Annotated in this window: 217 protein-coding genes, 5 tRNA genes and 1 pseudogene (2 of these 223 running past the window's edge); 89 read left to right on the top strand and 134 right to left on the bottom strand. The window is 68.0% G+C overall.

Annotated features, from left to right (window positions below; genetic code table 11):
• Positions 1-988, top strand: a pseudogene (locus T8T21_RS00285) (IS3 family transposase) (it extends 148 nt beyond the left edge of the window).
• Positions 989-1128: 140 nt separating this feature from the next.
• Here the strand turns inward: T8T21_RS00285 and T8T21_RS00290 are convergent.
• Together T8T21_RS00290 and T8T21_RS00295 are read right to left on the bottom strand one after the other, a co-directional pair.
• Positions 1129-1278, bottom strand: coding sequence for a hypothetical protein (locus T8T21_RS00290; protein ID WP_322336331.1), 150 nt, complete (start codon positions 1276-1278; stop codon positions 1129-1131).
• Positions 1279-1542: 264 nt separating this feature from the next.
• Entirely contained in the window at positions 1543-2145 is a 603-nt protein-coding gene (locus tag T8T21_RS00295) for a peptidoglycan-binding domain-containing protein (protein ID WP_322336332.1), read from the bottom strand.
• Between the two features lie 1018 nt (positions 2146-3163).
• On the opposite strand from T8T21_RS00295, the gene T8T21_RS00300 reads away from it, so the two are divergent.
• Positions 3164-4954, top strand: coding sequence for a hypothetical protein (locus T8T21_RS00300; protein ID WP_322336333.1), 1791 nt, complete (start codon positions 3164-3166; stop codon positions 4952-4954).
• A 427-nt stretch (positions 4955-5381) separates the two neighbouring features.
• Positions 5382-7502 (top strand): hypothetical protein, encoded by a 2121-nt coding sequence (locus T8T21_RS00305; protein WP_322336334.1) that lies wholly within the window; start codon positions 5382-5384, stop codon positions 7500-7502.
• Positions 7503-7814: 312 nt separating this feature from the next.
• Here the strand turns inward: T8T21_RS00305 and T8T21_RS00310 are convergent.
• The 3 genes from T8T21_RS00310 to T8T21_RS00320 form a co-directional block, all read right to left on the bottom strand.
• Positions 7815-9166, bottom strand: a protein-coding gene (locus tag T8T21_RS00310; protein WP_322336204.1) for an IS3 family transposase whose coding sequence is annotated in 2 segments (ribosomal slippage) — positions 7815-8830 and positions 8830-9166 — 1353 coding nt in all. Because the reading frame shifts where the segments join, the coding sequence is not laid out codon by codon here.
• 187 nt (positions 9167-9353) lie between these two features.
• Positions 9354-9878: a tyrosine-type recombinase/integrase gene (locus T8T21_RS00315; RefSeq protein ID WP_322337509.1), complete on the bottom strand. Its 525-nt coding sequence runs from the start codon at positions 9876-9878 to the stop codon at positions 9354-9356.
• Between the two features lie 69 nt (positions 9879-9947).
• Positions 9948-10502, bottom strand: a complete 555-nt coding sequence (locus T8T21_RS00320) for a tyrosine-type recombinase/integrase (RefSeq protein ID WP_407660076.1) — start codon at positions 10500-10502, stop codon at positions 9948-9950.
• 438 nt (positions 10503-10940) lie between these two features.
• Between T8T21_RS00320 and T8T21_RS00325 the strand changes: the two genes are divergently transcribed.
• A complete protein-coding gene (locus tag T8T21_RS00325) occupies positions 10941-11099 on the top strand; it encodes an RSP_7527 family protein (protein ID WP_322336336.1) in 159 nt (52 codons plus the stop codon).
• A gap of 38 nt (positions 11100-11137) precedes the next feature.
• Here the strand turns inward: T8T21_RS00325 and T8T21_RS00330 are convergent, their stop codons facing one another.
• Positions 11138-14563: an indolepyruvate ferredoxin oxidoreductase family protein gene (locus T8T21_RS00330; RefSeq protein ID WP_322336337.1), complete on the bottom strand. Its 3426-nt coding sequence runs from the start codon at positions 14561-14563 to the stop codon at positions 11138-11140.
• 129 nt (positions 14564-14692) lie between these two features.
• On the opposite strand from T8T21_RS00330, the gene T8T21_RS00335 reads away from it, so the two are divergent.
• Positions 14693-15157 (top strand): Lrp/AsnC family transcriptional regulator, encoded by a 465-nt coding sequence (locus T8T21_RS00335; protein WP_322336338.1) that lies wholly within the window; start codon positions 14693-14695, stop codon positions 15155-15157.
• Here the strand turns inward: T8T21_RS00335 and T8T21_RS00340 are convergent.
• From T8T21_RS00340 to paaG, 11 genes are all read right to left on the bottom strand, one after another.
• Positions 15154-15762, bottom strand: coding sequence for an acyltransferase (locus T8T21_RS00340; RefSeq protein ID WP_322336339.1), 609 nt, complete (start codon positions 15760-15762; stop codon positions 15154-15156). The two genes, T8T21_RS00335 and T8T21_RS00340, sit on opposite strands and share 4 nt — an antisense overlap.
• On the bottom strand, positions 15762-17807 hold the full coding sequence (gene paaZ, locus T8T21_RS00345; protein ID WP_322336340.1) for a phenylacetic acid degradation bifunctional protein PaaZ: 2046 nt from the start codon (positions 17805-17807) through the stop codon (positions 15762-15764). The genes T8T21_RS00340 and paaZ overlap by 1 nt, the downstream gene beginning before the upstream one ends.
• 2 nt (positions 17808-17809) lie before the next feature.
• Complete coding sequence (locus tag T8T21_RS00350) at positions 17810-18880, bottom strand: ferredoxin--NADP reductase (RefSeq protein ID WP_322336341.1); 1071 nt, start codon at positions 18878-18880, stop codon at positions 17810-17812.
• Positions 18880-19365: a 1,2-phenylacetyl-CoA epoxidase subunit PaaD gene (gene paaD / locus T8T21_RS00355; protein WP_322337510.1), complete on the bottom strand. Its 486-nt coding sequence runs from the start codon at positions 19363-19365 to the stop codon at positions 18880-18882. The genes T8T21_RS00350 and paaD overlap by 1 nt, the downstream gene beginning before the upstream one ends.
• A gap of 5 nt (positions 19366-19370) precedes the next feature.
• Positions 19371-20120, bottom strand: a complete 750-nt coding sequence (paaC, locus tag T8T21_RS00360) for a 1,2-phenylacetyl-CoA epoxidase subunit PaaC (RefSeq protein ID WP_322336342.1) — start codon at positions 20118-20120, stop codon at positions 19371-19373.
• A complete protein-coding gene (gene paaB / locus T8T21_RS00365) occupies positions 20120-20404 on the bottom strand; it encodes a 1,2-phenylacetyl-CoA epoxidase subunit PaaB (RefSeq protein WP_322336343.1) in 285 nt (94 codons plus the stop codon). The genes paaC and paaB overlap by 1 nt, the downstream gene beginning before the upstream one ends.
• A 5-nt stretch (positions 20405-20409) precedes the next feature.
• On the bottom strand, positions 20410-21378 hold the full coding sequence (gene paaA, locus T8T21_RS00370; RefSeq protein WP_183472618.1) for a 1,2-phenylacetyl-CoA epoxidase subunit PaaA: 969 nt from the start codon (positions 21376-21378) through the stop codon (positions 20410-20412).
• A gap of 157 nt (positions 21379-21535) precedes the next feature.
• Positions 21536-22387, bottom strand: coding sequence for a PaaX family transcriptional regulator (locus T8T21_RS00375; protein ID WP_322336344.1), 852 nt, complete (start codon positions 22385-22387; stop codon positions 21536-21538).
• Between the two features lie 57 nt (positions 22388-22444).
• A complete protein-coding gene (gene paaK, locus T8T21_RS00380; RefSeq protein ID WP_322336345.1) occupies positions 22445-23755 on the bottom strand; it encodes a phenylacetate--CoA ligase PaaK in 1311 nt (436 codons plus the stop codon).
• Positions 23756-23795: 40 nt separating this feature from the next.
• Positions 23796-24233: a hydroxyphenylacetyl-CoA thioesterase PaaI gene (gene paaI, locus T8T21_RS00385; protein ID WP_322336346.1), complete on the bottom strand. Its 438-nt coding sequence runs from the start codon at positions 24231-24233 to the stop codon at positions 23796-23798.
• Entirely contained in the window at positions 24230-25027 is a 798-nt protein-coding gene (gene paaG / locus T8T21_RS00390) for a 2-(1,2-epoxy-1,2-dihydrophenyl)acetyl-CoA isomerase PaaG (RefSeq protein ID WP_322336347.1), read from the bottom strand. The genes paaI and paaG overlap by 4 nt, the downstream gene beginning before the upstream one ends.
• Positions 25028-25210: 183 nt before the next feature.
• On the opposite strand from paaG, the gene T8T21_RS00395 reads away from it, so the two are divergent.
• The 6 genes from T8T21_RS00395 to T8T21_RS00420 are packed head-to-tail and all read left to right on the top strand — an operon-like array spanning position 25211 to position 30460.
• Positions 25211-26353, top strand: coding sequence for an ABC transporter substrate-binding protein (locus T8T21_RS00395; RefSeq protein ID WP_322336348.1), 1143 nt, complete (start codon positions 25211-25213; stop codon positions 26351-26353).
• A gap of 12 nt (positions 26354-26365) precedes the next feature.
• A complete protein-coding gene (locus T8T21_RS00400) occupies positions 26366-27238 on the top strand; it encodes a branched-chain amino acid ABC transporter permease (RefSeq protein ID WP_183472633.1) in 873 nt (290 codons plus the stop codon).
• Positions 27238-28272 (top strand): branched-chain amino acid ABC transporter permease, encoded by a 1035-nt coding sequence (locus T8T21_RS00405; protein WP_322336349.1) that lies wholly within the window; start codon positions 27238-27240, stop codon positions 28270-28272. Before T8T21_RS00400 ends, T8T21_RS00405 begins: the two co-directional genes overlap by 1 nt.
• On the top strand, positions 28269-29057 hold the full coding sequence (locus T8T21_RS00410; RefSeq protein WP_322336350.1) for an ABC transporter ATP-binding protein: 789 nt from the start codon (positions 28269-28271) through the stop codon (positions 29055-29057). Before T8T21_RS00405 ends, T8T21_RS00410 begins: the two co-directional genes overlap by 4 nt.
• Positions 29050-29769 (top strand): ABC transporter ATP-binding protein, encoded by a 720-nt coding sequence (locus tag T8T21_RS00415; RefSeq protein ID WP_322336351.1) that lies wholly within the window; start codon positions 29050-29052, stop codon positions 29767-29769. The genes T8T21_RS00410 and T8T21_RS00415 overlap by 8 nt, the downstream gene beginning before the upstream one ends.
• A 58-nt stretch (positions 29770-29827) precedes the next feature.
• Positions 29828-30460 (top strand): hypothetical protein, encoded by a 633-nt coding sequence (locus T8T21_RS00420; protein WP_322336352.1) that lies wholly within the window; start codon positions 29828-29830, stop codon positions 30458-30460.
• A gap of 68 nt (positions 30461-30528) precedes the next feature.
• On the opposite strand, the gene T8T21_RS00425 is transcribed toward T8T21_RS00420, so the two are convergent.
• The 5 genes from T8T21_RS00425 to T8T21_RS00445 all read right to left on the bottom strand — a co-directional run bounded on the left by T8T21_RS00425 (position 30529) and on the right by T8T21_RS00445 (position 36342).
• Positions 30529-31551 carry a dipeptide ABC transporter ATP-binding protein gene (locus T8T21_RS00425; RefSeq protein WP_322336353.1) on the bottom strand — a complete coding sequence of 341 codons (1023 nt, stop codon included), beginning with the start codon at positions 31549-31551 and terminating at the stop codon, positions 30529-30531.
• Entirely contained in the window at positions 31548-32525 is a 978-nt protein-coding gene (locus T8T21_RS00430; RefSeq protein ID WP_322336354.1) for an ABC transporter ATP-binding protein, read from the bottom strand. The genes T8T21_RS00425 and T8T21_RS00430 overlap by 4 nt, the downstream gene beginning before the upstream one ends.
• Before the next feature lie 4 nt (positions 32526-32529).
• The gene (locus T8T21_RS00435; protein ID WP_183472648.1) at positions 32530-33438 is read right to left on the bottom strand and encodes an ABC transporter permease subunit; all 909 of its coding nucleotides are present in this window, start codon (positions 33436-33438) and stop codon (positions 32530-32532) included.
• Entirely contained in the window at positions 33438-34445 is a 1008-nt protein-coding gene (locus T8T21_RS00440; RefSeq protein ID WP_183472651.1) for an ABC transporter permease subunit, read from the bottom strand. The genes T8T21_RS00435 and T8T21_RS00440 overlap by 1 nt, the downstream gene beginning before the upstream one ends.
• Before the next feature lie 313 nt (positions 34446-34758).
• On the bottom strand, positions 34759-36342 hold the full coding sequence (locus T8T21_RS00445; RefSeq protein WP_322336355.1) for an ABC transporter substrate-binding protein: 1584 nt from the start codon (positions 36340-36342) through the stop codon (positions 34759-34761).
• A 224-nt stretch (positions 36343-36566) separates the two neighbouring features.
• Between T8T21_RS00445 and T8T21_RS00450 the strand changes: the two genes are divergently transcribed.
• From T8T21_RS00450 to nadC, 4 genes are all read left to right on the top strand, one after another.
• The gene (locus T8T21_RS00450; RefSeq protein WP_322336356.1) at positions 36567-37997 is read left to right on the top strand and encodes a hypothetical protein; all 1431 of its coding nucleotides are present in this window, start codon (positions 36567-36569) and stop codon (positions 37995-37997) included.
• 71 nt (positions 37998-38068) lie between these two features.
• Positions 38069-39121 carry a quinolinate synthase NadA gene (gene nadA, locus T8T21_RS00455; RefSeq protein ID WP_183472657.1) on the top strand — a complete coding sequence of 351 codons (1053 nt, stop codon included), beginning with the start codon at positions 38069-38071 and terminating at the stop codon, positions 39119-39121.
• Positions 39122-39128: 7 nt separating this feature from the next.
• On the top strand, positions 39129-40691 hold the full coding sequence (locus T8T21_RS00460) for an L-aspartate oxidase (protein ID WP_322336357.1): 1563 nt from the start codon (positions 39129-39131) through the stop codon (positions 40689-40691).
• The gene (gene nadC / locus T8T21_RS00465; protein ID WP_322336358.1) at positions 40688-41530 is read left to right on the top strand and encodes a carboxylating nicotinate-nucleotide diphosphorylase; all 843 of its coding nucleotides are present in this window, start codon (positions 40688-40690) and stop codon (positions 41528-41530) included. Before T8T21_RS00460 ends, nadC begins: the two co-directional genes overlap by 4 nt.
• Here the strand turns inward: nadC and T8T21_RS00470 are convergent.
• From T8T21_RS00470 to T8T21_RS00490, 5 genes are all read right to left on the bottom strand, one after another.
• On the bottom strand, positions 41527-42720 hold the full coding sequence (locus T8T21_RS00470; RefSeq protein ID WP_322336359.1) for an OpgC family protein: 1194 nt from the start codon (positions 42718-42720) through the stop codon (positions 41527-41529). The two genes, nadC and T8T21_RS00470, sit on opposite strands and share 4 nt — an antisense overlap.
• Positions 42713-44473 carry a glucans biosynthesis glucosyltransferase MdoH gene (mdoH, locus tag T8T21_RS00475; protein WP_322336360.1) on the bottom strand — a complete coding sequence of 587 codons (1761 nt, stop codon included), beginning with the start codon at positions 44471-44473 and terminating at the stop codon, positions 42713-42715. The genes T8T21_RS00470 and mdoH overlap by 8 nt, the downstream gene beginning before the upstream one ends.
• Before the next feature lies 1 nt (position 44474).
• Complete coding sequence (locus T8T21_RS00480; RefSeq protein ID WP_322336361.1) at positions 44475-44654, bottom strand: hypothetical protein; 180 nt, start codon at positions 44652-44654, stop codon at positions 44475-44477.
• Entirely contained in the window at positions 44654-46258 is a 1605-nt protein-coding gene (locus tag T8T21_RS00485) for a glucan biosynthesis protein (protein WP_322336362.1), read from the bottom strand. The genes T8T21_RS00480 and T8T21_RS00485 overlap by 1 nt, the downstream gene beginning before the upstream one ends.
• Before the next feature lie 136 nt (positions 46259-46394).
• A complete protein-coding gene (locus T8T21_RS00490) occupies positions 46395-48221 on the bottom strand; it encodes a PAS domain-containing protein (RefSeq protein ID WP_322336363.1) in 1827 nt (608 codons plus the stop codon).
• Positions 48222-48439: 218 nt separating this feature from the next.
• Between T8T21_RS00490 and T8T21_RS00495 the strand changes: the two genes are divergently transcribed.
• Both T8T21_RS00495 and argE read left to right on the top strand, forming a co-directional pair.
• Positions 48440-49624, top strand: a complete 1185-nt coding sequence (locus T8T21_RS00495) for a M24 family metallopeptidase (protein ID WP_322336364.1) — start codon at positions 48440-48442, stop codon at positions 49622-49624.
• Positions 49621-50760 (top strand): acetylornithine deacetylase, encoded by a 1140-nt coding sequence (gene argE / locus T8T21_RS00500; RefSeq protein ID WP_322336365.1) that lies wholly within the window; start codon positions 49621-49623, stop codon positions 50758-50760. The genes T8T21_RS00495 and argE overlap by 4 nt, the downstream gene beginning before the upstream one ends.
• A 3-nt stretch (positions 50761-50763) precedes the next feature.
• On the opposite strand, the gene T8T21_RS00505 is transcribed toward argE, so the two are convergent.
• Positions 50764-51354, bottom strand: coding sequence for a copper chaperone PCu(A)C (locus T8T21_RS00505; protein ID WP_322336366.1), 591 nt, complete (start codon positions 51352-51354; stop codon positions 50764-50766).
• 188 nt (positions 51355-51542) lie between these two features.
• On the opposite strand from T8T21_RS00505, the gene T8T21_RS00510 reads away from it, so the two are divergent.
• Positions 51543-52559, top strand: a complete 1017-nt coding sequence (locus tag T8T21_RS00510) for a glycosyl transferase family protein (RefSeq protein WP_322336367.1) — start codon at positions 51543-51545, stop codon at positions 52557-52559.
• Complete coding sequence (locus tag T8T21_RS00515) at positions 52556-53515, top strand: NAD(P)-dependent oxidoreductase (protein ID WP_322336368.1); 960 nt, start codon at positions 52556-52558, stop codon at positions 53513-53515. Before T8T21_RS00510 ends, T8T21_RS00515 begins: the two co-directional genes overlap by 4 nt.
• Here the strand turns inward: T8T21_RS00515 and T8T21_RS00520 are convergent.
• The 6 genes from T8T21_RS00520 to T8T21_RS00545 all read right to left on the bottom strand — a co-directional run bounded on the left by T8T21_RS00520 (position 53512) and on the right by T8T21_RS00545 (position 58860).
• Positions 53512-54054 (bottom strand): L,D-transpeptidase, encoded by a 543-nt coding sequence (locus tag T8T21_RS00520; RefSeq protein ID WP_322336369.1) that lies wholly within the window; start codon positions 54052-54054, stop codon positions 53512-53514. The genes T8T21_RS00515 and T8T21_RS00520 overlap by 4 nt on opposite strands.
• 23 nt (positions 54055-54077) lie before the next feature.
• On the bottom strand, positions 54078-54278 hold the full coding sequence (locus T8T21_RS00525) for a heavy-metal-associated domain-containing protein (RefSeq protein WP_183472698.1): 201 nt from the start codon (positions 54276-54278) through the stop codon (positions 54078-54080).
• 97 nt (positions 54279-54375) lie between these two features.
• Positions 54376-55869, bottom strand: coding sequence for a replicative DNA helicase (locus T8T21_RS00530; protein WP_183472701.1), 1494 nt, complete (start codon positions 55867-55869; stop codon positions 54376-54378).
• A gap of 208 nt (positions 55870-56077) precedes the next feature.
• Positions 56078-56752, bottom strand: coding sequence for an orotate phosphoribosyltransferase (locus T8T21_RS00535; RefSeq protein ID WP_322336370.1), 675 nt, complete (start codon positions 56750-56752; stop codon positions 56078-56080).
• Between the two features lie 38 nt (positions 56753-56790).
• Positions 56791-57843 carry a dihydroorotase gene (gene pyrC, locus T8T21_RS00540; RefSeq protein ID WP_322336371.1) on the bottom strand — a complete coding sequence of 351 codons (1053 nt, stop codon included), beginning with the start codon at positions 57841-57843 and terminating at the stop codon, positions 56791-56793.
• A 63-nt stretch (positions 57844-57906) separates the two neighbouring features.
• On the bottom strand, positions 57907-58860 hold the full coding sequence (locus T8T21_RS00545) for a hypothetical protein (protein WP_322336372.1): 954 nt from the start codon (positions 58858-58860) through the stop codon (positions 57907-57909).
• A gap of 236 nt (positions 58861-59096) precedes the next feature.
• Between T8T21_RS00545 and T8T21_RS00550 the strand changes: the two genes are divergently transcribed.
• A complete protein-coding gene (locus T8T21_RS00550) occupies positions 59097-61253 on the top strand; it encodes an OmpA family protein (protein WP_322336373.1) in 2157 nt (718 codons plus the stop codon).
• A gap of 142 nt (positions 61254-61395) precedes the next feature.
• On the opposite strand, the gene infC is transcribed toward T8T21_RS00550, so the two are convergent.
• Entirely contained in the window at positions 61396-61872 is a 477-nt protein-coding gene (infC, locus tag T8T21_RS00555; RefSeq protein ID WP_322336374.1) for a translation initiation factor IF-3, read from the bottom strand.
• Between the two features lie 247 nt (positions 61873-62119).
• On the opposite strand from infC, the gene T8T21_RS00560 reads away from it, so the two are divergent.
• The gene (locus T8T21_RS00560) at positions 62120-62707 is read left to right on the top strand and encodes a hypothetical protein (RefSeq protein ID WP_322336375.1); all 588 of its coding nucleotides are present in this window, start codon (positions 62120-62122) and stop codon (positions 62705-62707) included.
• A gap of 113 nt (positions 62708-62820) precedes the next feature.
• On the opposite strand, the gene T8T21_RS00565 is transcribed toward T8T21_RS00560, so the two are convergent.
• The 5 genes from T8T21_RS00565 to T8T21_RS00585 form a co-directional block, all read right to left on the bottom strand.
• A complete protein-coding gene (locus tag T8T21_RS00565; protein ID WP_322336376.1) occupies positions 62821-63651 on the bottom strand; it encodes a ferredoxin--NADP reductase in 831 nt (276 codons plus the stop codon).
• Between the two features lie 52 nt (positions 63652-63703).
• Positions 63704-64111 (bottom strand): DUF934 domain-containing protein, encoded by a 408-nt coding sequence (locus T8T21_RS00570; RefSeq protein ID WP_322336377.1) that lies wholly within the window; start codon positions 64109-64111, stop codon positions 63704-63706.
• A 65-nt stretch (positions 64112-64176) separates the two neighbouring features.
• Positions 64177-64920 carry a phosphoadenylyl-sulfate reductase gene (locus T8T21_RS00575; protein ID WP_322336378.1) on the bottom strand — a complete coding sequence of 248 codons (744 nt, stop codon included), beginning with the start codon at positions 64918-64920 and terminating at the stop codon, positions 64177-64179.
• Entirely contained in the window at positions 64910-66592 is a 1683-nt protein-coding gene (locus tag T8T21_RS00580; protein WP_322336379.1) for a nitrite/sulfite reductase, read from the bottom strand. The genes T8T21_RS00575 and T8T21_RS00580 overlap by 11 nt, the downstream gene beginning before the upstream one ends.
• 2 nt (positions 66593-66594) lie before the next feature.
• Positions 66595-66894, bottom strand: coding sequence for a DUF2849 domain-containing protein (locus T8T21_RS00585; protein WP_183472734.1), 300 nt, complete (start codon positions 66892-66894; stop codon positions 66595-66597).
• 139 nt (positions 66895-67033) lie between these two features.
• Between T8T21_RS00585 and T8T21_RS00590 the strand changes: the two genes are divergently transcribed.
• Entirely contained in the window at positions 67034-67495 is a 462-nt protein-coding gene (locus T8T21_RS00590) for an Lrp/AsnC family transcriptional regulator (protein ID WP_183472737.1), read from the top strand.
• Here T8T21_RS00590 and T8T21_RS00595 read toward each other — a convergent pair.
• Positions 67492-68658 (bottom strand): cytochrome P450, encoded by a 1167-nt coding sequence (locus T8T21_RS00595; RefSeq protein ID WP_322336380.1) that lies wholly within the window; start codon positions 68656-68658, stop codon positions 67492-67494. The genes T8T21_RS00590 and T8T21_RS00595 overlap by 4 nt on opposite strands.
• A 59-nt stretch (positions 68659-68717) precedes the next feature.
• On the opposite strand from T8T21_RS00595, the gene T8T21_RS00600 reads away from it, so the two are divergent.
• From T8T21_RS00600 to T8T21_RS00620, 5 genes are all read left to right on the top strand, one after another.
• The gene (locus tag T8T21_RS00600; RefSeq protein ID WP_322336381.1) at positions 68718-70433 is read left to right on the top strand and encodes a sensor histidine kinase; all 1716 of its coding nucleotides are present in this window, start codon (positions 68718-68720) and stop codon (positions 70431-70433) included.
• Positions 70430-71677, top strand: a complete 1248-nt coding sequence (locus T8T21_RS00605) for a sigma-54-dependent transcriptional regulator (protein WP_322336382.1) — start codon at positions 70430-70432, stop codon at positions 71675-71677. The genes T8T21_RS00600 and T8T21_RS00605 overlap by 4 nt, the downstream gene beginning before the upstream one ends.
• A 217-nt stretch (positions 71678-71894) precedes the next feature.
• A complete protein-coding gene (locus tag T8T21_RS00610) occupies positions 71895-72899 on the top strand; it encodes a DctP family TRAP transporter solute-binding subunit (protein ID WP_183472749.1) in 1005 nt (334 codons plus the stop codon).
• Between the two features lie 88 nt (positions 72900-72987).
• Complete coding sequence (locus tag T8T21_RS00615; RefSeq protein ID WP_322336383.1) at positions 72988-73680, top strand: TRAP transporter small permease; 693 nt, start codon at positions 72988-72990, stop codon at positions 73678-73680.
• A 2-nt stretch (positions 73681-73682) separates the two neighbouring features.
• A complete protein-coding gene (locus tag T8T21_RS00620; RefSeq protein ID WP_183472755.1) occupies positions 73683-75110 on the top strand; it encodes a TRAP transporter large permease in 1428 nt (475 codons plus the stop codon).
• Positions 75111-75179: 69 nt separating this feature from the next.
• On the opposite strand, the gene tpiA is transcribed toward T8T21_RS00620, so the two are convergent.
• From tpiA to T8T21_RS00645, 5 genes are all read right to left on the bottom strand, one after another.
• Positions 75180-75929, bottom strand: a complete 750-nt coding sequence (tpiA, locus tag T8T21_RS00625; RefSeq protein WP_322336384.1) for a triose-phosphate isomerase — start codon at positions 75927-75929, stop codon at positions 75180-75182.
• Positions 75930-75999: 70 nt separating this feature from the next.
• Entirely contained in the window at positions 76000-76359 is a 360-nt protein-coding gene (locus T8T21_RS00630) for a hypothetical protein (protein ID WP_322336385.1), read from the bottom strand.
• 6 nt (positions 76360-76365) lie between these two features.
• A complete protein-coding gene (locus T8T21_RS00635; protein ID WP_322336386.1) occupies positions 76366-76746 on the bottom strand; it encodes a HesB/IscA family protein in 381 nt (126 codons plus the stop codon).
• A 66-nt stretch (positions 76747-76812) separates the two neighbouring features.
• Complete coding sequence (locus T8T21_RS00640) at positions 76813-78456, bottom strand: mechanosensitive ion channel family protein (RefSeq protein ID WP_322336387.1); 1644 nt, start codon at positions 78454-78456, stop codon at positions 76813-76815.
• Positions 78457-78558: 102 nt separating this feature from the next.
• Positions 78559-78915 carry an SUF system Fe-S cluster assembly protein gene (locus T8T21_RS00645; protein WP_183472766.1) on the bottom strand — a complete coding sequence of 119 codons (357 nt, stop codon included), beginning with the start codon at positions 78913-78915 and terminating at the stop codon, positions 78559-78561.
• Between the two features lie 358 nt (positions 78916-79273).
• On the opposite strand from T8T21_RS00645, the gene T8T21_RS00650 reads away from it, so the two are divergent.
• Positions 79274-79969: a hypothetical protein gene (locus tag T8T21_RS00650; protein ID WP_322336388.1), complete on the top strand. Its 696-nt coding sequence runs from the start codon at positions 79274-79276 to the stop codon at positions 79967-79969.
• A gap of 309 nt (positions 79970-80278) precedes the next feature.
• Here the strand turns inward: T8T21_RS00650 and T8T21_RS00655 are convergent, their stop codons facing one another.
• The 44 genes from T8T21_RS00655 to T8T21_RS00870 form a co-directional block, all read right to left on the bottom strand.
• Positions 80279-83008, bottom strand: coding sequence for a hypothetical protein (locus tag T8T21_RS00655; protein ID WP_322336389.1), 2730 nt, complete (start codon positions 83006-83008; stop codon positions 80279-80281).
• Positions 83009-83084: 76 nt separating this feature from the next.
• Entirely contained in the window at positions 83085-86393 is a 3309-nt protein-coding gene (gpJ, locus tag T8T21_RS00660; RefSeq protein WP_322336390.1) for a TipJ family phage tail tip protein, read from the bottom strand.
• Positions 86390-86809, bottom strand: coding sequence for a C40 family peptidase (locus T8T21_RS00665; protein WP_322336391.1), 420 nt, complete (start codon positions 86807-86809; stop codon positions 86390-86392). The genes gpJ and T8T21_RS00665 overlap by 4 nt, the downstream gene beginning before the upstream one ends.
• A complete protein-coding gene (locus T8T21_RS00670; protein WP_322336392.1) occupies positions 86806-87333 on the bottom strand; it encodes a hypothetical protein in 528 nt (175 codons plus the stop codon). The genes T8T21_RS00665 and T8T21_RS00670 overlap by 4 nt, the downstream gene beginning before the upstream one ends.
• A complete protein-coding gene (locus T8T21_RS00675) occupies positions 87330-87749 on the bottom strand; it encodes a hypothetical protein (RefSeq protein ID WP_322336393.1) in 420 nt (139 codons plus the stop codon). Before T8T21_RS00675 ends, T8T21_RS00670 begins: the two co-directional genes overlap by 4 nt.
• Positions 87746-90673, bottom strand: coding sequence for a phage tail length tape measure family protein (locus T8T21_RS00680; protein WP_322336394.1), 2928 nt, complete (start codon positions 90671-90673; stop codon positions 87746-87748). Before T8T21_RS00680 ends, T8T21_RS00675 begins: the two co-directional genes overlap by 4 nt.
• Complete coding sequence (locus T8T21_RS00685; protein ID WP_322337511.1) at positions 90670-91041, bottom strand: DUF1799 domain-containing protein; 372 nt, start codon at positions 91039-91041, stop codon at positions 90670-90672. Before T8T21_RS00685 ends, T8T21_RS00680 begins: the two co-directional genes overlap by 4 nt.
• Positions 91038-91367 carry a hypothetical protein gene (locus T8T21_RS00690; RefSeq protein ID WP_322336395.1) on the bottom strand — a complete coding sequence of 110 codons (330 nt, stop codon included), beginning with the start codon at positions 91365-91367 and terminating at the stop codon, positions 91038-91040. Before T8T21_RS00690 ends, T8T21_RS00685 begins: the two co-directional genes overlap by 4 nt.
• Positions 91368-91383: 16 nt before the next feature.
• Positions 91384-92322, bottom strand: coding sequence for a phage tail tube protein (locus tag T8T21_RS00695; protein WP_322336396.1), 939 nt, complete (start codon positions 92320-92322; stop codon positions 91384-91386).
• 3 nt (positions 92323-92325) lie between these two features.
• A complete protein-coding gene (locus T8T21_RS00700; RefSeq protein WP_322336397.1) occupies positions 92326-92514 on the bottom strand; it encodes a hypothetical protein in 189 nt (62 codons plus the stop codon).
• Positions 92511-92948, bottom strand: coding sequence for a phage tail terminator protein (locus tag T8T21_RS00705; RefSeq protein ID WP_322336398.1), 438 nt, complete (start codon positions 92946-92948; stop codon positions 92511-92513). Before T8T21_RS00705 ends, T8T21_RS00700 begins: the two co-directional genes overlap by 4 nt.
• Positions 92948-93376, bottom strand: a complete 429-nt coding sequence (locus T8T21_RS00710; protein ID WP_322336399.1) for a gp436 family protein — start codon at positions 93374-93376, stop codon at positions 92948-92950. The genes T8T21_RS00705 and T8T21_RS00710 overlap by 1 nt, the downstream gene beginning before the upstream one ends.
• A gap of 116 nt (positions 93377-93492) precedes the next feature.
• A complete protein-coding gene (locus T8T21_RS00715; RefSeq protein ID WP_322336400.1) occupies positions 93493-94035 on the bottom strand; it encodes a hypothetical protein in 543 nt (180 codons plus the stop codon).
• Positions 94036-94046: 11 nt separating this feature from the next.
• Positions 94047-94940, bottom strand: coding sequence for a Mu-like prophage major head subunit gpT family protein (locus tag T8T21_RS00720; RefSeq protein ID WP_322336401.1), 894 nt, complete (start codon positions 94938-94940; stop codon positions 94047-94049).
• Between the two features lie 35 nt (positions 94941-94975).
• Positions 94976-95410, bottom strand: a complete 435-nt coding sequence (locus T8T21_RS00725; protein ID WP_322336402.1) for a hypothetical protein — start codon at positions 95408-95410, stop codon at positions 94976-94978.
• 4 nt (positions 95411-95414) lie between these two features.
• Positions 95415-96488 (bottom strand): phage protease, encoded by a 1074-nt coding sequence (locus tag T8T21_RS00730; RefSeq protein WP_322336403.1) that lies wholly within the window; start codon positions 96486-96488, stop codon positions 95415-95417.
• Between the two features lie 125 nt (positions 96489-96613).
• The gene (locus T8T21_RS00735; protein ID WP_322336404.1) at positions 96614-97153 is read right to left on the bottom strand and encodes a phage virion morphogenesis protein; all 540 of its coding nucleotides are present in this window, start codon (positions 97151-97153) and stop codon (positions 96614-96616) included.
• On the bottom strand, positions 97147-98259 hold the full coding sequence (locus T8T21_RS00740; protein WP_322336405.1) for a phage head morphogenesis protein: 1113 nt from the start codon (positions 98257-98259) through the stop codon (positions 97147-97149). The genes T8T21_RS00735 and T8T21_RS00740 overlap by 7 nt, the downstream gene beginning before the upstream one ends.
• Entirely contained in the window at positions 98252-99925 is a 1674-nt protein-coding gene (locus tag T8T21_RS00745; protein WP_322336406.1) for a DUF935 domain-containing protein, read from the bottom strand. Before T8T21_RS00745 ends, T8T21_RS00740 begins: the two co-directional genes overlap by 8 nt.
• A gap of 1 nt (position 99926) precedes the next feature.
• The gene (locus tag T8T21_RS00750) at positions 99927-100136 is read right to left on the bottom strand and encodes a hypothetical protein (protein ID WP_322336407.1); all 210 of its coding nucleotides are present in this window, start codon (positions 100134-100136) and stop codon (positions 99927-99929) included.
• Positions 100136-101566, bottom strand: coding sequence for a terminase large subunit domain-containing protein (locus T8T21_RS00755; RefSeq protein ID WP_322336408.1), 1431 nt, complete (start codon positions 101564-101566; stop codon positions 100136-100138). The genes T8T21_RS00750 and T8T21_RS00755 overlap by 1 nt, the downstream gene beginning before the upstream one ends.
• On the bottom strand, positions 101563-101820 hold the full coding sequence (locus T8T21_RS00760) for a hypothetical protein (protein ID WP_322336409.1): 258 nt from the start codon (positions 101818-101820) through the stop codon (positions 101563-101565). The genes T8T21_RS00755 and T8T21_RS00760 overlap by 4 nt, the downstream gene beginning before the upstream one ends.
• Positions 101817-102119 carry a DUF6527 family protein gene (locus T8T21_RS00765; protein WP_322336410.1) on the bottom strand — a complete coding sequence of 101 codons (303 nt, stop codon included), beginning with the start codon at positions 102117-102119 and terminating at the stop codon, positions 101817-101819. The genes T8T21_RS00760 and T8T21_RS00765 overlap by 4 nt, the downstream gene beginning before the upstream one ends.
• Entirely contained in the window at positions 102116-102655 is a 540-nt protein-coding gene (locus T8T21_RS00770) for a phage protein Gp27 family protein (protein WP_322336411.1), read from the bottom strand. The genes T8T21_RS00765 and T8T21_RS00770 overlap by 4 nt, the downstream gene beginning before the upstream one ends.
• Positions 102655-102951 (bottom strand): VpaChn25_0724 family phage protein, encoded by a 297-nt coding sequence (locus T8T21_RS00775; protein WP_322336412.1) that lies wholly within the window; start codon positions 102949-102951, stop codon positions 102655-102657. Before T8T21_RS00775 ends, T8T21_RS00770 begins: the two co-directional genes overlap by 1 nt.
• 20 nt (positions 102952-102971) lie before the next feature.
• The gene (locus T8T21_RS00780; RefSeq protein ID WP_322336413.1) at positions 102972-103271 is read right to left on the bottom strand and encodes a VpaChn25_0724 family phage protein; all 300 of its coding nucleotides are present in this window, start codon (positions 103269-103271) and stop codon (positions 102972-102974) included.
• Positions 103268-103672, bottom strand: a complete 405-nt coding sequence (locus T8T21_RS00785; RefSeq protein WP_322336414.1) for a hypothetical protein — start codon at positions 103670-103672, stop codon at positions 103268-103270. Before T8T21_RS00785 ends, T8T21_RS00780 begins: the two co-directional genes overlap by 4 nt.
• The gene (locus T8T21_RS00790) at positions 103669-104079 is read right to left on the bottom strand and encodes a hypothetical protein (RefSeq protein ID WP_322336415.1); all 411 of its coding nucleotides are present in this window, start codon (positions 104077-104079) and stop codon (positions 103669-103671) included. The genes T8T21_RS00785 and T8T21_RS00790 overlap by 4 nt, the downstream gene beginning before the upstream one ends.
• The gene (locus T8T21_RS00795) at positions 104079-104525 is read right to left on the bottom strand and encodes a hypothetical protein (RefSeq protein ID WP_322336416.1); all 447 of its coding nucleotides are present in this window, start codon (positions 104523-104525) and stop codon (positions 104079-104081) included. The genes T8T21_RS00790 and T8T21_RS00795 overlap by 1 nt, the downstream gene beginning before the upstream one ends.
• Before the next feature lie 43 nt (positions 104526-104568).
• Positions 104569-105438: an N-acetylmuramoyl-L-alanine amidase gene (locus T8T21_RS00800; protein WP_322336417.1), complete on the bottom strand. Its 870-nt coding sequence runs from the start codon at positions 105436-105438 to the stop codon at positions 104569-104571.
• 114 nt (positions 105439-105552) lie between these two features.
• A complete protein-coding gene (locus T8T21_RS00805) occupies positions 105553-105933 on the bottom strand; it encodes a sigma factor-like helix-turn-helix DNA-binding protein (protein ID WP_322336418.1) in 381 nt (126 codons plus the stop codon).
• Positions 105930-106382 carry a gp16 family protein gene (locus T8T21_RS00810; RefSeq protein WP_322336419.1) on the bottom strand — a complete coding sequence of 151 codons (453 nt, stop codon included), beginning with the start codon at positions 106380-106382 and terminating at the stop codon, positions 105930-105932. Before T8T21_RS00810 ends, T8T21_RS00805 begins: the two co-directional genes overlap by 4 nt.
• A gap of 115 nt (positions 106383-106497) precedes the next feature.
• The gene (locus T8T21_RS00815) at positions 106498-107154 is read right to left on the bottom strand and encodes a DUF3164 family protein (RefSeq protein ID WP_322336420.1); all 657 of its coding nucleotides are present in this window, start codon (positions 107152-107154) and stop codon (positions 106498-106500) included.
• Entirely contained in the window at positions 107151-107492 is a 342-nt protein-coding gene (locus T8T21_RS00820; protein WP_322336421.1) for a hypothetical protein, read from the bottom strand. The genes T8T21_RS00815 and T8T21_RS00820 overlap by 4 nt, the downstream gene beginning before the upstream one ends.
• On the bottom strand, positions 107489-107875 hold the full coding sequence (locus tag T8T21_RS00825; protein WP_322336422.1) for a hypothetical protein: 387 nt from the start codon (positions 107873-107875) through the stop codon (positions 107489-107491). Before T8T21_RS00825 ends, T8T21_RS00820 begins: the two co-directional genes overlap by 4 nt.
• Positions 107872-108429: a hypothetical protein gene (locus T8T21_RS00830; protein ID WP_322336423.1), complete on the bottom strand. Its 558-nt coding sequence runs from the start codon at positions 108427-108429 to the stop codon at positions 107872-107874. Before T8T21_RS00830 ends, T8T21_RS00825 begins: the two co-directional genes overlap by 4 nt.
• On the bottom strand, positions 108426-109190 hold the full coding sequence (locus T8T21_RS00835; protein ID WP_322336424.1) for an ATP-binding protein: 765 nt from the start codon (positions 109188-109190) through the stop codon (positions 108426-108428). The genes T8T21_RS00830 and T8T21_RS00835 overlap by 4 nt, the downstream gene beginning before the upstream one ends.
• Before the next feature lie 47 nt (positions 109191-109237).
• Positions 109238-111370 carry a transposase domain-containing protein gene (locus T8T21_RS00840; protein WP_322336425.1) on the bottom strand — a complete coding sequence of 711 codons (2133 nt, stop codon included), beginning with the start codon at positions 111368-111370 and terminating at the stop codon, positions 109238-109240.
• Positions 111367-112197: a ParB/RepB/Spo0J family partition protein gene (locus tag T8T21_RS00845; RefSeq protein ID WP_322336426.1), complete on the bottom strand. Its 831-nt coding sequence runs from the start codon at positions 112195-112197 to the stop codon at positions 111367-111369. Before T8T21_RS00845 ends, T8T21_RS00840 begins: the two co-directional genes overlap by 4 nt.
• Before the next feature lie 111 nt (positions 112198-112308).
• The gene (locus T8T21_RS00850) at positions 112309-112536 is read right to left on the bottom strand and encodes a helix-turn-helix domain-containing protein (protein ID WP_322336427.1); all 228 of its coding nucleotides are present in this window, start codon (positions 112534-112536) and stop codon (positions 112309-112311) included.
• Positions 112536-112811, bottom strand: coding sequence for a hypothetical protein (locus T8T21_RS00855; protein WP_322336428.1), 276 nt, complete (start codon positions 112809-112811; stop codon positions 112536-112538). The genes T8T21_RS00850 and T8T21_RS00855 overlap by 1 nt, the downstream gene beginning before the upstream one ends.
• The gene (locus tag T8T21_RS00860; protein WP_322336429.1) at positions 112811-113035 is read right to left on the bottom strand and encodes a hypothetical protein; all 225 of its coding nucleotides are present in this window, start codon (positions 113033-113035) and stop codon (positions 112811-112813) included. The genes T8T21_RS00855 and T8T21_RS00860 overlap by 1 nt, the downstream gene beginning before the upstream one ends.
• A gap of 106 nt (positions 113036-113141) precedes the next feature.
• Positions 113142-113345 (bottom strand): hypothetical protein, encoded by a 204-nt coding sequence (locus T8T21_RS00865; RefSeq protein WP_322336430.1) that lies wholly within the window; start codon positions 113343-113345, stop codon positions 113142-113144.
• On the bottom strand, positions 113345-113593 hold the full coding sequence (locus T8T21_RS00870) for a hypothetical protein (protein ID WP_322336431.1): 249 nt from the start codon (positions 113591-113593) through the stop codon (positions 113345-113347). The genes T8T21_RS00865 and T8T21_RS00870 overlap by 1 nt, the downstream gene beginning before the upstream one ends.
• Positions 113594-113710: 117 nt before the next feature.
• On the opposite strand from T8T21_RS00870, the gene T8T21_RS00875 reads away from it, so the two are divergent.
• Positions 113711-114373 (top strand): LexA family transcriptional regulator, encoded by a 663-nt coding sequence (locus tag T8T21_RS00875; protein WP_322336432.1) that lies wholly within the window; start codon positions 113711-113713, stop codon positions 114371-114373.
• 20 nt (positions 114374-114393) lie between these two features.
• Entirely contained in the window at positions 114394-114882 is a 489-nt protein-coding gene (locus T8T21_RS00880; protein ID WP_322336433.1) for a hypothetical protein, read from the top strand.
• Positions 114883-115893: 1011 nt separating this feature from the next.
• Here T8T21_RS00880 and arsC read toward each other — a convergent pair.
• Genes arsC through T8T21_RS00895 form a run of 3 tightly spaced genes read right to left on the bottom strand, consistent with a single transcriptional unit; the run spans position 115894 to position 117304 of the window.
• Positions 115894-116316: an arsenate reductase (glutaredoxin) gene (arsC, locus tag T8T21_RS00885; protein WP_322336434.1), complete on the bottom strand. Its 423-nt coding sequence runs from the start codon at positions 116314-116316 to the stop codon at positions 115894-115896.
• Positions 116313-116987 (bottom strand): aquaporin, encoded by a 675-nt coding sequence (locus T8T21_RS00890; protein WP_183472772.1) that lies wholly within the window; start codon positions 116985-116987, stop codon positions 116313-116315. Before T8T21_RS00890 ends, arsC begins: the two co-directional genes overlap by 4 nt.
• Positions 116984-117304 (bottom strand): ArsR/SmtB family transcription factor, encoded by a 321-nt coding sequence (locus T8T21_RS00895; protein WP_322336435.1) that lies wholly within the window; start codon positions 117302-117304, stop codon positions 116984-116986. The genes T8T21_RS00890 and T8T21_RS00895 overlap by 4 nt, the downstream gene beginning before the upstream one ends.
• Positions 117305-117386: 82 nt before the next feature.
• Between T8T21_RS00895 and tgt the strand changes: the two genes are divergently transcribed.
• Positions 117387-118511 (top strand): tRNA guanosine(34) transglycosylase Tgt, encoded by a 1125-nt coding sequence (gene tgt, locus T8T21_RS00900; protein WP_183472778.1) that lies wholly within the window; start codon positions 117387-117389, stop codon positions 118509-118511.
• A 19-nt stretch (positions 118512-118530) separates the two neighbouring features.
• Here the strand turns inward: tgt and T8T21_RS00905 are convergent, their stop codons facing one another.
• Entirely contained in the window at positions 118531-118965 is a 435-nt protein-coding gene (locus T8T21_RS00905) for a GNAT family N-acetyltransferase (protein ID WP_322336436.1), read from the bottom strand.
• A gap of 221 nt (positions 118966-119186) precedes the next feature.
• On the opposite strand from T8T21_RS00905, the gene T8T21_RS00910 reads away from it, so the two are divergent.
• From T8T21_RS00910 to T8T21_RS00920, 3 genes are all read left to right on the top strand, one after another.
• The gene (locus tag T8T21_RS00910; protein WP_322336437.1) at positions 119187-120284 is read left to right on the top strand and encodes an alkene reductase; all 1098 of its coding nucleotides are present in this window, start codon (positions 119187-119189) and stop codon (positions 120282-120284) included.
• Positions 120285-120476: 192 nt separating this feature from the next.
• Positions 120477-122888 carry an endopeptidase La gene (lon, locus tag T8T21_RS00915; protein ID WP_183472787.1) on the top strand — a complete coding sequence of 804 codons (2412 nt, stop codon included), beginning with the start codon at positions 120477-120479 and terminating at the stop codon, positions 122886-122888.
• 106 nt (positions 122889-122994) lie between these two features.
• Positions 122995-123069, top strand: a tRNA-Val gene (locus T8T21_RS00920).
• A 47-nt stretch (positions 123070-123116) separates the two neighbouring features.
• Here T8T21_RS00920 and T8T21_RS00925 read toward each other — a convergent pair.
• Together T8T21_RS00925 and T8T21_RS00930 are read right to left on the bottom strand one after the other, a co-directional pair.
• Positions 123117-124043, bottom strand: coding sequence for a 5'-methylthioadenosine/S-adenosylhomocysteine nucleosidase (locus T8T21_RS00925; RefSeq protein ID WP_322336438.1), 927 nt, complete (start codon positions 124041-124043; stop codon positions 123117-123119).
• A gap of 79 nt (positions 124044-124122) precedes the next feature.
• Positions 124123-124380, bottom strand: coding sequence for a hypothetical protein (locus T8T21_RS00930; protein ID WP_183472793.1), 258 nt, complete (start codon positions 124378-124380; stop codon positions 124123-124125).
• 78 nt (positions 124381-124458) lie between these two features.
• Between T8T21_RS00930 and soxR the strand changes: the two genes are divergently transcribed.
• From soxR to T8T21_RS00960, 6 genes are all read left to right on the top strand, one after another.
• On the top strand, positions 124459-124926 hold the full coding sequence (soxR, locus tag T8T21_RS00935; RefSeq protein WP_322336439.1) for a redox-sensitive transcriptional activator SoxR: 468 nt from the start codon (positions 124459-124461) through the stop codon (positions 124924-124926).
• Complete coding sequence (locus T8T21_RS00940) at positions 124926-125519, top strand: histidine phosphatase family protein (RefSeq protein WP_322336440.1); 594 nt, start codon at positions 124926-124928, stop codon at positions 125517-125519. Before soxR ends, T8T21_RS00940 begins: the two co-directional genes overlap by 1 nt.
• A gap of 12 nt (positions 125520-125531) precedes the next feature.
• A tRNA-Val gene (locus T8T21_RS00945) sits at positions 125532-125607 on the top strand.
• 90 nt (positions 125608-125697) lie between these two features.
• Positions 125698-126624, top strand: coding sequence for a pirin family protein (locus tag T8T21_RS00950; protein WP_322336441.1), 927 nt, complete (start codon positions 125698-125700; stop codon positions 126622-126624).
• Between the two features lie 158 nt (positions 126625-126782).
• Positions 126783-126859: transfer RNA gene (locus T8T21_RS00955), tRNA-Asp, on the top strand.
• Between the two features lie 30 nt (positions 126860-126889).
• Positions 126890-126966: transfer RNA gene (locus tag T8T21_RS00960), tRNA-Asp, on the top strand.
• Positions 126967-127178: 212 nt separating this feature from the next.
• On the opposite strand, the gene T8T21_RS00965 is transcribed toward T8T21_RS00960, so the two are convergent.
• Positions 127179-128561 carry a M20/M25/M40 family metallo-hydrolase gene (locus T8T21_RS00965; RefSeq protein ID WP_183472802.1) on the bottom strand — a complete coding sequence of 461 codons (1383 nt, stop codon included), beginning with the start codon at positions 128559-128561 and terminating at the stop codon, positions 127179-127181.
• Between the two features lie 205 nt (positions 128562-128766).
• Between T8T21_RS00965 and hemA the strand changes: the two genes are divergently transcribed.
• The 4 genes from hemA (at position 128767) to T8T21_RS00985 (ending at position 133483) form a co-directional block, all read left to right on the top strand.
• Positions 128767-129990 (top strand): 5-aminolevulinate synthase, encoded by a 1224-nt coding sequence (gene hemA, locus T8T21_RS00970; RefSeq protein WP_322337512.1) that lies wholly within the window; start codon positions 128767-128769, stop codon positions 129988-129990.
• A gap of 119 nt (positions 129991-130109) precedes the next feature.
• Positions 130110-131414: a helix-turn-helix domain-containing protein gene (locus T8T21_RS00975; RefSeq protein WP_322336442.1), complete on the top strand. Its 1305-nt coding sequence runs from the start codon at positions 130110-130112 to the stop codon at positions 131412-131414.
• A 49-nt stretch (positions 131415-131463) separates the two neighbouring features.
• A complete protein-coding gene (ispG, locus tag T8T21_RS00980; protein WP_183472807.1) occupies positions 131464-132597 on the top strand; it encodes a flavodoxin-dependent (E)-4-hydroxy-3-methylbut-2-enyl-diphosphate synthase in 1134 nt (377 codons plus the stop codon).
• Positions 132598-132754: 157 nt separating this feature from the next.
• Entirely contained in the window at positions 132755-133483 is a 729-nt protein-coding gene (locus T8T21_RS00985) for a DUF1236 domain-containing protein (protein WP_183472810.1), read from the top strand.
• 64 nt (positions 133484-133547) lie between these two features.
• On the opposite strand, the gene T8T21_RS00990 is transcribed toward T8T21_RS00985, so the two are convergent.
• Both T8T21_RS00990 and T8T21_RS00995 read right to left on the bottom strand, forming a co-directional pair.
• Positions 133548-133997 carry a GNAT family N-acetyltransferase gene (locus T8T21_RS00990; protein WP_322336443.1) on the bottom strand — a complete coding sequence of 150 codons (450 nt, stop codon included), beginning with the start codon at positions 133995-133997 and terminating at the stop codon, positions 133548-133550.
• Complete coding sequence (locus T8T21_RS00995) at positions 133994-134743, bottom strand: DsbA family protein (RefSeq protein ID WP_322336444.1); 750 nt, start codon at positions 134741-134743, stop codon at positions 133994-133996. The genes T8T21_RS00990 and T8T21_RS00995 overlap by 4 nt, the downstream gene beginning before the upstream one ends.
• Before the next feature lie 136 nt (positions 134744-134879).
• Between T8T21_RS00995 and T8T21_RS01000 the strand changes: the two genes are divergently transcribed.
• Together T8T21_RS01000 and T8T21_RS01005 are read left to right on the top strand one after the other, a co-directional pair.
• Complete coding sequence (locus T8T21_RS01000; RefSeq protein ID WP_322336445.1) at positions 134880-136040, top strand: pyridoxal phosphate-dependent aminotransferase; 1161 nt, start codon at positions 134880-134882, stop codon at positions 136038-136040.
• 56 nt (positions 136041-136096) lie between these two features.
• The gene (locus T8T21_RS01005; RefSeq protein WP_407660140.1) at positions 136097-137251 is read left to right on the top strand and encodes an N-acetylmuramoyl-L-alanine amidase; all 1155 of its coding nucleotides are present in this window, start codon (positions 136097-136099) and stop codon (positions 137249-137251) included.
• A 57-nt stretch (positions 137252-137308) separates the two neighbouring features.
• Here the strand turns inward: T8T21_RS01005 and T8T21_RS01010 are convergent, their stop codons facing one another.
• Positions 137309-137986 (bottom strand): class I SAM-dependent methyltransferase, encoded by a 678-nt coding sequence (locus T8T21_RS01010; RefSeq protein WP_183473177.1) that lies wholly within the window; start codon positions 137984-137986, stop codon positions 137309-137311.
• Between the two features lie 157 nt (positions 137987-138143).
• Here T8T21_RS01010 and T8T21_RS01015 point away from each other — a divergent pair, with 157 nt between their 5' ends.
• The gene (locus tag T8T21_RS01015; protein WP_322336447.1) at positions 138144-140666 is read left to right on the top strand and encodes a penicillin-binding protein 1A; all 2523 of its coding nucleotides are present in this window, start codon (positions 138144-138146) and stop codon (positions 140664-140666) included.
• A gap of 92 nt (positions 140667-140758) precedes the next feature.
• Positions 140759-141883: a peptide chain release factor 2 gene (gene prfB, locus T8T21_RS01020; RefSeq protein ID WP_183472825.1), complete on the top strand. Its 1125-nt coding sequence runs from the start codon at positions 140759-140761 to the stop codon at positions 141881-141883.
• 534 nt (positions 141884-142417) lie between these two features.
• Here prfB and T8T21_RS01025 read toward each other — a convergent pair.
• The 4 genes from T8T21_RS01025 to bcp all read right to left on the bottom strand — a co-directional run bounded on the left by T8T21_RS01025 (position 142418) and on the right by bcp (position 145768).
• A complete protein-coding gene (locus T8T21_RS01025; RefSeq protein ID WP_183472828.1) occupies positions 142418-142927 on the bottom strand; it encodes a bactofilin family protein in 510 nt (169 codons plus the stop codon).
• Positions 142917-144248, bottom strand: coding sequence for a DUF5930 domain-containing protein (locus T8T21_RS01030; protein ID WP_183472831.1), 1332 nt, complete (start codon positions 144246-144248; stop codon positions 142917-142919). The genes T8T21_RS01025 and T8T21_RS01030 overlap by 11 nt, the downstream gene beginning before the upstream one ends.
• 210 nt (positions 144249-144458) lie before the next feature.
• Positions 144459-145286 (bottom strand): ferritin-like domain-containing protein, encoded by an 828-nt coding sequence (locus T8T21_RS01035; RefSeq protein WP_322336448.1) that lies wholly within the window; start codon positions 145284-145286, stop codon positions 144459-144461.
• The gene (gene bcp / locus T8T21_RS01040; RefSeq protein WP_322336449.1) at positions 145283-145768 is read right to left on the bottom strand and encodes a thioredoxin-dependent thiol peroxidase; all 486 of its coding nucleotides are present in this window, start codon (positions 145766-145768) and stop codon (positions 145283-145285) included. Before bcp ends, T8T21_RS01035 begins: the two co-directional genes overlap by 4 nt.
• 94 nt (positions 145769-145862) lie before the next feature.
• On the opposite strand from bcp, the gene T8T21_RS01045 reads away from it, so the two are divergent.
• The 7 genes from T8T21_RS01045 (at position 145863) to uvrA (ending at position 157304) form a co-directional block, all read left to right on the top strand.
• On the top strand, positions 145863-149165 hold the full coding sequence (locus tag T8T21_RS01045) for an AsmA-like C-terminal region-containing protein (protein ID WP_322336450.1): 3303 nt from the start codon (positions 145863-145865) through the stop codon (positions 149163-149165).
• Between the two features lie 13 nt (positions 149166-149178).
• Positions 149179-150237, top strand: coding sequence for a tRNA preQ1(34) S-adenosylmethionine ribosyltransferase-isomerase QueA (queA, locus tag T8T21_RS01050; protein WP_322336451.1), 1059 nt, complete (start codon positions 149179-149181; stop codon positions 150235-150237).
• A gap of 100 nt (positions 150238-150337) precedes the next feature.
• Positions 150338-151615 carry an MFS transporter gene (locus T8T21_RS01055; protein WP_183472846.1) on the top strand — a complete coding sequence of 426 codons (1278 nt, stop codon included), beginning with the start codon at positions 150338-150340 and terminating at the stop codon, positions 151613-151615.
• 108 nt (positions 151616-151723) lie between these two features.
• Positions 151724-152335, top strand: a complete 612-nt coding sequence (locus T8T21_RS01060; protein ID WP_322336452.1) for a DUF924 family protein — start codon at positions 151724-151726, stop codon at positions 152333-152335.
• 99 nt (positions 152336-152434) lie between these two features.
• Entirely contained in the window at positions 152435-153829 is a 1395-nt protein-coding gene (lpdA, locus tag T8T21_RS01065; protein WP_322336453.1) for a dihydrolipoyl dehydrogenase, read from the top strand.
• Positions 153830-153934: 105 nt separating this feature from the next.
• Positions 153935-154285, top strand: coding sequence for a peptidoglycan-binding domain-containing protein (locus T8T21_RS01070; protein WP_322336454.1), 351 nt, complete (start codon positions 153935-153937; stop codon positions 154283-154285).
• A gap of 154 nt (positions 154286-154439) precedes the next feature.
• Positions 154440-157304 (top strand): excinuclease ABC subunit UvrA, encoded by a 2865-nt coding sequence (uvrA, locus tag T8T21_RS01075; protein WP_322336455.1) that lies wholly within the window; start codon positions 154440-154442, stop codon positions 157302-157304.
• A 69-nt stretch (positions 157305-157373) separates the two neighbouring features.
• Here uvrA and T8T21_RS01080 read toward each other — a convergent pair whose 3' ends face one another.
• The 4 genes from T8T21_RS01080 to T8T21_RS01095 form a co-directional block, all read right to left on the bottom strand.
• Positions 157374-158027 carry a hypothetical protein gene (locus tag T8T21_RS01080; protein WP_322336456.1) on the bottom strand — a complete coding sequence of 218 codons (654 nt, stop codon included), beginning with the start codon at positions 158025-158027 and terminating at the stop codon, positions 157374-157376.
• Between the two features lie 67 nt (positions 158028-158094).
• A complete protein-coding gene (locus T8T21_RS01085; RefSeq protein ID WP_183472864.1) occupies positions 158095-159246 on the bottom strand; it encodes a carboxylate-amine ligase in 1152 nt (383 codons plus the stop codon).
• Positions 159247-159313: 67 nt separating this feature from the next.
• Positions 159314-159679 (bottom strand): cupredoxin domain-containing protein, encoded by a 366-nt coding sequence (locus T8T21_RS01090; protein ID WP_322336457.1) that lies wholly within the window; start codon positions 159677-159679, stop codon positions 159314-159316.
• A gap of 82 nt (positions 159680-159761) precedes the next feature.
• On the bottom strand, positions 159762-161261 hold the full coding sequence (locus T8T21_RS01095) for a CoA-acylating methylmalonate-semialdehyde dehydrogenase (RefSeq protein WP_183472870.1): 1500 nt from the start codon (positions 161259-161261) through the stop codon (positions 159762-159764).
• A 114-nt stretch (positions 161262-161375) separates the two neighbouring features.
• Between T8T21_RS01095 and T8T21_RS01100 the strand changes: the two genes are divergently transcribed.
• From T8T21_RS01100 to T8T21_RS01120, 5 genes are all read left to right on the top strand, one after another.
• A complete protein-coding gene (locus T8T21_RS01100) occupies positions 161376-162281 on the top strand; it encodes a LysR family transcriptional regulator (RefSeq protein ID WP_322336458.1) in 906 nt (301 codons plus the stop codon).
• 44 nt (positions 162282-162325) lie between these two features.
• The gene (locus T8T21_RS01105) at positions 162326-162760 is read left to right on the top strand and encodes a CBS domain-containing protein (RefSeq protein ID WP_183472875.1); all 435 of its coding nucleotides are present in this window, start codon (positions 162326-162328) and stop codon (positions 162758-162760) included.
• Positions 162761-162837: 77 nt separating this feature from the next.
• Positions 162838-163332, top strand: a complete 495-nt coding sequence (gene coaD, locus T8T21_RS01110; protein WP_183472879.1) for a pantetheine-phosphate adenylyltransferase — start codon at positions 162838-162840, stop codon at positions 163330-163332.
• Positions 163333-163392: 60 nt separating this feature from the next.
• Positions 163393-164700 carry a L,D-transpeptidase family protein gene (locus T8T21_RS01115; protein ID WP_322336459.1) on the top strand — a complete coding sequence of 436 codons (1308 nt, stop codon included), beginning with the start codon at positions 163393-163395 and terminating at the stop codon, positions 164698-164700.
• A complete protein-coding gene (locus T8T21_RS01120) occupies positions 164697-165698 on the top strand; it encodes an extensin-like domain-containing protein (protein ID WP_322336460.1) in 1002 nt (333 codons plus the stop codon). The genes T8T21_RS01115 and T8T21_RS01120 overlap by 4 nt, the downstream gene beginning before the upstream one ends.
• A gap of 148 nt (positions 165699-165846) precedes the next feature.
• On the opposite strand, the gene T8T21_RS01125 is transcribed toward T8T21_RS01120, so the two are convergent.
• The 3 genes from T8T21_RS01125 to T8T21_RS01135 form a co-directional block, all read right to left on the bottom strand.
• Positions 165847-166377 (bottom strand): GNAT family N-acetyltransferase, encoded by a 531-nt coding sequence (locus T8T21_RS01125; RefSeq protein WP_322336461.1) that lies wholly within the window; start codon positions 166375-166377, stop codon positions 165847-165849.
• A gap of 237 nt (positions 166378-166614) precedes the next feature.
• A complete protein-coding gene (gene gap / locus T8T21_RS01130) occupies positions 166615-167616 on the bottom strand; it encodes a type I glyceraldehyde-3-phosphate dehydrogenase (RefSeq protein ID WP_322336462.1) in 1002 nt (333 codons plus the stop codon).
• Between the two features lie 123 nt (positions 167617-167739).
• Complete coding sequence (locus tag T8T21_RS01135) at positions 167740-167883, bottom strand: hypothetical protein (protein WP_183472909.1); 144 nt, start codon at positions 167881-167883, stop codon at positions 167740-167742.
• On the opposite strand from T8T21_RS01135, the gene T8T21_RS01140 reads away from it, so the two are divergent.
• Positions 167882-168310, top strand: a complete 429-nt coding sequence (locus T8T21_RS01140; protein ID WP_183472912.1) for a DoxX family protein — start codon at positions 167882-167884, stop codon at positions 168308-168310. The two genes, T8T21_RS01135 and T8T21_RS01140, sit on opposite strands and share 2 nt — an antisense overlap.
• A 341-nt stretch (positions 168311-168651) precedes the next feature.
• Here the strand turns inward: T8T21_RS01140 and tkt are convergent, their stop codons facing one another.
• A complete protein-coding gene (gene tkt / locus T8T21_RS01145; RefSeq protein WP_322336463.1) occupies positions 168652-170667 on the bottom strand; it encodes a transketolase in 2016 nt (671 codons plus the stop codon).
• Positions 170668-170893: 226 nt separating this feature from the next.
• Between tkt and T8T21_RS01150 the strand changes: the two genes are divergently transcribed.
• Both T8T21_RS01150 and T8T21_RS01155 read left to right on the top strand, forming a co-directional pair.
• A complete protein-coding gene (locus T8T21_RS01150; RefSeq protein WP_183472918.1) occupies positions 170894-171358 on the top strand; it encodes a hypothetical protein in 465 nt (154 codons plus the stop codon).
• Complete coding sequence (locus tag T8T21_RS01155; RefSeq protein WP_322336464.1) at positions 171358-171765, top strand: cell division protein ZapA; 408 nt, start codon at positions 171358-171360, stop codon at positions 171763-171765. Before T8T21_RS01150 ends, T8T21_RS01155 begins: the two co-directional genes overlap by 1 nt.
• 79 nt (positions 171766-171844) lie before the next feature.
• Here the strand turns inward: T8T21_RS01155 and T8T21_RS01160 are convergent, their stop codons facing one another.
• The 5 genes from T8T21_RS01160 to T8T21_RS01180 all read right to left on the bottom strand — a co-directional run bounded on the left by T8T21_RS01160 (position 171845) and on the right by T8T21_RS01180 (position 176673).
• Positions 171845-172363, bottom strand: coding sequence for a GNAT family N-acetyltransferase (locus T8T21_RS01160; RefSeq protein WP_322336465.1), 519 nt, complete (start codon positions 172361-172363; stop codon positions 171845-171847).
• 127 nt (positions 172364-172490) lie between these two features.
• Positions 172491-172865: a Grx4 family monothiol glutaredoxin gene (gene grxD, locus T8T21_RS01165; protein ID WP_183472927.1), complete on the bottom strand. Its 375-nt coding sequence runs from the start codon at positions 172863-172865 to the stop codon at positions 172491-172493.
• 78 nt (positions 172866-172943) lie between these two features.
• Positions 172944-173186 carry a BolA/IbaG family iron-sulfur metabolism protein gene (locus T8T21_RS01170; protein WP_183472930.1) on the bottom strand — a complete coding sequence of 81 codons (243 nt, stop codon included), beginning with the start codon at positions 173184-173186 and terminating at the stop codon, positions 172944-172946.
• A gap of 92 nt (positions 173187-173278) precedes the next feature.
• Positions 173279-175468, bottom strand: coding sequence for a phosphoribosylformylglycinamidine synthase subunit PurL (gene purL / locus T8T21_RS01175; protein WP_322336466.1), 2190 nt, complete (start codon positions 175466-175468; stop codon positions 173279-173281).
• Positions 175469-175767: 299 nt separating this feature from the next.
• Positions 175768-176673 (bottom strand): LysR family transcriptional regulator, encoded by a 906-nt coding sequence (locus tag T8T21_RS01180; protein WP_183472935.1) that lies wholly within the window; start codon positions 176671-176673, stop codon positions 175768-175770.
• A gap of 310 nt (positions 176674-176983) precedes the next feature.
• On the opposite strand from T8T21_RS01180, the gene T8T21_RS01185 reads away from it, so the two are divergent.
• The 8 genes from T8T21_RS01185 (at position 176984) to T8T21_RS01220 (ending at position 183864) form a co-directional block, all read left to right on the top strand.
• Positions 176984-177796 (top strand): glutamate racemase, encoded by an 813-nt coding sequence (locus T8T21_RS01185; RefSeq protein WP_183472937.1) that lies wholly within the window; start codon positions 176984-176986, stop codon positions 177794-177796.
• Between the two features lie 42 nt (positions 177797-177838).
• Entirely contained in the window at positions 177839-178867 is a 1029-nt protein-coding gene (gene argC, locus T8T21_RS01190; protein WP_322336467.1) for an N-acetyl-gamma-glutamyl-phosphate reductase, read from the top strand.
• Positions 178867-179325 (top strand): cytochrome c maturation protein CcmE, encoded by a 459-nt coding sequence (gene ccmE, locus T8T21_RS01195; protein ID WP_183472941.1) that lies wholly within the window; start codon positions 178867-178869, stop codon positions 179323-179325. The genes argC and ccmE overlap by 1 nt, the downstream gene beginning before the upstream one ends.
• A 45-nt stretch (positions 179326-179370) precedes the next feature.
• On the top strand, positions 179371-179982 hold the full coding sequence (locus T8T21_RS01200) for a holin-associated N-acetylmuramidase (protein ID WP_322336468.1): 612 nt from the start codon (positions 179371-179373) through the stop codon (positions 179980-179982).
• Positions 179973-180527 (top strand): holin family protein, encoded by a 555-nt coding sequence (locus T8T21_RS01205; protein WP_322336469.1) that lies wholly within the window; start codon positions 179973-179975, stop codon positions 180525-180527. Before T8T21_RS01200 ends, T8T21_RS01205 begins: the two co-directional genes overlap by 10 nt.
• Positions 180528-180606: 79 nt before the next feature.
• Complete coding sequence (locus T8T21_RS01210; protein ID WP_322336470.1) at positions 180607-182577, top strand: heme lyase CcmF/NrfE family subunit; 1971 nt, start codon at positions 180607-180609, stop codon at positions 182575-182577.
• Positions 182574-183017 carry a cytochrome c-type biogenesis protein gene (locus T8T21_RS01215; RefSeq protein ID WP_322336471.1) on the top strand — a complete coding sequence of 148 codons (444 nt, stop codon included), beginning with the start codon at positions 182574-182576 and terminating at the stop codon, positions 183015-183017. Before T8T21_RS01210 ends, T8T21_RS01215 begins: the two co-directional genes overlap by 4 nt.
• 70 nt (positions 183018-183087) lie before the next feature.
• Positions 183088-183864, top strand: a complete 777-nt coding sequence (locus tag T8T21_RS01220) for an enoyl-CoA hydratase-related protein (RefSeq protein WP_322336472.1) — start codon at positions 183088-183090, stop codon at positions 183862-183864.
• Between the two features lie 4 nt (positions 183865-183868).
• On the opposite strand, the gene T8T21_RS01225 is transcribed toward T8T21_RS01220, so the two are convergent.
• The 3 genes from T8T21_RS01225 to gltX form a co-directional block, all read right to left on the bottom strand.
• On the bottom strand, positions 183869-184477 hold the full coding sequence (locus tag T8T21_RS01225; protein WP_322336473.1) for a hypothetical protein: 609 nt from the start codon (positions 184475-184477) through the stop codon (positions 183869-183871).
• 458 nt (positions 184478-184935) lie between these two features.
• The gene (locus T8T21_RS01230) at positions 184936-186231 is read right to left on the bottom strand and encodes a citrate synthase (RefSeq protein ID WP_183472974.1); all 1296 of its coding nucleotides are present in this window, start codon (positions 186229-186231) and stop codon (positions 184936-184938) included.
• 101 nt (positions 186232-186332) lie between these two features.
• Positions 186333-187739: a glutamate--tRNA ligase gene (gltX, locus tag T8T21_RS01235; RefSeq protein WP_322336474.1), complete on the bottom strand. Its 1407-nt coding sequence runs from the start codon at positions 187737-187739 to the stop codon at positions 186333-186335.
• A 92-nt stretch (positions 187740-187831) separates the two neighbouring features.
• On the opposite strand from gltX, the gene T8T21_RS01240 reads away from it, so the two are divergent.
• The gene (locus tag T8T21_RS01240; protein WP_322336475.1) at positions 187832-189874 is read left to right on the top strand and encodes a ComEC/Rec2 family competence protein; all 2043 of its coding nucleotides are present in this window, start codon (positions 187832-187834) and stop codon (positions 189872-189874) included.
• On the opposite strand, the gene lexA is transcribed toward T8T21_RS01240, so the two are convergent.
• The 7 genes from lexA to T8T21_RS01275 form a co-directional block, all read right to left on the bottom strand.
• Complete coding sequence (lexA, locus tag T8T21_RS01245) at positions 189868-190548, bottom strand: transcriptional repressor LexA (protein ID WP_183472982.1); 681 nt, start codon at positions 190546-190548, stop codon at positions 189868-189870. The genes T8T21_RS01240 and lexA overlap by 7 nt on opposite strands.
• Before the next feature lie 69 nt (positions 190549-190617).
• Positions 190618-191790, bottom strand: a complete 1173-nt coding sequence (locus T8T21_RS01250) for a molybdopterin molybdotransferase MoeA (protein WP_322336476.1) — start codon at positions 191788-191790, stop codon at positions 190618-190620.
• Positions 191787-192257 (bottom strand): cyclic pyranopterin monophosphate synthase MoaC, encoded by a 471-nt coding sequence (gene moaC / locus T8T21_RS01255; protein WP_183472988.1) that lies wholly within the window; start codon positions 192255-192257, stop codon positions 191787-191789. Before moaC ends, T8T21_RS01250 begins: the two co-directional genes overlap by 4 nt.
• Positions 192257-193063 (bottom strand): indole-3-glycerol phosphate synthase TrpC, encoded by an 807-nt coding sequence (gene trpC / locus T8T21_RS01260; RefSeq protein WP_183472991.1) that lies wholly within the window; start codon positions 193061-193063, stop codon positions 192257-192259. Before trpC ends, moaC begins: the two co-directional genes overlap by 1 nt.
• 39 nt (positions 193064-193102) lie before the next feature.
• Positions 193103-193750 (bottom strand): uracil-DNA glycosylase, encoded by a 648-nt coding sequence (locus tag T8T21_RS01265; protein ID WP_322336477.1) that lies wholly within the window; start codon positions 193748-193750, stop codon positions 193103-193105.
• Positions 193747-194766 (bottom strand): anthranilate phosphoribosyltransferase, encoded by a 1020-nt coding sequence (gene trpD / locus T8T21_RS01270; RefSeq protein WP_322336478.1) that lies wholly within the window; start codon positions 194764-194766, stop codon positions 193747-193749. Before trpD ends, T8T21_RS01265 begins: the two co-directional genes overlap by 4 nt.
• Positions 194763-195365 carry an anthranilate synthase component II gene (locus T8T21_RS01275; protein WP_322336479.1) on the bottom strand — a complete coding sequence of 201 codons (603 nt, stop codon included), beginning with the start codon at positions 195363-195365 and terminating at the stop codon, positions 194763-194765. Before T8T21_RS01275 ends, trpD begins: the two co-directional genes overlap by 4 nt.
• Positions 195366-195523: 158 nt before the next feature.
• On the opposite strand from T8T21_RS01275, the gene T8T21_RS01280 reads away from it, so the two are divergent.
• Complete coding sequence (locus T8T21_RS01280; RefSeq protein WP_322336480.1) at positions 195524-197212, top strand: divergent polysaccharide deacetylase family protein; 1689 nt, start codon at positions 195524-195526, stop codon at positions 197210-197212.
• A gap of 96 nt (positions 197213-197308) precedes the next feature.
• Positions 197309-197713, top strand: coding sequence for a DoxX family protein (locus T8T21_RS01285; RefSeq protein WP_183473005.1), 405 nt, complete (start codon positions 197309-197311; stop codon positions 197711-197713).
• 51 nt (positions 197714-197764) lie between these two features.
• On the opposite strand, the gene trpE is transcribed toward T8T21_RS01285, so the two are convergent.
• The 6 genes from trpE to fabI all read right to left on the bottom strand — a co-directional run bounded on the left by trpE (position 197765) and on the right by fabI (position 204281).
• Complete coding sequence (gene trpE, locus T8T21_RS01290; RefSeq protein WP_322336481.1) at positions 197765-199273, bottom strand: anthranilate synthase component I; 1509 nt, start codon at positions 199271-199273, stop codon at positions 197765-197767.
• 6 nt (positions 199274-199279) lie between these two features.
• Entirely contained in the window at positions 199280-201178 is a 1899-nt protein-coding gene (locus tag T8T21_RS01295; protein WP_322336482.1) for a peptidyl-prolyl cis-trans isomerase, read from the bottom strand.
• A gap of 78 nt (positions 201179-201256) precedes the next feature.
• Positions 201257-202432: an aminotransferase gene (locus T8T21_RS01300; protein ID WP_322336483.1), complete on the bottom strand. Its 1176-nt coding sequence runs from the start codon at positions 202430-202432 to the stop codon at positions 201257-201259.
• A 27-nt stretch (positions 202433-202459) separates the two neighbouring features.
• Positions 202460-202990: a DUF2127 domain-containing protein gene (locus tag T8T21_RS01305; RefSeq protein WP_322336484.1), complete on the bottom strand. Its 531-nt coding sequence runs from the start codon at positions 202988-202990 to the stop codon at positions 202460-202462.
• Positions 202962-203468 (bottom strand): xanthine phosphoribosyltransferase, encoded by a 507-nt coding sequence (gene gpt / locus T8T21_RS01310; protein WP_183473019.1) that lies wholly within the window; start codon positions 203466-203468, stop codon positions 202962-202964. Before gpt ends, T8T21_RS01305 begins: the two co-directional genes overlap by 29 nt.
• A gap of 6 nt (positions 203469-203474) precedes the next feature.
• On the bottom strand, positions 203475-204281 hold the full coding sequence (gene fabI / locus T8T21_RS01315; protein WP_183473022.1) for an enoyl-ACP reductase FabI: 807 nt from the start codon (positions 204279-204281) through the stop codon (positions 203475-203477).
• Between the two features lie 167 nt (positions 204282-204448).
• Between fabI and pdxH the strand changes: the two genes are divergently transcribed.
• From pdxH to queE, 10 genes are all read left to right on the top strand, one after another.
• Positions 204449-205054 carry a pyridoxamine 5'-phosphate oxidase gene (gene pdxH, locus T8T21_RS01320; protein ID WP_322336485.1) on the top strand — a complete coding sequence of 202 codons (606 nt, stop codon included), beginning with the start codon at positions 204449-204451 and terminating at the stop codon, positions 205052-205054.
• Positions 205055-205153: 99 nt separating this feature from the next.
• The gene (locus tag T8T21_RS01325) at positions 205154-205714 is read left to right on the top strand and encodes a cold-shock protein (protein ID WP_183473028.1); all 561 of its coding nucleotides are present in this window, start codon (positions 205154-205156) and stop codon (positions 205712-205714) included.
• A complete protein-coding gene (locus tag T8T21_RS01330; protein WP_407660081.1) occupies positions 205711-206190 on the top strand; it encodes a DUF192 domain-containing protein in 480 nt (159 codons plus the stop codon). The genes T8T21_RS01325 and T8T21_RS01330 overlap by 4 nt, the downstream gene beginning before the upstream one ends.
• A gap of 51 nt (positions 206191-206241) precedes the next feature.
• Positions 206242-206318, top strand: a tRNA-Pro gene (locus T8T21_RS01335).
• 493 nt (positions 206319-206811) lie between these two features.
• Entirely contained in the window at positions 206812-208611 is a 1800-nt protein-coding gene (locus T8T21_RS01340; protein WP_322336486.1) for a hypothetical protein, read from the top strand.
• 21 nt (positions 208612-208632) lie between these two features.
• Complete coding sequence (locus tag T8T21_RS01345; RefSeq protein ID WP_322336487.1) at positions 208633-209229, top strand: exopolysaccharide biosynthesis protein; 597 nt, start codon at positions 208633-208635, stop codon at positions 209227-209229.
• 69 nt (positions 209230-209298) lie between these two features.
• Complete coding sequence (locus T8T21_RS01350) at positions 209299-211362, top strand: NAD(+) synthase (RefSeq protein WP_322336488.1); 2064 nt, start codon at positions 209299-209301, stop codon at positions 211360-211362.
• Between the two features lie 94 nt (positions 211363-211456).
• Positions 211457-212155, top strand: coding sequence for a 7-cyano-7-deazaguanine synthase QueC (queC, locus tag T8T21_RS01355; RefSeq protein WP_322336489.1), 699 nt, complete (start codon positions 211457-211459; stop codon positions 212153-212155).
• Positions 212155-212511, top strand: coding sequence for a 6-pyruvoyl trahydropterin synthase family protein (locus tag T8T21_RS01360; protein ID WP_322336490.1), 357 nt, complete (start codon positions 212155-212157; stop codon positions 212509-212511). The genes queC and T8T21_RS01360 overlap by 1 nt, the downstream gene beginning before the upstream one ends.
• Positions 212508-213227, top strand: coding sequence for a 7-carboxy-7-deazaguanine synthase QueE (gene queE, locus T8T21_RS01365; protein ID WP_322336491.1), 720 nt, complete (start codon positions 212508-212510; stop codon positions 213225-213227). The genes T8T21_RS01360 and queE overlap by 4 nt, the downstream gene beginning before the upstream one ends.
• 3 nt (positions 213228-213230) lie before the next feature.
• Here the strand turns inward: queE and T8T21_RS01370 are convergent, their stop codons facing one another.
• Positions 213231-214109: a dihydrodipicolinate synthase family protein gene (locus T8T21_RS01370; protein WP_322336492.1), complete on the bottom strand. Its 879-nt coding sequence runs from the start codon at positions 214107-214109 to the stop codon at positions 213231-213233.
• Between the two features lie 176 nt (positions 214110-214285).
• Here T8T21_RS01370 and T8T21_RS01375 point away from each other — a divergent pair, with 176 nt between their 5' ends.
• The 5 genes in view from T8T21_RS01375 to T8T21_RS01395 are tightly spaced (at most 11 nt apart) and all read left to right on the top strand, a layout consistent with a single transcriptional unit that may run on beyond the window.
• The gene (locus tag T8T21_RS01375; RefSeq protein ID WP_322336493.1) at positions 214286-215287 is read left to right on the top strand and encodes a cytochrome c oxidase subunit II; all 1002 of its coding nucleotides are present in this window, start codon (positions 214286-214288) and stop codon (positions 215285-215287) included.
• Positions 215284-217854, top strand: coding sequence for a cytochrome c oxidase subunit I (ctaD, locus tag T8T21_RS01380; RefSeq protein WP_322336494.1), 2571 nt, complete (start codon positions 215284-215286; stop codon positions 217852-217854). Before T8T21_RS01375 ends, ctaD begins: the two co-directional genes overlap by 4 nt.
• Positions 217855-217865: 11 nt before the next feature.
• Positions 217866-218288, top strand: a complete 423-nt coding sequence (locus T8T21_RS01385; protein ID WP_183473070.1) for a hypothetical protein — start codon at positions 217866-217868, stop codon at positions 218286-218288.
• The gene (locus T8T21_RS01390; protein WP_322336495.1) at positions 218285-218893 is read left to right on the top strand and encodes a cytochrome c oxidase assembly protein; all 609 of its coding nucleotides are present in this window, start codon (positions 218285-218287) and stop codon (positions 218891-218893) included. Before T8T21_RS01385 ends, T8T21_RS01390 begins: the two co-directional genes overlap by 4 nt.
• Positions 218890-219947, top strand: the 5' portion of a protein-coding gene (locus T8T21_RS01395) for a c-type cytochrome (protein ID WP_322336496.1). It continues 94 nt past the right edge of the window; 1058 of the gene's 1152 nt are visible here — the first part of the coding sequence; its start codon is at positions 218890-218892; its stop codon lies off the right edge, out of view. The genes T8T21_RS01390 and T8T21_RS01395 overlap by 4 nt, the downstream gene beginning before the upstream one ends.

The raw sequence follows: 219947 nt of genomic DNA on the forward strand, positions 1-219947 counted from the left end.
TGAAGGAGCTTGAGGAGAACGAGCGGCTGCGCAAGGCCGTCTCCGACCTGATGCTCGAGAAGCTGATCCTGAAGGAGGCGGCCTCGGGAAACTTCTAAGCCCCGCCCGCCGCCGTGCCTGTATCGACCACGTCCGGCAAAAGCTCGGTGTCTCGGAGCGGTTTGCCTGTCGCGTGCTCGAGCAGCACCGCTCGACCCAGCGGAAGACGCCGCGCGGACGGGCCGATGACGATGCGCTGACTACGGACATCATCGCGCTCGCCGGCCAGTTTGGCCGCTACGGCTACCGTCGCATCACCGCGCTCCTCCGGGAGGCTGGATGGGCAGTGAACGTGAAGCGCGTCGAGCGGATCTGGCGGCGGGAGGGGCTGAAGGTTCCGCGGAAGCAACCGAAGAAAGGTCGGCTTTGGCTGGGCGACGGGTCGTGCATCCGTCTGCGACCTGAGCGGCCAAACCATGTCTGGTCCTACGATTTCGTCGAGAGCCGGACCCATGACGGGAGGAAGTTTCGCATGCTCAACGTCGTCGACGAGTTCACCCGGGAGTGCCTGGCGATCCGGATCGACCGGAAGCTTAACTCGACCGCCGTGGTCGACGTCTTGACCGATCTCTTCATTCTACGAGGTGTGCCCAGCCATGTTCGATCAGATAATAGCCCGGAATTTATCGCAAAATCCGTCCGGGACTGGATTGATGCCGTCGGTGCGAAAACGGCGTTCATCGAGCCCGGCAGTCCATGGTAGAACGGCTACTGCGAGAGCTTCAATTCGAAGCTGCGCGACGAGCTTCTGGATGGCGAGATATTCTACTCGCTCCACGAGGCACGTGTGGTGATCGAAGCATGGCGCGTCCATTACAATACCGCGCGGCCCCACTCGTCTCTGGGCTATCGTCCACCCGCGCCAGAGGCCGTACAATGGCACCAAAACGAAGGTGGATCACCCCCGCCGAACGCACCAAAAGTGGCTCTGAAGCCCGTCATGCACTAAGACTGAAGCCGGATCACCCGATGGAGGCAGGCCACCGAGTTTCTCGCGCACTGCGCCAGCCCGGAGCGGCAGTTCGTTCTGAACTGCTAAAGTTCGTGAAAGTAGGCGGAACCCAAAGGGCCCCGCCAAGTTCCGCGGGCTTAGAACGGAATCTCGTCGTCGATGTCCTGCGACTGGGTAACGGCGGGCGCGGGAGTTGCTGACTGCCCACCGATGTCCTCGTTCTCGTCGCCGCGATAGCTCTGCGACTGGCTAGCGCCTTCGCCACCACGGCCGCCGAGCGGGGTCACCCACGGCCGGTCGATATTCTGGCCATTGGTGACGAGCGCTTCGAGGTCTTCGCTAAAGACGATCGCCGTCGGCGATAGAAGTTGAGGGTGAGTACCTTATGGGGGCCGGTTCATATGCGAGGCATCACAGAGCGCATCGCTCTAGGCCGTTGTCAGAATGCCACCCTGGCGGGCAGGAACGCTCAGCATGCAAAGGGTGTAGACGGGTATGTGAGGGGCAGCAACAAACTCGTAAGGGCCCGCTGCTGCTGGGATTCTCGGAGGCTATTGCCCGCTAATCAGCTTACCGAGCATCAATGCGATACCGTCGTTGTTCCCCAAGTCGATGTTTTCGGTCTCAGCTGCCGCGAGAATGGCGCCTTCCGTGCCCGGTCCATATGCACCGTCGATCGGGCCCCTGTAATGGCCTTTAGCGGCGAGGTTCTGCTGCATCCGCTTGCGAAAATCGGGAGTTTGGCTTCTGAAGGATGCGGCTAGGACGCTCATATCCGAGGCTGCCTCAGCCATGGGGGTGCCAGCGATCGGGGTGATGCGCCCTGACATGCCGCATGACGCACCGCTGAACGAGGTGCAGCCATAGCTAGGGGCGAGGCTGTAATGATCGCCCTGATGTGTAATGGTAACCTCGCATGTTTCACCGCTGGAGGTGGGCGCGAAAACTTTCCAGGTGTTCGTTCCGGCCGGCTTGATGGTGCCATCGATGGAGCCTGAGCATCCGGAAATGCCGAATCCCATACTGAAGTCTGAGCCGGTCACCGTTGCGGTGCCGAGACCTTCGCCCCTGAACTCATACTCCCCGCTGGGGACCGCATGGGCGGCACCGCCTATAATGGCAACACCGAGTGTGATTGTAGTGAGTAGCTTCATGTATCGTCCACAAGTAGTTAAATGAAATTCGGTTGCTGCGATGGTGCGAGAACATCTGCGAGCTCCATCGACAAGAATGCCTCCACAACTATAGGTTACAAGAGCGCGAAGATGTGAATCGTGTTCATGTGACGAACGTGCCGCAATGGGTCATCAAGATCACAGCAGCACCTAAGCCAGCTGGCGAATGACAGCCGCGACATCCGCGCCGGAATAGCTTTCGTATGGGTAGCCCGCCACCCTTATGGATGGGGCCGAGGAGGACGTGCTCGCTACCTTAACTTGCCGTCCGCGGGACCGGCAGCAGCCCACGACGGACACTCTTGGCCCTCGGGCGGGCCGAGATCAAAGTCGTCCGCTGAAGAAAGGTGGGAAAGGGAGCAGTCATGCCCGAGGCTGCTTCGCGCAACATCGCCGGCCCGAGCTCGTTTGCTTTGCACTGTGAGATAGTTTTTGAATCCCTCTCCGGAGGGGGGGCTCTGCTCGGAGTGCTGCTGACCAAGTTTCACAGTCTCTGGCAGTACCCATCGTCCAGTATTGGTCACCGGGGCGGGGGACTGGCGAACTCACCCAGTCTCCAAATAGCGGATTTGCTGCAACAGCTCCGCACGTAAAGGTCGAAACGGCGGGATTGGATTGCCACATTAGGATGTAGGCCTATAGCGACTTCTCCCGTAATATATTGGAGATGTACAGCAATGAGGATCGCCTTCGCGCTCATCCCCGTGACCTTGGGAATCGCGGCTTGCGCTCCGCCGCAGGATCCAGCAGCCGTGGTTGAAAGGCGCGTGAACGTCGCCCGCGTGGCGGCGGCGGCTCCCGCCCTGACCTCGACACCAACCCACACGCTGGCCCGGACATCGCCGCGAACAGCACCTGCACAGCCTGCCCTATCTTCAGTCCCGGCACTGCAAGAGGCTCGCGAAACTAACGCGATGCAAATCAATGACGCGCCGACCTATACCGGCCCTGGAAACCCGGACGACCCGGTGCGCATCACACTGAACTAATCGGGATCATGACAGAAACTGTGATGGACGCATCGGCGAAGTTGCGCTTCGGCTTGAAAAAGCTGAAAGTCAGCAAGGGAGCGAAAAACGCTACGTACCCTTCCCGCCGGGAGGTAATCGCCATGATGGCGATCACCGGCATCTACTTGATGTTCGAAGTCGCGTTTGCCGCACGGTTGTTGGACGTAGTCGGCTCAACCACCGACCTTGACACGATCGAGCAGATCGAAAGGGCCGGCCGCATCATATCGGGCATTGCTCTCACACTTGTGGTCTGGACCGCCGCAGTCCTTCCGTGGCAGCGGCGCATACCGCTCGACGCACCATTTCGCCGAACCAAGTCGTTGGCGACGCTAGCGCTAAGCGCCGCCGCCTGCTGCATCGTCAGCTTCGTCGTGCAGGAGACAATCCTCGATCGGATATCTCAGGGCTCCAGCCCAGCGCAGCGCCAAGCGGCTTCAACACTGACGCTCGTCTCCGCCTCGGTCCAGAATGAGCGGGCGGTACTCGACGGCATAGATTTCGAGGCGGTAGACCGCGGCAGCCCAGAGGCTAAGACTTTTCTGGCTCTGCTGCCAGCCCTTGCACTGAGCGTCGATCGCCTTGAGGAGCGGACGGCAGATGCGATTGACCAATTGTTGGAACGACAGGCCCAGCGCGCATTGGGCCCGCCAGGCGAAATGTTCACGGAGGCCTATTATCCGACGATGAACGCGCTGAAGGCAGCTTACAATGATGCCTATCTAGACGCTGCCGCGCGGCACCGTGAAGCGATCGCTTGGATTCCCGACGAACAGCGCCGCCTCTACCGCGAGTATCGCAATGGGCTAGGGAGGTGGACCCCCACGACCTTGCCCCGCTCGCGGCATGACAGGGTCCGCTCGAAGCTCCGCGCCGAAGGCGTGCCTGTCCCTTATAACTGGAGGCTGACCGACAAGCAGGGCTTCTTCGACGCGGTCGAACGGGAGATCAGGCAGCGCGCCGACCCGCCCTACAATCAAGCCATGCAGCAGGCGTTCGGCCATGCGCTCCCTGACGATCTTAGACCAAGCACCTTTTTTGCCGCGGCTGGAGTTCAAGCACGCTGGCACGAGGAACTCGGCATGCCGGCTTCCATTGCCCTTGCACCGGACCTCTCTCCCGAAAGCTTCAAGACCCAAGTCTACGACGCGTGGGTCCGGCAAATCGTAGCGGAGCGAAAACCATTGTATCTCGCGGGAGTCGAGCAATTCAAGGAAGACGGCGCGCATTATGCCGATGGCATTGAGGCGATCCGCGTCGCCTACGTACCGCTTGTCGCTTTCGGGTTCTCGATCCTCGGGGCCCTTGTGCACAGCTTTAAAACCCTGAACTTCGCCGCGCAGGCCACAGTCGGCTCCGGCACAGCCCGACGACGATGGAGTGGCAAGGTGCTGAAGGCTCTGCTCGCGGCCATCGTAATCTATACTGGTGTCGGCATGGCACGGGAAGAGAACCCGGTGACGCAATCTGTACTCTTCAGAGATTTAGAGGCGACAACCACTGAGGTCGCTGGCCCCATTTACGCGGCAATTATTCGGTCGATCATTCAGCTGCAGGCACATCTGTACCCAGCAGCGGAAGCGATCAGGCGGCACCTCCTACTCGGGATCACCTACGACTTCGACCCCGAAACCGAAACCCCGGCTTTCGAAACTTTGGCCTCTACCGATGACCTTTCAACGTCCTCGTCGCTGAAGGACGAGGCTCAAGGTAGGATGATGCCGGCCCTACTGCACGGACTTGCTGAGGACGTTCGGACTGATAACCCCGGACAATAGCGACGCCACGTTAGCGGACCGTCGAAGCCTAAGTTCATGACTGCGAACTGCGTCTACGCAGATGCATTCCTATTTTCCGAAATATTCCACCTTACTGCATGCCAGAACGGGAAAAATCTAAACTAAAGGCCTAACTCAAATATCGCCCAGCTTTCGGTGCCTGTTCGGGGGCAATCTTTTATTTGAGAAAGTAATGTATGATCAATTCAAGAATTTGGGTCGATCATGCCTAGGCGTCGTGGTTCCTTCGACCTAAAGCGAGGATCAGCCGATCATAGACCTGCGGCCCGTCGCGAAGGGGCGAAAGGCGCACATATGCCCCATATTCTGGCGTCGTGGTGGAGCTTGGCCCCTCACTTTATAGAAGGCTGTCGCCGGGCAAGAACTCATTCCAGGGTTTCTCATGGCGCCACAAAAAAGTCATCCGATGACGCCCATAAACTCTCGACCGGAAAAAGTCAGAAGCGTCAAGTGCCAACCTCATTTATCTTTATTTCGCGTTGTCATTGTTGAGCCAGTTGCTTCTCGGCGCTGTCTAGCGATCCTCCGCCTTGCGCCTGAGCCGGCAAGTGAAGCCGGCGTTGGCGCCGATGATGCCAACGGCTGGAGAGGCGCCGATGATCCAGTGTCACCTGAAACACCATACGTCATCGAAAGTCTCCACCATGAGTTGCGCGAGGCACTTGAAGGAAAGATAACGTCCCCGTACGATCGCATTCTATTTTTACTGCTCCCCAAAGTTAGAGCGATCTGCCAAAATGAGAGAAAAGGAGCCGACATGGCTATTGAGCGAAAGCATGTCGAAACTATAGGCAAGGATCTCAGTGATCAGATTGATGGCCTAGCAGTCTACCTTGGCATCGAACGCGATGACCTTGGGGAGATAGAGATCACGCCGACCATACATAATTTTACTCCCCATCTCGATCTCGAGATATCACACAAGCTTGAGTACATCGACGCGAGAAGCGGAGTGGCGACTTATAGTGATAAGGACTCAGCGGCAAAGAAACTCAATGATGCCGCGACTGCCTTCAATGTTACCAACTGGCCCGATGCGCCCAGTGCCAATTTTCTCAAGAAAACTACGGCTTCGGAAGATGAATCGTTCCATCAAGAGCAGGTCAACTATAAACACGACTGTCAGACCTGCGATGCCCAAGGCAACTACCAGTGCAACAGCTGCAGCGGCCACGGCCGAACTCGGTGCCGGAGGTGCGACAACGATGGCGAGGTTCGCTGTCACTATTGTGGCTGTACCGGTCGCCAGCGCTGCTATAGTTGCGGGGGCAGTGGAAAACGCGAAGAAGTCACGGTCAACAACATCAATGGCCAAATGGTCCGGCAATCTCGGACCGCGAACTGCTTTGGTTGCGGCGGAAGCGGCTACCAAGGGAACTGTACCGCCTGCCGTGGAAGCACCTACATCACTTGCGGTTCCTGCCGCGGTGCCAAGTATTTCGCTTGCCACCCCTGCGACCGGACCGGACGAATTCAGTGCCAGCGCTGCAATGCCACCGGAACCGCCGTATCCGGGCTGGCACTCATCACCAGCCTCAAGACAACACCGAACTTCAATTACGAGGAAGACAGCGACTTAAGGTATTACATTAATCATCGAACAGAGGATTTTCTGTCACAGCCGGACCTGTTCATCAAACGCACCGACCTCACCAAAACATCATTCAGAAAGGCTCGCGCGACATACGAGGCAGAAGCGCTTACCGCGGTGGCCAAGGCAACTACCCGCGATCTCCACAACGATCGCAAATGGTGGAAGATCTATAAGCCCGGAAGGCACGTCACCGCCCCCTACATCACTGGCGTCCAAGCTCCCAACTGGAGTTTTGTCTCCAAGACTGTCCTCGCACATGATTTCGAAGCATTGCGTTCAATTCCAGCAGGGCGCGACATCCTTGCGTGCCTTATGGCTAGCAAGGGGCAGCGAGAGCAATCCACTGCTTGGGCACGGCTCCAGAATGTCTTTGGCACCTACGGTGATGAGGCGATTGAGGATCTCACCCAGTACGCAGAAACCCATATTCGTAGTGGTGAGCGTAAACGAGCCATCGGGCTCTTTATTATTATTGCGCTTGCTGGCGCCCTCATGCAATTCGGCCCGGCAATCAGATACGCGCATGAATACCTCGGATACTTCGGTCTCAATACACTGAACCAGTATACAGCAATGCTGGTGATTGGTGCATTGCTTCTAACGATCGCTCATATCAAACGAAAGCGTAAACGCCGGCTCAGGCGCATTGAGACCTTCACCGGATCGGTCGATGGGGCAACCGGGCGGATGCCATTACGAGCTTGGCGAACAACCCTCGCAGCTGGCTCTATATTCGCCGCGGGAAGCGCCCTCATCCCTGCATATACTGCAACGCAAGCTTGCGAGGAGAGCGGGCTTCGCGGCTGGGCCGGGTGCGCGGTCGAGTACACGATGACACCTTTTCACTTCTGGAAGCTTGGCTTCGAGCATGGAGTACATGGGGAACTGAGCATGATCACTCAGATGCAATCTGAGCCTTTTCCCACAGAATGAGCGACAAAACTTCAACCGAGCCGCGCGAAAACACGCCTCGGCTGTTTTCGTGCGTACATAGACGAAGTCTCACCGATATATCTTCACGGTGAGACTCATCGATCGGAATAGGGTCACCCACGAACACCCTCGCTCGATGTCGCCGCCTGGAATCGTCTAACCTCGGGCTATTCCGGAAGCCCTTTCGAAGCCATCGCCGCGGCAAAAAGAGTCGTGCTGCCAGGCTATAACCTCTGGAATGTCCGTCGTCAGATGATTTGGGACACGATGGTCTGATGTCGAACGGAGGGTCTGGCTCGTTCAAGGTTCGGTTCATGCCGCCGTCTGGCGATGCAGCGAACGGCGCTTTTCGATCGTCCTGGCTTTGATCTCCTTTCGTCGATTGAGGATGGTGTCGGCCCTGCCGAGATAGACGTCGACAGGGGCGAGATTGCCGAGGCTCTCGTGGTAGCGGTGATGGTTGTAGTGGTCGACGAAAGCCGCCACGGCTTCTTCGAGCGCCCCGGGCAGGTAGTAGTTCTCGAGCAGGATGCGGTTCTTCAGGGTCTGGTGCCAGCGCTCGATCTTGCCCTGGGTCTGGGGGTGGTTCGGGGCGCCGCGCACATGGTCCATGCCTTTGTCACCGAGCCAACCGGCCAGCTCCCCGGAGATGTAGCTGCTGCCATTGTCGCTGAGCAGCCGGGGCCGGTGGGCGACGGTGGCCCGGTCGCAGCCCGAGGCGGCCAGGGCATCTTCCAGCGTCGCGGTCACATCCGAAGCCTTCATCGTCGTGCAGAGCCGCCAGGCGACGACGTAGCGGCTGTAGTCGTCGAGGATGGTCGAGAGGTAGAACCAGCCCCAGCTGATGACCTTCAGATAGGTGAAGTCGGTCTGCCAGAGCTGGTTCGGCCGGGTCGTCTTCTCGTGGAACTCGTCCGCCGCCTTGATCACCACGAAGGCCGGGCTGGTGATCAGGTCATGGGCCTTCAGAACCCTGTAGGCGCTGGCCTCGGACACGAAGTAGCGACGGGTGTCGGTGAAGCGGGCGGCGAGCTCCCGCGGTGACAGCTCGGGCTGCTCCAGGGCCAGCTCGACGATCTGCTCGCGCACCTTGTCGGGAATTCGGTTCCAGACCCGGCTCGGTCGCGAGGGCCGGTCCTCGAGCCCGGCGGGGCCAAGCGACAGGTAGCGATCATACCAGCGGTAGAAGCTCGTGCGCGGCACGCCGATCATGTCGAGCGTCCGTTTCGCCGGCAGGTGTGACCGCTCCACCTGCCGGATGATCTCGAGCTTCTCGGAGGCGGGATATCTCATGCCTCGTCTCCCCCATCCCCGAGCATGCTTTTTTTGAGCAGGCGGTTCTCCAGGGTGAGATCGGCCACCGCCTCCTTCAGCGCCGAGGCCTCGTGCCGCAACTCCCTGACCTCGGGGCTGCTGGCCTGGCGGGCCGTGTCGCCCGCGAGACGCTTCTTGCCGGCCTCGAGGAACTCCTTCGACCAACTGTAATAGAGGCTCGTGGCGATCCCCTTGCGCCGGCAGAGTTCGGCAATGCTGTCTTCGCCTCGCAGCCCATCCAGGACGATACGGATCTTCTCCTCGGCTGAATGGTGCTTCCGCGTGCGCCGACGGATGTCCTTCACCAGCGACTCCGCCGTCGGTCTGGCTGTTCCGGGTTTCTGTCTCATCTCCACTCCTCGGTGGTTACGATGAGCCAGAAACCCTCCGCTACAAAATCAACTCAGATGTCCCAGAGGCGCTGACGGGGGACACATTTCGCGAGGTCGCGAAAAACTTCGGAAAGCCGGATCTGGCCGGGAAGTGAAGAAATAGTCATGGTCAGCCTGGTGGAGTATGTGTTGCGTCCTGCAACGTTTATCCCGAGAGGAACTCGCTCCAAGCCCGCATTATGTCCCGACGATTCTCCAAGAGTTCCGTACGAAGATATGACCGTTCCACCTCCGAGCCGACACGATGGGCTAGGGCGATCTCTGCCATCTCTCGCGAATAGGCGTTCTCGGCGGCCCAGTCCCTGAATGTCAAGCGAAGTCCGTGTGGCACTGCTGGGCGGCGGTTGCGCTTGTCGAGCCAGCCCGCGCGGCCAGCAGCAAGTTCCGAAGCATGCATCCGCTTCATGACTGCCGAGAGTGACATGTCGGACAATTCTCCGCCGCGCGGCGCAGGGAACACCAATGGATTGCCCTGTAATCTTGGAAGACGGCTCAAGAGAACCATCGCTTTCTCCGGAAGAGGTACCAGATGCTCGCGCTCCATCTTCATACGGTGAGCCGGAACCGTCCAAAGAGCATGCTCGAGATCGATCTCTTCCCGCCTTGCACCGCGGAGCTCCTGAGACCGAGATGCAGTTAGAGCCAGAAATTCCAGCGCCCGCGCCGACATGCCTTCCCTTTGACGCAGCGCTCCAAACCAAGCTGCCGCATCAGTCAAGGCGACAGCAGGGTGATTGCTCTACTTCGCCACGCGTCCCGGTTTGGGCAGTAGCGCATCGAGATTGCCCTTCCATAGTGCCGGGTTGCCGCCTGTACGGTGCCCAGCCACGGTGGCCCAGGAGAGAACCGCTTCGATGCGACCTCGCAGCCGCTTTGCCGTTTCGGTTTTGTCGTACCAGATCGGCTGCAGCACATGCAGCACATCCTGTACGGTTATATCAGATACCGGCATGTGCCCGAGCTCGGGGATGGCGTAGGTGGCAAGCGTGGAGCGCCATTGCGCTGCATGCTTGGCATTCTTGAACTCCGAAAGCTTTGCATCGAGGTAGCGGTCGACGGCATCCGAGAAGGCGAGGCCTCGGCGCTGGGCAGTCATTAAGGCCGCGCGAACTGCCTTGCGCTCCTCAACCGGGTCAATCCCCTGCCTTATACTCTCCTTGGCTTCCCTTGCTCGATCACGAGCTTGGGCCAGTGAAACCTCGGGGTAGCCGCCCAGGCCAATCTCGCGACGGCGGTTGCCGACCACCACGCGCAGTAGCCAAGTGCGACCACCATTCGGCGTGATCTGCAACATGAGGCCAGCCACGCCTCCAACAGCATAGCATGCGTTTCGACCTCGGCCGGGGTGCACCAGGCGCCCTACTTCAAGTGCGGAGAGTTGCTTAGCGAGCTTCGGCATAGCTTACCCACCTTCGTACCCATCATAAATAATAAGGCTTTATGCATTGGGACGCAACAGGTCTCTACAGCAATTCTGTAATAAGTTCTTGTCTCGTAAGGCGCTATAAGACAGGTAGCGACGAAGTGCTGCATGATGGTGGCGGCCTTCGTCTCCGCCACTTTCCCCTTATCGCCAAATGTATTGCCATCGACACGCGCCGGCATTTCGTGCCGGTATGTCCCGTGATCCATGCAGGCAACGCAAGGCGGGAATGACTGGCATCCGGCGGCGGACAGGTCCATCTGAAGCGGGCGGGCAGGATCGCCCGCAGCTGAACCGGAACTGTCGAAAATGTCCCCGAATACCCGTTACGCCCGCCCCACTCAGAGCCAGGTCGATGCCCTGCTGGTCGAAGCCCGCCGGATGCGCGCCGAGGCGATCGCCGGGCTGGTCCGTGGCATGGTCGCGCGGCTGGGCGTGGCCATGGCCGCGCGCCCTCTCGCGGCGTGAGCGGCGGCGTGGTCGCCTGACCACGCCACCACGATCTTTCAGCCAAGCTGCGCGCGCAGCGCCTCGACCTGCGGTTTGACGCGCTCGACTGCTTCGGCCTTCACCGGGCCGAAGCCGCGGATCTCCATCGGTGCCGACAGCAGGGCGCGAAGGATATCCGGGTCGGCCTGTGCCGCCGTCTTGGCGCAATCCGCCATCACGCCCTCGAACCATCCGATCAGCGCGCGCTCCATCCGCCGTTCGGCCGTATAGCCGAACGGATCGAGCCGCGTGCCGCGCAGCCGCTTCATCTGGGCAAGCCGGTTGAAGACCGGTCCGATCCACGGCCCGAAGCCCCGCTTGCGCGGCCTCCCGCGGGAATCGCGCCCCAAGGGGAGCAGGGGCGGCGCGAGGTGATGGGTGACGGTGAAGTTCCCGTCGAACTCCTCGCGCAGCTTGTCCGCAAAGCCGGATTCGACGTGCAGCCGTGCCACCTCGTACTCGTCCTTGTAGGACATCAGTTTGAACAGCGACCGCGCGGCGAGGCCGGTCAGTTCGTCGCCATGTTCCTCGGGCAGCGCGGCGCGGAAGCTGGCGAGCTTCTCGCGGTAGCGCGCCGCCCAGTCCACGTCCTGATAGGCTTCGAGGAACTCGGCCCGGCGCGCGATCAAATGATCGACCGTCTCCTCGGCCCGCTCGCTGTGGCCCAGAGCCGGGTCGAGCGCGTCGGGACGAGCGGCCATCAGCCGGCCGCAGGCCAGCGCCGCGCGGTTCTTCTCCACCGAGACGCCGTTCAGTTCGATCGCCTGTTCCAGGGCGGCAAGGCTGACGGGCACCAGCCCGCGCTGCCAGGCATGCCCGAGCATCATCACGTTGGAATAGACGGCATCGCCCAGGAACGCCTCGGCGGCGGCATTGGCGTCAAAGGCGTCGAGCCCCTCGGCCCCGACCGCCTGGGCGATCGCCGCTTCCCGGGCATCCACCTTCAGGTCGGCGTCGCGATGCAGCACGAGATCGCCGGTGGGCATTTCGGCCCGATTGAGCACGACCCGCGTGCCGGGGCGGTAGCAGACGCTCGCCTTGGGCGAAGAGGATGCGACGATGTCGCAGGCGATCACCGCGTCGGCGCTGCCCTGTTCGATACGGACCTGGCTGATCTCGTCTGGGCTACGGGCGAGGCGGATATAGGACAGCACCGTGCCGAACTTCTGCGCGAAGCCGGTGAAGTCGAGCACGCTCGCGCCCTTGCCCTCCAGATGCGCCGCCATGGTGATCAGCGCGCCGACCGTGACCACGCCCGTGCCACCCACGCCCGACACCAGCAGGTCGTAGGGCCGCGACAGGGTGGGGAGGTCCGGCAGCGGCAGTTCGCGGGCGGTCTCGATCATGTCGAGGCCCGCGCCTTCGCGCTTGCGGCGCGTCGCGCCCTCGACGGTGACGAAGCTCGGGCAGAAGCCTTCGAGGCAGGAGAAATCCTTGTTGCAGCTCGACAGGTTGATCTTCCGCTTGCGACCGAACTCGGTCTCCAGCGGCTCGACGCTCAGGCAGTTCGATGCGACCGAGCAGTCGCCACAGCCTTCGCAGACCAGCTCGTTGATGACGGCGAAGCGCTTGGGGTCCTCCATGGTGCCGCGCTTGCGGCGGCGGCGCTTCTCGGTGGCGCAGGTCTGCTCGTAGATCAGCACGGTGACGCCCGGGATCTCGCGCAGTTCGCGCTGGATCCGGTCGAGATGGCGGCGATGGTCGATAGTGGTGCCCTTGGGGAAATCCGCGTGATCGAATTTCAGCGGGTCGTCCGAGACCAGCGCGATCCGCTCCACCCCTTCGGCCCGGCAGGACTGGGCAATGCCCTGAACGCTGACGGGGCCATCCACCGGCTGGCCGCCGGTCATCGCGACGGCGTCATTGTAGAGGATCTTGTAGGTGATGTTGGTCCCCGCCGCGACCGCCTGCCGGATCGCGAGGCTGCCGGAATGGTACCAGGTGCCTTCGCCGAGGTTCTGGAAGATGTGGCGATTGCCGTTGAACTTCGACGCGGTGACCCAAGGCACGCCTTCGCCGCCCATCTGCGCGTAGCCCAGCGTTTCGCGGTCCATCCACGAGGCCATCACGTGGCAGCCGATGCCCGAATTCGCCTGGCTGCCTTCGGGCAGCTTCGTCGAGGTGTTGTGCGGGCAGCCCGAGCAGAAATAGGGCGTGCGCGTCGCGCCGGGGATCGACAGCACCGGTGGCGGAGTCTCGGTCAGCGCGCGGGCGCGGGCCGGGAAGCCTTCCCCGGGGAACATCTTGTCGAGCCGCCGCGCCAGCACCGGCAGGAGCACCTTGGGGGACAGCTCCCCGGTCCAGGGAAGAAGCGGATTGCCCGGTCCGTCGAACTTGCCGACCATGCGGGCGGGCTTGTGGCCGGGCCAGTCGTAGAAGTATTCCTTGAGCTGGCTCTCGATGATCCCGCGCTTCTCCTCGACGACCAGCACCTCCTGCTTTTCCTGCACGAAGTCGAGCGCCGCGCGGCGGGCCAGCGGCCAGACCATGCCGACCTTGTAGATGTCGATCCCGAGGCGGCGGCACTCGGCCTCGTCGAGGCCCAGGAGCCGCAGCGCCTCCATCAGGTCGAGATGGCCCTTGCCGGTGGTGACGATGCCGAAGCGGGCGTCGGGAATGTCGTAGATCGCGCGGTCGATCGGATTGGCCTCGGCAAAGGCCTGCACCGCGGCCAGCTTGTGCTGCATCCGCGCCTCGATCTCGGGGCTGGGCAGGTCCGACAGCCGGACATGCAGCCCGCCCGGCGGCGCGGTGAAATCGGGCTGCACGAAATCGCGGGGCGGCAGCAGCTCGACCGAGCGGCCGCTCTCCACCGTCTCGGACACCGCCTTGAAGCCGACCCAAGTGCCGGAAAAGCGCGACAGCGCGAAGCCCCATTCCCCGAAGGGAAGGTATTCGCCGACCGAGGCCGGGTTCAGCACCGGCATGAACCACGCCATGAAGGCGACGTCGGACTGGTGCGACATCGAGGAGGAGACGCAGCCATGGTCGTCGCCTGCGACGACCAGCACGCCGCCTTTGGGCGAGGAGCCATAGGCGTTGCCATGCTTGAGCGCGTCGCCCGAACGGTCGACGCCCGGCCCCTTGCCGTACCACATGGAGAACACGCCATCGACCTCGCGCCTGGGGTCGAGCGCGACCTGCTGGGCGCCGAGCACGGCAGTCGCCCCCAGATCCTCGTTCACGGCAGGGAGGAATTCGATCCGATGCGCTTCGAGCTGCGCCTTGCCGCGCCACATTTCTAGATCGAGCGCGCCCAGCGGAGAGCCGCGATAGCCCGAGACGAAGCCGGCGGTGTTCAGCCCCGCTTCGCGGTCGCGTCGCGCCTGGTCGAGCATCACCCGAACCAGCGCCTGCGTGCCGGTCAGGAAAACGCGCCCCTCGGTGCGGTCATAGCGGTCCGACAGACGGTAGCTGCGGAAGCGGTGCGATTGATCGGTCATGGCGGAGTCCTCCCCGACTCTGGCTCGTTTCACTCTGGACCCGACGGTCTGGATATTGCTTTCAGTTTCGCGCGATCAGCGGTAGTTTGCGGAATGCCGTTTCAAACGGTCGCCTGATTTCGGAATGCCATGGTCGAATCTCTCCAGCCTGCCGACATCCGCATCCTCGCCGCTCTTCAGGAGGACGGCCGGCTGTCGAACGCCGATCTGGCCGAGAAGGTCGGCATGTCGGCCTCATCCTGCTGGCGGCGGGTGCGGGCTCTCGAAGAGGCGGGCGCGATCGAGCGACCGGGCGTTCGGCTCAACCCCGAAGCCTGCGGCCTGACCTTTCAGGCAATCGTGCATGTCAGCCTCGTGCGCCACGAAATGCGGCCGGTCGAGGATTTCATTCGCGCGGTGCGGGCCCGGCCCGAGGTGCAGGAATGCTATGCCACCACGGGGCAGGCGGATTACCACCTGCGGGTGCTGTGCCGCGACCTTGCCGCCTACAATGCCTTTCTCGAGGAATTCCTGTTTCGCCAGCCCGCGGTGGCCAGCGCGCAGACCAACATGGTGCTGCGCGCCGTCAAGACGCGGGGCGTGCTGCCGCTCTAGCGGGTCGGCGTGGCGAGGTATTTCGGATCATAGGCGGGCGCCTCGATCCGGCGGCGGCCTTCCTCGGCGCGGGGTAGGGGATCGCAGGACACCAGCTTGTCCCGGGCTTCGGCGGCGAGGCGGGTGTAGATCGCCGTGCCCTGGCTCTTCCATGCGACCTCTTCCTCGGTGAGTTCTCGGATCACCTTGGCGGGCATGCCCACCACCATCGAGCGCGGCGGGATCTGCATCCCGGCCTTCACGAAGGCCAGCGCGGCAACGATGCTCTCGGCGCCGATCACCACGTCGTCCATGATCACCGCGTTCATGCCGACCATGGCGTTCTCGCCCACCCGGCAGCCATGCAGCACCGCGCCATGGCCGACATGGCCGCGTTCCTCGATCACCACGTCCTTGTTCGGAAAGGCGTGCATGACGCAGGTTTCCTGCAGATTGGCGTTGGCGCCGACGATGACCCGGCCGAAATCACCGCGCAGGATCGCGCCGGGGCCGACATAGGCGCCGGGCCCGACATGCGCATCGCCGATCAGGACGGCTTCGGGGTGAACGAAGACGGTCGGATCGACCACCGGGACCACCCCGTCATAAGCATAGACGCGGGCCATCAGAGGTCCCGCTGCTCTTTTGCCACCAGCGTCAGCACGTCGTATTGCGCCACCACCTCGGCATCGTCGCGCAGCACGGTGCAGTCCCAGCGGACCTCGCCGTAATCATCCGTTTCGCGCGGGTTGATCTGCTTGGCGGTAAGCTGGACGCGCAGGCTGTCGCCCGCGTTCACCGGGGTCATGAAGCGCAGATTGTCGACGCCGTAATTCGCCAGTACCGGACCTTCATCGGGCTGCACGAAGAGCCCGGCGGCGAAGGAGACGATCAGATAGCCATGCGCGACGCGGCCTTCGAAGAACGGGTTTCGCTTGGCAGCGGCCTCATCCATGTGGGCGTAGAAAGTGTCGCCGGTGAAGGTCGCGAAATGCTCGATGTCCTCGACCGTCACCTTGCGGGCGGGCGTAACGACCGTGTCGCCGATCTCCAGCTCCGCCAGCGACTTGCGGAACGGGTGCACGTCGGTCTCGCGGCGGGTGGCACCCGGCATCCATTGGCCGATGACGGCGGTAAGCTGGTCCGGCGTGCCCTGCAGCGCGGTGCGCTGCATGAAGTGCTTCACGGCGCGCATGCCGCCGAGCTCCTCGCCGCCGCCCGCGCGGCCCGGCCCGCCATGCACCATCTGGGGCAGGGGGGAGCCGTGGCCGGTCGAGGTCTTGGCCGAGAGACGGTTGCCGAACAGCACCCGGCCATGCAGCTTGGCGATGCCGCGACCCAGCGTCTTTGCGACTTCGGTATCGTCGGTGAAGACCGAGGCGACCAGCGAGCCCGCGCCGCGATTGGCGATCTCAATCGCCTCGTCCAGCGTGTCATAGGGCATCAGCGTGCAGACTGGGCCGAAGGCTTCGATCTCGTGCGGGGCCTTGGCGGTCAGTGGCTGGTCGCAGACCAACACGCAAGGCGCGACGAACGCACCCGTCTCCGGCACCGCCCCCGGTGCGATGGCGATGCGGGCCTCGGCGCCGATCGCCTCTACGGCGCGGCGGACCTCCTCGACCTGATCCGTAGAGGCCAGCGCGCCCATGCGCGTCGCCGCATCGCCGGGATGGCCGATCACGGTCTTCTCGATTCGGGCCTTCAGCGCCTCGACGGCCGGTTCGACCAGCGCGCGCGGCAGGATGGCGCGACGGATCGCGGTGCATTTCTGACCCGCCTTGGCAGTCATCTCGCGATGCACTTCCTTGACGAAAAGATCGAACTCCGGGCTTTCGGGTGTGGCATCTTGACCAAGGATGCAGGCGTTGAGGCTGTCGGCCTCGGCGGTGAAGCGCACAGCGTTCTCGATGATCGCGGGCGTATTGCGTAGCTTGCGCGCCGTCGCGGCCGAACCGGTGAATGTCACCACGTCCTGGCAGGTGACACGGTCCAGCAGGTCGCCGGTGCGACCGCAGATCAGCTGCAGCGCGCCCTCGGGCAGTTCGCCGGTCTCAAAGATCAGCCGCACACAGGCTTCGGTCAGATAGGCGGTCTGGCTCGCGGGCTTCACGATCGCGGGCATGCCGGCGAGCCATGTCGGCGCGAGCTTTTCCAGCATCCCCCAGACCGGGAAGTTGAAGGCATTGATGTGGATCGCCACGCCTTCCAGTGGCATCAGGATGTGCTGGCCAATGAAGCTGCCATCCTTGGACAGGATCTCAGGCGCGCCATCGGGGATGACATGCGCGTTGGGCAACTCGCGGCGGCCCTTGGAGGCGTAGGAGAGCATCGTGCCGATGCCGCCCTCGATGTCGACCCAGCTGTCGGAACGGGTCGCGCCCGTGGCGGTGGAGATCGCGTAGAGCTCCTCCTTGCGCTCCATCAGCGCCAGACCGATCCGCTTCATCATCATCGCGCGCTGATGCGTGGTCATTTCACGAAGAGCAGGGCCGCCCTTCTCGCGGCCAAAGCTCAGCATCTCCTCCATGTCGATGCCGGTGGCGTCGACCCGGGCGACCGGATCACCGGTCGCGGCATCGGCCACGACCTGACCCTCGCCGGTGCCGGCCTGCCAGCGGCCGGCGACATAGGACTCGAGGCGGCGCGGTTCGGTGGGAATGGCGTCCAGCATGCTCAGTGTCCTTCGTATTCGATGATGATTTCGTCCGAGAGCGGCAGGCACTGGCAGGTCAGCACCAGCCCGTCCGCCACCTCGTTGTCCTCGAGCGCGTAGTTCTGCATCATCTCGACCTCGCCGGACTTCACCCGGCCGATACAGGTCGAGCAGACGCCCGCCTTGCAGGAGAAGGGCGCGTCGATGTCATGCTCGCGTGCCGCGTCCAGCACCGACTGGCCGCTGCGCGGCATCTTGAAGCTGCGCGACACGCCGTCGAGGATCACGGTCGCGCGAACCATGTCGCCGCTCTCGCGCGCGGCCTGCGCGGCGGCCCGCATCTTGGCGCGCCCGGGCTGGGCGGCGCCGAACAGCTCGAACTTGATCTTTTCCTTCGGCATGCCCGCCTCTTCGAGCGCGCTCGCCACGTCCTTCATCATCGCCTCGGGGCCGCAGATGAAGGCCATCTCGGCCTCGGGGCTGACCCAGGGGCCGAACAGCGCGCGGCATTTCTCGGCGTCGATCCGGCCCGAGAACAGTTCGATCTCCTGCGCCTCGCCCGAGAAGACATGCACCACGTTCAGCCGGTCGAGATATCGGTCCTTCAGGTCGCCGATCTCGCGCTTGAACATTACCGATGACAGCTGCCGGTTGCCGTAGACCAGCGTGAAGCGGGCAGCGTGAGAACCTGAGAGGATGCTCTTGGCAATCGACAGCACCGGGGTAATGCCGGAGCCCGCGGCAAAACCGAGATAGTGCTTCTCGCCTGCTTCTTCGGGCGCATGAAACCGGCCCTGCGGCGGCAGCGCCTCGAGCGTGTCGCCGACCTTCAGATCGTGCTTGGCAAAGCTGGAGAACGCCCCGCCATCGACCTTCTTGATGCCGACCCGCAGCCCCTCCTCGGGGGTGGCGCAGATCGAATAGGAGCGGCGCAACTCTTCGCCCTCGAATTCACGGCGAAAGGTAAGATACTGGCCGGGGCGGAAGCGGAACTTGGCGCAGTCGCCCTTGGCGGGGGCGAGCGAGACCACCACCGCGTCGCGGGTGTCGTGGTCGATGCCGGTGACGGTCAGCGGATAGAACTCTTGCATCAGATCGCCTTGAAGTAATCGAAGGGCTCGCGGCAGTCGCGGCAGCGGAACTGCGCCTTGCAGGGGGTAGAGCCGCGCGCCGCGATGGCCTCGGTGTTTTCCGAGCCGCAAAGCGGGCAGGCGGCGCTCTGGGCCGACAGCATACCGGCGCAGTTGGCGGCATTCAGTTGCGGGGGGGCGATGCCGTAATCGAGCAGCTTTTGGCGCCCCTCATCGGTGATCCAGTCGGTCGACCAAGGCGGCGACATCCTGCGACGCACCTCGACCTTGTCGATGCCGCGGTCGCGCAGCGCGGTTTCGATGTCGAGCGCGATCACCAGCGTCGCGGGGCAGCCGGCATAGGTTGGCGTGACGTCGACCACCAACGTGTCCTCCTCCCAGCCGACGTCGCGGACGATGCCGAGATCCACGACCGAGATCGCCGGGATCTCGGGGTCGGGCACCTCGCCCAGCCAGCCGCGCACGGTGTCGGGATCGGGGCGCATCGCGCTCACCAGCGTGCGTCGGGGAAGCTGCGCGGGATCGACTGCATCTCGGCCAGGATATAGCCCATGGTCTCGGTGTGGATGCCGGTGCGACCGCCGATGCGGGCGTGGCCGTTGCCGGGGATCTCCAGCGTCGCGCGGGACATCGTGGCGGCGGTCTCGGCCTCGAAGGCCGTGCGGACACGGTCGAGGCCCGACAGCACGCCTTGCGCCGCGAGCGTCTCCTCGACCTCGTCGGTCGCCATCAGGTCGGCCGCATAGGGCCACAGCGCGTCGAGCGCGCCCTGCATCTTGGCACGGCTCTCCTCCGAACCGTCGCCCAGGCGCACGATCAGGTCGCGCGAGCGGTCGATGTGATAGCGCACCTCCTTCACCGATTTCTGTGCCAGATCGCGGATCGGCTCGAAGCCGCTCTCGCAAAGCGCCTCCTGCATCGGCAGGTGCCAGGCATCGAACAGGTATTGCCGCATCAGCGCATGGGCGAAGTCGACATTCGGCCGCTCTACCAGCTGCGCGTTGAGGAACTGCCGCTCGGTGCGGAAGAAGGCGAGGTCGTCCGGGGTGCGACCCTTGCCCTCGGTTTGGGCGGCGATCTCGTACCACAGCTGGGTCTGGCCGATCAGGTCGAGGCCCATATTGGCAAAGGCGATGTCTTCCTCGAGCACCGGGGCGTGGCCGCACCACGCCGCGGTCTGCTGGCCGAGGATCAGCGTGGTGTCGCCCATCCGCAGGCAGAAGGTGACAAGCGGATCCATCACATCGCCCCCACGTCGTCGGGGATCTCGAAGAAGCTCGGGTGGCGGTAGACCTTGGACTTCGGCGCCGCGAAGTTCTGCTCGGCGGTGTCCGGGTCGAAAGCGGTGATCTTGTTCGATTCCACCACCCAGATGCTCATGCCCTCGTTGCGGCGGGTATAGACGTCACGCGCGTTCTTCAGCGCCATTTCGGCGTCGGGCGCATGCAGCGAGCCGACATGCCTGTGCGACAGCCCGTGCTGACCGCGGATGAAGATCTCCCACAGGGGCCATTCCTTGCTCATCTCGCTCACTCCGCCGCGATGGTCTGCTGTTTCTCGGCATGGGCGGTCAGCCCGTCGCGATACCACGCGCCGTCGTCCCAGGCCTTGTTGCGCGCCGCCAGCCGGTCGCGGTTGCACGGGCCGTTGCCCTTGAGCACCTCGTAGAACTCCGTCCAGTCGGGCTCTCCGAAATCGTAGCCGCCCTTGTCCTCGTTCCAGGCGAGGTCGGGGTCGGGCACGGTGAGGCCCAGCCATTCGGCCTGCGGCACGGTCTGGTCGACGAATTTCTGGCGCAGCTCGTCATTGGTGTTCTGCTTGATGCCCCACTTCATCGACTGCTCGGAATGCACCGAGTCCTTGTCGGAGGGGCCGAACATCATCAGCGAGGGCCACCACCAGCGGTTCAGCGCGTCCTGCGCCATCGCCTTCTGATCCTCGGTGCCCTGGCAGAGCTGGCGCATGATGTCGAAGCCCTGGCGCTGGTGGAAACTCTCTTCCTTGCAGATGCGGATCATGGCGCGCGAATAGGGCCCGTAGGAGCAGCGCTGCAGCGGCACCTGGTTCATGATCGCCGCGCCATCGACCAGCCAGCCGACCGCGCCGATATCGGCCCAGGTCAGGGTGGGGTAGTTGAAGATCGAGGAGTACTTGGCCTTGCCCGCCAGCAGCTGCGCGGTCATCTCGTCGCGCGAGATGCCCAGCGTTTCGGCCGCGCAATAAAGGTAGAGCCCATGCCCGGCCTCGTCCTGCACCTTCGCCAGCAGGATCGCCTTGCGCTGCAGGCTCGGCGCGCGGGTGATCCAGTTGCCCTCGGGCAGCTGGCCCACGATCTCGGAATGGGCGTGCTGACCGATCTGGCGGATCAGCGTCTTGCGATAGCCCTCGGGCATCCAGTCATTGGCCTCGATCCGCACGCCGCGGTCGATCTTGGCTTGGAACTCCCGGTCCTTCTCCGAAGTCTCGGCGGCCCCGGTCTCGACGAGCTGTGCATACATGACAGGTCTCCTACGGATGAGGTGCGCGGCAATCACCTCACGGGATTCTACGCTTCCTGCAAATTATGTGACACGTAAAGCGGCACGTTTCAAGTCACAAGGCGGAGGTCGCGTGATGCTTCTGCCGCTGTTCCGCCCAGCGGAACGGGCAAGGGGGTCAGTCGTAGGAGAGATCGGCGATGCGCCGGGCGATCCGGGTCGGATCTGCCCGGAGAGGGCCGTCGCGATCGACGAAGTCTCGGGCCACGGCGGCATCGGCGCCGGGCGTTAGATGCAGGTAGAGCCGGGCGAAGAGCGCTCGCACCGCCGGTCCCTGCCAATCCTCGGGCAGCATGCCCAGCGGCAGCGCCGGATCGGACAGCGCGATGTCGCGATAGACATGGACCAGCAGCAACCGCAGACCGAGCGCCTCCTCGGGGCTGCAGGAGACGCCGTCGAGCGGGGCGAAGGCCGTCATGAATCGCGTCATCCGTTCGGCCAGCGCCTCGAGCGGCCAGGCCGCGCGGGCCATCTCCGTGAGGTCGTCATCGGTGGTGGCGCGAAAATGCGGCGCGCCCAGTCGCGGCAGCGGATCGCCGCGATCGGGAAGGATCGCCAAATAGGGGTCGGCCATGCCGAAGCGCAGCCGCGTCAGCCGCGCCACCAGCGCCTCGCGGCCCGGCCCCTGCGGCAGGGCAACGAGGTGCCAGCCCTTCAGCGGCTCGGCCCGGGGGCGGCGATAGATCAGCCGGGCGGCGCGCTGGAATTCCTCTGCCGCCGAGGGGGTCAGCCGGTAATAGCTGCGCCGCCCGTCCTTCACGCCCTCGATCCTCTCGGCCGCCACCAGCCGCGAGACGGCGGTGCGCACCCGGCTCTCGCTCAGCCCGACGGCGGCGCAGGCGGAGATGATGTTGCCCATCCAGATCTCGCCGCCGCGCGGTGCCACCACGTCGCCGTAGAGCGTGACGATGAAGGCGCCGGCGCTGACCGGATGGGCGGCGAGGGCATGGTCGAGGGCGTCAGGCGACATGTCGGCTCCGGGTTGTGCGCGAGGACCCGTGTACTGCCCTCGCGTCAAAGGCACAATTCAGCCCTTGGGCCGAGCATCGACGACGCGGCGTGCCTTGCCCTCGGAGCGGGCGATGCTGCCGCAAGGCTTGATCTCGACCTTGCAGGACACGCCGACCACGCTCTTTACATGGCCGGTCAGTTCGCGCGCGGCGGCCTGCGCCGTCGCCTCGTCGACCTCCGTCTTGCATTCGCAATGGATGCACATCTCGTCCATCCGGCCGCTCCGCGACAGGTGGATCTGGTAATGCGGGGCGAGCGCCGCGCATTTCAGGATCTGTTCCTCGATCTGGGTCGGGAAAACATTGACCCCGCGCAGGATGATCATGTCGTCGCTGCGCCCGGTCACCTTCTCCATCCGCCGCATCGAGCGCGCGGTGCCCGGCAGCAGCCGGGTCAGGTCGCGGGTGCGGTAGCGGATGATCGGGAAGGCCTCCTTGGTGAGCGAGGTGAAGACCAGCTCGCCCTTCTGGCCGTCCTCGACCGGTTCGCCGGTCTCGGGGTCGATGATTTCAGGGTAGAAGTGATCCTCCCAGATATGCAGCCCATCCTTGGTCTCGACGCATTCCTGCGCGACGCCCGGGCCCATGACCTCGGACAGGCCGAAGATGTCGACCGCGTCCATGTCGAAGGCCTGCTCGATCTCCTCGCGCATCGCGTTGGTCCAGGGCTCGGCACCGAAGATTCCGGTTCGCAGCGAACTTTGCCGCGGATCGAGCCCGGCGGCGCGGTAGGCGTCGAGGATCGACAGCATGTAGGAGGGGGTGACCATGATGATCGACGGCTTGAAATCCTCGATCAGCGTGATCTGCCGCTCGGTCATCCCGCCCGAGACCGGCACCACGGTGCAGCCAAGACGCTCGGCCCCGTAATGCGCGCCGAGGCCCCCGGTGAACAGGCCATAGCCATAGGCGACGTGGCAGATGTCGCCCGGCGCGCCGCCCGCGGCGCGGATCGAACGGGCCATCAGGTCGGCCCAGGTGTCGATGTCGTTCCTAGTATAGGCGACCACGGTCGGCTTGCCGGTCGTCCCCGAGGAGGCGTGCAGCCGCGCGATCCGGTCCTGCGGCACGGCGAACATGCCGAACGGGTAGTTGTCGCGCAGGTCCTGCTTCACGGTGAAGGGAAACTTCCTGATGTCCGACAGGGACTTGAGATCGCCGGGATGAACGCCGCAGGCGTCGAACTTCGCCTTGTAGAAGGGCGAGCCTTCATAGGCGCGGGTCAGGGTTTCCTTCATCCGCCGCAACTGCAGCGCGGCGATCTCGTCGCGCGAGGCGGTTTCGATCGGGTCGAGGGGCGCGCGCGCCCCGGTGGGTCTTGTGAGCATCTCGTCCTCCCTCTGGCGCGTCCTCCCGCGCCGTTTTCCCTCAGCGCCGCGTCACGATGCGCGATGTGCCCCTGAAACTGGCGATCAGTGTGCCGTCCTCGCGGCGCACCGCCACGTCGTAAAGCCCCGAGCGTCCGTTGCGGGTCACCTCGGTGCCGGTGCCGGTCAGCAGGTCGCCCAGCCGACCGGGTGCGTGGTAGACGATGTCGCACTGCACCCCGACGGCCTGGTAGTCATAGCTGTTCGCGGCAAAGGCGAAGACGCTGTCGGCGAAAGCGAAAGTCATGCCGCCATGCAGCGTGCCGTGGCCGTTCACCATGTCCTCGCGCACCCGCATCCGCATCACCGCGCGACCCGGCCCCACCTCGAGCAGTTCCATTCCCATCGCCTTGCTGGCGGTGTCCTCGGCCCACATCTCGGCGGTGCGCTTCTCGGCCTGCGCCTGCGGGTCGAGCTTCATCTCCACCGCCCCGCTCATTGCGCCCGCCCGGTGAAGACCGGCTCCCGCTTCTCTGTGAAGGCGCGTACGCCTTCGGCGTAGTCGGGCGAGAAGCCCGCCTTGCGCTGCAGGTCCCGCTCGAGGTCGAGGCTGGCGTCGAGATCCTGCCCGCCTGCCGCCTGGATCGCCTGCTTGGTCAGGCCAAAGCCATAGGTCGGCCCCTTGGCGAGGGCGGTGGCCAACGCGGTGGCTTCCTCGATCAGAGCGGCGTCCGGTACCGTTTTCCAGATCAGGCCCCATTCGGCAGCCTGCTGGGCGGGCAAGGGAGCACCGGTCAGCGCCAGCGCCTTGGCGCGTGCCTCGCCCAGCGCCCGGGTCAGCGTCCAGGTGCCGCCCGAATCCGGCACGAGGCCGAGCTTGGCGAAGGACTGGATGAAGCGGGCGCTTTCGGCCGCGATGACGATGTCGCAAGCGATGGCGAGATTCGCGCCTGCGCCGGCCGCGACGCCGTTGACCGCGCAGATCACCGGCTTGGGCAGGTCCCGGATGGCCCGCACGAGCGGGTTCCACAACGTGCCGATCGTCTCGCCCAGATCGGGCGCGCCGCCCTCGGCGTCGGGGTGGCGCTGGCCGAGATCCTGTCCGGCGCAGAAGCCGCGCCCCGCACCGGTCAGCAGCACCGCGCGCACCGCCTCGTCCTCGGACGCGCGTGACAGCGCCCGGCGCAGCGCCGCGTGCAGGTCTGGGGTGAATGCGTTCAGCCGCTCGGGCCGGTTCAGCGTCAGGCGCAGCACGCCGTCCGACAGCTCTTCGAGCAGATTGGGCTCGGTCATGGTCCCTCCCACAGGTCGCGCACGCCCCGGCCTTCAGGACCGTGCCCGGTGTTTAGGAAAGGGGCACGGAAATGGGGCGGCTTCCGCAAAAATGTGTTGCATGACGGTCGCGGGTGGTCAATGAATAAAGCGTCACGCAATGCCAAAAATACGCGCTTTGGCGTGACGAAAGGGAGGAATGACATGAGAAGACAAGCCGTTGCCGCCGGCGTCTCGGCGCTGGCGATTCTGGCCGCCGCACCCGCCATCGCCGAGATCCGGATCGGCGCCTCGCTCGCCATCACCGGCCCGGCCGCCTTCCTCGGCGACCCGGAGGCCAAGACGCTCGAGATGCTGGTCGAGGAACTCAACGCCAATGGCGGCATCAACGGCGAAGAGGTCGAGCTGATCGTCTATGATGACGGTGCCGATCCCAACAAGGCGCGCACCTTCGCGACCCGTCTCATCGAGGAGGACGAGGTGGTCGCGGTGATCGGCGGCTCGTCCACCGGCGCGACCATGGCGATGGCGCCGCTCTTCACCGATTACGAGATCCCCTTCATCAGCCTCGCTGGCGCGGTGGTGATCGTCGACCCGGTGCAGGAATTCGTCTTCAAGACCCCGCATACCGACCGCATGGCCTGCGAGAAGATCTTTGCCGACATCACGGCGCGCGGCCTGTCGAAGGTCGGGTTGATTTCGGGCACCGACGGCTTCGGCGCCTCGATGCGCGAACAGTGCCTCGACGTGGCCGAAGCCTCGGGCGTCGAGATCGTCGCCGATGAAAGCTATGGCGCGACCGACAGCGACATGACCCCGCAGCTCACCAACATCGCCGCCACCGATGGCATCGAGGCGATTGTGAACCCCGGCTTCGGCCAAGGCCCGGCGGTGGTGACGCGCAACTACGCCCAGCTCGGGCTGGATCTGCCGTTCTACCAGAGCCACGGCGTCGCCTCCGATGCCTTCCTCGATCTCGCCGGCGAAGCGGCCGAGGGGCTGCGCCTGCCCGCGACGCCGCTGCTGATCCCCGACCAGCTCGCCGAGGACGACCCGCAGCGTCAGCCGGTGCAGGACTACATCGCGGCCTACGAGGAAAAATACGGCGAGAAGCCCTCGACCTTCGGCGGCTATGCCTATGACGCCTTCCACCTGCTGGTCGACGCGATCGAGCGGGCCGGTTCGACCGATCCGGTCGACATCCGCGACGCGCTCGAAGCGACCGAGGGCCATGCGGGCGTCACCGGCGTCTACAGCTTCACGCCCGAGGATCACATGGGGCTCGACCTGTCGGCCTTCCGCATCCTCGAGGTCGCGGATGGTGGTTGGAAACCGGTCGAAGAATAGAAGGGGCGCGTCTTGTCGGAGCTTCTGCAATTCCTGATCTCGGGGATCACGGTGGGCGCGATCTACGCGGCCATCGCCCTGGGCTTCACCCTGATCTACAACGCATCCGGCGTGGTGAACTTCGCACAGGGCGAGTTCGTGGTGATCGGCGGCATGACGGCGGCGGCGCTGATCGGTGCGGGCGTCCCGGTCTGGATCGCCGCGCCGCTGGCGGTGATCGCGGGCATGCTGGTGGGGGTTCTGCTCTACCGGCTGGCGATCCGGCCGGCGGGGCAGGCGCCGCTGGTGTCGCTGATCATCATCACGATCGGCGCCAGCATCTTCCTGCGCGGTGCCATGCAGGCAGTCTTCGACAAGCAGATCCATCGATATGACGGCTTTTCCGGCGACGCGCCCCTGCGCGTCGGCGGGGCCACCATCCTGCCGCAGAGCCTGTGGATCATCGGCGGCAGCGTCGCGGTCTTCGCCTTTTTGGCGTGGTTCCTGAACCGCACCCGCGCCGGGCGCGGCATTCGTGCCACCGCGTCGAACCGCATGGCGGCCGCGCTCGTCGGCATCAACACCGGCCGCGCAATGAACCTGTCCTTCGCGCTCTCCGCGGCGATCGGCGCGCTGGCCGGGGTGCTGGCGACGCCGGTGACCTTCACCAGCTACGACGTCGGGGTGCTGATGGCGCTCAAGGGCTTCTCGGCCACCATGCTTGGCGGTGTCGGATCGCCCCTCGGCGCGCTCGCGGGCGGGCTTCTGATCGGGCTGATCGAGGCGCTGACGGCGGGCTACATCTCGTCGGACTACAAGGACGCCTCCGCCTTCATCGTCATCCTTCTGGTGCTGTTCCTGCGCCCGCAAGGTCTGTTCGGCGCACGTATCATGGAGCGGGTGTGATGGCCGGGCAGGGGACCACTGCGGCGACCGCGCCGGTCGAAACGGCCCGTCGGGCCCATGCAGGCGATGGCAAGGCGCGCGCCCTGATCGGACCGGGGCTGCGCACCTTCCTGATCTTTGCGGTTCTCGTCGCCCTCGGCGCGCTGATCTTTCCGTCGAGCTATTTCTACCGCGTCGGCACGCTGGTCTGGATCAACACCTTGGCCGTCACCGGCATCGTGGTGCTGCTCGGTTATGTCGGCCTCGTCAGTCTCGGCCATGCCGGGTTCTTCGCGATCGGCGCCTATGCGACGGCGATCGGCCCGAACTACGGCATTCCCTCGCCGCTCGCCATGGCGGGGGGCGTGGCGCTGGCAGGGCTGCTGGCGCTGGTCGTAGGCCGGCCGATCCTGCGGCTGTCGGGCTATTACCTCGCCATCGCGACGCTGGGCCTTGGTATGCTGATCTGGATGGTCCTGTCCAAGGAGGCCTGGCTGACCGGCGGGCCGGACGGCATGACCGTGTCGGGCATGAATGCCCGCAATCTGTTCAAGCTCGTGGGGCTGAAGCTGAAATCGGCCGAGGCGTGGTACTGGGTCGCGGGCTTCGTCGCGGCGATCGGCGCGGCGATTGCCGTGAACCTCGCGAACAGCCCGTCGGGCCGCGCCCTGCGGGCGATTCACGACAGCGACGTCGCCGCGCGCTCGCTCGGCATCGACGTGGCCCGGGCCAAGTCGCGCGCCTTCGTGATCTCGGCGATCTATGCCGCCGTGGCCGGGGCGCTACTGGCGCTGGCCAATGGCTACATCACCCCGGAAACCGGGGGCTTCATGCATTCGGTCGAGATGGTGACCATGGCGGTGTTGGGCGGCGCGGCCTCGGTCTTCGGGGCGCTGGTCGGGGCGCTGATCCTGACGGCGCTGCCGCAGCTGCTCACCGTCTTCGCTGATTACGAGCACATGGTGCTGGGCGCGATCATGGTTGTCACGATGATCGCCATGCGCCGCGGCCTCGTGCCCTTCATCGCCGATCTGTGGAATCGGAGGAAATCATGAGCCTCGAGATCGACGGCATCGGGATCGCCTTTGGCGGCATCAAGGCCGTGGACGGGGTGAGCTTCACCGCCAAGCCGGGTGAGGTGACCTCGATCATCGGTCCGAACGGCGCCGGCAAGACGACGCTGTTCAACCTCGTCTCCGGCGTCTACCGCGCGAGTGCGGGGACCGTGCGCATCGACGGGCGCGACGTGACCGGCCTGCCGGCGCATGAGCTGGCGCGATGCGGCATGGCCCGCACCTTCCAGAACTTGCAGGTCTTTCCGCAGATGAGCGCGCTCGACAACGTCATGACCGGCTGCCACATGCAGGAGAAATCGAATCTGCTGGCCGATCTTCTGGGACTTGGCCCGGCGCGGCACGCGACCGCCCGAAGCCGCGACGCCGCCATGGCGGCGCTGGCGCGCGCGGGGCTTGCCGATCTCGCGCATCGCCCGGCTTCGGAGATGTCCTATGGCCAGCTCAAGCGGCTGGAGATCGCGCGCGCGCTGGTCACCGGCTGCACGATCCTGCTGCTCGACGAACCGGCGGCGGGCTGCAACGCGGTGGAGCCTCGCGAGGTCGACGACCTGATCCACGCCATCGCCGAGGAGGGAAAGACCGTGGTGCTGATCGAACACGACATGCGGATGGTCATGCGCATCTCGTCGCACATCGTGGTGCTCGATCAGGGCCGCAAGATCGCCGAGGGCGGGCCCGAGGAGATCCGCACCAACAGCCAGGTCATCGCCGCCTATCTGGGCGTGCATGGCGCTGCCGAAGCCGAGGCCGCCGCCCATGCCTGAGACCACCGAACCGCTCCTGTCGATCACCGGCCTGCGGAGCGCCTATGGGCCGATCGAGGTGCTGCACGGCATCGATCTCACCGTGAGGGAGGGCGAGATCGTCTCGCTGGTCGGGGCCAATGGCGCGGGCAAGACGACCCTGATGCGCTGCATCTCCGGCGTGCAGCCGATCAAGGCGGGGGCCATCCGCTTTGAGGGAGAGGACATCGCGCGTCGCCCCGACCACGCCCGTGCAGGCCTCGGCATCGCCCATTCGCCGGAAGGCCGGCAGATCTTCGGAGATCTGAGCGTGTCCGAGAACCTTGCGCTGGGCGGTTATCACCGTCGCGATGCGCTCGGTCCCGACATGGAGGAGGTGTATCGCCTGTTTCCGATCCTGCGCGACAAGTCGGCCCTGCCGGCAGGCGGGCTGTCGGGTGGGCAGCAGCAGATGCTCGCCATCGGTCGCGCCATCATGGGCCGGCCGCGGCTTCTGCTGCTCGACGAGCCGTCGATGGGCCTCGCTCCGGTGCTGGTCGATCAGGTGTTCGCGGTGGTGAAGAGCCTGCGCGATCGCGGCGTGACGCTGCTGATGGTCGAGCAGAACGCCTATGCAGCGCTGTCGATCGCGGATCGCGGTTATGTTATGGAGCAGGGCGAGATCACGCTATCGGGCTTGGCCTCCGAGCTGATCGCCGACCCGCGCATCCGCGAGGCCTATCTCGGCGCCTGACAGCAGTTTCTCGCAACTTCCGATTGTATGGAGCGGCGGGCGGCCCCAGGGTCACGGCATGACCAAGGCCCTGCGCATTCCGCCCTCGACGGGCCGACCGCCTCTTCAAGCGCGCTTCACCGCCGGGGAGGGGCGCGAATTGGCGATCGTGCTGCCGGGGTTGCGCAATGGCTGCGATCGCCCGCTGTTGCAGGGCACCGCCGCTTTGTTCGAGCGGGCAGGCTGCGACGCGGCGCGGCTGGCGTTCGATTATGCCGAGGATGAGGCCTTCCTAGGCGCCCCCGGTGCCGAGCAGTTTACCCCCATCGCGGTGGATGGGCGGGATGTCGTGGCGCATCTGTCGGCCATGCGCCTCTACGAGCGGGTCTGGCTGATCGACAAATCGCTCGGCACGCTGTCGATGGGCGCGGCCCTGTCGGCCGGGCTTTGCGCCCCGGAACGGACCCGGGCGATCTGGCTGACCCCGAGCCTGCTCGGCACGCCGCTTTTGTCCTGGATGGGCGACTGGCCGGGAAGGGGATTGGCGGTGCTGGGAACCGAGGATCCCTCCAACCGCCCAGAACTGCGCGAAGCCCTCGGCGACAGCCGGGGCTGCCTCTGTACATGGTGGCGGGGGCTGATCATGGCTTTGATCATGTCGAGGGGGATGAGGCCGCGCAGCGGGCCGTCGCCGAAGCCATCGATGCAATGAGAGAGTGGAGAGAGCGGGAGTTTTGACGCTCGGATGAACGAAGGGGGCCAACTGGCCCCCTTCTCAGTTCAGCTTTCCGGTGCCTCGGCCGAGGGCTTGCCCTCACCCTCGGGAAAGAAGCAGGCCGACTTCTGGAGGGCGCCGTCGAGCAGCGGCCGCGCGGCGCGGCACTTGTCCTGTGCCTTCCAGCAGCGCGGTGCGAAGGCACAGCCGGGCGGCACTGCGAGCGGCGAGGGTAATTCGCCCTCAAGCTTGATCCGCTCCTTGGCGGCTTCCGGGTCGGCCCGCGGCGTCGCCGACAGCAACGCCTTGGTATAGGGATGCTGCGGGTTGTCGAAGATCATCTCCTTCGGACCCGTCTCCACCGCCCGGCCCAGATACATCACCGTCACCTCGTCGGCGACGTGACGCACCACCGACAGGTCGTGGCTGATGAACAGGTACGCCAGCTGCATCCGCTCCTGCAGGTCGATCAGCAGGTTCAGCACCGAGGACTGGATCGACACGTCGAGCGCCGAGACCGGCTCGTCGAGCACCAGCACCTCCGGCTCCAGCATCAGCGCCCGGCCGATCGCCACGCGCTGGCGCTGGCCGCCCGAGAACATGTGCGGGTAGCGGTCGAAATGCTCGGGCCGCAGGCCCACCAGACGCAGCATCTCGCGCGCCTTGGCCTCGCGCTCCGACGCCGGCATGTCGGGCCGGTTGATGAGCAGCGGCTCCATCAGGATCTGGCCGATCCGCTGGCGCGGGTTGAGCGAGCCGTATGGATCCTGGAACACGATCTGCACCTTCGAGCGCAGGCCTTTCCAGGCATCGGGGGTGGCGTTGGTCCCGGAGATTTCCAGATCGCCGCGCGTCGGCTCCTCGATCAGCGTCACGACGCGGGCGAGGGTGGACTTGCCGCAGCCGCTTTCGCCGACAACGGCGAGGGTGCGGCCCGGCGTCAGTTCGAAATCGAGATCCGACAGCGCGCGCACCACGCGGGGCTTGGCGAACAGCCCGCCGCCTACCTCGTAATGGCGCGTCAGCCCGCGTGCGGTGACGACGGGGCCGGTCTTTGCGGTCGGGGCGTCTGTGGTCACGGCACTCACGAGGCGAGCCTTTCGTCGGTGTTGAGCGGGTAGTGGCAGCGCGCGAGGCCGAGATCTGGCCCGCGCGGCGCCGGCGGCACCTTGCGGCAATGATCGTCCGCATAGGGGCAGCGTGGCGAGAACAGGCAGCCCTGCGGTCGGTCGAACTGGCCGGGCACCACGCCCGGGATGGTCGGCAACCGCCTGTCGGTCGCGCGCTCGGGGAGGGCCGCGAGCAGTGCCGAGGTGTAGGGGTGGTGCGGCGACCGGAACAGCGGGCGCACCGGCTGCTCCTCGACCTTCTGGCCGGCGTAATGCACGGAAACGCGCTGGGCGGTCTCGGCCACCACGCCCATGTCGTGTGTGATCAGCACGAGGCCCATGCCGGTCTCGTCCCTCAGCCGCACCAGCAGATCGAGGATCTGAGCCTGGATCGTCACGTCGAGCGCCGTGGTCGGCTCGTCGGCGATCAGGAGCTTTGGATTGCAGGAGATCGCCATGGCGATCATCACCCGCTGGTTCATGCCGCCCGACATCTGGTGCGGGAAGGCCTTGAGCCGCTGCTCGGGATCGGGGATGCCGACCAGTTCGAACAGCTCCAGCGCGCGCGCCTGCGCGGCCTTGCGGCCCATGCCGAGATGGATCTTCAGCGCCTCGCGGATCTGGAAGCCCACGGTGAAGCACGGGTTGAGCGAGGACATCGGCTCCTGGAAGATCATCGCCAGGTCCTTGCCGACGATCTTGCGGCGGGCGCGGGCGGACATCTTCGACAGGTCGTGCCCGTCGAAGACCATCTCGTCGGCCGTCACCTTGGCGGTCCAGGGCAGCAGCCCCATCAGCGCCAGCATCGACACCGACTTGCCCGATCCGCTTTCGCCGACGATGGCCAGCACGTCGCCCTTGTCGACGTCGAGATCGACCTGATCGACGGCGCGGAAGCGGCCGCCGGTGGTCGCGAACTCGACCGAGAGGTTGCGCAGTCTCAGAAGGCTCATGAGATCAGCTCCGCTTCAGTTTCGGGTCGAGCGCGTCGCGCAGGCCGTCGCCCATCAGGTTGATGGCGAGCACGGTGATCAGGATCGCCAGGCCGGGCAGGGTGACCACCCACCAGGCGCGCAGGATGAATTCGCGCGCCTCGGCCAGCATGGTGCCCCATTCGGGGGTCGGCGGCTGCGCGCCCATGCCGAGGAAGCCCAGCGCCGCGGCGTCGAGGATCGCGGTCGAGAAGGACAGCGCGGCCTGCACGATGATCGGCGCGAGGCAGTTCGGCAGCACGGTGACGAACATCAGCCGCCACAGCCCGGCGCCCGCGACGCGGGCCGAGGTGACGTAGTCCTTGCCCATCTCGCCGATCACGCTCGCGCGGGTGAGGCGCACGTAATGCGGCTGCAGCACGATCGCGATGGCGATCATCGCGTTCAACAGCGACGGCCCCAGGATCGCCACCAGCACCAGCGCCAGCAGCAGCGACGGGAAGGCGAGGATGATGTCCATCAGGCGCATGATCAGCGCGTCGAGCCATTTCGGGGAGAAGCCGGCGAGCAGGCCCAGCAGGATGCCGCCGGAGGCCGCGATCACCACCACGACGATGCCCACGAAGAAGGAGTAGCGCGCCCCGTTCAGAAGCCGCGAGAGCATGTCGCGACCCAGAGGGTCGGTGCCCAGCGGGAAGGTCCAGCTGCCACCCTCCTGCCAGACCGGCGGGACCAGCGTGAACGCGCGGAACTGCTGGGTGGGGTCGTGCGGCGCGATCCAGGGCGCGGTGGCTGCGACGAAGACGAAGGCCAAGAAGACCCAGAAGCCGAACACCGCGCCGCGGTTTTCACGGAAGTAGAACCAGAACTCGCGCAGCCGGCCGGGGCGCTTTTCGACCTGGGTTTCCACCTCTTTGGAGAGTGCGTGGTCCATCAGCGCTTCCTGATCTTGGGGTTGATGAGGCCGTAGAGCAGGTCGACGGTCAGGTTCACCACCATCACCATCACGGCGATGAGCAGCAGCCCGCCCTGCACGACCGGGTAGTCGCGGCGGAAGATCGAATCGACCATCCACTTGCCGATGCCCGGCCAGGAGAAGATCGTCTCGGTGAGGATCGCCCCGGCCAGCAGCGTGCCCACCGAAAGGCCGATCACGGTGATCACCGGGATCAGCGCGTTCCTGAGCGCGTGCATCCCGTTGATCCGGCCCGGCGGCAGGCCCTTGGCCCGCGCGGTGCGGATGTAGTCCTCGCCCAGCACCTCGAGCATCGCCGAGCGGGTCTGGCGCGCGATCACCGCGAGCGGGATGGTACCGAGCACGATCGTCGGCAGGATCAGGTGCCGCACCGCGGAGGTAAAGGCGCCGTCCTGGCCCGACAGCAGGCTGTCGATCAGCATGAAGCCGGTGACGTCGTCAAAATAATAGAGCAGGTCGATCCGGCCCGAGACCGGCGTCCAGCCGAGATTGCCGGAGAAGACGATGATCAGCAGCAGCGCCCACCAGAAGATCGGCATCGAGTAGCCGACGAGGGCCGTCGACATCAGCGTCCTGTCGAACAGCTTGCCGCGGTTCATCGCCGCGATCACCCCCGCCGGAAGGCCCAGAGCCACCGCGAAGATCATCGCGCAGATCGACAGCTCCAGCGTCGCCGGAAACAGCGCGAAGAACTCGTCCCAGACGGGCTTCTTGGTGACGTAGCTGGTGCCCAGATCACCCTGCAGCACGCCCGTCAGGTAGTCCCAGTACTGGGCCAGGATGGGGCGGTCGAAGCCGAACTGCACGACGAGCTCGTCGTAGCGTTCCTGCGTCATGCCGCGCTCGCCGGCCATGACGATGATCGGATCGCCCGGCAGCACCCGGATGAAGGCGAAGGAGATGAGCGTGACGCCGATGAAGGTCGGCAGGAAGGTCGCGAAGCGCGACAGCACGTAGCGCAGCATCTAGCGGCCCGCCTTGCTGGGGACCGGTCGCGCGGGGGCGGCGGGTCCGGTGGAATGGGGGATGACCATGCCGGTACGGGTCTCCTGTTGCTTGGCAATCGGGGTCTCGGTCGGCGGCGGCCCGTGGCAGGGCGGCCTGATGAGCGCGCCTCATATCACACGGTTCGCGATCCTGTCGAGATTTTGTGATCCTTGACGCCGGGTCTGCCTCAGACTGCGCCGGAGCTGACGCATCGGTCAAGCGGCGGAGCCCGAACACGCGAAGGGTCCGGGGCCATCATGGCCCCGGACCCTCATGTCGATCTCGCGCGGATTACTCGGCGATCGAGACGTTGTCGAAGATGTGGCCTCCCAGCGGGTGGACGACATAGCCCTCGACTTCGGAGCGCATCGGCATCGAGACGACCGAATGGGCGATGGTGGCCCAGGGCGCCTGCTCCTTGAAGACCTTCTGGGCCTCCTTGTAGAGTTCGGCGCGCTCTTCCTGCGACGACTTGGTCTTGGCTTCCTGGATCAGGGCCTCGAACTCGTCGTTGCACCACTGCGCGCGGTTCGAACCGCCGACGCCGTCACAGCCCAGCAGCACGGCGAGGAAGTTGTCCGGATCGCCGTTGTCGCCGGTCCAGCCGAGCAGCACCGCGCCGTCGCGATCCTTGTCCTTCGAGCGCTCGAGATACTCGCCCCACTCGTAGGAGACGATTTCCACGTCGACGCCGATCTCGGACATGTCTTCCTGGATCAGCTCGGCCATGCGCCGCGCGTTCGGGTTGTAGGGGCGCTGCACCGGCATCGCCCAGATCTTCATCGACAGGTCCTCGACGCCGGCATCCGCGAGCATCTGCTTGGCGGCTTCCGGATCGTAGTTGTCGTCCTCGATCTCTTCGTTATAGGACCACATGGTCGGCGGGATCGGGTTCTTGGCGATCTTGCCCGAGCCCTGGAACACCACGTCGAGGATCGCCTGCTTGTCGATCGCCATGTTGAGCGCCTTGCGCACCTCGGGCTTGTCGAACGGCGCCTGAGTCGTGTTGTAGGCGAGGTAGCCGACGTTGAGGCCTTCCTGCTCCATCACCTCGATGCCCTCGGCTTCCTTCATCGCGGCGATGTCGGCCGGGTTCGGGTAGGGCATGACGTGGCACTCGCCCGCCTGCAGCTTCTGATAGCGCACGCTGGCATCGGGGGTGATCGCGAAGATCAGGTTCTCGACCTTGGCGGGCTCGCCCCAGTAGTCGTCGAAACGCTCGAAGCGGATCACCGCGTCCTTCTGGTAGGCCACGAACTCGAACGGACCGGTGCCGATCGGCTCCTGGTTGAGCATCTCGGGGTTGTCGGTCAGCGCATCGGCATATTCGGCCGACAGGATCGAGGCGAAGTCCATCGCCATGTTGGCGATGAAGGGCGCCTCGGGGCGGGTCAGGTTGAACTTGACGGTGTAGTCGTCGACCTTCTCGATGCTCTCGATCAGGTCGGGCATCGACATGCCCTGGAAGTATTCCCAGGTGCCGCCCGAGGCGGTGTGGAACGGATGCTCAGGATCGCGCTGCCGCTCGAAGGTGAAGATCACGTCATCGGCGTTGAAGTCGCGCGACGGGGTGAAGCGGTCGTTCGAGTGGAACTTGACGCCCTGGCGCAGGGTGAAGGTGATCTCGGTGCCGTCCTCGGACACTTCCCAGCTCTCGGCCAGACCGGGCACGACGTTGGTGGTGCCGGTCTCGAACTCGACGAGCTGGTTGTAGACGGTGTGAGACGAGGCGTCGAAGGTGGTGCCGGAGGTATAGAGCGCCGGGTCGAAGCCCTCGGGGCTCCCCTCGGAGCAATAGACCAGGTTCTGGGCCTGTGCCGCGCCGGCGAGCGCAAGCGTAGCCGCCCCGGCGGCCAACCATGTCTTCATCTTCATGTCGTTCTCCCTGGTGGCCCGACCGTTTTCGGCACAAGCCGTGCCACTCGGTCGATGCGTTGTGACGCCACGTTGTCCCAGCACGCCCCGTCAGGCAAGACCCCGCGTTCCGCTGACTTGGCGGAAACGGGACGGACGGCCCGGCTGGGCGGCCAGAGGCGGGATCAGCTTGCGGTGGCTCGGTCCGGGGGCCATGGTCGCGCCGTTCCCGTATCCGGCGACTCATGGCCCTCTCGTTCCGCTTTCCCTTCCTGTCCGCCCGTACCGCGCGGGCCGACACGCCGCCCCGGGCCGAGCCGCTGCTCGGCGCGGCGCTGGTCCTGCTCACCGTTCTGGTTGCGCTGAAGGACTGGGCCCCCGCCACCGGGGCAGGCCTCGGCGCGGCGCTCATGGTGCCGCCGGTGATCCTGCTCCTGGCGCTGCGGCTCAGGGGGCGGCGGCTGAACTTCGTCTGGGTCGCGCTGGCGCTGACCGTGGCGCTCTGGGCGCGGGGTGGGGATTGGACCGCGCCGGTGCTGGCGGGGCTGGGCTCGGCGGCCTTCATAGGGGCCTTCTTCTGCGCGCTGGCGACGCTGCGCGCGGCGGCCGAGACCTCGACCGCGATCCGCGCCTGCGGCCGCTATCTCGCCGCGCAACCGCCCGGTCGGCGCTACCTCGCCCTAACGATGGGCGGGCAGGCCTTCTCTGTGCTGCTCAACTACGGCTCGATCGCCCTGCTGGGAAGCCTCGCGGTCGCCAGTTCGGAGCGCGAGCCGGACCCGGAGATCCGCTTTCACCGCACCCGCCGGATGCTGCTCGCGGTGCAGCGCGCCTTCGTCTCGGTGCTGCCCTGGTCGCCGCTCTCCTTCGCCGTGGCGATCACCGGCGGCCTGCTGCCCGGGGCGCCCTACAGCGCCACGCTCGGCCCGGCGCTGGTGACCGGCGCGATCATCGCCGGGACCGGCTGGGCGATGGACCAGATCTTCAAGCCGAAGCTCAGCCGCACCCCGGCCCGCCACCCGCCCGAGGGCGGGCTCTCGGCGCTGCTGCCGCTGGCGCTGCTTCTGGCGCTGCTGGGGGTGCCGGTCTGGCTGCTGCACGACGCCTTCGAGGTACGGGTGGTCGGCGCGGTGCTGCTCGTCGTGCCGTTGCTGGCGGTGGGCTGGGTCATGCTTCAGGAAGGTGCGCAGGGCGCCGCCCGCCGAGGGCGGCAGTTCACGACGCGTGAGCTACCGCGCTACCGGCCGGAACTGACGCTGCTGATGATGGCGGGCTATATCGGCACCGCAGGGGCCGGGTTGCTGGCGCCGCATGTCGCGGGTTTCGCGCCGTGGATCGCCGCATTGCCCGGGCCCTTGATCCTCGGCGCGCTGGTCTGGTTCATTCCGGTGACCGGCCAGCTCGGCATGAACCCGATCCTCGGCGTAACGCTGCTGTTCCCGCTGCTGCCCACGCCAGAGGCGATGGGGGTGAGCCCGGTCGCGCTCTTCGTGGCGATCACCGCCGGCTGGTGTATTTCCGGCATCACCTCGCCTTTCACCGCTACGACGCTGCTCACCGGCAATTTCGCGGGCAAGAGCGCGCTGCATGTCGGGTTGAAGTGGAACGGCGCCTATGCCGCCGTGACCGGGGTGCTGCTTACCTTGTGGGCGGTGGGCTTTGGCCTTTGGTCCTGATCGCACGATCTGGAACTTTCCGTCCGGCCCCTGTATGAGCCTGCCGCATCAGCTGACGCAAGGTGAGGCATATGTTCGAGACACGCATCATGCGCGAGGAGCTTGCGCGGCATTACGATCTCGCGCCGTCGGTGGAGGCCGCCGAGCGGCAGGCCCACCTCTTCGCGCGGATGGACAAGGTCCTGAGCCCCGTCGACTGGGCGATGCACGCGCCCTATGTCGAGGCGATCAACCGCCTCAAGCGCGAGCGGGGCGCGGCGATCCTCGCCCACAACTACATGACCCCCGAGATCTATCACGGCATCGCTGACGTGGTGGGCGACAGCCTGCAGCTCGCGATCGAGGCCACCCGCGTCGAGGCGGACGTCATCGTGCAGTGCGGCGTGCACTTCATGGCCGAGACCTCCAAGATCCTGAACCCGGCCAAGACCGTGCTGATGCCCGACATGGAGGCCGGCTGCTCGCTGGCCGAGAGCATCACCGCCGAGGGCATCGCCGAGATGCGGGCGAAGTATCCCGGCGCGCCGGTCGTGAGCTACGTCAACACCACCGCCGAGGTGAAGGCCGCCTCCGACATCTGCTGCACCTCGGCCAACGCGCTGCAGATCGTCGAGGCGATGGACAGCGACACGGTCATCATGACCCCCGACCAGCACCTCGCGCGCAACGTGGCCAAGCAGTCCACCAAGCGCATCGTCTGGTGGGAGGGCAGCTGCATCGTCCACGAGCAGTACACCGCCGAGGAGATGCGCGCCTATCGCGCCGCCGACCCCGAGGTGAAGATCATCGCCCACCCCGAATGCACCACCGAGGTGACGGCCGAGGCGGACTTCACCGGCTCGACCAGCGGCATCATCGACTGGATCGACCGCGAACGCCCCAAGAAGGCGCTTCTGGTCACCGAGTGCTCGATGGCGTCGAACATCACCGATGCCTTCCCGGACGTGACCTTCCAGAAGCCGTGCAACATGTGCCCCTACATGAAGATGATCAGCCTCGAAAAGGTGCTCTGGTCGCTGCACACCATGTCGCCCGAGGTCGTCGTGCCCGAGGAGGTCGCCGTCCCGGCCCGCCGCGCCGTGGAGCGGATGATCGAGCTGTCGCGCAGCCTGGCTCGCGCGTGATCCGATCATGACCCGCTTGCGCACCGAGCGCGTCGTCATCATCGGTGCCGGCCTCGGCGCGATCTCGGCTGCGCTGGCGCTGGCGCCGCGCCCGGTCCTGATGATCGCGCCCGAGCCGCCGGGGCAGGGAGCGAGCAGCGCTTGGGCGCAGGGCGGCGTCGCCGCCGCGATGGACGCCGCCGACAGCCCCCAGGCGCATGCCGCCGACACGGTGGCCGCGGGCGCGGGCACCGTCGACGCGGCCATCGCCGATCTGGTCACCCGTGCCGCGCGCGAGCACATCGTCGAACTGACCGGCCTCGGCACGCCCTTCGACCGCGATGCCCGTGGCGGCTACGTTCTGTCGCGCGAGGCGGCGCATGGCGCGGCGCGGGTGGTGCGGGTCAAGGGCGATCAGGCGGGCCGCCAGATCATGGATACGCTGATCGCCGCTTTGGCGCGCTGCCCGTCGGTGCAGGTGCTGCCCGGCGCGCTGCTCACCGGCATCGAGGCTAGCCACGGCCGCGCCACTGCGGTGGTGATCGAGAGCGCCGCGGGATCGGCGCCCGTCACCATCGAGGCCCCGGCGATCCTGCTGGCGGGCGGTGGCTCGGGCGGGCTCTGGCTGCACACCACCAACCCGCCGCGCATCCGCGGCCAGGTCATCGGCGCGGCCGCCCGCGCAGGCGCGATGATCGCCGACGCCGAGTTCGTGCAGTTCCACCCCACCGCGATCGCCACCGGCGAGGACCCGCTTCCGCTCGCCACCGAGGCGCTGCGCGGCGAGGGGGCGTGGCTCGTCAACGACGCAGGCGAGCGGTTCATGACCGCGCTGCACGCGCAGGCCGAGCTGGCCCCGCGCGACATCGTCGCCCGCGCCGTCTTTGCCGAGCGGCAGGCGGGGCGGAACCCGGCACTCGACACCCGCAACAGCCTTGGCGCCAGCGTGGTCGAGACGTTTCCCGCCGTGGCCGAGGCCTGCGCCCGGGCCGGGATCGACCCGGTCGCGGGGACCATCCCGGTTGCGGCGGCCGCGCATTACCATATGGGCGGCGTCGAGACCGACGCGCGCGGACGCAGCAGCCTCGCAGGGCTCTGGGCCTGCGGCGAGGCGGCCTCCACCGGGCTGCACGGGGCCAATCGCCTTGCCTCGAACGGGCTGCTGGAGGCGCTCGTCTTCGCGCGTCTCTGCGCCGAGGACATCATGCGGGAAACCGACGCTCCCGATGGCGCATCCGATGTCGACATTGCCTTCGCCCCCGGCGGCCGCAGCTCCGCGCCCGAGAGCGTGGCAGCTCTCCGCCGGCTGATGACCGATCACGTCGCGGTGCTGCGCGACGCCTCCGGGCTGCGCCGCGCCCTCGCCGGCATCGCCGCGCTCGAGGCCGCCGAGCCCGCGCCCGCCTTCCGCACCATGACCGCCACCGCGACGCTGGTTGCCGCCGCCGCGCTGGCGCGCACCGAGAGCCGGGGTGGCCATTGCCGCACCGATCACCCCGAAACCGACCCCGCCCAGGCGCGTCGTAGCCGACTGACGCTCGGCGAGGCCCTGACCATCCGCGCCGAATGCGCGGCCACGGAGACCGCATGACCCAGATCCCCGACCTGTTGCTCGAGCCGATGGTGCGCCACGCGCTGCATGAGGATCTGGGCGCATGGGGCGACGTGACGACCCGCGCCGTGATTCCGGCCACGACTCGCTACGCCGCGCGGATCAACGCACGCGAGGCCGGGGTCGTGTCGGGCATGCAGATCGCCACGATCGCCTTTCGCCTCGTCGATCCGTCGCTGACCGTCACGACCCGTCTCGGGGATGGCGCGGCCTGCGCCCCGGGCGATACGCTGATGGAAATCGAAGGCGCCGCCGCCTCGATCCTCTCGGCCGAGCGGGTCGCGCTCAACTTCGCGGGGCGGCTCTCGGGCATCGCCACGCTGACTGCCGGTTTCGTGCAGGAGACGGCAGGCACGGCCACGCGCGTCACCTGCACCCGCAAGACCACGCCGGGACTGCGCGCCGCCGAGAAGCTCGCGGTGCTGCATGGCGGCGGCTTCAACCACCGCTATGGCCTCTCGGACGCGATCCTGATCAAGGACAACCACATCGCCGCCGCCGGTGGCATCCGTGCCGCGTTGCAGGCCGCGACGACCGCGGCCTCGCACATGCTCAAGATCGAGATCGAGGTCGACACGCTCGACCAGCTCGCGGAAGTGCTGGAAGTCGGCGGCGCCGATGTCGTGCTCTTGGACAACATGTCGACCTCCGATCTCGCCCGTGCGGTCGAGATGGTGTCGGGCCGCCTCGTGACCGAGGCCTCTGGCAACATGCGACGCGAGCGGGTGGCCGAGGTCTGCGCCACCGGGGTCGATTACGTGTCGTCGGGTGCGCTGACCCATTCGGCGCGCACCCTCGACCTCGGTCTCGACTTCTAGGCGGCGAGCGCCGTTCGGGGCAGCGGGGCGGCTGCCGCCTTGCCCGCCCCGTCGCGATCCGCGGGCCAGTATTGCCGCGCTGTGGCGAAGGCCAGCTGCAGGGCCAGACCCGCGCCGAGCATCATCGTGTCGAGCGCGAAGTTCTCGCCGGTTTCGGTCTTGATCCCCTGGATCAGGTAGATCGTGATCGAGCCCAGCGCGAAGACCGGCAGCGCTTGCCGTCCCAGAAGCGCGAAGGGCGCGGCAAGGCGTGAGGCACAGGCTTGGCGCACCGCACCCCAGGAGGCCAGCACGTAGAACAGCGCCAACAGGTGCAGCAGCCGCGGCAGGTTCAGATAGGGCTTGTTGAAGCTCGTCATGAAGCCCGGTACGCCCTGCTGGTTGGCCATCCACAACAGATGATTGCCGGTCTTGCCGATCGCGGGGATGTTCATCCATGCGAGCGACAGCAGCAGAAAACCGACCGCCACGGCCATCAGCCAGCGCCGCGCCGGCACCAGCCTGCGGCCCTGTTTGGCGGCGATGCCGGTGACGATGCCCAGCACGAACAGGAGCTGCCAGGCGGGCGGGCTGAATTGCCAGCCGCCGGTAGGATAGTTGGGAAGCGTCAGCCTGAAATACGACGCCGCGATCCACAGCAGCGCCGAGGCCGCGAGGGTCCATAGCGGACGCCGCACCGCCGCCCACAGCACAAGCGGCGCGGCCATGAGCAGGACGAAATAGAGCGGCAGGATGTTGGCATAGCCGATCTGGAAGCCCAGCGTCGGCACCCCGATCAGGAAGCCAAGCGGGTCGCGGAAGAGCAGCCCCATGCCGTGCTTCCACAGCATCGCCGGCATGTCGGCAAAGACCGCAAGGGCTGCGGCGATGCCCAAAGCGCCGAAGGTGATCAGCAGGTGGACGAGGTAGAGCGTCCAGGCCCGGCGCCAGATCCTGGCCACGCCCTGCCAGGGCCACCGGACCCGGAAGCCGGTGGAATAGGCCAGGCCGGCCGAGATGCCCGCCATCAGGACAAAGCCCTCGGCCGCGTCGGAAAAACCGAAATTGCGGCTGGTCCAGTCCTCCCAGAAGTTGCCGGGCACGTGGTTGATGAAGATCATCACCAGCGCCATCCCGCGCAGCACGTCGAGCCTCGGGTCGCGGAATTTGGGCAGGTGGCGCGCCACCGGGATCGAGACGGCGTCAGGCATGGAGCGGCTCCGGGTGGCTGGGGGCGGGGTCGGCATCGGTCAGGGAGGCCCAGGACGCGCCTATGCTTTCCTGCCGGGCGAGGATCGGGTCGGGCGCGGTTTCGGAAGGTACCGCGAAGGGGATGCGGCAGGGCAGGGAGGTGATCCAAATCACAAGCGGCGCCGCGATCATCGGTCCCGCGACCGGCAGCAGCCAGGGGGTCAGTTCGGGCGAGAGTTTCCAGGCGGCGGCCAGTCCGGCCAGCCCTGCCACGGTGATCCAGCGGCTCGCCTGCCAGCTCTCGATCAGCCCGAGCCGCCCTTCGCCGCGCGCCGCCGCGGGCCAGCCGCCGTCGCGGCCGGACAGAACCTGCAGCACCGAGCGGGTCTGGAACATCAGGAAGATCGGCGCGGTGATACTCGACAGCGCGATTTCGACCAGCGTCGAGGTCAGCAGCCGCACCGGGCCGCCGAATCCCGCCGCCCGGCCCGAACGGATGGCCTGCAGGGCGATCAGGAGCTTCGGCAGGATCAGCAGCCCCAGCACGCCGATGATCAGCCCCGCCGTGCGGGCGGTCTCGTTCGGCGGCATCACCGGGAACGACCATCCCGGCAGGGGGAAGTAATCGGGCGCGACCCTGAGCGAAGGCGCCAGGATCGAGGTGGCGAGAAAGCCCAGCCAGAACAGCGACGAGACATAGGCCAGGATGCCCTGCAGAAAGACGAAGCGGCTCCACGGCAAAAGCCCGGGCGCCGCCAGGAGCCGCGCATGTTGCAGGTTGCCCTGGCACCAGCGGCGGTCGCGCTTGGCATGGGCGAGGATGTTCTCGGGGCCTTCCTCGTAGGAGCCGGTCAGGTCGGGATCGAGCCGGACGATCCAGCCCGCCCGGGCGAGCAGCGCCGCCTCGACGTAGTCATGGCTGAGGATATGCCCGCCAAAGGGCGGCGGCCCCGAGAGGTCCGGCAGCGCGCAGCTTTCGGCGAAGGCGCGCACGCGGACCATGGCGTTGTGGCCCCAGAACGGCCCGGTCTCGCCCTGCAGCCGGGCCACGCCGCGCGCGAAGACGGGCGAATACAGCGCCGCCGAGAACTGCATCGCGCGGCCGAAGACCGAGCCGGCGCGGATCACGCCGGGCAGGCTCTGCAGCAGCCCGAGCCGCGGCTCGCCCGCCATGCGCCGTGTCATCTCGACGATGGTCTCGGCGCTCATCAGGCTGTCGGCGTCGAGGATCAGCGCGAATTCGTAGGCGGCGCCGGACGTCTTGAGAAAATCCTCGATATTGCCGGCCTTGCGCCCGGCGTTCGAGCTCCGCCGCCGATAGAAGATGCGGCCTTGTGCATCGCGGTCGCGCAGCAGCCGCAGATACCACGACGCCTCGCGCGCCGCACCGGAGGGCGAGCGCGTGTCCGACAGGATCGCGAAGTGGAACTGCCCGGCCTGCGCGGTCTCGGCCAGCGCGGCGTCCATGGCGGCGATGCGGGCGAAGGTGGCGCGCGGGTCCTCCTCGTGCACCGGCACGAGGATGGCGCAGCGGCCCTTCGGCTCGGCGCGGCGCGGTGTGGCGCCCGAGCCGGGCCACAGGCCCAGCAGCGCCTGTGCCGCGCCCCAGGCTAGCCAGAAGGTCGCCATCAGGATCAGCAGGCTGCGCGCAAACTCGACCCACAGACCGCCGGTCTGGCGCTGGGCAAAGAACAGCACGAAGGCGCCGGCGGCGAGCCCGAGACTCGCGCCCAGCGCCGCGCCGCGCGCCCCGAAGGGGCGGGGATCGGCCATGTCAGGCGTCCGCGCGCGGCGCGATGAGCGCCCGCAGGCGGGCCAGGCGGGCCCGCAGCGGGACATGTTCGAGGCGCTGGCGCGGCATGGCCAGCGGTGCGGTGGGTAGGGCGCCCAGTCGCGCGGCCTCATGCTGCAGGTCGGTCTGGGCGTCGGCCCGGGTCGTCACTTGGTCGGTCATCAGGCGTTGATCCACTGGTAAAGCCAGGTTTCCGAAAGCTTGCGGCCGAAGCCGGCGACATGCGCCGACAGCTCGACCGTGGTGTCGGGGGCGGCGGCGATGTCGAGCACCGCGCGCCAGCGGCCATTGGCCTCGATCCTCTCCAGCGTCTGGGACAGGATCTCGCCGCCATGCGCCTCGACGCGCAGCTCGACCTCGGCATCGCCGGACAGCCGCTCCAGCGCACCGCCCTCGAGGTCGATGACGAACTTGCGGGTGCCCGGTGCGCTCTCGACGCCCGAGACGCCGCCGGCTCCGGCCCGCGTCTCGGCGACATGGGCGATCTCCGCGGCGGGTTCGGGGTTCAGGTCGCCCCAGCGCAGGCGATAGGCATACTCGCGTTCGTCGCCAGCGGCGATCTTGTCTTCGGGCACCCAGAAGGCGACGATGTTGTCGTTCGCCTCAAGCTCGGTCGGGATCTCGACCAGCCGGACCGCGCCACGGCCCCAGTCGCCGACCGGCTCGACCCGCAGCGACGGGCGCCGCTCGTAGCGGGCGCCGCCATCCTGGTAGCTCTCGAAATCGCGGTCGCGCTGATAGAGGCCGAAGGCGCGCGGCCCGACCTCTCCGAAATAGGAGGAGGCGAGCCGGGGCGGGTTGTTGAGCGGCCGCCACAACACATCGCCATCGGCGCGCTCGATGCACAGCCCGTCGCTGTCATGCACAGCGGGGCGGTAGTCGTCGAAATCGGCCCGGTTCTTTTCGGAAAACAGGAACATGGAGGTCAGCGGCGCGATGCCGAGCTGCTCAGGCGCGCGGCGGAAGAACAGCCGCGCCGTCACCTCGATCTCGGTGGCCTCGCCCGGGGTCACGACCAGCCGATATGCGCCGGTCAGCGTCTCTCCCTCGAGCGCGGCATAGATCGTCACTTCGCGCGTGCCCGGTTCAAGCCAGAACCGGGTGAAGCGCGGGAATTCCTCGGCGCGCGATGTGGCGGTGTCGATTGCCACGCCGCGCGCGCTGATGCCGTAGCGGCTGTCGCGGCCCAGCGCCCGGAAGTAGCTGGCGCCGAGGAAGGCCACGAGCTCGTCCTCGCGGTCCGGGCGGTTGAGCGGCGCATTGAGCCGGAACCCGGCCACGCCGGGCAGCTCGGCCACCTCTTCCGCCGCCTTGGCGAGGCGGCCGCGATAGTCGAAATCCTCGGTATCGAACCGCATCGGCCGGGCCATGCCGTCCTGCAGATGATAGAGCCGCACCGGCTCTTCAAAGAGCCACCCCATGTGAAAGGCGTGCAACCGGAACGGCGTATCGCCGTCGCGAAAGCGGGCCCGCTCTGCGTCGAAGGCGATCAGCCGGTAGTCGTCATAGCCCAGCGGGCCGAGCGGCAGCTTCGGGCGTTCGGCCGGGGCGGGGGCGGCGGAGGCCAGCGCGCGCATCTCGGCGGTCAGGCTCTCGAAGTCGAAGGCCATGGGCATGTCGTCGGGCGCGGGCGGGATCACCCGGGGCGCCTCCTGTGCGGGCGCGCCGCTGCCGCCGATCGCGGCCAGAAAGGCGGCGGAAGCGCCGATCGCGCGCAGCAGGCCTCGGCGATCGAAGCGCGGGGAATTGTCGGGAAAATCGGGCATCTGGGTCTTTTGGGCGTGAGGTGCGCGAGGTGAATCGCATCGCGTGTCTAGCCCTCCCATGCGGCAGCCGCGCGCGGGTTGCAATGCGCTTATGCGGCAACCTGCCATGCATCGGCGGAGCCCGGCGACAAGGTGGTCAACGCTGCGGCGGAAGCCGGATCTCGTGCCGCATTCCGGGCAGGCTGCGGCTGTCTATCGTGGCGCCGATCTGCGCGCACAACCCGGCCACCAGCCGTGACCCCAGCCCCGAGGACGGTGCCTCCCGCGTCTCTCCCGGGCCGTGTCCGTCATCCTCGACGGTCACCAGCACCGACCCGTCCTCGGCGCGGCGCAGGGTGACGCCGATCCGTCCGCGACCCTCGGGAAAGGCGTATTTGATGGCGTTGGTGATCAGCTCGTTGACCACGAGACCGAGGGGCACCGCCATGTCGAGCTCCAGCTCGACCGGCTCGACCCGGCACTCCAGCTCGATCCGCGTGCCTTGCAGCACCGAGCGGCGCAGCCGTGCCGCGAGATCCTCGAGATAGGCGCCGAAACCGACCCGGCCCGCCTCCTCGTCGAAGCCAAGCTGCGCGTGCAGATCGGCCACCGCCTCGATCCGTTCGGTCGCGGCGACGATCCCTTCGGGCCGCTCGGCCCGGTTCGCCTCGAGCCGCAGCATCGACAGGATCAGGTGGAGGTTGTTCTTCATCCGGTGGTTCAGCTCGGCCAGCAGCGTCTGACGATGCTCGAGCGCGGCTTCGCGGGCCTCCGCCTTCTGCTGGGCGGCGGTCACGTCGGTCATCGCACCGATCAGCCGCCGGCTGCCATCCGACAGCCGGACCATCCGGCCGCGCGTGCTTACCCAAGTCGGCGGGCCGTCGTCGCGCAGGAGGCGGTAGAGGCGCGAGGTTTCCTCGCCATCAGCGATCGGCCCGGTCAGGCTGATCTGCAGCGCGTCGCGGTCCTCGGGATGGACCCGCTCGACATAATCCCGCAAGGGTCGGGGTCCGCCCAGATGCGTCAGGCCGAACAAGGCGTCGGTGCGGGCCGAAGCGGTGACCTGGCGGGTGTCGGGATCGTACTCCCAAGTGCCGATCGCCGCGACCTCGACACTCATCCCCAGCATCATGGCCGAGCGCTCGCGCGCCGCCTCGCGGGCATGCCGCTCGGTGACGTCGAAATTGACGCCGGTCAGCCGCAGCGCGCGACCACGGGCATCGCGCATGATCCGGCCGCGCCCCTCGATCCATCGCAGCCCCTGCTCGGGATGGATCGCCCGGAACGCCATGGCGAGCTGCTCGGCATCGCCCTCGATGCTCTGGCGCAGCTCCCGTTCGCAGCGGGGCCGGTCGTCGGGATGCAGCCGTCCCGCCCATGCGGCGATGAGGCCGAGCGGATCCGAGCAGGTCTCGCTCGCGGGATCGAGGCCATAGAGCCGGTACATCTGGGGCGACCAGTCGATCCGGCCGCCGATGATGTCCCAGTCATACACCCCGAGCGCCGCCGCCTCCTGCGCCTGCTGCAGCCGGGCCTCGCTGTGGCGTAGGGTCTCCTCCATCTCCCTGCGGTCGGTGATGTCGACGCAGCTGCCGATGAAACCCACGAGCCGCCCTTCGGAATCGCGGCGCGGCGCCGCGCTGTCTAGCATCCAGCGCCACGCGCCGTCATGCCGTTGCAGTCGGTATTCCACCTGGAAGGGGCGCCCCGCCGCCAGGGCGTCGGCATAGCCGTCGAGCGCCGGTAGATCGTCGCGGTGGATGCCGGTGATCCAGCCGCCGCCGATCTCCTCCGCCAAGCTCCGGCCCCGGAACTCGAGCCAGGCGCGGTTGAAATAGGTCCCTTCGTAATCGGGGTTCGACAGCCACATGGGCGAGGGCGAGGCATCCAGCGCGGCGAGAAAACCCGCATCCACGCCCGGCCCGCCGAGAGGAGCGTTCTCCGCCCCGGCGCGGGGGATCTGATCGACGCCATCGATCTTCATCGCTATGCGTTCTGCCCCCCGTGCGTCCCCTCGATCCCCTACTTTTGTGTAGCTCCAACACCACGCCCTTGCCAAGCGAAGTCGTGGCCGACCAACCATCTGCGCGCGAAAACGCTCCACTTGCAGGCGTTTGTCGTTTTTCGCCCGGCACGTGGCGCAGGCGGCGTTGACCAGGGCGGCCACGGCGGTCTGGGCTGGTCGTGTCAGGAGATCCCGTCATGCGCCCATACGCCGCCCCTTTCGACGCCACCGAATACAACCGCCGCCTCGATGCCACGCGCGCCGCCATGGAGGCGGCCGGGATCGACCTGCTCTTCGTCACCGACCCCTCGAACCAGAGCTGGCTCACCGGGTATGACGGCTGGTCCTTCTACGTGCATCAGGGGGTCATTCTGCCGCTCGACGGCGACCCCTGCTGGTGGGGGCGGATGCAGGACACCGCCGGCGCGGCGCGCACCGTCTGGATGCCGGAAGCCTGCATCCTCGGTTATGACGACCGTTACGTGCAATCCGCGACCCGCCATCCGATGCAGGATCTGGCGGCTCGGCTGATCGGCATGGGGCAGGGCCGCGCCCGGATCGGCGTCGAGATGGACAATTACTACTACTCGGCCAAGGCGCATGCCGTTCTGGAGACGGCGTTGCCCGACGCGACGCTGGTCGACGCGACGGCACTGGTGAACTGGCGGCGGTTGGTGAAATCGCCGCCCGAGATCGCGCTGATGCGGCGCGCCGCCCGGATTTCCGAGACCATCGCCCGGCTGGCGATCGAGTTGGCCGAGCCGGGCCTGCCCAAGAACCATCTCGTGGGGGAGGTGATGCGTGCCGCCGTGCGCGGCGTGGGCGACGACTGGGGCGACTATGCCGCCATCGTGCCGCTGATGCCCTCGGGCACGGATGCCGCTGCCCCGCATCTGACCTGGAACGGCGACGCGATGAAGCGCGGCGAGGCCACCTTCTTCGAGCTGTCGGGCTGCGTGCGCCGCTACCACGCGCCCTTGTGCCGGACCGTTCATCTCGGGCCGCCGCCCGAGGAGATGGCCCGCGCCGCCGAGGCCCTGACCGAGGGGCTCGAGGCAGGATTGGAGGCCGCGCGGCCGGGCAATACGACGCAGGACATCGCCGCCGCGCTGCATGCCCCGCTCAGGCGGATCGGCATCCACCGGCCGAACCGCTGCGGCTATCCCGTGGGGCTGAGCTACCCGCCCGACTGGGGCGAGCGGACCGCCAGCCTGCGCAAGGGCGACCTGACGGTGCTGGAGCCGGGGATGACCTTCCACTTCATGCCGGGCATCTGGATGGAGGGGTGGGGGCTGGAGACCACCGAGACCATTTTGATCCGCGAGAGCGGCCCGGCCGAGACGCTGTGCGACCTCGACCGCAAGCTCTTCGTGAAGCCATGAGCGTGTTCGAGGAGGCGGTCGCGCTGCTGGCCGAGATGGTGGCCTTTCCGACCGTCTCGGATCGCTCCAACCGGGCGCTGGCCGAGATGCTGGCCTCACGGATGGCGGGGCAAGGTGCCCGGATCCGTCTGCTGCCGGATCCGGGCAACGACAAGGTGAACCTCGTGGCCTCCTTCGGCCCGGACCGTGCAGGCGGGGTAATGCTGTCCGGCCATCTCGATGTGGTGCCGGCGGGCGAGGGATGGACCTCGGACCCGTTCCGCCTGCGCCGCGAGGACGGTCGGCTCTTCGGGCGCGGCACCTGCGACATGAAGGGCTTCATCGCTGCCTGCGTGGCGATGGCGCCCCGGCTCGCGACCTGCGGCGCGCCGGTTCACGTTGTCCTGACCCATGACGAGGAGGTCGGATGCATGGGCGCCGTGGCGCTCGCCGAGGTCATGGCGCGGGAGGGGCCGCGCCCGGCGATGGCATTCGTCGGCGAGCCGACCCGCATGGCCGTGATCGAAGGGCACAAGGGCAGCTACGAATACACCACCCGCATCGCGGGCCGCGACGGCCACGGCTCGGCGCCCGAGCGCGGCATCAACGCCGCGATGGTGGCGGCGCGCCTGGCGCTGCGGCTCGATGGACTGGCGGCAGAGTTGCGCGAGATGCGCCCGCAGGGCCGCTTCGCTCCGCCATGGGCGACGATAAATCTCGGCCGGATCACCGCCGGGGCCGCGCGCAACGTGATCGCCGGGCAGGCCAGCGTCGAATGGGAGATGCGCCCGATCGTGCCCGCCGAGGCGTCCCACGTGAAACGCGCGCTCGCAGCCTTCGCCGAGGCCGAGATGGCGGCCCAGCCCGGCCTCGTCATCGAGACGGAATGCTTTGGGGAGATCGCCGGGCTGGAGCCACGCGCAGCCAACACCGCGCGCGATCTCGCGCTCGCTCTGGTCAGGGGAACGCCGGGCCTCGTGCCATTCGGCACCGAGGCGGGGATCTGGCAGGGGCTGGGGATCGATACGGTGCTGTGCGGACCGGGCGACATCGCGCAGGCGCACCGCCCGGACGAGTATCTCGAGGAAAGCCAACTTGCCGCCTGCCTCGACATGCTGGAGGGGCTGGCCGCCCGGCTCGGCACCGGGCGGCTCTAGGCGTCACTCGGCGGCAGCGTCCGCGCCGTGCTCCATCTCGCCTTGGGTCATCTCACCATGGTCCATCGTGCCATGATCCATGCCACCTTCGGCGTCGGTCATGCCCGAATGGTCCATGGTCGAATGATCCATCGTCGAATGGTCCGCACCCGGTTCCGGGCGCGGCTCGACCACGAATTCGACCTCGACCGCACCGGCCCGCTCGAAGATCAGCTTCGCGGGAAACCGCGCGCCCACCTCGAAGGGTGCGTCGATCCCCATGAACATCACATGGCCGCCTTCGCCCGGCGCGAGGGTCAGCGTCTCGCCCGGCGCGATCTCGACGCGCTCGATCGGCTGCATCGTCATCATGCCGTCCGTCTCGACGGCCTCGTGCAGCGCCACCTTGGGAAACGCCGCTTCGACACCGATCAGCGCGTCGGCCTGATCGCCATCGTTGCGGACTTCGAAGTAGCCCGCCCCGGTGGTGGCACGGGCAGCGGTTTCGATGGCGAAGGGGTGGAGGATGGCAAGGTCGCCTTCCTCGAACTCGTGCGCCTGCGCGGCGGCACCGAGACCGAGCGCGACAAGAAGTGCAAAGGGGCGTAACATCATGACGAATTCCGATCCTTGGTCGCGCCTTCGGGGCGCCTGCCGCCCATAACATCGGCACCGCGCCCGAAAAAGCGGCTTGGTGTCGCGGCATCGCCCGGCCCTCGGCGTCCCGCGGATTGACCCCATGCCCTTCCTCTGCGCCTCTGACGGCCTAGTCTGAAGGGCGATTCCGACGAGAGGGCAGGACCATGACGCAGCCATCCGCAGCACAGGACGCGACCGCGCTCGCGCCCTTCGTCCGCACCGTGGCGCGCGGCCCGGGGCGGGGACGGCACCTGACGCGCGAGGAGGCGGCGCAGGCGATGCAGCTGATCCTCGACGGAACGGCGGCCCCCGAAGCGGCAGGGGCGCTCTTGATGGTGATGCGCTATCGCGGCGAGGATGCGGCCGAGATCGCGGGCTTCGCCGACGCGCTCGCCTCGGGGCCGGAATGGCGCAATGCCGCGCCCGATCTCAACTGGCCCTCCTACGCGGCTGGACGCACCCGCGGCCTGCCTTGGTTTCTGCTGGCCGCCAAGCTCGTGGCGGGCGCCGGCCACCGCGTCGCGCTGCATGGCTGGAACGCGCATCGGCACGAGATCCGCGACGCGCTGCCCGCGCTTGGCATCAAGACGGTCGAGACCGGCGAGGCGCTCGGCCGCGCACTCGATGCCCATTCGATCGCCTATGTCCCGCTCGAGGCCTGGTCGCCCGGTGGCTATCGGCTGATCCGCCTGCGCGAGGCGTTCGGGCTGCGCTCCTGTGTCAACACTGTGCTGCGGGTCGCCAATCCCTTCGGTGCCTCCGCGCAGGTCGAAGGCGTCTTCCACCCGCCATATCGCGGGCTGCAGGCCGATGCGGGGGCGCTGATGGGCCAGCGCAACGTGCTGATCCTCAAGGGCGCGGGCGGCGAATTCGAGCGCAATCCCTCCAAGGAGATCGAGCTGTTCGGCCTCCTTGACGGCGAGGCCGTCGACCTGACCGCGCAGGCGCTGCGCGACGAAACCCGCCGGCTGGCCGATCCCGGTGGGCAGCCGGAGGACCTGCTGCGGCTCTGGCGCGGCGAGAGCGACGATCACTTCGCCACCGCGCTGGTCACCGGCACCGCGGCGCTCGCGCTGCTGGCGCTGGGCGCGGCGCCCGGCCTCGCCCGTGCCGAGGCACTGGCCGAGGCGCTGTGGCAGGCGCGCGACCGCGCCGCGCTGCCCGGAGCGCAGGCGGCATGAAGGCTTTCCCGATGTTTCTCGCCACGACCGGCCGCCGGATCGTGATCCTCGGCGGAGGCGAGCAGGCGGCGCAGAAGGCGCGTCTGGTCATCCGTACCGACGCCGAGATCGTGGTGGCGGGGCTGGAGTTCGACGAGGAGTTGCGGGCGCTGGCCGATGAGGGGCGCGTGCGGCTCGTGGATGCGCGCGAGATCCGGGCGGATCTGTTCCACAACGCCGCGATCACCTTCGTGGCTACCGGCTCGGCCGGCGCGGACGGGGCGCTGCACGCATTGGCCAAGGCCATGGGTGCGCCGGTGGTCAACGTTGTCGACCGCCCCGCCCTGTGCGACGCGCTGACACCCTCGATCGTCGACCGCGACCCGGTGGTGGTGGCGATCGGCACCGAAGGCACGGCACCGGTGCTCGGCCGCCAGATCAAGACCGCCGTGGAGACCATGCTCGAGCCGCGCCTCGGCGCGCTGGCGGCGCTGGCGGGACGGATGCGCGGCGCCGTGGGGCAGCGATTGTCGGCGCGGGCGCGCCGCGATTTCTGGGTCTGGGTCTTCTCCGGCCCGGTGCGCGCCGCCCATGCGGCGGGCTCCGAGCGACGCGCGGCGCAGTTGCTCAAGGCGCGGCTGGAAGAGGGGCCGGGCCCCGCCGAGGGCTCGGTCGCCTATGTCGGCGCCGGACCGGGCGAGGCCGACCTGATGAGCCTGCGCGGCGTGCGCCGGATGCAGGAAGCGGATCTGATCGTGCACGCGCCGGGGCTCGCCCCCGGCCTGCTGGAGCTGGCGCGCCGCGATGCCGAACGGCTGGTCTCGGATGATCCCGTCGCCGCCGCATTGTCTGCGGCGGCCGAGGGTGCGCGGGTCGTGCTGCTTGCGCCGGGGGAAGGGGAAGAGCTGCCCGGGCCGCTGCGCGAGGCCGCGTTCACGGTCGAGCACGTGCCCGGGATCAGGCCGGGGTTCGGCTAGACCACGGTGACGTGAGTGCCCAACGCCACCTGGTCATAGAGCGCGATCACGTCCTCGTTGCGCAGCCGGATGCAGCCATTCGAGACCGATGAGCCGATCGTCTTCGGCTGGGTCGTGCCATGAATGCGGTAATAGGTGTCGCGCCCGTTGCGGAACAGGTAGAGCGCCCGCGCGCCCAGCGGGTTGTCCGGCCCACCCGGCACGCCGTCGGCATATTGCGCGTATTTCTCGGGCTCGCGCGCGATCATGTCGTCGGTCGGCCGCCAGGACGGCCACTCCTCCTTGCGCTGGATCACCGCCGACCCCTTGAACTCCAGCCCCGCGCGTCCGACGCCCACGCCGTAGCGCATCGCGACGCCGGGGCGGCGGATGTGGTAGAGGTGGAAGTCTTCGGGGATCACGTAGATGTCGCCCGGCCTCAGGCGCGGATGCACGCGCACCTCGGTCGGCAGCAGCGCGGTGCGCTGGTGGGCGGCGAGCGGCCCGGCCAGCGGCGCGGCCAGCGCCGAAAGAAGCAGGCTGCGACGGGTGATGCTCATGGTCGTCCTCCTCGGGGTCGTTCTCAGCCGATGCGCTCGGCGCGGAAACCTGCCTGCGCCAGCCGGCCACGGATCGCGACGTCACCGACATTGCTGCCGATCTCGGCCACGCGCCGTTCGATGTTCACCGCCACGGTGGCCGAGGGATCGATGTCGCGGATCGCGCGCTCGATCACGGCGCGGCACAGACCGGTGCGGATATCCGGGATGATATAGCTGTCCATACGGGTGTTCCGATAGTTGCCCTTCCTAGGAAGGCACCATCGGCCCGCAGGTCAATATTTGCGGGCTGTTATTGGATGACCGCCCAAGAATCCCGGCTCAGAACTCGCGGGGGCTGCCGTCCTGCCATGGCTTCACGAGGTTGCCGAAGCGGGTGAAGCGACCCTCGAAGCTGAGGTCGACCGAACCGATCGGGCCGTGACGCTGCTTGCCGATGATGACCTCGGCCTTGCCGTGCAGACGTTCCATCTCGTCCTGCCAGACCGCCATCTTGTCCATCTCATGGTCGCCCGGCTTCTCGCGTTCCTTGTAGTATTCCTCGCGGAACACGAACATCACCACGTCGGCGTCCTGCTCGATCGAGCCCGATTCCCGCAGGTCCGACAGCTGTGGCCGCTTGTCCTCGCGGCTTTCCACCTGACGCGACAGCTGCGACAGCGCGACCACGGGGATGTCGAGCTCCTTGGCGATGGCCTTTAAGCCTTGGGAGATCTCGGAGATCTCGTTCACCCGGTTCTCGCCCTTGCCGGTGCCCTTCACCAGCTGCAGGTAGTCAACGAAGAGCGCATCGAGCCCGTGCGTCCGCTTGAGACGGCGGGCGCGGGCCGCGAGCTGGGAAATCGGCAGGGCCGGGGTGTCGTCGATGTAGAGCGGGCAGCTCTCGAGCTGCTTGGCCGCGTCGACGAAGCGGCGGAACTCGGCCTCGGTCATGTCGCCGCGGCGGATCTGCTCGGACGGTACCTCGGACGCCTCGGAGAGAATACGCGCGGCGAGCTGCTCGGCCGACATCTCGAGGCTGTAGAAGCCGACGACGCCGCCATTCACGGCGCCCTCGGTGCCGTCATGGGTGATGCCGCGCTTGTAGGCCTTGGCGATGTTGAAGGCGATGTTGGTCGCGAGCGAGGTCTTGCCCATCGAGGGGCGCCCGGCGAGGATCAGAAGGTCCGAGCGGTGCAGACCGCCGAGCTTCTTGTCGAGATCGACGAGACCGGTAGAGACGCCGGCGAGGCCGCCGTCGCGCTGATAGGCGGCGTTGGCGACCTTCACCGCGTCGGTGACGGCGCGCAGGAAGGACTGGAAGCCCGATTCCGAGCTGCCCTGTTCGGCCAGCTTGTAGAGCTTCTGCTCGGCCTCGACGATCTGCTCCTTGGGCTCGGAGGAGACCTCGACCTTGGCAGCCCGGTCGGCGATGTCGCGGCCGAGCATGATCAGCTCGCGCCGGATCGCCAGATCGTAGATCATCTGCGCATAGTCGCGCGCGGCGAAGCCCGAGATCGCGGCACCGGCGAGACGCGCGAGATAGGCGGGTCCACCCAGCTCCTTGAGTCCCTCGTCATCCTCGAGAAAGGTCTTGAGCGTGACCGGCGAGGCCAGCGCGTTCTTGGCGATGCGCTGGGCGGCGACGTCGAAGATGCGCGCATGGACCGGATCGTAGAAATGGTCCTTCGACACGATCATCGCGATCCGGTCGAACACGTCGTTATTGGTGAGGATCGCGCCCAAGAGCTGCTGCTCGGCCTCGATCGAATGCGGCATCTGATCCGGCTTCGCCTCTTCCAGCGCACCCGGACGGAATGTCGTGATCTCGTTCATCGCAGCTACCCCTTGGCCCTCGCGCCGTGCCCGCGGCGCGTATCGTCGCTGATAGGATGCGACGGGGCGGGGACGCAACTTGTATAAGGCTGTGGATAAGCTGTGGAGACACCTCGCCCGCCACATCTTGGCGCGACGAGGTGCCTTGGGTCAACATCTGGTTTCCCTCGGGGCAGATGGTCGGCTGTTTCGGGCCGACCGTCACACCTCAGCCACGTGCCGGAGCCCAGCCTTTCGGGTCGCGCAGGTAGCGTTCCACCTCGTCGAGCGTGTCGGCGTCGAAGGCCTCCGTGGCGCGCGCCTCGGCCAGCACGTCCCACCAGGTGCACAGGTGGATGAGGCCGATGCCTTTTTCCGCGAGGGCCTCGGTCACGCCCTCGAAGATGCCATAATAGAAGATCACCGCGGTCCAGTCGCAGGTCGCGCCGGTCTCGCGGATCGCCTCTACGAAGCTGAGCTTCGAGCCGCCATCGGTGGTCAGGTCCTCGACCAGGATCGCGCGCTGGCCTTCGGTCATCACGCCCTCGATCCGGGCGTTGCGGCCGTAGCCCTTCGGCTTCTTGCGCACGTAGCTCATCGGCAGGGCCAGCCGCTCGGCGATCATCGCGCCGAAGGGAATGCCCGCCGTCTCGCCGCCCGCGACGTTGTCGAAGGCCTCGAAGCCCGCCTCGCGCATGATCGACACGGCGAGGAAATCCATCACCGTGGCGCGGATGCGCGGGAAGGAGATCAGCATGCGGCAATCGACATAGGTCGGCGCCTGCTTGCCGGAGGCGTGGGTGTAGGGCTCGGTCGCGTTGAACTTCACCGCGCCGATTTCCAGCAGCATCCGCGCGGTCAGCCGCGCGATCTCGTCCTTCGGGGGGTAGCCGGTGGGGATCATCTCGAACTCTTCGTGTAGGGAATGCGTCGGGGGAGGGCTCAGTCTTCGACGCGCCAGTGCAGCGCGAAGCCGGGGTCGAACACGGTGACGGGGCCGTCGCCGGTCTCGATCCGCGCGGGGTAGGTCACGGGCTCTCCCCGCACCAGGGTGATCGTGTCCTCGTTCACCGGCAGCCGGTAGAAACGCGGCCCGTTGAGCGAGGCGAAGGCCTCGAGGTGGTTCAGCCGGCCCGCCGCCTCGAACACCTCGGCGAGGCAGGACATGGTGTTGGGCGCGGTGAAGATCCCGGCGCAGCCGCAGGGCTGCAGCTTGGCCGGATCGGCATGCGGTGCGCTGTCGGTGCCGAGGAAGAAGCGCGGGTCGCCCGAAACCGCCGCCTGCACCAGCGCCACGCGGTGGCGTTCGCGCTTGGCCACCGGCAGGCAGTAGAAATGCGGCTTGATGCCCCCGGCGAGGATATGGTTGCGGTTGATGATCAGGTGATGCGTGGTGATCGTCGCGGCAAGGTTTCTGGGGCTGTCGCGCACGTAATCGACGGCGTCGGCGGTGGTCACGTGTTCCATGACGATGCGCAGATCCGGCGTTCTGCGGCGGATCGGCTTGAGCACGCGGTCGATGAACACCGCCTCGCGGTCGAAGATGTCGATCGCGCCGTCGGTCACCTCGCCATGCACGCAAAGCGGCATGCCGATCTCGGCCATGGTCTCGAGCACCGGGCGGACCTTGTCGAAGTCGCGCACGCCGGAGGCCGAATTGGTGGTTGCGCCGGCCGGGTAGAGCTTCACCGCGGTGGCGATGCCGCTCTCATGCGCGTGGCGCACATCGGCGGGATCGGTGTCCTCGGTGAGATAGAGCGTCATCAGCGGCGTGAAGCCCGATCCCTCGGGCAGGGCGGCGCGGATCCGCTCGCGGTAGCTCTCGGCCTGCGCGGCAGTCACGACCGGCGGCACGAGGTTGGGCATGATGATCGCGCGGCCGAAATGGCGGGCGCTCTCGGGGGCCACGGCTTCGAGCATGGCGCCGTCTCGCAGATGCAGGTGCCAGTCGTCGGGGCGGCGGATCGTGATCCGGTCGGGGCGTGCGTCTTTCATGGCCGCCCTCCTACACCGGGTCGTTCGGCCTGACCATAGGTCACGAGTGGCCGCGTCCTCGGGTCAGGCGCTGCGCGTCAGCACCCGCGTCTCGGCCGGATCGGCTCCGATCAGCGCCTCGAGCCGCCGCGCGTAATGCTTGGCTTCGGGCGTGGTGATGCCATGGCGGCACAGCCGGGCGACCTGCGCCGGGCGGTCGGCCTGTTCGAGCTGGCGCAGCAGGCCGCGCAGATAGAGCGGATTGCCGCGACGGCCGCGCCAGATCTTGGCAAAGGCGGCGCGGTCGAGCCGGTCCTCCATCGCCAGCTCCAGAAGCTCGGGCATCGCGCCGATCTGGTCGAGCACGGGCTCGATGCGGCTGCCGGCGTTGAAGGCGGGCAGCGTCACGACATTGGGCCGGCGATACAGCGCGGCATGGATCGAATCGGCGGCGTGCCTCGGGTCGTGGATCAGCGTCACCTTAGCGGCGGCGTCGACCATGTCGGGCGCGTAGCCGAAGCGGCTGGTGAAATCGAGCCGCCGCGCGGCGAGGTGGCGCCGGTCCCACCCGGCGATGGCCGGGTCGAGCGTCGCCAGCGGGCGCAGCGCCAGCACCCGCGCCCCGGGCGAGGCGACCGAATAGGCGGCGGCGGCATAGCCGCAGGCGTGATGCCCGTGAAACAGCACCCGCTCGAAATCCTCGAAGAAGCCTTCATCGACGAGACGGTCGACATAGCCCCAGACACGCGGCGAGCGGAACCAGCCCTCGTCATCCGCGATCAGCACCAGGAGCGACCAGCCGGTGCGCGCCAGCATCTCGAAACCGCGCGGCAGGGCACGGGGACGGCGGCGAATCGAATCCCGGGTCTCGAAGGTCACCAGGAGCCGCGGCCCGGCGTCGATGAACAGCGCCGCATGGTGCTGGCCCAGCGGTTCGTAATAGCCGAACTCCTCGCCGATCCGGTCGAGCTGGGCCTGCCAGTCCGCAGGGGACAGGCCGCTCAAGTCGGTGTGCGGATCGGGCAGGTTCTCGGTCATCGGTCGCTCCGGGCTGAGGGAGTGGTCTCCCATGGCTTACCAGAATCCTGCGCGATTACGGCGTAAATTGGCAAGGCCAGTGCTCATTTGTCGTCCCGGGCGGCGCCTGAAAGTGGCTGTCCGACACATGGTTATTGCATAACTGCGAAGTTGACGGACCTTTGCGGCCATTGCCCGCGTTGCGCTGGCAATGACGGATCCGCCCCGCACCCGGGGCGGCCCGAGAGGAGATGTCGATGAAGAAGAGCTTTCGTACCACGACCGCACTGGCGGCCAGCCTGTCGCTGATGCTGCCCAACCTGGTGCCGCTGGCCCAGGCCCAGCAGGCCGGGCAGGAGATGTTCTGCCTCAATGGCGAGACGCCGCCCTGCGCGGATGCGCCCGAAGCCGGCGTGGCGCTCTACGAGCTGCCGGTCGAGACGCTGCGCGAGATGGCCGAGGAGGGCCGGCTCGACGACGAGATGCTGGCCGAATATGGGCTGAACCTCGAGATGCTGCGCGAAGCGGGCGACGAGCAGATCGAGGCGGCGCTCGACATGGCACGCGATTCGCTCGCGGCCGGGACGGCGATCGCCACCGAGCTCGGCCAGGCGGCCGGCATCGAGATGGAGGCCGAGGTCGAGCAGAGCGGTGAGCTCGAGGCCGAAGCCGAAATGGAAACCGAAGGCGCGGCCGGCGATGCCGCCGCCAGCGCTTCGGTGAGCCCCGAGGCGCAGCCCGAAGCGCCGGTAGAGGAGGTTCAGCCTGAGGCGACCGCCGAGGCCGCGCCTGAGACTGCTGCTGAGCCCATGGCCGAGGCAGCCCCGGCGGACGCAACCGCCGAGACCGCTCAGCCCGAAGCCATGGCCGAAACCGCCCCGGCGGAAGCCATGACCGAGACCGTCGAGCCCGAGGTCTCCGCCGAGACCGCGGAAGCGGAAGCGGTGACCGAGACCGCGCCGGCGGACGCCCAGGCTGACGCCACCGCGACCGACGCTCCGGCCGACACGGCGCAGCCCGAAACGACTGCCGAGACCGAGACCGCGTCGGAGCCGATGCAGGCCGAGACCACCGCCACCGATTCGGCGCAGACCGATGCCGACCGCGCCGCCCGCGCGGCCGAGCTTCAGGCCCAGCTCGAAGCCGAATCCCAGGCCCAGGCCGAGCAGGATGCCGCGGCGACGACCGAGGTGACGGGCGATAGCGAAGCCGGTGCAGAGGCCGAAACCACTGCCACGGCCGAGACCCCGTCGCCGACCGAGGCCGAAGCTCCGACCGCGACCCAGGCCGACACCGAGACCGCGGCGCCGGATGAGAACATCGACCCGACCGCCGAGGAGCCGCAGAGCGCGGTGGCCGCGTCGGCCGCGGCGTCCGAGGCCGAGCCGGCCGAGGTGACCGAGACCGAGATCGACGAGGAGAACTCGCGTCAGAGCGACGAAGAGTTCGCCGCCAGCGTTTCCACCGAGGCTTCGAACGAGACCCAGACCGAGACGAAGAAGAAAGATCGCGACGGCCTGTCCGACTTCCAGAAGGCGCTACTCCTGGGCGTCGGCGCCGTGGCCGTGGGCTCGCTTCTGAACAACGGCCGTCAGGTCGTGGCGAACACCGGCGACCGGGTCGTGGTTCAGGGTGAGAACGGGCTCGAGATCTACCGTGACGACGACGCGCTGCTGCGTCAGCCGGGCGCCGACCTGCGCACCGAGACCTTCAGCGACGGCTCCACCCGGACCACGCTGACCCGCGAGGACGGCACCAAGGTCGTCACCATCCGTGATGCGCAGGGCCGCGTCCTGCGCCGCACCCGGGTCTTCGCCGACGGCACCGAGATCGAGCTGTTCGACGATCTGGCCCAGTCCGATCCGGTCGACGTGCGTTCGCTGCGCGAGATGGAGGCGGCACCGATCACCATCTCGGCCGCCGAAGCCGACCGTGCCGCGCTGCTCGAGGCGCTCCGCGCCGAGGCGTCGGTGGATACCGGCCGCGGCTACAGCCTGCGCCAGATCCGCGAAATCGAGCCGGTCCGGGCGCTGGTTCCGGCGATCGATCTCGACACGCTGACCTTCGCCACCGGTTCGGCGGCGCTGCGGCCCGAGCAGGCCTCGACGCTGGTCGATCTCGGCCTCGCGATCGAGGAGCGGCTGGCCGAGAACCCGCGCGAGGTGTTCCTGATCGAGGGTCATACCGACGCGGTCGGCAATGACGCCTACAACCTCGCCCTGTCGGACCGTCGGGCCGAGACGGTGGCGCTGGCTCTGACCGAGAACTTCGCCATCCCGCCCGAGAACCTCGTGGTGCAGGGCTATGGCGAGCGCTTCCTGAAGGTGGAGAGCCAAGGCGACGTTCAGGCCAACCGTCGTGCTACGGTGCGCCGGATCACGCCGCTGCTGCAGCAGGTTGCCTCCGCGCAGTAAGCTGCACCTTTGAACGACATGCGGGCCGCCCCTCGGGGCGGCCCGTTTTCGTGTCGGCCCAGGATCGGGACCCGGGGCAGGGAGGCGTCAACAAAAAGGGCCGCCCGATGGGCAGCCCCTTGGATTCGCCGGTGTGCGACCGTTACTTCTGGGTCGGCCCGATCATCATGACCATCTGGCGGCCTTCCATCTTCGGCATGTTCTCGACCTTGCCGATTTCGGACACGTCGCTGGCGACACGCTCCAGAAGCTCGCGGCCCAGTTCCTGGTGGGCCATCTCCCGGCCCCGGAAGCGCAGGGTCACCTTGACCTTGTCACCGGCCTCGAGGAACCGCAGCACGTTCCGCATCTTCACGTCGTAATCGTTCGTGTCGGTGTTGGGGCGGAACTTGACCTCTTTGATTTCAAAGGTCTTCTGGTTGCGGCGCGCCTCGGCTTCCTTCTTCTGCGTCTCGTATTTGAACTTGCCGAAGTCCATGATCTTGCAGACCGGAGGCGTGGCGTTGGGCGAGATCTCGACGAGGTCGAGACCGGCCTCTTCGGCCAGGGCGAGGCCGCGCTCGGGGGTGACGACGCCGATGTTTTCGCCGTTCTGTCCGATCAGTCGGATTTCGGCCACGCGGATACGTTCGTTGACGCGGGGGCCGGTGTCGCGCGTGGGAGGCGCGTTATGAGGTCTGCGGGCTATGGTGCACGTCCTTCGGTTGTTCGATTTGGTGGGCAGAAGGTAGTCGTCCGGGTAGTGCGATTCAAGCCGCAAAACAAGGGGTCCGCCGCGCCATGAGGGTCTTCGGGCGATGGCATATGCCCCAGAGCGTGCTATGTGGGCCGCAAACAGTTCAGGTTTTGCAGCAAGGAACAGCGCAATGATGAAAATTCTCGGCATCATCGCCGCCGCGGTGCTCGCGGTCGTCGTGGTGACTTCGATCTGGGGCGGCGACGACGCGGAGGTCACGACCAACGAAGCCACCGATGAAGAGGTGGGCCAGCTGGCCGAGACCCCGACCGCGGACATCGTCGACGAAGAGGCCGAAGCGCCGGCTGCCGATATCGAACCCAATGACGAGATGGGCGAGATCACCCCGCCCGAAGGCGGTGCCGCCGACACCGAGGCGCTGACCGAGGAAGTCGAGGAAGAGACCGTCGACGCGCCCGAGGGGGCCGAGCCTGTGATCCTGATGGATGACGAGAACCTCGCCGAAGAGGTCGAGGCCCAGGCCGAAGAGGCGCTCGGCACCGAGGCCGCCGGCAACAACGAAGGTCTCGCCATCCTCGAGGCCGCGCTCGAGCCCGAGACCTTCGACTACGAGGCCGTGCAGCAGGCGATCGCCGACAGCGCGCTCGAGAGCGACCGCCGCGATCAGCTGGCCACCGCGCTGGAGCGCGCCCGCCGCTACCCCGCGATCCGCGACGCGCTGCTGGAGGACATCCGCGCCGAGCTCGGCGTCGAGTAACCCGGCTGCGGCCCGGCGCGCCGGGCCGCATCGCTCGCCGATAGCAGCGGCCCGAAACAGAAACGCCGCGCGGATCGCTCCGCGCGGCGTTTCTTTTTACAGGCTTTGAATGATCAGCCGACGAAGGCCTTCTCGATCACGAACTCGGCCGGGTCGGAGTTGGCGCCCTCGCGCAGACCGGCCTTTTCGAGCAGTTCTTTGATGTCGAGGTTGAAGGCGAGGCTGCCGCAGACCATCGCGCGGTCGGTCTCGGGGTCGAGCGTCGGGACGCCGAGATCCGAGAACAGTTCGCCATTCTCGATCAGATGGGTGATCCGGCCCATCTTGGGGCTCTCCTCGCGGGTCGTGGTCGGGTAGTAGACCAGCTTGTCGAGGTTCTCTTCGCCGATCAGCTCGCGCAGCATCTCGTCGGTCTTGACGCTTTCGACCAGTTCGCGGCCATAGGTCAGCTCGGCCACGTCGCGGCAGGTGTGGGTGACGATCACCTGCTCGAACTTCTCGAATGTTTCCGGATCGCGCAGCAGCGAGGCGAAGGGCGCAAAGCCCGTGCCGGTCGAGAAGAGCCACAGCCGCTTGCCGGGGATCAGCGCGTCATGCACCAGCGTGCCCACGGGCTTGGGGCGCAGGATGACGTGATCGCCTTCCCGGATGTGCTGGAGCTTCGAGGTCAGCGGGCCGTCTGCGACCTTGATCGAGTAGAATTCCAGTTCCTCGTCCCAGTTGGGCGAGGCGATGGAATAGGCCCGCATCAGCGGCTTGCCGTTGTCGCCCGTCAGACCGATCATCACGAACTCGCCCGAGCGAAAGCGCAAGGATGCGGGCCGGGTGATCCGGAACGAGAACAGGCTGTCGGTGTAGTGACGCACGGCGGTCACGACCTGTCCGTCGGGAGATTGTGCGACGCGGGCGGCGTTGGTCTGGGTCACTGGGCTTTGCTCGGTCATGTCTTTCTCGTTCGGCTCGAATAGGGGAGGAGGCGTTACGGGTAAAGGCGGCTCAACCGCGCAGCCGTGCCTGGTAGTGATGGGCCTGCCAGTCGGCACGGGCGCGCCACTGGTTCTCGGGCTGGCGCTGCGCCAGATCGTCCGAGATCTCGACCTCGTCGAAACCCGAACGCCGGGCCATGGCGTATTGATCCGCGATCACGTGGCCCTCGGCGCGCAGCCGACCGGTAAAGCCCAAGGAGCGCAGGTCACGCGCATGGGTGAAGCCGCGCCCGTCGGAAAAGGCGGGAAACAGCACCCGGATGGCGGCGATCTCGCCCAGACGGCCGACCAGCTCACGCGGGTCGTCGCCGGGGGCGATCTCGACGGCGGTGTCGGCCGCGCTCATCTCGGCCAGCGGCACGAAGCTGCCGGTGAAGTCGTCTGGGGCGAAGCCCTTGTCGGTCACGATCACGGTCATCTCGTCCTCTCGGGGCCGGGCCCCTGTTCATCAGTCTTCAAATCTGCGGTCTCGCCGGGTCGGTTTCAGGCCTCGGCGGGTTTGCCGCGCACCATCTTCCCGTTCACGAAATGTATGCCGCACTCTTCCTTGTCGCTGTCGCGCCAGCGTCCGGCACGGGGGTCTTCGCCGGGCGCGACCTTGCTGGTGCAGGGCGCGCAGCCGATCGAGGGGTAGCCCTGCGCCACCAGCGGATGACGGGGCAGGCGGTTCTCGGCGATATAGTCCTGCAGGTCGGTACTGGTCCAGTGGGCCAGCGGATTGATCTTGATCCGCAGGTCGTCCTCGTTCTCGAAGAACTCCAGCGCGGCACGGGTCTTGCCCTGGTAGCGCTTGCGCCCGGTGATCCAGCTGTCGAAGCCCGAGAGCGCGCGCTGCAGCGGCTCGGTCTTGCGGATCGCGCAGCACAGGTCGGGGTTCGACTTGTGCAGCAGGTTCTCGGGGTCGTGCTCGGCCAGCGCCTCGGGACGTGCCTTGATGGTGCGAACGTTCTTGAGGTTCAGCCGTTCCGTCAGCTCCATCTGGTAGGCCAGCGTTTCGGCAAAGAGCATCTCGGTGTCGACGAAAAGCACCGGGGTGGTGCGGTCGATCACCGAGACGAGATGCAGCAGCACGACCGATTCCGCGCCGAACGAGCTGACCAGGGCGATCCGGCCAAGCGCGTGCTCGGCCAGCGCCTTTTCCAGCACCGCGGTCGCGCCATGGTGACGGTAGCGGGCGTTCAGGTCACGGACGGTTTCGTCGATGCGATGCGGTTTCTCATGCAGCATCAGCCCGCTCCCGCTTCGCCTCTTGCTCGGGGTAGAGCACGGCCTTGAACGGCTCGGCCCCGAGCCGGCGATAGGCGGCGAGGAAGGTCTCTTCCGGCCCCGAACGCAGGTCGAGATAGCCCAGCACCAGGCGCTCGATCGCGGGCACGATCTCTTCGGCCGAAAAGCCGGGGCCGGCGCGCTCGCCGATGCTCGCAGTCTCGTCGCCCGAGCCGCCCAGCGTCACCTGATAGTTTTCGACGCCCGCGCGATCGAGCCCGAGGATGCCGATATGGCCGACATGGTGATGGCCGCAGGCGTTGATGCAGCCCGAGATCTTGATCTTGAGCGGGCCGACATCGTGCTCCAGCTTCAGCTCCTCGAAGCGCAGCGCGATCTGCTGCGCAACCGGGATCGAGCGAGCGGTAGCCAGCGCGCAGTAATCCATGCCGGGGCAGGCGATGATGTCCGACACCAGCCCGATATTGGCGGTGGCGAGGCCGTGCTCGCGCAGCTTGGCGTGCAGCTTCGGCAGGTCCGACTTGTGGACATGCGGCAGGATCACGTTCTGCTCATGGCTGATCCGCAGCTCAGCATGCCCGTAGGCGTCGGCCAGATCGGCCAGCACGCGCATTTGCTCGGCGGTGGCGTCACCCGGCGTCTGGCCCGGCTTCTTGAGCGAGACCGAGACGATGGCGTAGCCCTCGGCGCGATGCGCGGTGAGATTGGTGTCGGCCCAGGAACGGAACACCGGGTCGGCGCCGTAGGCCGCCTCATAGGCGTCCACCGGGGCATTGCGCCAGGCCGGCGGGGCGAACTGGGCGCTGATCTCCTCGAACATCTTCACGTCCACGCCCGAGAAGGCGGGCTTGGTGCGGGCGAACTGCTCGTTCACCGCGTCGCGGAATGCGTCGAGGCCGTTCTCGAAGACGGTGATCTTGATCCGGGCCTTGTACTTGTTGTCGCGGCGGCCCAGCAGGTTGTAGGCGGCGACGATCGCCTCGCAGTAGGGCAGCAGGTCCTCCTGGGAGACGAACTCCTCGATCACCTTGCCGATCATCGGGGTCCGACCGAGGCCGCCGCCGATCAGCACCTTGTAGCCGATCTCGCCGCGGGCGTTCTCGACGATCTGGATGCCGATGTCATGGGCCTGGATCACCGCGCGGTCATGGCTGGCGCCGGTCACGGCGATCTTGAACTTGCGCGGCAGGAACTGGAATTCCGGGTGGTCGGTCGACCACTGGCGCAGCAACTCGGCCACCGGGCGCGGATCGGCGATCTCGTCCTGGGCAGCCCCGGCGAAATGGTCGGCGGTCACGTTGCGGATCGTGTTGCCGGAGGTCTGGATCGCGTGGAGGCCGACATCGGCCAGCGCCTGCAGCATGTCCGGCACGTCGTGCAGGGCGGGCCAGTTGTACTGGATGTTCTGGCGCGTGGTGAAATGGCCGTAGCCGCGATCCCACTTCTCGGCCAGAAGCGCCAGCGTGCGCATCTGGTCGGAGGAGAGCGTGCCATAGGGGATCGCCACGCGCAGCATGTAGGCGTGCAGCTGCAGGTAGAGGCCGTTCATCAGCCGCAGCGGACGGAACTCCTCCTCCTTGAGGGAGCCGTCGATCCGACGCTCCACCTGGCCGCGGAACTGGTTGACGCGCTCTTGGACGAAGGCGCGGTCGAAGTCGTTGTAGTGGTACATGCTCAGAGCTCCACCTGCTTGCCGTGGGCGTAGTTCGACGGGCCGCGGGTGCGGAAGGTTTCGCGGAAATGCGTGGGCTCGGGGCCCTCGGCGCCGGCCTTGGCATCGGCGAGATAGGGACCGACGACGATATCGGCCTGGCTTTGCGCCGCCAGCAGCCGCAGCTCGGCATGCGCCTCCTCGTCGATCAGTTCGGCCTCGCGCATGTCCGGAGTCCAGCGCCCGTCGGCGGTCAGCCAGACGGCATCGCCCTCAAGGAGGCGGTTGGCGGTCACGACCTTGGGCGTGAACTTGCGGGGCATGGCTATCTCCGTCTTCAAGCGTCAGGCTGATATAGGACAGGTGTCTTGCTTTTGGCTACCGGTCGCGGCAGATAAGGAATGCGTGTTTCCGCTGGCGCCGTTCGGCGGACATGCGTTCCGAATTCAAGGAGTGCCGCGAATGTCGTTCCAGCCCGATGAGATCGACCGGAAGATCCTGATCGAGTTGCAGCGCGATGCGTCGCGTTCGCTCGACGAAATCGCCAAATCGGTGGGGTCGTCGAAGACGCCGGTGTGGAACCGGATCCGCAAGATGCGCGAGCGCGGCATCATCGGGCCGCAGACCGTGGTGCTCGACGCCGAGGCGCTGGGCTTCGAAGCCTGCTTCTTCGTCCTGATCCGGACCAGCGCGCATGAAGCCGACTGGCAGGCGCGGTTCCTCGCCACGCTGCGCGACCGCCCCGAGGTGCAGGAGGCTCATCGGCTGGCGGGCGACATCGACTACATCCTCAAGGTGCGGGTGCGCAACGCGCGTGCCTATGACGCCTTCTACCAGGCGCTGATCGCCGAGGTGCGGGTGCAGAGCGTCACGGCGCTGCTGTCGATGGAGGAGATCAAGTCCACGGTGGCGCTTCCGCTCTAGAAGGCGCGCACCATCAGCCGCTCCAGCCCGTGGAAATGGTAGAGATCGGCATAGCGCGGCGGCTCCGCGAGCCGCAACTCGGGGCAGTGGCGCAGCAGCGAGGCCAGCGCTACCCGCATCTCCAGCCGCGCCAGCGGTGCACCGACGCAGAAATGGATGCCGGCGCCGAAGCCCAGATGCGCCGGCCCCTTGCGGGTGGGGTCGAAGCTGTGGGGATCGGCATAGGCCTCCGGGTCGCGGTTGGCCGCGCCGAGCAGGCAGGCGATCCGGTCGCCGCGTACGAAGCGGTGACCCAAGATCTCCAGATCCTCGTAGACCCAGCGGGTGAACATGTGCAGCGGCGGGTCGAGCCGCAACAGTTCCTCGACGCAGGCACCATCTATCTCGCGATGATCATGCGCCAGCAGCGTGCGCACCGCATTGCCCAGCGAATGCACGGTCGCCTCGTGGCCCGCGTTGAGCAGCAGGATGCAGGTCGAGACCAACTCCTCGGTGGTGAGCTTCTCACCCGCCTCCTCGGCGGCGATCAGCTCCGAGATCAGGTCGTCGGCCGGGTTGCGCCGCTTCTCGGCGATATAGACCGCGAGGAAATCGCAGAACGCCTGCGTCGCCATCTCGGCCGCGTCTTCCATCGTCCGGGTGCGTCCGGCCTGATACATGCCGACCATGGCGTTGGACCAGGCCAGCAGGTCGTCGGCGCGGCTTTCGGGCAGGCCCATAAGCCTTGCGATGACGATCACCGGCACCTTGCGGGCATAGGCGTCGAGCAGGTCGAACGCGCCCTGCGGAAAGCCGTCGATCAGCCGGTGGCACAGCGCCTCGATTTCCGGCTCCAGCGCCGCGATCCGGCGCGAAGTGAAGGCGTGCAGCACCAGCTTGCGCAGCCGGGTATGCGTCGGCGGCTCCAGCTCCAGCATCGAATGCGCTTCGCAGGCATAAAAGGCGGCGAGATGGCCGGGGATCGCGGGGGCATTCTCGACCGGCGCCTCGCGGCCCATCCGCGGGTCGCGCAGGATCGCGGAGACAGCGGCGTGCGAAGTGGCGCAGGGCAGGTCGTACTCGCCCCAATGGAACAGGGGCCCGGCGGCCCGCGCCCGGTCGTAGAACGGGTAGGGGTTCTGGACGAATTCCGGGTCGGTGGGGGATTGGCTCAATACCTGCATGAGGCGAGCGTGCCGCGCCACTCTGGTCTTGGCAAGCGCGCAGACGGTATGATGCGCCGATGATTGGATCGCGGATCAGGCGCGCCCTCGGGGTGCTCGGTTTCCTTGCACTGGTGGCGGCGTTGGCGCTGGCCGTGCAGCATTGGGGATTCCGCGCAGCGCTGAACGAGGCCGCGCGGCGCGGCGTGTCCGACCTGGCGCTGGCCTCGGACCGGCTCACCGGCGAGTTGCAGCGCTATCGCCAGCTCGCGGTGCTGACCGCGCGCCATCCCGATCTCGCGCCGCGGCTCGACGGGCCCGATGGCGGTCGCGCCGAAGCGCTGCTGCGTCAGACCGCCGACATGACCGGGGCGCTCGACATCGTCCTGCTCGACGCGCGCGGCCGCGAGGTGGCGGCTGCGGTCGAGGGGCCACGTCGGGGCCATATCGGCACGCCCTGGTTCGAGCGGGCGATGGATGGCGCGCTGGGCGTCGCGCATCTGTCGAGCGGCCGCTACGGGCGACGCATCTTCCTCTTCGCGGCGCCGCTTTTCGCCCCCGAGGGGCCGGTGGCGGGGGTGGTCGTGGTGGTCACCGATGTCGAGGCAATCGAGGCGAGCTGGCGCGGCGACCGCCCGGCGCTGTTCTTCACCGACGAGACCGGGCGGGTCTTCGTGTCGAACCGCTCGGAACTGGTCGGCCGCGCCGATCTGGGGTTGGTGGCGCGCCATCGCGAGGCGGGGCACGAGATCTGGCGGATGAGGGCCGGGCCCTATCTGCCAGAGCGTGGCCTGCATCTGGCGCAGCCGCTCCCGGTGATCGGCCTGACCGGCGAGGCGCTGCTCGACACCGCGCCGGCGCGGCGCATCGCGTTGCTGCAGGCGGCCGCGGCGGCGGCGCTCTGCCTCGCCTTCGGTGCGCTGCTGTTTCTCGCGACGATCAGGCGGCACACGCTGGCCCGCGCCAATGCCCGGCTCGAGGAACGGGTGGCGCGGCGGACCGTGGCGCTGCAGGCCGTCAACGCCGATCTGCAGCGCGAGGTGGCCGAGCGCGCGGCGGCCGAGGAACGGCTCAGGCGGGCGCAGGCCGATCTGGTGCAAGCGGGCAAGCTCTCTGCGCTGGGCCAGATGTCGGCCGGGATCAGCCACGAGCTGAACCAGCCGTTGATGGCGATCCGCAGCTTCGCCGAAAATGCCGAGACCTTTCTGGAGCGCGGCAACACCCAGGCAGCGGGCCGCAACCTTGAACGCATCTCCGAGCTGGCGCGCCGGATGGGCCGGATCATCCGCAACCTGCGCGCCTTTGCCCGCCAGGAAAGCGCGGCGGTGGTCGATGTCGATCTCGTCGCCGTGGTCGAGGCGGCGCTGGAAATGGCCAGCGCCCGGGCCCGGCAGGCGGATGTGACGATCGACTGGAGCCCGCCCGGGACCCCGGTCGTGGTCCGTGGCGGCGAGGTGCGGCTGCAGCAGGTGCTCTTGAACCTCGTCGGCAACGCGATTGACGCCATGGAGGGGCGCGAGGACAAGCGCCTCGTCATCGGCCTGAGCCGCGCTAGCGGTCGCGCCCGGCTGACAGTCCGCGACAGCGGGCCGGGGATCGGAGAGCCGGACCGGATGTTTGACCCGTTCTACACCACCAAGGAGGTCGGCGCCGCCGAGGGGATGGGCCTCGGGCTGTCGATCTCCTATGGGCTCGTCCAGAGCTTTGGCGGCGCGATCCGGGGCCGCAACCACGAGGCAGGCGGGGCCGAGTTCACGGTGGAGCTCGATCTGGCGCGTGAAAGCGAGGCGGCATGACGAACAGGGTTCTGTTGGTGGACGACGATCGCGCGGTGCGCGAGGCGCTGGGACAGACGCTGGAGCTGGCGGATCTCGAGCCCATCCTCGCGGGCTCCTATATCGCGGCCAAGGACCACATCGCCCCCGACTTCGACGGCGTCATAGTTACCGACATCCGCATGCCGGGGCGCGACGGGTTCCACCTTCTGGAGCGGGCGCGGGAGGTCGATCCCGAACTGCCGGTAATCCTGCTGACCGGCGAGGGCGACATCCCGATGGCGGTCCGGGCGATGGAGCAGGGGGCCCATGCCTTCCTCGAAAAGCCCTGCGGGCCGAAGGAATTCGTGAGCACGGTGCGGCAGGCGCTCGGTCTGCGGGCAGAGGTGCTGGCCGCGCGGCAGGCGCGCGCGGCCAAGTTTGCGGGCGATGCGGCGAGCCGGATGCTGGTCGGCCGTTCGGTCCAGGCCGAGGCGTTGCGCGAGCGGGTTCGCGCGGTGGCGCGCGCCAGCGCCGAAGCGCTGGTCTGCGGCCCCCCGGGCAGCGGCACCTCGAAGGTGGCCGAGGTGATCCACCTGCTTTCGGCCTCGGCCCGTGCGCCATTCGTCAAGCGCGCGGCGGCGGCCCTCGACGAGGCTGGGCTCGCTGCGGCGTTCGAGGAAGCGGGCGCTGGCACGCTCTATCTCGACGAGATCGCGGCACTGCCCCCGGGCACGCAATACGCGCTGCTCGACCGGCTGGAGAGCGACGCGGGAACGCGGCCCCGGGTGATCGGTGGCACCACCCGCGATCCGGCTGCCGAGGCCGATGCAGGCCGTCTCAATCCCGAGTTGTTCTGGCGGCTGGACCTGATGCGCGTTTCCATCCCGCCGCTGCGCGACCGACCCGACGATATCCCGGTCCTGTTTCGCCACTACGTCGCCCAGGCCTGCGAGCAGGCCAACCTGCCGATGCCGGAAATCGGCCCTGACCTGGTGGCGCGGCTGATGGCGCAGGACTGGCCGGGAAATGCCCGCGCACTGACCTCGGTGGCGATGCGGGTGGCGATGGGGCTCGATCCGGGGCTGGGCGAGGCAGAGACCGGGGACGAGCTAGGGCTGGCCGAGCAGCTGGCCCGCGTCGAGCGCTCGCTTTTGATCGAGGCGCTGCGCCGTCATGAAGGGCATGCCACCCGCACTGCCGAAGCGCTGAAGCTGCCGCGCAAGACCTTCTACGACAAGCTGGCGCGGCACGGCCTCAAGCCCGAGGACTACCGGCACGAATAGCTGTGCGGTTTTCCGCACAATGCCGTGACGGAGTGTGCGGCGCGCCGCGCAATGCCAGCCGAGCTACAAGGCATGCGCTTTAGGTTCGGCTCTTATTGCTCTGAAAAATCATGATTTCCTCCGTGCTCGGTGATTGAGCGGATTCCTGCTTGAGCGGTGGGCAAGCTGCCTGTTTCCTCGGCGCAACCGAAACCAAGTCTCTCGGGAGGAGACCCTCATGAAATACCTTTCGCTCGCTGCCACCGCCGCCGCCCTCGCCATCGCCGCGCAGGCCGCTCAGGCCGATCCGATGGGCTGCGACGCCGGCGAGACGGTGGTGAAGTTCAGCCACGTCACCAACACCGACAAGCACCCCAAGGGCATCGCCGCCGAGCTTCTCAAGACGCGCGTCAACGAGGAGATGGACGGCACGATGTGCATGGAGGTCTTCCCGAACTCCACGCTCTACACCGACGAGCAGGTAATCGAGGCGATGCTGCGCGGCGACGTGCAGATGGCGGCGCCGTCGCTGTCGCTGTTCGAGTCGATCACCAAGGCCTACCGCCTGTTCGACCTGCCCTTCCTGTTCGACGACATCGATCATGTCGATGCCTTCCAGGCCTCCGAGGAGGGCCAGAAGATGCTCGACGGCATGCAGCGCCGCGGCATCCAGGGCCTCGCCTACTGGCACAACGGCATGAAGCAGATGTCGGCCAACAAGCCGCTGATCGAGCCGACCGACGCGGCCGGGCTGAAATTCCGCGTCCAGCCCTCCGACGTGCTGGTCGCGCAGATGGAGGCGCTCGATGCCAGCCCGCAGCCGATGGCCTTCGCCGAGGTGTATGGTGCGCTGCAGACCGGCGTCGTCGACGGGCAGGAGAACACCTGGTCGAACATCTACGGTCAGAAGTTCTTCGAGGTGCAGGACGGCATCACCGAGACCAACCACGGCGTGATCGACTACATGGTGATCGCCAGCGTCGACTTCCTCGACAGCCTCGACCCGGCTGTCCGTGACCAGCTGGTCACGATCGTCGAGGAGGTCTCCACCGAGCGGAACGCCGCGGTGAACAAGGTCGATGCCGAGGCGCGCCAGGCGATCCTCGACGCCGGCAGCGAGATCCGCGAGCTGACCGAGGAGCAGCGCGCGGCCTGGGTCGAGACCATGAAGCCGGTCTGGGCGCAGTTCGAGGAAGAGGTCGGCGCCGAAATGATCGAAGCCGCGCAGAACGCAAACAAGTAAGCGCCACGCACGCAGAGGGGCCGGGTCGCCGCCGCGCGGCCCGGCCCCTCGCATATCCGCAACACAGCCGAATGAGGGGACAGAGGGGATGAACGCCGTCCACACCAAGCCCGGCAGGGGGCGTCTGGCGCGCATCATCGAGGAGTTCGAGGAGGGTATCATCGCCTTCCTGCTCGGCGCGATGACGCTGCTGACCTGCACCAACGTCATCATGCGCTACGGCTTCAACAGCTCGATCATCTGGAGCCTCGAGACCGTGCTGGTCCTGTTCGCCTGGCTGGTGCTGTTCGGCATCGCCTACGGCTTCAAGATCACTGCGCATCTGGGCGTGGACGCAGTCATCAACCTGCTGCCGCCGCGTGGCCGCCGGGTCGTGGCGCTGATCGCCTGCGCCGCCTCGCTGGCCTATGGCGTGCTGCTGCTGAAGGGGGCGTGGGACTACTGGGCGCCCTTCGCCGACCTGCCCAAGACAACCGGCACGTGGCTGCCCACCGGCTTCGACACCCAGGCGCGCACCACCTCGTATTTCGAGACCGACCAGATCCCGATGTTCGACTGGCTGCGCTTCCTCGAGGGCTGGATCAACTACGACGAGCGCTATTCCAAGATGCCGCGCGTCATCCCCTACCTGATCCTGCCGATCTCGGCCGTGCTGATCCTGTTCCGGCTGATCCAGGCCACGATCCGCGTCTGGAAGGGCGAATCCGACAGCCTGATCGTCAGCCACGAGGCCGAAGAGGCCGTGGCCGACGCCGCGCATCTCAACCGGGAGCTCTCCTGACCATGGAAGTCGCGCTTCTCTTTCTCATGATCGTCGGGCTGCTGCTGATCGGCGTGCCGATCGCCATCGCGCTCGGCCTGTCCTCGATCGTGTTCCAGCTCCTGTTTTCCGAGACCTCGCTGGCCTCGATCGCGCAGTCGCTCTACCAGGCGATGGCCGGGCATCCCTCGCTGCTGGCGATCCCGTTCTTCATCCTCGCCTCGTCCTTCATGTCGACGGGCGGCGTGGCGCAGCGGATCATCCGCTTCGCGATCGCCTGCGTCGGCCACTTCAAGGGCGGCCTCGCCATCGCCGGCGTGCTCGCCTGCATGATGTTCGCGGCGCTTTCGGGCTCCTCGCCCGCCACGGTGGTCGCGATCGGCTCGATCGTCATCGCGGCGATGCGGCAGGTGGGCTACACCCGCGACTTCGCCGCCGGTGTCATCTGCAACGCCGGCACGCTGGGCATCCTGATCCCGCCCTCGATCGTGATGGTCGTCTATGCCTCGGCCACCGACGTCTCGGTCGGGCGGATGTTCCTCGCGGGCGTCATCCCCGGCATCCTCGCCGGCGTCATGCTGATGATCACCATCTACGTGATGGCCCGGATCAAGGACATGCCGGCCGGCGACTGGCTCGGCTGGGGCGAGATCTGGGCCAGCTTCCGCGATGCGTTCTGGGGGCTGTTCCTGATCGCGATCATCATGGGCGGCATCTACGGCCACCCCTGGGTCGATTTTTCGGGCGGTTTCCCGATCACCTGGGCGCCCGGTGCCTTCACCCCGACCGAAGCCGCCGCCGTCGCCGCCGTCTACGCCTTCCTCGTCGCCACCTTCGTCTATCGCGACATGGGGCCGCTGGCCGCGCGCGAGCCGGGCGGACGCCCGACGCCACTCTACCGTGCGCCCTGGGCGCTGGTCACCGGCTTCGTGCATCGCGACACCCGCAAGACGCTGTTCGAAGGCGGCAAGCTGACCATCGTGCTGATGTTCATCATCGCCAACGCGCTGATCCTCAAGCACGTGCTGACCGACGAGCAGATCCCGCAGCACATCGCCAACGCGATGCTGGGCGCCGGCCTCGGCCCGATCACCTTCTTGATCGTCGTCAACGTGATCCTGCTGATCGGCGGCCAGTTCATGGAGCCCTCGGGCCTTCTGGTGATCGTCGCACCGCTGGTGTTCCCGATCGCGATCCAGCTCGGCATCGACCCGATCCATCTCGGGATCATCATGGTGGTCAACATGGAGATCGGCATGATCACCCCGCCGGTGGGCCTCAACCTCTTCGTCACCTCGGGCGTGGCAGGGATGTCGGTCATGGGCGTGGTGCGTGCGGCACTGCCGTTCCTCGCCGTGCTCGGCGTGTTCCTGATCATCGTCACCTACGTGCCGTGGATCTCGACCGCGCTGCCCAACGCCACGATGGGGCCTGAGATCATCGTCAACTGACGATCCTGCCGGTACCACGCGAAAGGGCGCCCCTCGGGGCGCCCTTTTTTTTGATGCCTTAGCTGGGGCTCAGAGCGAGGATTCGAGCGCCGAGACGATGGGCGAGAAATCGGTCGATTTAAGGCTCGCGCCGCCGACCAGCGCGCCGTCGACATTTTCGACGCCGAAGATCTCGGCGGCGTTGTCGGGCTTGACCGAACCGCCATAGAGCAGGCGGATGCCATCCGCTTCGCCGGCGAAGCGCTCGGCGAGACCGGCGCGCAGCGCGCCATGCACCTCGGCGATCTGTTCGACGCTCGGCACCTTGCCGGTGCCGATCGCCCAGATCGGCTCGTAGGCGACGACCGTGTTCGCGGCGGTGGCACCGTCGGGCAGGGAGGCCGCGAGCTGGCGGCCGACCACGTCGAGGGTCTCGCCCGCCTCGCGCTGCTCAAGGCTTTCGCCGAGGCAGATGATCGCGGTGAGACCGGCCTTGTGCGCGGCTTCGGCCTTGGCGCGGACCATCTCGTCGCTCTCATGATGATCGGCGCGGCGCTCGGAATGGCCTACGATCACGTAGCGGGCGCCCGCATCCTTGAGCATCTCGGCCGAGATGTCGCCGGTATGGGCGCCGCTCTCCTCGGCGTGGCAGTCTTGGCCGCCGACCCGGATCGGCTGGCCGCCAAGCGCGAAGGCCATGCGCGAGACCAGCGTCGCGGGCGGGCAGATGACGATATCGACGCGCGGCGCCGCCCAAGCGATGCCCAGCGCCTCGATCTCCTTCAGATCGGCGTTGGTGCCGTTCATCTTCCAGTTTCCCGCGACCAGCTTGCGACCCATGTGGCGTCCTTTCATGTGTGAAGAGTTGCAGCCTGTGTAGACCGGAACGGCCGAAGTCGAAACCATCCCGTCAGCGCGGGCGGGCCACATGCTCCAAGAAGGCCTCGATATCGTCGTCGCCGTAGCCCAATAGTCGACCGATCCGGCGCTCGCGCTCCGCCTCGAACGGCGCGATCGTCGCCTCCTCATAGAGCTCTCGAGGCAGCGCGGCCTCGACCTCATGTCCCGGGGCGTGGACGATGCGCACAGGCACACGGATGCCATGCTTGGCTGGCGATGCGAAATCCAGCCTGCCGAAGATGCCCTCGCTGAGGAAAGCATCGAGATTGTCCGGCCAGATCTCCACGAACAGCGCCAACCGCTTGGCGCCTACGCGCATCAGGGCAATCTCGTGCCCTTCATGCGGCCCGATACCGGGCGGCAAGGTCATGGGGGTTTAGCTGTTGCTGCGCTCGGCGGTCAGTTCTTCGATATCCTTGAACTTGATCGATTCGCCGCAGCCGCAGGCATCCTCGACATTCGGGTTGCGGAACTTGAACCCGCTTTCGAGCAGCGACGTTTCGTAGTCGATCTCGGTGCCGAACAGGAACATCTGCGCCATCGGTGCGATCATCACCCGCGCGCCGTCCTGCTCGACCGTCTCGTCGTTCGGATCGGCGGCGTCGACATATTCCATGGTGTATTCCATGCCCGCGCAGCCGCCCTTCTTGAGCCCGATGCGCAGGCCCGCGTGTCCGCCCTTGTCCATGAGACGGGCGATCTGCCGCGCGGCGGCAGGGGAGAGGCGAACGGCCGGTTTGCCGGGGATCGAGAACATGAAAGCCTCCTGTTGCGGCGCCCCCTCTACATAGGAGTGTGTCGGGCGCGGCTCAAGCCGATGCCGTCAGGCGGCCTCGGCCGGGTTGACCTGCGGGAAGACCGCGTACCCCTCGGCGGCGCGCTGGCGCGCCTTCTCGAGCAGCGCCTCGCGCACCACGCAGGACATCGTCCAGGCCGTGTCGGCCCGGGCGCAGGCGAGGCAGAACCAGACCTCCTGCCCGAACACGTCCTGATCGGCGACCATGACATAGCTCTCCTCGGGCGGCTGCACCTCGTCCTCGTCCTGCTCGGCGATGATTTCGAAGAACGCCTCGCGCAGCGGCTGGACCTCGGCGTCATGGGCGAGCCGGACCTTGATCACCCGGACCATCGAGGGCGTGCGCATGGTCCAGTTCTCGAACGGCTCCGCCACGAACTCGGACACCGGCACCACCAGCCGCACGCCGGTCCAGTCGAGCAGCTGGACATAGGTGAAGTTGATCCGCTCGACGGTGACGATGTGGCCGCGATATTCAAGCTTGTCGCCGATCTTGGCCGAGCGGTTCATCGCGATCTGCAGGCTGGCGAGGATGTTGCCGAGGATGTGGCGCGCGGCAAAGCCGATGAGCAGCGTCAGCGCACCCGCCGAGGCCAGCACCGACAGGCCGAGGCTGCCGAAGAGCTGCGCCTCGCGCAGCACGATGAAGCCGCCGATCAGCACGATCGCCACGATCAGCACCCGGCGCCACGCGGCGATGCGCGTCGCGATGTTGCGACGCTGCTCCATGCGCGGGTCGGACAGGGTGTCGTCGTCGAAGGGAACGATGCGGTTGAGCACCGCATCGACGCCGTTCAGCACGAAGATCAGCGCCGCTGCGGTGAAGCCCAGCGCGATCAGCGGCGTCAGCACGGTGTTGATCCGTCCCGAGAACATGAACAGCGAATGGCTCAGTACCGCCGTCAGACCCGAGCAGGCGGCGAGGATGATCGGCATCCGGGTGGCGCAGAGCACGTCGCGCGTGGTCCGCCGTTCGGCGCGCTGGGCGATCTTGTCCTGCAGCCGCCCGACGATCCATCCGACGACCCCGACCAGCGCCAGCATCGCGGGGAACGCCACCAGCTCCCACCATCGCAGCCCCCAGAAGGCCTGTTCGCGCCAGGCCTCGGGCATTTCCTCCTCGAAGCGGGTCGGGCCATAGAGCGCGTGCAGCGCGGGAATGTTGTCCACCGTCTGGCGCGAAAAGACCCAGACCGGATCGCCGTTCTTGGGCTTGAGGCGGTTGAGGCGGATCGCCACGGCGCGTTCGTCGAGCTCGACCACGTCGATCAGGATCGAGCGCTGCGGCTGTCCCGCCACCGCGCTTTCCGAGCTGGCATTGGCGTCGAGCGCGTCGGGCCGCTCCAGCAGCGCGGTCCAGTTGATGATCGCGGTGCGGTCCAGCACCTCGACCAGATCGGCGGCGAGCCGGGCGCCACGCCTGACCTGCTCGGAGGGGGGGATGCCGGTCAGATCCAGCAGATGCGCCGCGGTCTCGCGCTCGCCCGTCTCCACCAACTCGAACAGCGCCTCCATGCTGGATTGCGGCGTCGTGCGGTCGAGATCCTCCGGCGCGAGCGGCAGGCCCTGGTTCAGCGTCTCGACTTCGAAGACGGTCATGTCCTGCGCGTGCGCCGCGACCGGCAGCCAGATCAACAGCACCAGCGCGCGAATGAGGGTCTTGAGGGGCAAGGCGGATCTCCGGCGATGTCGCCGACCCAACCTAGGGCGACCGCGCCGGTTCCGGCGGGCGGGTCGAGGGCAAGGGGCGGGCAGGCGGCCCGCCCGTGCCGATCACATGAAGCCGAGCTCCAGCCGCGCCTCGTCGGACATCATTTCCATGCCCCATTGCGGCTCCCAGACGAGGTCGACATCGACCTGCTTGATCCCCGGCACGGCGCCGACGGCGTCGGCGACCCAACCGGGCATCTCCCCCGCGACCGGGCAGCCCGGTGCGGTGAGCGACATCTTGATGTTCACGGCGTTCTCGTCGTCGATATGAATCGTGTAGACGAGGCCGAGATCGTAGATGTTCACCGGGATTTCGGGGTCGTAGACCGAGCGGCAGGCCTCGACCACCTGGTCGTAGAGCGCGTGATCGGTGGTGGAGGGCGCGATCAGCGGCGTGCCTTCGAGTTGGGTGTCGGGCATGGGCTGTCCTTGGTCTGGAACGGGGGCGCGCGACGGCGCCGATACCTGAGCGATCATATAGGAAAAGCGGGGGGCGGGGTAAAGGGTGGGCGCTGTACCTGCTCGTGCTACGGCCAGCGGGTCCGTTTGACGGAAGGGGCAGTGTAGCGGAACAGTGAAACCCGCAGTGTTTTACAGTAAGCTTTGCAGCAGCGCACTTTCAAAAGCGAACGCGATCTAGCGAGCTTCAAGGGGTCTTCAAAGATTTGGTTTAGGCCCCGGTCTGGCACGGACAGTTCAGCTGACTGACGGTGACGGCGGCTGATCCAACGTCCGCTGTAGGCTTCAGATCTGTCCTTGCAGGGCGATTCCAACTTGCTTGAGCAGTGAGGGTGGTGTTGCTGGCAGCCATGTCCCATCGAATGAAGGTGCTCTCGTGTCTCAACTGTTTTCTGATCTGTTTCGTGAAGTGAGTAAAGGAAAGGCTGTTTTTCCTTCGTCCTCCAGACCTGAAATAGACTGGCACCGACCAATCTTCGTAGGACTGGAGGCCGCGGTTAAATCGGAGGAGTCTTTCCTATTGAGCGAACATGGCCACATCGAGGTTCATCGAGGTCGAGCATCCATCGGTTTCGGCTTTGAGGGAATCAAACCTCCTTACCTCTTTCGAAATGCCAGCCTGTCCGCTGACGGTCTGCGCAGGATATTTACGCGACTGGAGTTCCTTGTGTTCGCAAGCATCAAGTGGGACGTGTACCAACATGATGGCAAATATCTTCCAGAAACCGAGAGTTTCAGCGAAAGGGTTAAGTTCCTGAAAGGTCGAGGCCGACTACGCCGAGAAGACGAAGATGCTCTCCGCCTGATAAAAGCGACTCGTGATGAGTTTGCGCACTCCACACTGGCGGTCAAAGATCTGTTCTTTAGCGGTCTGCCGCTTTCCCGTTCATTCCCGGATCTTGTTGCGAATGCTACTCGTGTAGCTATCCCGCTTGAAGGGGAGTTCATGAAGGTTCAAGAGCGACAGGTCGACTGGAGAATCTTCAATATTGTTGTGAACGGTATGGCTTGTTGACTATCGGGCGACAATAACGTGTGTAGCTGACTGCTCGACTGGCAACGCGAAAAATTCACAAGAAACCGAGCAGATCGCAATTCATATGGGACACCAAGCGGCGCGCGACATATCCAGCTTTTCTCCGGCTGCGACAGCGCTCGCACGTGCCGATCAAGTTGGGGACGTGCACAAACGTGGCAGTCGTGAGCGTTGTGGGCCAAGGGAGACACTGGATCGGCCGGGATAGAATGCAGCAACCCCGTTTGCGGTGGCGGCAGCATGAGAATGAAGCGCCCAGCCGGAATGATCCGACGGGCGATCTTGCCATCAGCCGTCGAACGCCTCGGTGATCGGCGTGTCGAACTTGAACGCCAGACGATACGCCGCGCCCATGTCCTTGAGGCCCACAAAACTCGGATGCACGGCATCCCCATTTGCCGTGTTCAGCGCGTAATCGTCGCCCTCATAGGCCGTCACGTCCGCGTTCGCCGTCGCAAAGCCCCGGCAGGCGGTGCGGATCTTCAGCAGGTTAGCGAAACGGCGCTGGCCGTCGGCGTTGTTCGGATAGCTGTCCACCACGCCCAGTTGCGCGCCCTCGGTTTCCGCAGCTCCTGGCACCGGCAAGTGTGGCACAAGAATGATCGTTGGCAGCGGGTCGATCCCGAGGCGGGCCTTCTTGCGGTCATGGATCGTCTGGAGCCACCCCTGATAGGTCGCGTCGTTCGGCAGCGTCGTGGCGTCAAGCGCATAAGCGTCGTTGATGCCCTCGGCCCAGTAATCCATGACGAACTTCACACCGTAGCCCATGCGCCGCAGCTCGGCTTCGTATTGCAGGAAGCCCGACACAAGAACGGTTGAGAACAGCGTTCCGATTGCATCGTCAGGATGGCGACTGTCCACACTGATAACAGAGCCCCCACCTGACTTGGCGGTGTTTACTGGCGCGGCCATGGTTCCACCCACGGCCAGCTTCATGTGGAAGATCGGCCATTTGTGCGGGTTCGGCGCGTAGCGATGCCGCTCCGCAAAGCCGTAGAGCGGCCCCATCTTCGCAGCCCGTCCGTTGTGATCGAGCGCCACGCCCTCGTTGCCCGCCTGCTTGCCGTTCGAGGTGGTCTTGCCAGCCCAATAGGTCAGTTGCTCGAATGGCCGCACGGCTGCCCCATCCGAAATCGGACCGTCCACCCCAGTCAGGAAGGTGTTGCCATAGTAATTCTGGCGCAGCGAAGGGGTGGCGGCGAGCGTCGGGTCATCGTCCATCACCAGAGACGTGTGATGCGTACTCTCTCCGGTCCAGATCGCCACGCCGCACCGCTTCGGGCAGACCTCGGGGATCAGATAATGCCCCCGCTTGGCGAGTTGCTTGGCGAGGAACAGACGCACCTTCTTGACTTGATTCAACGTCAGCGCACCCGAAGCCGTGGCCACGCAGAGCAGACGGTAGGGATATGCCAAAGCCCCGGCCCCGTCCTCGCGGGTCGAGCCAAAGAAGATCGACCCCGTGCCTTGAGCCGCCTTCTCGATCCACGCCCCGGTGATGCCGCTGATCGCCGCCCCTTTCAGCATCGCGCCGTCGGTCAGGCGATGCGGGAAGTCCCGAATGCCAGGACCACCGATCGAGCGGAACTTGGCGAGCGCCTTGTTGAGCACGCCGGTCGTAACCGCATCTGTGTTGCGCGGGAAAGTCGCGAGGTAATGCGCCCGCCCGACCCCAACCTCATAGACCAGAAATAGCGTCCGTGCCGTCACCGTGTCCGGCGAGCCAAACCAGGCGTTGTTGAGCGTCAGTACCCCTTCGTCGTCCCAGTAGATCGAGCCGCCGGTCTTAGTACCGCCCAGCGTGGTATCGGCGGTATCGATGTCCACCCCACCGATCATGTCTTTCAGGATCGTGCCCTGCCCCTCGTCACAGGGCCAGTAGTGGTTCAGCAGGTTGCGGCCTTCGGGCTCACCCCTGTGCGGGTTGAACCGCTCCCAGCCAGTCACCCCGTAGCGCACCGTCTCGCCCAGGGATGCCGTGTTGGGCAGGGGCACCACGCCGTCCGCCGCGTCCGCGTCGATCTTGAACCGAACTTCCTGTAGCGTCTTCAGCGAAGACGCCGCGACGCTGCCGCTGACGCCGGTGAGACGGTAGAACCGCCAGCCCTTGAAGTTGGTCGACAGGGTGGTGTCGACCAAGGCCACGCCGGAAGGGTCCAGCACGAAACTGGCGCCGAGATCGGTGAACGTGACGCCGTCACGTGAGCCCTGCCACTTCCACGTCCCGAAGCTCGCAGAATCGCTGGAAAAGTCGAACGTCACCTCGTTGATGATCTTGGACGCGCCGGCGCCGAAATCGAACAGCACCCAGTCGGCACTCGATACGGACTCGCCGGGGTTGAACAGCACGCCGCTCGTCGTTCCATCGACCAGCGTCTGCGCGACATAGGGCGTAGAGATGATGCCGCTGGTCGTGACCTTGATGAGACCGGATCGGTCTCCCTGACCGCCGGGCTTGGTATAGGCCGGTGTCGGCGTCTTGATGTTCAGTTCAGCGCGCAAGGCGCTGGCGTCGCCGATCACCAGAAAGGTGATCGGGTCGGTCCCGAGCGTCGCTACCACCGACGGCGTCTTGTAGACCTTGCCGGCATTGGTCACGCCATCCGTCACTTCGAAAGCCGAGCCGACCACTTCGGCCGCGGCGTTCATGTCGGTCGCCCGCGCGTGCGCCCCGGCGCTGTTGTAGACATAGACGCCATTTTGCGCGGCGTTGGTCTGCGCCGGCGCCAGGTAGCGATCGCCGTTCGACATGGTGCGCCCGTCGACCGCATAGGCCCCGGTGAGTGCGACGTTGCCGGTTGCAGCAGCCACCACCGCCTGCTTGCGGTTATAGCCATCGATGCCGAGCGCCTCCAAGCCCTCTACCCGACTGGGGATGTCTCTTAGTTCGGCTTGTGTGACGATCTGATCAACTGCGGCCGACAGCGCTACCCGAACCATCGAACCATCGCGGTTCCCGAGGAACTCATCGATCAAAGCGGCACTATCGAGATCGGTGCTGCGCACGCCGTTGGTCATCGCGGTCTCCTGTCAGGTTTCGCCGCACCCTCGCGCGCGCGCGACCTCCCCGACAGACGCAAGCGTCGTGTTCAGATCAGCTGACTGTCGCCATGAAGGGCCCTGACACAGGTCCGGCGATGCCGGCGCTCGTCTGCGGCTCGACCCAGTACTCCCACGCCCCGGCGGGAATGCAGGCAGAGGTCTCGAGGAAGGCCACCGCCGCGTCCAGCGCGCCGTCGAAGTTGGCATCGGCGGCAAAGGCAAGGCCGGTGTTGCCGCTCAAGGCGGTGAGGCGGTCGGTGAGGCGCCCGTCCGCCAGCACCGCGCTACCGTCGACGGGCGTTCCGCCGATCAGTCGCGGCATGACGCTGCCGGCAAGACGACCGATCACGTCCGCGGCAACGCGATAGGTGCGGGCTTCGGTGAGCGAAAGGGCCTGGGACAGCTCACCCGCGCTCCCCGCTGCGTGCGTCGCGACCCCGTCCGCGATCGTCCAGCCCGCGCCCTGCGTCCAGTCGCCCACCGTCCCGAAGCTGCCCGCGGAGAGCAGGTTCTTGCGGGTCGCATCGCCATCGACATGGCTGACGGTGCTGCCGGCCGAGACCGAGAAGGGGGCGCCGGCGGCGTGGATCGTCCGGTCGAGCGTGCCGCCTGCCGGCACCCGGTAGAGCTGGATCCGGTCCGGGGCGTTGGTTCGGGGAATGCCGATCCCGATGATGGCATGTCCCATGCTGCCGATGGCATCGATAGCCGATGCGTCGAGGGCAGCGGGCGCCTCCGGGTCTTGGGCGCCGATCGTCACGGTGACGGTGGCGCCGTAGGGGCCATCGGTCGCCCCGGAGAAAGCGCGCGCCCGCAGTTCGACCTGGTTGTCGGCGGCATAGGCGTCGATCGCCGCCCCCGCTTCGGCCGAGGAGACGGTGATCGTGGTCCATGCCGTGGCGCCGGCGGCGCGATGGTCGAGATCGAATGCCGTGACGATGGCCGAGGACCCTCCGCCCGCGCCGAGGATCACCTCGAGCCCGTCGGGGTCGCCGGTGCCGGCAACGCCCGTAGCGATCTGGACGAAGCGCGGGGCGGCGGGGGTGATGACGGCCGCCTCGACCACCTCGCCGACACGACCGTCCCAGGCAGGGGGCATCTCGGCGTCGGTCAGCGTGTCGATCTCGGGAGCGGCCGCGACCATCAGCAGCCGGGCGGCGAAGTCCTCGGCGGGTTCGATACTGCGAATTCGCAGTGGCATGCTTTCGGTCGCGACGGGCCCGAGATGTACCACCTCGCCGACAGCCGGCACAGCGCCGGTGCCGCTCAGCCGGAAGGCGCGGGTGACGGAAGCCGCGGCGACAGCAGGACGCACCAGCGAGGTGCCGATCACGTCCTCTTCGTTCTCGTAGACCCGGAAGCGCAGGCCGTAATCGGTGCCGTCCTCGACATCGACCTCCTCGTCCAGTTCGACGAGCTGGCCCGAGACCGCCCGGACCCGGGCGGCGACCTGCGTCCGGCTCAGCACATCGAAGCTGCCCATGACCAGGTCGCCACGGGTGGCGACGCGGCTGGCGCCGTCCTGGATCGCGGAGAAGGCGTCGATGCGGTGGATGAGCTCGTACATCCGGCGGCGCGCCTCGATCCAGATCTCGGCCGGGTCGGTCTTGCCGGGCAGATCGATCGTCTCGGTCAGGTCGATCGGGCCGGTGTGGCCCGGCCAGGGAACGACACGCTCGGCTTCTTGGTACTCGGCCGTCTCGTCGTTGAACCGGACGCGGAACGCGTGCGGCGGGGTGAAGTAGCTGCGCTGCCAGCCGAACTCGCCCGAGTTGCGCGGGTTGACGTGGTCGATCGCCAGCTCCTGCGGCCGGTCGATCACCACGCCCCATTTCAGCCCGTCATGGCGCGGCGTGGCGCGTCCGGCGGCGCAGATCGCAGCGAGCATTTCGCCCAAGGCTTCGGGCTGGTCGTGGATCCGGTCGTATTTCAGCCCCTTCGCGTCGCACCACTGGTACCAGTCGGCGAGCAGGTCCCAGTCGATCTCGGCATCCGAGACCGGGTAGGGGTTCTGCGGCCCGCGCAGGGCGGTGAGGAAGGCCGAGGCGGGGTTACGGCTGTAGCCGGTGCTCCAGGCGGCGCCGTCCCAGACCGGGCCCTCGCGCTCGAGGAGCATGTTGACGCTGTCGAGGGCGCCGTTCAGCTGGTGGGTCGCCTTGATCCGCACCGCGACCAGGGCCAGCGGCTTGTCGAGGGTGATCGGGTATTCCGGCCGCACCGACTGGATGGCGGAGAGCACGGTACGGTCGCTTGCCTGCGTGTCGGTGCGCTCGGCCGTCATCCGCGTGACCTCGATCTGCCAGCGGCCGCGTGAGGGCAGCACCCAGCCGAACTGGCGCAGGAACGGCTCGCGCTTCCTGGCGATGAGCTCGAGCGTGGTAACTTCGGACCAGGCACCTACGCCATTCAGGCGCTGACGGATGCGAATGCGCACGTCGAGCGAGCGCAGGTCGCCGTCGTCATCGACGCGAAACAGCCCGCCCGAGAGCCCGATCAACACCGCCGCCTCGGTGGCGTCGGAGGCGGTGAAGCGGCGGACGGGCGTGGCCTGTGCCGCCGCGCCCTCGATGATCTCGCCGGCATCGTCGCGCGGGAAGGGCCGCACCAGATCGGCGTTGGTCGATTCCTCGAGCACCTGGCGGGGATAGAGCGAGAGCGGCGCGTCGCCGATGCGGCCTTCGCGGATCTCGGTGCTGACCTCGTCGAAATCCTCGAGCGGCGTGTCGCCGATCCGGATGTCGCTGATCCGCAGCGGACCGTAGCCCGCGCAGAGCACGGCCGTGACGTATTGGTCGTCGCCCGTGACATGGGTGAATGAGGTCGCGGCGAAGGGCGGGGCGTAGCGATGGCGGCCAAGTGAAAATGGTACCGGCGCACCTTGGCGCAGCTCGTTGCGCCAACCAGAAATCGAGTAGGTATCGCGGCGCTCGCCATCGCGCGACAGCTGCGGCAGCGGGATCAGCGCGTTGACCAGCATGGTGCCGACGGCCGTCAGACCGGCGGCCACGAGACCTTGGGCGAAACGGCCAGAGAGATGAAAGAAGCCGGCCACCTGCGGCGCGACGGCCAGCGCCGCGACCGAGACCACCGCCAGGAGCACGTTGCGCAGCAGGCCGTCCTCGCCCGGCACCGCCCGGATCACCACGCGCACGCCCGGCCGCGGGCGCAGCCGGGGCCAGAGCGCCAGGTCGACCGGCGCGGCGCCGCGCTCGGTCACGAGCAGGACCCGAAGCTGGGAGGGCAGCGCGCCGGGCACGGCTTGGGCCACGATCTCGGCAAGTGTGAGGCCTTCGGGGAGGACGAGTTCAACCCGCGTGGCGGGATCCAGCACCGGCGCTGAGGTAACACGCAGGCCGGTCATGACGTGACCTTCATGGGGGCTTGAACATGCCTGTAAGCGCCGGTGCGGCGGGTGGCCCAGCGGCCGGTGCGAAAGTCCGCGACCTTGGCATGATCGGTGGCATCCATGTGCAGCATGCGCCGGGCGTCGATCACGACGCCGATATGGCAGGTCAGTCGGCCGCGCCGGAACAGCAGCATGTCAAAGGGCGCGAGGTGGAGGACCTCACGCCAGGGCCAGTCGACGCGGGCGATGCCGATGAGATGGGCGATCTCATGGCGTTCCTCGGTGCCGGCGTAGTCGCCGCTGTAGGAGGGCAGATCGATCCCCAGCTGCTCGCGATAGACGAGGCGCGCCAGCCCCCAGCAATCGCAGCCCTGCCGGTCGCGGCCATGCTCGAGCGCCGGCAGGCCCACATATTCCGCCACCCAGCTCATCGGTAGAGCCCCGGAAAGCGGTCCTTGGTGAAGCGGTCCATCGGCACGGCTTCCTCCTCAATCGGCGCGCGGCTGATCTCGATCGAGATCTCGCCGGCGTTGCCCTCGGCCGAAACGAGCTGCATGCCCCGGTACTCGACCTCGACCAGGTCCGGCGAGGAGGCCAGCACCACGGCGAGATGCACCGTCGCCAGGTCGGTGAAGCTGCGCAGCACGGCTGCCTGGTCGGAGCTCACGTTGTCGAACACGATCCGCGCCGCCGCCGGGGCGTCTTCCAGGTCGCCCGGCACCTCGGCGGAGGCCAGCACGAAAAGGAACGGCTCGGTCAGCGGGTCGCTGCCCATCCAGGCGGAACGCGTGCCGTACATCAGCTCGGGCTCGGTCGCGATGCGCTCTGTCGGGTCGGTCGAGAGCCGGACCGGCGCCGCAAGCGAGGGATGCTCGATCATGATCAGCGCCACCTCGACCTCGGCCGTGGTGCTGGCGGCGAAAGCGGTGCGGGCATTGAGAGAGACGCGCCTCACGGCATCACCGAGACGCTGAAGGCGAACTGGAAGCGCACGCCGCGCATGGTCTCGACCGGCGGCTCGGCGCCGAAGAGGCAGAGCCAGCGCGCGGAAAGCAGGAGCGGCGCGCCGGTCGCATCCACGACCGGATCGCCGTCGGCGGTCAGCAACGGCCAGCCGTCGGTGGTCGGATCGGGCATCCAGAAGGGCAGCGAACCCATGCGGGTGGTCTTCTCGTAGAAGATATCGAACACGGTCTTGTCGGCGCGCGGCACGTCGATCCGCAGCGAGACGCTCTTCGCAGTGGCGGAATAGCGGCGGCGGTAGCCGGGCGGGCCACCGGCGCTGCGGCGCTGGCGCGGATCGTCCCATTGCGCCTGCCAGTCCGAGCGCGTCGGTCGCGGCAGGACCGTGGGCCATGTCGCGATGCTCATCGCAGCGGCCTCTTCGGCCGGGCCCCATAGGTCTGGTGCAGCACGCGGCGGGCGCCGCCGCCCCGTGCGGTCAGCGCCGCGCCGACCTCGTCGGCCATCACCAGTCGGAATTTGCGGCGGCCCTGCGTGTCGGTCCCGTCCTCGCGCACCTCCTGGACCGGGACGGTGCCGTGGTTCTCGATCACGAAGCTTGGGGCGCCGAAGCCCGCGCCGGCCGTACCGCCGCCGATCGCGCCGCCGCCTGCGAAACCCGGCAGATCGCCACCGGCGTTCAGGTACTCGAGAAGGTGGCGATGACGGGAGGTAGCGCGGGCGTTCACCATGAACTCCCCGGCGCTGCCCATCATCAGGATGTCGTCGGAGGTCCCCGAACCGGGGCCGTGCAGCATCCCGCCCTCGGCATAGAGCTCAAGTGCCGCGCCGGTCCCGGTTGGGGTGGTGCGTGGCGCCCCTCCGCCGGATGCGCCCAGCCCCGGGAACACTGCGCCGAGCATCATGTCGGCCAGACCGCCTTCACCGCCCAGGCCGAAATACTGCGAGAACGGACCTTCCCCCAGGATCAGCGCCTCGAGGGCGGCGCGGCGGATCGCGTCGGCGACGCCGCCCAGCACGTCGGCCGCGGTCGCGCCCCGCTGGGTCAGGCCGTCCATCGTGTCGAAGAGGGTCGAGCGGGCGAAATCCATGGTTTCGCGCTGATCCTCGAGCGCCAGCCGCTCGGCCTCTCGCGCGGCGATCAGATCCTCGACCTTCATGCGCTCGGCCTCGGTCGCGGCCGTCAGCGCCTCGCGGTGGCGCAGCATCTCCTGGCGGACCGGATCGGCCTCGCGCATGATCGCGAGCTCGTCCTCGAGCCCGGTGATCAGGTCCGTCACCGCCTCACGCTGCCGGCGGGCTTCGGTCTCCTCGCGCGAACGGCTGCCCCGCTTGCCACGGCTCCCGCCGCCCTTGGCCTCGCGCGCCGCCTCGGCCTGTTCGCGCTGCCAGGCCTGGAGCTCCTGCCGGTTGCGCTCGGTCTCGGCCGCCTGGGCCACCACCTCTCGGCGCTCCTGTTCGATCATGTTGAGGATGGTGCTGTCGGTCCCGGGCGGCACCTCGGTGGCGGCGTCGAAGCGCTCGCGCGCCAGCGCCGCCTCCCGCCCGACCGGATCGCCCCGGAACTCGAGCGCGATCTCGCTTTGCCGCAGCGTGCTCAGGCCCTGCGCCGACAGCGCCATGGCGTTGGCCAGCGCGCGGCCGAGTTCGTCGGCCAGCGCCGTGGCCTGACCCACCGCGAGGCTGACATTGCCGTCCATGTCGACCGAGGCGACGCCGTTGGCGGCATCCCACGCAGCCATGTACTCGCCTTTCAGCGAGGCCACGTTGCCTTCGGAATCGTAGGCGGCGGCCGCGGCGGCGCGCTCGGCCGAGATCCGCGCCTGCGCCACCTCGACGCTCTCGTCGCCATGGACGGCGATCAGCCGCTGGATGTCCGCCTCTTCCTCGAGCGCGCGGATCATGTCCCGTGCGGATTGCAGCCGCGCCGAATCCTGCGCCTCCTGTTCGCCGGCCACCCGCGCGTCATAGGCGGCCATCATGTCGCGCAGCATCTCGCCGCTGAAGCCCTTGCCCTCGAGCATGGCCTGCGTCGTCTCGCGCTCGAGGGCGGCGCGCAGGGAGGCCGCCTGGACGCTGTCCTCGCCATGGCGGGCGATGATCTCGGACAGCCGCGCTTCCTGCTGCATGTCGGCGAGCAGCGCCCGGCCTTCGGCCTGACGCTCGGACGCGGCCTGGGCCGCCTCTTCCTCCGCCAGCAGCACCTGCCGCATCAGCGCGACCCGGTTCGCGTTCTGCCCGACCTCGGCCATCAGGGGCCAATCGCGCGGCTCGCTGGCGCGGGCGGCGGCTTCTCTCTCGAGCATGTTTTCCCGAAGGACCGTGAGTTGCTCTCTCAACAGCCGGAGGTTCTGGTCTTCTGCTACAGTGATTCCACCGGCGGCCGCCGCTGCTTCCGAATAAGCAGCGACTGTTCGTTCCAGCGCGTCGTACTGCTCCTCAACACTGCCGCCGGTTGTCGCACGGTCGAGCTGTGCATAGGAGGCCAACACCTCATTCACCAGCGCCTGCCGCTCCTGTCGGCCCCGGCCCAGCAGCGACAGGTCGAAGGTGTCGGCCATGGCCGACTGGTCGCCGAAATCGGGACGGCGCGTGTCGATGCCTTCCGAAATTTTTGCAAACGCCTCGGCGACACCGCGCTGCGCATCCCGCAGGCGAGCCTCGGCCTCGCGAATGGCCTGCTGCTGCGCCTCGGTCGCGAACCGGCCTGCCTCGGCCCGCCATTCGGCCGTCGATCGCCGGGCCCGGCGCGAGGCCGCGACATAGGCGTCCACGCGCTCCGACATGCTTTCGACGGCTTCGTCGAGCGAGGCGGCGGCCGGCTCGGCATCGGTGAACCAGTTCACCATCGCGGCGCCGGCGGCGATCGAGCCGATGGTGACAAGGCTGATCGGGTTGAGCATGCCCAGAAAGGCGCCGCCCAGGGCCTGCACCGCGCCCCGCGCCCCCATCGGTCCCAGCACCTGGCTGATCTGCGTGCCCTGCTGCAGCGCCAGCGTCAGAGGGTTCTGGCCCGCCGCCATCATCACGCCGATATCGTTGAACTGGGCGGTGAGGTTGCCCATCTGGCCGGCCGCGGCGCGGTTTGCATTGGCCAGCCCGACCGCTTCCGTTGCCGCCGCCTGCTCGGCGGCGCCGAGCGCCCGGACATCGGCGGCCGCTCCGTCGGCGGCCGTCCCCAAAGCGCGGGTCTGGCCCGCCGCGGCGCCGCCCCGGCGGCCCATCTCCTCGGCGGCGCCGCCCGCCTTCGCGGTTTCCGCGGCCAGATCGCGCAGCTCGGCCTTCGCCTGGCCGGCATTGGCCTCGATCAGCATGCTCGCCCGGAAGGTCATCGTGTCACCTCACGCATTGCCGTGATCGCGCCCGCCTCGATCACCTGGACGTCGGCCCAGAGCGCCGGCGTCATCTCGATCCCCGCCAGGTCCAGCCCGGCCCGGGCACCGGCGTAGTCCAGCCCGGTTCGCACCACCGCCGACAGGGTGGCCGCCACCCGCCATTGCGTGGCGATCCGGAGAAAGGCGGTCAGAGCCGCCGCGTTCTGTGGCCAGACGCCGGTCTCGCCGGCGGGGGCGAGATCCTCGGCCGAGAGGGCGATGCCGAAGCGGGCGGCGTCCGAGAGCGCATCGTCGGCGGTCCGGTCAGATCCGGGCGCGGCATCGGTGAGCGCGCCCCGCCACCACGCGCCGCCCGCCCATCTCAGTTTCCCAGGCGGGCCTTGGACACGGCGGCGGTGTAGCCCCGCACCAGCGCCAGCCGCACATGGGGCGCGCCGATCAAGCGCTCGCGCAGCTCGTCGCTGTAGGGGATCGGCTGGTCCGCGTCGTCGACCACGTCCTCGAACCCCACCACGGCCAGGCGCAGGAACGCCTTCACATCCTCGGTGCGGCTCATGACGAGGCTTTCGGCCTCCGAGTCGGGCACGACGCGGTAGCGGGTCCTCAGCTTCTCCTCGCGGTAGCCGCCATCGACGGGCACCATGACCGGCACGTCGTGGGTGAATTCGGGGCGATCGACGATCTTGAACATCGGGGTCTCCGGGAGATCAGGTGAGGGTCAGGGTGAACTGGTCGTTGCCGGCCTGCGGCAGGGGCACGGCGCGCAGCGGCCACTCGACGATGCCCTGCGCCTGCTGCGGCGCCTGGGGCCGCTGCATCTGCATGGCGGGCACGGCGAGGGTGACGATGCGCCCGGCGGTGGTGCCGTGCACGAGCTCCAGCGCCGTCGCGGCCTGGCTGGCGGCAAGGGCGAAAGGATCGAGGGTGGTCAGCGGCACCGCCTCGACGGTCATCTGGATTGCCTCGGCCTTGTCGGTGATCACCACGTTCTCGGCGCCGATCAGGAAGCGCGGCTCGACCTGGTTGCCGAAGTCGAGCTGGAAGGAGCGCAGCACCAGCGGCGTGGCGCCGACCGTGAAGCCGGGAGTGTTGGCGTTGCTGGCCACCTGCGGCTTCTCGAAGCCGGTCAGCGTCGGCGTGTCGCGGGCCGCCTCCTCCGGCGCGGCCCAGAGCCCGGTGAACTCGAACTCGAGATAGGGGATGCCCGACGCGTCGACCTTGAGCATGCAGTTGCCCCGCGCGCCCTTGATCTTCTGGAGCGTGGCGCCGAGCCAGAGATAGAAGGTGCCGCTTTCATGCGCGTCCGTGACCGGGTTGTAGGTCACCGAGGTCGCCGCGACGATGGTTTCGGCCATCGCGCAAGCGCGGATCAGCCCGCCCCAGGCGGGGGCGGTGCCGGCGGTGCCCGACGGCTCGAGCTCGACCCGGAAGGACAGCTTGGCATGCAGATCGGCGGGGATCGTGGGCTGCGCACCCAGCCAGGGCGTCTCGAGATCGCGGCTGACGTCCTGGCCTTCCATGGGCGTGAGCTTCACCTCGGTCGCCAGGATGCCGTTGGCGGCGCCGGTCGGCGTGGCATCCGCGCCGTAGGTCGCCTCGAGCTTGAACAGCAGGATCTTCGAACGCCACTTGATGGGAGCGGGCATGGATCAGGTCTCCTTGGAGGTCTTGGCGCCGGTCTGCGCGGGGGGAGATGCCGGGCGCCTGGCCGGGCCAGACGTGCGGTCGGGCGCCTCGGCCGTCGGCGTCTGCACCAGGTCGAGCTGGCCGCTCGAGCTGCGGGTATAGCTGCCGCCCGCCCCCGGCAGGGGCGGCGTCGGGGCGGGGGTCTTCGTCATGCGTGGATCCTCACTTGATCGGAGAGCGCGAAATCCACCTGGTAGAGGATCGTGCCGGTCTCCATGGACAGCAGGTTGCCGCGCGCGAGGCGCAGCTGGCCGATGGCCTCCTCCGGACCCCAGCCCGCGAGGGCGCGGATCACGGCGTCCACCAGCTCGTCGATCTCGGGCACCGCGCGGGCGCCGGTGCGGGAATAGGTGCGCAGCGTCAGCACGACGCCGACCATCTCGTCGATGCCCTGGACGAAGGCCCCGGCCGCCGCCGAGACCTGCCCGCCACGCAGCCCCAGCGGCACCACGTGGGCCGCGGGGGTGACCTCCGGCAGGGCCTTCGACTTCAGGATCGCCGCCAGGGACGAGGCGCCCTCGACGCTGCGCAAAGCGGGGACCCCGGTCTTCAGGCGGGCGATGATGTCCGGGATCAGCGCGGGCATCAGATGAAGCCCTTGAGGTTCGCGCCGGTAAAGGGCCGCTCGCGATCGGTCATCCGCGCGCCGGTGCCGCCGGTGCCCTGCGGCGCAAGCCCGGCGACCGGCAGACGCACGGTGCCCTTGGCGATGTCGCCCAGGGTGCGCATGGCGCTGCGCTGATCCTCGGCGATCTTCGGGTCGGGCTCGTGGCGATGCAGCTTCCAGATCGCGATGGCGCGCGCCAGATCGGCGATGAGCGGCGGCACCGTCTCGAGCGGAAGCGCGTAGCGACCGGCAAGGTAGCCGTCGATCACGGCGTCCGCATCCTCGAGCGCGCGCCCCAGCACGTCCAGGTCGATCGCGCCCGTGGGCGCCTCGCCGCGATCGCTCAGCGCCACCAGCATGGCGGCGCCGTAGCGATCGGTCAGGGCCTGGACGGTCGTGTAGGGCATGGCGGCAAGGCTCCTTCAATGCCCCCTTCAAAGGGGCGCGAAATTACCGGGGGCGGAGGCACCCGCCCCCGGCGGACCGCCCGGGAGGAGAGTGGGCGGCGTGGGGATGGCTCCGGTCAGGGCGCGGGCGACAGGCCGATCGAGAGAACCGGGTCCGAGGTCAGCGCCTCCCGCTCGGCCTCCGTCAGATCCGCAAGCCGCAGCGTCACGGGCTCGGGGCCGAAGAACCGCCCGGCGCGCCAGCGGCCGCGCTTCGGGCCGCGCACCACAAACCGGGCGCCGAGCTCGCCCTCCGAAAGCCCGGCCCCGGCCGAGCCGTCGAAATCGGGGCCGCGCGTGGCGGGGGCGCCTTCCGCGCGCAGTCCGAAGGCGGCGCCGGCGCCCGGGTCCGAGCCGGAGACAGGGCCGGCATCAGGCACGGTCGGACCAGCGCCGCTGGTGACGTCGGTCGCGGTCGCCGGACCGGCCGCGGGATCCGCGACCGCCGCGGCGGCGGGGTCGGGCGCGGGAGAGGTCTTCGCCCCTCCCGCTTCGGGGGCCGCCGTCTTCTCCGCCGCCTTGGCCCCGTCCTCCGCGTCCTGGCGGGTCGCGGCGCTCTTGGCCGTATCAGCCTCCGTCGCCGCGGCCGCCGGGCTCTTGGTGTCCTTCTTCGTCGCCATCAGCTCTCTCCTCAGTCGAGCCAGGAGGTGACGAGCAGCTCGGCCGTCCCCTTCCAGACGTTGGTGGCACCGGCGGCGTTGCGCTCGGCGTTGAGGATCTCGAGCGCCTTTGCCTCGAGCGCGGTGGGCACCACGAGCAGGTTGGGCTTGAGACCCAGGGGCCGGCCATGGTCGCCCTTCATGCCGCGCACCGCGGCGCGCGCGGCGGCGTAGGAATCGGCGTCGAGGACCTGCCTGGAGCCATAGGCCATCTGCCAGAAGCCGTAGCCGACGTTGCAGCGGCCATCGGTGCCGTAGAGGTACTGGCGGTTGTTGAAGACGTTGTCGTCGGTCGCCTTGTCCTTCGAGACGAAGTCGAACGGCCGGCGCTCCTGGTAGATGATCGGCTTGAGCGGCGCGCCGGTGCACAGCAGGAACCACGGCGCCCCGGCACCGCCGCCGGTGTTCGACACGGTCCCGATCGAGCCGTCCTCCTGGATCACCGGGTGGTCGGTGTCGAAGAAGTTCTGGCCGTCATAGCACTCGGTGGTGAAGCCGTTCTTCAGCGCGCCGAAGACCAGCTCGTCGGGCAGCGCCCCCACCGCCTCGCCGAGCGTCTGCATCAGCGGGGTGTAGATGCCGAGATTGTCGTCCTCGATGTCGTTGCGGTCGACACCGATCGTCTCCTCGAAGTCCTTGTTGACGATCGTGTAGCTGTGTTCGGCGATGTTCTGGATGACCCGAGGGCCGACCCACTCGCGCAGCCGGGGCAGCTTGCCGAGCCAGCCATAGGTGGTCTCCTTGGTGGAGGACGGCACCGTGAAGGCGATCTTCTTGTAGTCGGAGGCCGCGACGTCGAGGCCCGCGCGAAAGGCGGCGGAGAACCCGACGCGAAGCGCGGCGAGCGAGGTCTGCGAAATGATCATGAATGGGCTCCTGTCGTGCCGGCGCGGGCGGCGGCTTAGACTGCGGCGAGGGTGAGGGCTTCGTCGAAGCGGACCCAGACGCCCAGGGCGTCCACCGCTTCGACGATGCCGGCGGGAGAGCGGGTGGCCGTGCCGTCGGTCTTCGCGACGGTCTGGTCATCCACGATGAAGCAGAGCTTCCCGATGTCGGCGGCAGCGATCGCGTCCGCCGCGGCCGAGTTGGCGAAGCGGAAGGTGCCGGGCTGGTAGGTCACATCGAGATCGCCCGCGGCGCCGGCGCTGTTGTCGGCGCGCGTCTCGGCGCGGCCGATGCCGACGGCGCCGGCGGCGGTCGCGCCCTTGGTGGCGTAGCCCGCGGCATCGCGCATCACGATGGCGCCCTGGTAGATCAGGGTCGCGGCCGCGACGCCGGCGACGCGCAGGTCGCCCAGCTGTTGGGGGGTGGAACGGTCGCTGGTCAGGGGGGGCATCGGTTCACACCTCCTTGGCGCGCTCGGCCTCGAGCGCGGCGGTGAAGTCCTTCGGCGTCATGCCGAGATGGCGGGCGACGGCGAGCTGCTCGGCGTTGAGCGCGATCTCCCCGTCCTTGGTGGCGGGCGGCAGCGTCAGGTCGACGCCGCCGGTGAGGACCGGCAGGCCGCCGATCTCCTTCTCGACACGGGCCGGATCGGCCATGTGCATCGCGACGTAGTGGTCGCGCAGGCCTTTCACGCCGACGCGGCCGCGTTTGATCTCGCCGTCCACGAAACTCACCGCCTTGTCGCGCGCCTGGCTGTCCTGGACCGTCTTCAGCTTGCCCACCACCTCGGCGAGCTCGGATTGCAGGGCCGTGACCTGCTCGGTGGTCGCGCCGCCCTGCCGGGCGGCTCTGGCCGCGGCGATCACCGTGTCGGCGGTCATCTCGCCGGTGAGGCCGAGCGCGGTGCCGATCTCGGACATCTGTGCCTGCATCGCGGTCTCGGGCTTGGCCTCGAGCTTGCCGCGGAGCGCCTCGAGCGCCTGCTCTTCGGTCGCGTCGGCAGGAAGGCCGAGCATCTCGGCCAGCTGGGACAGCAAGTTCATCGTGTTCTCCTGATGGAGCGCGACCAGGCCGCGCAGGTTCGGCTTGTTGACGAGGCTCGCGTTGTGAAGCGCGAAGATCCGCTTGGCCTTGTCGTGGATCACCACCGGCGAGATGCTGCGATAGGCGCGGCCCTTCACCAGCGCCTCGCCCTCGGCGGTCCATTCGACCCGGCCCCAGATGCCGTCGGCGCGCGCCTGCATCTCGACGATCCAGCCCACGGCGTCGGAGCGCTCGCCCCGGGGCGCGGCCAGGAAGGTCGAATGGTTGACGTCCACCTCGATCCGGTCCCGGCCGGGCTGACCCAGCGTGTTCGAGATGATCTCCTGCGCCGCCGCCAGGGAGTAGGGCCCGCGCGCATCGGCGGTGAGCACCCTGCCGTCGGCCGGCGCCGGCAGGAGATGGATCCAGTCCGGCGCGCGCCCGTCGCCGTCCGGTCCGGGCAAGGTCTGGGAGGCCATCATGGCGGTATGGTGAGCGGTGTTCATGGGGCGACAATCGCCGCCCGTCGCAGCTCGAAACAGACGCAAGCGCCTTGTTCGGAAGGGCATCGCAGGGGGGAGGGAGAGAGGCGTGGCCTCAGGTCACAGGCTGACGCCGCGACGGCTTCAGGTCAATCGCCGCTGTCGGCGATGTCCTCAAGCCAGCCTTCGACGATCTCGGTGATGAGAAGACGGTCCTCGTCGGAAATTCCCAGGAAGGGGCGCGCGGGAATGTCCCCCCAGGGGAGGGGGGTGAAATAGTCCTGGCTGGCCGAGCGCTTTTCGGAAGGCCTGGTCCGGCCGATGGCCGCGCCGAATTCGCCCTGCTTCGCGCCGAACTGCATCACGGCGGCCTGGATGGCGTTCGAGCCGACCTCGACGGAATCGGGACCATAGTCGTGGCTGAGATAGCGCGCCATGTCGCCGCTCTGCGTGAGCGGGTTCGGGCCGTGCTTGATCTCGAGCCGGGCGTATCGGTCGAGCGTGGTCCGCGCGCGCGGCGCGAAGGCCGTGCCGTCGGGACTGATCCCGGCGGCGATCCGGTCCTTCGAGGAGGCGACCAGCGCGAAGCCGATGTCGTTCATCGGCTTCGACAGATCGGTGAGCGCGTCGTGCAGCTTGCCGAGCGCCGCCTCGAGGCTCTCGTCCTTCAGATCGACGCGGATCACCATGGCAGATCTCCGATCTCGGGGTCGCGCCGCGCCGCTTCGATCGACAGGCGCCGGAACGCCTCGATCACCCGCGCCCCGCCGTCCCGGCCGATCCGCAGCACCAGCACCTGACCCCGCTCGACCAGCACGAAGAGCGCCGTACCGTCCTCGAGCGACAGCCGGTGGGTCGCGGTCGCCGCCACACGCTGCATCATGGCGAAGTCGGCCACTCCCACGCCCGTGGCGCCCAGCCGCTCGACCGTCTGCGGCGTCACCACGGCGGTTCCTGTGCCCGCACCGTCGGGCAGTCGCAGCACCGGCCAGCTGCCCTTGGGCGCGGCGAGCCAGCCCTCGAAGACGCTGGAGCGGATCCAGTCCTGGAGCAGATCGCGCGAGGTGCGCTCGGGCAGCCGGTCGAGCTTGGGCGTAAGCGCCAGCACCAGGTCGGCGACGCTGGCGCCCGGCGCGTAGTCCCAGCCCTTGCCGATCCCGCGTGGCGCCCCGGTTCGCGGATCGATCGATTGCCAGTCGGCGGGCAGCGGCTTGTCGGGATCGCCGCCCAGAAGCCGGGCCAGGCGGCGCGAACGCGCGCCCTCGACCAGGCAGCCGCAGCCCCAGCCGTTCGGCGGATAATGCGCGCCCCAGAACGCGTGATCCGCAGGCAGGGTCAGGCCATCCCAGGCAAGGTGGTTCAGCCGGGGATGCTCGGCGCCGCTGTGCTTGTAGATCCAGAACGGATAGTCGCCGTCGACCAGCTGCGCGTGGCGACCGGACATGTAGCTCGTCTGCATGTTGGTGCGGTAGACCACGCGCATCCGCCAGGCCTCGCCCTTCTCGGAGCCTTCGCCGGTCCAGCCGTGCCAGCCATGCGTTTCGACGGCCGCCCGCCAATCGGCCTTGAAGGCCTCGAAGCCGGTGCCTTCGGCCACCGCGCGCTCGACCGCCGCGGCGAGATCCGCCAGCAGGTCCGCCTTCACGGCGCCGGCCACCATGAAGGCCCGTTCCTGCTGTTCACGCTTCAGATCGTCCCAGCGCGCGGTGGGCACCAGCTCGGCCAGCCGCAGCCGCAGCGCCGTCAGCTGCTCGGCAAAGGGACGGCGGAACGTGGCGCGGACGGGCTCAGCCATCGATGTCCTCATCCGCCGCCACCTCGATCCGGCCCCCGGCATGGGCGGCGAGCATTGCCTGGGCGATCACCTCCTCGAGCGGCTCTCCGTCGAGCGTGTCGAACCCGGCCCGGATCATCTCGAGCAATTCCTCGAAGGACCCCGCCGCGGCGACCATCGCCCCGACCCGATCGAGCATCTTCTCGACGGCCGGCGCGCCGGCCTCTGACAGCCGGTCGGCGAGCATGTCGGCGGGAGGCTCTGAGCGGCCCGCTGAGAGGCCGTCCGCCTTCTCGGCCATCATGGCGCGTCCGGGGGCCTCCCCCCTTTCAAAAACGCCGGAAAACCCTTTAAGCGGACGATCCCGTCCCTCCGGGGCGGTTTCGCCCGCCACCGGAGGCCCATTCGGGGCCGAAACGGGGGTCTGAGGTTGGGTTGCCGGGGCCAGGAGTTCGTCTCCGGGCTTCGGATCGGGCCAGCCGAAGCGATCGCGCACCGACGACATGCTGACCTTCATCCCGAGCGGCACCAACACCCCCAGCGATTCCGCCGCGAGCTTGAGATCCTCCTCCTCGGGGCGGGCGATCACGATCTTGGGGTAGCGCTGTTGCTTGCCGTATTCCAGTTCGATCCAGGGCCGCACCAGGTCCCGGTTCAGGATGGCGGCCAGGGCGCGGGCGTCGGCGCGCTCGATATCCTCCTGGACCTCGCGGTGCTCCTTGCCCGAGCCCAGCCCGCCGGTGACCGCGTCCGTGGTGGCGGTCTGCCCCAGCACCGCCTTCGAGACCTGCCTGTCGAGCCAGTCGGCGCGCTTCTCGTAGAGATCGGCGGCCGCGCCCAGGTTCGCCGTCTCGATGAAGTCGATCGACATTCTCTCGGGGATGATCGCCGCGCAGTCGCCGGCGATGTTGGCCACGGCCCGAAACAGCGTGTCCTTGTCGCGCTCCGAGGCGCCTGCATCCCATTTGCCGACCCGGAGCGGCTGGCCATAGGTCTGGCTGAAGATCGCCCAGTCCTTCTGGGTGTAGGCCTTGAACATCCAAACCCAGGCGGCGACCCGCGCCAACCCGGAGCGCAGCACCAGCCCCGACTTGGCCTTGATCGAGGCGAAGATGAAACGGAAGGCCTCGAGCGGTACCTCGCGGCCCTGTGCATCGATCCGAAGCGGCGTCGCCAGGTCGTGGCGGGCAAAGCGGAACCAGCGCGGATCGCGGCGGATCAGCCGCTTGGGATAATATTGCGCCTCCGTCGTCTCCCACTGGATCTCGGTGACGCTGTAGCCCTTGCCGATGCAGTCGAGGATGTCGAACAGCTCCTCGGTGAGCTCGTCGCGGTTCAGCCAGTCGCGGATCATGTCCGCCATCTGCACGTCCCGCGCCGCGTCCGAGGCCGCCTCGACGGTGATGTCGATCTGGCTGACCGACCGCTTTCGGGTGGAGATGACGCCGAGATAGTGCGGGTCGCGCTCCTCGATCGTCTCGGCCAGCTCGAGATAGCGGATCGCATCGCCCTGGTCGGCCGCCTTCAGGATGTCCGCCAGGCGGACCGGGTCGAGACCGTCGGCCGGGTAGCCCGAGATCGGCGAGCGGACGCCGCCCAGCGTGGGCGCCGCGAGCTCGGTGCCGAGCTGGGCGCGGACCACGGGCTTGCCCCAGCGGTCGAGTAGCACGGGCTTGCGGTCGGCCATGTCAGGCTCCTTCCAGGATAAGGGCGGCGATCGCGACCAGGACGAGGGTCGCGGAGACGAGCAGCCCGATCGGGACAAGGGGCAGGTCGGCCCGCGACACCGGCCGGGCGGGGCGCACCGAGGCGGTCGCGGCGGACTTGGCGAGGCGGCGCTGGCGTTCGCGCGCGGCCTGGCCCCCGGCGGCGCGTCGCTGGTCTTTCTTGCGTGGCATCACAGCCCTCCTCGAAAGCTCGATCCCATGGGCGCGCGCCACCAGTCGCGCTCCCGGTCGCGCGGCGCGTCGGGATCGTCGGACATGCGGCCGGAAGGCGCGGCCCGGCTGTCGGCCGCGCGGTAGCCGTATTCGGCGCCGCCCATGTTCGCGGCCGAGACGGCCATGGCGGCGGCCCAGAAGCGGTCGGCGTGGCCATCGGTGTCGCCATCGGCCACCAGGCGGCGGGTGCCGGTGACGCCCACCTGGCTCTTGATCGCGTGCAGATCCGCGCGGAGCACAGGATCGCCCTCGGGCAGCCGGGACTTGCGGTCCTGCATGCTCTCCTTCAGGGCCGTCGCCATGTCGAGCTTGGCGGCGGCCGAGAACAGCACGCCCTCCACCCGGCTTTCGCCGTGGCGGCGCTTGGCGTCCTCCACAGGCTTCTCGCCCATGCCCGTCTGGTCCATCCGGCAGCGCACCACCCGGTAGCGCCGGAACACCTCGGCCAGCAGGGCGTCCTGGTCGGCGAAGCTGATCCGGCGGCGGGCGATGACCTCGCGCGTCCAGAGCACGTCGCCCACCTGCTCCATCACCCAGATTACGAAGAGGTCGTTGCGCGCGGCGATGTCGACGCCCACGAAGCAAAGCCCGCCGCGATACTGCGCGGGCCGTCCTGCCATCGGATGCTCGCAAGCGGCGATGGTGTCGTAATCGATCCAGGCCGAGGCCTCGTCGAGCCACTTCAGCTCGTATTCCTGCGCCCACGCGTCCTCGTCCGCCATCCCCGAGCGCAGCATGTCGACATCCCGATCGAGCCCCTGGCGCACGGCGTCGTAGATGTCGACGACATGACGCGACCAGACCGAGCCCTCGGCCGTCATCAGCTCGTAGAACTTGTTGCCCTTGCCGTTCGGGGTCGAGATGACGCGCAGCTTCTGCTGGCCCTTGGAGATCACGGGAAACAGCGCGGCCCAGATGTCGCGGCTTTTGGCATGGAAGGCGAACTCGTCGAGGATCACGTTGGCCGAAAAGCCCCGTGCCGTGTCCGGGTTGGCAGGCAGCGCCGTGATCCGGCTGCCGCCCGGATAGGTCACCTCGAGCTGCTTGTAGACCGCATCGGGCCCGCGCTCCTGCGGCGCCCGGAACTCGGTTTCCTCGAAGCGCGGCTCGCCGCCCTTCAAAAGCGTGTTGTAGACCTCGTAAAACGCCCGGGTGAACGGCTTGATCACCTCGGTCATCGCCTCGGCCGCCTGCCGCTCGCCGCGCGACAGGATCACCCAGCGCGCGCGCCGGCCGTCCATCCAGGCCTGGAAACAATCGTCGACGCACTCGCCACAGGTCGAGAAGGTCTTGCCGGTCTGGCGGCTGAACATGCCGATCTTGAAGCGGCTCTCATCGGCGATCCAGGCGCGCTGATAGGGCAGGAAATTGACGACGGGCGCGGTCATGATCTCACCTTCTGGATCCGCCAGCCGGCCGCGACCGCCGTCGGAAAGAACAACGCCGCGGCTGAGACGGTCAGGGTGATCCGCACGCCGCCCCGCGCGGTCCGGCCCCAGCCCTCGTGCCGGTAGACGCAGTCGCGCATCGCCGTGCCGAAACGGCGGCGCCAGGGACCCGGCGTGCCATCGGGGGCGAGGCTCCGGAACCGGCCCTGCCGGTTCAGCAGCGCGCCGATGTCCTCGGGCAGGGCGCACCTCATGCGCAGGCCTCCCAGTAGCCGTCGCGCAGCCAGCCGTGCCAGTGGCCCCGGTGATGCACCGACGGATCGAGACTGGGCTCGGTGGCCGAGCCGTTCCAGCGCCAGCTCGGGCGCGGGCCGCCCGGCTTCTGGCCCGCGCCGACCAGCAGCCGGCCTTCCACGCCACAGCCGCAGGGGCAGAAATAGACGAACTCGAACAGGCCCGGGGTTTCGCGCTCCTCGAGCCGGAAGCTGCCGGGCGTGGCGCAGGCCTCGAACCGCGCTCGGTCCCGGAACCAGATCGCGCGCGTCATCGTCATGCGAACCCCATGATCGCGCGGGCCTTCGCGGCGGCGTCCTCGTCGATGTCGCCCGAGGCCACGGCGGCGTCGAGCTTGGCGGCCTGCGCCTTGCGCTCCTCGCGCGCCATGGTCTCGCGGATGCCCGAGGACGCCATCACGTCCTTCATGAGACGCCCCAGAAAGTGCAGCTCCTTCGGATCGATCTCCTCGCCCTGCTTGAGCATCTGCGACTGCATGACCTTGAAGGCGAGCGTGGTGATCATCTGGAAGAGCACGTTGTGGCGGCGCGCCTCGTCCTCGAGGCCGTTGTCCTGCATCCAGTCCGCGGCCCAGGCCGAGGCCTGGTCCTGGAACTTCACGAACTCTTGGTACTCGGCGCCGAAGGCATGCAGCGCCGACTTGCGGATCCGCAGCTCGGAGCCCGCCTCCTCGAGCCGGAAGTTCAGCGACTCGGCGATCTCCTCGTAGCCCCCGAAGCCGCGCGCGCGCAGCTCTTCCTGGAGCCAGTCCTTCAGCTCCGGCGGCAGCAGATCGACCTTGCGGGGCGGCGGCATCAGAGCCGCGCGCTCGGGCGCTTCACGCCCGGGTGGGAGGCCTGTCCGTTGGCGACCTCGACGCCGCGCGCGGTGGCGCTGACGATGGTCAACTGCTCATGCGCCTCGAGCGCGACCAGCTCCTGCTCCTTCAGCCAGGCGAGCGTGCCGACCATCTGGTCCCAGGTGCTCGAAACGCCCAGACCATTGCAGACGTCATGCAGGATCGAGCCGTTCGAGGTGTAGCCGGGCGAGGCCGCGAGATGACGCAGGATGGTCAGACGGCGGTGCTCGGTGGTGAGCTTGAGATGGTCCATCGGATGCCTCTTCGAGGGGGTCAGGGATCGGGGCGCAGGACGCCGGGGAGGGTGCGGATGCCCTCGGCCACGTCACGGCCGAAGGTGGTGAGCTTGGCGATGGGCTCGGCCTCGTAGTGGCGCAGCGTGACCAGCTCCATTTCCGCCAGCCAGGCCATCGCGGCCGTCACCTGGTCGGGCGTGGTGGGCACGCCGATCCGCGCGCAGTGCAGCCGCAGCACCGAGGCCGCGGCCTCGTAGCCGGTGGCGTCGGCGAGATAGCGCAGCACCTTCAGGCGGCGCATCTCGGTCTCGACGGCTTCGAGCGGCCAGCCCCTCATGCCTCGCCGCTCCGGCTGGCGCGCAGCGCGGCCTCGTACAGCATGCGCAGCGTGTTGCCCTGGGATTCAAGATGCGCCTGCTGGCCCGCGATCGCGACGGCCAGCGCGTGCACCTCCTTGGAGGTGGCGAGCTTGCCCACGTCGCTCTCGATCTTCGTCATCCTCAGCCGGATACGGTCGAGATCGTTGTCGAGATCGCCGAGCCTGTCCTCGACCTTCGTCAGCCGATCGCCCTGGGAGGTGGCGCTGACCACCATGCCGGCGGTCTTGGTGTCGAAATACTGCCGGTTGCGGCGGTCCCACCAGGCCAGCCCGAACCCGATCAGGGTGATCGCCGAGATCAGAACCCCCAGCACGACCTGCGCGAAGCTCAGCCCCTCGACCCATCCCATCGCGGTCACCACAGAAGGACGCACAGCAGCGCCCAGCTCGCGAGCATGACGGCGATCTCGGTGGCGATCGTGGCATAGCGCTGCGACGTCAGCTCGCCGGTCGCCCACAAGGCGGCGATCGAGACATGGTAGACGGCCGCCGCCAGCGTGAAGCTCAGGATCTCGGGTGCGGGATGCGCGTTCCACAGGTTGACGCCTTGGCCGGACAGGAGTCGGGCGCCGACATAGTAGAGACGTTCGACGATCATGACGGCCAGCGCGGCGATCAGCGCCGCGCGCATGTACCGCGATGCCACGAGCTTCGGGAGGCTGTCCTGGACAAAGCGCATCGACTGCGCGCGGCCGAAGACGAAGAGGATGGCGGCGATGAGCAGCAGGTGGCTGGCCAGGGTGACGCCGGAGTAGCCCAGCCCCATCAGTGCGCCGCCTCCTGCCGCGCCGGATCCGACGACGTCTCCGTATCCAGATGCGCCGCGTTCGCGACGCGCATGGCCGGCCCGGACAGGCCGAGCATCAAGAGCATGAGCAGGCCGAACAGTGCCGTCGTGCCGCCGCGTCCCAGCCGGGGCAGCCGCGGCCGCGTCCAGACAAGCCGATAGTTCGGCGCCCGGCGCTCGATCCAGGCCCACAGCCCGGCCGCGATTGCGATCAGCACCTGCGCGGCCGAGACCGCGCGCGCCCCGGTGTCGAGCACGGCGTCGGGCGTCGCCCCGAGGCCCATGCCCTGGAAGATCGCCATCAGGTCGATCCCGAAGGCGGTGAGAAGTCCCGTCAGCACGAACAGGATCTGCGCCCAGAAGGATCGGGCCTGCCAGACCGGCAGTTCGGGCAGAGAGACGTTGTTGGACAGCTTGGGCAGCATCGTGGCTCCTCGGGTGGGGATGTCAGGGGGAGAGGCGGGAGGGTCAGACCGCGACGGCGTAGCGCCCGACGATCCAGCCCTCCTGGCCGGCATAGAGGACCTTGTGCCAGGTCCGGCCGGCGAAGGTGCCGGTTTTCAGGAGCGGCACGATCGCGCCATGCGGGATGGCGGCGAGAACGTTCGGGTTGAAGCTCGGCCAGCGCCGCAGGTTCAGCGTGTCGCCCGGCAGATCGATGCGCAGATAGGCGTCGCCTGCGACCTCCGTGGCCAGCGCGTCCGCCTCCACGTCCGAGGGCTCCTCGCGGCCCAGGAGCTTCGCGCGCAGCTGTTCCAGCGGAAACAGCGGGTTGGTGTCCACCTTGCGGCCGGGCGAGACGTACCAGTGCGTGCGCAGGTCCATCAGCGTCGGGATGGACGCGAAGAGCGCCTCCCAGATCAGCCCGACCGTCGCGAGCTGGGCCTGCGGATAGGGCATCCACCAGCGGCCCGCACCGTGCTGCGGCGTGTCGATCTGCACGATCTCGCAGGCGTCGATGTCGAAGAGCTCGCCCCACCAGGCGCGGACCTTGTTGTTGCCCGCGAAGGTCATGAAGCCCGGGTTCACGATCTCCATGCCGATCGAGAAGCCGTTGCAGCCCGGACGGCCGTGATAGCTCGAACTGCCGGCATGGTTCGCGCCGCGGTTCGTCGGCACCTGCTGCTGGACGGCCCCGTCGCGCTCGACCACGAAGTGGACCGAGGGCTTCGACTTCGCCGTGTTGTCCTGGAGGTATCTCGCGGCGCTCAGCGGCTCGAGGCGGCTGGCGGTGTCATGGCAGATGCCGAGCACGGGCGTGATCGGACCGTTGATCCATCTCGCCTTGGCGAAGGCGATGCCTTCGATCCTGTGTTGCTTCAGCCGAAGCTGCTCCATGCCTCTCGCCCCCGGATTTGCGCGCCGGCGCGCGCGCACGGCTCTTGGGAGCAAGGTGCCCGGCGCGCGCGCGCCGAAACATACGCAAGGGGCTTGTTCGAAAGGGGGAAAGGGTCAGAGGAGACGCGGCTGTTGCGTGTCCTCGGAGGGGGCGGCCGCGGCCTTCTTGAGCCACTTGCGCACCGTGACGTCGCTCATGTGCAGTCTGCGTGCGATCTCGTCCACCGGCAAGCCCTGGCTGCGCCAGACGGTCGCGATCCAGGGCTTGGCGGTCGGCACGCGGCGCGGCAGGCGGTCAGAGACCTCCGCCAGCCGCGCCGCCTTCTCGATGCCGACCACCTGGGCCAGCTTGGAGCGCCCTTGGGGCGTATGGGGCAGGTAGAGCTGCGCGCCGCCGAAGGTCAGCAGGAACTCGATCGCGCCCTCGAGACCGAGGACGCGCACATAGGGTTCGACATGCGCCGGCGTGGGGCGAGGATTGTGGTGCGCGTTCATCGCGGCGTCTTTCGATCGAGGGGCACCTCCGCCCGCCGCGCCCAGCTCTTCAGAGCCTGGATGACCGCATCGATCTTCGCGTGATCGCGCATCATGTCCACGTCCGCCGGCACGCTGCCCCAGACCTCCTCGAACCGCACCCGCACGAAGGCGTTCAGACCGGCCCGGTCGGGGCGCTCGAGCACCCCGGCCTGGCCGAGCCGCTTCCATAGCACGTGGATCAGCCGCAGGTCGGCGCGCGGTGCCGCGGGCTTCTTTCCGGAGGCTTTGAACCCCGGCTTGAAACCGCTGGTCTTCAACCGGGCCACCACCTTCTCGAGATCGGCCTCCGACATGTCGCGCATGCTGCCCTTGCCGCAGGCTGCCAGCTGCAGATCTCGCCGTGCCTCGGCATCGAGGCCGAGCTCGCGGCAGCCGACATGGATCATCTTCTGGAGATTGCGGCTCATGAAAGCACCTTCCAAACGAATGCGGCGACCCCGGCCCAGAACAGCGCCCCGAAAAGAGCGAAGGGCAGGAGCCACCAGCCCGAACACAAATGAGAGGACCGGCGCGGCATGGATTTCAAGCCTTCGCCAGGTCGATCGTCACCGCCTGCCACGGCCCGTCATGCCGATCGCGGCGGTAGCAACGGATATAGGTCTTCGAGCCGACCACCCGCATCGCATCGCGGATCGCCGACATGGCCTGCTTCCAGCGCGGGTCCGCGATCTCGAGGCGCAGCAGCATGAAGATCTCCGAGCGGTTGATCTGCCCCGCCTTGTCGGTGTTGAAGGCCCGCGTGACGATCGAGCGGATCTCGGGGCGGCTCTCGGCGGCCCATTCGTTAAGGCATTCGTCCACGAGGGTCTTGGCGATCTGCAGCTCGGGGCCGAAATCGACGCTGTCGGAGACCTGCACCTGCACCTTGTAGAGGCCGTCGAAGCTCATCAGCGTCTTGTTGCCCTTCGCCCCACCCAGCGAGGCCTCGTATTCCTGCGCGAGTATCGCCTCGAAGGCGCCGATGTCGTCGAAGGTGTGCTGCTTGAACCGGGCGACCTGCTCGGACAGGGCCACGGCATAGCCCATGATCTTCCGGACGGTCTCGTCCTGGAGCTGGTCCTGCGGGCGGATCAGGTCGATCTGCGTCAGCCGGCCGCGACCGTCACGCATGTAGACGTCGTCATTGATGATCTCGCGGCCGTCCTCGATCGGCGCCGGCCGGTAACTGCTATGGGTCATTCCTGTACTCCTCTGGTGGGAATGTCATGCGCCGGGCCCTGATCGGGCCAGGCGGCGATCTTTCGGTCGAGCAGCGAGGTCGCGAGCGCCGCCGGGGTAAGCCCCAGCGCGTCGGCCTTCTCGCGCAGGCGCGAGGCCGCCTCGGGCGACAGGCTGACCGTCAGCCGGCCGGAGGCCATCGCGCCGTTGGTCATGAAGGTCGGCACCCCGGCGCCCTTTTCGCGGGCGATCTCGAGGGCGCGGTAGACCTTGCGCCGTCCGCAGTTCAGACGCAGCGCGATCTCCCGGGGACGAATGCCCCGCACCGCCAGGCGTTCGACTTGCTGCTGAAAGGTCATTTCTCGCTGGCTCCCTTGTTGAGCGGGCAGCGGGTGCAGGCCCGGTACATCCGGACGCGCAGGGCGTTGTGGCCCGAAAAGGCCCGGCTCCGCTTGCGCCAGAGCTGGCATTCGTTGGTGGGCAGCTCGCCCAGGGCCGGGCAATCGACCACCGCCCGCATCAGCGCGCCGCGCACAAGCTCCTCGACGGCCGCCATGTTGCCCTCGTACTTGCGTCGCAGCACCGCCGAGACGAGCGACCCCGAGCGTCCCAGCCGCGCCGCGGTCCGGGATTGCGAGGTGCGCGCACATTCCTGCGCGAGCTCCAGCACCCAGTCGGGTAGATCCGCGCCCCAGGCGCTGCGTGCCGTCTGCACGAAGTCGGTCGGGACCGCGGCGCTCACCGCCCCTCTCCCGGCAGGTTCACCCAGCGGTTCAGGTTGTCGTCGAAGGCCACCGTGATCCGGCATTCGCGCGGCGGGCGCGGACCGGTGTTGCGAATGAGCTTGTAATAGGGGAGTTGCCGGCCCGGGATGGCCTTGCGGACCTGCCGGAGATAGCCGGCCCCTTCGAGAAACCGGCAGAACTTCTGCGCCTCGCGCTGGGTGACGTTGACCGCCTCGGTGCTGGAATAGACCGACAGATCGAGCGCGCTGAAATTGGCCAGGCCCCGCATCGCGGTCCACATGTTCTCGGCCGGCGACCGGGATCCGCCGGGCGCCTCCGCCTCGGGCGAGGTCTTCGGCAGCTCGGTCCGATCGACCTTGTAGCGGACCGAACTGTCGGCATCACGACCCGCCACCCGGACGACGCCCTGCGCTTCCAGGTAGCGCACCAGCCGATAGAACCGGTTGCGCGAATACCCGGTGAGCCGGGCCAGCTCCGGGACCGTGAAACTCTGCATCTCGCGGATCCGGCCCCACAGGGCCATATCTCCGGCGGAAAGGGCCTTCTTCATCCTGCCCTCCGCGCCGACGCATCCCCGAACCGGCGCACCTCGGGGGCGGCGCCGGTGAAGAAGGGGCGCTTGCCCCACTGATCGAGGCCCACGGTCTCGAGCCCCTCGCGCCGCGCCAGTTCGGCGATGCGGGTGAGGTTCACGCAGATGCGCCGGATCGAGGCGTGCGACTCGCGCAAGAGCCGCTCCTGCAACTCCTTCGTCACCTCGACCCCCGAGGCGTAGAGGCGCGTGAGATGCGCCACGTCGCTCATGTCCGCGGGCTCGGCCGGAACCCAGTCGAGCACCCGGTTGTGAACCCGCTCCCATTCGCGCAGCTTCTGCGGCAAGAGCTCCTCGCCGATCAGGATCACCGGCGCCTGGCTGCCCTCGTAGATGTCGCGAATGATCTCGATCATCTTGCGCTGAACGAGGAAGTCGGCCTCGTCGATGATCAGCGGAACATCCGAGATCGCCAGCTGCTCGCTGATCTGGTCGAGCATGTCGCTGACCGTGCTGGCCTTCGGGATGCCCATCTCGGCGAGGATCGCCTCGCAAAGCTTCTTGCGGGTCCAGACGCTCTTGATCTGGACCGTCACCGCGTGGAAGCGGTTGGTGCAATAGATCGCGGCCATCGACTTGCCGAAGCCCGAGGGCCCGTAGAGGACCCCCAGACCCGGCAGTCCGATCGGTCGATTGGCCACCCTGTCGATCAGCTCCGCCAGCGCCGCGACGTTCTTCAGCGGTGCGACTTGTGCGCTTCCCATGCTCTCCTCCGGCATTTATGACTCCTTTCTCGCTCCCACGGGGTGCCTCCCGGGGGCGTTTCTCATCCGGCGAGGATGTCCTCGCCGAAATCCGCGACCATGGCTTTCCAGGTCCGGTACTCGGGCGTGGTTCGATAGCCTTCGAGCCACTTCCTCTGTTCTTTGGTGACGGTCTGGCCGCCCTCCAGGCGACGCTCGATCTCGAGCGCGCGGGCATAGGTCTGGCGCCCGTCATCGGTGGGCGGCGGTGCCGGGCGGCGCGACGCGAGATCGGCGATGATCGCTTGGCGCGCCGCTTCCACCTCGGGGCGCGGGGCCTGCGGCTGCGGCGGTCGCGGCGCGTCGAACAGCGGGCGGATGATCTTCGCCTCGACCGGCTGGGCCGCGGTCTTCGGCGCGGCCGCCAGCGCATCGGCGACATCGCCCGCCGTCAGCTTGCGATGCGCCGCCAGCTCGGCCCGCCGCGCCGTCTGCCATTCCTTCAGGCTCCGGGCATGCGCCCGCGCATCGTCAACATCGAAGAAGCCGGCCTTGGCGATGCAGGGGGCATAGCCGAGATAGGCATTTTCCATGCTGTAGACATGCAGCCCGTCCCACAGCGCGGCGCGGTCGAAGCGGGCGACGATCTTGCGCCCGGCGATCTCGTGCATCCACTCCGCCCAGTAGCTGTTGCCCATGAACCGGACCCGGCCGGTCCGACTTTGTGCGCGGATGCCCTCGGCCCCCATGAGCCACAGGCGGCGCTGTTCGGCCGTGGCCTTGCGGATCGGTGCCGCGGCATAGCTCTCGTCGAAGACCTCGGTGAAGGAGCGTCCGTTCGCCACTTCGGAGCGGCGATCCGGGCGAGCGTTGTGCAGCTCGATCTCTTCGGCCAGCACCGCGAGGAACTGGTCGAGCGGGATCGCCCGGCTGCCGTAGTTCTCCGGCTTCGCGTCCGGCCGGTTGCCGGTGTAGGCACCCTCGAAAGCCGGGTGCTTGGCGACGGTGTCGCACATGTCGCGGAAGGCCCGTTCGATCGGTTTGGACTGGCCCGAATAGGGCTTGGCCCAATGGATCTCGCAGCCGAGGCTGGTGAGGAGGCCCGACATGTCGTCCTCGCGCACCCGGAAGCGGAACCGGCTGCGGGCGCCCCCGGTGATGAGCTTGGCGGCGAATTCGCGGCCGTTGTCCAGGACCACGTGGTAAGGGATGCCCCAGCGCTCGATCATCGCGCCGATGCAGAGCTGGACGGCGGTGCTGTTGGGCGTGCGGTCGACGCCCCAGGCGACGATCCGTCCCGAATAGACATCCTGGAACGCGACCATCTGGGGCCGGATGATTTCCTCTTTCTGGCCACCGGGTCCGGCGGGAAAGCGGACGAACACGTCGAAGCGGTGGAAGTCGCCGTTCACCGCTTCCAGGGCGTGAAGCGCGCTCTTGTCCCGCTCCTGTGCCGGGCGCATCCGCTTGAGAGCCTCCATGCCCTTGCGGCCGAGCACCAGCGCCGTCTCTGAGACGTTGCGCTCGATCCAGCGGCGGATCGTATGGATCGGTACCGTCGGAATGCCCTCGGCCTCGGCGATCCGCACGCAGCGGGCATAGACCGACATGAGCGTGGGCTGGGACAGACGCAGGTAGTCGGCCTTGATGAGATCTCCGAAACGGGGATCGACCTCGGTCCTGCGGCTCTTGCGGCGCGCGGCGCGGTGACGGGGCGCGAGATAGGGCAGGCGGTCGTCGCTGCGCACGCCCCGGATCATCTCGAACCAGCCCCAGATGGTGCGGGCGCCATCGCCCGAGAGCCGGGCGGCATCGATGACGGCGAGGTTGCGGGTCGATCCGGCGGCTTCAAGTGCCTCGACCTTCTGCACGACCTCGAGCCTGCGCCGTGCCTCGCTCTTGGGCTTTTCCGGCAGCGCGTCGAACCAGGTCCAGGCCTCGTCGCGCCCCGGCCGGTTATCGGGCTCGGCTGCCGGCGACGCAGCCTGCTCTCGCTGGAGCAGCATGGCCTGGGCGCGGGAGGGGAGCAGCGTCCAGTGATACTCCCAGCCGCCACCTCGTCCGCTCCGGCGACGGGCGCGCTCCGGGTCCGTTAGCCAGGATTGGCGCTTGATCAAAAGAGCGACGCCTTGTTTTGTCGACGGCAAATCGGGCAGGCCCGCCGAAGCGAGCTCCGCCGCGCTCCACCACTCCTGCGAAGGCGCCGCGGATGTCATGCCCGGTCCTCGCGGATGTCGAGAAGCAGGTCCTCGAGATCCTCGAACTGGATCTCGGCAAACCGGCGCCGGGCCGCCTGGGGCGCGCGCGACCACGCCTCGCGCAGCGTCTTCAAGGCCGCTTCAACCGGGTCTTGCTGGGGCTTTGCAGCCACCGTCAGCGCCTGTGCGATCTTCTTCACCTGACCCGTGGCGAAAGCTTCCACGGCGGCGGGGCGATCTTCGGGTTCGGCATTGTGGAGGGCGAGAAGGTCGTTGACGAAGACGCGGCGGGGCGCGGAACGGAGGCGTTCAGCTGTCACCTTGTCGAGCAGATCGCCAACTTCGGCCAGGCGGTACAACTTGCGCTTGGGCAAGGCCGTCTGCTCCGCCATCAAGTTGATGAAGCCCACCAAATGCAAATTTGCATCCGTATTCCACCGAGCCGATGCCCCGGCCAGCCCTTGCCGCGTTTCAGGGTGCTCGGCGATGTACTCGCGGCGCCGGGCCGCAAGATGGATGGCGCGATCGAGGTCGGAGAGATCGGCACGGCAAAGGTTGGCTTCGATTTCGACCACGCGGATCTCCGAAGCGCGGCCCTCGTAGCAGCGCACCTCGGCCTCTGCCCGTCCGAGCAGTCGGAGGGCCTCGTAGCGATGGCCACCGTCGACAAGCTCGTAGCGCTGCTTCGGCAGGCGCCGGATCGTCAGCGGCTGAAGGAGACCGATACGCTCGATCGACTCGGCGATCACCTCCACGGCGAGCGGATCGGCGGGGCGAATGCGGTCGTCGCGGATGGTGATCTGGTCGAGCGGCAGGACCGTGATGTCCGCAATGAGGTCAGGCATGCCGGTTCTCCTCTGACAGATCGACCGGGTTCGAAGCGGCCTGCCGCGCCAACACCGGGCGGCATGTCACATGCTTGAAGGCCCTCTTCCGGGCATTTTCCGGGTTCATCGTCACGCGTTCGGCTCTTTCGTCATGGTGTATTCGTAGATCCAGCGGCCGTTCTTGCGGCGCCGCCGGCAGCTGATCTCCGCGCCATGCTGGCGCAGTTCGGCGATGCAGGCGGAAACGGCCATGATGCGCGCACCGCGCACGATCTGGCGCGTGCTGCGCGGTTGCCCGTCCCGCAGCAGGGCAAGGACGCGGCGCAGCCGGTCCGAGGTCAGGGCAGCGGCATGCATCAGGAAAGCGAAGCCTTCCGCGAGCCCCGCGCCACGGAACAATGCGCCGGCTCGACGTCCCTCTGGCGGCAGCTCTTGCACAGGCGGTTATGGGCGCCCTCGCTCATGAACATCTCGGTGCAGCACAGGCAGGGCCGCCGCTGCTGTTTGCGTTCGGCGGAGATCTTGTCCTTCCGGTGCTCCGCGATCTCGTAGCGGGACAGCTCGGCGGTCAGCCGCTTCGAGCCGTCAAACACGGCATAGCCGGCCCCCCAGCGCTTGATGCGCAGATCCATCAGCCGGCCCTTCCATAGGTCGTCACGAGAAGGCCGGTGATGTCTTCCAGGGTGTCGGAGACAACCAGATCGGCCCAGGCGTCCAATGCACGGTCGAGTTCGAAGTCGACCGCGGCCATGTGCTCGGCATCGCTGACGCTCGTATGACGGCCGGCGTCGAGCATGCGCAGGCTGTCGAGGGCATGGCGAAGGGCCTCGAAGGCTTCGACGGGTGCGCGTCTCATGAGAAGCCCTCCGTCAGGACCAGAAAGAGGTACAGCAACACGAAGAGGAGCGCGCCGTTGACCCAGTCGACCAGCGGCACACGCCGGAGTTTGCGAAGCAGCCGCATCAGGCCTTCTCCCGGGGCATACGAGTGCCGGTGAGCCGGTCGCAGGTGCTGCGGGTCAGCCGTTCCAGCCGCATGAGATGCGGAATGCTGGAAGGCTCCCCCGCCGTGTTGACCAGTTCGATCGCGAGGGTGATCCGATCGGCTTCGTCGAGCCGAAGACAGATTGCCCGCGCACGAGCGAGATCCGAGCCCGCGATGCTCATCAGAGGGCACCATCGCTCTTCGCCGGACGGGGCACATCCTCGGGCCAGCCCTCCGCGTCGTCGGGCCAGAGGTCGGCGCACTGCTGAATGATTGCGTTGGCACGGTGGAGCCTGAGGCTGATTCCACCCTGCAACCGGGCCACCGTATCGCCGCTGCCGCTGGCCATACGAGAGGCATATGTCAACTTCCAGCCACGGGCCTTGGCCAGTGCCTGGACGAGTATGACGATGCTGTTTTCATTGTACATGCGCCATGTTGAGCATGATCGTGCTCAACAATCAAGTCTTATTATGCACGAACTCACGCGTGACCTCTTTGGGCGCATCACTTAGGGTGCACGATTGTGCACACCAATGCTTCACATATGCTTCGCGAGGAACTCCTCAGGCAGTTCAAAGCGAGTGGCCTGAGCCAGCGTCGCTTTGAGTCCAAACTTGGCCTCAAAGAGTGGTCGTTGAGGGGGCTGCTTGACGAAAATATGAAGCAAGTTCCCAGTCTGGATAAAGCGCAAGAGGTCGCCGAGGCCTTGGGGCTCGAGTTCTACATCGGTCCGAAGCGAGCCGCCTTCTCCGAGCACGAGCTGGTAGCCGAGGATCTCGAATACGTGAAGGTGGATCGCTTCGAGGTCCAGCTGTCGGCAGGTCCCGGCAGCACGCCAAACGGCGACGCTGAGAAGCTTTCCCCTGTGGCGTTCCGTGCCCAGTGGATGGCCGAGAGAAGGCTCAAGCCGGCGACATGCAGCGTGGTGGCCGTACGCGGAGACAGCATGGAGCCTGGCCTGAGCGACGGAGATCTCGTGCTTCTGGATAGGGGCGAAAGGCCGTTCGTCAATTCACGGGTCTATGGCCTAGTCGATATCGATGGTGAAATTCGGGTTAAAAGAGTGGAGAAGGTTGGCGGCGGTCAGATCTTGTTGAGATCCGACAATCCTACGTTCGAAACGGAGGTGCGTGGGCCTGAAGATGCCCGCCATGTCAAGATCATTGGGCGCGTGGTATGGTCAGCCCATCCATGGGAAGTTAGTTAGCTTATTATCTGGAACGCTCTGTGCCGCGTAAGCTTTTCATCTTTTTGGTTCTGCCTGTACTGGGAAGCGCGAGCTTGGCTTTCGCGGCGTATAGCTATCTCGCCCCACGGCCTGAAGATAAGTTTCAGGCAGCATGTATCGAACTTCTAAAGCGTAGGCTTCAACTCCCTGACTCATTCGAGCTTCTCGATTGGCGCTCACCAGTATCTGACAAAGCGACTTTCGAGGAATATGCTCTGGCATCTTTGGGAGAGCATGACATTGGGGATGCCGTGCGTATTGGTGGGAAAAGCCCGGCTGAGCTTCAGAGAGAGAGCTTCGATCGTCATGATTGGCTGATCTTTGTAGCGGATCTCCTTTATTTTGCTGAGGACCCTACGGGCGATCCTGCAATCAAAAATGTGACCTGCGAACATATCTCTACTTCATTCGAAGAGTTCAGTGAGGTGGACGCACTACAGATCAGTATCGACGGTCTTTCTCATCATGAATGGCTGGAAGGGCCATGACGCAAAGCGTCAAGGTTTTTTATTCGTTGCGAGGTGCCTTATGCTGAGGTCATATTGGCTTCCGCTGCCCCCCGATTGTATTGTTGATGGGCTCGGCATATTACCATCTGCGCAAGCGCGTGTTGACGCATGATACATATAGAATCCGTTGCAATTTACGACACCGACACTTCGGCCGGCGCTGCGCGGCTCAAGGCTCTTAACCAAGTTCATGGAAAGAACGCCGCTCCTAAAGAACTGCAACTTGGGGCAGCTATCTGCCAGATGAGTGCCAGCAGACGCGTATGTTGAGGCAAGCCGTCGAGCGCGGAGCTTTGGCAACTAGAGCCAGAACTGCGTCCCAGTTCCCTAAAGCGAGGGAAGGTTGCGGGCGTGACCTATAGTATTGATATTTCCTATATAATCCTGTTCTGGGACGTTTGATGCGAACTGGGACGCCCAGCGTCCCAGTTCGCTCTACATATCAAGTTCGTGATTTGGAAGTTGCGGTTCAAAGTCTTGCAGGGTTCAAGGCTTTCAAGGGGCCGATCCGCAGAAGATCAGTTTCCAGTTCTCTCGGTCGAGCGTCCCTCCATGTTAAGTGATAAGCTGCTGATACTAAACCAATAATCCCAATCTGGAAACTGCAGCCCCAACTGGAAACTCGAGTTTCCAGTTCAACGATCTTCGCCAAGGCTGCTTCCCCCGGCCGCGAGGTCGCTATGGGCCGAAAAACCTATATTTGAAGGTTAGTTAAGTCTTTCTGCCCCTCGTTGGCCCTCCAAGCTGGCCAAGGTGCTGGAATCGGTCTTTCAGGTCTCAAATCGCCGTCACTGCAGAACTATAGGTCCTGCTGCCAACCTGCTCGTTGGGAGAGCGTAAACCCCTGTTCTGAATGGCCTTCCGGCATCTTCCGGCTTGCTCCGGGGTCTTCCATCATCACTGCGGGTATTACTGTTCCCCTACAGGCAGTCGCCCGAGGAATGGCACTGCCCCGCGACAAACGCAGCCCTGTCGGAGCCCTCCGGCTCCTCAGCCGACCCGGCGGCCCTCGGCGTCGATCACCAGCGTGCCGTCCTCCTTGGCCAGCGGGCCGGGCGGCAGCGTATCGAGCAGATCGAGCACCGCCTCGGAAGGCCGGCACAGCCGCACCCCCTTCGGCGAGGCGACGATCGGACGGTTCACCAGCACAGGATGCGCGATCATGGCCTCGATCAGGGCCTCGTCGCTCACGCCTTCCTCAAGCAGACCAAGCTCGGCAGCGGGCGACTTCGAGGTCCGCAGCGCCGCGCGCGGGGTGAGGTCGGCCGCGGCGAACAGCGCCAGCAGTTGCGGCCGGGTCCATCCGGTCTCGAGATACTCGATCACCACCGGCTCGGTCCCCGAGGCGCGGATCAGTTCCAGCACGTTGCGCGAGGTGCCGCAGGCCGGGTTGTGGTGAATGACGATGCTCATGCTGTCTGTTCCTTGGGACGTTCAGGGGTGAAGAGCCATGCCGCCACCGCCACGCCGATCAGCGCGCCGGCGAACTGGGCGGTCACGAAGCCGGGCAGGTCGAAGGGCCGGATGCCCGAGAAGGTGTCGGTGAAGCTGCGCGCGATGGCGACGGCGGGGTTGGCAAAGCTGGTGGATGCGGTGAACCAGTAGGCCGCGGTGATGTAGAGGCCGACCAGCCACGGGATCGCGGCGGGGGCTTGGCGGATCCCGGCGAAGATGGTGAAGACCAAACCGAAAGTGGCGACCACCTCGGCCAGCCATTGCGGCCCGCCGGTGCGGATCTTGGTCGCGGTCTGCAGCATCGGCAGATCGAACATGCCATGCGCCAGCGCGGCCCCGGCGATGCCCCCCGCGATCTGCGCGAGGATATAGGGCGCGACCTCGCCCCAGGGAGCCTGGCGCCGGACCGCGAAGGCCAGCGTCACGGCCGGATTGAAATGCGCGCCCGAGACCGGGCCGAGAATGGTGATCAGCACGACGAGGATCGCGCCAGTGGGCAGCGTGTTGCCCAGGAGCGCCAGCGCGACGTCCCCGGTCAGGCTCTCGGCCATGATCCCCGATCCGATCACCGTGCAGACCAGAAGGCCGGTGCCCAACGCTTCGGCAAAAAGGCGACGTGACAGGCTCATGCGCAGTCTCCCAGGGAGCGGCACAGGTCGGGCCGGCCGCCGCAGCAATCCTCGATCAGGAAATCCACCAGCGCACCGACCCGGCCCATCGCCGCGAAGTAGCGGATCGAGCGCCCCTCGCGGCGGCTTTCGACCAGCCCGGCGGCGTGCAGCACCGAGAGATTGGCCGACATGGTATTCTGCCGCGCGCCCAGCGCGTCGGCGATCTCGCCCGCGGCCATGCCCTCCGGGCCCGCCTTGACCAGAAGGCGGAAGGCGTCGAGCCGCGACGGCTGGGCGAGGGCGGAGAAGGCCGCGATGGCGTCTGTTTGTTCCATGTATCTCGAATTATCGATGCAAACTGCGTGGGTCAAGCCTTGGCGATTGCGCCACGCCGCGGCGCGCGCTATCGCCAGCGCCATGAAATTCTCCTTTGCCCTGCACGCCACCGACGGCGCCGCCCGCACCGGTGTCATCTCGACCCCGCGCGGCGAGATCCGCACGCCTGCCTTCATGCCCGTCGGCACCGCCGCCACGGTGAAGGCGATGATGCCCGAAAGCGTCCGCCAGACCGGCGCCGACATCCTGCTGGGCAACACCTACCACCTGATGCTGCGCCCGACGGCCGAGCGGATCGACCGGCTCGGCGGGCTGCACAAGTTCATGAACTGGGAGCGACCGATCCTCACGGATTCAGGCGGCTTCCAGGTGATGAGCCTTGCGAGCCTGAGAAAGCTCACCGAGAAGGGCGTCACCTTCAAGAGCCACATCGACGGCTCCAAGCACGAGATCACGCCCGAGCGGTCGATGGAGATTCAGAAGCTTCTGGGCTCGGACATCGTCATGGCCTTCGACGAATGCCCGGCGCTGCCCGCCGATCGTACCCGCATCGCCGAATCGATGCGCCTGTCGATGCGCTGGGCGCAGCGCTCGCGCGATGCCTTCGGCGACCGCCCGGGCCACGCGCTGTTCGGCATCCAGCAGGGCGGTCTGGAGCGCGACTTGCGCGAGGAGAGCGCCGAGGCGCTGCGCGAGATCGGCTTCGATGGCTACGCGGTGGGCGGCCTCGCGGTGGGCGAGGGGCAGGAGGCGATGTTCGGCTGCCTAGACTACGCGCCCGGCCAGCTGCCCGAAGACAAGCCGCGCTACCTGATGGGGGTGGGCAAGCCCGACGACATCGTCGGCGCCGTGAAGCGCGGCATCGACATGATGGATTGCGTGCTGCCCTCGCGCTCGGGGCGCACGGGCCAGGCCTGGACCAGGCGGGGGCAGGTCAACATGCGCAACGCGCGCCACGCCGACGACCCGCGCCCCCTCGACGAGGATTGCAGTTGCCCGGCCTGCCGCAACTACTCGCGCGCCTACCTGCACCATGTCGTCCGTTCGGGCGAGATGATCGCGGGCATGCTGCTGACCTGGCACAACCTGCATTACTATCAGGAGCTGATGGGCGGGATGCGCGACGCCATCGCCGCCGGCGATTTCGCAGGCTTCGAAGCGCGCTTCCACGCGGCCCGCGAGGAGGGCGACATCGAGCGGCTCTGATCCGGTGGCGCGGTGGCGGTCAGCCGTCCATCGCGCCGTCCCAGTCATAGACGACGATGCCCTCGGGTTCGCGGGCGCGAAGGCCGCGATAGAGCGCCCGCGCAGCAGCGTTGTCGCCCTCGGTTGCGAGCCAGATGCCCTTGCAGCCGCGCGCGCGGACAAGACGCAGCATCTCCCGGCACAGGGCGGTGGCAATGCCCCGGCGGCGCCAGGCCTCGAGAACGCCCACCTCGTTGATGAAGAAGGCGGGCGGCTTGTCGGGATGGCGCAGCACCGAACCGGAGCAGAAGCCCACCACGACACCTTCGACCGTCGCGAAGACCAGCTCGCAGCCGGGATCGGCCACGAAGTGCTCGAGTTCCTCCGCGTCGACCGCGTGATCGAACACCGCGCAGCCCAGCAGCCGGTGGGCGTTGCGCGGTCCGAGCCGATGGATGGTCGCCGCGTCACTCATGCCGGGCATTATGTCGCGCCCCGGCCAATCACGACAGCCGGGCACTTCGGCGACACGCCTGACGGCACCGATTTGCGAGCGGGGCGAATGGGATCGCGTTTTCGCGCCCCGGTTCCGGGCGCCGCGGTGCGCAGGCGCACAGTGATGGCGCGCGCCTGATGAGCTTGCGGCGCGGCATTGGTGGCATAGCTCGGCTCCGACCCATTCGGAAAGGACCGAAGATGACCGAGAAGCTGTTCACCCCCGGCAAGCTGGGCGACGTCGAACTCAAGAACCGCGTCGTGATGGCACCGCTCACCCGCAACCGCGCCAGCAAGCAGGGTGACGCGCCCTACGACATCCATGTCGAGTATTACCGTCAGCGTGCCGGGGCGGGCCTCATCATCACCGAGGCGACCCAGATCACGCCCGAGGGCAAGGGCTACATCCAGACACCCGGCATCTATAGCCGCGAGCAGATCGACGGCTGGAAGAAGGTCGTGAACGCCGTGCATGGCGAGGGCGGCAAGATCGCGCTCCAGCTGTGGCATGTGGGCCGGATCAGCCACGTCTCGCTGCAGGAGAACGGCCAGAAGCCGGTCGCGCCCTCGGCGATCAAGGCCGATGCCCAGACCGTGACCGAAGAAGGCTTCGTCGATGTTTCCGAGCCGCGCGCGCTCGAGGCCGATGAAATGCCGCGCATCGTCGACGACTATCGTCGGGCCGCGCAGAACGCCAAGGAGGCGGGCTTCGACATGGTCGAGATCCACGCCGCCAACGGCTACCTGCTCGACCAGTTCATCCGCGACGGCGCGAACAAGCGCGACGACGCCTATGGCGGCAGCCCCGAGAACCGGGCGCGGCTGATCCTCGAGGTGGTCGACGCCGTCACGGAGGTCTATGGCGCCGGGCGCACCGGTATCCGCCTGTCGCCGCTGATCGAGGTGGCCGGGCTGAAGGACAGTGACCCGATGACGGTCTATTCCTACCTGATCCCCGAACTGAGCCGCCGCGGTCTCGCCTATCTCCACATGGTCGAGCCGGGCACGAAGGGCGACATGGATCAGGAGCTGGGCCAGCAGACCGCGCGGCTGCGCGAGCTCTTCGACGGCGCCTATATCGCCAATGCCGGCTATGACCGCGCCAGCGCGATCCGCGTGGTCGCAAGCGGCCAGGCCGACGTCGTGGCCTTTGGCCGGCCCTATATCGCCAACCCCGACCTGGTCCGTCGGCTCGAGCTCGACGCCGAGCTGAACGAGGGCGACCAGGCGACCTATTACGGCGGCGGCGTCGAGGGCTACCTCGACTACCCGACGCTGGAAGCGCAAAAGGCGGCCTGAGCCGTCCCGCGACGGGCAAGGCGGCCATGCCTTGCCCGTCGCCGCCTGCCGGGGCACATTGGCGCGAACGCCTCAGGGGCCGCGCTTGAACTGACCGGATCGGTCACCCAAGTAACACCCCGGACAGGAGACGGCCGAAGGTCGCCGCACAGCGGGGCCGGACCGTCTTGCCAAGAACAAGGATACAAGAGCATGCAAGAGCCACTCAGCCCCTCCTACCCGGTGCTGCCTCTGCGCGACATCGTGGTGTTTCCGCACATGATCGTGCCGCTCTTCGTGGGCCGCGAGAAGTCGGTGCGCGCGCTCGAGGAGGTGATGGCCGACGACAAGCAGATCCTGCTGTCGTCGCAGGTCGATCCGAGCGTCGATGAGCCGACCGCCGAGGGCATCTACAAGGCCGGCGTGCTGGCCAACGTGCTGCAGCTGCTGAAGCTGCCCGACGGCACCGTCAAGGTGCTCGTCGAAGGTAAGGCGCGCGTCCGCATCGCCGAGTTCATCGAGAACGAGGCCTTCTTCGAAGCCAAGGCCGAGTACCTGACCGAGATGCCCGGCGACCGGGAGATCGTCTCGGCGCTGGTGCAGAGCGTGGCGCAGGAATTCGAGCGCTATTCGAAGATCCGCAAGAACATCCCCGAGGAGGCGCTCGCCGCCGTCACCGAGGCCACCGACCCGGCGAAGCTCGCCGATCTGGTCGCGGGCCATCTCGGCATCGACGTGAAGCAGAAGCAGGATCTCCTGGAGACGCTCGACATCGCGCAGCGGCTCGAGAAGGTCTATGGGCTGATGCAGGGCGAGATGTCGGTCTTGCAGGTCGAGAAGAAGATCAAGACCCGCGTCAAGAGCCAGATGGAGAAGACCCAGCGCGAGTACTATCTGAATGAGCAGATGAAGGCCATTCAGAAGGAGCTGGGCGACGGCGAGGATGGCGGCAACGAGGTCGCCGAGCTGGAGAAGCGGGTCGAGGAGACCAAGCTCTCCAAGGAGGCGCGCGAGAAGGCCGAGGCCGAGATCAAGAAGCTCAAGTCGATGTCCCCGATGTCGGCCGAGGCCACGGTCGTGCGCAACTATCTCGACTGGATGCTGTCGATCCCGTGGAACAGCCCGTCCAAGACCAAGAAGGATCTGGGTCTGGCGCAGAAGGTGCTCGACGACGACCATTTCGGCCTCGAGAAGGTCAAGGAGCGGATCGTCGAATACCTCGCCGTGCAGCAGCGTTCGAAGAAGCTGAAGGGGCCGATCATGTGCCTCGTCGGCCCTCCGGGCGTGGGCAAGACGAGCTTGGGCAAATCGGTCGCCAAGGCCACGGGGCGCGAGTTCATCCGAATCTCGCTCGGCGGCGTGCGTGACGAGAGCGAGATCCGCGGCCACCGCCGGACCTATATCGGCTCCATGCCGGGCAAGATCATCCAGGCGCTGAAGAAGGCCAAGACCTCGAACCCGCTGATCCTGCTCGACGAGATCGACAAGATGGGCCAGGACTTCCGCGGTGACCCGGCCTCGGCGATGCTCGAGGTGCTCGATCCCGAGCAGAACGGGACCTTCGTGGATCACTACCTTGAGGTCGAGTACGACCTGTCGAACGTGATGTTCCTGACGACGGCGAACTCCTACAACATGCCGGGGCCGCTGCTCGACCGGATGGAGATCATCTCGCTCGCGGGCTACACCGAGGAAGAGAAGCGCGAGATCGCGCGCCAGCACCTGCTGCCCAAGGTTCTCAAGAACCACGGGCTGAAGGAGAAGGAGTTCTCGATCACCGACGAGGCACTCACCGAGATGGTGCGCACCTACACCCGCGAGGCGGGGGTTCGGAACCTCGAGCGCGAGCTGGCCAAGATTGCCCGCAAGGCGGTGACCAAGATCGTGCGCAAGGAGGTCGAGGCCGTCGAGGTGACGCCCGCGAACCTCTCCGACTATCTCGGCGTGAAGCAGTTCCGCTACGGGCTGGCCGAAAAGGAGGACCAGGTGGGCGTGGTCACGGGTCTGGCGTGGACCTCCGTGGGCGGCGACCTGCTGCACATTGAGGCGCTCAAGCTGCCGGGTAAGGGCCGGATGAAGACCACCGGCAAGCTCGGCGACGTGATGAAGGAATCGATCGAGGCGGCGTCGAGCTACGTTCGTTCGATCGCGCCCCAGATCGGCGTCAAGCCGCCGCGCTTCGACCGGATGGACATCCACGTCCACGTGCCCGACGGCGCGACGCCCAAGGACGGCCCCTCGGCGGGTCTCGCCATGGTGACCTCGATCGTCTCGGTGCTCACCGGCATCCCGATCCGCAAGGATATCGCGATGACCGGCGAGGTCTCTCTGCGCGGCAACGCCATGCCGATCGGCGGGCTCAAGGAGAAGCTGCTCGCGGCTCTCCGGGGCGGCATCAAGACGGTGCTGATCCCGGAGGAGAACGAGAAGGATCTCGCCGAGATCCCGGACGTGGTGAAGGACGGGCTGGAGATCATCCCGGTCACCCACGTCTCCGAAGTGCTCGAGCACGCGCTGGTGCGCAAGCCCGAGCCGATCGAGTGGGACGAGGAGGCGGAAGAAGCCGCCGCTGCGGCCCGCGCGCTCGAGGCGCGCGACGCCCCCGGCGCTTCGGCGCATCACTGATCCCAAGTCGAGGGCGCCCCATGGGGCGCCCTTTTCGCATTTGCTGGAAATTGCCGCCGGGGAGGGCTTGCGCCCTCCGGCGGGGATCGCTAAATGACGCGCCAACGGGTGATTAGCTCAGTGGTAGAGCGCTTCGTTCACATCGAAGATGTCAGGGGTTCAAATCCCTTATCACCCACCATGATACGGAAGGCGCGCCCGATGGGGCGCGCCTTTTGCGTTTCAGGCCTAGGCGCGCGGCAGTCGTGCCAGCACCGCCCGCATCAGCCGCGCCGAGTTCGTCGCCGCCACCGACAGGAAGGCCGCGATCTCGTTTTCGCCGTCACCGCCGCCAGCGAGGTCCGACAGCGACCGGAAGGCGATGAAGGGCACGGCGTTGGCATAGGCCACCTGCGCGACGCTGGCGCTCTCCATGTCGAGCACGCGTGCCTCGAAGCAGGTGAAGGCGTGGTCGCGGAACCCGGCATTGTCCATGAACACCGGCCCCGAGACGCCGTTGCCGCCGACGACCACCCGCGGTGGGGGGGCAGACTCCCGGCCGCAGCGCTGCAGCTCGATGCCGTCGGCCGCCGCGCGGGCGATCTCGAGCAGCGCGGGATCGCTGTCGAACCAGAACCGGCTTTCGGGCGTGCTGCCGCCGGGCGGCACCACGTCGACGCCGCGGCTGTGGATCATGCCGTAATTGGCAACCGGCGCGCCCATCCAAGCAGGCAGGACGTAGCCTTGTTCCGTCTCGCGGGCGAAGGCGCCTTCGAGATAGTGGCCCCAGCGCTCGGCCACGACCACGTCGCCGATCCCGAGGCTCGGGTCGACGCCGCCGGCGATGCCCGAGAACAGGATCTCGGTGACATTGAAATGATCGAGCGCGGCCTGGGTGGTCATCGCCGCGTTCACCATGGAGATGCCCGACAGGAACAGCACCACGTCGCGGCCTTCGAGCACACCGGTGACATAGGTCGCGGGACCGATGCGCCGGGTCTCGGCACCTTCGAGCGCGCTTTCCAGAAGCGCGATTTCCGGCGCGAAGGCCGAGATCACCGCGACGCGCGGGCGATTGTCGGGGGGTGTCGTGGCGGCGGGTATGGCGCGCGTGGCGGCCTCGGCCGCATCCTTGGTGGCGGAGCTGATGGCGGCGGCGATGGGAAACTGGGTCATGCGCTCTCCGAGGCTTGTCTGTCGGCCCCTGCTACGGCGCGCGGGCGGCACGCGTCCAGTGTTCGCGCGCCGCCCCTCCTCAGAACAGATGGCCGCCCGGGCCCGGCACGGGCCGGCAGGGCGCAAGATCGGGCTCCAGCCCGACATCGCGCGCCAGATGCGGATCGAGCCGCAGCTGGCGCAGCTGCAGGACCTGCTCCGCATGGCGCATGGACTGCAACTCCTCGCACAGCGCGTCGTCGAGCGGATCGCGGGCGCGGTGCTTGGGCGCAAACCATGCCGCCAGACGGCGCAGCGCACGGAGAGGGGAATGCGGGCGGGGCAGGGTGATGGACATGATCTGGCTCCTCGGGGCTTGTGATTCCGATTGGGAGCCATCAACCTGCTTCCTCAAGTAAGGTTGAGGTCAAGCGCCATGTCGAGAAAACCCATTCCATCCGATCTCAGCGTTGGCCAAATGGCGGATCGCGCCGGGGTGCCGGTCTCCACCCTGCATTTCTACGAAGCCGAGGGTCTGATCAGAAGCTGGCGCAACGCCGCCAACCACCGCCGCTACGACCGGCGGGAGCTGCGCCGCGTCGCGATCATCCGTGTTGCCCAGACCGTGGGGGTTCCACTGGCAGAGATCCGCGAGGTGCTCGACCGGCTGCCGCGCGACCGTCCGGTCACGGCGGGCGACTGGGCCGAGGCCGCGGCACCCTGGCGTGACATGCTCGACGCACGGATCGCACTCATGACCCGGCTGCGCGACCATATGGGCCACTGCATCGGCTGCGGCTGCCTGTCGCTCGACAGCTGCCCGCTCTACAACGCCGAGGACCGACTGGGCGGGCGCGGTCCGGGGCCGCGGCGCTGGACCGGCAGCCCGGAGGAGCGCGCGTGATGCTTCCCGAGATTCTGGTGCTGCGGCATGGCGAGACCGAATGGAACGCTGCGCGGCGGATGCAGGGCGGCCGCGATTCGCCGCTCACCGAGTATGGCCGGGCGCAGGCCCGGGCGATGGGGGCGATGCTGGCCGGGCGCGGGATCACGGCGGCGACGCATCGCTTGTTATCCTCGCCCCAAGGCCGCGCCGTCGAAACCGCGCGGCTGGCCTTTGGCGTTGCGCCCGAGATCGACCCCCGGCTGCGGGAGATCGCGATGGGCGACTGGTCGGGGCTGACCCGCGCCGAGATCGACGCCCGCTGGCCGGGCCCGCAGGGCGAGCATTTCCTCGACTTCTATGCCCGTGCCCCGCGCGGCGAGGGTTTCGACGCGCTCTGGGCGCGCTGCGCCGATCTGCTGGCCGCGCTGGACCGTCCCACGATCCTCGTCACCCATGGCATGACCTCGCGGGTGCTTCGCACCATCGCCACCGGGCGCGGTCGCGGCGATCTCGCGGCTCTGCCGGGCGGGCAGGGGGTGGTGTTCCGGATCGCGCATGGACGCCACGACATGCTGCGCGCCCCGCTTGCACCGGCGCGGGGGGAGGGGTAGACCGACCTCCGCGGGTGGTTAGCTCAGTTGGTAGAGCGTCTCGTTTACACCGAGGATGTCGGGGGTTCGAGCCCCTCACCACCCACCATGCTCTTCCGCACAGCGTGCCTGCGATCATGCGCCTCACCGCGCGGGCGCCGAGATGCTATGTTGGCTCCTGCAAGCACAGGAGGCCGAGATGAGCCAGATCCCCAGCTTCGACCCGCTCGACATCAGCGTCGATCCCGACGCGATCGAGACCGTGATCGTGCCGCGGGCACGCGATCTCGGCGGCTTCGAGGTGCGCCGCGCGCTGCCTGCGCCGCGCCGCCAGATGGTCGGGCCGTTCATTTTCTTCGATCAGGTCGGCCCGGCCGAGTTCCTGCGCGGTGAAGGCTTCGACGTCCGACCGCACCCCCATATCGGGCTGGCGACCGTGACTTATCTGCTCGAAGGGCAGATCCACCACCGTGACAGCCTCGGCACCGACAGCTGGATCGCGCCGGGAGCGGTCAATCTGATGGTCGCGGGGCAGGGGATCACCCATTCAGAGCGCATCGACGGGCGCGCGCGCGCCGAGGGTGGCCGGATGTTCGGTCTGCAGACTTGGCTGGCGCTCCCCGACGAGATGGAGGACGCGCCCGCGCGCTTCGAGCACGCGGCGGCCGAGCGGCTGCCGGTGATCGAGGATGGCGGCGTCCGCCTGCGGCTGATGCTGGGAAACGCTTACGGGACCGCGTCGCCGGTGGCGGCGCCCGGTGAGCTTTTCCACGCCGATGCGGAACTGGCACCGGGGGCCCGGCTGCCGCTGCCGGACGAGCACGAGGATCGCGGCGCGCATGTGCTGTCAGGCAGCGTCGAAGTGGCGGGTCAGGTGTTCGAGGCGGGCCGGATGATGGTGTTCCGCCCGGGCGACCGGATCTCGCTGCGTGCTGGACCCGTCGGGGCCCGGATCGCGCTTCTGGGCGGGGCGACCATGCCGGGGCCGCGGCATATCTGGTGGAACTTCGTCGCTTCCTCGCAGGAGCGGATCGAGGCGGCCAAGGCGGCCTGGCGCGCGGGCGATTTCACCCATGGACGGTTCCGGCTACCGCCGGGCGAGAGCGAGCATATCCCGCTGCCCTGACCGCGCTCCGGCTCGTCGCGCGGCGGGCGGGGGCGATGCCCCGAGGTCAGTCCGACAATCTCGCTCTCGGGACGATTTTGCACCGATCGGCGCTTGACGCCCCCCGCCGCACTGCCTAGAACCCGCCTCACGTTCGGCGCTGCCGGACGACGAGATGCGCGGTTGTAGCTCAGTTGGTTAGAGTACCGGCCTGTCACGCCGGGGGTCGCGGGTTCGAGCCCCGTCAACCGCGCCATTCTCGTCTGTTCGAAACGTCCGACCGTGTGCGGTTGTAGCTCAGTTGGTTAGAGTACCGGCCTGTCACGCCGGGGGTCGCGGGTTCGAGCCCCGTCAACCGCGCCACCAAATGCCATCCCGGCCCCGTCGCTCCGTCGAGCGCGGGGCCGTGTGCGTTTCGGCCCCCTCTTTGCCGCCGAACGTGGCGCGAGCCGCTACCGGCGGGTTTGCGTATCTTCGGAATGGTGCAACACGGGCGCGCGTCTTCCCTTCACCATTCTCCAAATACGCATGGCGACCGGCAAGCCGCCACGCGTGCCGGTCCTGTCCTCTCGCGCTCAGCCCTTTTCGGCCAAGGCGGCGAGGATTCGCGCCCAGCTGCGGATGCCCTTGTGAAAGCTGCGCAGGTCGTATTTCTCGTTCGGGCTGTGGATCAGGTCGTCGTCATTGGCAAAGCCCACCAGCATCGAATCCATGCCGAGCTCCGATTTGAAGTATCCCGCGATCGGGATCGAGCCGCCGGCTCCCACGAAGGCAGCGGGCTGGGGCCATTCGGCGCTCAGCGCCTGTCGCGCCGTCTCGAAGGCCGGGTCGTCGGTCGCCATGACACTGGCGGGGGCCGCGCCATGGCCGTGGAACTCGACCTTGCAATCGGGCGGCAGCATCGCGCGGACATGGGCGCGGAACGCGTCGCGGATCGCCTCAGGGTTCTGCTGCCCCACGAGGCGGAAGCTGATCTTGGCGCTGGCCTTCGACGGCAGCACCGTCTTGAAACCGGCGCCCGCATAGCCGCCGGCGATGCCGTTGATCTCGCAGGTCGGCCGCGCCCAGATCATCTCGAGCGCGGTGCGGTCGGCCTCGCCAGCCGGGTGCGACAGGCCGACGCCCCCCAGGAAGGCACCCGCGTCGAAGCCCAGGCCCTCCCACTGCGCGCGCAGCTCCGGCGTGATCTCCGGCACGCCGTCATAGAAGCCGGGCAGGGTGACACGGCCATGATCGTCATGCAGCGCCGCGATGATCCGCGACAGCACCTTGATCGGGTTGACAGCGGGGCCGCCATAGGCGCCCGAGTGCAGGTCGCGGTCGGGGCCGGTGATCACCACCTCCTCGCCCACGAGACCGCGCAACATGGTGGTGATCGCGGGGGTGTCGCGGTCGAACAGCCCGGTGTCGCAGATCAAAGCGAGATCCGCCTTCAGCTCGGCGGCGTTCTCGCGCAGGAACGGCACCAACGATGGCGAACCGGACTCCTCCTCGCCCTCGAACAGGATCGAGACACGGGCCGGTAGCTTGCCATGCACCGCCACCCAGGCGCGGCAGGCCTCGACGAAGGTCATCAGCTGGCCCTTGTCGTCGGAGGCGCCGCGGCCACGGATCACCCGGCCCGCGGGCGTGTCCTCGATCGAGGGCTCGAAAGGCGGGGTCTTCCACAGCTCGAGCGGATCGGCGGGCTGCACGTCGTAATGGCCGTAGAACAGCAGATGCGGTCCGCCATCGCCCATGCCCCCGGTGACCATCGGATGGCCGGGCGTGTCGCGCAGCGCCGCGTCGGCAAAGCCGATCGAGCGAAGGTCATCGACCAGCCACTCGGCGGCGGCGCGGCACTCTGCCCGATGCGCCGGATCGGTCGAGATGGAGGGAATCCGCAGAAGATCCATGAGCCGTGCGGTCGCGGCGTCGAGGTCGGCGTCGATGCGTGCGAGAACGGGGTCGAGTGTCATGGGGGCTCCTGTTATAATCCACTAGACCCTGACCCCGCCCTTGACCGCTGTCCAGCATTGCGGCGAAATTGAGTCATGCGTCGATCCAGTCCTCCGGGGGGTGGCAAATTGTAGCGTATTGCTCGGCCGTTCGACCACTTATATGGAGCCGGACGGCCAGCGCCGGGGTGAACCGCCCCGCCAGACGAAAAGGGGAACCATGCCCGTGGATTACGAAGCAGGGCTAGACGCCGCGATCGGAAGGCTGCACGCCGAGGGACGTTACCGGACCTTCATCGACATCGCCCGCCGCAAGGGACAGTTCCCGCACGCCACCTGGCACCGGCCGGATGGCAGCGAGGCGCCGGTGACGGTGTGGTGCGGCAACGACTATCTCGGCATGGGCCAGCATCCGGCGGTCCTGGCGGCGATGCACGAGGCGATCGACGCGGTCGGCGCCGGCTCCGGCGGCACCCGCAACATCTCGGGCACGACGGTCTATCACAAGCGGCTCGAGGCGGAGCTGGCCGATCTGCACGGCAAGGAAGCGGCGCTGCTGTTCACCTCGGCCTACATCGCCAACGACGCCACGCTGTCGACCCTGCCGCGGCTGTTTCCCGGGCTGATCATCTATTCCGACGAGCTCAACCACGCGAGCATGATCGAGGGCATCCGCCGCAATGGCGGCGCCAAGCGGATCTTCCGCCACAACGATCTGGCGCATCTGCGCGAGCTGCTGGAGGCCGACGATCCGGCCGCGCCGAAGCTGATCGCCTTCGAGAGCGTCTATTCGATGGATGGCGATTTCGGCCCCATCGGCGAGCTGTGCGACCTTGCCGAGGAATTCGGCGCGCTGACCTATCTCGACGAGGTGCACGCGGTCGGCATGTACGGCCCGCGCGGCGGCGGCGTCTCGGAGCGCAACGGTCTCGCCCACCGGGTCGACATGATCAACGGCACGCTGGGCAAGGCCTATGGCGTGCTGGGCGGCTATGTCGCGGCTTCGGCCAAGATGGTGGACGCGGTGCGCTCCTACGCGCCGGGCTTCATCTTCACCACATCGCTGCCGCCTGCCGTGGCCGCCGGGGCGGCGGCCAGCGTCGCGCATCTCAAGACCGACAATGCGCTGCGCGAGCGGCATCAGACCCAGGCCGCGATCCTCAAGACCAGGCTGCGGGGCCTCGGGCTGCCGATCATCGATCACGGCAGCCACATCGTGCCGCTGATCGTCGGCGATCCGATCCACACCAAGCTAATCTCGGACATGCTGCTCGCCGATCACGGCATCTACGTGCAGCCGATCAACTTTCCGACAGTGCCGCGCGGCACGGAACGGCTGCGTTTCACGCCCTCTCCGCTGCACGGTCCGGGCGAAATGGACGCGCTCGTGCGCGCATTGGATGCGCTTTGGTCGCATTGTGCGCTGAATCGCGCCGAATTGGCCGGTTGACCACATACCCCCGTGCGGGGCGGCTCCGCTCATGCTAGAATGAACCTCAAGACCTTTCGGGAGTTATGAAAACATAGCCCCGGAGGTCACCGGGGGCGGGCAGAGACGGGAACACCGATATGATCGGGCGGAGCTTCATGCGCGCAAGCGCAGCGCAGGAGGTCGAGGCCAAGGGCTTCGACGCTTTTGAACTGCGGTTGGGCGACCTGATGCGTGGCGAGCGCGCGACCATGGGCAAGAGCCTGCTGGACGTGCAGCGCGAGCTGAAGATCAAGGCCGCCTATATCGCCGCGATCGAGAATTCCGATCCCACCGCCTTCGATACGCCGGGCTTCATCGCCGGCTATGTACGGTCCTATGCCCGTTATCTCGGCATGGATCCCGACACCGCCTACGAGACGTTCTGCCGCGAATCCGGCTTCACCACGGCGCATGGCATGTCGGCCGCGGCCTCCACGGTCCGGCCGCGCAGCACCAAGCCGCAGAGCACCAGCCTCGGCAAGGACATCTTCTCCGAGTCGGCCACCCCGTTCTTGCCGCCCGCCGAGCGTATTCTCGCGGGCTTCGAGCCGCGGGCCCTGGGCTCCGTGGCTGTGCTGCTCGTGCTGATGGGCGGGCTCGGCTATGGCGGCTGGTCGATCCTCCAGGAGGTCCAGAAGGTCCGTCTCGCCCCCGTCGAGCAGACTCCCGCGATCATGGCGCAGGTTGATCCGCTGGCCGGCGGTGGCCGGGTCGAAGCCGCGGGCAGCGATGCGGCCGAGCTGGCGGCGCTGGCACCTGCCGCGCCCGATGCGCTCGACCGCCTCTATCGCCCGCAGGCGCTCGACGTGCCGGTGATGACCCCGCGCGACGGCCCGATCGCCGCGCTGGTCACCCAGCCGCGTCGCCCGGGGCAGGACGCCTCGACGCAGCTCGCCTCGGCAACGACTTCGACGCCCTCAATGGGGACCAGCCCGATGCTCGCCGCGCTCGACGCCGCCCCGGTAGAGACGCCCGAGATCACCTTGCCCGATATCGAGCTCGCCCTGCTCGAGGCCGGGGCCGACAACCCGACCGGGGAGCCGGTCGTTCGCGTGACCGAACCGCCGGCACCGGGTGTCACCATGGTGGCCGTGCGCCCGGCATGGGTACGCGTGAAATCCGCCGATGGCTCGACGCTGTATGAAGGCATCATGAACGCCGGTGACGAATGGCAGGTGCCGTCGCTCGAGCAGGCGCCGACCTTGCGCGTCGGCGAGTCCGGTGCCGTCTATTTCGCCGTCAACGGCCAGCATTACGGCCCGGCCGGCGATCCCGGCACCGTGACCTCGAACCTCGCCTTGTCGGTGGACAATCTGACCGCCAGCTATCAGGTTGCCGACCTGGAGCGCGACTCCGACTTGGCCGAGTTCGTCCGGGTCGCCGAGGCCGCATCCACCGAATGACGCCGCGCCGGTTCTCCGCCTCGCGGCCCTGATCCGCGAGAGGTTAGACATGTCCCTTCACGCCGTCCGCCCCTGGCGCGAGATCCAGCGTCGCAAGTCCCGCCAGATCATGGTCGGGCGCGTGCCCGTGGGCGGCGACGCGCCGATCTCGGTGCAGACCATGACCAACACCGACACCACCGACGTGCGCGGCACGCTCGATCAGGTGATCCGTGCCGCCGATGCCGGCGCCGACATCGTGCGCGTCTCGACCCCCGACGAGGACAGCACGCGGGCGCTGCGCGAGATCACCCGGGAAAGCCCGGTGCCGATCGTCGCCGACATCCATTTCCACTACAAGCGCGCCATCGAGGCCGCCGAGGCGGGCGCGGCTTGCCTGCGGATCAATCCCGGCAATATCGGCGACGCCAAGCGGGTGGCCGAGGTGGTGCGCGCCGCCAAGGATCACGGCTGCTCGATCCGGATCGGCGTCAATGCCGGCTCTCTGGAGCGCCACCTGCTCGAGAAATACGGCGAGCCGTGCCCCGACGCCATGGTTGAGAGCGGGCTCGATCACATCAAGCTCTTGCAGGATCACGACTTCCACGAGTTCAAGATCTCGGTGAAGGCGTCGGACGTGTTTCTCGCCGCTGCCGCCTATCAGCAGCTGGCCGACGCGACCGACGCCCCGATCCATCTCGGCATCACCGAGGCGGGCGGGCTGATGTCGGGGACGATCAAATCCGCGATCGGCATGGGCAATCTCCTGTGGATGGGGATCGGTGACACGATCCGTGTCAGCCTCTCGGCCGATCCTGTCGAGGAGGTGAAGGTCGGCTTCGAGATCCTGAAATCTCTCGGCCTGCGCCATCGCGGCGTCAACATCATCTCCTGCCCGTCTTGCGCGCGTCAGGGCTTCGACGTGATCAAGACCGTCGAGATCCTCGAAAAACGGCTGGAGCACATCAAGACGCCGATGTCGCTGTCGATCATCGGCTGCGTGGTTAACGGCCCCGGCGAGGCACTGATGACCGATGTCGGTTTCACCGGCGGCGGGGCCGGAAACGGCATGGTCTATCTCGCCGGCAAGCAGAGCCATCGCATGTCGAACGAGCAGATGGTCGACCATATCGTCGAGCAGGTCGAGGCCAAGGCGGCCGAGATCGAGGCGCGCGAAACGCCAGCGACCGAAGCGGCGGAGTGATCCTCGCGTCATCGGTCGGAACTTGCCGGGGGATCGGCGGGAAACCGCTGTTATCAGGGAGAATTTTCTGATCCCCGGCGGACCTCTCAGGCCCTTCTGCGCGTTCTTTGTGCAATCGCCGGTCGGAAGATCGGTGTTCACAGAGAATGGAACTGACATGACCAAGCAATCGCTTCTGATGACGACCGCCGCCGCCCTCGTGGCCGCGATGCCGGCCTTCGCCCAGACCGCGACCACGGAGACGTCGACCGAGACCACCGCCAGCGCCGAGACCGCGCAGGCGGGCACCACCGCGCATGCCGCGACCGAGCTGAACCTGCGCGCAGGCCCCGGCCCGGACATGGAGATCATCGACGTGATCCCCGCCGATGGCGAGGTGATGGTCGATGGCTGCCTTGAGAGCGCCAACTGGTGCAAGGTGACGCTGAACGGCACCACTGGCTGGGCCTATGGCGACTATCTCACCGTGAAGATGGCCGAGGCGCCCGAGCCGGTCGTGCTCTACGAGAACCGCGCCGAGCTCGAGGTCGAGACCGTGACCTATGACAATGCGGCCAACAACGCCGCCGCGACCGCTGCCGGTGCCGCGACCGCCGCTGCCGGTGCCGCTGCCCTGGCCGCCGGCCCGATCGGCATCCTCGGCGCAGCCGTGGTTGGCGCCGCCCTGGGCGATTCGGCCACGCCGGACGAGCAGACCATCACCTATGTGCGCGAGAACCCGGTCGAGCCGGTCATTCTCGGCGGTGAAGTCGTGGTCGGCGCCACGGTGCCGGGCGAAGTCGAGCTGACCGCCATCCCGGACGCCGAGTACAGCTACCTCTATCTCAACGGCACCCCGGTGCTGGTCGAGCCCGAAGAGCGTCGGATCGTCCACATCGTCCGCTAAGCCGAACCTGTTGGTGAATGAGAGAGGGCGGCCCAACGGGCCGCCCTCTTTGCATATCCTAAGCCTATAGGGTCCGCTTGAACCCGAGATGCGTCGCCTCAAAGCCCAAGCTCTCGTAGAAGCGATGTGCCGCTTCGCGGGATCGGTCGGAGGTCAGCTGCATCAGCATGCATTCGGCGGCGCGCGCCCGCGTTTCGGCGTCCTGCATCGCGAGGCGACCGATCCCGGCGCCACGCTGGCTCGCTGCCACCCGCACCGCTTCGATCTGCGCACGCCGTGCGCCGCCACGAGACAGGCCCTCGATCAAGATGAGCTGGTAGCATGCGACGACCTCGTCACCGACCACTCCGACAACGATAATGTTGCCCGGCTGTACACTCATGCGGTCGAAGGCATCGAGATAGCTCTGGAGCGGTGCGCCCTCGCGGTGCTGGCCCAGATCGTCCTCGGCCAGCAGCGCTGCAATCGAGGCGACATCGCCTCGATCGGCCTTACGGAAATGGGGCGCGCTCACTCGCCGCGCTGACCAGCCACGATCTCGCGCATCTGCGCCAGCGGCACGTAGCCGCGCAGCATCTCGTCGCCCATCACGAAGCTCGGCGTGCCGGAGATCTGCATTGCCTGCGCCAGTTGGTGGTTGCCGGCGATGATCTGGTCGATCTCCGGCGACTCCATCGCGGCGTTCAGCGTCTCCCAATCCGAGCCGAGGCTCTCGGCCAGCGCGGTCAGGGACTTCTCGGACACGTCGCCCCGCATCGTCATCAGCGCGTTATGCGCCTGCTTGTAGGCCTCGTCGCCCAGCTCGGCCCGGGCCGCGAGGGCGAAGCGCGACGCCATCACCGACTGCTCGCCGAGGATCGGGAATTCCTTGAGGATGTAGCGGATGTTGCCGTCGCTCTCGATCAGTTCCTCGACCTCGGGAAAGGCGCGGCGGCAATAGCCGCATTTGTAGTCCATGAACTCGACCACGGTGATGTCGCCATCGGGGTTGCCGCCGACCCAGTCGCCTTCGCTCTCGAACAGCGCCTTGGCGTGGTTCGCGATCATCGCGCTGTCGCCCTGCGCGGCGGCCTCGGCCTGGCGCTGGTCGAGCACGGCGATCGCCTCCATCAGCACCTCGGGATTCTCGAGCAGATAGGCGCGCACTTCCTCGCGGAAGGCATCGCGCTCGGCATCGCTCAGCGTCTCGAGATCGGTCGCGGCGGCGGGGGCGGCGAGTGCCAGCGTGACGGGCAGGGCGCGAAGGGTCTGGCGCAACATGGTCTTTCCTCTCCTCAGGGTCGGGATGGTGCAGACCATATCGCCGCAGCGCTGCCAAGCGCGGACCCGTGATCGGGGGCATTGACGGCGGGGGCGGGCGGTTGGCACAACCCGGCCGAACCATACGGAGCGGATCATGCGGAACTCAAGGCGCGGACAGGTCGATCCCTTTATCGTGATGGACGTGATGGAGGCGGCGCGGCAGGCCGAGGAGGCGGGCCGCCACGTCATCCACATGGAGGTCGGCCAGCCCGGCACCGGCGCCCCGCGCGAGGCGGTGGAGCGGCTGGCCCGCGACATGGCGGCGGGGCCGATGGGCTATACCGTGGCGCTCGGCCTGCCGGAGCTGCGGGCGCGAATCGCGCGCCATTACGGCGAGTGGTACGATGTCGATCTCGACCCGGCGCGGGTGGTGGTGACCTCCGGCGCCTCCGGGGCGTTCCTGCTCAGCTTCACGCAGCTCTTCGACACCGGGGCGCGAGTGGGACTTGGGGCACCGTGCTACCCTTCCTACCGGCAGATCCTCAAGGCGCTCGACATGGCGCCGATTGACATCCCGACCACGCTGGAGAGCCGGATGCAGCCGGTCCCCGGCGATATCGCGGCACATGCGCTCGACGGGCTGGTGCTGGCCTCGCCCTCCAACCCGGCGGGGACGATGCTCGATCGGGCCGGGCTCGAGGCGCTGGCGGGGGCCTGCGCCGAAGGCGATGCCGCGCTGATCTCGGACGAGATCTACCACGGCATCGGCGGGTCCGGCACCTCGGTGCTGGAGGTCACCGACGAGGCGCATGTGATCGGCTCCTTCTCCAAGTATTTCTCGATGACCGGCTGGCGGGCGGGCTGGCTGATCGTGCCGCCCGAGCATGTGCGCGGCATCGAGCGGATCGCCCAGAACATGTTCATCTGCACCTCGCACGCCTCCCAGCGGTTGGCGCTGCACGCGATGGACTGCACCGATGAGCTGGAGGCGAACGCCGCCGTCTATGCCGCCAACCGCGCGCTGATGCTCGACGGCCTGCCCAAGGCGGGCTTCACCCGCTTCGCGCCGCCCGACGGCGCCTTCTACGTCTATGCCGACGTCTCGGACTTCACCGATGACAGCCGCGCCTTTGCGGCCGAGATCCTCGATGAGGCGAATGTCGCGGTGACGCCCGGGCTCGATTTCGATCCGCGCGACGGACATCGCTGGATCCGCTTTTCCTATGCCCGCGCCACCGCCGACATCGAGGAGGGGCTGGCGCGCCTCGCCCGCTTCATGGCGGCGCGGGGCCATGCCGGGGCAGGCGCCGCGTGAGGCGTCTGCGTCGCCGCATCGCCCGGACGGTGAAGGCAATCGGTTTGGCGCTTCTGATGGCCGGGCCACTCGCGGCGCAGGAATTCACCGGCCTCGCCCGGCTCGACGCCGATGAAAGCGCGGTGGTCGACCGGCGCGGCGGCGGGGTCGAGATCGACCTGTCACTGAGCCAGGCCGTGCCGTGGCGGGTCTTCACGCTGAATGCGCCGCGCCGTCTCGTCCTCGACTTCTCGGAGGTGGACTGGGCCGGGGCCGATCCGGCGGCGCTGCTTTCGGCCGGCAATGCCGGGCCGGTCCGGCTCGGGCAGGCCCGGCCGGGCTGGTCGCGCCTCGTGCTCGACCTCGCCGCACCGATGGGCGTCGACAGCGCCGGAATGCGGGTAGAGGGGCAAGGGGCGCGCCTCACCGTGATCCTCTCGCCGATCAGCGAGGCCGATTTCGCCGCCACCGCCCGCGCCGAGGACCCGGCCGGGGCCGCGCTGCCACCGCCGGAGGCCGAAGCGCCCGGCCCCCTCGTCGTGGCGATCGATGCCGGCCATGGCGGCGTCGATCCGGGCGCGATGCGCGAAGGGCTGGTGGAGGCCGAACTGATGCTGCGGCTGGCGCGCGAAACCGCCGATGCGATCAACCGCACCGGAACGATGCGGGCCGTGCTGACCCGCGACGCCGACGCCTTCGTGCCGCTCACCGAACGGATGACCATCGCGCGGGCAGCAGGGGCCGATCTGCTGCTGTCGCTGCATGCCGACGCGCTGGAGGAGGACGAGGCCTCGGGCGGCTCGGTCTACACGCTCTCGGCCGAAGCGCTGGACCGCGCCTCCTCGCGCATGGTCGAGCGTCACCAGCGGGGCGACCTGCTGGGCGGCGTCGATCTCAGCCGGCAGGACGACCGGGTCGCCACCGCGCTGATGGATCTCGCCCGGCTCGACACCGCACCGCAGAGCGAGCGGCTGGCGCAGGCGCTGGTCGCGGCGCTGGAGACGGCGGGGGCGCATCTCAATTCGCGGCCGCGCCGCAGCGCGCCCCTCGCCGTGCTCAACGCCGCCGATTTCCCCTCGGTGCTGGTCGAGGTGGGCTTCCTGTCGAATGCGGGTGACCGCGCCCGGCTGACGAATCCCACCAGCCGGGCGCGCATCGTCGCCGGGCTGGTCTCGGGATTAACGGCCTGGGCCGCCGAGGAAGCAGCGCGCGCGCCACTCAGGCGTCGCTGAGACGCAAACGGCCCGCGCCGTGGCGCGGGCCGTCCTCGAAGCTGTGGGCGTGGGCCGTCAGCCCTTCTTGGCGGGCTTCGGACCTTCCTCGCGCGGCAGGCCGTCGAAGCGGGCGAGCCAGACCGAATGCATGCCGCAATCGGGATCCTCGGGGATGAAGGCCAGCGGCTTGAATCCGTGCATCTCCAGCAGACCCTTGTAGGTCTTGGGGCTGAGGCTTTCGTGGAAGATCGGCTTGCCCGCCACGTCACCGATCGCCGTGCCGGCCGAGGGGCCGGAGGTGAACATCAGCGCGCAGCCCGGCGCCGCATGCTCGGCGAAGACCGGGAACATCGCCTGCTGATCGGGGCCGGACAGGTGAAAGAAGCTGTCCCAGGCGAGGATCGCGTCGAACTTCTCGGACAGGCGCAGCCCGCGCATGTCGTGGTGGAAGGCGCGAGCGCGCGGCAGGTTCCTCTGGAACATGCCCAGCATCACCCGCGACGCGTCGACGCCGGTCACCTCCGCACCGCGATCGGCGATGTACTGGGCGATCGGCGCGCCGGAGCCGCAGCCGAGGTCGAGCACCCGGCGCCGGCCGCCATTGCGCGGCGCGGCAGCCAGCATCCGGTCGACCCAGCGACGCTCGATCAGGCGGCGGTCGCGCGACTTGGCCCAGTCGGGCCCGACCTGTTCATAGGTGGCGATCACGTCGTCGGGCGTGGCGCGGCGGGACGGTGTGGTTTCGGTGGCCATCATGTGCACCCTTTTGGGTTCGAGCTGGCGCGAGCGCAATCCCCTCGCCAAAGCGTGACCCCGCTTTCGGGCGTTTTGCCGCCGATTTCAAGCCCTGCGCTTTTGACCCGGAGCGGGCGCTTGCCTATAAGCCGGAACATTCCTCCCGGAGAACCCTGTGCTGCGCTTCATCATGTCCTTTCTCGGCGGCATCTTCTCGATGCTGACCCTCGGCCTCGCCATGGGCGCGCTGACGCTCGGCGCGATCTTCTACGTCTACGGACGCGACCTGCCGAGCTACGAGACGCTGGCGCAGTACACGCCGCCGACGATCAGCCGGGTCTATGACGGCGAGGGGCACATCCTCGACGAGTTCGCCACCGAACGGCGTCTCTTCACCCCCGCCGAGGAAATCCCGGACCTGGTCAAGCACGCCTTCGTCTCGGCCGAGGACCAGAATTTCTACGTCCACTCCGGATTCGACGTGAAGGGCATCGTCGCCGCCGGGGTCGAGGCCGTGCGCTCGCGCGGCGAGGACATCCGCGGCGCCTCGACGATCACCCAGCAGGTGATGAAGAACTTCCTGCTCGACGGCTCGCGCACCCTCGAGCGCAAGATCAAGGAACTGATCCTCGCGGTCCGGATCGAGGGCGCGATGCCCAAGGAGCGGATTCTCGAACTCTATCTCAACGAGATCTTCCTCGGTCAGAACTCCTATGGCGTCACCGCCGCGGCGCAGACCTATTTCAACAAGCCGCTCGCGCAGCTCGAGCCGGGCGAGGCCGCCTATCTCGCGGCGCTGGCGCAGCGGCCCGGCAACCTGCACCCGGTGCGGCAGTATTCGGACGCGGTGAACCGCCGCAACTACGTGCTCCGCCGGATGTACGAAGACGGCTATATCGACGAGGCCGCCTATCGCGAGGGCCGTGGCCTGCCGCTCAACACCGTGCAGTCGGGCGACATCGAGAGCTTCCGCGCCGCCCTGCCGCCGCGCGACTACTTCACCGACGAGGTGCGCCGCCAGCTTTCGGCCGAGTTCGGCGAGGACGAGTTTTTCGGCGGCGGTCTCTCGATCCGCGCCACGCTGGATGGCGAACTGCAGATCGAGGCGGCGCATGCGCTGCAGCGCGCGCTGGAGCAGTATGACCGCGGGTTGGGCCGCTGGCGCGGCACCGGCGAGTCGATCCCGGTCGAGACGTTGGATGACGAGATCGCCTGGCGCACCGCGCTGTCGGAGGTCGACGTGCCCCGCGACGTGACGCTCGAGAGCCCCTGGCTGCCGGCCGTGGTGATGGAAGTGGGCGAAAGCGAGATGCGCCTCGGCATCGAGGGGCTGGCCGATGACGGCTCCGAGCCGCATGTCGTGCCGCGCGACGACATCTCCTGGATCAAGGGCAGCTTCGCCGACAATTTCGAGCGCGGCGACGTGGTACTTGTGCGCCGGATGGTTTCCGACGACGACGGCAGCTTCATCCGCTGGACGCTGCGCCAGACGCCGCGCGTGCAGGGCGCCTTCATGGCGATGGACGTCAACACCGGCCGGGTGCTGGCGATGCAGGGCGGCTTCTCCTACCAGGACAGCGTGTTCAACCGCGCCACCCAGGCGATGCGCCAGCCCGGCTCCTCCTTCAAGCCCTTCGTCTACGCGGCCGCACTCGACAGCGGCTACACCCCGGCGACGATTATCGTCGACGCCCCGATCGAGATCAACACGCCGCAGGGCATGTGGCGGCCGCAGAACGCCTCCAACAAGTTCTACGGCCCGACCCCGCTCCGGACCGGCATCGAGCAGTCGCGCAACATCATGACGATCAGGCTCGCGCAGGAGGTCGGCATGGATACCGTCGCCGATTACGGCGAGCGCTTCGGCGTCTACGACGATCTCGGCCCCTATCTGTCGAACGCGCTGGGCGCGCAGGAGACGACGCTGTTCAAGATGGTCGCGGCCTACGCCATGTTCGCCAATGGCGGCGAGCGGGTGGAGCCGACGCTGGTCGACCGGGTGCAGGACCGTTACGGCAACACGCTGTATCGCCATGACCAGCGCAACTGCGTCGACTGCTCACTGCCCGAGCTGCCGGCCGGCGCCGCGCCGACCATCCAGTCGAACCGCGAGCGGATCATGAACGCCGTCACCGCCTACCAGCTCACCTCGATGATGGAGGGCGTGGTCAAGCGCGGCACGGCGCGCGGCGTCAACCTGCCGGTGCCGATCGCCGGCAAGACCGGCACCACCAACGACGCCAAGGACGTCTGGTTCGTGGGCTTCTCCTCGAACATCGTGGCGGGCTGCTACATCGGCTACGACAACCCGCGCTCGCTGGGCTCGGGGGCTTCCGGTGGCGGTATCTGCGGCCCGGTCTTCGAAAGCTTCATGCGCAGCGCCATCGAGCGCTTCGGCGGCACCGAGTTCCCGGTTCCGGATGAATGCCAGTTCATCAAGATCGACCGCTTCTCGGGCGCCCGGCTGCCCGACGGCGCCGCGGGCGACAACGTGATCTCGGAGTGCTTCCGGATGGGCGAGGAGCCGCTCTTCGGCGTGGCCTTCGACGGCGGCTTCGAGATGTCGGGCGACCTGCCGCTCTACGAGGAGGCCGGCGGCAACAAGCCGGCCAAGAGGGTCACCACCTCGACTGGCAACACCGCCACGGTGGGCCCCAAGGCAAGCTTCGGCACGCTGTCCTCGGGCGGTCTCTACTGATCGCTTCGGCGCGCGCCTCGCTTGCCGGGGCGCGCGGGCCGCGCTATCACGCCCCTCAATTCCAAGCCCATCCAGCCAGCGAGGCACCGATCATGCGCGCAGAGACGCAAGCCCACATCGCCGCCATCGAGAAGTCGCTGGGGCTCTTGGCCAAGCGCATGGGCCGCGAGACCGCGGCGCATCGGCTCGAGGAGTTCGACGCGCGGGTCGAGGATCCGACCCTGTGGGACGACCCGGCCGCGGCCCAGAAGCTGATGCGGGAGCGCCAGGCGCTGCTCGACAAGATGGGCACCTATGACCAGATCAGCCAGGGCCTGAAGGACAATGTCGAACTGATCGAACTCGGCGAGATGGAAGGCGACGAGGAAATCGTCGCCGAGGCCGAGGCCGCGCTCAAGGCGCTGCGCCAGACCGCCGGGGCCAAGGAGCTCGAGGCGCTGCTCGACGGCGAGGCCGACGCCAACGACACCTTCCTCGAGATCAACGCCGGAGCCGGCGGCACCGAGGCCTGCGACTGGGCGCAGATGCTGCAGCGGATGTATGTGCGCTGGGCCGAGAAGCACGGCTACGAGGTCGAGATGCAGTCCGAGGAAGCCGGCGGCGAGGCGGGCATCAAGTCGGTCGCCTACAAGATTTCCGGCCCCAACGCCTATGGCTGGCTGAAGTCGGAATCGGGCGTGCACCGGCTGGTGCGGATCTCGCCCTTCGGCAAGGGCACGCGCGAGACCTCCTTTGCCTCCGTCTGGGTCTATCCGGTGGTCGACGACAACATCGAGATCGAGGTGAACCCCTCCGACATCCGGGTCGATACCTATCGCTCCTCGGGCGCGGGCGGCCAGCACGTCAACACCACCGACTCGGCGGTGCGGATCACCCACATGCCGACCGGCATCGTCGTAACCTCGTCGGAGAAGTCGCAGCACCAGAACCGCGACATCGCGATGAAAGCACTGAAGTCGCGGCTCTACCAGATGGAGCTCGACCGCCGGAACGCCGAGATCAACGCCCAGCACGACGCCAAAGGCGATGCGGGCTGGGGCAACCAGATCCGCTCCTACGTGCTGCAGCCCTACCAGATGGTGAAGGACCTGCGCACCGGGCACGAGACCTCCGACACGCAGGGCGTGCTCGACGGCGATCTCGACGGCTTCATGGCCGCGACGCTGGCGGGGCAGGTCTCGGGCAAGAGCCGCGCCGAGGCCACGGCCGAGGAGTGATCGGTGTCGGGCAGTGCCGTCGTTGCGGCGACCATGCCCGTTTCCCGATGCGTTGAGGTGTGACCCGGCCCGGCGGCGGGGTCAGCCTGCATAGACGACCAGTCCCGGAAGACTGAATTCGGCGTTGAACGGCTGGATGACCCGAAACCGGCCTCGGCCGGCGTTGCCTCCTCCTGCGCGGACGACAACTCTGACAGGCGGTCTGATAGGGCAGGGCTTGCGGCGCGGGCTTTGGTCTCTCAGCTATGCCTGGCTGGGCCTGCACAAATACCTTCGGCGCAAGTGGGTCGCTCACACTGAGCGCGAGGATCTGCGCCGCCGCGCCCGCTCGCTCGCTCCACCAGCGGAATCTCGGCCATGCGTGTCAGCAGAGCCCGGCACCAGCCGAGCGGCGGCGGCGCATCCCGCCACAGAACGGAAATGATCGGCCTCGTTCATCAGAGGCACCGGCGGGGTGCGATCGAGAACGGCAGCCAAAGAAAAAGGGCGCCCCGGTGTCCCGGCGCGCCCCTGTCGTCGATCCCGTGATCGATCTCAGTCGTGACCGCCCTCGGCGATCGACGGCTTCGGCAGCGGCTTGGGCGTGCCGGTGGTGTTCAGCGGGTCTTCCTGACGCTGCACCGAGCCTTCGAAATGCGCGCCGCTCTCGATCGCGATGGTCTTGTGGATGATGTCGCCCTCGACACGGGCGGTCGAGGTGAGCCGCACCTTGAGGCCGCGCACCCGGCCGACGATCCGGCCGTTGATGACGACGTCGTCGGCCACAAGCTCACCGCGCACGGTGGCGCCTTCGCCGACGGTCAGCAGGTGGGCGCGGATGTCGCCCTCGATCTGACCCTCGACCTGAATGTCGCCGGTGGTCTTGACGTTGCCCTTGATGTGCAGGTCGGCCGAGAGGACCGATGCCGGCGGCTTGGCCTTGGGCGCGGCGGGACGGTAGTCCTGCGATCCCTGCGGCTGCGCGGGCTTGGTGGTGGCGTCCATCTGGGGGGTCCCTTCGGCTGTCCTCGGTCCGGGCTCGTTGATCTTGCTCTTAGAAAACATCTTTTCCAGCTCGTATGTAGGTCATGGGATTGACGGGAGTCCCACCGACGCGCACCTCGTAATGGAGGTGGGGCCCGGTCGATCGTCCGGAGTTGCCCATATCACCGATCCGCTCGCCGCGCGATACCCTTTGGCCGACCTTGACGTGGATCTTGTTGAGATGTGCGTAACGGGTCTCGATCCCGAACTCGTGCTGGATCTTGATCAGCCGGCCATAACCCGAGGCCCAGCCGGCGCTGACCACCACGCCATCCGCGGTCGAATAGACCGGGGTGCCGATCGGGGCGGCGAAGTCGGCGCCCGCATGCAGCCGACCCCAACGCTGGCCGAAGCCCGAGGTAAAGCGGAAGCGGTCCTTCACCGGTTGGGCGAAGGGCGCCTTGGAGGCGGCGATGCGGTAGAGGTTGATCTCGTCCATCTTGCCGAGCAGGGCGTTGGCCCGGTCGGCGTTCTCGGCGGCGTGATCGCCATGGTCGGCATGCGCGCCCATGGTGGAGAACTGGATCGGGGTCAGCGGGCCCACGCCGTTATAGCCCTTGCGCACCTGCCGGAGCATGGCGTCGGGGTCCATGCCGGCGGCGCGGAACATCTCGCCCAGCGGCTCGACCGAGACGGTCATCGCCTCTTCGAGCTGGCGGAAGATCTCGTCGTTGCGCTCGGTCATCAGCCGCAGCTCGAGCTGCATCTCGTTGGCCTGCTCGAAAGCGAGCTGCGCGTCCTCGGCGATCCGGTCGCGCTCTTCGGCGGTGTCGGCCAGCGCACCGGACAGGATGTCGAGCGTGCCCTCGACCGAGGCCGCGTCGGCGCCGCCGGGCAGGGTGCCGCCCTCGGCCAGCGCCAGTCGGGCTTCCTCGGCGGCGTCACGTGCGACTTCGCGCTCCTGGATCGTGCGGCGCAGCGCGGCCTGCACCACTTCGAGCCCGGTCTCCATTTCGCGGCGCCGGTCCTCGGAGGCCAGCAGCTCGCTCTGCATGGTCGAGATCTGTTCGAGCGCGGTGGAGAAGCGTTCCTGGGCGGCGGCGGCCTCGGCGGCGCGCAGGTCGCGCTCGGCCGAAAGGGAATTGAGCCGCTCTTCGTAGATCATCTGATCGCGCTGGGCCTGGGCACGGAAGTTGCCGGAGCCGATCGAGTCCATCAGCACGATCGCGGTCGCGGTGATGGTCCAGCCGACCATCAGCGTCGTGCCGGTCCAGGCGATCAGCTGGGTGGAGGGGTGGAGCCGGATGAACCGGGTTTCGGTGTCCGAGCGCAGAAACAGCCGCCGTTCGGGAAACCGACGCTCAAGCGCCGCGTGAAGTTTCTGTGCCAGTTTGGTCCGCACCCGTCCGTCCCCGTGTTGCCCCGGTCACAGCCTCTCTTTTTCGAGAGCGCCGCGAACGAGGTGTTAACGGCCGCTCGAAAGCCTCGCAACTGCTTTGCCCCGAGTCGGTGGAACGGGAGGGGAACGGGGGTAGAAAAGTGGCGGGATACCGCCGATGCTGCGGCAGGGTCACGCGTCGTGGCAAAACCGCAACTTCGTCCCTGCCGCCAGTCAGTTGTCGCGTCCCGGCGTCTCTTCGGCCAGCGGCCAGTAGAAGTCCGGCGGCAGCCCTGCCTCGGCGCGCTTCTCCTCGTTGAAGGGCGGCTTGAGCTTGGCGTGGAAATGCTTCCGCACCAGATCGCGAAACAGCGGCGCCGGGTCGAGCTCGTGCCTGCCGCAGAGGTAGTTGAACCATTTCGAGCCATAAGAGACGTGGTGCACCTCCTCGGCATAGATTACCTCGAGCGCCGCCACGGTGTCGGCGTCGCCCGCCTTGCGGAAGATGTCGATCATCCCGGGCGTCACGTCGAGGCCGCGCGCTTCCAGCACCATCGGCACCACGGCGAGCCGCGCCATCAGGTCGGTGGCGGTGTCCTCGGCGGCGCGCCACATGCCGGCATGGGCGGGCAGGGCGCCGTAATGGCTGCCCAGGCTCTCCAGCCGGTCGCAGAGCAGGTTGAAGTGCTTGGATTCCTCGTCTGCCGCCTGCACCCAGTCGTCGAAATAGCCCAAGGGAAGCGGTGTGGCGGCAAAGCGCGCCACCACGTCCCAATGCAGGTCGACCGCGTTCAGCTCGATATGCGCGACGGCATGGATCAGCGCGATCCGCCCGTGCTCCGAGCCGGGCCGGCGCTTCGGCATGTCGCGCGGCGCCAGAAGCTCGGGCCGCGCCGGTCGCGCCGGACGATCGGGCGGGGTGGCGTCGCCGATGGCGAGCGGCGTGCCGGCGGCACGGCTCTCGCGCCACAGCTTTGCCGCCGCATGCGAACGCGCGGTCTTCTCGCGGCCATCGGCAGTCGAGAGCACTTCGACCGCCAGCTCGGTGAGGGTGCGGCTCACAGCGCGCGCACCGCGTCGAGCACCTCTTCGGCGTGGCCCGCCACCTTCACCTTCGGCCAGACCCGCGCCACCCTGCCCTCGGCGTCGATCAGGAAGGTGGTCCGCTCGATCCCCATGAAGGTCTTGCCGTACATCTTCTTCTCGACCCAGACGCCGTAGCGTTCGCAGACATCGCTCTCGGCGTCCGACAGCAGGGTCACGCCGAGATCGTACTTGTCGCGGAATTTCTCGTGCTTGGCGATCGTGTCCTTGGACACGCCGAGCACCCGCGCCCCGGCGAGCTGCAGTTCCGAGCCCAGCGCGGTGAAGGCCTGCGCCTGCTTGGTGCAGCCCGACGTGTCGTCGCGCGGATAGAAATAGAGCACGACCGGCGCGCCGCGATGCGCCGACAGCCGCACCTCGCCGCCGCCGTCGCGCGGCAGGGAAAAGTCGGGCGCGGGCTGGCCCGCCAGCGGCCGGGGGTCCGTCATCGTGTCGCTCATGGCGCATCCTCGCTGTCGTGAACGGGCAACGGTGGCCCTCGGGGGCTCAGGCATCTACGCTGTGGGAGACGAAATCAAGAGGCCAAGGCCGGTCTTGCCGCACCACCCGATCAGGTCACGACCGTCCCACCCGCGCCGTCCGCGCGGGCTCGGCGCTGCCACGGTGCTGCGGCGCGGGATCGGCGCGGGGGCGGGGCTGCTGACGGCGCTGATCGGCTTGCCGCTCGCGCTGGCACTGACCTTGCCGCTGCTGCTGGTCGGCCAGACGGTGACCGCGCCGGGCTGGATCACCGCGCGGGTCGAGGCGCAGGCCGCGACCATGCTGGCCGGTGGCGGCATCGATTTCGGCGAGATCGCGCTGACCCTTGGGCACGACCTGCATCCCCGCGTGACGCTGCATGACACCGTGCTGCGCGACGCCGATGGCGGGGTTTTGGCCCGGGTGCCCGAGGTCGAGGCGCTGTTCAGCCCGCGCGGGCTGCTCTTCGAGCGCAGCGTGCTGGCGCAGGAGGTGGTGCTGCGCGGGGCCGAGATCGGGTTGCGCCGGGACCCGGATGGCCGGTTGGCGCTCCGCTTCGAAGCGGCGGGCGCGGCCGGCGGCGAGGGGCTGGCCGGCCTGCTGACCCGGATCGACCGGCTGGCCGCACGGCCCGGCCTCGCGGCGCTGGAGCGGATCCGGATCGAGGATCTGGCGATCGACTATGTCGACGACCGGGCGCGGCGGCGCTGGACCAGCGGCACCGGGCGGCTCGCGCTCGACATGCGCGCGGGCATGCGGCTGACGGGCCGGCTGCCATTGACGGCGACGGGGCAGGGCCGATCCGGGCTGCTGGCGCTGAGCTATGATCGCCCGGCGGGGGCCGAGGATGCCGAACTGCGGTTGATCCTCGACCGGGTGTCGAGCCGTGACATCGCCACGCAGCACCCGGCGCTCAACGTGCTGTCGGTGCTCGATGCGCCGGTCTCCGCGCGGCTGCGGGGGCGGATCGGCATGGATGGCACACCCGGTCCCGTTTCCGCCACGCTGCGGCTCGATGCGGGGGCCCTGGCGCCGAGGCAGGGCGGGGAGCCGCTGCGCTTCGACGGGGCGGAGTTGGCGCTGCGCTTCGATCCGGATACCGCGCATCTCGCCCTCAACCGCGTCGCCGCGCGCGGCGAGATGGGCCGGATCGAAGGTCATGGCGAGGCCTATCTGCGCGACTTCGCGTCCGGCTGGCCCGACACGGTCGAAGCGGAGCTCGAGCTCGACCGGCTGGCGCTGTCCGAGCGGATTGGCCTGCCGGGGCCGGTAGAGCTCGACGAGGCCGCTGCCACGCTGCGGCTGCGGCCCGCGCCCTTCGACCTCGAGATCGAAAGCCTGTCGGCCACGGATGCGATCGGCGGCGCGCGGGTCGCGGCCTCGGGGCGCGTCACCCATGACGGCCTAGGCTGGCAGGCGACGCTTGAGGCCCATGCCGACCAGCTCGGGCGCGGCCGGCTGCTGGCGCATTGGCCGCCCGGGTTCAGGCCGGGCACACGCGAATGGATCGCCGGGCGGATCCCCGAGGCGCGGCTGCGCGACCTCGCATTGACGCTCGACCGCGCACCGGGCGAGGCGCCCCGGATCCGCCTCAGCCACGGCTTCGAGGAGGCGCGGTTGCGGCCTCTCGACGGAATGCCGCCGATCACCGGCGCGGCGGGTCGGCTGGTGCTCGGCGAGGGAACATTGCAGGTCGATCTCGACGCGGGCGAGGTGACTGCACCAGAAGGGGGGCGGATCGACCTTGCGGGCTCGCGCTTTGCCATTCCCGAGCTGGGCGGGTCGCGCCCCCAGGGGCGGATCGAGCTTGCGGGAGAGGGTGCCGCGACCGCGATGCTCTCGCTGATCGACCAGCCGCCGCTGCGGGTCATGCAGAAGGCTGGCAAGCCGGTCGACATGATCGACGGCACAGCCTCGGCCCGCGCCGTGATAGAACTGCCGCTGGGCGGGCCGGTCACGCCCGAGCTGGTGAACTGGGCGGTCGACGGGGTGCTGAGCGATGCCACCAGCGGGGCGATCCTGCCCGGCCGCCGGATCGCGGCCACGCGGCTCGAAGTCACGGCCGGGCCGGAGCGGTTGGAGATCGCCGGGCCTCTGACCCTCGACGGGCTGCCCGCCGATGTCACCTATCTCCAGCCGCTGGGCGCAGGGGCCGGGGCGGCGCGGCTCGACGGGTCGGTCGAGCTGTCGCAACGCTTTCTCGATACCTTCGGCATAGCCCTGCCCGAAAACAGCCTCGGCGGCAGCGGCCATGCCCATCTGTCGATGACCCTGCCGCGCGGCGCGCCGCCCGTGGTCGAGCTGACCTCCGATCTGGCCGGGGTGGCGCTCCGCATCCCGGCCCTCGGGTGGGCGATCGCACCCGGCACCACCGGCCGGATCGAGGTCGCGGCGACTCTGGATGCGACGCCACGGATCGACCGGATCGCGCTGGATGCGGGCGGGCTGTCGGCGCGCGGCAGCCTGCGACTGCGGCCCCAGGGCGGGCTCGACCGCGCCCGGTTCGACCGGCTGCGGCTGTCGGACTGGCTCGACGTCACGGCCGATCTGGTCGGGCGCGGAGCGGGTGAGTCCGTCGGGATCGAGATCCGCGGCGGCGCGCTCGACCTGCGTCGCGCGTCGTTCGGATCGGGGGGCGGCGGCGATGGCGGCCCGGTCGAGATTGCGCTCGACCGGTTGCGGGTAACCGAGGCGGTGACGCTGACGGGCTTCCGGGGGAGCTTTTCGACGCGCGGCGGCTTTTCGGGCCGCTTCGGCGCACAGGTCAACGGCGCGGCGCCGGTCTCGGGGCTGGTGGTCCCGGATGGCGGCCGCGCGGCGGTGCGGGTTACCGGCGCCGATGCCGGCGCAGTGCTGCGCGCCGCCGGGCTCTACGGCACCGCCACGGGCGGTGTGCTCGACCTGATGCTGCTGCCGGAGGACGCGCCGGGGCATTACAGCGGCACGCTCGACGTCGCCGGGCTGAGGGTGCGCGACGCGCCGGCCATCGCCCAGCTTCTGGACGCGATCTCGGTGGTGGGTCTGCTGCAGCAGCTTGACGGCAAGGGGCTGGCCTTCGACCGCATCCTCGCCTCGTTCCGGCTGACCCCCGAGACGCTCGACATCGCGCAGGCCAGCGCCACCGGGCCGGGCCTTGGCATTTCGCTCGACGGGCGCTACAGCCTCGGCACCCGGCGCATGGCCTTTGCAGGCGTCGTCTCGCCCTTCTACCTCGTCAATTCGCTGGGCTCCTTCCTGACCCGGCCGGGCGAGGGCCTGATCGGCTTCAACTACACGCTGGGCGGCACGCCCGAGGCGCCACAGGTCTCGGTCAACCCGCTCTCGGCGCTCACCCCCGGCATGTTCCGCGAGATCTTTCGCAGGGCGCCGCCGACCTGATCCGAGGACGACCATGAAGCTGTCGGATTTCGACTTCGACCTGCCCGAGGAGCTGATCGCCACCCGGCCCGCGCGGCCGCGCAGCTCGGCCCGTCTGCTGCTGGCGCAGGGAGACGCGATCGAGGATCGCATCGTCTCCGATCTGACTTCCATCCTGCAGCCCGGCGACCGGCTGGTGCTCAACGACACCAAGGTGATCCCGGCCCGGCTTTCGGGGCAGCGCTCGCGCCCCGGTGCTGCGGGCGAGGGTGTGGCCCGGATCGAGGTCACTCTGCTGAGCCCCCGCCCCGACGGCAACTGGAACGCGCTGATCAAGCCGCTCCGAAAGCTGCGCGAAGGCGAGGTGATCGAGTTCTCCGACCGGCTCTCGGCCGAGCTGGTGGCGCGTGACGAGGGGCAGGGCGTGCTGCGCTTCGATCTCGAGGGCGACGCCTTCGACCGCGCGCTGCAGCAGGTCGGCGCGATGCCGCTGCCGCCCTATATCGCCGCCAAGCGCGCCGCCGACGAAAGCGACCGCGAGGATTACCAGACCGTCTGGGCCGCGCGCCCCGGCGCCGTCGCCGCGCCCACTGCCTCCCTGCATTTCGACGAGGCGCTGATGGCGGCGCTCGCCGCGCGCGGCGTCGATTTCACCCACGTCACGCTGCATGTCGGCGCCGGCACCTTTCTGCCGGTCAAGGTCGACGACATCCGCGAGCACCGGATGCATGCCGAATGGGGCGAGGTGACCGAGGCCGCGGCGGCCGAGATCGCCGCCACCCGCGCCGCCGGCGGCCGGGTGATCCCGGTCGGCACCACCGCGCTGCGGCTGATCGAGAGCGCGGCACGCGGCGGCCAGATCGCGCCCTGGCGCGGCGAGACCGACATCTTCATCACCCCGGGCTTCGAATTCCGCGTGGCCGACGGGTTGATGACCAACTTCCACCTGCCGAAATCGACGCTGATGATGCTGGTCTCGGCGCTGATGGGGGTGGAGGAGATCCGCAGGATCTATTCCCACGCGATTGCCGAGCGCTACCGTTTCTTCTCCTATGGCGACGCATCCCTTCTCTTGCCGCGCGGTCAGGGCTGAGCGCGCTTCGCAAGAGCTTCATGAGACGTCGCTTTGATGCGAGACGCGGGGCGAGTCGGACGGCTAGCCCGGCGAGGCCGACGGCAGGAAAGGCAGAGTCATGATACAGGTTCTGGGCAGCTCCTGGGCGCTCTTCATCGGCATGTTCATGTTGATGATCGGCAACGGCCTGCAAGGCACGCTGCTGGGCCTGCGCGGCGAGATCGAGGGCTTCTCGACGCTCGAGATGTCGGTGATCATGTCGGCCTATTTCGCGGGCTTCCTGTTCGCCTCGCGCTACGCGCCTAGGATGATCCGCCGCGTCGGCCATGTCCGCGTCTTCGCGGCGCTGGGCTCGACCATCTCGGCGGTGCTGATCCTTTATCCCACCCTGGCCGAGCCCTGGGCCTGGACCTTGGGCCGGGTGGCGATCGGCTTCTGCTTCTGCGGCGTCTACATCACCGCAGAGAGCTGGCTCAACGACGCCGCCAGCAACGAGAATCGCGGCAAGGCGCTGTCGCTCTACATGATCGTGCAGATGGCCGGCATCGTCATGGCGCAGTACCTGGTGACGCTGGGCGACGTCTCGGGCTTCATCCTGTTCATCATCCCCTCGGTGCTGGTGTCGATGGCCTTCGCGCCGATCCTGCTCTCGGTCAGCCCGGCGCCGGTGTTCAACACCACCAAGCCGCTGCCGATCCGACGGTTGATCGACGCCTCGCCGCTGGCCTGCATGGGGATGTTCCTGCTCGGCGGCGTCTTCGCCGCGCAGTTCGGCATGTCGGCGGTCTACGGCGCGCGGGCCGGGCTGTCGGTGGCGCAGATCTCGCTGCTGGTCTCGATCACCTATGTCGGGGCGCTGGTGCTGCAATTCCCGATCGGCTGGCTGTCGGACCGCATCGACCGGCGCTGGCTGATCCTTGGGCTGTCGGCGGTGGGCGGCGCAGGCGCGCTGATGTCCTTCCTGCTGCCTGGCCATGTGACGCTGATCCTGATCTCGGCGGCGCTGGTCGGCGGCACGTCCAACCCGCTCTACGCGCTGCTGATCGCCTATGCCAACGACTACCTCGACCGCGAGGACATGGCCGCGGCCTCGGGTGGACTGCTGCTGATCAACGGTGTCGGCGCGATCGCGGGACCGCTCCTGGTGGGCTGGATGCTCGACAATGTCGGCGCGCATGGCTTCTGGGCCTTCATCGCCGTGCTGATGCTGGGTCTCGCGGGCTATGCGCTGTGGCGGATGCTGCGCCGTCCGGATCGCGGTGTCGATGTCGCCGACACGGTCAGCTACGCGCCGATCGCCGCCACCGCCTCGGCGGTCGCCGCCGAGGTCGCGCAGGAGGTCTATATCGAGCACGAGATCGAGCAGCAGGAAGAGGCGCGCGACGACGCAGCCTGACCGCCGATGCGCCGAAACGAGGCGTAATTGTCACGGAACGCGCATCGGCGCTTGACCCGTGCCGGGGTTGGGGCAGGTTTGTGGGCACCACCGATCAGGAGGACCACCATGACCGCCACCCCCGTCACCGCCCAGGCCGAGGCGCCGACCGAGGCCGAGAAGGTGCTCGCCTTCTGGCTCGAAGAGGTCGAGCCGAGGCAGTGGTACGTCGCCGACGAGGCGCTCGACGTCACGATTCGCGGCCGCTTCGGCAAGCTGTGGGACCGCGCCGAGGAGGGGGCGCTGGGCCATTGGTTGACCGAACCCAACGGCGCGCTGGCCTATATCATCGTCACCGACCAGTTCGCGCGTAACATCTGGCGCGACGATGCCCGTGCCTTCCAGCTCGACGAGCAGGCTCGCTCGGTCGCCAAGCTCGCCATCGACAATGGCTGGGACCTCGAGATCGTGCCGCCGGGGCGGCAGTTCTTCTACCTGCCGCTGATGCATTCCGAGAATCTCGTCGATCAGGACCGCGCGGTGCGGCTGTTCCACGAGCGCATGCCCGAGGCCAAGGACAACCTTCTACACGCCCGCGCCCATCGCAAGGTGATCCGCGAATTCGGCCGCTTCCCCTTCCGCAACGCGGCGCTGGACCGCGAAACCACGGATGCCGAGCGCGAATGGCTCGAAGCGGGCGGCTACGGTGCGGTGATAAAGCGGCTCAAAACCGAAAGCTGACGCTGCGCAAACCAGCCATGCGTCTCCCCGTCTGGAAGCCCGGCAGAAAGTGGTTTAGCGTCAAACCAATTTTGCCGGACCGCCGAGGAGGAACACCGAATGGCCGCCAAGAACTTCGACGTGATCGTGATCGGGGCTGGCCCCGGCGGCTATGTCGCCGCGATCCGCGCCGCCCAGCTGGGCAAGAAGGTCGTGATCGTCGAGCGCGAGAACCTGGGCGGCATCTGCCTCAACTGGGGCTGCATCCCGACCAAGGCGATGCTGCGCTCCTCCGAGGTGTTCCACCTTATGCACCGGGCCAAGGAGTTCGGTCTCAAGGCGGAGAGCATCGGCTACGATCTCGACGCGGTGGTCAAGCGTTCGCGCGGGGTGGCCAAGCAGCTCTCCTCCGGGATCGGCCACCTGATGAAGAAGAACAAGATCGAGGTGGTGATGGGCGAAGCCACCATCCCCGCCAAGGGCAAGGTCACGGTCAAGACCGAGAAGGGCAGCGAGGAGCTGACCGCCAAGAACATCGTTCTCGCCACCGGCGCCCGCGCCCGCAACCTGCCGGGCCTCGAAGCCGATGGTGATCTGGTCTGGTCCTACCGCCACGCGCTGGTGCCGCCGCGGATGCCCAAGAAGCTGCTCGTCATCGGCTCGGGCGCGATCGGCATCGAGTTCGCCAGCTTCTACAACACGCTAGGCGCCGAGACGACGGTGGTCGAGGTGATGGACCGGATCCTGCCGGTCGAGGATGCCGAGATCTCGACCTTCGCCAAGAAGCAGTTCGTCAAGCAGGGCATGACGATCATGGAGAAGGCCACGGTCAAGCAGCTCGACCGCGGCAAGGGCAAGGTCACCGCCCATATCGAATCCAAGGGCAAGACCGAGACCCACGAGTTCGACACGGTGATCTCGGCCGTCGGCATCGTCGGCAACACCGAAGGCCTCGGCCTCGAGGAGCTGGGCGTGAAGATCGATCGGACCCATGTGGTGACGGACGAGTACTGCCGCACCGGTGTCGAGGGGCTCTATGCCATCGGCGACATCGCTGGCGCGCCCTGGCTTGCGCACAAGGCGAGCCATGAGGGCGTCATGGTGGCCGAGCTGATCGCCGGCGAGCATCCGCATCCGGTCAAGCCCGAGAGCATCGCCGGCTGCACCTATTGCCAGCCGCAGGTCGCCAGCGTCGGCTACACCGAGGCCAAGGCCAAGGAATTGGGCTACGAGGTCCGGGTTGGCCGCTTCCCCTTCATCGGCAACGGCAAGGCGATCGCGCTGGGCGAGGCCGAGGGCATGGTCAAGACCGTGTTCGACGCCAAGACCGGCGAGCTTCTGGGCGCCCACATGGTCGGGGCCGAGGTGACCGAGCTGATCCAGGGCTACATCGTCGGCCGCACGCTCGAGACCACCGAAAAGGAGCTGATGGAGACGGTGTTCCCGCATCCGACGCTCTCCGAGATGATGCATGAAAGCGTACTCGACGCCTATGGCCGGGCGCTCCACTACTGAGCGACGCCGCAGCGCAGGATCACTTTTGCCCCCGGTCCGGAAGGCCGGGGGCATTTTCTGTTAGACTGCCCCCCTCGGGATCATCCCGGGAGTTTAGGGGGTACCATGCGATTTCCGGCATTTCTCGTGGCTGCGACCGTGGCCGCAGTGGCACCGGCACAGGCGGCCGATCTCGACCGCGAGGGCATATTCGAGGTGCAGATCCTGCTCCGGCATCTGGGGCATGATCCGGGCGGCATCGACGGCGTGGCGGGGCCGGCTCTCGCCCACGCGATCCGCGCCTTCCAGGCAGAGCAGGGCCTGCCGGTGACCGGGCGGGCCGACGCCGAACTGCAGGCCGTCCTGCAGCTGCTCGCCGCCGGCAACGAGCGGCGCGCCTTTCTCTCCACACCACCGCCGATCCGCATGGGGTTCTGGCAACGCCATGCCTGGCCGTCGCGGATGGGCGGCTACTGAACACCACCGCACGAAAGCGTGAGGTTTGCCGCGCCCAACAGGGCTGCGGCAAACCGCGCAGCCCTGCCATGCGTTCATGTCTCGTTCTCATTTCGCGGTTGGCGATCGGGCTGCGAAGTCCTATGTTCCGGGCTGGACATCGCTGGGGTGGGCAATGGCGGAATTGAAGCGGATCGAGGTGCGCGGCGCGCGCGAGCACAATCTCAAGAACATCGACGTGGATATCCCGCGCGACGAGCTCGTCGTGATCACCGGGCTGTCGGGTTCGGGCAAGTCGAGCCTCGCCTTCGACACGATCTATGCCGAGGGGCAGCGCCGCTACGTCGAGAGCCTGTCGGCCTATGCGCGGCAGTTCCTCGACATGATGGAGAAGCCGGACGTTGATCACATCTCGGGGCTCAGCCCCGCGATCTCGATCGAGCAGAAGACGACGTCAAAGAACCCGCGCTCCACCGTCGGTACCGTCACCGAGATCTACGACTATCTCCGCTTGCTCTTTGCCCGCGTCGGCACGCCCTATTCACCGGCCACCGGCCTGCCGATCGAGGCGCAGCAGGTGCAGGACATGGTCGACCGGGTCATGGCGATGGAAGAGGGCACGCGCGGCTACCTGCTCGCGCCGATCGTCCGCGACCGCAAGGGCGAGTACAAGAAGGAGTTCGTCGAGCTCCGGAAGCAGGGCTTCCAGCGGGTCAAGGTGAACGGCGAGTTCCACGAACTCGAGACCCCGCCCACGCTCGACAAGAAGTTCCGCCACGACATCGACGTGGTGGTCGACCGGATCGTGGTGCGCGAGGGGCTGGAGACGCGGTTGGCGGATTCGTTCCGCACCGCGCTCGACCTCGCCGACGGCATCGCCATCCTCGAAACCGCGCCCAAGGAGGGCGAAGGCGAGCCGGAGCGGATCACCTTCTCCGAGAAGTTCGCATGCCCCGTCTCGGGCTTCACCATCCCCGAGATCGAGCCGCGGCTGTTCTCGTTCAACGCGCCCTTCGGCGCCTGTCCCTCCTGCGACGGCCTCGGCGTCGAGCTGTTCTTCGACGAACGGCTCGTCGTGCCCGACGTGACGCTGAAGGTCGCGGACGGGGCGATCGCGCCGTGGCGCAAGGGCAAGACGCCCTATTTCCTGCAGACCATCGAGGCGATCTCCAAGCATTACGGCGTCTCCAAGACCGCACGCTGGAAAGACCTGCCCGAGAACGTGCGCGAGGTCTTCCTGCGCGGCTCCGGCAAGGAGGAGATCGACTTCCGCTACGATGATGGCGGCCGGGTCTACAAGGTCAGCCGCCCCTTCGAGGGCGTGATCCCCAATCTCGAGCGGCGCTACCGCGAGACCGACAGCTCCTGGGTCCGCGAGGAGATGGAGCAGTACCAGAACAACCGCGCCTGCGGCGCTTGCGGCGGCTTCCGCCTGCGCGACGAGGCGCTGGCAGTGCGGATCGCCGGGCTGCATGTCGGTCAGGTGGTGCAGATGTCGATCCGCGAGGCCCATGAGTGGTGCGAAACCGTGCCCGCGAGCCTCACCAACCAGAAGAACGAGATCGCCCGCGCCATCCTCAAGGAGATCCGCGAGCGGCTCGGCTTTCTCAACAATGTCGGCCTCGACTACCTGACGCTGTCGCGCAACGCCGGCACGCTGTCGGGCGGCGAAAGCCAGCGCATCCGGCTGGCCTCGCAGATCGGCTCGGGCCTCACCGGCGTGCTCTACGTGCTCGACGAGCCGTCGATCGGCCTGCACCAGCGCGACAACGACCGGCTGCTGACCACGCTCAAGAACCTCCGCGATCAGGGCAACACGGTGATCGTGGTCGAGCATGACGAGGAAGCGATCCGCGAGGCGGATTACGTCTTCGACATGGGGCCGGGCGCGGGCGTGCATGGCGGCGCGATCGTGTCGCACGGCACGCCGGCCGAGATCATGGCCGACCCGGAGTCGGTCACCGGCCAGTATCTGAGCGGTCGGCGCGAGATCGCCGTGCCCGCCCAGCGGCGCGAGGGGAACGGCAAGGCGCTCACCGTGGTGAAGGCCACCGGCAACAATCTCAAGCAGGTCACGGTCGACTACCCTCTGGGCAAGTTCGTGGCCGTCACCGGCGTGTCGGGCGGCGGCAAGTCGACCCTGACCATCGAGACGCTCTACAAGAACGCCGCGATGAAGCTCAACGGCGCGCGGCAGGCGCCTGCGCCCTGCGAAACCATCAAGGGCTTCGAGCATCTCGACAAGGTCATCGACATCGACCAGCGGCCGATCGGCCGGACGCCGCGCTCGAACCCCGCGACCTATACCGGGGCCTTCACCCCGATCCGTGATTGGTTCGCCGGTCTGCCCGAAGCCAAGGCGCGTGGCTACAAGCCGGGCCGCTTCTCCTTCAACGTGAAGGGCGGCCGCTGCGAAGCCTGCCAGGGCGACGGCGTCATCAAGATCGAGATGCACTTCCTGCCCGACGTCTACGTCACCTGCGAGACCTGCAAGGGCCAGCGCTACAACCGCGAAACGCTGGAGGTGAAGTTCAAGGGCAAGTCGATCGCCGACGTGCTCGACATGACGGTCGAGGACGCGCAGGCCTTCTTCTCGGCCGTGCCGTCGATCCGCGAGAAGATGGACGCGCTGTGCCGGGTCGGTCTGGGCTACATCAAGGTCGGCCAGCAGGCGACGACGCTCTCGGGCGGCGAGGCGCAGCGGGTGAAGCTGTCCAAGGAGCTGGCGCGCCGTTCGACGGGGCGCACGCTCTACATTCTCGACGAGCCGACGACCGGCCTGCATTTCGAGGATGTGCGCAAGCTTCTAGAAGTGCTGCACGAGCTGGTCGAGGCGGGCAACACCGTCGTGGTGATCGAGCACAATCTCGACGTGGTGAAGACCGCCGACTGGATCATCGACATCGGCCCCGAGGGCGGCGATGGCGGCGGTACGGTGGTGGCGACCGGCACCCCCGAGGAGGTCAGCACCGTCGAGGCAAGCCATACCGGCCGCTACCTCGGCCCGATGCTCAAATCCCGAAAGATGGCCGCCGAATAATCGGCGCAATGATCAAGACAGAAGGGCCGCCCCGAGGGGCGGCCCTTTCGCGTTCAGGAGTGAGGCCTGTCAGTAGCCGGTCGGGCCACCGAACAGCGACGAGTCGGTCTCAAGCGACACCGTCTGGGCCGGGGCCGTGACAGAGGCAGGCTCGGCGGCGACGGTCGAGGTCCGGGTGGTCGTGGTGCCGGAGAAGGCGCTATCGGAGGTCGACACGCGATCGCCCTCGATGGTGATCACCGTCGGCCCTGCGGAAGCGGTCGTGGTGCTGGTCACACGCGCGCCGTCCCGCGTCGGGCGGCTGCCGAGTTCCGAGGTCTCGATGCGCCGGCCATCCTGCAGCGTCGTCACCGGCGGCGCCTCGGCGGGGGTGTCGAGCGTGGCGAAGCTGGCCGTTTCCGGGCGCAGCCGAGGCCGCTGACCCACGGTCTCGGGGGCATAGCGCACCACCGCCTCGACCCGCTCCGCGGCGGGGGCGCGGACCTGCTGGACCGCCACGGCGGTCCCGGCCCCGACGGCGAGCGGAACGCCCGCCTTCTTCGCCGCCTTGCGCAGCTTCTTCTCGATCTTGGCAGCTTTTTTCGCCCTGTCGCCGGCATTGGCGTCGAGGAGCTGCAGCATCGCCGCGGCATTGCCGTTGATCTTCAGTTTCGGTTTAGCCTCGATCGCCATGGGTGCGAGGGCGAGGGTCAGCGCGGTGCCGATGCCGATGAAGTTCTTCATGAGACTGCTCTCCGATCCGATTTGCATTGACAACCAGCGCGTGCCGTGCCGCGTTCCTTGGCACTCATCACATGGGCGGCATTCCGCCCTGTACCCCCTCCATGAACTCGCGCGACACGCCGCGCAGCATCTCGCGCAGCGCCTCGCGCGGCTCGGCACCCTTGGCCCGGGCGGCATCGAAGGCGCGGCGCTGCCGCACGGCGGACGAGCCCTGATGCGCGATCCGCCGCGTGCCGCGCAGCTCGTCGAGACAGCCCAGCGCCCGGGCATCGGGCTCCATCATCTCCTCGAGTTCACCCAGCAGCTCCTCCATCGGGCGCAGACGGTCCTGCCCGAGGTCGAGCAGCGTACCCTCCGTGCCGTAGCGCTGGGCCCGCCAGCGGTTCTCCTCGATCAGGAACCGCTCATAGACGCGCCACCGCTTGTTCTCGGTCTTGAGCCGCCACAGCATCCGCATCACGCATTGCACGAAGGCCGCGACCGACAGCGCCTCTTCCATGCGCGGCATGACGTCGGCGATGCGGGTCTCTAGCGTCGGCCAAGCCTCCGACGGGCGCAGGTCCCACCAGATCTTGGAGGCGTCCTCGATGATCTCCGCCTTCACCAGCGTGTCGACCATCTTGCGGTACTCGGCCCAGCTCTCGATCTTCGGCGGAAGACCCGAACGCGGGCACTGGTCGAAGACGTTGAGCCGCCAGGAGGACAGCCGCGTGTCCTCGCCCCGCCAGAAGGGGGATGAGGCGGAGAGTGCCAGCACGAAGGGCAGGAAGTAGCTCGCCTGCGCCATCAAATCGGTGCGCAGCTCCGGATCTTCGCCCAGCCCGACATGCACATGCATGCCGCAGGTCATCAACCGGTCGGCGATGCCGCCGATATCCTCGGCGATCTTGTCGTAGCGCGCGCCCTTGCCGGTGCCGCGGCTCTCGGGATCGCCCCAGGGGTGGCAGGAGACGGCGACGAGGGCGAGGCCGTAATCATCGGCCACTTCGGCCAGACCGCCGCGCAGATGCGCGAGATCGGCCCGCGCCTCGGAGATGTCGGCGGCGACAGAGGTGCCGATCTCGATCTGGCAGTCGCGGAATTCGGGGCTGACATTGTCGCCCAGCCGCTTCTTGGCAGCGGCGAGCATTTCATCGGGCACGGCGGCGAGCTCCATCGTCTCGGCGTCGACGACGAGATACTCTTCCTCGATGCCGAGGCTGAAGGCGGGATCTGACATGGGGCGGGCCTCCGGATTGTTGTCCGGGGCCAACGCGGCGCGGCGCGTCCGAGGTCCGCGAGAAGGCTCAGGCCACCGTTATGCTGCCGCGCATGCGGGGGTGGAGAGCGCAGTAATAGCTGTAGTCGCCGCGGGCGTTGAAGCTCATCCCGATCGTCTGCCCGGTCGCGAGGCGGCCGCTGTCGAAGGCGCCGCTATCGGCGGTGACGGTATGCGGTGCGGCGTCGCGGTTGGTGAAGACCACCGTGTCGCCTGGCGCGACGGTCAGCGTGGCGGGCTGGAAGGCGAAGCCCTGGATGTCGACCTGGTGCATCTGGCCCATGACCGGGGTCGGGGGCAGGGGGCGCTCGGCCGCGGAGCCGCCGGCGCGGGCGGAGGCTGCGAGCAGTGGCGCGACGAGGATCTGGGCGAGAAGGGAACGACGGGACGGCATGGCGAGCCTCCGATATGTACAAAAAACCATGGGGCAGCATCGCACCGATGCCGCCCCACAGCCAAACCAATTTGCCGTTACGTCAATCCATCGGCTTGAAGTTGAACTCGCCGCCATCCTTGATGCCCGAGGGCCAGCGCGCAGTGACGGTCTTGGTCCGGGTATAGAATTTGAAGCTGTCCGTGCCGTGCTGGTTCAGGTCGCCGAAGGCCGACTTCTTCCAGCCGCCGAAGCTGTGATAGGCCAGCGGCACCGGGATCGGAACGTTGATGCCGACCATGCCGACATTGACCCGATTGGCGAAGTCGCGCGCGGCGTCGCCGTCGCGGGTGAAGATCGCCGTGCCGTTGCCCATCTCGTGATCCATCGCGAGCTTGAGCGCCTCCTCGTAGGAACCCGCGCGCACGGTCGACAGCACCGGTCCGAAGATCTCCTTGCGATAGATCTCCATGTCCGGCGTCACGCGGTCGAACAGATGCGCGCCCACGAAGAAGCCATTCTCGTAGCCCTGCAGGCGGAAGTCGCGCCCGTCGACCACAAGCTCGGCACCGGCATCGACGCCCGACTGCACCAGCTTGAGGATGTTTTCCTTGGCCGCGGCGGTGACCACGGGGCCGAAATCGACGTCGTCGCCCGAGGTGTAGGGTCCGACCTTCAGGCTCTCGATGCGCGGCTTGAGCGCGGCGATCAGCCGGTCGGCGGTCTCGTCGCCCACCGGCACGGCGACCGAGATCGCCATGCAGCGCTCGCCCGCGGCGCCGTAGCCCGCGCCAACCAGCGCATCGGCGGCCTTGTCCATGTCCGCGTCGGGCATGATGATCATGTGGTTCTTGGCGCCGCCGAAGCACTGCACGCGCTTACCATGCGCGCAGCCCTTGCCGTAGATGTACTGGGCGATCGGGGTGGAGCCCACGAAGCCGATCGAGGCGATGCCCTCATGCTCGAGGATCGCGTCCACCGCTTCCTTGTCGCCGTTGACGACCTGCAGGATGCCCTTGGGCAGACCGGCTTCCTCCATCAGCTCCGCCAGCATCAGCGGCACCGAGGGGGCGCGCTCCGAGGGCTTGAGGATGAAGGCGTTGCCGCAGGCGATGGCCGGGGCGAACATCCACATCGGGATCATGGCCGGGAAATTGAACGGGGTGATGCCCGCCGAGACGCCGAGCGGCTGGCGCATCGAATACATGTCGATGCCGGGGCCGGCGCCGTCGGTGTACTCACCCTTGAGCAGGTGCGGCGCACCGATGCAGAACTCGACCACTTCGAGGCCGCGCTGCACATCGCCCTTGGCGTCGGGGATGGTCTTGCCGTGCTCGCGCGACAGCGCTTCGGCCAGCTTGTCCATGTCGCGGTTCAGAAGCCGCACATACTCCATCATCACTCGGGCCCGGCGCTGCGGGTTGGTGGCGGCCCAGCCCGGCTGCGCGGCCTGCGCGATTTCCACGGCGCGGTCGATTTCGGCGGCGCTGGCCAGCGGCAGCTGCGCCTGCACTTCGCCGGTGGCGGGGTTGAAGACGTCCGCGAAGCGGCCCGAGCCGCCCTTGACGTGTTCGCCGCCGATGTAATGGGTCTGTTCCTGCATGTCCGGTCCTCCCGAAGAACGGTCTCTGGTTGGGAAACAAGATAGTCTTGCGGAAATGCCGGTGAAAGCGGCAGGATATCAAAATGGTTTTGCATTTTTGCAAAGGGGGCCTGCTTGGAGAACTGGGACGACATCCGCGTCTTCTTGGCGGTAGCGCGCGCCGAGAGCCTGTCGGGGGCGGCGCCGCAGCTCCGGATGGACCCGGCGACGGTCGGGCGCCGGATCGCCCGGCTGGAGGAGCGGCTGGGGGCGGCGCTGTTCGTCCGAAGCCCGCAGGGCTACGCGCTGACGACGCGCGGCGAGCGGTTGGCCGAGCATGCGGGGCGGGCCGAGGCGGCGCTGGCCCGTGCTGCCGAGGCCGGCGCGCCCGAGCGCGGCCTGTCGGGCCAGATCCGCATCGGCGCGCCGGATGGCTGCGCCAATTTCGTGCTGCCGCAGGTCTGCGCGGCGATCCAGGCCGAGAACCCGGATCTCGAGCTGCAGATCCTCGCCCTGCCACGCGTAGTCAACCTCTCGAAGCGCGAGGCCGACATGGCGGTCACGGTGAGCCCGCCGGAGGCCGGGCGGCTGACGGTGCAGAAGATCACCGACTATCGTCTCAGTCTCGCCCAGCGCGCCGACGCGCCGCCACCCGAGAGCCTCGCCGCGCTCGGGAAGCGGCCGCTGGTCGGCTACATCCCCGACATGATCTTCGACCGCGAACTGGATTACCTGGGTGATCTCGGGGCGCAGGGCGTGCCGCTCGCCTCGAATTCGGTCTCGGTGCAGCTGCAGATGCTGCGCCATGCCGGCATCGGCATCGTGCACGACTTTGCTCTGCCCTTCGCGCCCGAGCTGCGCCGGGTCCTAACCGACGAGCTGTCGCTGACACGCGCGTTCTGGCTGGTGCGCCATGCCGTGGATCGCCGTTCAGCGCGGCTGTCGCGCTTTGCGCAGGCGCTGAGCGCGGGGGTTCGCGCCGAGGTGGCCCGGCTGGAGGCGGAATGCTTGACAGGAACGCGCGGCGGGCGCGACGGTTGATACATGGCCCCCGGCCATCGGGGGCGCGATAAAGGGAGTGCGCCATGCTCGTGCAACAGATCCTGAAATCCAAGGCCAGCGACGAGGTCGCCACCGTGACGCCCGACATCACCGTGGCCGAGGCTGCGCGGCAATTGTCGGACAAGCGGATCGGTGCGCTGGTGGTGTCGCAGGACGGCAAGCGCGCGCAAGGCATCATTTCCGAGCGCGACATCGTCCGCGAAATCGGCCGGCGCGGTCCGGATTGTCTCGACGAGAAGGTCGAGGCGTTGATGACCGCCAACCCGGTGACCTGCCACCGCGACGAGGTGGCGGACCTCGTGCTGCAACGCATGACCGAGGGCCGGTTCCGGCACATCCCCGTGGTCGAGGGCGACGAGATGATCGGGCTGATCTCGATCGGCGACGTGGTCAAGGCCCGTCTCTCCGAGCTGTCGATGGAAAAAGATGCACTCGAGGGGATGATCATGGGGCATTGAGCCCGATGCGGCGCGGGGGCTTGCATCTCGCGCCGTCGTGATGTCGTCTGCGCGCGCAACTGCGGCGGGGAGGCGCCATGCGCATCGGACTTTATCCCGGGACATTCGACCCGGTCACGCTGGGCCATACCGACATCATCCGCCGGGCCTGCACGCTGGTCGATCGGCTGGTGATCGGGGTGGCGATCAACCGCGACAAGGGGCCCTTGTTCTCGCTCGACGAGCGGGTGGCGATGATTGAGGCTGAGACCGCGCCGATCGCCGCGGCCTGCGGCTCGGAAATCGTCGTGCACCCGTTCGAGAACCTGCTGATCGACGCGGCCAACGATGTCGGCGCGCAGATGATCATCCGCGGCCTGCGGGCGGTCGCCGATTTCGAGTACGAGTACCAGATGGTCGGCATGAACCGCATGCTCGACAAGTCGGTCGAGACGGTATTCCTGATGGCCGAGGCGCGGCACCAGGCGATCGCGTCGAAGCTGGTCAAGGAGATCGCCCGTCTCGGCGGTGACGTCTCCTCCTTCGTGCCCTCGGGCGTCGAGGAGGCGCTGAAGCTGCGGCTCGGTCTCTAGCTCAGGCGGGACCCGTCGGGGGTTTCGGGCGTTGGGGCGCACACGACCGAGGAGCGCCCGATGACCCGCCAGACCCTTTCAATCTCCCTCTCCGTCCTGGCCTTCGCCGCGAGCGGCGCCTTGGCGCAGGACAGCCAGGAGAGCGGCGCCGATATTGCCGCTGAAACCCGCGAGGCGCTCGAGGAAACCCGAGGCGGGGACGCGCCGCAGCAGCAGGAGACCGCTGCCCCGCAGGACGGGCAGGCGAGCACGCCGGACGGCGCTGCGGGGCAGGGCGCGCAGGCAGGCACGGCAGGCACGCCCGCCGGCTCCGCCGCCCAGCCCGAGACGCTGCGCATGCTAGAGCAGAGCGGCGCGCAGCCGGTCGAGGCCCAGCAGGGTGCCTCTTCCACGCCTACTTCTTCATCTGAGGACACCGCCGACAGTTCAAGCCAGAGCGCGGCCGATGCCGGCCCGCCGCGCGACGCCCCGCCCACGCCCGAGGCGATCGAGGCCGTCACCTATGAGGGCGGACCGCTGCCGGACGGGCAGTCCGCGCTCACCGTGAAGACGCAGATCCTGCTCGATCGCGCGGCGATCTCGCCGGGCATCATCGATGGCTGGAAGGGCGGCATGAGCGAAAGCGCCATCGCCGCCTTCGAAACCCGCGAGGGCTTCGAGGTGGACGGGCAGCTCGACAGTCAGGTCTGGGAGGCGCTGAACGCGCAGGAACAGGCACCGATGATGCAGAGCTACACCATCACCGAGGAGGACGCCTCGGGGCTCAGCGAGCCGCTGCCGGACGACTATGCCAAGCTCGCCGAGCTCGACCGGCTGGGCTACACCAGCGTCGCCGAGAAGCTGGCCGAGCGGTTTCACATGGATCAGGGCTTCCTCGAGAGCCTCAACGCGAACGCATCGTGGCAGTCGGGCGAGACGATCACCGTCGTCGATCCCGGTCCGAGGCTCGAGACCAAGGTAGCGCGGATCGAGGTCCGCAAGCAAACCAGCCGGCTCGCCGGTTTCGACGAGAGCGGAAAGATGATCCTCAACTACCCCGTCACCATCGGTTCGGCCCAGACGCCGTCGCCCTCGGGCACCGTGGAGGTGGTCGCGGTGGCGATGGACCCGACCTACACCTACAATCCGGACCTCAACTTCCAGCAAGGCGACAATGACGAGGTGCTGACATTGCCGCCCGGCCCCAACGGTCCGGTCGGCTCTGTCTGGATCGATCTCAGCAAGCCGACCTACGGGCTGCACGGCACGTCCGACCCGGATTCGCTGTTCAACGCGGCAAGCCATGGCTGCGTGCGCATGACCAACTGGGATGCCGAGGAGCTGGCGCACTTGGTCTCCGACGGCGTCACGGTCGAGTTCGTCGAATGAAACGGCTGGCGCTGGCCCTGATGCTGACCGCCGGGCCGCTCACGGCCCAACAGGCGCCCGAGACGGTGCCCTCGCCGGAGGCCCGGCCCGAGGGGCTGGCGACGACCGAGAGTGACGAGGCGCCGACCAGCGTTCCCTCGCCGGAAGCCCGGCCCGAGGGGAATGAGGGGCTCGACTCGCCGGAGCCGACCGGCGATCCGGCCGAAGCCGAAGCCGAAGCCGAAGCCGAAGCCGAAGCCGAAGCCGAAGCCGAAGCCGAAGCCGAAGCCGAAGTCGAAGCCGAGGTTGAGTCTGCAACAGAAACTGAAGCTGAAGGCGGCGCTGAAGCTGCTGATGATGCCGAAGCGGAAGGTGCAGATGCCGACGGGCAGGACGAACTGCCGGACACCAATGCCGGGGCACGCGACAGCGTGCCGGCCATGCCCGAGCGGCTCGCTGCCCCGCAATCCGCGCGCGACGCCTGTCGGGCCGAACTCGTGGCGCTGGGCGCGCGCTTCGAGGAGGGGCTGCCGGTCGAGGATCCGGAGGTCGCCGATTGCGGGATCGCCCATCCGCTGACGCTCTCCCGGATACTGCCCGACGTGGCTCTGGAGCCGCCCGCGCCGATGCGCTGCGAGACCGCGCTGGCGCTGGCGCGCTGGGTCGAGGGCTTTGCCATTCCCGCCGCCGAGCGGCTCGGGCGCGGCGGGCTGAGCGCGATCCGGCAGGGCACCGTCTACAACTGCCGCAGCCGCTCCTCCGACCCGGAGACGCTGTCCGAGCATGCCTTCGGCAACGCCGTCGACGTGATGTCCTTCGGCTTCGCCGATGGATCGGAGGTGCGAGTCCAGCCGCGCGAGCGTGACGGCACCATGGCCGAGGCGTTCCAAGACACGGTGCGGGCCACGGCCTGCCTCGACTTCACCACAGTGCTGGGGCCGGGCAGCGACGCGGCCCATGCCGATCACCTTCATCTCGACGTCAAGGAACGGCGCGGCGATTTTCGGCTCTGCCAGTAACCCGATGCCTCTGAATGAAAAAGGCCGCCCCGAGGGCCAGCCCTTTGCATTTCGTGGTGCAGGTGAACGATACCAAGGTTCGGAGCGCAATGTCTGCTCCGAACCCATCGCAGCCGCTGCTGCTTTGCAGCTCAGTAACGACGTCGGTTCAAGGGACAGCGCTCATCACGCGTCCTATACGCAGGATACAAAAGTGTGCGTCCCGAGACTTGCCGCCGATCCGAACTCCGTCCGGATGGACCGATATAGGTTCGAAGCCATGTCGCTTGTAGAACGCCAATGCTCGAGTGTTCTCGACGTCGACGAACAGTTCGAGTTGTTCGATGCCGCGCGTACGCGCCTCGCTCACCACTCCATCCATCAAAACCCGAGCTGCTCCGCACCCCTGATGGGCCGAAGTGACATAGAAGGGCCCGATTTCAGCACGGTGGCATGTCTGCTGAAGCGCCTCCCTTCGCAGGCCGCAATAACCGACGAGGGACGATGCGTCGAATACACCCCTGGTGGTCCCGTTATCGAGGATGGACCGAGCTTTCTCAGAGATCATGGTCTCAGCTTCATCGGCGGTGACGAGGAAGCCGAGCGGGAAGTCACGTACCCCCTCCTTGCGTAGGGCATCCCATGACGCGCCATCCTCGGCTGTCAAAACTCTGTACGTGTAGGGTCGCTCAATCATCATCCCTCTTTCCCCGTAGTTGTCCAATCACGCAGGGTTGCTGATTGATCGGTACATATCTTCCAATGGCAGCTTCGTCTGCTGAGCGGACATCAAGCATATACGACTCCTGAAGATTTCTTCGGAAGCCTTTGCTCGCCGTGCCTTCGAGCTCACAAGGGGCTTCATCGAAGGCTGCACCACGAAGTGCAAAAGGCCGCCCCGAGGGGCGGCCTTTCGCGTTCCGGAGAAGGTGGACGATCAGCCCAGCTTGCCCATCGCCACGGCGGTGTCGGCCATGCGGTTGGAGAAGCCCCACTCGTTGTCGTACCAGGTCAGGATGCGGCACATGGTGCCGTCCATGACCTTGGTCTGGTCGGTGTGGAACACCGAGGAGTGCGGGTCGTGGTTGAAGTCCGAGCTGACCAGCTGCTCGTCGGTGAAGCCGAGGATGCCCTTGAGCGGACCGTTGGCGGCGTCGCGGATCAGCTGATTGATCTCCTCGACGCTGGTCTCGCGCGCGGCGTTGAAGGTCAGGTCGACGACCGAGACGTTCGGCGTCGGCACGCGGATTGCGACGCCGTCGAGCTTGCCGTTGAGCTCGGGCAGCACCAGGCCCACGGCCTTCGCGGCACCGGTCGAGGTCGGGATCATCGACAGCGCCGCGGCGCGGGCGCGGTAGAGATCCTTGTGCATCGTGTCCAGCGTCGGCTGGTCGCCGGTGTAGCTGTGGATCGTCGTCATGAAGCCCTTTTCGATGCCGATGGCATCGTTGAGCACCTTGGCGACGGGCGACAGGCAGTTGGTGGTGCAGGAGGCGTTCGACACGACCTTGTCTTCGGCGGCCAGCGTCTCGTGGTTGACGCCGTAGACGATGGTCTTCTCGGCGCCCGAGCAGGGGGCGGAGACGAGCACGCGCTTGGAGCCGTTCTCGAGATGCATCGCGGCCTTCTCGTGGCTCACGAAGATGCCGGTGCACTCGAGCGCGACGTCGACGTCGGACCAGGGCAGTTCCTTGGGATCGCGGATCGCGGTGACGCGGATCGGGCCGCGGCCGACATCGATCGTGTCCTCGGTGGTCTTCACCTCGTGCGGGAAACGGCCATGCACGCTGTCGTAGCGCAGCAGGTGGGCATTGGTCTCGACCGGGCCGAGATCGTTGATCGCGACGACCTCGATGTCGGTGCGGCCGGATTCGATGATGCCGCGCAGGACGTTGCGCCCGATGCGGCCGAAGCCGTTGATTGCTACCTTGACAGCCATGGGGGTCTCCTCGGGAATTGCCGGGCTTGGGTTCGGCGCCAAGATCGGCATTTGTGCGCCCGCGTCAACCGGAGATCGCCGGCTTCGGGGGCCGTTGGCGCCACCGGTGGCGCTCACGGTCGCTCAGCGCCAGAAGGCCAGCCAGCGGATCGCCTCGAGCCCGGCCCGCCCCGCCGCCAGAGCGCCATGGCCTTCGAACCAGTAGTGGTCCGCGGCGAAGGCGGCTAGGATGGAGGCGAACAGAATGACCGCGAGGGGGGTGCTCATGCTGGCGAGCCTAGACCGCGAGATGCACCGCGCGCAGCGTCGCTCCGAAGCCCGACTGCGCCTCGATGACTGGCTGTTGCTGATCGGCCGCTTGCTTATGGCGGCGCTGTTCCTCGGTGGCGCCGCGCAAAAGGCCTTCGACCCGGACGCGGTCGCCGGGCTGCTGATGGGCTGGCACCTGCCGGGCCTGCTGGTCTGGCCGGCCCTTGCCTACAACGCCGCCGCCGGTGCGGCGCTGGCCTTCGGCGTGGGCGTGCGCCCGGTCGCGCTGTCCCTCGCGCTCTACAGCGCGGTGACCTCGATCTTCCACTTTCTCCCCGACGAGCCCTGGCAGATGACGATCTTCGTCAAGAACTGGGCGATCGCCGGCGGCTGCCTCGCGATGGCCGTCGCGGGAGCCGGTCGGATCTCTGTCCGGCTCGACTGACGGGTCTCGACACGCGACTCGCACGGCCGCCATTCGGGGCCGGTTGTCCCGGCGCGGCCTCTCCTGAAACCTCCTTTGCGGCTGTCTGGCGCGTCATTTCCATGCAGATGGGCGGAAATCTGCTGGCAACGGAGCAGGACTGACGGGGCAGGTGCATCGCCTGCGGGCCGATGGATCAGCGGAGCGAGAGTTCGACGGGTCACCGAAGCCCGGCATGAGCCAAGCCCACCTCACCGAGCAACCGGGCCGAGCGGCCCAAGCCGCTTAAATGCTTCATGGCCGATGCGAAAAGGGGCGGCCCATATGGGCCGCCCCTCGCGCTGTCGTCACCCGCCATGGGTTCAGAGCAGCGACTTCACCTTCTCGGCCACCGCCTCGGCGGTGATGCCGAACTTCTCGTAGAGTGTCTCGGCCGGGGCGGAGGCACCGAAGCCCTCCATGCCGACGAAGCCCGCCTTGGGCTCGCGGCCGCGCTCGCCCAGAAGCAGGCGGTCCCAGCTCTGGCGCACGCCGGCCTCGACCGCGACCCGCACTGGGCCCGCGGGCAGCACGCGCTTGCGATAGGCCTCGTCCTGCGCGGCGAAGAGCTCCATGCAGGGCACGGAGACCACGCGGGTGCCGATGCCCTCGGCCTCAAGGATGTCGCGCGCCTTGACCGCGATCTCCACCTCGGAGCCCGAGGCCATGATGATCGCGCGGCGCTTCTCGCCCGCCTCGCGCAGCACGTAGGCGCCTTGCTCGGTCAGGTTCTTGGTCTTGTGCTCGTTGCGCACCGGGGCAAGGTTCTGGCGGCTCAGCGCCAGCACCGAGGGGCGGTCGGAGGTCGACAGCGCGATCTCCCAGGCCTCGGCGGTCTCGACCGTGTCGGCGGGGCGGAACACGTAGGTGTTCGGCGTCGCGCGCAGCATCGACAGGTGCTCGACCGGCTGGTGGGTCGGGCCGTCCTCGCCGAGGCCGATCGAGTCGTGGGTCATCACATAGACCACCGGCTGGTGCATCAGCGCCGACAGGCGCATCGCGCCACGCGCGTAGTCGGTGAAGGCCATGAAGGTGCCGCCATAGGGGCGAAGGCCGCCATGCAGCGCGATGCCGTTCATCGCCGCCGCCATGCCGTGCTCGCGGATGCCGTAATGGATGTAGCGGCCCGAGCGGTTCTCCGGCGAGAACACTTCCATGTCGCCCGAACGGGTGTTGTTCGAGCCGGTCAGGTCGGCCGAGCCGCCGACGGTCTCGGTCATCACGCCGTTGACGACGTTGAGCACCATCTCGGACGACTTGCGCGACGCGACGGCCTTGGCGTTCTCCACGGCCTCCTTCTTGAAGGCGCGGATCTTGGCGGAGAGCGCTTTGGGCGCCTCGGCGGCGAAGGCACGCTCGAATTCCATGCGCTTGCGCTCGGACAGCGCGTCGAAGCGCTCGCGCCATTCGGCGTGGGCCTTTGCACCGCGCGCGCCCATCGCCTCCCACTGCGCCTTGACGTCAGCCGGGATCTCGAACGGACCGTGCTCCCAGCCATAGGCGGCCTTGGTGTCGGCGATCAGCTTCGCATCGGTCAGCGCGCCGTGGCCCTTGGCGGTGTCCTGCGCCGAGGAGCCCAGCGCGATATGCGTCTTGCAGGCGATCATCGAGGGGCGCGGATCGGCCTTGGCGGCCTCGATCGCGGCGTCGATCGCCTCCGGGTCGTGGCCGTCGATCGACTGGACGTGCCAGCCAGAGGCCTCGAAGCGCTTCACCTGGTCGGTGATGTCGGCGATCGACACCTTGCCGTCGATGGTGATGCCGTTGTCGTCGAAGAACACGACGAGCTTCGACAGCTTCTGCATGCCCGCGAGCGCGATCGCCTCCTGGCTCACGCCCTCCATCAGGCAGCCGTCACCGGCCATGACCCAGGTGTAGTGATCGACGATCTTCGAGCCGTATTTGGCGCGCAGCATCTCTTCGGCGATGGCGAAGCCGACCGAGTTGGCGATGCCCTGGCCGAGCGGGCCGGTGGTGGTCTCGACCGCGTCGAGATACTCGCTCTCGGGGTGACCGGCGGTCTTCGAGCCCCACTGGCGGAAGTTCTTGATCTCCTCGAGCGGGACTTCCTCGTAGCCGGTCAGGTGCAGCACCGAGTAGAGCAGCATCGAGCCGTGGCCGACGGAGAGGATGAAGCGGTCGCGATCCGCCCATTTCGGCGCCTTGGGGTCGAACTTCAGGTGCTTTTCGAACAGCACGGTGGCGACGTCGGCCATGCCCATCGGCATTCCCGAGTGGCCGGAATTGGCGGCGGCGACGGCGTCGAGGGTCAGGGTGCGGATCGCCGCGGCCTTCCTCCAATGCTCGGGATGCTTGTCGCGCAGGGCGGCGATGTCCATGGGTGTCCTCCGGTTTGGCCTCGAAGCCGCGGGCGCGGCCCCCCTTGTCGCGGACGGTATTGACAGGGGCCGGAGGCGAGTTCAAGCGGGCGAACGGGGGCTTGGCCGTCGATCTGGGCGGTTTGCGGGGCGCGCAGGCGTGGTCTAGGTTTTTGCGACGCCTTGCGCGATTCGGGCGGCCGGAGCCGGTCGTCTCGGCGGCGGGGCAGGGGCAGGCAGGGGCAGCATGACCGACATTACCGACTTGGAGAGCCGCCTTTCGGCGGCGCTGGACCGGATCGCCCAAGGGCTCGACCGCATCGAGAGCGCGCCGCGCGCCGATGACGGAGAGCTCGGGGCCGCGCTCGACGCGCAGCAGCAGGCCAATGCCGAGCTCGAGGGCCGCCTCAAGGCACTGCGCGAGGAGCAGGACAGCCGCTTGGCCGCCTTCGAGGCGCGGATCGAGGCGCAGAACGCGCAGATGGCTGATCTCGACGGCCAGCTGCAGGCGCTGCGCCGCTCCAATGCAGAGCTGCGCGAGGTCGCGAGCGAGCTGCGGGAGGCGATGGAGGCCGAGCTGGCCGACCCCGATCTGATCGACCGCGCCATGGCGGCGGAGCTGGGCGCGCTCCGGGCCGAGCGCGACGCCGAACTGGCCGAGCTGGACGCGGTGATCGCCGAATTGAAACCCCTGGTCGAGGAGCGCGAGTGATGCCGCAGGTCGAGATCACCATCGGCGGGCGGGGTTTCACCGTCGCCTGCCAGCCGGGCGAGGAGCCCTATCTGGAATCCGCGGCCAAGCTGCTCGACGAGGAAGCGACCGGCCTCGCGAACCAGGCGGGCCGGATGCCCGAGTCCAAGATGCTGCTGATGGCAGGGCTGATGCTCGCCGACCGCACCGCCGGGCTCGAGGACAAGCTGAGCCAGGCCGAGACCTATGTGCGCCAGGTCGAGCGGCGGCTGAGCCAGACCGAGGCGGCGCTGGCCAAGGCCCGGGCCGAGCCCGAAAAGGTCAGGGTCGAGGTGCCGGTGATCCCGCACGGCCTCGTCGAGATGCTGGCCGAGATGACCGCGCGCGCCGAGGCTCTGGCCGAGCGGGTGGAAAAAGCCGGGGCCTGATCTCAGCCATTTGCAGCGCGGCCGTCGAAATGTCGGCGGCTGCGTTGCGACCGAGACGGCCTTGGCCGCGTTCCCGATTTCACAGAGGCTTCACGAGGCGATGAAGCACATGGCCGAGGCCGTGTGCATTGTCCTCCTTGGTGACCCCGGTCGCGGAAAACCCCTCACGCTGCCAAAACGCACGGCCCCGTGGATTTGCCTCCAGAACGCCCACATACAGCTTGGTCGCCCCGTCCGAGCGCGCGAGCCCTTCGATCTCTGACAGGAACGCGGTTCCGTACCCGACCCCTTGGGCCCATGGACCAAGGATCATCAGGCCAAGATAGGCATCGTCGTCCTTGGGGAAGCCGTGATGCAGCTCGGCCAGCCCAGAAAGATGGCCGCCCAGGAACAGCCCCAGAAACCGGGAGCGATCGATGTCGCATCCCGGCGCGCCGGCGGTGAAGAACTCCTCCGCCTTTTCGTAGGGGTCGGGACGTCCTCCTTCCGCGAGGACCCAGTAGTCAGGCGCCTGCGTATAAAAAGCGGCCACCTGATCCAGGTGCTCCGCGATATTCAGCGCCGTGAAGCGAACTGCCGCGCCTCGATCCCCTGTCATGCGAAGAAATCCCGTAAGCGCACTATTGCGGTCCCATCGAGCTAGCGTCTGACAACCACTCCCCAAAGGGCATGAAAAAGGCCGCGCACCCGGGGGGATGCGCGGCCTTTTCGCGTCGGTATCCGGCTCAGCCCTTGTTGGCTTCGCGGATTTTCTCGGCGGCGTCCTTGTCGAAGGCCACGCCGTTCTGCGCGAAGAGCTGGTCGAGCTCGCCCGAGAGGGTCATCTCGGTGATGATGTCGCAACCGCCGACGAATTCGCCCTTCACGTAGAGCTGCGGGATGGTCGGCCAGTCGGAGTAGTCCTTGATGCCCTGACGGATCGCGTCGTCGGCCAGCACGTTCACGTCCTGGTACTCCACGCCCATGAAGTTCAGCACGCCCGCGACGCGGCTGGAAAAGCCGCATTGCGGCATGGTCTTGGTGCCCTTCATGAACAGCACCACGTCATTGGCGGTGACGGTCTCGCGGATCTGGGTCTGGGCGTCGGCGGTCTCGGCCATCGTCGTCTCCTGGGAATGGGGGCACCGCTGGCGCGGCGCGAAATGGGGCGGCCGCGGCGACGCGGCACAAGGTGGGGGTCAGTCGGGCGCCTTTGTGGTCAGCGCCAGCGCGTGCAGATCGCCCGAGGGGCCGTCCATCCGGCCCTTCAAAGCGGCGTAGACGGCGCGCTGCTGCTGCACCCGGTTCTTGCCGCGGAAGCTCTCGTCGATGATCTCGGCGGCGTAGTGATTGCCGTCGCCGGCAAGGTCGGTGATGGCGATCTTGGCCTCGGGAAAGGTCTCGCGGAGCAGATCCTCGATTTCCTGCGCGCTCATCGCCATGGGTCGTCCTCGCTTGCTTCGTGTCGTCTCAGATGTAGGCAGCGCCCCGGCGGCACGCAAGCCCGCCGCCGGGGCAGCCGGAGGCCGCGCGGTCAGACCGCGAGCTCGGCCTCGGCGTCGGGAATGTGCAGCGCGGTCTCGAAGGCGGTGCGATAGAGTTCCGACAGTTCCGCCAGCGGCGCGGTGGCGCCGCCGAGGCTGACCGTGGCGCCGCCGAAACGGCCGACCCGCGCCAGCGGAATGCCAGCCGAGCCCGCCGCCGCCTCGAGCGCCGCGGCGCTGTCCTCGTCGGCGGCGATCAGGTAGCGGCCCTGATCCTCGCCGAACAGTGCCGCCGTGCCGGTGACGCCGATCTCGACGCCGAGACCCGCACCCTCGGCCATCTCGAAAGCGGCCAGCGCCAGCCCGCCCTCGGAGAGGTCGGTGCAGGCGCGGATCAGCGCGTGGTTGTCGCGCACGAACAGGCCATGCGCCTTCTCGGCGGCGAGATCGACGGCGGGGGCGTCGCCCTCGTCGCGGCCCGACATCTCCCACAGCAGCGCCGAACGGCCGAGATGGCCCTCGGTCGTGCCGAGGACCAGCGCCACGTCGCCTTCGGCGGGCTGCGTGCCGATCGCCCGGTCGGAGGTCTCGATCAGACCGACGCCGCCGATGGTGGGCGTCGGCAGGATGCCGGTGCCGTCGGTCTCGTTGTAGAGCGAGACGTTGCCCGACACGATCGGGAAGTCGAGCGCCGCGCAGGCTTCGCCTATGCCTTTGATCGCGCCGACCAGCTGGCCCATGATCTCGGGCTTCTCGGGGTTGCCGAAGTTCAGGTTGTCGGTCGCGGCGAGCGGCTTGGCCCCCGTGGCGACCAGGTTGCGCCAGGCCTCGGCCACCGCCTGCTTGCCGCCCTCATAGGGGTTGGCCTTGACGTAGCGCGGGTTGACGTCGCTGGTGAAGGCGAGGGTCTTGTCGGTGCCGTGCACCCGCACCAGCCCCGAACCGGCGCCCGGCGCGCGCGCGGTGTCGCCCATCACCATGTGGTCGTACTGCTCCCAGACCCAGGACTTGCGGGCGTGGTTGGGCGAGCCGATCAGCGCGCGCAGACCCGCGATCGGGTCGACCTCCTCCACCGGGCCCAGCGGCGCGGCGGCCGGGGTCTCGACCCAAGGGCGGTCGTATTCCGGCGCCGTGCCCGACAGCGCCTTGAGCGGCAGGTCGGCCTTGGTCTCGCCTTCATGGATGATCAGGAAGCGGTCCTCGGGGATCGTCTCGCCGACGATGGCGAAGTCGAGGTCCCACTTGTCGAAGATCGCCCGCGCGACGGTCTCCTTCTCGGGGCGCAGCACCATGAGCATCCGCTCCTGGCTCTCCGAGAGCATCATCTCGTAGGCGGTCATCGCCTTTTCGCGGCAGGGCACGCGGTCGAGGTCGAGACGGATGCCGAGATCGCCCTTGTCACCCATTTCGACAGCCGAGCAGGTCAGACCGGCGGCGCCCATGTCCTGGATGGAAATCACCGCGCCCGACGCCATCAGCTCGAGGCAGGCCTCCATCAGGCGCTTCTCGGTGAAGGGATCGCCGACCTGCACGGTCGGGCGCTTCTCCTCGATCGTGTCGTCGAACTCGGCCGAGGCCATGGTCGCGCCGCCGACGCCGTCGCGGCCGGTTTTGGCGCCAAGATAGACCACGGGCATGCCGACGCCGCTCGCTGCCGAGTAGAAGATCGCATCCGCATCGGCGAGGCCGGCGGCAAAGGCGTTGACCAGGCAATTGCCGTTGTAGCTCGGGTGGAAGCGCACCTCGCCGCCGACATTGGGCACGCCGAAGCAGTTGCCGTAGCCGCCGACGCCGGAGACCACGCCCGACACCAGGCTGCGGGTCTTGGGATGGTCGAGGCTGCCGAAGCTCAGCGCGTTCATCGCCGCGATCGGGCGCGCGCCCATGGTGAACACGTCGCGCAGGATGCCGCCGACGCCGGTCGCAGCACCCTGGTAGGGCTCGATATAGGAGGGGTGGTTGTGGCTCTCCATCTTGAAGACCACGGCCTGGCCGTCGCCGATATCGACCACGCCGGCGTTCTCGCCGGGGCCGCAGATCACCTGCGGGCCGGAGGTCGGCAGCGTCCGCAGCCATTTCTTCGACGACTTGTAGGAGCAGTGCTCGTTCCACATCGCCGAGAAGATGCCGAGCTCGGTGAAGCTCGGCTCGCGGCCGATGATCTCGAGGATGCGCGCGTATTCGTCGGGCTTGAGCCCGTGCGCGGCGATGAGGTCGTCGGTGATCTGGGGGTCGGACATGCGGGCGCTCTCCTGCTGGTCGCGCGCGTCATACAATCAGCCCGCCGCAGGGGAAAGCGGGTTTCGGCCGGGCCGGACGATGAGCCGCAGCCAGGCCATGGCCAAAAAAAAGCCGGGCACACAGGCCCGGCAAGTCCAACAGGGAGGTATGAAGCGACGCACCGTGAGGCGCCGTCGGCTTCGAACGCTGAAATATATAGCGGGATGTGAACGATCAAGTTCAAAACCCTTGCCGGCGCGGCAAGGCCGCCATGCGCCCCGCGCATGGCTGAAAAAGAGGCAGATCGGAGGTCGCGTGCTTAATCCGCGCGCTGTTCGCGAAGCTTGCGGCGATGGGCGAGGACTTCTTCCTGCACGAAATCGCGGAAGGCGGCGACGCGCTTCGATTGGCGCAGCTCCTCGGGATAGGCGAGGAAGACCGGCACCTCCCCGGATTCGATGTCCGGCAGCACCCGTTCGAGCGAGGGGAAGTGGTCGGGCAGGTAGTCCGGCAGCACGCCGACGCCGAGATCGTTCAGCACCGCCTGCAGCACCCCGAAATAGTTGTTCACGGTAAGCAGGGAGGGGATGTTGTTGGTCAGCAGCTCCTGCACCATCGCCGCGCCGGCCGAGACTTGCGCCGAGGACGGGTTCTGGCAGATCAGCCGGTGGTTCTCGAAATCCTCGACCCGGTCGAGCGGCCCGGCCTTGTCGAGGTAATCCTGCGTCGCATAGAGCCGCATGCGCACGTTCATGAGCCGCTTGCGGATCAGGTCGGCTTGCGACGGCTCCTTCATCCGGATCGCCACGTCGGCCTCGCGCATCGGCAGGTCGAGCACCCGCTCCTCGAGGATCAGGTCGATCTTCAGATCGGGATAGCGCTCATAGAGCTTGGGCAGGCGCGGCGCGAGCCACAGCGTGCCGAAGCCGATCGGCGTGGTGATCTTGATCTCGCCGAACACCTCCTCCTCGCTGTCGCGGATGCGCGCGGCGGCGGCGTCGAGACGCTTGGTCATCGAGCGGGTCGCCTCGAACAGAAGCTCGCCCTGCTCGGTGAGGATCAGCCCGCGCGCGTGGCGGTGGAACAGCGTGGTGTTGAGCTGTTCCTCGAGCGCGCGGATCTGCCGGCTCACCGCTGACTGGCTCAGATGCAGCGAATCGCCGGCATGGGTCAGGCTGCCCGCATCCGCCACCGCGTGGAATATCCGCAGCTTGTCCCAATCCATCGCACCGTCCTGTCATTTCGTCCTGCGTCGCGCCATCTACGACCCGACGCGGCGCTTGCAAAGCGCCCGCATTGCATTTCCGCGACCTCATCCGCGAACTCTCGCACAGCATAACGGCAAATCCCGGTTTTTGCCGATTTTTTTGCCGTTTTACGCACCGTTCCCCCGCCCCGATGGGCCGGCGGCGGCACGCCGCGCCGCGGCGGGCCAAACCATAGATGGATTTCCCGCCCGATCCCCCTTATGTCCCGAGGAACGATGCTCCGGCGCCGACCGGGGCAAAAGACGTGGCGAAAAGCGGGGTTGCGCGATGGCGGTCGGGATCTTCGATAGTGGCTTGGGCGGGCTCACGGTGCTGGGCGCGGTCGAGCGGCGGCTGCCGGACCTGCCGCTGGTCTATTTCGGCGACAACGCCCATGCGCCCTATGGCGTGCGCACCGCCGACGACATCTTCGACCTGACCACCGCCGCCACCGAACGCCTGTTCGACGCCGGCTGCGATCTCGTCATCCTCGCCTGCAACACCGCCTCGGCGGCCGCGCTGCGCCGCATGCAGGAGGGCTGGGTGCCCAAGGGCAAGCGGGTGCTGGGCGTGTTCGTGCCGCTGATCGAGGCGCTGACCGAGCGGCAGTGGGGCGACAACTCGCCGCCGCGCGAGGTCGGCGTGAAGCATGTCGCGCTCTTCGCCACCCCGGCCACGGTGCGCTCGCGCGCCTTCCAGCGCGAGCTGGCCTTCCGTGCCATCGGCGTCGATGTCGAGGCGCAGGCCTGCGGCGGCGTGGTGGACGCGATCGAGGAGGGCGACATGATCCTCGCCGAGGCGCTGGTGCGCAGCCATGTCGACGCGCTCAAGCGCAAGATGCCCGAGCCCGACGCCGCGGTGCTGGGCTGCACCCATTACCCGCTGATGGAAGAGATCTTCCAGGACGCGCTGGGCCCGCAGGTCAAGGTGTTCAGCCAGGCCAGCCTGGTCGCCGAGAGCCTCGCCGACTACCTGCAGCGCCGCCCCGAGATGATCGGTTCGGGCACCGAGAGCCTGTTCCTGACCACCGGCAACCCCAAGGCCGTCTCGAACCGCGCCACGCAATTCCTGCGCCGCAAGATCGAGTTCACACCGGCCTGAACCGGACGCCGTGATCGCCGCCTTTCCGACGAGGAGCCAGACATGACCCATTCCGCCGCCATCCTCGGGGCTTCCGGATATACCGGGGCCGAGCTGGTCCGCCTGATCGCCACCCATCCGGGGCTGGAGATCGCCGCGCTGTCGGGCGATCGCAAGGCCGGCATGGCGATGGGCGAGGTCTTCCCGCATCTCGGCCATCTGGAGCTGCCGAAGCTCTGCACCATCGACGAGATCGACTTCTCCGCCATCGACATCGCCTTCTGCGCGCTGCCGCACGCGATGAGCCAGGCGGTGATCGCGGAGCTGCCCAAGGATCTGAAGATCGTCGACCTCTCGGCCGATTTCCGGCTGCGGAACGACGGCGAATACGAGAAGTGGTACGGCAAGCCCCATGCCGCGATGGATCTGCAGGCCGAGGCCGTCTACGGCCTGACCGAGTTCTACCGCGAAGAGATCCGCGCCGCCCGTCTCGTCGCCGGCACCGGTTGCAACGCCGCCACCGTGCAGTTCGCGCTGCGGCCGCTGATCGAGAAGAGCCTGATCGATCTCGACGACATCGTCTGCGACCTCAAGAACGGCGTCTCGGGTGCGGGTCGTTCGCTCAAGGAGAACATGCTCTTCGCGGAGCGCTCCGAGGACGTGCTGGCCTATTCGGCGGGCGGCACGCACCGGCATCTGGGCGAGTTCGACCAGGAGTTCAGCCAGATCGCCGGGCGCGACGTGCGCATCCTCTTTACCCCGCATCTGGTGCCGGTAAACCGCGGCATCCTTGCCTCCTGCTACGTGAAGGGCGACCCGCAGGCCGTGCACGAGGCGCTGCAGACGCGCTATGCCAGCGAGCCGTTCCTGCGGGTGCTGCCCTTCGGCAAGCTGCCGGGGATGAGCCACGTGCAGGGTTCGAACTTCTGCCATCTGGGCGTGGCGGGCGACCGGGTGTCGGGCCGCACGCTGGTGGTGTCGACCCTCGACAACCTGTGCAAGGGCTCCTCGGGCCAGGCGTTGCAGAACGCCAACCTGATGCTGGGCCTGCCCGAAACCGAGGGGCTGATGCTCGCCCCGGTCTTTCCCTGATGCGCGGCCTCAAGAAGACCCGCCGCATCCAGGTGCTGGCGCTGGCGGCGGTGGCGCTGGTGCTGGCCACCGGGATCATCGGCTTCGCGATGCGCGACGGGATCAACTTCTTCCGCTCGCCGGCGCAGCTCCTGGCCGAGCCGCCGGGCCCCGAGGAGGTGTTCCGTCTCGGTGGACTGGTCGAGGAGGGCACGCTCAAGCGCGGGCAGGGCGAGACGGTCACCTTCTCTGTCACCGATGGCGCGGCCTCGGTGCCGGTCGCCTATACCGGCATCCTGCCCGACCTCTTCGAGGAGGGGCAGGGCATGGTCGGCCAGGGTCGCTGGACCGGCGAGCGCTTCGAGGCGATCGAGATCCTTGCCAAGCATGACGAGAGCTACATGCCCAAGGAAGTGATCGACGCGCTGGAGGAGCAGGGCGTCTACAAGGCACCGGACGCAGCCGCACCGTCGAATTAACCTTGCCGCGGCATTCTCCCGTCCGGGGTCACGGAAGGGGGCGGAATGAAGAGCGTGGAAGAGATCGCGGCGGAGATCGTCGCGCGCGAAGGCGGCTATATCGACGATCCGGATGATCCGGGCGGCGCCACGAAACATGGCGTGACCATCGGTACGCTGCGGCGTCTCGGCATGGATCTCGACGGCGACGGCGTCGTCACCAAGGCCGATCTGAAACTGCTGTCAGCCGATCGGGCCGCCGAGATCTTCATCGAGCATTACTATCGACGCCCGCGCATCGACGCGCTGCCCGCGAGCCTGCAGCCATCGGCCTTCGACATGTATGTCAATTCCGGCGCCAACGCGGTGAAGATCCTGCAGCGCCTGCTGGTGGCGATGCGCATCCCGTTGGCGATCGACGGCATCATCGGGCCCCAGACCATCGCCGCCGCGCGACAGGCCCATGCCGCCGCGCCCGAGCATCTGGCCGATGCCTACGGCATCGCCCGGCGCAACTATTACTACGCCCTGGCCGACCGCCGCCCGGCGAGCCGCAAGTTCGCGCGGCGGCGCGACGGCGGCAAGGGCGGCTGGATCAGGCGGGCCGAGGAATTCATATCGCCGCGCTACCACCTGAGCGCGGCGCAGCATCGGGCGAGGGTCTCGGCATGGGGATGAACACCGGACTGATCGGAGGGGTCGCCTCGACCCTGTTCGGCGCGCGGCGCAACATGGTGGTCGAAACGGTCGGGGCGTTTCGCGAGAATGTCGAAGGACGCGCGGCGCGCAACGCCGATCACCGGGCCGACGTGCTGTCGCAATTCGCCGCCGAGATGGCGCGCGAGCGGCGCGGCGGCTGGGACCGCTTCATCGACGGGCTCAACCGCCTTCCACGTCCGCTAATGGCCTTCGGCACGCTCGGCCTGATCGTGGCGGCGATGACCGACCCGGCCTGGTTCGCGGCGCGCATGGAAGGACTGGCGCTGGTGCCGGAGCCGCTGTGGTGGCTGATGGGAGCGATCGTCAGCTTCTATTTCGGCGCGCGGATGCAGGCGCATGGCCAGGGCTTCGAGCGCGAGATGCTGGTGGCGCTGGCCCGGATGCGGGCGCGCCTGCCCGAGCCGGACGCCGCGATTCCGAAGGGCGCTGCTCCCGGCCCGAGCAGGAGTGGGCCGGTCTGGCCCAACGCCGCGCTCGAGGACTGGCAGCGCACGCGAGGGTGATCGCCCGAGAGGGGCCGCGACGATCTGCCAGCGCGCTGCGCCATGGCCCGGTGCGCGCGGATCGGTTAGAACTTGGGCCATGCTGATCGAACTTGGACATTTCGCGCTGATTCTGGCCTTCGTCACCGCCATCGTGCAGATGGTGGTGCCGCTGATCGGCGCGCAGAAGAACTGGCGCGGCTGGATGGCCGTGGCCGAGCCCGCCGCCACCGCGCAGTTCCTGCTCACCGGCTTCGCCTTCGCGGCGCTGACGGCGGCCTTCGTCACCTCGGATTTCTCGGTGGCGCTGGTGGTGGCGAACTCGCACTCCCTGAAGCCGATGCTCTACAAGGTCAGCGGGGTCTGGGGGAACCACGAGGGGTCGTTGCTCCTGTGGCTCCTGATCCTCGCGGGCTTCGGCGCCTGCGCGGCCTGGTTCGGTGGCGACCTGCCCGAGAAGCTGCGCGCCCGCGTGCTGGCGGTGCAGGCCTCGATCGGCGTGGCCTTCTACGCCTTTCTGCTCTTCACCTCGAACCCGTTCCTGCGGGTCGCGGTGCCGCCCTTCGACGGGCGGGATCTGAACCCGCTGCTGCAGGATCCGGGCCTCGCCTTCCACCCGCCGTTTCTCTACCTCGGCTATGTCGGACTCTCGATGTCCTTCTCCTTCGCGGTCGCGGCGCTGATCGAGGGGCGGGTCGACGCCGCTTGGGCGCGCTGGGTCCGGCCCTGGACGCTGGCGGCCTGGCTGTTTTTGACCATCGGCATCGCGCTGGGCTCCTGGTGGGCCTATTACGAGCTGGGCTGGGGCGGCTTCTGGTTCTGGGACCCGGTCGAGAATGCGAGCTTCATGCCGTGGCTCTTTGCCGCCGCGCTGCTGCACTCGGCCATCGTCACCGAGAAGCGCGAGGCGCTGAAGAGCTGGACCGTGCTGCTCGCCATCCTCGCCTTCAGCTTCTCGCTCCTGGGCACGTTCATCGTCCGCTCGGGCGTGCTGACCAGCGTGCACGCCTTCGCCAACGACCCCGAGCGTGGGGTGTTCATCCTCGCCATTCTCGCCGTCTTCACCGGCGGCGCGCTGACGCTCTATGCGGCGCGCGCTCATGCGATGCAGGCCAAGGGCGTGTTCGGGCTGGTCAGCCGCGAGAGCGCGCTGGTGGCCAACAACGTGCTGCTCGCGGTCTCCGCGCTGGTGGTCTTCGTCGGCACCGTCTGGCCGCTGGTGGCCGAGATGGCCTTCGGCCGCGTGCTCTCGGTCGGCCCGCCCTTCTTCGACGCCGCCTTCACGCCGTTCTTCGTGGCGCTGGCGCTGCTGCTGCCGCTGGGCACGCTGATGGCATGGAAGCGGTCCCAGGGTGGCCGGCTGATGCGCCAGCTGATGCCGGCGCTGGCGCTGGCGGCGGCATTGCTGCTGCTGGGCTACGCGCTGGGATCGGGTCGTTCGGCCTTCGGCCCGCTCGGGCTGGCGCTGGGCGGCTGGGTGCTGGGCGGGGCCATGGTCGATCTCTGGGCCCGCGCGGGGCGCGGCGCCGTCGCGGCGCGGCTCGGCCGGATGCGCCGGCTGCCGCGGGCCGATTGGGGCCGGGCGCTGGCGCATGGCGGTCTCGGCGTCACCATCATCGGGATCAGCGGCTTGCTGGCCTGGCAGCGCGAGGACATCCGCGTGGCCGAGATCGGCGACAGCTGGACGCTTGGCCGCTACGAGATCACGCTGCAGGCGGTGCGCGAGACCGAGGGGCCGAACTACCTCACCACCATGGCCGAGATGAGTGTGCAGGCGAATGGCCGCGAGGTCGCCACGCTCTACCCCGAGAAGCGGTTCTACCCGGTGGCCGGGATGCCGACCACCGAGGCAGGCATCGATGGCGGGCTGTGGCGCGACGTCTATCTGGTGATCGGCGATCCGCAGGATGGCGGCGGCTGGGCCGTGCGCAGCCATCTCAAGCCGATGGCGGCCTGGATCTGGCTCGGCGGAATCCTGATGGCGCTGGGCGGGGTGGTCTCGCTCACCGATCGCAGGATGCGGGTGGCGGCCGGCGCGCGCCGCGCCCCGGCGCCGGTGGCGGCGGAATGAAACGGCTGGCGCTCATCCTCGCGCTGATTGCGGCGCCTGCCTTCGCGGTCGAGCCGGACGAAGTGCTCGACGATCCGGCGCTCGAGGCCCGGGCGCGCGAGATCAGCGCCGGGCTGCGTTGCCCGGTCTGCCGCAACGAGAGCATCGACGAGAGCAATGCCGGCGTCAGCCGCGACCTGCGGCTCTTTGTCCGCGAGCGGCTGCTGGCGGGCGACAGCGACACGGAAGTGGTGCGCGCCGTGGTCGACCGCTACGGCGAATACGTGCTGCTCAAGCCCGACACCTCGGGCGCCAACCTGATCCTGTGGCTGGCCGCGCCCGCGCTGCTGGTGCTCGCCGGTGGCGTCGCCTTCATCTCGATCCGCCGCCGGGCCTCCGGTCCCGAGGACCGGCTGTCGGAGGAGGAAGAGGCGCGGCTGCGGGACCTGCTCGACCGCTGACGCTTGGTTCCCCCTTTCGCGATGCGCCGCGCGCTGTAGGCTCGGCCGCAACTTTGGGGGGAGAGCTTGCATGGACTACCAGACGATCGGCTTGACGGTGGAGGAGGGCGTGGCGGTGCTGACGCTCGACCGGCCATCGGTGATGAACGCGCTCAACACCCAGATGCGGGCCGAGATCACCCACGCGCTGCGCAATCTCGACGCCGCCGCCCGGGTGCTGGTGATCACCGGGGCCGGGCGGGCCTTCTGCTCGGGCCAGGATCTCGGCGATGCGGGCAGCGCCAACGCCACCGATCTCGAGCGGGTGCTGCGCGACGAATACGTACCGATGCTGCTGGCTCTGCGCGACCTCGAAGTGCCCAGCATCGCCGCCGTGGGTGGCGCTGCTGCGGGCGCGGGCGCCAACCTGGCGCTGGCCTGCGACGTGGTGATCGCGTCGGAAGAGGCGCATTTCACACAGGCCTTCACCCGGATCGGCCTGATCCCCGATGCCGGTGGCACCTGGACCCTGCCGCGCCAGATCGGCAGCGCGCGGGCGATGGGGGCGATGCTCTTCGCCGACCGCATCCCGGCCCGTCAGGCGGCCGATTGGGGAATGATCTACGAAGCCGCGCCGGAGGCCGATTTCGAGGAGCGCTGGCGCGCCCGCGCGGCGCAGCTGGCGCAAGGGCCGACGCTGGCCTACCGGCAGCTGCGCGCGGCAATGCGCGACAGCGCCGAGAGCGGTTTCGAGGCGCAGCTCGCGCGCGAAGCGCAGCTGCAGGGGATCTGCGGCCGCAGCCGCGACTTCAAGGAAGGGGTCGTGGCCTTCGTGGAAAAACGCGCCCCGCGTTTCGAGGGGCGCTAGGCCTTCAGGCCGCGTCGCCCATCTGGGCGGCGCGCCGGCCCATCAGCGGCAGGATCTGCTCGAACACCCCACCGAAGACCGAGCCATCCGTGGCGCCGGCATCGCGCGTCTGGCGGGCCGGGCGGCCGGGCAGGCGGCCCTCGATGACGAGGCCGTGGCCGGAGGCCCGGTTCGCCGCCGTGGGCACCAGATGCAGCGCGAAATCGCGGCCGGCGAGATCGTCGATCGTCAGGCACAGGCTGTCATGTGCCAGCTGCAGTGCCGTGGCGCGGGGCGCGGGCATGCCATGCCGCGTGTCACGCTCGAAGCGCACGCCGCAATCATAGCCGCGCGCATCGTCGCCCGCCGCCCGCACCCGGCCGGAGGAGACGTTGCGACCGCGCAGCCGGGGCCCGTCCATGTGCAGGCCGCCCAGGATCTCGTGATCGGCGAAATCGAAGACCAGCGCCCCGAGGCCGAGGCCGTGGCCCGCCGCGTCGTCGATCCGGATATCGATGGTGATGGCGCCATCTGCGGTCTCGTGCAGCGCCAGACGCACCGGGACATCCCGACCGAAGCTTGCTTCGGCGCTTTCGGGGCTGGGGGTGAACCGCACTTCGATATGAGCCGACATGACAGACATCCTTTCGCTCGAACCTGAGAACCGCACTCGTCGATCTGACTGCATCCTGTATTGCAGCAGATTGGGGCGCCGGGGTGGCATGCGGTCCGACTTCGGGAGAAATAGCCTATTTCTTCAATGACTTAGCCTAACGGATAGGTCTCTTTGGTCGAGGCAACCTATACGAAAGAATTGAAGCATTAGATTTACTGAATAAATGCCGCTCTCTTTCGAGACAGGAATTTTCCCTTACCTATCCGATCGGTTAGGCGCGCCTTTGGACAATGCGCGGCTCTTGGGGGGATTGGTTCCTCGGGCCGAGGCGAGGCACGATTGCGCGGCGAATGCGGCGAAATCTGGGCGGTCAGCGCAGTCATGCGGCGCCGACTCGCGGCCTTTGCCCATAAAAAAAGGGCCCGGCATCGCTGCCGGGCCCTTCAGGCCCCCGAGGGGGCCGAGACGCGCTGAGATCAGCGGTTCTCGATATCGACATAATCGCGCTGCGTGGCGCCCAGATAGAGCTGGCGCGGACGGCCGATCTTGAGCTGCGGATCGGCGAGCTGTTCTTTCCACTGCGACACCCAGCCGACGGTGCGCGCGAGCGCAAAGATCGGCGTGAACATCGAGGTCGGGAAGCCCATCGCGTCGAGGATGATGCCCGAATAGAAGTCGACGTTCGGGTAGAGCTTCTTCTCGGCGAAGTAGGGATCCTCGAGCGCGACGCGCTCCAGCTCCTTGGCGACCTGCAGGGTCGGGTTGTTCTCGATGCCTAGCAGCTCGAGCACCTCGTCGGCGCTCTCCTTCATCACCTTCGCGCGCGGGTCGAAGTTCTTGTAGACCCGGTGGCCGAAGCCCATCAGGCGGAACGGATCGTTCTTGTCCTTCGCGCGGGCGATGAACTCGGGGATCCGGTCCGGGGTGCCGATCTCGCGCAGCATCTCGAGGCAGGCCTGGTTGGCGCCGCCATGGGCGGGGCCCCAGAGGCAGGCGATGCCGGCAGCGATACAGGCGAAGGGGTTGGCGCCCGACGAGGAGGCGAGACGCACGGTCGAGGTCGAGGCGTTCTGCTCGTGATCGGCGTGCAGGGTGAAGATCCGGTCCATCGCGCGGGCGAGGATCGGGTTCACCTCGTATTCCTCGGCCGGGACCGAGAAGCACATGCGCAGGAAGTTCGACGCGTAGTCGAGATCGTTGCGCGGATACACGAAGGGCTGGCCGATCGAGTACTTGTAGGCCATCGCCGCGATGGTCGGCATCTTGGCGATCAGGCGGATCGAGGCGACCTCGCGCTGATGCTCGTCATTGATGTCGGTGCTGTCGTGGTAGAAGGCCGACATCGCGCCGACCACGCCGACCATGGTGGCCATCGGATGCGCGTCGCGGCGGAAGCCGCGGAAGAAGTTGTGCATCTGCTCGTGGATCATGGTGTGACGCGTCACCAGCGTCTCGAACTCCTCGAGCTGCGCCGCCGAGGGCAGCTCGCCGTAGAGCAGCAGGTAGCAGACCTCGAGGTAATGCGAATCCTTGGCGAGCTGGTCGATCGGGTAGCCGCGATGCAGCAGCACGCCGGCTTCGCCATCGATATAGGTGATCGTGGAGTCGCAGGCCGCGGTCGAGGTGAAGCCCGGGTCATAGGTAAAGACACCCGCCTGCGCATAGAGCTTGCGGATGTCGATCACCTCGGGTCCGCCGGTCGGGGCGTACATCGCCAGATCGTAGCTTTCGCCATCGATGGTCAGCTTTGCGGTCTTGGTCGTCTCGGCCATACAGGTCCCCTTCATGTTCCCGCCGCCGCCCTAGGCGACGCGCGACTCTGATCTCTCGATGCCGCGGTGCAACATAGCGGATGGTGTCTGACCGGCCAGTATCAGGCGGCCGCGTCCTCGATCCGCGCCACGCTTTCGTCGCGGCCGAGCACCAGCATCATGTCGAATACGCTGGGGCTGACCATGCGCCCCGCCAGAGCCGCGCGCAGCGGCCCTGCCAATTTGCCCAGGCCAAGACCATGCGTCTCGGCCAGAGCGGTCACGACCCCCTCCAGCGCGTCCCGCTCCCAGCTAGCAGTTTGCAGCTGCGGCGTCAATTCTGCCAGTATACCACGGGATACATCGTCGAGGTTCTTGGCCGATTTCTCGTCCGGGACGATCGGGCGCTCCGTCAGGACAAAGTGCGCTTTTTCAACGAGTTCCGGGAATATCTTCGCGCGATCCTTGAGGTGGGGCATCGCCTTGAGCAGCCCTTCGCGCTGACCTTCGGTCAGGGGCAGCTGCCCGGTCGCCGCGAGAAATGCCTCAAGTTCATGCAGCAGCGCGGCATCGTCGGAGACGGCGATGTGCTGCCGGCAAAGATTCTCCAGCTTCTTGGTGTCGAAGCGGGCAGGCGACTTGCCGATGCCCTTCAGGTCGAACCACTCGCGCGCCTCGGCGTCGGTGAAGAATTCCGCGTCGCCATGGCTCCAGCCCAGCCGGGTGAGGTAGTTGCGCATGCCGGCCGAGGGGTAGCCCATCTGCTGGTACTCCGCCGCCCCGGTCGCGCCATGGCGCTTGGACAGCTTCTTGCCATCGGGTCCGAAGATCAGCGGCACATGCGCGAAGACCGGAAGCTCCCAGCCCATGGCGCGATAGATGAGCGCCTGACGATGGGCGTTGGTCATGTGGTCGTCGCCGCGGATCACGTGGGTCACGCCCATGTCGTGATCGTCGACCACGACGGCGAGCATGTAGACCGGCGAGCCGTCCGAGCGCAGCAGCACCATGTCGTCGAGCTGGTCGTTGCCGATGGTGATCTCGCCCTGCACCTCGTCGTGGATCGTGCTCGCGCCTTCGCGCGGGGCCTTGAGGCGGATGACGAAGGGCGCGTCGTCGGGGTAGTCGGCCTCGCTCGCGTCGCGCCAGGGCGAGCGGTAGAGCGTCGAGCCGCCCAGCGTGCGTGCCTCCTCGCGGAAGGCCTCGATCTCGGCCTGCGTCGCAAAGCATTTGTAGGCGGTGCCATCGGCCAGCATCTGGCGGGCCACCTCGGCGTGGCGCTCGGCCCGGGCGGCCTGGCTGATCGGCTCACCGTCCCAGTCGAGGCCGAGCCAGCTCAGCCCGTCGAGGATCGCGCGGGTGTTCTCGTCGGTCGAGCGGGCGCGGTCGGTATCCTCGATCCGGAGAAGGAACTTGCCGCCGCGGCCGCGTGCATAAAGCCAGTTGAACAGCGCGGTGCGGGCGCCGCCAATATGCAGCGCGCCGGTGGGCGAAGGGGCGAAGCGGGTGACGACCGGGGTCTGGGACATGCGGGGGGTATTTACCTTTCGCTAACCATGCGGCGCGCAGCCTTGTTGGCATGGGGGATACTCAGGTCGGGGCTCGGAAACAAGCGTGGGCCATGGGCGCGGCCCCGGCGCCCGGTCCCCGGATCGAGGCGGCGCTGGCGCGGCAGAGGGCCTATCTGGCCTGCTGGACGCCGGTTTGCCTCGGTGCGGGCATCGGGATCTGGTTCGCCCTGTCGCGCGAGCCGGGGGCCGCCATCTATGGCGGTGTGGCCGGACTGGCGGCGCTCTGCCTTGCCTTGCGGATGTTCTTACGCGGACTGGCAGGGCGGGTGCTCGCCATGGCGCTGCTCCTCATCTGCGTGGGCTTCCTGCTTGCAGGTGCGCGGGCGCACAGCCTTTCCGCGCCGGTGCTGGGGTTCCGCTACTACGGCCCGATCGAGGGGCGGATCGTCGATGTCGACCGCTCGCAGAGCGACCGGCTCCGGATCACGCTCGACCGGCTCCGGCTCGAGGATGTGCGCGGAGTCCCCCACCGCGCCCGGCTGTCGCTGCATGGCGACCACCTTGCCCCCTTGGCCCCGGGCACGCGGGTGATGACCACCGGGCATCTGTCGCCGCCGCCGGGGCCGGCCGAGCCGGGCGGCTTCGATTTCCGCCGCCACGCCTGGTTCCTTGGACTGGGCGCGGTGGGCTATTCCCGGGTGCCGCTGCTGCTCGCCTCTGACACGCCTGCCAAGGGGGCATGGCTCGCCCGGCTCAGGGTCCGGCTGAGCGCGGCGATCCGGTCGCGGATCGGGGGAGAGGCGGGGGGCTTCGCGGCGGCGGTGACCACCGGTGACAGGTCGGGGCTGGGCCGCGCCGCCAATGACGCGATGCGCGAGGCCAATCTCTATCACCTCGTCTCGATCTCGGGGATGCACATGGCGATGCTGGCGGGCTTCGTGTTCTGGCTGGTGCGGGCCGGGGTCGCCGCGCTGCCACCGCTCGCGCTGCGGCTCAATGGGCGCAAGGTGGCCGCAGCCTTGGCGCTGCCCGCCGCGGCCTTCTACCTCGCCCTCGCGGGCCGCGACGTGGCGACCGAGCGGGCCTTCATCATGGTTGCGGTCAGCTTGGGGTCGGTGCTGGCGGACCGCCGGGCCCTGAGCCTGAGGGGGTTGGCGATCGCCGCGCTGATCGTGCTGGGGCTGCGGCCCGAGACCCTGCTGAACCCCGGCTTCCAAATGTCATTCGCCGCTGTACTGGCGCTGGTCGTCGCGATGGGGCGGCTACCTTCCGCCTGGCACCGGCCACGCGGGCTGGCGCGGCTCTGGATGCCGGTGGCGCTGTTGTCGCTCACCTCGCTGGTGGCGGGGAGCGCCACCGCGCCCTTCGCCGCCGCGCATTTCAACCGCGTGGCGCATTACGGCCTGCTGGCCAATCTCCTCGCCGTGCCGGCGATGGGCGGGCTGGTGATGCCGGGGGCGGTGATCCTCGCCGTGACGGGACCGCTCGGGCTCGACCAGCCAGCGGTCTGGATGATCGACTGGGGCTCGCGCTGGATCTTGTGGGTGAGCGCGCGGATCGCCGAACTCGACGGCGCCAGCTCGGCGGTGATCGCCCCGCCGGGGGCCGTCGTGGCGCTGGTGGCGTTCGGTGGGTTATGGGGCACGCTGTGGCAGGGGCGGGGACGGGTGGCGGCGCTGCTGCCGCTGGCACTGGCCGCCGGGCTGTGGGCGCGGGCGGAGCGGCCCGACCTGCTGATCAGCGACAGCGGCGCGCTGCTCGGGCTGATGACGCCGGAGGGGCGGGCGCTGTCGAAGCCGACGGGCGACGGTTTCGCGGCCGGGGTCTGGCTGGAAAACGACGGCGACGGGCGCAGCCAGTCCGAGGCGCATGACCCGCGCGCACTGCCCCGCCATGACCGGCTATTGCGGATAAGGTTTCAAGGGACCGAGATCGTGCAGGTCACCGGAAAGACGGCCTTGGCAAAGCTCCAAGGCTGCGGCGGCGCCGACATCCTGATCACCAACCAGCCCGATCCGGCCACGCGCCCCTGCCTGCGCTTCGATGCCACGCGGTTGCGCGACACCGGGGCGCTTGCCCTGTGGCGCGGCCCGGACGGCCCCCGGATCGAGACCGTGGCCGAACGGGCCGGGCGCAGGCTCTGGACTCAGTAGTTGCGGATCAGTCCGACGAGGCGGCCCTGCACACGCACCTGATCATCGCTGTAGATGCGGGTTTCATAGGCCGGGTTTGCGGCTTCGAGCGCGATGCGCCGACCATTGCGGCGGAACCGCTTGAGCGTCGCTTCCTGATCCTCAATCAGCGCGACGACGATGTCGCCATTGTCGGCCGAGGCGGTCTCGCGGATCACCACGAGGTCGCCATCGTTGATGCCGGCCTGGATCATCGAATCGCCGTGCACCTCAAGCGCGTAATGGTTGCCCTGACCCAGCATCGAGCCCGGAACCGCGACCTCGTGGCTGATCTCGCTGATCGCGGAGATCGGTACACCGGCGGCGATCCGGCCCATCACCGGAAGGTTCATCGCCATCGCCGCGATTTCGGGCGGCATGTCCGACGGCTTGGGATCGGCCTCGGTCGAGAGCCCCTCGGCGGCGAAACGGTTCTCCATCGCCTCGGGCAGCTTGATGATTTCCAGCGCGCGGGCGCGGTGGGCGAGCCGGCGGATGAAGCCGCGCTCCTCGAGCGCGGTGATCAGCCGGTGGATGCCCGATTTGGAGCGCAGGTCGAGCGCGTCCTTCATCTCGTCGAAGGAGGGCGGAACGCCGTCGGCCTTGATCCGCCGGTGGATGAATTCCAGCAGGTCGGACTGTTTGCGGGTCAGCATGGTTGCCCCTTTTTGCGCGCGGACGGTTGGGGCTCCGTTCTATGCACGTTCCCGTTTTGTGTCAAGCCCTCACAGCGCGATCACTTCCACCACGTCACCCGCATCGCGGGCAGGGTCATGCGGCGGCTGCACGATCAGGCAGTCCGCATCCGACAGCACCGACAAAAGCGAGCTGTCCTGCTTGGAGAAGGCGGTCACGCCGTTCGGCCCGGTCGCGGCGCGCAGGTAGTGCTCGCGCGGGCCGTTCGCTGCCAGAGGCGCGGCCAGCCGGGCACGGTGGCGCGGCGCCGGGGCGGGGGGAAGGCCCGAAAGCGCCCGGATCAGCGGCACGAGGAAGACATGCGCGCAGACCATCGAGGAGACCGGGTTGCCCGGCAGCCCGAGAAGCAGCGCATCGCCGAAACGCCCGGCCATCAGCGGCTTGCCCGGGCGGATCGCCACCTTCCAGAAAGCCCGCTCCATCCCGGCCTCCGAGGCGGCCTCGCCGACGAGGTCGTGGTCGCCCACCGAGGCGCCGCCAATGGTCACCACGATATCGACGCCGCGCGCCAGCTCGAACGCCTGCGCCAGCGCGGCCATGCTGTCGCCGGCGATCGGCAGCAGCCGCGGCGCGCCGCCGGCCTGTGCCACGATGCCGTGCAGCCCGTAGGCGTTCGATGCGATGATCTGGTCGGCGCGCGGTGCGCCGCCCGGCGCAACCAGCTCGTCGCCAGTGGCGATGATCGCCACTTCGGGCCGACGCGAGACGGTGAGCCTGTCGGCGTTCATCGACGCGGCCAGAGCGATGTCGGCGGGCCGCAGCAGGCGCGGCGCCGATAAGGCGTCGCCGGCGCGGAAATCGACACCGGCGGCGCGGATGTTGCGGTTCTCGGAAATGCCGGGCGACAGGGTCACATCGTCGCCGTCGCGCGTCGTGTCCTCCTGGATCACGACGCGGTCCGCGCCCGCAGGCACCGGGGCCCCGGTGAAGATGCGCACCGCCTCGCCCGGCCCGACGCGGCCGGCAAAGCCATGCCCGGCCGCCGCCTCGCCGATCACCGTCAGCCGCGCGCCGGGCGCGCAGTCGGCGTCGAGGATCGCGTAGCCGTCCATCGCCGAAGCCGCGAAGGGCGGCTGGTCGCGCGTCGCGATCGCCGGGGCGCGCAGCACGCGGCCCGTGGCGGCGGTCAGAGCGACCTCTTGCGTGTCGAGCGGCGTAACGAGGGCAAAGAGCCGGTCGAGGGCCTCGGAGACGGGGATCACGCCTGCCAGCGTCCCGACTTGCCGCCCTCCTTGAGGGTCAGGCGGACGCCGCCGATGACCATGTCCTTCTGCGCGGCCTTGAGCATGTCGTAGATCGTCAGTCCCGCCACCGAGACCGCCGTCAGCGCCTCCATCTCGACGCCGGTGCGGCCGGTGGTGCGCACCGTCGCGGTGATCCGCACGCCCGGCAGGGCCTCGTCGGCCTCAAGGTCGAGCGTCACCTTCGACAGCGGCAGCGGGTGGCACAGCGGAATCAGGTCGGCCGTCCGCTTGGCGGCCATGATCCCGGCCAGCCGGGCGGTGCCCAGCACGTCGCCCTTGCCGGCGCGGCCCGCCTGCACGAGGGCGAGCGTCTCGGCGGTCATGGTCACGTGACCCTCGGCCACCGCCATGCGGTCGGTGACCGACTTGTCGGTGACATCGACCATGTGGGCGCGGCCGGCGGCGTCGAAATGCGTGAGCGGCATCAGGCCCCCGGCGCGGTCAGCGGGCTCGCCAGCAGGCTGCGCGTCGCCGCGGTCACGTCGTCCTGCCGCATCAGGCTTTCGCCGATCAGGAAGCTGCGCACGCCGTAGCGCGCCATCTCGGCGAGATCGGCCGGCGTCGACAGTCCGCTCTCGCCGACGATCATCCGGTCGACCGGCACGTGCTTGGCCAGCTTGCGGGTCACGTCGAGCGAGGTCTCGAAGGTCTGCAGGTTGCGGTTGTTGATGCCGATCATCCGCGACGACAGCTCGGCCGCGCGGTCGAGCTCGGCGCGGTCATGCACCTCGATCAGCGCGTCCATGCCCCAGCGCGTCGCCGCGTCCTCGAGCTCGCGCGCCTGCGCGTCCGACACGCTCGCCATGATGATCAGGATGCAGTCGGCGCCCAGCGAGCGGCTCTCGGCCACCTGCCACGGATCGTAGAGGAAATCCTTGCGCAGCACCGGCAGCGAGGTCGCCTCGCGCGCCTGCACGAGGAACTCGTCCGCGCCCTGGAAGGAGGGCCCGTCGGTCAGCACCGAGAGACAGGCCGCACCGCCCGCCTCGTAGGCGGCGGCGAGCGCGGGCGGGTCGAAATCGGCGCGGATCAGCCCCTTGGAGGGGCTGGCCTTCTTCACTTCGGCGATCAGGCCGTAGCCCTCGCGCGCGGCCTCGGCCAGCCGGTCGGCGAAGCCGCGCGGCGCCGGCGCCTGCGCGGCGCGTGCCTCGATATCGGCGAGCGGCAGCGCGGCCTTGCGCTGCGCCACCTCCTCGAGCTTGTAGGCCTTGATCTTGTCGAGAATGTCCATGTCGTCGTTCTACCGGGCAAAAAGGGGCTTGGAAAGCGTTCAGGCGGGGCCGCACCAGTCGATCGGGGGCTCACCGCGTGTGGCGAGCCAATCGTTGACCCGGCCGAAGGGGCGCGAGCCGAAGAAGCCGCGCCGCGCGGCCAGCGGCGAAGGGTGGGCGGTTTCGATCATCAGGTGATCCGGACCGATGAAGGGCGCGGCCACCTTCTGGGCATGCGCGCCCCACAAGAGAAAGGCGCAAGGTGTCGCGGCGGCGCGTTCGAGGACCTGTGCCACCAGCACGTCCCAGCCCCACCGCGCATGGCCACCGGCGCCGCCCGGCTCGACCGAGAGGGCGGTGTTCAAGAGCAGCACGCCTTGGCGCGCCCAATGCGTCAGGTCGCCGGTGGCGGGCGCGCAGCCCAGATCCTCCCGCATCTCCTTGAAGATGTTGCGCAGGGAGGGCGGCAGCTTGGCCAGCTCGGCGGGAACCGAAAAGGCAAGGCCGGTCGCATGGCCCGGCGTCGGGTAGGGGTCCTGCCCCAGGATCACCACGCGCACCGCATCGGGCGGCGTCAGCTCCAGCGCGCGGAACCGCGCCTCAGGGGTGGGCAGCACGGCGGGCAGGGCATCGAGACGGTCGCGCAGGGCGGGCCATTGCGCCGAAAAGAACGGCAGGTCTGCCCAGCCCTCGGGCGGCGCGCTCACGCCTGCCCGGAGGTGATCGCGGCGAGCCGGTCGATGGCGCGACGCGCGGCGCCCGAATCGATGCTTTCGGCAGCGAGATCGGCGCCGCTGCGCAGATCGGAGGCGCGGCCCGCCACCACCAGCGCGGCGGCAGCGTTGAGCCGGACCGCGTCGCGATAGGCGCCCGGCGCCCCGTCGAGCAGCGCGGCCAGCGCGCGGCCATTCTCCTCGGGCGTGCCGCCGATGATCGCCTCGAACGGGTGTTCCGGCAGCCCCGCATCCGAGGGGCTGATCTCGAACTCCTCGACCTGTCCATCTTCGAGTGCCGCGACCCGGGAGGGGCCGGAGATCGACAGCTCGTCGGTGCCGTCGCCGCCATGCACGAGCCAGGCCTGCTCGGAGCCGAGACGGCCGAGCACCTCGGCCATCGGCCGGATCAGGCGCGGATCATAGGCGCCGGTGAGCTGGCGCTTCACCCCGGCGGGGTTGGTGAGCGGCCCGAGGATGTTGAACAGGGTGCGGATGCCGATCTCGGCGCGGATCGGGCCGACATGCTTCATCGCCGGGTGGTGCATCGGCGCCATCATGAAGCCGATCCCGGCCTCGGCCAGCGCGCGCTCGACCACCTCGGCGCCGACCATCACCTGCACGCCCATCTGGCCCAGCGCATCGGCGGTGCCGGATTTCGACGACAGGTTGCGGTTGCCATGCTTGGCCACCGGCACGCCCGCGCCGGCGACGACGAAGGCGGTCGCGGTCGAGATGTTCAGGGTGTTCTTGCCGTCGCCACCGGTGCCGACGATGTCGATCGCGCCCTCGGGGGCCGCAACCTTGAGGCAGCGCGCGCGCATCACGCGGGCGGCGGCGGCGATTTCGGGCACGGTCTCGCCGCGCATCCTGAGCGTGACGAGAAAGGCGGCCATCTGCGCCGGGGTGGCGTCGCCGTCGAACAGGATGCCGAAGGCGGCCTCGGCCTGCTCCGTGGAGAGCGGGCCCTCGAGCGCGGCGGCGATCAGCGGCTTGAGCCGGTCGCTCATGCCGCCACCGGGGCGCCGGGAGCATGGCCCGGCAACCGCTCCAGGAAATTCCTGAGCATCTGGTGGCCATGCTCGGAGGCGATGCTCTCGGGGTGGAACTGCACCCCCTCGATCGGCAATTCGCGGTGCCGCAGCCCCATGATCGTGCCGTCGGCGATGGTCGCGGTGATCTCGAGGCTGTCGGGCAGGCTGTCGCGGTCGACCACCAGCGAATGGTAGCGCGTCGCCTTGAAGGGCGAGGGCAGCCCGGCGAAGACGCCCTTGCCCTCGTGCAGCATGTCGGCGGTCTTGCCGTGCACGATCTCGTGGCAGCGCACGACCTGGCCGCCAAAGGCCTGACCGATGGTCTGGTGCCCGAGGCAGACGCCCAGGAGCGGCGTCGCGCTGTCGGCTGCTGCGCGGGTGAGGTCGAGGCAGATTCCGGCCTGATCGGGATCGCAGGGGCCGGGCGAAAGCACGATGCCCTCCGGCCGCAGTGCCATCGCCTGATCGACGCTGATCTCGTCATTGCGCTTGACCACGACATCCGCGCCCAGCTCGCCCAGATAATGCACGAGGTTCCAGGTGAAGCTGTCGTAATTGTCGATCAGGAGAAGCATTGTCCCTCCGGGCCGCTCGCGCCGCCGTTGAAATTCGGGGCTACCGTTCGGCGGTGGTCCCTTGGTAAGGTCGCGCCATAAATGGGGCCGAGAGGCGGGAAACGTCAAGGTCCGGGACTAGGCGACGCCGGAAGCAGCGGCGCAGCGGGGCGGGAAACGTGGGATCTGGATTCATCATCGGCGGAATCTGGGGTCTGTTGGTATCGGCGGGGGCGCTGGCCGTGGCCTCGCTCATCGGCGACCCGCCGGCGCGCGAGATCGCGCGTCCCTTCGGCGAGGCGGCTGACGAAAGCGAAGTTGAGACGACAGACGAGGCGGCCCGCGCCGCCGCAGAAGGGCCGGGCGGACAGCCCGACGACACGATCATCGTCTCCGGCGAGGTCGAGGTCGTGCCCGTGACACCCGCACAGGACGAAGCCGAAGACGCGCCTGCCGCCGAGCTGGCCGAGGGGCCGCCGCCGCCGGTCAGTGCCGAGGCGCCTGAAGCGCCGGTCGGTGGCGAGGTTCTGGCCGAGGCGCCGGACGCGCCCGCGCTGGCTCCGCGCCGCGAGGCCCTGCCGCTGACGCCGCGTGCCGACGTGCCGGCCGGGCGCGGCGCCGTGCCCGAGGCCGAGACCGAGGCCGAGGACCGGCCCGGCGCCGTGGCCGACGCCGGCTCCGCCCCGCAACCCGCGCCCGATACCGCGGCCGCGCCGGGACCCGCGCCCGAGGTGGATCAGCCGGTGCTGCCCGGCCCGCCCTCGCGGGTGATCGAGGTTCCGGTCAAGGAGGCCGACATCACCGTCGTCACCGACCCGCCGCCGCCGCCTAGCGAAGCGCCGCGCGAGGTGGTTGACGCCCGGCCCGAGCCTTCGACGGAAGAGGCCCAAGAGGTGGAAGCCTCGGAGGACAGCGAAGCACCCGAGATCGCCGCGCTCGCCGAGCCGCCCGCCAGCCCGCCCCTCGCCATGCCCGCGCCGCCCGAGCGGCCGGAGGCGCTGCCCGACATGTCGGGAACGATCACCGTGCTGCCGGCACCGGGCGAGGCGGGTGACGACGCGTCCCGGCCGCTGCCCGGCCGTGCCGCCGGGCTGTCGGGCGGCGACGCGGTGCCGGTGCGCCGGCCCGGCCTCGACGACGAGGAAGCCCCGGTCGAGGCGGCGTCGCTGCCCGACGACGCGCCGGCCCTGATGCGCTTTGCCGCGCCCGATCTGGCCGATGCCGGTGAGCCGCGGATGTCGATCGTGCTGCTCGACACCGGGGCACTCGACAACGCGGTGGCCGCCGCGTCGACCATTCCCTTTCCGGTGACGATCGGCATCGACGCCGAGGCGCCCGACGCCGCCGCGCGGGCCGCGCGCTGGCGTGACGCGGGCTACGAGATCGCCGCCATCGCCCGACTGCCACAGGGCGCCGCGCCCTCCGATGTCGAGGTCACCTTCGAGTCCGCCTTCAACACGCTGCCCGAAGCGGTGGCATTGCTCGATCTCGGCGATGCGGGGCTGCTTTCGGATGCGGACGTGACCGCGCAGGCGCTGGACCGTCTGGCACGCGACGGGCGCGGGCTGGTGGCGTTGCCACGGGGGCTGGCGACGCCGATGCGGCAGGCCGAGGCGCGCGGCGTCCCGGCGCTCGAGGTCTATCGTGATCTCGGCGAGGTCGGGCAGGACGACCGGGTGATCCGGCGCTTTCTCGATCAGGCCGCCTTCCGCGCCCGCCAGCAGGGCGCGGTGACGCTGCTGGCGCCGCTCAACCCCGAGAGCATCACCGCGCTGACGCTCTGGGGCAATCGGGTCGACCGGGAAGGGGTGGCGCCGTCGCCGGTCAGCGCGCTGCTGCAGTTGCAGCTGGCCGGGCCGGTCAAATAGGGCGTTGTTCAAGGGCGCACAGGATCGGTGATTTGACCGCGGCGCTGCGGCTGCCCAGACGTGAGGGCAACGCAACCCAACGGATGGATCGCCCGAATGACCACGCAACCCGCCTCGACCGGCATCGCCGCTCGCGCCCCTGAAATGCTCAGCGTGCTGCGCATCACCAGCGCGCTGATCTTCACCCTGCATGGCAGCCAGAAGCTGTTCGCCTTCCCGCCGACCGAGCAGCAGCCGCCGCTCCTGTCGCTGTTCGGTATCGGTGGCCTGCTCGAGCTGGTGGGCGGTCTGCTGCTGCTGGTCGGGCTGTTCACCCGCCCCGTGGCCTTCGTGCTGTCGGGAATGATGGCGGTCGCCTACTGGATGTTCCACGCGCCGGGCAACCTCTTCCCGACGCTCAACGGCGGCGACGCGGCGATCCTGTACTGCTTCGTCTTCCTCTACATCTTCGTCGCAGGCCCGGGGCCGTGGAGCCTTGACGCGCTGATGCGCCGCCGCTGAAGCAGGGGCGCCGGATGCGGAAAGGGCGGGGATGTCCCCGCCCTTTTCTCGTCAGCCATTGCCCTCGGGCCGGAACATCGCGGCGTCCGCCGCGGCGCGCCTGAGCGCGTTCGACTTGTGCACCGTCTCCATGTACTCGGCCTCGGGGTCGCTGTCATGGACCACGCCGCCGCCGGCCTGGATGTAGAGCTTGCCGTTCTGGACGATGGCGGTCCTGAGCGCGATGCACATGTCCATGTCGCCATTCGCGCTGAAATAGCCCAGGCCGCCGCCATAGATGCCGCGCTTCTCGGGCTCCAGCTCGTCGATGATCTGCATCGCCCGCACCTTGGGCGCACCCGAGACCGTGCCCGCCGGCAGCCCCGCGAGCAGGGCCGACAGCGCGTCCTGATCCTCGCGCAGCTCGCCCACGACGTTCGACACGATGTGCATCACGTGGGAATAGCGCTCGATGATGAACTGCTCGGTCGGCTTCACCGTGCCCGGTCGGGCCACACGGCCGACATCGTTGCGGCCCAGATCCAGCAGCATCAGATGCTCGGACAGCTCCTTGGCGTCCGCCAGCAGGCTTTCCTCGTTGGCGCGATCCTCCTCGGGGGTGGCGCCGCGCGGCCGGGTGCCGGCGATCGGGCGGATCGTCACTTCGCCGCCCATCACCCGTACGAGGATCTCGGGGCTGGCGCCGACCACCTGATAGCCGCCGAAATTGAAGTAGAACATGAAGGGCGAGGGGTTGGTGCGCCGCAGCGAGCGGTAGAGCGCGAAGGGCGGCTCGGGAAAGTCCTGCGTCCAGCGCTGCGCCGGCACCACTTGGAAGATGTCGCCCGCGCCGATGTATTCCTTGGCCTTCGCCACGGCGGCGAGATAGCCCTCATGGGTGAAGTTCGACACCGGCTCGGCCAGCGGCGCGGGGGCCTGCAGCGCGCGCGCCTCCTGCGGCATCGGCCGGTCGAGCGCACGACGCGCCTCGGTCACCCGCTCCGCCGCCTGGGCATAGGCCGCGCGGGCCGACTGGCCCTGTCCTTGCCAGACTGGCGCCACCAGGATCACCTCGCCCTTCACCCCGTCGAGCACCGCGACCACGGTCGGCCGCATCATCACCGCGTCGGGCAGGCCGAGCGGGTCGGGGTTCACATGGGGCAGCCGCTCCACCAGCCGGATCATGTCGTAGCCGAGATAGCCGAACAGCCCGGCCGAGGCGGCGGGCAGGTCCTCGGGCAGGTCGATCCGGCTCTCGGCGAGGATCGCGCGCAGCGTGTCGAGCGGATGCCCCTGCAGATCCTCGTAAGCGTCGTCATCGTAGCGCGCGGCGCGGTTGACGCGGCTGCCTTCGCCCCGGCAGTCCCAGATCAGGTCCGGGTTCATGCCGACGATCGAGTAGCGGCCCCGCACCTCGCCGCCGGTGACGCTTTCGAGGATGAAGGCGTGCTTGCCGGCATTGGCGAGCTTGAGCATCAGCGACACCGGCGTGTCGAGATCGGCGGCAAGGCGGGTCCAGACGACCTGGTTGGCACCCTGCTCGAAGCCTTGGCGGAACGTCTCGAAATCGGGGCTGAGCATGGCGGCTTACCTGAAGGAGGAATGGACCGCCTGCACGGCGGATTCGTCGATGCGGATCTCGGTGCGCGACTGCACCGCGTTGGCATAGGCGGCGTAGATGTCCTGCGCCAGCCCGGTGCCGAGCCGCGCCTCGAGCGCCTGCCGTTCGGCGGCAACGGCGGGGTCCTGCATGTCGGGGGCGTTCACGGCGTCGAGACGGACCACGGCAGCGAAGCCTTCGCCCGCGATCGCGCGGGTCTCGCCTTCCTCCATCGCGAAGATCTCGCGGATGAACTCGGGCGAGGTGCCTTCGACGAAGTCGCGGCGGGTGAGGTTCTGGGCCGTGCGCGGGGCGAGGCCCGCCGCTTCGAAGCTTTCACCGGCGGCGATGCGGGCGGCCAGTTCCTCGGCCCGCTCGGCGCGCAGCCGGGCACGGGTCTCGGCCTCGACATCGGCGATGACCTGATCGCGCACCTCGTCGAGCGGGCGCAGCGCGGGCGGCGTCACCTCGTCGAGACGGATCGCGAAGACGCCGCCATCCTCGAAGCCCAGAAGCTCGGGGAAGTCGCCTTCCTGCGCGGCCGCGGCGGCCTCGCGGAAGGGGGCGTAGGCGGCGATGCCCTCGGCCACGTCCTCGGACCAGTCGATCGTGCCCAGCTCCATGCCGGTCCGCTCAGCCAGATCCTCGAGCGTCGCGCCACCGGCGAGCAGGTCGGTGATGTCGTCGCTCCGGCGCTCGATCTCGCGGCGCGCCAGTGCCTGGGCCAGCTCGGCCCGCAGGTCGGCCTCGACGGCCTCGAAGGGGACCTCCTCGGCGGCGAGAACTGCGTTGACGCGGAACAGGGCCGGGCCGAGCGTGGTCTCGACCGGGCCGACCAGATCGCCCGCCTGCGCGGCGAAGACCGGCTCGGCGGCGGCGCCGAGATCATCGGCGGCCACATCGCCCAGATCGACGGCCGACAGGCTCAGCCCGCGCGCCTCGACCAGATCCTCGAAGCTGGCCTCGCCCGCCTCGACACGGGCCAGCGCCTCAGCGGCGGCGGTCTCGCTCGGGTAGACGAGGCGCTCGACGAGACGACGCTCCTCCTGCACGTATTCGTCGATGCGCTGGTCGTAGAGGGCGCGCACCTCCTCGTCATCCACCTCGATCCCTTCGGCCACGTCCTCGGGGCGCAGCCATGCATAGCTGATCTTGCGCATCTCGGGCGCTGTATAGGCCTCGGGCGCCGCCTCGTAGCGGGCCTGGATCTCGGCCTCGTCGGGGGTGGGGACCTCGGCGTCGAGCAGGATCTCGGGCAGGACCACCCGCGGGCGGCCGTCATCGACCGGTGCCGGGCGGGCCGCGCCGAGCGTCACCGGCGCCCAGGTGACGTCGCGCCGCGCCATCAGGAAGTCGATCATCGCCTCGACCTGGGTCTCGGGGGCGGGCACGCCGCCGACCACCGCCTGCTGCAGCAGCGCCCGGGCCTCGGCCTCGCGCAGGCTCTCCTCGAAATCGGCCACGGACAGCCCGTTGCGCGACAGTGCGTCGCGGTAGGCGTTGCGGTCGAAGCCGCCCGACAGCCCTTGGAAGGCCGGGATCGCCAGGACCTGCTCGCGCACCGCCGCGTCGCCGACCGACAGGCCGAGCGCGTCGGCTTCGGCGTCGAGCACGCGCTCGGTCACCAGCTGGCCCAGCACCGCGCGGTCGAGGCCGATCTCGCGGGCCTGGGCGATGCCGAAGGCCGAACCGGTCTGGCTCTCGAGGCTGCGCATCCGGTTCTGCAGGGCGCTGGCATAGGCCTGGATGTCGAGCTCCTTGTCGCCCACCGTGCCGAGCCGCGTGGCGTTGCCGGTGAGCCCGGTCGCACCGAAGCCGATCAGGCCCACGAAGAGCAGGATCAGGATGATCCAGACGAATACGCGGTTGCCCTTGCTCGATGCCATTGCGGTCTCCTTGATGCGCGCCGGGTGCGGCGTCCGGGGATGCATAGGCAAGCGGGCGGGGCCGTGCAAGCCGCTGGCTCAGACGGGCAGGGCCGCCAGACGTTCCTCGAGCCCGGCGATCCCGGCCACGTCGACATTGGCGAAGGCGATGCGCAGCTGCCTGCGGCCTGCCTCGGCCCCCTCGGGCGTGAACATCGTGCCGGGCAACAGCAGCACGCCCGCCTCACGCACCAGCCGCCGGGCCAGCGCGTCGGAGGGCTCTTCGAACGGGTGCGCGATCCAGCCGAAATAGGCGCCGCAACCCATCAGATGCCAGCCCCGGGCCGCCAGCCGCTCGAAGCTCGCCTCCATCGCACGACGACGCGACAGGATCTCCTCCCGCTCGCCGGCCAGCCAGTCGTCGAGGTTCTCCATGCCCCACAGCGCCGCCTTCTGGCCGAGGCTGGTGGGGCAGATCGTCACCGTGTCGAGGAACCGCTCCATCTGCGCGATCCGCGCCTCGGAGGCGGTGACCGCGCCGATCCGGTGGCCGGTCAGGCGATAGGATTTGGAGAAGGAGTAGAGCTGCACCAGCACCTCGGCCCAGTCGGGATCGGTGAACAGGTCCTGCGCCGGGCCCTCGCGGCTGTCGAAGTCGCGATAGGTCTCGTCGAGGATGAGGGCCAGGCCGCGCGCGCGGCACAGGTCGCGGAACGCGGCGAGCAGGGTGGCGGGATATTCGACGCCGCCGGGGTTGTTGGGGCTGACCAGCACGATGGCCCGGGTGGCCGGGGTGATCAGCGCCGCCGCGCGCTCGGGGTCGGGCAGCAGGTCGGGCCCGGTCTCGAGCGGCACGGTCGCGACGCCGGACATGTCGTTCCACATGCGATGGTTGAAGTACCACGGGCTCGGCAAGATCACTTCCGTGCCCTCGCCGCACAGCGCCGCGATGGCGGCGCAATAGGCCTGGTTGCAGCCCGAGGTGATCGCCACCTGTCCGGGCGCCACCGCGCCGCGATAGTCGCGCGACCAGCGCGCCGCCACCGCCGCGCGCAGCTCAGACAGGCCCAGCACCGGGCCATAGAGATGCGCGCTCGCATCCTCCATGACGATCCGCGCCATCGCCTCGCGCAGCGGCGCGGGCGGGGGATCGACCGGCGCCGCCTGGCTGACATTGATCAGCGGCCGCTCGGGCGGGAACGTCACCCCCTCGATCCAGCGCCGCGCCTCCATCACGGGCGGTGAAAAGGTCGATGCGGTGCGCGTGCTGCTCATGGGGCCTCCCTCGGGTTCGGGGGCACGCTAGCCCTGGGTCGGGGGCTGTGCAATCCGGGCCCGTGCGCCGCGCCACTCGGCGTGGACCGGCCAGATCATCGCCACGTCGAACAGGCTCAGTGCCACCAGTGTTGCTGAAGGGGCGAGCGCAAACAGATGGATCTGGTAGGCGATGAACAGCGCCAGCACACCCATCGCGACAGGGTAGGCCCAGTGCATTCCGCGTGCCAGCAGCAACACCATCACCAGTTTCACGCCGCCATGGGTGAGGAGATAGAGCGCGTAGAAATGCTGGGTTTCGATCGACAGCTTCTGGCTCGCATCAAGCAGGGTGCGCGCCAGCAGATCACGTGGATCCTGCGCCAGTTCCGGCGCGGTGACCCGGTCGAGCAGCTCCAGAATCGCAGCGCCGGGCGTGACGAGAAGCGTCAGCCCGGCGAGGGTCTCGAAGCCTGCGAACAGGCCCTTGAACAGAAGGCTCGCCTCGAACAGGCGATGGATCAGTCGCCGCCGTGGCGACGCCGTCCTCTCAGTCCTTGCCGCGATAGGGCTCGACATATTGCAGGGCCATGTCCCAGGGGAAGAAGATCCAGGTGTCCTGGCTCACCTCAGTGACATAGGTATCGACCTGCTTGTTGCCCATCGGCTTGGCATAGACGGTGGCGAAATGCGCGTTGGGGTACATCTGCCGCACCAGTTCGAGCGTGCGGCCGGTATCGACGAGGTCGTCGACCACCAGGATGCCGGTGCCGTCGCCCATCATCTCGGCATCGGGCGCCTTGAGCACCTTGGCGCCGGACTGGTTCTGATGCTCGTAGGACTTGACCGAGATCGTGTCGACGGTGCGGATGCCCAGCTCGCGGCTGACGATCATCGCCGGCGCCATGCCGCCGCGGGTGATCGCCACCACCGCCTTCCAGGCGCCCTCGGCCTCGGGGCCGCGCCCGTCGAGCCGCCATGCGAGCGCGCGGCTGTCACGGTGCAGCTGGTCCCAGCTGACATGGAAGCCCTTTTCATGCGGCAGTCGGTCGGTCATCTCTATTCAGCCTTTCGTGATGTCGGGCGCGTCGGGGTTCTTCATGCCGATCACGTGGTAGCCCGCGTCGACATGATGCACCTCGCCGGTCACCGCCCGTCCCAGATCGGAGAGCAGGTATAGCGCGGAATTGCCGACCTCGTCTTGGGTGACGGTGCGGCGCAGGGGCGAATTGTACTCGTTCCACTTCATGATGTAACGGAAATCGCCGATGCCGGAGGCCGCCAGCGTCTTGATCGTGCCGGCGGAGATCGCGTTGACCCGGATCGCGTCGCGGCCCAGATCCTCGGCCAGGTAGCGCACGCTCGCCTCGAGCGCCGCCTTGGCCACGCCCATCACGTTGTAATGCGGCATGACCTTCTCGGCGCCATAATAGGTCAGCGTCAGCGCCGAGCCGCCATCGCGCATCATCGGCGCCGCGCGCTTCACCACCGAGGTGAAGGACCACACCGAAATGTCCATCGACATCAGGAAGTTCTGCTTGGACGTATCGACGTAGCGACCGCGCAGCTCGGACTTGTCGGAGAATCCGATCGCGTGAACGATGAAGTCGAATTTGTCCCAATGTTTCCCGAGTGCGTCGAACAGCGCGTCGATGCTGTCCTCGTCGCCGACGTCGCAGGGCAACACGATATCGGAGCCGACTTCGGCGGCCAGCGGATCGACCCGCTTCTTCAAAGCCTCGCCCTGGTAGGAGAATGCGAGCTCAGCGCCGGCATTGGCACAGGCCTTGGCGATGCCCCACGCGATCGACTTGTCGTTGGCGAGCCCCATGATGAGCCCGCGCTTTCCCGCCATCAACTGCGATGTCATGAATGTCCCTCTTGCCGATCCGGCGCCGTTTCGATCCGGTGTAGGCGATGCGCCCCTAGGCATCAAGGCCGGGGCCGACGCGACGTCAGAACGGCGACCGCGAAACAATGAGGCTGAAAACGGGAAATAGGCTATAATGGTGCGATACGAGTTGACGGGTCGGTACGATGAATGAGCGTGGCGGTATTTTCGCCGGGGAGGATCCGTTCGAGATCACCCGGCACTGGTTGGATGAGGCCGCGCGGCTGGAGCCGTCCGACCCGAACGCCATTGCATTGGCGACGGTCGACGCGGACGGCATGCCCGATGTCAGAATCGTCCTGCTCAAGGAAATCGAAGCCGACGGCTTCGTCTTCTACACCAATTACGAAAGCGCCAAGGCACGCCAGCTCGATCAGGCGCGGCAGGCGGCCTTCGTGATGCACTGGAAGTCGCTGCGGCGACAGATCCGCGTGCGGGGCCTCGTCGAGCGCGAGGATGGTGCCCAGGCCGACGCCTATTATGCCAGCCGCCCGCTCGAAAGCCGGATCGGCGCATGGGCGTCACCGCAAAGCCGGCCGGTGGCGTCCCGCGCGGCGCTCGAGGCCGAAGTCGCGCGCATGTCGGCCGAATTGGGTCCGGATCCGGAGCGGCCGCCCTTCTGGGGAGGCTACAGGATCAGGCCGCTCGAGATCGAATTCTGGGCAGATGGCGCGCACAGGCTTCACGACCGCTACAAATGGTCGCGAGCCTCGCTGGCCGATCCGTTCGACGTGTTACGTTTGGGGCCCTGATTTCATGCGGGGTGAAAATCGACGCTTGTCGTGGCGGCCCGACTGTGCTGCACAGGCGCAAAAATCGATAGGGCCGCGCAACGGCCGCTGGAGGCGGAGATGAACGACATGCTGGATAGGCAGGCGGAGGATCGCATAGAACTCGCGGGCCACGTCAAATGGTTCGATCCGGCCAAGGGCTTTGGATTCATCGTACCCGATGATGGCGGATCCGACATCCTCCTGCATGCCAATGTTCTGCGCAATTTCGGCCAGAACTCGGTCGCCGACGGCGCCCGTATCCGGATCCTCGCGCAGCGGACCGATCGCGGCATCCAGGCGGCGGTGGTGCTGTCGCTCGAGCCGCCGGCGGACGCCCCCGCGGTGCCGCTGGCCGATTTCGCCGAGTTCGATCCCGAGTATCTCGCCAGCCGCCCGCTGGAGCCCGCGCGGATCAAGTGGTTCGACAAGGCCAAGGGGTTCGGCTTCGCCAACATCTTCGGCACCGACGACGACATCTTCCTGCATGTCGAGGTGCTGCGCAGCTCCGGCCTGGCCGAATTGCAGCCCGGCGAGGCGGTGGCGTTACGGGTGATCCAGGGCAAGCGGGGCCGCATGGCGACCGAAATCCTGCCCTGGGATGCCGTGCTGCGCCGCGCCCCGCAGGAGGATGCGCAGTGAGGCTTGCCGCGCTGGCGCTCGGGATCGCCCTCGCGCCCGGCATGGCCGCGGCCGGCAGCGTCGCCTGCGCGCCGGATCGGCTGACGGTGCGCGGCGACTGGGGGCAGGCCAGCTTCAAGGTCGCGGTGGCCGACGACGCGGCCGAGCGGGCGCAGGGGTTGATGAACGTGCCCGAGATGCCGCGCATGGCGGGCATGCTCTTTGTCTACGAGACGCCGCAGCCGGTCTCGTTCTGGATGCGCAACACGCTGATTCCGCTCGACATGATCTTTGCCGAGGCGGATGGCACGATTGCCAGCATCCATGCCCGCGCCACGCCGCTCGACGAGACGCCGATCCCGGGCGGCGACGACATCCAGTACGTGCTGGAGATCAATGGCGGCATGGCCGCGCGGCTCGGCATCGCGCCGGGCGACACGCTGCGCCATCCCGATATCGGCAGCGAAGAGGTTCCGGCGGCAGATCCCTGCGATTGAGCCAGCCGGCGCTTGCGCCCGCGGCCGGCGCGGCCTAGAAGGGCGTCGGTCCGGGGCGTAGCGCAGCCTGGTAGCGCATCTGTTTTGGGAACAGAGGGTCGCAGGTTCGAATCCTGCCGCCCCGACCAATCTTCCAACATCTACATTCCTGCTGCTTCCGCAGCCTGTGGCGCGCGGCTGCAGGCCGAATCCCTCCTTGGGGCGCGGGCGACTTCGCCATGCCTGCCGCGGGGGCACGCCGTAGACCCAGCCCGGATGCCCCGAAATCCCCCCTGTGGCCGTGTCGCCACGCCCCCTCGTGGACAAGTTCCGGGGCGGTTTGTCACCCCCTGTGGATGATTTTCGCCGGGCGTGGAAAAGACCCGTTTCCGACGCCCGAGCACCTGCCCATCGCCCTGCGCAACATGGGCATCGCGCATCTGCCGCCGTGCGCGATGGCCTGTGGAAAACCCTGTGGGAGATCCGTGAACTGCGGTGGGCGAATCCGGCGCTGAAAATCCGCGCTCCGTAATTCGTCGGGCGGGCTCCGAGTGTGCGTTGACCCCATCTGCCATGCTGCACAGGTTCGTCCGACCGCGGCGCCTCGACCCGTCGCATCACCGAGCGAGACGAGACCGAGACATGCGATTCGAGCGCCACCAGACCCAGCCCGGACCGGATCATGCGATCGGTCCCGACGCGCGGGGCATGGGGGCGGGGTTTGCCGGCTGGCCCGAACGCGCGACGCGCGCCTTCGTGCAGCAGGTGCCGGGTGGTGCAGATCCGGTCGCGGCGACCGAGGCGCTGACCACGCGGCTTGAGGCGCGGGCACGGGTGCAGGGGATCGCGGCCGCCGAGGATTGGGCTGCGGACCTCCGGGGCATGATCCTGTCGCGGCAGGTCGCGGTCGACTCGGCACTCTGGACCGGACGCCGGGTCGCCGAGGCGGTCCTGCCGCTGCCCGTGGACCTCAAGGGCAATGAGCCGGTCCCTACGCCGCTGGTCCAGGCGGTGGTCGCAGGTGCGCCGCTGGCTCTGGAGTTCGGCGCGCCGGGCGCCAGCGGTCCCCGGGTCGCGCTCGATCTGCGGTGCTTCGTCGAGGCGGGTGCGGTATCGGTCGACGCGCTGGAGCGGGCGGTGCGGGCCTGGGCACTGGCGCTTGTCGTCGCGGCAGGACCGGGGCGGCGGCCGGGGGCGATGATCCTGGCCGGGCTGGGAGGCGCGCTTATGCGGCTCGGGCTCGGCTACGCGACGCCCGAAGGACGCGCGGCGGCGATGGCGATGGCGGCGCTGGCCGAGGCCGCGCGGTGGGCCGTGGCGGTTGAGCTGGGTCTCGATGCCGGGGCCGCGCCCATCATCCGGCAAGAACCAGATCGCGTCCCGGCCGGCGCGCAGGCGGCCCTGCTGCGGGCGCGTGCGCTCGCGGCGGTGCGGAGGGACGCGCCCGAGGCGACCGGCAAGGCGCCGATGCTGATGGTCGCGCCGCTGGGATCGCTGGCCGCGATTCTCGGGCTGGGGGACGATCCGCTCGCGCCGGTCTCGTCGCTGCGGCTCGACGCCGAGCGGCCGGAGGGCCATGTCGGCCGTCCCGTGCCGGAGCTTGAGGCGGGCCTCGCGGCGCAGTGCCACGCCCCCGACCGGATCGCCGCGGCAATCCGTCATGCCATCGGGCACGGGACCCTCGTGGCGGCGCCGGGCATCGACCATGCGGCGCTGCGCGCCTTCGGCATCGACGGCGACCGGATTGCCCGGATCGAGGCGGCGCTGGCCGAGGCGCGTGACCTGCGCGCGGTCGTCACGCCATGGCGACTCGGCCCGGATTTCTGCCGCGACCAACTCGGCATCGACCCCGAGACGCTGTCGGATCACGGGATGGGCCTTCTGGAGCGGCTGGGCTTCGACGCGGCGCGGATCGATGCGGCGAACTGGCACGTCTTTGGCACGGGGACACTGCGCGGCGCGCCGGGGCTTTCCCCCGAAACGGCGGTGGGTTTCGACTGCGCCGAGACCGTCGGCCCGCGCCCCCGGTTGGCCATGGCGGCGGCACTGGCATCGGTGCTGTCCGGGCCGGTGCGGGCGCCGCTGGCCTTCGAGGGGACGGAAGCCGAGGCGGGGCTGGATCGCGCCATCCGCGCCGCGCGCCGCGCCGGGATCGCTGCGCTGCTGCCCCAGCGCCTCGACGCGCCGGGCGAGATCGCCGCGCGGCTGCGCGAGATCCTCGCCATGCTGCCCGAGGGCATCCGCCCCGGCACGGCGCCGAGCGAGGTGCTCGAACTGCTCGACGCGGCAGGGCGGTCGCGCCCCGATGCCCGCCGCCATGCCCGCGATCTGCGGGCCCGGCTGCTGGCCGAACCCTGGTCCGGGCAGGACGCCGCAGCGCCGTCGCGCACGGGAGTGCGCGGGATGGAACGGCTTCGCCCTGGAGGTGTTGCAGACCCGTAGAGCCGCGACGGGAGCAGCTATATGGGCGCGCAGTCACATGCCGTCGAGGACATACTCGACCGACTGGAGCAGGAGGGCCGGGACGACGACCGCGCCACGGTCGGCGACGTCACCGGGGCGCTGGGCGATCGCGGCTTCGGGCCGTTCCTCTTCGTCCCGGCGCTGATCGAGATCTCGCCCATCGGCGGCGTTCCCGGCGTGCCCACGCTGTTGGCGCTGATCATCGCGCTCTTCGCCGTGCAGATCGTCATGGGCCGGGACGAGATGTGGTTGCCCGGTTTCCTCGAAAGGCGATCGGTCTCTGGCGACAAGCTCGCCAAGTCGGCCGACAAGCTGCGCGGGGTGGGCCGCTGGCTCGACCGCTGGTTCCATGGCCGGCTTGAGGCGCTGACCACCGACAAGGTCGCCCGGATCGCCGGGATCGCGGTGCTGCTGCTCTGCCTGACGGTGCCGCCGCTGGAACTCGTCCCCTTCGCCTCGACCGCGCCGATGGCGGCCATCGCGGCCTTCGGCCTCGCAATGACGCTGCGCGACGGGCTGCTGATGGCGCTTGGCTTCGTGCTGAGCATCGTCGCGGTCGGCGTGGGATTCGGCATGATCGGCGGGGGCGGCGGCTGAATCCTCGGGCTGGCGCATTCGGCCCGGGGGCGGCATGGTCACCTCGCCCGCAACGCAGGAGATTTCGACGTGACGCGCAACCGCAAGGGCCCCGGCGCCTTCCATTCCCTGCACCGCCACGGCTTCGTGCGCGTGGCCACCGCGACGCCGCGGGTGCGACCCGCTGATGTCGCCTTCAACCGCGACGCGGTGATCGCCGAAGCGCGGCGCGCGCACGACGCTCGCGCCGATCTGGTGGTGTTTCCCGAACTGTGCATCTCCTCTTATGCGATCGACGATTTGCACATGCAGACCGCGCTGAACGACGCGGTGGAGACGGCGCTGGAGGCCGTGGTCGAGGCGAGCGCGAAACTCTCGCCGGTGCTGCTGGTGGGCGCGCCACTGCGGCACGAGGGGCGGCTCTACAATTGCGCGGCGGTGATTTCGCGCGGGCGCCTGCTCGGCGTGGTGCCCAAGAGCTTCCTGCCCAACTACCGCGAATTCTACGAAAAGCGCTGGTTCGCCGCGGGGCGCGGCGTCACTGGCCGGATGATGCGGCTTGGCGAGAGGGAGGTGCCCTTCGGCACCGACCTGATCTTCGAAGCCGAGGATCTGCCTGGCCTGATCTTCCACACCGAGATCTGCGAGGACTTCTGGGCCCCGGTTCCGCCGTCGAGCCAAGCGGCGACCGAGGGCGCGCTGATCCTCACCAACCTCTCGGCTTCGAACATCGTGATCGGCAAATCCGACGACCGCCACGTGCTGTGTCGCAGCCACGGCATGCGCAGCTTCGCGGCCTATGCCTACTCGGCGGCGGGACCGGGCGAGAGCACCACCGATCTGAGCTGGGATGGGCAGGGCGCGGTCTATGAGATGGGCGACCTGCTGGCCCAGTCCGGCCGCTTCGACGTAGAGCCCGAGCTGTGCATGGCCGATGTCGACACGCAGCGCCTGCTCAACGAGCGGATGCGCACCGGCACGTTCAACGATGCCGGCAAGGGCCAAGCTCCGGTCTTCCGGCGCATCCGGTTCGACCATCAGCCGCATTTCGAGGATGCCGGGCTCCTGCGTCCGATCCGCCGCTACCCTTATGTCCCCAACCGCGAGAGCCATCTCGATCTCGACTGCTACGAGGCCTTCAACATCCAGGTCGAGGGGCTGCGCCGCCGGATGGAATCGATCGGCAACCCGAAGCTGGTCATCGGCATCTCGGGCGGGCTCGACAGCACCCACGCGCTGATCGTGGCGGCCAAGGCCTGCGACCGGATGGGCCTGCCGCGCGAGACGATCCTCGGCTACACCATGCCCGGCTTCGCGACCGGCGATGCCACCAAGTCCAACGCGTGGAAGCTGATGCGCGCGATGGGCATCGAGGCAGCCGAGATCGACATCCGGCCCGCTGCGCGGCAGATGCTCAAGGACATGGATCACCCGTTCTCAGGGGGCGATCCGGTCTATGACATCACCTTCGAGAACGTGCAGGCGGGTCTGCGCACCGATTACCTGTTCCGGCTCGCGAACCAGAATGGAGGCATCGTCGTCGGGACAGGGGATCTGAGCGAGCTGGCGCTGGGCTGGTGCACCTATGGCGTCGGCGACCAGATGAGCCATTACAACGTCAATTCCGGCGTGCCCAAGACGCTGATCCAGTACCTGATCCGCTGGTCGATCCAGTCCGGGCAGTTCGACGACGCGGCCACCACCGACGTGCTGCAGGCGATCCTCGACACCGAGATCTCGCCTGAGCTGGTGCCGCAATCCGAGGAGGAGGAGCTGCAATCGACCGAGGACCGGATCGGGCCCTACGCGTTGCACGACTTCTTCCTGTTCCACACCATGCGTTACGGGCTGCCGCCCTCCAAGGTGGCCTTCCTCGCCTGGCACGCCTGGCATGACGCCGAGAAGGGTCTCTGGCCGATCGGTTTCCCGGAGGAGAAGCGCCGCGCCTACGACCTCGCGGAGATCCGCAAATGGCTCGAGGTCTTCGTTTCCCGCTTCTTCGGCTTCGCGCAGTTCAAGCGCTCGGCCATGCCGAACGGCCCCAAGGTTTCGGCCGGAGGCTCGCTCAGCCCGCGTGGTGACTGGCGCGCGCCGTCGGACGCCAGCGCCGCGGTTTGGCTGGAGGAGCTTCGCGAAAACGTGCCCGAAGGCTGATCTTTCCCGTCCCGCCCGGATGCGTTAGACGGGGCCGCCCGGAATGGTCCGGGCACCGGTCGCAGCCTACCCGGTCAAAACAAGGACGGATAAGATGAAAACCTATGTGATCTGCTCGGGCGGGCTCGACTCCGTGTCGCTCGCCCACAAGGTCGCCGCCGAGCACGAGCTCGCGGGACTGATTTCCTTCGATTACGGCCAGCGCCATTCCAAGGAGCTGGACTTCGCGCGGGCCGCGGCCGACCGGCTCGGCGTGCCGTTCCACCTGATCGACATGCGCTCGATCGGCGCGCATCTGTCGGGCTCGGCGCTGACTGACGATGTCGAGGTGCCGGACGGCCATTATGCCGAAGAGACGATGAAGACGACCGTCGTGCCGAACCGCAACGCCATCATGCTCGCCGTGGCCTTCGGCTTGGCTGCGGCGCAGAAGGCCGACGCGGTGGCCACCGCAGTGCATGGCGGCGACCACTTCATCTACCCCGATTGCCGCCCGGCCTTTACCGAGGCCTTCGACGCGATGCAGAAACAGGCGCTGGACGGCTATGCCGATGTGCGCCTCTACACCCCCTTCGTGCACGCGCCGAAATCCGCGATCGTCACCGAGGGCGCCAAGCACGGCACGCCCTTCGCCGAGACGTGGTCCTGCTACAAGGGCGGCGACCTGCATTGCGGCCGCTGCGGCACCTGCGTCGAACGCCGCGAGGCGTTCCATCTCGCCGGTGTCGAGGACCCGACTGAATACGCCGATCCGGATTTCTGGGTCGAGGCCGTCGAGCGGGGGGCGAAGTGATGTACACGATCACGAAGGAATTCCACTTCTCCGCCTCGCATCAGCTGTGCAACCTGCCGGGCGATCATCCCTGCGCGCGGCTGCACGGGCACAACTACATCGCCGAGGTGGAGCTGCGGGCCGAAAAGCTCGACGAGAGCGGCTTCGTGCTCGACTACCGCGCGCTCGACCCGCTCAAGCGCTGGATCGACGACACGCTCGATCACCGGCATCTCAACGAGGTGTTCGGCCATGACGGCGTGACCTCCGAGGTGCTGGCGCGTGAGATCTTCGACTGGGCGCATGCGCGCTGGGCGCAGGTCAGCGCGGTACGCGTGTCGGAGACGCCCAAGACCTGGGCGGAATACCGGCCGTGAGCACGCTACGCGTCTCCGAGATCTTCGGCCCGACCATTCAGGGCGAAGGCGCGCTGATCGGCCAGGCGACGGTCTTCGTGCGCCTGGGCGGCTGCGACTACCGCTGCTCGTGGTGCGACAGCCTGCACGCGGTGGAGAGCGAATACCGCCACAGCTGGGCGGCGATGGAGACCGAGGCCGTCTGGGACCGGATCGTCGAGCTGTCCGGCGGGCGGCCGCTGACGGTGACGATCTCGGGCGGCAACCCGGCGCTCCAGGATTGCGGCCCGCTGATCGAGCGGGGGCGCAGCTTGGGCTACCGCTTCGCGCTGGAAACCCAAGGCTCGGTGGCGCGGGACTGGTTCGCGCGGCTGGAGCCGCTGGTGCTGTCGCCCAAGCCGCCCTCATCGGGCGAGACGCCTGACTGGGCACGCTTTGACGAGTGTCTCAGGGCTGCGGGCGAGGCAGCGGCGATCCTGAAGATCGTGGTCTTCGACGAGGCCGATTACCTCTGGGCCCGCGAGGTGGCCGCGCGTTATCCACAGCTCCCGGTCTATCTGCAGCCCGGCAACCACACCCCGCCGCCGCCCGAGGCCGAGGATGCCGAGATCGACATGGACGGCATCACCGACCGCATGGACTGGCTGGTGAGCCGGACGCTCGCAGATGGCTGGTTCGAGGCGCGCGTGCTGCCGCAGCTGCACGTGCTGATCTGGGGCAACAAGCGCGGCGTCTGAGGCTCAGCCGATGGCGCCGAGCGCCGCTTCCAGCCGGGGCAGGGCGGCCTCGGGGATGGGCAGGATCGGGCGCGGCGGGTCGCGATCCGCCAGCCCCATCAGCCGGGCGATGCCGAACATGACGCGGAAGCTGCCATATTCGCGAAACAGCGCCCAGAGCGGCGCGAAGCGGTCCTCGGCCCTTGTCCGTCCGGCCTGTGCGGCGGCGGCAAGCTCCATCACCGGGCCGGGCAGCAGCCCGGCCGCCACCGCGAACCACGCATCCGCTCCTGCCGCCAGCGCCTCGGCCCCGATCCAGTCGCCGCTGTAGCCGATGGCAAAGCCGTCAGGCAGCGCCGCGCGCAGCCGCGCGAGATCCGCTGCCACGGCACCCGCGGGCGGCGGCATCTTGACCGCCGCGACATTGGGCATCTCCGCCAGCCGCGCCAGCAGCGCGTCGCCGAAGGTGAAGCCCGTGGTCGCCGGCGTGTTGTAGATGCAAAGCGGCAGCCCGGTCGTAGCGGCCACGGAGGCGTAATGGACCTGCACCTCCGCTTCGGTCAGCGGCGTGTAGGAGACCGGCGCCATCAGGAGACCCTGCGCACCCGCCGCCTCGGCCTCGCGCGCCAGCGCCATGGCAGTGTCGGTCCGGATCGCGCCGACATTCACCACCAGCGGCACCGCGCCGCCCAGCACCTCGGTCGCCACGGCGAGCACCCGGCTCCGTGTCTCGGGCGTCAGGTAGGCGTAGCCGCCGGTGCTGCCGAGCAGCCCGACCGAGCCGACCCCCGCCGCGCGCAGCCGGTCGAGCATCACCGCCAGCGGCGCCTCGAGCACCCGGCCCGCCGCATCGGTGGGCGTGATCGGAAAGGCCATAAGCCCTTGGAACGGCGTGGCGGTCATGGCGGTCCTCCCTCGTATCGGCCCGCCGACTAGGCCCGGCGGACGGGGCTCCCGCAAGGGCGATCCGAAGGCGGGTGCGGGAAAATCCTGCGATCGGCACATATTCCTCGCCACGCGGTTGACCCGCAGGCGCGGCGCGCTCTCATTGTCGTGACCTGCCGCCTGACGGACCATTCATGACGCCCACGCCGCGCCCTGCGCGCCTTCGATACCGCCATGCCCTCTGGCTCGCGCCGCTGCTTCTCGCCGCCTGCGAAGGGCGGCAGTCGGCGCTGGTGCCGGCGGGTGAGGATGCGCGCATTCTGGGCGATCTGTTCTGGGTGATGCTGATCGGCGCGGTGCTGCTGTGGATCGGCATGAACGGGCTGTTCTACTGGGCCACCCGCCGCAGCCCGGCACCGCATTCGCAGACCCTCGCGAACTGGCTGGTCATCATCGGCGGAATCCTCTTTCCGACCGTCACGCTCGGCGCCTTGCTGGTCTATGGCCTGTCGATCATGCCCGACCTGCGCGCCACCGGCGACGGGCCGGTGATCCGCGTTACCGGCGAGCAGTGGTGGTGGCGCGTCGAATACGAGCGCGCCGACGGCACGACCGTGACCACCGCGAACGAGATCCGGCTGCCCGCGGGCGTCCGCTCGACCTTCCTCCTGGACAGCAAGAAGGTGATCCACTCCTTCTGGGTCCCCAGCCTGGGCGGCAAGATGGACATGTTCCCCGGCCGGGTGACCGAAATGACGCTCGGCCCCGAACGGCCCGGCATCTATCGCGGCCAATGCGCCGAGTTCTGCGGCGAGAGCCATGCCTGGATGGCCTTCGAGGCGGAGGTGATGGAGCCCGAAGACTTCGATGCCTGGCTCGAGGCCGAGGCCGCCGATGCCATGCCGCCCGAGGGCGATCTCGCCCAACGCGGCGCGGCGCTGTTCCTCGCGCAGGGCTGCGGTGCCTGCCACGCGGTGCGCGGCACGCCTGCCGTGGGACGGGTCGGCCCGGATCTCACCCATGTCGGGTCGCGCCATTCGCTCGCCGCCGGGCGGCTCGGCACCAGCGCCGAGGATTTCGCCCGCTGGGTCGCCAATCCCGGTGCCTGGAAGCCGGGCGCCGAGATGCCCGCCTATGCCCATCTGAGCGACGCGCAGCTCGCCGCGATCGCCGCCTATCTCGAGGGGCTCGAATGACCGACCGATCCATCCCCGCGGGCGAGCTTGCGCCCGAGGGCATCTATCCCCCGACCGAGGAGATGCTGCGCGAGCCGGTGCCCGAGGAGGTGCAGCGCGGCCAGAAGGAGCGGCTCGCCCGGGTGTGGAAGACGCCGGAGGGCTGGCGCTACTGGACGGCGGTGAACAACTCCGAGGTGGGCGTCTGGTATACGATGACCGCCTTCGTCTTCATGCTCATCGCCGGGGTGATGGCGCTGTTGATGCGGCTCCAGCTCTGGATGCCGGAGAACGACCTGATCTCGGCCGACCTGTTCAACCAGCTCTTCACCATGCACGGCTCGGCGATGATGTTCCTCTTCGCCGTGCCGATGTTCGAGGCGATCTCGATTCTGCTGCTGCCGGGGCTTCTCGGCGCGCGCGACATGCCGTTCCCGAGGCTCTCGGCCTATGGCTACTGGAGCTTCCTGATCGGCGGCGTCTTCGTGATCGGCTCGATCCTGTTCTCGGCCGCGCCCAAGGCGGGCTGGTTCATGTACCCGCCGCTGGCCACGCTGGAGCTGGGCATCGGCTCGGACATCTGGCTGCTGGGCCTGTCCTTCATCGAGGTGGCCTCGATCGCCGCCGCCGTCGAGCTGATCGTCGGCGCGTTGAAGTGCCGACCCCCCGGCATGCGTGTCAACGTCATGCCGCTCTACGCGTGGTACGTGTTGGTGGTGGGCGGCATGATCCTGTTCGCCTTTCCGCCGCTGATCGCGGGCGATTTCCTGTTCGAGCTGGAGCGCAGCTTCGACTGGCCGTTCTTCGACCACACGCGCGGCGGCGACCCGATGCTGTGGCAGCACCTGTTCTGGATCTTCGGCCACCCGGAGGTCTACATCATCTTCCTGCCCTCGATCGCCATCGCTGCGATGATCGTGCCGACCGTCGCGCGGCGGCCGATCCTGGGCTATTCGTGGATCGTGCTGTCAGCCGTGGGCACGGGGTTCCTGAGCTTCGGGCTCTGGGTGCACCACATGTTCACCACCGGGCTGCCGAACATCTCGCTGGGGTTCTTCTCGGCGGCTTCCGAGGCGGTGGTGATCCCGACCGGCATCCAGCTCTTCGCCTTCGTCGCGACGCTGATCGCGGGCCGGGTGGTGATGACCCTGCCGATGCTGTGGATCGCGGGGGCGCTGGCGATCTTCACCGCCGGCGGCCTGACCGGCGTGATGGTCGCGATCGCGCCCTTCGACTGGCAGGTGCACGACACCTACTTCATCGTCGCCCACCTGCATTACACGCTGTTCGGCGGCATGGTGTTTCCGGTGATCGCGGGGGTCTATTACTTCTTCCCGTTCTTCCGGAAGAAGATGCTGTCGGACCGCCTCGGGCGCTGGGCGTTCTGGCTGATCTTCACCGGCTTCAACATCACCTTCCTGCCGATGCACCTCACCGGCCTCTTGGGCATGCCGCGCCGGGTCTATACCTACCCGGAGGGCCTGGGCATCGATTGGCTCAACCAGATCTCGACCGCGGGCTCGTTCATCGTTGCGGCGGGTTTCGCGGTGTTTGCCTGGGACATTGTCCGCCCCAAGAAGAACCAGCCGCAGATAGAGCGCAATCCGTGGGGCGCCGGCACGCTGGAATGGAGCCACGAGGTGCCCGAAGCCAAGTGGGGCGTCCGCTCGATCCCGCACATCACCTCGCGCTATCCGCTCTGGGACCAGCCGGAGATCGTCGAACGGATGGATGCGGGCCGGTACTATCTCCCCGATGCCGAAGAGGGCCTGCGCGAGACTATCGTGACCTCCGTGATCGACGCGCGCCCGATCCAGGTGCAGCGGGTCACCGGGCCGGCCTACATCACCATCTGGGCGGCGGCCTTCACCGGCGGCGCCTTCATCCTGCCGACCTTCCACATCTATGGCCCCGCCATCGTCTCGGCGGCCTTCGCAGTGGTCTGCATCCTCTACTGGCTCTGGACCTCGACCGCGCGGCCGCCGGAGAAGGACATGAAGGATGTGGGTCTCGGCCTCAGCCTGCCCACCTATGCGGCGGGTCCGCAGGCGGTCGGCTGGTGGGCGGTCTGGATCACCATGCTGGGCGACGCCACCGCCTTCGCCTCGCTGGTCTTCGGGGTGTTCTTCTACTGGACCTCGAACACCGCTTTCCCGCCGCCGGGCGCAGAGCACGCCTCCGGCTATCTGGTGGCGTTGGCCACGGCGGCCTTTGCCGCCGCCTGGGCCCTGACGCGCGGCGCGCGGGGGCTGAACCGGGCCGGTCGCGTCGGGCTTGCTCGCGGCGCGCTGGCGCTGGCGCCGCTGATGACGCTGGCGGGGATGGGCGGCTTCATCCTCTCGGTGCTCGACCTCGACCCGACCAGCCATGTCTACCCGGCGATGATGTGGGCGCTGATGGTCTGGATCGTGGCGCACGGGCTCGTCGGCACGATCATGCAGGGCTACTGCCTCGCCGGGTCGCTCTTCGGCAAGCTCACCCCGCGCTATGACGCGGATCTGTGGAACGTCACGCTGTTTTGGCACTTCCTCGGGCTGACCGCGCTGGTGACCGGCGCGATGATCGGCCTCGTGCCGCGGCTGATGTGAGGGAGGGGCGCATGGATCGCAGCGATCACGACCGGCAGCCGCACCCGCGCGAGGACGAGCACGAGTTCGCCGAGGAGCGCGAGAGCCTGTGGCGGATCACGCTGGGGCCGACCATCTGGGCCTTCCACTTCGCGATCAGCTATGCCGCCGTCTCGGTCTACTGCTTCCGCTTCGAGCGGATGTTCGAGATGGGCTGGCTCCGCGCCGGTTTGATCGCGATGACGCTGGCGATGCTGGTGGCGATCGCCTGGATCGGCTGGCGCGCCTTCCTGCGCTGGGACGTGCGCGGCACGGGCGAGTTCTCGAACCCCGAGGGCAGCGCCGAGGACCGGCACCAGTTTCTCGGCCATGCCGGCTTCCTGCTGGCATTGGTGTCATTCATCGGCGTGGTCTACGACACGCTGCCGCTGATCCTGCTGGGGTCGTGCCGATGAGGCGGGCCTTCCCGGCAGCCACGGCCATTCGGCCGGTGCCGCTGGTCCTCGGGCTGGGGCTCTTGGCGGCGGTCTGGGTGGCGCCGCTGCCGATGTGGCTCGGCTCGGCCTTCGCGGGACACATGGCGCGGCACATGACGCTGGTGGCGCTGGCCGCGCCGCTTCTGGTGCTAGGATGGCCCGCCTTGGGCCGGGCGCTGGCGCTGTCGCCGCTGATCGCGGCCGTGCTCGAATTCATGGTGGTCTGGGGCTGGCACCTGCCGCTTTTGCACGCGACGGCGCATCATTCGCAGCCCGTCTTCGTTCTCGAGCAGGGGAGCTTCCTGCTGGCCGGGCTGGTGGTCTGGGCCGGCTGCCTGCGCGCCGCGCATCCCCTCGCCGGGGCGGGGGGGCTGCTGCTGACCTCGATGCACATGACGCTTCTGGGTGCGCTGCTGATCCTCGCGCCGCGCGATCTCTACGCCGCGCAGCTCGGGTTGCTGCCGCAGCTGTCCGCCCAGCAGCTCGGCGGCATGATCATGCTCGGCATCGGCACGCCGGTCTATCTCGTGGCGGGACTCGTGCTGACCGCGCGCGCCGTCAAGGAAAGGGAGATCGCGGCATGAAGCAGCGGACGCGGACGGTCCTCTACACGCTCGGCGCGCTCGGCCTCGCGGGGGCGGTGGCCGGCGGTGCCACCGTCGCGCTCGGCCTCTACAACGTCTCGGCCCGGGCCGGGCACTTCGCGCCGGTCTACTGGGCGCTGCACACCACCTATCGCAACGCGGTCGAACTTTATTCCGGGGCGCCGGAGACCCCGGCGCCGAACCTCGACGACCCGGCGCTGATCGAGCTTGGCGCGCGGCATTTCGAAACCGCCTGCGCCATGTGCCACGCCGTGCCGGGCCAGACCCGCAGCGCCACCGTGCGCGGGATGAACCCGGTGCCGCCACATATCGAGGAGGCGGTGGGAACGTGGGACCCCGAGGAGCTGCACTGGATCCTCTACGAGGGGGTCAAGATGTCGGGCATGCCGCAATGGCCCTCGGTACGCGAGGACGACGTCTGGGCCGGCGTCGCCTATCTGCGCGCGATCCAGAACGGCGCGGTGACGCCCGAGCGGCAGGCCGAGCTGACGGCGCGCGAGGAGACCGGCGGCCCCGAGGGCGCGGCCTTCTGCGCCGGTTGTCACGGCGGCACCGAGGCGCATGTGCCGCGGCTCGACATCTTCGACGCGGACTACATCGAGGCGGCGCTACTGGCCTATCGCGAGGGGCGGCGACAGAGCGGGATCATGCAGCACGCGGCCAGCCTGAGCGACCCGGAACAGCTCCGCGAACTGGCGGACTGGTTCGCGGAAGAGGCGCCTGCGCCCGAACGGCGGCGTCACGAGGCCTCGGTCGAGACGCTGGAGACCGGCGCGCAACTGGCACGGGGAGGCGACGACGACGTGCCGGCCTGCACCGCTTGCCACGGCCCCGGCCCGCGCGACCTGTCAGGCTTCGGCGGCGAGGTGCTCGAGGGGAAGTTCCCGCCGCTCGCCGGGCAGGACGAGGCCTATCTGATCACCCAACTCCGGCTGTGGCGCGACGGCGTGCGCGGCGGCACCGAGGCGCATGATCTGATGCGCGTCGCGGCGCAGGAGCTGGAGGAGGCGGAGATCGAGGCGCTGGCGGCCTG

Origin of the sequence: Limimaricola variabilis (assembly GCF_034371605.1) — a bacterium.
GTDB lineage: Bacteria > Pseudomonadota > Alphaproteobacteria > Rhodobacterales > Rhodobacteraceae > Limimaricola > Limimaricola variabilis.

What these genes read in the sequence shown, in the direction of transcription:
- T8T21_RS01220 (WP_322336472.1), top strand. Translation starts at nt 183,088, where the DNA reads ATGGACTACCAGACGATCGGCTTGACGGTGGAGGAGGGCGTGGCGGTG.
- T8T21_RS01135 (WP_183472909.1), bottom strand. Translation starts at nt 167,883, where the DNA reads ATGAGCACCCCCCTCGCGGTCATTCTGTTCGCCTCCATCCTAGCCGCC.
- T8T21_RS00710 (WP_322336399.1), bottom strand. Translation starts at nt 93,376, where the DNA reads ATGCCCTACACGACCGTCCAGGCCCTGACCGATCGCTACGGCGCCGCC.
- T8T21_RS00495 (WP_322336364.1), top strand. Translation starts at nt 48,440, where the DNA reads ATGCGCCCATACGCCGCCCCTTTCGACGCCACCGAATACAACCGCCGC.
- grxD (WP_183472927.1), bottom strand. Translation starts at nt 172,865, where the DNA reads ATGGCCGAGACCGCCGACGCCCAGACCCAGATCCGCGAGACCGTCACC.
- T8T21_RS00895 (WP_322336435.1), bottom strand. Translation starts at nt 117,304, where the DNA reads ATGGAACAAACAGACGCCATCGCGGCCTTCTCCGCCCTCGCCCAGCCG.
- ispG (WP_183472807.1), top strand. Translation starts at nt 131,464, where the DNA reads ATGTCCCTTCACGCCGTCCGCCCCTGGCGCGAGATCCAGCGTCGCAAG.
- T8T21_RS00305 (WP_322336334.1), top strand. Translation starts at nt 5,382, where the DNA reads ATGACGCCCATAAACTCTCGACCGGAAAAAGTCAGAAGCGTCAAGTGC.
- T8T21_RS00340 (WP_322336339.1), bottom strand. Translation starts at nt 15,762, where the DNA reads ATGGCCCGCGTCTATGCTTATGACGGGGTGGTCCCGGTGGTCGATCCG.
- T8T21_RS00865 (WP_322336430.1), bottom strand. Translation starts at nt 113,345, where the DNA reads ATGAGCATCGCGGGCTCGGATCTCGCTCGTGCGCGGGCAATCTGTCTT.
- tkt (WP_322336463.1), bottom strand. Translation starts at nt 170,667, where the DNA reads ATGGACATCGCCGCCCTGCGCGACAAGCATCCCGAGCATTGGAGGAAG.
- T8T21_RS00975 (WP_322336442.1), top strand. Translation starts at nt 130,110, where the DNA reads ATGATCGGGCGGAGCTTCATGCGCGCAAGCGCAGCGCAGGAGGTCGAG.
- paaK (WP_322336345.1), bottom strand. Translation starts at nt 23,755, where the DNA reads ATGCTCACAAGACCCACCGGGGCGCGCGCGCCCCTCGACCCGATCGAA.
- T8T21_RS01300 (WP_322336483.1), bottom strand. Translation starts at nt 202,432, where the DNA reads ATGAGCAGCACGCGCACCGCATCGACCTTTTCACCGCCCGTGATGGAG.
- T8T21_RS01295 (WP_322336482.1), bottom strand. Translation starts at nt 201,178, where the DNA reads ATGGCATCGAGCAAGGGCAACCGCGTATTCGTCTGGATCATCCTGATC.
- T8T21_RS00560 (WP_322336375.1), top strand. Translation starts at nt 62,120, where the DNA reads ATGATGAAAATTCTCGGCATCATCGCCGCCGCGGTGCTCGCGGTCGTC.
- T8T21_RS01000 (WP_322336445.1), top strand. Translation starts at nt 134,880, where the DNA reads ATGCGGAACTCAAGGCGCGGACAGGTCGATCCCTTTATCGTGATGGAC.
- purL (WP_322336466.1), bottom strand. Translation starts at nt 175,468, where the DNA reads ATGTCCGACCCCCAGATCACCGACGACCTCATCGCCGCGCACGGGCTC.
- prfB (WP_183472825.1), top strand. Translation starts at nt 140,759, where the DNA reads ATGCGCGCAGAGACGCAAGCCCACATCGCCGCCATCGAGAAGTCGCTG.
- trpC (WP_183472991.1), bottom strand. Translation starts at nt 193,063, where the DNA reads ATGGACATTCTCGACAAGATCAAGGCCTACAAGCTCGAGGAGGTGGCG.
- T8T21_RS00595 (WP_322336380.1), bottom strand. Translation starts at nt 68,658, where the DNA reads ATGCAGGTATTGAGCCAATCCCCCACCGACCCGGAATTCGTCCAGAAC.
- argE (WP_322336365.1), top strand. Translation starts at nt 49,621, where the DNA reads ATGAGCGTGTTCGAGGAGGCGGTCGCGCTGCTGGCCGAGATGGTGGCC.
- T8T21_RS00725 (WP_322336402.1), bottom strand. Translation starts at nt 95,410, where the DNA reads ATGCCCCCCCTGACCAGCGACCGTTCCACCCCCCAACAGCTGGGCGAC.
- queA (WP_322336451.1), top strand. Translation starts at nt 149,179, where the DNA reads ATGAAGCTGTCGGATTTCGACTTCGACCTGCCCGAGGAGCTGATCGCC.
- uvrA (WP_322336455.1), top strand. Translation starts at nt 154,440, where the DNA reads ATGGCGGAATTGAAGCGGATCGAGGTGCGCGGCGCGCGCGAGCACAAT.
- T8T21_RS00350 (WP_322336341.1), bottom strand. Translation starts at nt 18,880, where the DNA reads ATGCAAGAGTTCTATCCGCTGACCGTCACCGGCATCGACCACGACACC.
- T8T21_RS00675 (WP_322336393.1), bottom strand. Translation starts at nt 87,749, where the DNA reads ATGAGCATCGCGACATGGCCCACGGTCCTGCCGCGACCGACGCGCTCG.
- T8T21_RS01210 (WP_322336470.1), top strand. Translation starts at nt 180,607, where the DNA reads ATGCTGATCGAACTTGGACATTTCGCGCTGATTCTGGCCTTCGTCACC.
- T8T21_RS00965 (WP_183472802.1), bottom strand. Translation starts at nt 128,561, where the DNA reads ATGACACTCGACCCCGTTCTCGCACGCATCGACGCCGACCTCGACGCC.
- T8T21_RS01055 (WP_183472846.1), top strand. Translation starts at nt 150,338, where the DNA reads ATGATACAGGTTCTGGGCAGCTCCTGGGCGCTCTTCATCGGCATGTTC.
- mdoH (WP_322336360.1), bottom strand. Translation starts at nt 44,473, where the DNA reads ATGGCCGATCCCCGCCCCTTCGGGGCGCGCGGCGCGGCGCTGGGCGCG.
- T8T21_RS00485 (WP_322336362.1), bottom strand. Translation starts at nt 46,258, where the DNA reads ATGCCCGATTTTCCCGACAATTCCCCGCGCTTCGATCGCCGAGGCCTG.
- paaG (WP_322336347.1), bottom strand. Translation starts at nt 25,027, where the DNA reads ATGACCGAGCCCAATCTGCTCGAAGAGCTGTCGGACGGCGTGCTGCGC.
- T8T21_RS01160 (WP_322336465.1), bottom strand. Translation starts at nt 172,363, where the DNA reads ATGACAGGGGATCGAGGCGCGGCAGTTCGCTTCACGGCGCTGAATATC.
- T8T21_RS01010 (WP_183473177.1), bottom strand. Translation starts at nt 137,986, where the DNA reads ATGGCCACCGAAACCACACCGTCCCGCCGCGCCACGCCCGACGACGTG.
- T8T21_RS00770 (WP_322336411.1), bottom strand. Translation starts at nt 102,655, where the DNA reads ATGCCGCCGCCCCGCAAGGTCGATCTGCTGCCGCCGGAGCTGAAGGAC.
- T8T21_RS00620 (WP_183472755.1), top strand. Translation starts at nt 73,683, where the DNA reads ATGGAAGTCGCGCTTCTCTTTCTCATGATCGTCGGGCTGCTGCTGATC.
- T8T21_RS00460 (WP_322336357.1), top strand. Translation starts at nt 39,129, where the DNA reads ATGACCCGCTTGCGCACCGAGCGCGTCGTCATCATCGGTGCCGGCCTC.
- paaC (WP_322336342.1), bottom strand. Translation starts at nt 20,120, where the DNA reads ATGGATCCGCTTGTCACCTTCTGCCTGCGGATGGGCGACACCACGCTG.
- T8T21_RS01070 (WP_322336454.1), top strand. Translation starts at nt 153,935, where the DNA reads ATGCGATTTCCGGCATTTCTCGTGGCTGCGACCGTGGCCGCAGTGGCA.
- T8T21_RS00985 (WP_183472810.1), top strand. Translation starts at nt 132,755, where the DNA reads ATGACCAAGCAATCGCTTCTGATGACGACCGCCGCCGCCCTCGTGGCC.
- T8T21_RS01205 (WP_322336469.1), top strand. Translation starts at nt 179,973, where the DNA reads ATGGGGATGAACACCGGACTGATCGGAGGGGTCGCCTCGACCCTGTTC.
- T8T21_RS00860 (WP_322336429.1), bottom strand. Translation starts at nt 113,035, where the DNA reads ATGAGACGCGCACCCGTCGAAGCCTTCGAGGCCCTTCGCCATGCCCTC.
- T8T21_RS00525 (WP_183472698.1), bottom strand. Translation starts at nt 54,278, where the DNA reads ATGGACAGCTATATCATCCCGGATATCCGCACCGGTCTGTGCCGCGCC.
- T8T21_RS01275 (WP_322336479.1), bottom strand. Translation starts at nt 195,365, where the DNA reads ATGCTTCTCCTGATCGACAATTACGACAGCTTCACCTGGAACCTCGTG.
- gltX (WP_322336474.1), bottom strand. Translation starts at nt 187,739, where the DNA reads ATGTCCCAGACCCCGGTCGTCACCCGCTTCGCCCCTTCGCCCACCGGC.
- T8T21_RS00905 (WP_322336436.1), bottom strand. Translation starts at nt 118,965, where the DNA reads ATGAGTGACGCGGCGACCATCCATCGGCTCGGACCGCGCAACGCCCAC.
- T8T21_RS01005 (WP_407660140.1), top strand. Translation starts at nt 136,097, where the DNA reads ATGGCCGGGCCACTCGCGGCGCAGGAATTCACCGGCCTCGCCCGGCTC.
- T8T21_RS01090 (WP_322336457.1), bottom strand. Translation starts at nt 159,679, where the DNA reads ATGCCGTCCCGTCGTTCCCTTCTCGCCCAGATCCTCGTCGCGCCACTG.
- T8T21_RS00535 (WP_322336370.1), bottom strand. Translation starts at nt 56,752, where the DNA reads ATGATCCCCACCGGCTACCCCCCGAAGGACGAGATCGCGCGGCTGACC.
- T8T21_RS00820 (WP_322336421.1), bottom strand. Translation starts at nt 107,492, where the DNA reads ATGACCTTTCAGCAGCAAGTCGAACGCCTGGCGGTGCGGGGCATTCGT.
- T8T21_RS00395 (WP_322336348.1), top strand. Translation starts at nt 25,211, where the DNA reads ATGAGAAGACAAGCCGTTGCCGCCGGCGTCTCGGCGCTGGCGATTCTG.
- T8T21_RS01285 (WP_183473005.1), top strand. Translation starts at nt 197,309, where the DNA reads ATGACCACGCAACCCGCCTCGACCGGCATCGCCGCTCGCGCCCCTGAA.
- T8T21_RS00330 (WP_322336337.1), bottom strand. Translation starts at nt 14,563, where the DNA reads ATGACCGATCAATCGCACCGCTTCCGCAGCTACCGTCTGTCGGACCGC.
- paaA (WP_183472618.1), bottom strand. Translation starts at nt 21,378, where the DNA reads ATGTATGCACAGCTCGTCGAGACCGGGGCCGCCGAGACTTCGGAGAAG.
- T8T21_RS00665 (WP_322336391.1), bottom strand. Translation starts at nt 86,809, where the DNA reads ATGAGCTGGGTGGCGGAATATGTGGGCCTGCCGGCGCTCGAGCATGGC.
- T8T21_RS00765 (WP_322336410.1), bottom strand. Translation starts at nt 102,119, where the DNA reads ATGACGATGACGCGCGCGATCTGGTTCCGGGACCGAGCGCGGTTCGAG.
- soxR (WP_322336439.1), top strand. Translation starts at nt 124,459, where the DNA reads ATGTCGAGAAAACCCATTCCATCCGATCTCAGCGTTGGCCAAATGGCG.
- T8T21_RS00755 (WP_322336408.1), bottom strand. Translation starts at nt 101,566, where the DNA reads ATGACCGCGCCCGTCGTCAATTTCCTGCCCTATCAGCGCGCCTGGATC.
- T8T21_RS00705 (WP_322336398.1), bottom strand. Translation starts at nt 92,948, where the DNA reads ATGCCCGCGCTGATCCCGGACATCATCGCCCGCCTGAAGACCGGGGTC.
- moaC (WP_183472988.1), bottom strand. Translation starts at nt 192,257, where the DNA reads ATGCCGCTCACGCATTTCGACGCCGCCGGCCGCGCCCACATGGTCGAT.
- T8T21_RS01125 (WP_322336461.1), bottom strand. Translation starts at nt 166,377, where the DNA reads ATGATGATTGAGCGACCCTACACGTACAGAGTTTTGACAGCCGAGGAT.
- T8T21_RS00430 (WP_322336354.1), bottom strand. Translation starts at nt 32,525, where the DNA reads ATGAGCCTTCTGAGACTGCGCAACCTCTCGGTCGAGTTCGCGACCACC.
- gap (WP_322336462.1), bottom strand. Translation starts at nt 167,616, where the DNA reads ATGGCTGTCAAGGTAGCAATCAACGGCTTCGGCCGCATCGGGCGCAAC.
- T8T21_RS00795 (WP_322336416.1), bottom strand. Translation starts at nt 104,525, where the DNA reads ATGCTGCCCAAGCTGTCCAACAACGTCTCTCTGCCCGAACTGCCGGTC.
- T8T21_RS00320 (WP_407660076.1), bottom strand. Translation starts at nt 10,502, where the DNA reads ATGTTGCAGATCACGCCGAATGGTGGTCGCACTTGGCTACTGCGCGTG.
- T8T21_RS00805 (WP_322336418.1), bottom strand. Translation starts at nt 105,933, where the DNA reads ATGAACGCGCACCACAATCCTCGCCCCACGCCGGCGCATGTCGAACCC.
- T8T21_RS00565 (WP_322336376.1), bottom strand. Translation starts at nt 63,651, where the DNA reads ATGACCGAGCAAAGCCCAGTGACCCAGACCAACGCCGCCCGCGTCGCA.
- T8T21_RS00815 (WP_322336420.1), bottom strand. Translation starts at nt 107,154, where the DNA reads ATGACCCATAGCAGTTACCGGCCGGCGCCGATCGAGGACGGCCGCGAG.
- nadC (WP_322336358.1), top strand. Translation starts at nt 40,688, where the DNA reads ATGACCCAGATCCCCGACCTGTTGCTCGAGCCGATGGTGCGCCACGCG.
- T8T21_RS01150 (WP_183472918.1), top strand. Translation starts at nt 170,894, where the DNA reads ATGACCGACATTACCGACTTGGAGAGCCGCCTTTCGGCGGCGCTGGAC.
- T8T21_RS00780 (WP_322336413.1), bottom strand. Translation starts at nt 103,271, where the DNA reads ATGAGGGGCTGGCCGCTCGAAGCCGTCGAGACCGAGATGCGCCGCCTG.
- pyrC (WP_322336371.1), bottom strand. Translation starts at nt 57,843, where the DNA reads ATGAAAGACGCACGCCCCGACCGGATCACGATCCGCCGCCCCGACGAC.
- T8T21_RS00735 (WP_322336404.1), bottom strand. Translation starts at nt 97,153, where the DNA reads ATGGTGATCCGCGTCGATCTGAAGGACGAGAGCCTCGAGGCGGCGCTC.
- T8T21_RS00335 (WP_322336338.1), top strand. Translation starts at nt 14,693, where the DNA reads ATGGTCGAATCTCTCCAGCCTGCCGACATCCGCATCCTCGCCGCTCTT.
- lon (WP_183472787.1), top strand. Translation starts at nt 120,477, where the DNA reads ATGCAAGAGCCACTCAGCCCCTCCTACCCGGTGCTGCCTCTGCGCGAC.
- T8T21_RS01360 (WP_322336490.1), top strand. Translation starts at nt 212,155, where the DNA reads ATGTACACGATCACGAAGGAATTCCACTTCTCCGCCTCGCATCAGCTG.
- T8T21_RS00800 (WP_322336417.1), bottom strand. Translation starts at nt 105,438, where the DNA reads ATGGAGCAGCTTCGGCTGAAGCAACACAGGATCGAAGGCATCGCCTTC.
- T8T21_RS00585 (WP_183472734.1), bottom strand. Translation starts at nt 66,894, where the DNA reads ATGCCCCGCAAGTTCACGCCCAAGGTCGTGACCGCCAACCGCCTCCTT.
- T8T21_RS00745 (WP_322336406.1), bottom strand. Translation starts at nt 99,925, where the DNA reads ATGGCCGACCGCAAGCCCGTGCTACTCGACCGCTGGGGCAAGCCCGTG.
- tgt (WP_183472778.1), top strand. Translation starts at nt 117,387, where the DNA reads ATGAAATTCTCCTTTGCCCTGCACGCCACCGACGGCGCCGCCCGCACC.
- T8T21_RS00315 (WP_322337509.1), bottom strand. Translation starts at nt 9,878, where the DNA reads ATGTCGGCGCGGGCGCTGGAATTTCTGGCTCTAACTGCATCTCGGTCT.
- T8T21_RS01180 (WP_183472935.1), bottom strand. Translation starts at nt 176,673, where the DNA reads ATGGATTGGGACAAGCTGCGGATATTCCACGCGGTGGCGGATGCGGGC.
- T8T21_RS01240 (WP_322336475.1), top strand. Translation starts at nt 187,832, where the DNA reads ATGGGCGCGGCCCCGGCGCCCGGTCCCCGGATCGAGGCGGCGCTGGCG.
- T8T21_RS00405 (WP_322336349.1), top strand. Translation starts at nt 27,238, where the DNA reads ATGGCCGGGCAGGGGACCACTGCGGCGACCGCGCCGGTCGAAACGGCC.
- T8T21_RS00775 (WP_322336412.1), bottom strand. Translation starts at nt 102,951, where the DNA reads ATGGACCATCTCAAGCTCACCACCGAGCACCGCCGTCTGACCATCCTG.
- T8T21_RS01085 (WP_183472864.1), bottom strand. Translation starts at nt 159,246, where the DNA reads ATGTCAGATCCCGCCTTCAGCCTCGGCATCGAGGAAGAGTATCTCGTC.
- T8T21_RS00950 (WP_322336441.1), top strand. Translation starts at nt 125,698, where the DNA reads ATGAGCCAGATCCCCAGCTTCGACCCGCTCGACATCAGCGTCGATCCC.
- T8T21_RS00835 (WP_322336424.1), bottom strand. Translation starts at nt 109,190, where the DNA reads ATGCCGGAGGAGAGCATGGGAAGCGCACAAGTCGCACCGCTGAAGAAC.
- T8T21_RS00605 (WP_322336382.1), top strand. Translation starts at nt 70,430, where the DNA reads ATGACGAACAGGGTTCTGTTGGTGGACGACGATCGCGCGGTGCGCGAG.
- T8T21_RS01185 (WP_183472937.1), top strand. Translation starts at nt 176,984, where the DNA reads ATGGCGGTCGGGATCTTCGATAGTGGCTTGGGCGGGCTCACGGTGCTG.
- T8T21_RS00940 (WP_322336440.1), top strand. Translation starts at nt 124,926, where the DNA reads ATGCTTCCCGAGATTCTGGTGCTGCGGCATGGCGAGACCGAATGGAAC.
- trpD (WP_322336478.1), bottom strand. Translation starts at nt 194,766, where the DNA reads ATGAGCGACCGGCTCAAGCCGCTGATCGCCGCCGCGCTCGAGGGCCCG.
- T8T21_RS00695 (WP_322336396.1), bottom strand. Translation starts at nt 92,322, where the DNA reads ATGCCCGCTCCCATCAAGTGGCGTTCGAAGATCCTGCTGTTCAAGCTC.
- trpE (WP_322336481.1), bottom strand. Translation starts at nt 199,273, where the DNA reads ATGCTCAGCCCCGATTTCGAGACGTTCCGCCAAGGCTTCGAGCAGGGT.
- T8T21_RS00810 (WP_322336419.1), bottom strand. Translation starts at nt 106,382, where the DNA reads ATGAGCCGCAATCTCCAGAAGATGATCCATGTCGGCTGCCGCGAGCTC.
- T8T21_RS01095 (WP_183472870.1), bottom strand. Translation starts at nt 161,261, where the DNA reads ATGCAGGAACAGACCCATTACATCGGCGGCGAACACGTCAAGGGCGGC.
- T8T21_RS00515 (WP_322336368.1), top strand. Translation starts at nt 52,556, where the DNA reads ATGAAGGCTTTCCCGATGTTTCTCGCCACGACCGGCCGCCGGATCGTG.
- T8T21_RS00995 (WP_322336444.1), bottom strand. Translation starts at nt 134,743, where the DNA reads ATGTTGCGCCAGACCCTTCGCGCCCTGCCCGTCACGCTGGCACTCGCC.
- T8T21_RS00415 (WP_322336351.1), top strand. Translation starts at nt 29,050, where the DNA reads ATGCCTGAGACCACCGAACCGCTCCTGTCGATCACCGGCCTGCGGAGC.
- T8T21_RS00830 (WP_322336423.1), bottom strand. Translation starts at nt 108,429, where the DNA reads ATGAAGAAGGCCCTTTCCGCCGGAGATATGGCCCTGTGGGGCCGGATC.
- T8T21_RS00575 (WP_322336378.1), bottom strand. Translation starts at nt 64,920, where the DNA reads ATGCTGCATGAGAAACCGCATCGCATCGACGAAACCGTCCGTGACCTG.
- T8T21_RS00740 (WP_322336405.1), bottom strand. Translation starts at nt 98,259, where the DNA reads ATGGCTGAGCCCGTCCGCGCCACGTTCCGCCGTCCCTTTGCCGAGCAG.
- T8T21_RS00890 (WP_183472772.1), bottom strand. Translation starts at nt 116,987, where the DNA reads ATGAGCCTGTCACGTCGCCTTTTTGCCGAAGCGTTGGGCACCGGCCTT.
- T8T21_RS00300 (WP_322336333.1), top strand. Translation starts at nt 3,164, where the DNA reads ATGACAGAAACTGTGATGGACGCATCGGCGAAGTTGCGCTTCGGCTTG.
- arsC (WP_322336434.1), bottom strand. Translation starts at nt 116,316, where the DNA reads ATGAGCATCGTCATTCACCACAACCCGGCCTGCGGCACCTCGCGCAAC.
- T8T21_RS01390 (WP_322336495.1), top strand. Translation starts at nt 218,285, where the DNA reads ATGAGGCGGGCCTTCCCGGCAGCCACGGCCATTCGGCCGGTGCCGCTG.
- T8T21_RS01200 (WP_322336468.1), top strand. Translation starts at nt 179,371, where the DNA reads ATGAAGAGCGTGGAAGAGATCGCGGCGGAGATCGTCGCGCGCGAAGGC.
- T8T21_RS00840 (WP_322336425.1), bottom strand. Translation starts at nt 111,370, where the DNA reads ATGACATCCGCGGCGCCTTCGCAGGAGTGGTGGAGCGCGGCGGAGCTC.
- T8T21_RS01115 (WP_322336459.1), top strand. Translation starts at nt 163,393, where the DNA reads ATGACCCGCCAGACCCTTTCAATCTCCCTCTCCGTCCTGGCCTTCGCC.
- T8T21_RS00580 (WP_322336379.1), bottom strand. Translation starts at nt 66,592, where the DNA reads ATGTACCACTACAACGACTTCGACCGCGCCTTCGTCCAAGAGCGCGTC.
- T8T21_RS00545 (WP_322336372.1), bottom strand. Translation starts at nt 58,860, where the DNA reads ATGACCGAGAACCTGCCCGATCCGCACACCGACTTGAGCGGCCTGTCC.
- T8T21_RS01225 (WP_322336473.1), bottom strand. Translation starts at nt 184,477, where the DNA reads ATGTCGGCTCATATCGAAGTGCGGTTCACCCCCAGCCCCGAAAGCGCC.
- tpiA (WP_322336384.1), bottom strand. Translation starts at nt 75,929, where the DNA reads ATGGGTCGCAAGCTGGTCGCGGGAAACTGGAAGATGAACGGCACCAAC.
- T8T21_RS00855 (WP_322336428.1), bottom strand. Translation starts at nt 112,811, where the DNA reads ATGGATCTGCGCATCAAGCGCTGGGGGGCCGGCTATGCCGTGTTTGAC.
- T8T21_RS00870 (WP_322336431.1), bottom strand. Translation starts at nt 113,593, where the DNA reads ATGTACAATGAAAACAGCATCGTCATACTCGTCCAGGCACTGGCCAAG.
- paaI (WP_322336346.1), bottom strand. Translation starts at nt 24,233, where the DNA reads ATGAGCGGGGCGGTGGAGATGAAGCTCGACCCGCAGGCGCAGGCCGAG.
- T8T21_RS00435 (WP_183472648.1), bottom strand. Translation starts at nt 33,438, where the DNA reads ATGGACCACGCACTCTCCAAAGAGGTGGAAACCCAGGTCGAAAAGCGC.
- T8T21_RS00570 (WP_322336377.1), bottom strand. Translation starts at nt 64,111, where the DNA reads ATGACCGTGATCGTGACCGACAAGGGCTTCGCCCCAGACGACTTCACC.
- T8T21_RS01140 (WP_183472912.1), top strand. Translation starts at nt 167,882, where the DNA reads ATGCTGGCGAGCCTAGACCGCGAGATGCACCGCGCGCAGCGTCGCTCC.
- argC (WP_322336467.1), top strand. Translation starts at nt 177,839, where the DNA reads ATGACCCATTCCGCCGCCATCCTCGGGGCTTCCGGATATACCGGGGCC.
- paaB (WP_322336343.1), bottom strand. Translation starts at nt 20,404, where the DNA reads ATGAGCAAGGAATGGCCCCTGTGGGAGATCTTCATCCGCGGTCAGCAC.
- T8T21_RS01340 (WP_322336486.1), top strand. Translation starts at nt 206,812, where the DNA reads ATGCGATTCGAGCGCCACCAGACCCAGCCCGGACCGGATCATGCGATC.
- queC (WP_322336489.1), top strand. Translation starts at nt 211,457, where the DNA reads ATGAAAACCTATGTGATCTGCTCGGGCGGGCTCGACTCCGTGTCGCTC.
- gpJ (WP_322336390.1), bottom strand. Translation starts at nt 86,393, where the DNA reads ATGACCGGCCTGCGTGTTACCTCAGCGCCGGTGCTGGATCCCGCCACG.
- T8T21_RS01155 (WP_322336464.1), top strand. Translation starts at nt 171,358, where the DNA reads ATGCCGCAGGTCGAGATCACCATCGGCGGGCGGGGTTTCACCGTCGCC.
- paaD (WP_322337510.1), bottom strand. Translation starts at nt 19,365, where the DNA reads ATGCGCCCCGATCCCGACACCGTGCGCGGCTGGCTGGGCGAGGTGCCC.
- T8T21_RS00490 (WP_322336363.1), bottom strand. Translation starts at nt 48,221, where the DNA reads ATGAAGATCGATGGCGTCGATCAGATCCCCCGCGCCGGGGCGGAGAAC.
- T8T21_RS00875 (WP_322336432.1), top strand. Translation starts at nt 113,711, where the DNA reads ATGCTTCGCGAGGAACTCCTCAGGCAGTTCAAAGCGAGTGGCCTGAGC.
- T8T21_RS01120 (WP_322336460.1), top strand. Translation starts at nt 164,697, where the DNA reads ATGAAACGGCTGGCGCTGGCCCTGATGCTGACCGCCGGGCCGCTCACG.
- T8T21_RS00505 (WP_322336366.1), bottom strand. Translation starts at nt 51,354, where the DNA reads ATGATGTTACGCCCCTTTGCACTTCTTGTCGCGCTCGGTCTCGGTGCC.
- T8T21_RS01370 (WP_322336492.1), bottom strand. Translation starts at nt 214,109, where the DNA reads ATGACCGCCACGCCGTTCCAAGGGCTTATGGCCTTTCCGATCACGCCC.
- ctaD (WP_322336494.1), top strand. Translation starts at nt 215,284, where the DNA reads ATGACCGACCGATCCATCCCCGCGGGCGAGCTTGCGCCCGAGGGCATC.
- T8T21_RS00845 (WP_322336426.1), bottom strand. Translation starts at nt 112,197, where the DNA reads ATGCCTGACCTCATTGCGGACATCACGGTCCTGCCGCTCGACCAGATC.
- T8T21_RS00690 (WP_322336395.1), bottom strand. Translation starts at nt 91,367, where the DNA reads ATGTTCAAGATCGTCGATCGCCCCGAATTCACCCACGACGTGCCGGTC.
- T8T21_RS00375 (WP_322336344.1), bottom strand. Translation starts at nt 22,387, where the DNA reads ATGTCGCCTGACGCCCTCGACCATGCCCTCGCCGCCCATCCGGTCAGC.
- T8T21_RS00930 (WP_183472793.1), bottom strand. Translation starts at nt 124,380, where the DNA reads ATGTCCATCACCCTGCCCCGCCCGCATTCCCCTCTCCGTGCGCTGCGC.
- T8T21_RS00295 (WP_322336332.1), bottom strand. Translation starts at nt 2,145, where the DNA reads ATGAAGCTACTCACTACAATCACACTCGGTGTTGCCATTATAGGCGGT.
- bcp (WP_322336449.1), bottom strand. Translation starts at nt 145,768, where the DNA reads ATGAGCGACACGATGACGGACCCCCGGCCGCTGGCGGGCCAGCCCGCG.
- T8T21_RS00550 (WP_322336373.1), top strand. Translation starts at nt 59,097, where the DNA reads ATGAAGAAGAGCTTTCGTACCACGACCGCACTGGCGGCCAGCCTGTCG.
- T8T21_RS01375 (WP_322336493.1), top strand. Translation starts at nt 214,286, where the DNA reads ATGACGCCCACGCCGCGCCCTGCGCGCCTTCGATACCGCCATGCCCTC.
- T8T21_RS00630 (WP_322336385.1), bottom strand. Translation starts at nt 76,359, where the DNA reads ATGACCTTGCCGCCCGGTATCGGGCCGCATGAAGGGCACGAGATTGCC.
- T8T21_RS00470 (WP_322336359.1), bottom strand. Translation starts at nt 42,720, where the DNA reads ATGCCTGACGCCGTCTCGATCCCGGTGGCGCGCCACCTGCCCAAATTC.
- T8T21_RS00615 (WP_322336383.1), top strand. Translation starts at nt 72,988, where the DNA reads ATGAACGCCGTCCACACCAAGCCCGGCAGGGGGCGTCTGGCGCGCATC.
- T8T21_RS00715 (WP_322336400.1), bottom strand. Translation starts at nt 94,035, where the DNA reads ATGGCGACGAAGAAGGACACCAAGAGCCCGGCGGCCGCGGCGACGGAG.
- T8T21_RS01105 (WP_183472875.1), top strand. Translation starts at nt 162,326, where the DNA reads ATGCTCGTGCAACAGATCCTGAAATCCAAGGCCAGCGACGAGGTCGCC.
- T8T21_RS00325 (WP_322336336.1), top strand. Translation starts at nt 10,941, where the DNA reads ATGTCCCCGAATACCCGTTACGCCCGCCCCACTCAGAGCCAGGTCGAT.
- T8T21_RS00450 (WP_322336356.1), top strand. Translation starts at nt 36,567, where the DNA reads ATGGCCCTCTCGTTCCGCTTTCCCTTCCTGTCCGCCCGTACCGCGCGG.
- T8T21_RS00910 (WP_322336437.1), top strand. Translation starts at nt 119,187, where the DNA reads ATGACCGAGAAGCTGTTCACCCCCGGCAAGCTGGGCGACGTCGAACTC.
- nadA (WP_183472657.1), top strand. Translation starts at nt 38,069, where the DNA reads ATGTTCGAGACACGCATCATGCGCGAGGAGCTTGCGCGGCATTACGAT.
- lpdA (WP_322336453.1), top strand. Translation starts at nt 152,435, where the DNA reads ATGGCCGCCAAGAACTTCGACGTGATCGTGATCGGGGCTGGCCCCGGC.
- coaD (WP_183472879.1), top strand. Translation starts at nt 162,838, where the DNA reads ATGCGCATCGGACTTTATCCCGGGACATTCGACCCGGTCACGCTGGGC.
- T8T21_RS01345 (WP_322336487.1), top strand. Translation starts at nt 208,633, where the DNA reads ATGGGCGCGCAGTCACATGCCGTCGAGGACATACTCGACCGACTGGAG.
- pdxH (WP_322336485.1), top strand. Translation starts at nt 204,449, where the DNA reads ATGAATGAGCGTGGCGGTATTTTCGCCGGGGAGGATCCGTTCGAGATC.
- T8T21_RS01325 (WP_183473028.1), top strand. Translation starts at nt 205,154, where the DNA reads ATGAACGACATGCTGGATAGGCAGGCGGAGGATCGCATAGAACTCGCG.
- T8T21_RS00730 (WP_322336403.1), bottom strand. Translation starts at nt 96,488, where the DNA reads ATGAACACCGCTCACCATACCGCCATGATGGCCTCCCAGACCTTGCCC.
- T8T21_RS01080 (WP_322336456.1), bottom strand. Translation starts at nt 158,027, where the DNA reads ATGAAGAACTTCATCGGCATCGGCACCGCGCTGACCCTCGCCCTCGCA.
- T8T21_RS00510 (WP_322336367.1), top strand. Translation starts at nt 51,543, where the DNA reads ATGACGCAGCCATCCGCAGCACAGGACGCGACCGCGCTCGCGCCCTTC.
- T8T21_RS00700 (WP_322336397.1), bottom strand. Translation starts at nt 92,514, where the DNA reads ATGACGAAGACCCCCGCCCCGACGCCGCCCCTGCCGGGGGCGGGCGGC.
- T8T21_RS00440 (WP_183472651.1), bottom strand. Translation starts at nt 34,445, where the DNA reads ATGCTGCGCTACGTGCTGTCGCGCTTCGCGACCTTCCTGCCGACCTTC.
- ccmE (WP_183472941.1), top strand. Translation starts at nt 178,867, where the DNA reads ATGCGCGGCCTCAAGAAGACCCGCCGCATCCAGGTGCTGGCGCTGGCG.
- lexA (WP_183472982.1), bottom strand. Translation starts at nt 190,548, where the DNA reads ATGCTGACCCGCAAACAGTCCGACCTGCTGGAATTCATCCACCGGCGG.
- T8T21_RS00590 (WP_183472737.1), top strand. Translation starts at nt 67,034, where the DNA reads ATGTCGTTCCAGCCCGATGAGATCGACCGGAAGATCCTGATCGAGTTG.
- T8T21_RS00480 (WP_322336361.1), bottom strand. Translation starts at nt 44,654, where the DNA reads ATGACCGACCAAGTGACGACCCGGGCCGACGCCCAGACCGACCTGCAG.
- T8T21_RS00420 (WP_322336352.1), top strand. Translation starts at nt 29,828, where the DNA reads ATGACCAAGGCCCTGCGCATTCCGCCCTCGACGGGCCGACCGCCTCTT.
- T8T21_RS00720 (WP_322336401.1), bottom strand. Translation starts at nt 94,940, where the DNA reads ATGATCATTTCGCAGACCTCGCTCGCCGCGCTTCGCGTCGGGTTCTCC.
- T8T21_RS00530 (WP_183472701.1), bottom strand. Translation starts at nt 55,869, where the DNA reads ATGAACGAGATCACGACATTCCGTCCGGGTGCGCTGGAAGAGGCGAAG.
- T8T21_RS01060 (WP_322336452.1), top strand. Translation starts at nt 151,724, where the DNA reads ATGACCGCCACCCCCGTCACCGCCCAGGCCGAGGCGCCGACCGAGGCC.
- T8T21_RS00680 (WP_322336394.1), bottom strand. Translation starts at nt 90,673, where the DNA reads ATGACCTTCCGGGCGAGCATGCTGATCGAGGCCAATGCCGGCCAGGCG.
- T8T21_RS01385 (WP_183473070.1), top strand. Translation starts at nt 217,866, where the DNA reads ATGGATCGCAGCGATCACGACCGGCAGCCGCACCCGCGCGAGGACGAG.
- T8T21_RS00655 (WP_322336389.1), bottom strand. Translation starts at nt 83,008, where the DNA reads ATGACCAACGGCGTGCGCAGCACCGATCTCGATAGTGCCGCTTTGATC.
- T8T21_RS00445 (WP_322336355.1), bottom strand. Translation starts at nt 36,342, where the DNA reads ATGAAGATGAAGACATGGTTGGCCGCCGGGGCGGCTACGCTTGCGCTC.
- T8T21_RS00635 (WP_322336386.1), bottom strand. Translation starts at nt 76,746, where the DNA reads ATGTTCTCGATCCCCGGCAAACCGGCCGTTCGCCTCTCCCCTGCCGCC.
- T8T21_RS00410 (WP_322336350.1), top strand. Translation starts at nt 28,269, where the DNA reads ATGAGCCTCGAGATCGACGGCATCGGGATCGCCTTTGGCGGCATCAAG.
- T8T21_RS01230 (WP_183472974.1), bottom strand. Translation starts at nt 186,231, where the DNA reads ATGGCCGAGACGACCAAGACCGCAAAGCTGACCATCGATGGCGAAAGC.
- T8T21_RS00850 (WP_322336427.1), bottom strand. Translation starts at nt 112,536, where the DNA reads ATGCATGCCGCTGCCCTGACCTCGGACCGGCTGCGCCGCGTCCTTGCC.
- T8T21_RS00790 (WP_322336415.1), bottom strand. Translation starts at nt 104,079, where the DNA reads ATGGGGCTGGGCTACTCCGGCGTCACCCTGGCCAGCCACCTGCTGCTC.
- T8T21_RS00760 (WP_322336409.1), bottom strand. Translation starts at nt 101,820, where the DNA reads ATGAGGTGCGCCCTGCCCGAGGACATCGGCGCGCTGCTGAACCGGCAG.
- T8T21_RS00610 (WP_183472749.1), top strand. Translation starts at nt 71,895, where the DNA reads ATGAAATACCTTTCGCTCGCTGCCACCGCCGCCGCCCTCGCCATCGCC.
- T8T21_RS00645 (WP_183472766.1), bottom strand. Translation starts at nt 78,915, where the DNA reads ATGCCCGACACCCAACTCGAAGGCACGCCGCTGATCGCGCCCTCCACC.
- T8T21_RS00600 (WP_322336381.1), top strand. Translation starts at nt 68,718, where the DNA reads ATGATTGGATCGCGGATCAGGCGCGCCCTCGGGGTGCTCGGTTTCCTT.
- T8T21_RS01170 (WP_183472930.1), bottom strand. Translation starts at nt 173,186, where the DNA reads ATGGCGATGAGCGCGCAGGAAATCGAGGATCTGCTCCGCGAGACCTTT.
- fabI (WP_183473022.1), bottom strand. Translation starts at nt 204,281, where the DNA reads ATGACATCGCAGTTGATGGCGGGAAAGCGCGGGCTCATCATGGGGCTC.
- T8T21_RS01025 (WP_183472828.1), bottom strand. Translation starts at nt 142,927, where the DNA reads ATGTTTTCTAAGAGCAAGATCAACGAGCCCGGACCGAGGACAGCCGAA.
- gpt (WP_183473019.1), bottom strand. Translation starts at nt 203,468, where the DNA reads ATGACCGACCGACTGCCGCATGAAAAGGGCTTCCATGTCAGCTGGGAC.
- T8T21_RS00925 (WP_322336438.1), bottom strand. Translation starts at nt 124,043, where the DNA reads ATGACCCAGTTTCCCATCGCCGCCGCCATCAGCTCCGCCACCAAGGAT.
- T8T21_RS01215 (WP_322336471.1), top strand. Translation starts at nt 182,574, where the DNA reads ATGAAACGGCTGGCGCTCATCCTCGCGCTGATTGCGGCGCCTGCCTTC.
- paaZ (WP_322336340.1), bottom strand. Translation starts at nt 17,807, where the DNA reads ATGCTGGACGCCATTCCCACCGAACCGCGCCGCCTCGAGTCCTATGTC.
- T8T21_RS00520 (WP_322336369.1), bottom strand. Translation starts at nt 54,054, where the DNA reads ATGAGCATCACCCGTCGCAGCCTGCTTCTTTCGGCGCTGGCCGCGCCG.
- T8T21_RS00750 (WP_322336407.1), bottom strand. Translation starts at nt 100,136, where the DNA reads ATGCCACGCAAGAAAGACCAGCGACGCGCCGCCGGGGGCCAGGCCGCG.
- T8T21_RS01305 (WP_322336484.1), bottom strand. Translation starts at nt 202,990, where the DNA reads ATGTCGAGCCCTATCGCGGCAAGGACTGAGAGGACGGCGTCGCCACGG.